This is a genomic window from Marinobacter shengliensis, assembly GCF_003007715.1.
In the GTDB taxonomy this organism is placed as follows: domain Bacteria; phylum Pseudomonadota; class Gammaproteobacteria; order Pseudomonadales; family Oleiphilaceae; genus Marinobacter; species Marinobacter shengliensis.
This window is the reverse complement of sequence record NZ_PXNO01000027.1, coordinates 403,701-634,386: the sequence shown is the minus strand read 5'-3', so window position 1 is coordinate 634,386 and position 230,686 is coordinate 403,701. Positions and strand designations below refer to the sequence as shown.

Below are 230,686 nucleotides of genomic sequence, written 5' to 3'. Positions count from 1 at the left end.
GATGGCCAGGGAACGTGCGGGAGATGATCAACAAAGTGAAACGGGCCATCATTATGGCTGACGGCAAACGGATTACCGCAGACGACCTGGTGCTCCCCGCCGACGGCTGTGAAGCTGACTACCAGCTAAACCTTCGCCAGGTTCGTGAAGCGGCGGAACGTAAAGCGATCATACAGGCGTTGACCACCAGCAACTTTAATATGGCGCAGGCTTCGAGACTGCTGGGGGTCACCCGCCCAACGCTCTATAACCTCACAGACAAATACCGGATTGAAACCTCCACCGCCTCAAGCGGTGCGTGACCAACCCCAACGGATTCAGAACAAGACCCCGATAAAAGGAAGGAACAGGGCATGAAAATCAGTAACGTTGTAAGAGTGTCGCTGCTTTCAGCTGCCATCGCGTTAAGCCTGACTGGCTGCAACAGCGAGCCGGACATGTCACAGGACGACATTCAGTATATCAGCCACCTTGACCAGGCGCGGTTCTTCCAACGCCAGGGGGAGTTAAGGGCGAGCACCATTGAGGCTCGCAGCGCCATCCAGATGCAGCCTGAGCGCATTGATCCCTACTTCGTCATCATCAACAACCTGCTGACCGCAGGAGATGCTGTTAACGCCGAGCGCCAGCTTGACCAATTCCTGGAGAACCGGTCCGAAGACACCCTTACCCAGTCCCAGATGAACCAGGCCGCGTTAATCCGCGCGGAATCCAGGATATTGCAGGGAAAAACCGCAGAAGCTGTCCAGGCGCTGGATCAGATTAGCTCACCCTCTCGGGATCAGGAACTCAAGGCGGATAACCTGAGGGGCCAGGCCTGGTTATCGGCCGGCGATTTTGATCGGGCCGAGGCAGCCTATAACGATGCCCTTCAACGCAACGATCAAAACGTCACCGCCGCCGTCGGGTTATCCAGAATCGCCGCCGCCCGGGGCGACATTGCCAAAGCCCGCGAACTGCTCAGCCAGGCAGAAACCATCGATTCTGACCATGAAGACATCTGGCTATGGAAAGCACAACTCGCCCACTCACAGGAACAATGGGCCGAGGCAGAGCAAAACTATATCCGCGCACTGGAAACGATTGGCCAGTACGACGTGATGACTTACCGAAAGTACCAGACCATCTCAGCTCTGGTAACGGTTCTTCGCCAGCAAGGCAAATCAGCAGAAGCCTTTGTTTATGAGGAAATCCTTGCCAAGTCCGGGCCCGGAACCATCAAGAGCAACCTTGAAGCTGCAGCCGCCGCCTATAACGATGGAGATCTCGATACCGCTGCTCGCTTTTTACAGGAAGTGCTGAACCAGGCGCCCGGGCACCAGCAAAGTGCCCTGATGCTGGGCGTTATCCGTTTCCGGCAGGGCCGCACTGAAGAAGCCGCCAGCCTGCTGGAACCCCTCGCGGAGATGAACGACACCGACGGTGTTCGCAAGCTTCTGGCCGCAACCAGAATCTCCATGCGAGACCCCCAGGGCGCCAAAACACTGCTTGACGACCTCAAGGATCGCGACAGCGACCCACAAACTCTGGCTCTGGTTGGCATCGCTTCTCTCGCCAGCGGTGACGACCAGAGTGGCCGCCAACTCATCAACAGGGCCCTCGAACTGCAACCGGATAACCACAATCTTCGGCTGCGCTACGCCACCTACCTTGCCCAACGCGAGGACTATGAGGCCGCCATCAGCCAGGCTCGCCAGATTCCAGCAGAGGCTCCTGAATCGACCCAGGCCACGATACTAGTAAGCCAGGCGCAGATGGCCTCGGGCAACCCCGACGCCGCACATCAGGCCTTGGACGACCTGTTAAGCAAAGAGCCGGCCAACGTGGCCGCTTTGATTGCAAAAGGCAACCTGGCCGGCAATACCGGGAACATGGACAACGCCCGGAAGTTCTTCGAGCAGGCACACAAAGCGGCACCCGACAACCCGACGCCTCTGGTAGGGCTCGGTAACCTGGCCCGGTTGCGCGATGATAATGACACCGCCCGAGAACTATATACTCAGGCCGTAAGGCTGGCGCCCGACAACCGCGGAGCACTGCAAGCAATTGCCAACCTCCTGCCCAGAGACGACCTAACCGAGTTGATGCGAAGCATACGCGAGGACAACCCGGAAGCGGCAGGGCCGCGCCTGATTCTTCTTGAGACAGCACTCATTGAGAACAACACCTCCGAAGCCGACGAACTCACTGCCCAGCTGATGGAGCGGCAGCAAGCGGATGCGCCAGCTCCCACCGAGCCACTGGTCGCCACAGTGTACGACGGTATCGCAACGCAAATGGTACAGCGTGGACAAACCGAACGGGCGCTACAGATACTCAATCGGGGCCGCACCTTGTTCCCGGATAACGAAGACATGGCCCTGAAAGTGGCCTCTATCGAATTCCGTAATGGCAATACCGCTGCCGCCAGAGACGCTCTGAGGGACGCAAAACAACACAACCCCGAATCCCCAGGCCCATATCAGCTGGAAGCCAGCTATTACGAGAGCCAAGGTGAACACCAACAAGCCGCTGAGCTCTATCAGCTCGCACTCACCAAACGAAACACCCCAGAGCTGCAAGTTGCCCGAGCCAGAGCACTCAGTAGTGCAGGCCAACCCACCGCGGCACTGGAATCTCTTGAACGCGCCTTGGAGCAGTTCCCGAACAACACCAGAATCATGCTCAGCCTGGCCATGGCACATCAGCAGACGGGCCAACAAGACAAAGCCAAGGCGAGTTACGAACAGCTGGTATCGCTCAGCCCGACCAATGCGGTAGCCCTTAACAACCTGGCATGGTTGTATTACGAAACGGGTGATAATCGGGCCCTGGACACTGCCAGGAAAGCCTACGAACTGGTCCCCGACAGCGCAGCGGTGGCGGATACCTATGGCTGGATACTGTTTGAATCCGGTGAGCAACAACAAAGCCTTGTTGTGCTTGAGAAAGCGCACGAGCTGGACCCAGGCTCCCGCGAAATTGCCATGCATCTGGTGGAGGCCTACAGGGCAGCCGGCAGGGATGACGACGCCAGGCGAATTCTGACCAAGCTGGATAACGAGGCCTGACAGAGGTTAACGCTATAAGCGCGGTAGGCAGATAGCGAAACGTTCCTAAGACTCGGTGGCAGCCCTAACACACTGCAACAATACTTTACACAATGTATCGTTGCGCAAGGAAGGTGAGTTATGGCTGCCAAGAAGATTCTCGGCCTCGGTGTGGTGGTGGTTTTTCTCGGTGGTTGCCAGAGTTGGCAGTACCGGGACATTGAAAAGTTACCACCCACTGCTGCCATTCCCGAAGTCAGCGAACCGGGAAAAGTCGACGCCTGGTACTTTGATGGCATATCAGGCAACAACGTTCAAAGCATGATAGACGCCGAGAAATTCCCGGACTCACCTGACGAAATTACAGAACTCAACCAGTTAAGGCGCGCAGCCAACCGGGCCAACAATTACGGCACCTTGATTCGTGGCTATTTAGAACCCCCCGCAACGGGTGAATACACCTTCTACATTGCAGGTGACGACGAAACTCAACTCTGGCTCTCCCCTTCACAGTCTCCGGAAGATATCGTTCGAATCGCCTCAACCATGGCGACCCCGCTCGATAATTTCACCCGCTACAGCTCGCAAACCTCAGGCACTCATTACCTTGATGCCGGACAAAAATACTATTTCGAGCTGAGGCACAAAGAAGGCGGCTGGGATGACCACTTTACCGTGGCCTGGTCCGGACCCGGGCTGAATCAACAGGTGATCGATGGCCCTTTCCTGCACAGTTTTGCGCAGACAACCCCGGGCACCCAACCGGAACTGACCACCGAAGAAGCCTATGAACTCGGCTACCGTATCGGATTTTTCGATGGTGAAAAGGGCTTGTCGTATAACGCCCAATATCCACCGCTGGATGAAGATGGTGATGGCCTCTACGACAACTGGGAAATCTATTACGGCCTGGACCCGACAGACCCAACGGATGCGATGTCAGACACCGACGGAGACCTGCTTACAGCACTGGATGAATTCTGGGCGCGCACAGACCCCAACCTTGCAGATACCGATGGTGATGGTATCCCCGATGGTTACGAATACGCTTATGGCCTTGATCCCACAGACCCAACCGATGCCTCGCGAGACCTGGATGGAGACGGATACTCTGTACTTGAGGAATACCTTGCGGGCACAAACCCACTGGATCCTGAGGATTTCCCTGCGCCTGAAGCAACCTACCAGCCAGGATACGTTGGCCAGTATTTCACAGGCGTAAACTTTGACAGCTTTGTTTACACTCAGCGAGACACCGCCATTAATTTTAATTGGGGAAGTGGCAGTCCGTCTGCCAATATGCCCAATAATAATTTCAGTATTCGGTGGCAGGGCTGGTTTACTCCGCCGCACGCGGAAGGCACGCGCGAATACACGTTTGCCACAAGAACAGATGATGGTGTTCGCCTGTTCCTTGATGGCAATCTGGTTATCAATCAGTGGAAAAACCAATCCGCCACCACCTATACCAGTACAGCCAGCCTTCCGGCCGAGATACCCGTAGCGGTTACTATGGAATATTTCGAATCAGGATGGGACGCCTCTGCGAGCCTGGTGATATCCGATACAGCCACCGGGCAAAGTCTTAACCCGGAAAACGTGGTGCAAACCCTATCTCTTGATAGCCCGACCAGCGACAGTTCACTCAACGACGGCATAGACGACCTGTACAAGCTCCGATACGGTTTACCGCTGCTGCAACCTGTCGCCGATCAAGTCTTTAATGACAGCGGTATTACCGTGTTGCAGGCTTACCAGTCAGGACTTCACCCGTACACACTTGAGACCGTATCTGAACCGGATGCGCCGGTAACCAGCGAACCATCGGACAATGGCGCCAGCGCGGGCAGCGTCACACTTTCCTGGACCCCGCCCCTTACACGCGTAGACGGCAGCAGTATCTCACTCAGCGAAATCTCCGGGTATTTGATCAACTACGGCCAAGCGCCAACAAACATGCCCCAGATCCAAGAGGTTCCAGCGGGCACAACTGAAGCAAGGATAGAAGGGCTCTCCTCGGGAGCTTGGTACTTCACTATAAGGGTGATTGACACCAACGGACTGAGTAGCGAACCGTCAGATCCAGTTCAGTACAGTGTGCAGTAAAAGAGAGATCGTCGAATTAATTTACATCGCCCAGACTAAAGAAAGAATTAATGCATTAAAATCAATGAGTTAAAATCTGGCACACTATCTGCTTTGGTTGAAGGGTGTTGTAAAAATTCGACCACTCACTGGAGGAGTGACTCAAATGAACAAACTTACACAAGGCATCGCACTGGCAGCCGTAGTTGGTTTTTCCGGTTTCGCACAGGCAGCCTACATTGACGCCGTTGCCAACGGAAATGCCCCCGGCGCAGCCGCCGAGCAAACTGTACCTGGCGATAACGATTACGCAACCCGCGTTGCCGGCACCTGGACTGCTGACGCCCCGCTGTACAGCGTTGGTGACTCAGTGCTGTTCGGGCACAACCTGACCTCAACCTCAGCAGATCCATTCAAGCTGACCTTTACCTATCTGGGTAAAGAAGCTTCAGATAACAACAAGTTTTACTGGGGCGACACGCTGGTATTTGATACCAACAGCACACCAGATGACACTTTCAGCACCGTATTCTACGGCGGCCTGGGAGCCCTTCTGGACTTCAAATTCACTATTCAGACTGGCATGGATATTGTGAACGACGCCAACAATGGTGGCCAGTTCAGAACCGCCAGCCCGAGTTCCAGCACCAACTTCAACCTGTTCTTTGTTGAAGACGATTACTTCATCATCAGCCTGGACGATGGCTACGTTGGCGATGATAACCATGACGACATGGTTATTGCCGTTCGTGCATCCAAAGTCCCTGAGCCTGGCACCCTGGCTCTGTTGGGCCTCGGCCTGGCCGGTATCGCAGTGCGTATGAAGGGCCGTAAAAAAGCCTGACATGCAACTCTGTGCTACGCTTTAAAGCCCTGCCTTTGCAGGGCTTTTCTCTTTCTGGTGGTGACCCATGGACATCCTCATCGTATCCGCTAGCAGTGGGCGCGGGTTAGCAAAGGATGCTGACATTCTCCAGTCGGCGATAACATCCATGGGCCATGCTTGTCAGGTAGAACATTTGCCACCAACACCGGAATGGCAAAGCCGGCTATCCCACTACCGGTATCGACTGCTAAGCCGATATCTGCCAAGTAGTGTCGGCAATCTTTACTACACCACTCGCGCAGCCATCGCGAGAACACCGCCACGTCAGGCCAGAGCGGATCTGGTCATCCACCTGGAAAACATCAGGCTATCTTATCTCAACCGCGGCAAATCCCACTGGTTGATACCCAATCAGGAATGGTTTATTGAGTCACGCCTGCCTTATCTTCGGTTTATCGACCGTATTCAGTGCAAAACCAAGCACGCTGTTGGCATCTTCTCCCAGTTCCATTCGAAATCAACCTATCTTGGTTTTACCGGAGCCGCGAAGTCAAACGCGCCGGATCCCGCAGAAAAGGACCTAAACCTGGCAATACACATTGCCGGAAACAGCCAGTTCAGAGGAACAGGCGTGGTTCTGGACTGTTGGTTACAACACCCGGAGTGGCCGAGAATAATGGTGGTGAGCCAACACCTTAATCCCGCCGACTACTCTTGCTCAAATATCGAGATCGCGAGCAATCTAACGGATCAGGAAATTGAAGCACTATGGCAAAAGGCAAGCTTCGCCATCTTACCCTCTGAGGTCGAAGGTTACGGGCAGGTGTTGGCCGAAGCGCTGGCAAACGGATGCGTGACGGTCACCACGGATGCCCCACCGATGAATGAACTGGTTGAAGAGTGTCGTGGCTATCTTGCGGAGCCAGAGAAAAACCAGCCTTTCCGGCTGGGCACCCGGTTTAAGGTTTCAAAACGCAGCCTGGAGAAGGTCATAGACAAGGCGCTCAGCGAATCGCCAGAGCATCTGGATCGCATAGCCCACAATGCCACCCAGTGGTACGATTTCAATCATCAAGCGTTCCTGAGCCGTCTCACAAAGGCCGTCAACGAGCTGGCCGAACAACCTCTAGATCAATCCGGGACAACGCCTCAGGAAAAGCCCGTTCGATAAAGCCCGTCAATGCCTCTTCAGCGTTGCAGTTCTCACAACTAATCGCAGTAATCAGCAGACTGGCATCATCACGGTGGTTGAAAAAACCTGACACCTGCGCCAGCTTGGCCCGCCACTGATCGGTTTCCCACTGGCCCTGTACAAGATAGGTGTAGCCCAGATGTATCCTCTGGCCTGTCATACGGTTGCGTAAGGTAATACCCTGTACCGGGATGTCCAGCGAGTTTGGAACATGAAAAAAGTGCTCGGGCGTCCAAACCTCCCGATCATACAAGCGATTACTGTACTGGATCAGCTCTGCTCTGTGCCGCTGGAATTCATAGGTGAAGACCCCAAAATAATACGTCACTTCAGCACCCTGCCCTGCCCGGACCTCTTCCCGGTCGAACAGTGTTTGAACATACACACGGTCCGGGTTGCGTATCTGAGGTCTCCAGCCCGCCAGTTGCGCCCCGAATACGGGCCCATAATGTTCACTTAGGTCCAGGGCCAACGCCGCCGGTTGAGAACTGACGGCCGACGTCCGCTCTGGCAGCGCAATCCAGGTGGAAAGCCCTGCAATCATGATGACCACAACCGCAATGGCCGGATTTCCGCTCGGATACATGCTTTCCGGCTCTCTAGCCTTTTGTTGCGCAATCGCCAAATCGTCTTTGATTTCGAGACGTCGTGCTATGAAGTAGAGCGGCACCAGGGTACCGGCAAACACCCACCAACCGAAGTTGTCGTGATCATCGATCAGGCTGGACTGCATGTTCGTCTCATAACCCAGATAGATAATAACGAATACGCGAATCCAATTCGCAACCAGCGCAAACGCGGCCCCGAGGCAGAACAAGGTGACGCGCGACCTCAGGCGGGAAAGATACATCTCTCCGTAAATCAGTACCAGCGCCTGCCCAACCAGCAGATAACGCAGGCCGGAACACCCATGCGCGACCTCAAAGGTGCCTACGCCAATCAGGTAAACAAAGACCCCTTCAACCTCAAACTCAATGCTCGCAAAACCAAGAAGGAACTGATTAACAGCGACCGTGATTAACTGGAGTGTCCAGGAAAGGAAGTCCCAGACTGGAACCGTCAGGAACAGGAGCCCAAGGGGCACCAGAAACCACCGTACCTGGCGCCACCCCATCAATACTGCGAAGGCGCTGAGTAACATGGGCACCATCACCAGTTGCTGTAACGCCTGAAGGCGAATCAATCCGCCCAGCCAGTACACCGTTAAGCACACTATGAGCGGCACCAGCCAAAAAGGATAAAAGCCGGCTTTAACCGGATGGATCATTGCTGCCCGGGCAGTCAGGAACAGCGAAACCGCGGCCAACAAAAATCCGTGAGAGTAGGACTCATCCAGTTTGAGCCAGCGCGACACAATCCCTTCAATCGTCGGGAAAGTGACCAGAACAATAAGGCAGAAGGTCGCCAGAAAAGGCCAAAGTTGCCTGACTACCTGCGGACTCGGAATCCATTCCCTGCTCATCACTACACCTGCCTAAAGACGAAAAAATCGATTGACGGAAGACACAAGTTGTTGGGGCAAACAGGCCCGGGCACCATACGCCAGTTTTAACACTGGGGAACGAACATACTCCACTGTGGTAAAAACCACCTGCTCGCCCTGAAAGCGGCTTTTGTAAAACGTATTCTTACCAGAACCGGCCAGTAGATCGTAACCAATCACGGTGTCATCATGAAATGCGGCCTCAATGGCGTAGCCTAAATGCAAGGTGCCCAGTGACAGCTTTGGGTGGAAACGCTCCATAAAGCCCGCCTGCAAGTTGTATACACGGTTGCCCGCCTGTACATCATAGAGCACTGAGACCACCTGCCCCCTGGCCTTCAGCGCCGAGAGCCTGGCTAATTGGCCAACACCCAACCGGCTGAGGAACGTCAGATGAAAGCGCACCGCGTGCCGGTCAAAACAAGGCTTGCCCCAACGCTCACGATGGAACTGGTTCAACTCCTGTAAAAAGCTCTCAGGGTCGTCCCAGGGAACATATTCACCTGCAACTTCGCTTTCGAACACCGCTCGGCGGTTGAACGCCTTCAGGCGGGTGTTCTTTCCCAGTCGTTCCAACCAGCGCCTGTAGCCAGACTCAACTGGAACAAGAACCCCTTCCGCTTCACTTCTGACCAGCCGGGCTATACCCATACTCTCTGACAAGGCCGGCTCCAATAAATTCATGGATCTGGGCGAAGCATCCGCCACAATCATCTCGTCCCAGGCGAACCCAGCCAGATAATCTGTAAGCTGTGACATAATCGGTTGTTGATAGCGGCGATCAACAATTAGCCCAACGTATTCCGTCCGAACCGTCGGCCCTAGCTTCCAGGCGTTACCAATCACATGCAGACGGCGTACCCGCCAGCCCACAGGAGTTCTGACAGACTTCAGATACAATGGAGCAAGACCTACAAGTTCGTTGCACTGGTCGTAGACTCCTAGCAACAGAAGTTCCAGCTCCAATTCCCGGTTCCACGTCTCCCACCACGAAACCTGCCAGGCCCAGCTCATAAACAAAGGATCTGCATCACTGTGCTTGAGCAGTTCTACCCAGTTGTCCTCAAGGTCCAGAAAATCCGCCTCGGAGAGCCTGCGAACCGTAAAACTCACGTTCGCCTCACAGACACGGGGCTAATCAGAGTCTTCATGGCCAAACGCCAAGGGCCGGACCACAGGGGATCGTTTGCCAAGGACTTTCCAAGATCAACCAAAGCAGTTCGGTAACGACCTTGAGAAAGCTCGTAGCGTCCCTTGCGGACAAAAAACCGACTCATCCCATGGCGGGCCTCACCACGGCTCAACGCCTCAGGAAACGCCCCCAGAAAGTTCCGAATGATCTGCTCATTAGCCATTAGACGGCTATCCTTGTCGCTCGAAATCTGATTCTCCATCACCCGGTAATAACCCAGAATTTCAGGTAGATACAGGAACTGGTAGCGCGTTGAAAAACGTAACCAAAGACCATAGTCTTCGGCCAATCGATCGGCGTTATCAAAACCGCCCATTTCTTCGAAGCATCGCCTGCGAGTCATGGTGGTATTCATGCTGATAAAATTATCATGGATAAGCTGAGAGGTAATCCGACCAGAATAGCGCTTCATTCGGTTAACGCCCTGCTCCTTACCGTCCTCATCTATCAGAATGAAATCCCCATAGACGATATCCGCTTCAGGGTTTTCCTCAAAGGCTTGAAGACTCTTATTCAACTTGGTTGTACACCAGGCATTATCTGAATCCAGAAAACAAATATAGTCACCTTTTGCGGCTTCGATGCCTCGATTTCGCGCAACGCTTTGACCTTGATTTTCCTGTTTAAAATATCTGACTCGCGGGTCTGGGGTATACCGCTCCATTACTTCAGAAGTATTGTCTGTCGAGCCATCGTCTATGACGATCAACTCAAATTCCGGCATAGTTTGACTTAAAACACTTTCTACCGCGATATGCAGATAATCTGCTCGATTGAACGTCGGTGTAATGATTGATACCAAAGGCTTTGAATACATGATTGACCTACCTCCGTGTGGTTCAGACCAATATCATTGGAGCAGAGCGAGGGACCGCTAACTGCATTATTAATTTATTTTGGGGGCGTGGCATCACGCTGGTCACGAACCTCTATCGCTCGAGGTTATATCGCCCTTTACATCTGACCAGTTATCTCTCGCAGCGCTTAAAAATTCACCGTCTGAATCACCACCCATAACAAACCACCCGAGCTCACCGGCATCTTTTACACCTCCTAATCCGCGAGACGAATGCACATATAGTTTTGGAGTACTGCGAGTAAGAAAAAAGCCTTCGCTCAAGAAAACCCTTTTCAATGCCGAATCGGACGTTACAGCCAACCAAAGCCTCGCACCGTCATAACGCAAAACTGCAGCTTTCATCATTGATTTAAGCATCGAAGGCCGGTCAGAACACCCAATATAGTCTACCAACCGAACCACACCCTCATGTTCACGTAGCACAAGCATACCCTGCAACTTTCCAGACTCATCTCTAGCAACAAGGAACTCGTACGATGCCAGTGGATGCTTTTGATAACGCCAGTTCAAGTAATCATAAGTACGGCAGACAATTTTTCGATAAGTTGGTGCAGCTTCTTGCCACAGAGCATTCACTTCACGGGCGTTAGGAAGTTCTGATTGGAATGTAAAATTTAATGAAAGGTCGAGTGGTATACGGAAAGCCAATTTCATCATCGACTGTAAGCACTGTATTGCGCGATCTTTGAACGAAGATGCGGTGATGATACGCCTGAATGACCAAACCTCTGCACTCTTTGACCAGCCCATTTTTTCAAGGACAATGGCCGCTGTGGGGCTCACACCAAAGGATAAGATAACAGGAGCACGCTTCAAAAGTTCTTGTTTGATCTCTTTTCCAAGACCTTTGCCTCTAACCCGAGCAGCAACATAGAAATCACAACTCCAGAGTCCCTCAACAACATCCTGTCCATATTTGATTGAAACTGGCATGACGCCATTGAATCCTGACACGCCCTGATCATCCAATTTCACAATCGGGGAAAAGCCGCAGGCTAAAGCTCCAGGATTAGTCTCATATTGCCAGTTCCAGATGTCATTCTTGAAAGGAGCATCAGGGAAAAACTCCAGGATTTGTGCGCGGTGCTCAGGCTTGTATTCACTCACGTATTATCGTTCCTGTCCTGAAAACGCGGAATCTCTCCATTGAATCATTGGTTTTCGATACCAGACAAGCATATAGGATTGAGGAATATACTCCCCTTTTTCGAATAGTTCGTTTCTCGTTTTTGACTTGGCAAGCGCGCTACCCGAATTGTCCGTTCCCAAATGGAAGCGCTCCGCTCCATACTTCAAAGGATCATTTGCCAGGTACGCAAGCCTGGGGCTGACCTTATCCAGTTGAGGGTCGTAAAACCAACTCGCGCCGCAGAATCCCTTGTGATCCGGATTTGCGCTTAACAGGTCAGCGACCAGCTTATAGGTCTTAAGCCAACCCTCTTGGTTAAACCGGCTAAGCAGGCTAGTGTGCGTATGATGCTGAAAGTAGTATTTGTTACCAATGGGCATTTGCAACAGATGACGCACAAACCGAATCCGCTGAGAAAAAGCTCCGAATTTCAGCGGGTGCCGCCATAAGGCACCATGAGTGTCCACAATCCCTGTATACACTGGCATCGATTTACCACGGAGTAACGAGAAATCCTTGTAGAAGGCATCGGCAAACGGATAGTAGTGTCCGTGCTCAGAGGAGATTACCTCCTCATGTATCCGCTCACGCTCCTGTCGCATCTCTTTAATGATTGAATCAGGCACCTTACAAAGCGGACGCCATTCGCTGTCGTCCAGAAAAACCAGTAGCAGGTAACGAGCTAACAGCTCAACGCTCTGTTTCCCAGATTCCGCTTCGACTTTACGGAAAAGCGGCTCCAGGTCTCCAAGCCAAAGATAGCTATGAGCGATCGGCAAGGATCGTGCGACAGTTAATGCCTCCTGCACTATCTCAGCATCGATTAGCTCATTTTGGAGCCCAGTTTTCTTCCCCAGTTTCTGCAACTCAAGAGTGACTAGTTCCATATCGAACGCACCTTACCTCGAATCTGTCTGGCAAATGCCAGAAAGCCCGAGATCTCTGCCAAGAACTCATTATCGCTGATCGTCTGTTTATCCAGATAGCGTCTCAGAGTCAGATAATCATCACCTTCTGACACAAAGCCCAGATTACAGGTAGTTGCTGACCGAATACTCATTTTATTGAGCCAAGGTAGCTGGGCCGGATCCCACTTACCGCTCGGATAACAGAAATGCTCAAGAGACTTACCGGCAATAGGCTCAAGAAACTCGCGATTTTCACTAATTTCACGGTTAGCCTGGTCCTTATCCACAGGGAAAACGTGACGATGTGTGTGAAGCTGGACGTCAACCCCCTTATCCGCAATCATCTGAAGTTGTTTCTGGCCCATCAGCCGAAACATCCCAGCTGTTACCATACCGCCGTAATTCAATTCCAACTTGGCACACAAAGCTTTCAGAATATTTTGGCGGCCATTCTCGTCACAGTTTGCTCTGCCGTAGTTAATTATTCTCTCGCACCACCTCTGCTTCTCCACAGAGTCTTCAAGATCAATATGATCAACCCCGGGTAGCCCGATAGCAGAAAGATCCCCCTTTAAACTCGATCTATCGGTTTTCCAAAACAGATACTGAACCATGACATTAAAAATAGGGGTCTGCTTCTCTGCGTAGTAAGAGGTCACGTAAATAGTCAGCGGATAACCAAATTCCTGACAACATTCGACCAGGGTCTCTGGTGAGTTCAAATAACCATCATCAGCTGTAATCACAATCGAATTAGCCGGCAGTGATCCTTCGGATAACCTGTTTAGTGCATCTCCGAGCCCCAGGACCCGATATCCATGATCCTTTAACAGTTTCAACCTTCCACGAAACCGATCCTCTGTCATAAATACGCCAGGCCACCACTCGTGTTCATCATCCAGCGAGATACCGTGGTAGCAAAGGATCATCAATTTGTGCCGAAAAAGCCGCCGCATCAGGTAAAAAGCACCAGCTCGTCTCAGCATCCCATAAATCCGATCTTTCACACCCTCATCCCCTTTGACACTCGCTAAGCCAAGCCTGGAACATCAAAATGCCCCAAAGCTCAAAACTATAATCTTCCCGGCCAGAAAGATGCTCCTTCCACATCCAGCGCACCATTCCCGTATGCCAATATGCTTGCTGAGCGAGCCGATGCTCGGCCAGTAGCTCCTCCGCCCACTCCCGGAGTGCGCCTCTCAACCAAGCCGCGACCGGTACTGCGAATCCCTGCTTGGGACGGTCAATAAGGTTCCGCGGTACATAACGGTATAGCACAGACCTGAGTACCTGCTTGCCAACACCGCCCTGAAGATTGAGGGAATCGGGTAGCCCCAGTGCGAACGACACGATTTCCGGAGCCAACATTGGAATACGGGTTTCCAGGCTGCATGCCATAGCCGCACGATCCACTTTGGTCAGGATGTCATCTGGCAGATACCAGTTAAGATCTCGCCACATCAGGGTTTTGAGCGTATTTTCCGGGATACCTTCAGCAAGAGTACTGTTCAATCCATAACCGTACTCGCCTGCCGCCTTCAGCGCGATGGCAGGATCTGGCCAAAGGGATACCGACCGGCGGTAAAATTCAGAAAGATCGGAAGCTCCGGCAATCGATCGAATTCTGCACAGCTGATACTGAATTGCCTCTACGCTTCGATGTCTCTGGGAATGCACCAGAGCGCGAACCAGCCGGGCAGACAGCCCCGATGGTAAACTGGCAGCAACACGCTTAAGACGACCAACAGCCGATGAACGGCTATTCCAGGCATTCAGCATGCCAGGGTAACGGGTATAGCCACAAAACAACTCGTCGCCGCCATCGCCGGATAGAGCGACCGTGACGTGCTTACGCGTCATCTGACTAACCAGAAATGTGGGAATCTGCGAGGAGTCCGCAAAGGGTTCATCGTAAATTACAGGGATGTTCGGAACCAAGTCTCTGGCTTCCTGCTCAGTCACATAAAGCTCGGTATGGTCCGTACCAAGATGCTTCGCGACTGCCCCTGCATGTTCTGCCTCATTAAAGCCTTCTTCACGAAAACCAATGCTGAAGGTACGTACTGGCTGACTGGCCATGCTCTGCATGATGCCAACCACGGTAGATGAATCGATGCCACCGGACAAAAAAGCACCGAGCGGTACATCAGATACCATCTGGTCACTGATTGACTGCTTCAGTAGCCTTTCGAGCTCATCGGCAGCACTTTCTAACGTGAACCCGGACCGCTCCTCAAAGCAGGTTTCCAGCTTCCAATAACGTTTGGTCTCCAGTAGCTGACCGGACTGAGGATGATCGAGCTCGAGGCACACATAAGAAGCTTGCGGTAGCTTGCATATACCCTGGTATATGGTGCGGGGGGCAGGAATCACATTGTGGCGCAGGAGCGCAGGCAGGACGGATGTATCAATTGCCCCCTGCCAATCGGGATGTTGGCGTAATGCCCGAAGCTCTGAACCAAAAAGCAGGCTTTCACCCTGCCAGCCATAGTACAGGGGCTTTTCCCCCATTCGGTCCCTTGCCAGATAAAGCTTACGGAACCGCTTGTCTACTAACGCAAAGGCGAACATCCCTGAAAGTCGCTGGAGGGCCGGTTCGACCCCCCAGGCCTCGAATGCTGCAAGCATAACTTCAGTATCTGAATGCCCTCGAAATATCGCACCTTTGGCTTCCAGCTCTTTGCGCAGCAGGCGAAAGTTATATATTTCACCATTGAATGCAATAACAAAACGGCCGGACTCCGACGCCATCGGCTGGGCGCCAAACTTCGAAAGATCAATAATCGACAGGCGACGGTGACTCAGGCCGACGGACAAACTGTGGTCAAGCCATATTCCCGCACCATCAGGTCCTCTATGCTCGATAGCACGCCCCATCTGCTCTAGAACATGTTCATCGTCAGAAAAAGGCTTTGTACTAACAAATCCGGCAAAACCACACATTCCTTATTTCCTTCCCGCCATACGAGCAATCCGGACATTCAGATATGCTCTCTCGTCCCTGTTTAATACCAGTAACCAAAATGCCATAAGCCACGAAATACTGCTCAGCAGAGCGCCAGCAACAATCTCCGAGTAGGAATCGTATGCCAGGAACTCACCCATACCCAATAGAATCAACGCCATTATCCCTGCCGGGGCAAAACCCGGCAGCACCGAAACACGAAGGTACTCCCTGACAGATAGTTCCAGGTGCTTGCATGTATAACTAAGATATAAAGGCACAAAGATGAGCCCCGGTACCACTGAGGCAAAAGCTACACCTTCCAGACCAAAAGGGTGCACCAGAACAAGGCTAAGACCAATATTCAATATCGCGGACAAAGGCGTAAGACGGGCAAAAATTCCATGCTTGTTAATCGCCGTAAGATAACGGCTGGCAAAAGGGTTTATGAATGGCAGAACGGTAAAGAAAACCAGAAACACGATAAGCCATTCCGCCTTCTCACCAAACTCGGGGCCCAGCCAAATCGAAATAAAAGGCACGCCTAACAACAGGGCCCCGGTACCCATGGCCAAAAGAATACTGACAACGTAACGGGATGAAACCAGAAAAACCTGCCGGATGGTGTCGTTCTCTGCCTTCGCGCTCAAGCCGCTAAATAGCGGCATAAAGGCGTGGGTTAGTGTCCACCCGAGATTTCGAATATGCTGAGTCAGGTTCGCCGGGATGCTGTAAAACGGCACCATGGCGGGCCCCATAATCAAGCCGATCACCAAAACATCTGTGGCGTTTTCGACACGGGTGGCGATACCTTGAATGAAAGATTTGAAACCGAAAACAATAAGCTCTTTTAGACGCACCCAGGAGTACGATCGCCAACAGGCCCTAATCGCACCGAATGCCGGGCGGGAAAGTAACCACATGAAGAGCAGGTATTTTATGGAAACCCCAATTGCATTAATGCCTGCTAAAAGCACCAGTCCGTTTTCAGGAGTGATGAACAGATAAAGAAGCGTGGAGCCTACTATAGAATTGATAATCGTGATGTTGTTTTTAAGATAGTACTTCTGGAAACCTTCCAGGTAGCTTTCTGCAACATACCCGGGAAACGAGATTAACAGGTGGGCGCCAATGATGATCAGAAACAGGGTGTATTTCTGGTAGGTCTCACCTTCCGGGGCGATTGCACCTGAAAACCAGACTCCCCAGCAAAAGAAGAATGCGAAAAGAAGCAGCCCGACCATCATCATGAACGCAATTGCGGACATGTACACAGACTGAAGCGCCCGTGAATCCTGCTCCGCGTGGTGTTTCGCGGCATACCGACTGATGGCAGGCCTCAGGCCTAGGTCCAATATCCCCATGTAGCCGATCACCGCGCCAATCATCTCCCACAAACCGTAGTCGTACTTTCCTAGGTTGTGAACGAAGACGGGGGTCATAATAAAGGTGATTATCAATTTAACGATCATCACCAAGACATTTGATCCGGTATTTACGAAAAGGGTTCGAATCATTTACAAACCGCCCGAGAGATTATGGTACAGACCCCGGAGGGTCCGTGCGGGCCTTTCAATTGCGAAACGTTGAACTGCTTCAGGTTGATACTTCCTGAACACGTCTTTGGTTGGGTTTTCTATTTCTTTTGTGATCAATTCGGCGAGCCCCCCGACATCTCCCGGAGAAAAAATTCGAGCGGGTGATCCCGAGACAACCTCACGAAGCCCTATGCAATCTGTCGAAATAAGCGGAACACCCGCCGCCAGGACTTCCATCCCCAGAAGACCACATGCCTCCCAGCGTGAGGGCATGACGACCATATCCATCGCCTTGAGCATTGCGGGCATATTATCGGTTCCATCCATTTGAATAAAGCTGTCGCCAAGCCCCAAGCCCTCCAGATACTCATAATCTTCCCTAATAAACCCTCCCAAACCGAAAGTGACTACCACCGGAAGCGGGCGATCTATCTCATTACACTCCTTTAATAGGGCAACTGCTTCGACAAGTGTTCGAAATCCCTTTTGACCCATAAATCGGCCAAAAAAACCAATAATCGGAATAGATGCTGAAATAGAGAGCTCCTCTCTTATATTCCAGGGAACACCCGCCTCAAAGTAATGCGTATCAACACCATGGAGGATAGGATAAAAGATTGACCTGGGAATACTTGGAAAAAACTCTTGAAAATTACGTGTTGCGTCTTGGGTTACTGTATGTATCGCATCAATTTTTCCGAAGACAGCGGCCATAATATGCTTTTTTATTCTAGATTTTATACTAGAAAATTGAGACGGCAGAAAAACATCGTGTGCTGTCATTAAATGTTTGGGACCGACAATAAAATTTGAGGCTAGCTCAGTTAGCAACCCCGCACCAAACCCATGCGAATGTATAAGGTCATAGTCACCAGATTTCATCTCATTTCTAACAGCTTTTATAAATTCAAGCGGGGCACACCCTGTGTGAATTACTTGCATTTTTCTCGGCGCTACCGTGGTGTTGAGGAAATCTTGAAGACTACCATCAGGATCCGGTGCAACAAGCACAAAATAGTCGTTATTGAACGCTGGCTGCTGATACACGTACCGGAAAAAAGTTTTTATTCCACCGCTTGGCTGCATCGCTGTCATTAATACTTTCATATATAAACCTAGAGTTAGCCGTTTAATTTCCCGGCTCGTCGCATAAACCTTTTTGCCAATGGGAACTTTAACTCTGTAGAAACCACGGGGTCATCAGCAACCGCATTATTTATCAAAATATTATGAAAAGCCAAAGCCAGCCCACCAAACAAATACCAATAATATTGAGACAACCCCCAATAATTTAAACTATAAACTGCATACATCCAAAAGACAGCAATCATCGATTTATTTAACATACGGTGGAAATTAAAAGCATCGCCATCTAAGCCTTCAATCTTTGATTTATTTAAAGATAGCTTTTGATATACCCTAAAAAGAAAGACTAAGAAAATAATCGTCCCAATGATACCAAGCTCAATTAATAGCTCAGCATATAGATTATGAGAAGCCTGTCGACGACCTAAGATGTGCGTTTTTGCCTCCGGAGTTGTACCTAGACCATGCCCCACAATTGGCCGCTCCAGACCTAGCGAAAACTCCCGAACAATTCCATCCAGTCGGCCGTCAACAGTGGTCGCATTAGAGGTCTCCGACTTACCAATTAGAGAGAGATATCGATCTTTTTGATCACCACTCATACTACTCCATCCAAGAAATGCAATAACGATCGAGACCAAAACCAGTCTAAATTTCTGTTTAGACTCTTTAAAAATAAAGAAAGCAATCACTAAAAGAGCAACAAACGCGCCTCTGGATTGAGTAAGGATCAAAGCATAAAGAATTGGAAACAACAACAACAAATATATAACTTTATATTTTAAACCTCTTGACCATAATAAATAGTGTATAAATGGTATTAAAGTAACAATAACGAATCCTAGTTCGTTTGGGTTAATAACATCTGAGGGAGCGCCAGCCAATCTTTGTGAAAACTCACCGTGCCCGATATACGTCTTGCTTCCCCAATATCCCTCAGTAAGGTTGAGAAATAAAGGTTCGAAAATACGAACAACCTGACATCCTAAAAATATAAAAAGAAAGATCTTGAGCCTGCGTTCATCATCAACCAACAACGCCGTAAAGAAAAAAAACACAACAGCCTTCACGAAATCAGAAAGATTATTTCTCAAAACGCTACCGGGCCACTCGACCAAAGGTAAAGAGATAATAATATAACCTATTAAAACTAATAAAACGGATGCTAATCGATCTTTACTCCAACCTGAAATCTTATCTCTCTGAACAAACAAAGAAATAGATATAATTAGCACGAGAAGCAAAGTAGGCCTAATAACACCGTATCCGGGTATTCGAGCAGAAAGATGCAGAAAAAAATCGATCAAAAAATATAAAAATATTACAAATGTAACACTGTTGATAGATCCTGAATTGCCTGCTTTTTTTTGATCACTCACGCCAATTACCGAGACTTTTGGACGGCTAATCATAATAGGTCTCAACTAAATGATTCCGAAGCTGCATTCCCAAAAGCTCAACACCCGAGATCGATTTTAGGAATTGAAACCGATCTGGAGAGCCGGTATGCCTTCGCATGGCATAACGCTGAGCATGACCCTGAGTATCAGCGAACGCTACGGTCGCACAGGAAAATCCAGCTTCTTTAATAAATTTCACTTGGCTGCCAACAAAGTCGTCAGCTGTGCCATTGGGATAGCAAAACGACCTGATAGAATCTCCCAGCTTCTGCCTCAGTTTCTCGGCGCAACCAAAGATTTCATTCCTTGCCTCTTCCATTGACACCCGAGCCAAAGAAGGATGCGTAATCGTGTGCCCCCCGACTTCCAATCCTTCCGCCTGCATTTCCTCCAATTGATTCCAAGATACAGCTCGATATCTTTTTGGCGGAATCTTTGGGAGATCAATTATCCATGCTGCTGCCATTTCATTCAGACATCGTATTTTTTCGGCGTTATCGGCCTGAAGCATCAAGTGATTAATTCTCCAGTACTCAGCTTCGAACTGTTCATCCGGGATGGGCGTATTGATTTGTGTAATGCTGAAGCTAAACTGGCCAGTGGAACATGGTGAATGTTCCAAGAGGTATCTAAGTTGATCGGGCCACAACCAGAGGTCTCCCGAAACGAATCCCGTCGTGACATAGAAGGTGGCCGGCACGCCATATTTCTTAAGAATCGGCCAGGCGATTTCGTAGAAATCTTCGTAACCATCATCGATTGTTATAGCAATTCGGTTCCTCGGTGTACATTGCTTAAGATACAAATCCTCAGCAAGCTCAGAAACAGTGACCGGCTTATAGTTTTTGGCTATGTATTGAACTTGCCATTCGAACATTGCAGCGTCCAAATGTCCGCGCTCCGCGTCTCGGGAAAAACGGTGATACATCAATATTCTGGGGTTCTTCGAAGTAATCAGCCTCGATAATTTATACCCCCCACAACTTCCGGCAAAACGGACAAGGCGAGAAAGATTCACTTTGCCTCCTGGGATGTAAACGACTCGGCATGGCTACCAATAAACGATTCATATAGGCGAACGTGAGCCTCAATCATGTTACTCAGATCATGCCTTTTACTGGCCAGACGATAACCCGCCTCACCCATTTCACCTGCTACATCCTCTTCGTTACGCAATAGTTTGCTGAGATATGAAGCGAGACAGGCTACCTCCCCGCAAGGGTAAACATACCCCGTTCGCGTATGAACGACGGCCTCAGCATTGCCACCTACATTAGATGCAACAACCGGCAAACGTGCCCGCATGTACTCTACAATGGCATTGGAATAGCCTTCGGACTCAGAACAAGACAATCCGACATCCATCGCCGGCAAGATCTCCTTTACATCCGATCGCGCCCCGAGGAAATGGACTCGTTCTTTTACGCCCAGCCGCAGAGCCAGCTCCCGGTATGACCGCTGTTCGCCGGCTCCAACAAGCACCAACTGAGCATCGGGCACAGCATCTGAAAGAATGCTCATCGCACTGATTGCATCACCTATTCTTTTGATCTCACGGAGGTTAGCAACCAATATCGCAAAGCGCCCTTCGGCCGGGAGCCCCAACCGATTCCTCAGAAGCTTTTTTTCCGGGTCTGACAACAGAAAACCTTGAGATTTACCTGTGGGGTAGCCATTGTAGATAATAGAGACTTCGTCGTGTTCGAAATGCTCTTTCTCTATAGTAACGCCTTTCACTGCTTCACTATTTGCAATTACATGGCTTACAAAATGCCGCGTCTTTCGAAGAAGCGTCAGGTATCCCGATGTGTACCAAAACCCCATGTCACGGCGTGAGATAAAAGTCGGGATACCAAGCATCGCCATAATTGGGGGCAGAAGAATTGACGAATCGTTAAAGAAAACGTGGCATAGGCGATAGCCTGCCGCTTTCTTGCATAACGCAAATCGCAATAGCGAAATCCATGTTAATGGGCTCAGTACTTTCGATCGCCCAAGAACAGTGAACGAACAGGGCAAACCTCCCTCGCTCACAAACTTTGAGTTCCTCAAAACCAGAACTTCTGGATCAAAACGATCTGGCGGTAAGTTTTCCAACAACTGCATGAGCTGCCCTTCCGTACCGGCGTAGGGGCTCTCAAAACAATCGATTACATAAAGAATCTTCTTTGGAATTCCACTTTCCATCAAAACAGCTTCCTGGAATTAGTTAATCGCTTCATGACCCCGAATTACGTCGAAGGACCTTTTGGGGTCTCCAATACCAGCCCGCAGTAGATGCGCGGCAGCATGAAAGATACGACCTTGTTTCCAACGAACTTGTGCCATCCGAAAATGCAGAAGCGCCAATCTCTTCCTGAGAACTGATCTTTTGTACGGATAGCGGGACTTGGCTCGGTCTAGAATCTCAAACCCCGCCTTCCAGCGTCGCTCAAGACCAGTTTTACTGATCGACTCTCCGTGCTTTCGATAGAAGAATACTGTTCCTTTAAGAAAAGTGTAGGGTGCTATCTCGGCAATGCGTAAAACCATATCGTGGTCTTGCCCCGCTCGAAATCGCTCTTCAAAGAAACCAGCTTGCTGAAAGACCTTCGACCTCACCATGGCACCACCAGGTAATGCCATGTAACAATCCAAGAGAAGATCGTTGGGATCGCCAGTTTCCTCGTGACTATCGGGGGGAAGCGGAAAAAGATGTTGCCCATTCTCTGACACGGCCATTGCTTGGCCGTACACCATCCCAACCTCGGGGTGCGCTTCGAGATAAGCTACCTGATCACGAATCTTGTCTTCGTGAAGATAGTCGTCACTGTCCAAAATGACGATGTATTCACCTTTCGCAGCCTTCAACCCCAAATTCAACGCAGATGACTGCCCCTTATTCTCGCGATTGGTGTGCGACAGCAACTCAAGCTTTTTGCCGGCCTCATACTTTTGCAGAATTTCGAATGTTCCATCGCTGGATCCATCATCAATAACGATGAATTCGATGCGGGGATACGACTGGCCAAGCACAGACTCCACTGCTTCAGTGATATACTCCGCCCGATTAAAAGCCGGAGTGATTACGGTTACCAAAGGGTTCAAAGATTCACCTGCTAACAGTTAAACGACTACAAACCACCTAACGGCAATATTTCGATCATAATGATTTTTTGGAATCAACATCGTCTTTATAGGTGCTTTTCCACTATCAAACTGACTTATCCGTGGTGACCATGAGTAATTGGTTAGCCCTGAAGACCTAACCGGTGATACCTTTTTGAAACATCAATTTACACAAAATTACAGAGAATAACCACACGTTCGCAGCCCCATTGATCAATTAATCACCAGGCTCTCAATGATCCAGTTCTACGGCGCTGGGCAGGAGAAATCGTGAACAGACGCCATGTATTTTTCACAAAATCAGCTAACATTACTGAAGAGCCACGTGCTAAATGAACACTGTTGAAACGCTTAAGCCTACGGGTGGCATGATGAAGCACACAAACACCATCTCGATAGCAATGCCTTTTGTCATGGCTGCAGCGATTACATATGGACATGGCGCTATTGCTGAACCGCAAATTAACCAAGCAGACCTCTCCAGCAGCTCGATCACGATCTATGGCACCGGATTTGGCAAAAAGGATCAACCCGCTCCTGTACTGTGGGCATTTGGTCAGGACATCCGAGAAAACGGCATTCAGGTTGCTAAGGAAAGAGAGATCAGTTTTGGTAGCCCAGTGCCGGTGGGGAAAGATCCGAGCTCTAGTATTTGGTCCAGCGGAACGGGCGCAACTTTCAGTGCAATCACCAGGACTTCTGACATAACACATACATACCGAGCCAACAACGAAGGTTGGCTAGGCTGGCCTCACGCATTTGGTGGAGGTAACACTCCGTACTCGGACAAAGCCTACATATCCTGGCGAATTAAACCAGCCGGCGACATCAACAGTTACAGAACCGTCCGAATATCAGAAGTTGGCGGCGTGTTTGACTCCGGAAAGGACCCATTCTCTCCCGGGGAGCCAATTCAGATCGTAACCCCTAGTGGGGGTGAAATCAGCGGTAGGATTGTACACTTTGATGCGGCCAACTCCCTGGTACACCTCGAAGCAGGGGGACTCCGGTTAACCGATAGTGTTGGAGCTAAGATTATCGGATTGAACAGCAGAGCCTCTGGTGTACTGAGAGGGGATGAATACTTCAGGTCATCGATATCGGGCAAATTCCTAAGATCTTACGAAACAGTCAACCAAGGTGGAACACGATCTATTTTTGTGACGAACAGATGGTTCGCAGTCCAATTCGATAGCAATGGCGATGAATTGCGCCGGGGCTTCGAATCGGAGACTGATACCGGATATGGCGTACCGGACCTATCCAAGACCACGAACTGGAAGCTACTTGAAGCTTTCATAGATCTATCTGGAGAGTATGGCTCAGGCTACATCTCAATGGATAGCAAAGATCAAAAGTGGTTTAAAAATCTCTATATTGGAGAATCGAAGCCCAAAGACGCAGGCCCAACCATATCTAATATAGGCTGGGAGCCCGCGGGTGGCACTGAATCTGTGAATGTGGGTTTGAATTTTGGAGAAATCTATTTCGATACCACACCACAAAGAGTGGTTTTGAGCGACCAAGGCCTATTCTCTATGGTCAAGGGCAATCAAGAGTTCCAATACATCACTGAATGGGCTGATCAAAAGATTGTGGTAGACCTGATGTATGGGGAACTCAATCAAAACGGACCTCTTTTCATCTATGTCTTTGATGAAAACAATAATGTGAACGAAACTGGATTTTGTGTCGCTAATTGCGACGCGGACATGAGCCCCCCAAGCAAAATAGATCTTGGTATCAATTAATTAATGCCAACATGGGTTCGGACCAAGTTGCTCCGGACCCACTCTATCTCCCGCGAAAAATACTATGCATGAATCCACCTCCTCTTCCCAAATAATAAACAAACGATAGAACTAACGAGAAGAAAAGAGATTCCATCGGAACGTCCTTTAGACCTTGCGACCTAATCTGATTTATAAAGAAAGCTAGGGGGCAGAAAATAACGAATACGGAGCCCCAAAGTGCAACAGGGAAACCGGTAAACAAAAAAATTAAAAATGATGCCATAGACAACAAAAATAGAATTACAGTCAAAAAAACCTTATCCTTCAATCCATAATTAGATTTCAAATAACTAGATGCATGCCAAAACTGTCTTTTGAAGAAACCTTTTAGTGTTTCTGGGTATCCAAGATGAACCACATAGCATTCCGCTAAAAACCATAGTTCCAAGCCTTTATCGGTGATATCCACTGACAATTTGGTATCTTCGCCAGCGTTAATTTTCTCATTAAAGCCTCCTAACTGTTCAAATAAGGCTCTATTCAAGATAAAGCTACCTCCTGCAAGAGCCTTAACTCTTCGAGTCTCTTTGGCTGAACTGAGCTTCCATCCTCGCTCAACCCACGATGGCCTATCTCGGAGAAGATATCCGCCGCCTACACCTCCAACCTTTTCATTACCAAGGAACGCTACTGCTTTTGACAACCATTTTTCGCTCGCCACGCAGTCACCGTCAATAAATGCTAAAACCTCACCTTTAGCCTGATTAACACCAAAATTTCGCACACCACCAACCTTTACATCTTCTTTGATGAAGACTTTCTCAGTGAACTTCTTTGCGATACTTACGCTATCATCAGTTGAACCATTATCAACAACAATCACCTCATAGCGATTTTTTGGATAATCTTGGCACACCAAAGAATTAAGGCATTCACCGAGGTTCTTTGACTCATTAAAAACGGGAACAATAATCGAAACGTAAGGAAAAAGAACATCATCTTTCATAGTTTAGAACCAATTAGTATTAATACTTCCAGAACGAATCATAAATTTTGGATAAAATAGGTATGCTTACCTTCACCCATCCCACCTTCATAAATTTCCACTCTGATCTTAAAATGCTCTCTTAACAACAATCTAGATTGCAAGTCAGATTTCAGAAATGTCTCTAGGCCTTCTCGACCGAGACTTGGAGTTTTCGATACGTATACTCCAAATTCACCATAGTCGGTCTGGCTAATAGTAAACTTAAAGCAGTCTCCAGTTTGATCCATGTACGCATTGAGTGCTCGACCAAAAACGACAGCGTGAAATTTTTGATCCGGATTAATATAAGCAAACTGCTGGATCGTTCGGCCGCGGAGTTCATCAATCGTCCAAGGGCTTCCCAACTCGCCACAACCACTGTTGATGATCCCAATCGAGTCTCCCAACTGATAACGTATAAGGTTTTGGGACACCCGAACTACATCTGTAACCAGCGCAGCGCCTTCTTCCACCTCAACCCAGAGCCAGGGATTGACCAAGTGCAGGTGCCCGCTCGTGCATTCAAAGGCAATAACGTCAAACTCGGTGGACCCATATTCCTCAAGAACCGGAGCTCCAAACACCTCTGCGATAAACTTCTTCTGCGCGGGCAGGATCGACTCCGCCGTGCAGATCACGGCTTTTACGCCCCTTGGCTTAAGTCCCTTCTTTTGCGCAATCTGCGCAGCCTCAAGGATGAGCGACGTATATCCATAAAGATACTCAGGGCTCCACTTGACCAATTTTTCAACCGTTTCTTCAGCACCGTTCTCCGCCGGGTAGAACACCTTACGGTTCAACAAAAAATCGCGGATCTTTGCCGTTAGGGAATTGGCTGCCCTACCCCATACTCGCGCTTCTCTCTGACCCAGTTTCAAACCGTGCTTGTTATAGCAATACGCCCGGACGGCAAGCATCTGCGCCAGCTCAGTTCTGGACAGAGAAATATGTGTTGGCTCTCCGGTCGTGCCCGCCGTGTGCCGGGAAAAACCTGATTTCTCAGTACTGCTGGCAGAGGACATTGCTCTTAGATCAGCCTTGCTCATTGGCGGTCTATCCGGCAATTCTGATAAAGAATGCACTGCCACACCCTGTGCATCTTTAGGCTGATTCTTGTTCAGTATACGAGACAGCCGCTGCAGCCTTTCGTTTGGCTCTAATCCCCAAAGGTCCTCTACTTCAGTCTGAAACCTGGCAACATGAAGCCGCAGAATCAGGTAGGTTAAGCGCGCCAATACATACCGAAAAAAGAACAAAGTCTTCAAGATGCCACCACCCCGTTATATACGCGCAGATACTGTTCGGCCATTGATCTTGCAGACAACTCCCCGGAGACTTTATGAAAAGCTCGTTCGGCTTTACGATGAGCGACCTCCGTTTCGTTAAGCATGAAATCTATGGCATCAGCTAACTCTGAAGCAGGATCCTTTACCAGAACGCCGCTATAACCTTCATCCAGAACAAACGGGATCTCGCCAACGTCGGTAGATACAACGGGCAGGCGGACAGCCATCGCCTCGAGCAAGGTGATCGGCAAGCCCTCAGTAGACGAGGAAATGACCAAAGCAGACGAGCGCGCCATCAAAGCAGGCACATTGTCGCAATACCCGGGCAAGCAGACATCGCTACCAAGACCGAGAGCTGCAACCTGGTCCTCCAAATCCTTACGTAGCATTCCATCGCCAACAATCAGCAATCCAGCTTTAGGGGCAGACTTCTTGACCTCACGGAAACTATCAATAAGATGACTGAATCCCTTTTCCTTGGATAGACGACCAACCCCCAGAATCACCGGCTCATGGGTGCTAAAAAACTTTTCCAACGCCTCTGGCAAGGGTTCAGATGCCTTGCGCTGAGTGTCGTCTACCGCCAGTCCGTTTCTTATTGTCGTGAGGCGACGGGGACGAATCAGGCCCGTTGATAGTTCCTTGTTCATCACCGCGCCAACCATGATCACTCCATCCAACCGACTGATCGCTAGTCGATCAAGCAATTCATATACCCACATCCTGGAAAGGCGAGGCGCGTGTACGTACCCGTGCAAGGTACTCACAACGGGAACCTTTCGACTAAACCGACTAAAGAGAGACATCAAAATATTAAACTTGTACCCATGGGAATGGATGATATCTGCGCCCCATTCATCAGCCCACTCACAAATCCTGCGAGTTTCGGACCTATTCAAACCAGGTTTCATTCGCCAAACTGTTATTGGAAGCCCCAAGCGGTCTGCCTCTTTTTCGATGCCCTTGGACTCTATGCCCGGCTCACCCGCACTTAGAATCATGGGATCAAGGCCTTGCGACTGCTGCGCCTCAACCAACGTCAGCAGCATCCGCTCAGCACCATAGAGCCCGCCGCTGTCGATGAGGTGTAAAACCTTTAAACTCACCTCACCCCTTCCTCGGATTCCAAATCACCTTCTTCTCCCCTTTGGAAAACGCAACAAACGCCTGGAAAGAAGCAAGGTTTAACAACATGAAGTAGTACGGCAGCGCATAAAGTGTGGAAAGCGCTTGGCCGTCGTTTTCTTTCTTATGGCCAGACCATGCGAGATACAGAAAAAGTGCATAACCTGTCGCTGCCAATGCATAGAACCCTTTTTCGGGAACCAGATATATGGCCGCAAGCGCAAGGGTTACCATAGGGGCGAATGCGGCGTAGCGAAGTAGTTTGTGGGAGATAAGCTGCCAGGCGAAAATTGGGTCTCCCGCCGGATTCATAAGGTGCTTCATGTCTTTAAGCGCCCATAACGCCCGCAGGCTTACGCGCACTCGCATGCTGAATTCGCTACCGCCATCGCTCAGAGCTTCTTCCTTGAGCAGTGCCTCTGGTTCATAAACAACGCGGTAGCCCTGGTCCACCACTTTCAGAGGTTGAACAAAATCCGGTAATTGATCAGCTCTTAACGGTTGATAGAGCTCCTTTCGCATCGCATCAATCCCACCATCAACCCCAACGATGGAACCAATGCGGGTTTCCTGATCGCGCAGCCAGTTCTCATATTTCATGTAGGCGCTGCAGCCGTCCCCCACCATGGAACCGTCGGCGTGTACGTAGACCATCTTGCCCGTCACGTACCCCACCTGAGGGTCCGCAAAGTTGCGGCACAGCTTTCGGACTGCTTGGGTGTCCCAATGGGAGTTTGCGTCGGAGAACAGCAGAATATCGCCATTAGCTTTCGGTACAAGTGTATTCAGCCCTGCGGTCTTGCCTTGCCTAGGTACCTGACGGAATAGACGAATCGGTATGTCGGCGGCTGCAGCAACCTCTTCCACAATGCGATCGGTGCCGTCTTCAGATTCGTCGGATATCACCAGAACTTCCAGTTTTTCCTGCGGGTAATCCAAAGCCAGCTTGTTTCGGAGCGTGGCCTCGATATCCTTCGCCTCGTTGTAAGCAGCAATAAGAATCGACACCTTTGGTAAATAATCGTCGTTAGCAGCTATGGAGTTGGGCTTAAGCATCGCCAGAGCTTTCACCGCCAACGGGTATCCAAAATAGATGTAGAACAGCAGTGCGAACGACGCCCAGAACACAAATTCCATCATGCGGCTCCTACCGTTTGGAGAGCTTCCGATGGCTTGGTTTGGGTGTCTAGAACGCCCTGGTCTTTCAGAACGCTACTCATGGTTGTAAATCGGAAGTGCCGCAGCAATTTCGCCAATCGCTGTTCGCACACATCCAGATTGTTGTAATGCCGGAATCTGGAGAACCATTTCACATCAAGACGGGGCTGTCCTGGGTCTACCTCCCAGGGATGCAGATAAAACACGAAAGGCTTACCCTGACGATTGATAGAGCCCAGGCCGAACTTGCTGAACCAGTAGGGGAACAAACGGAAGTACCCTCCACCGGCAATCGGCAAGGTGTATCCCGGCAGCTTGAGAGTACTAAGGGGAAACTCCGCCAGCTCATAGCCTTTGTCTGTCATCAGCCGATGCGGCCATCGCGGGGTACCCGGCATGCCATAACGGTCATGGTGCACCGGAAAGATTGAGGAATCCCAGGTAAATCCCTGCTCGGCCAGAATATCCAGGGCCCACCGTGATTGGTTTGTTATGGAGTAGCTGGCTGCGCGGTAGCCGGTTACCGGTTCACCTAGGATGTCTTCCAGAATGGCTTTGGAGCGAATGGTTTCTTCCTGGAACACGTCAGGCGTCTGGTTGTAAATCAGTTGGTGGCTGTAACCATGACTGGCCACTTCATGGCCGGCGTCGGCTATGCGCTTGACCAGATTTGGTGATCGTTCGGCAACCCAGCCCAGTGTGAAAAAGGTTGCCTTTACACCGGCCGTCTCAAATAAACCGAGGATACGATCGGTGTTGGCTTCTACACGATATTCCATGCTGGACCAGTCATCATATTTAACGGCCTCTGCCAACGCAGCCACCTGGAAGTAATCTTCCACATCGATCGTCAGTGCGTTCCTGATTTGCTCTGTCATGGCCATTACCTCAAACACATCCTGTGCCGTTCACCTAAACCGGTACTCCACTCCAACCAACACCCAGTTCTCGTCGTACTCCCGGGTAGGTACATCACTTACTTTTCTTTCGTGCCCGACTTTCGCCACCAGGTTGAAGTCCCGGGTTGCCTGGTACTCGGTACCGGCTTCCAGCCTGAGTGTGCGGTCATCTGCCTGGTCGCTCTGGAACTTGGTGTAGTCATAGCCGATGCCGGCGTAACCACTGGCCAATTCCGTCAGAGGCCTTGAATAGCGCGCGTTAAGCCCGGACTTGTCCTCACGTTCCGGTGACTCCAGATAATCCGCCTGGCTGGCATACACATCAACAGTCAGGGATGACCGGTCTGAATAGCGCTGGTTAATACCGGTAGAGAGCGTGGTAGTTTCAACCGAGATGCTGTCACGCAGGTTGAACTCGAACTCACCAAACCGGATGTCAAAGCTGGAGGTGCGGTCGGTTAGCTCCCGGGCACCGCGCAGGTACCAATCCAGGCTTGGGGTAATGGTGCGTGTGAGGTCCAGCTCGCCGATCAGGCCGTCGCTGCTTTGGGTGGTTGAACCAAAGCGGGTTTCTATTTCGCTCACCCCAATGGCACCAGACAATCTTGTGGTCGCCCATACGTTGGAAAACGTCAGTCTGGCGCTCTTTACATCAACCTCTGCATCGGTGTCGTACTCGGTACGGCTGTATGAGGTGCTCACACCTGCAGTCAGTGTCTGGCTTACGATGTGGTTCCACGCCACAGAGCCGATGTAGCGTTCGCTGTCCGATTCTTCCGGCTCACTGAACTCGACGTTTTCATATCGGGCCGACAAGTTCAGCCAGTTGGTATCGTTCACGCGCAAAAGGTAACGGGGGCCGGTGCTGAATACGTTTTTGCGAGTTCGGTTGTCAGGGGTGTTGCTCTGGGTTGCGTCCTGGTTCACTTCACGCAGGTTGTTGCTGACATCCCAGTAAAAACGGTTCGCCAGTTCGCAATCACCGGTGAAGTCCATCTCACCAAAGGCTTCGTCATCAAAGGAGTTATCGTGCCACAGGGAGTAACCCAGGGTACCGGTAAAGTCTGCATTACAACGGCCGGGGTCAGTGCGATAGCCAGCTCTGATGTAGGCCCGGGTTTCCATATCACTGATTTCGCCGCTACTGGCTTTGCGGGCATTGTCGGTGAAGCGGGTGTCCAGGCCCCCGGTAATCTCAGAGTTACCTTGGGCGGTGGTTGCAGCACCGGAACATACCAGCAAAAACCCGATCGCCAGTATTCTGCTGTGGGGCATCCCTGCGCCCTGCTTGCTATCCATTGATCACCGCTCCCACAAATTTATCCGGGTTGAAAGCCGTGGCAGCATGCTCAGCGGTAGTTGCTGTGATCTTGCCGTGAGGAACCACCAGCATGGCGTAGTCACACAATTCGGTAAGAATCCTAGCGTCAGGTGATTCGGAAATGGGCGCAGTATCCAAAACAATGAAGCGATCTGGGTAGCGGCGGCGAACGGCTTGTAGGAACTGCTTCATTCGGAACGATGTAAAGAATTCCGACGGCGTTTCACGGCGGCTGCCAGCCGGGATCAGTCTCAGCCTCGGGATACCCGTTGGGTAAAGGATTCTGGCGATGTCATAGTCTGGGTCATCCAGGAAGTCGGTCAGGCCCGTTTCTGGCAACACATCAAGCGTGGTGTGCAGGGACGGCTCCCGAAGGTTGCAGTCAATGATCAGCGCGGTTTTCGCCTGGTCAAAGGCAAAGGCTGCGGCCAGGTTGAGCGCTACGAAGGATGACCCAGCCCCTGAAGAGGCACCGCTCACCACGAGGGTGAAATTGTTGCCGCCGGAAAGCTCCAGAAGCTTGGTCCGCAGATCCCGAAACCGGTTAACGAGGGTCCGGTTGCGGGATTCAGGATAGATAATGCGACGTTCATCCAGGTCATCAGGTGTCAGCCGTCTGGGCTCCTGCATCCGCACGATCTGCTTGCTGATGACGTATTTGTCGACAGCGCCCGGCCCCAGCTCAAGGGAGCTGGGTACCAGCATTCTCGAGTCGTCTTCGTCAAAGTGTCCGAGTTCTTGCTTGAGACGTTCTTTGCGCTTCAACCAGAAAGACTGCTCATCCGCACTGCGAGCGCCTTGCTCCTCTGATTGTCCAGAGCGTTGCTCTGTTGGATCCAGTTCGGGCTGATCATTTCGTTGTTCTGGCATCAGATCACTCCCAGTTGGGCGAGCACAACGATGGTGATATACACCGCTGCAGTTAACACGACAAAAATACCGACCATCATGGTGACCCGCCGGTCCCGGCGCTTCTCAAAGGGGGTGCGCACTTCCGGTATTTCGATCAGGACCGGTAAACCGATGCCGTCTTCAAGCTGCTTACGGGCACGAATTCTAGGGTCAACCTGGAGCAATCCAGCAACCGCCCCGAAAGGTGCTGCCAATCCAAGGAAAAGCCCCGCCATGGCGAACATGGAAAACTGAGGGCCAGAAGGCGTTCTGGGGAACTGTGCGGCTTCGTTGATTCGGTAATTCAGGCCCTGCCCTTCTATATCAAGATGCATGGACACCCGCGCTTTTTCCCTGCGCTTGAGCAGGTCGTCATAGATTTCGCGGTTTACTTCCATGTCTCGGGTCAGCTCAGAATATTGAGCTTTATTTGCCTGTATGCGCTCCATACGCTGTGTCTGCTGTTCCATAAGGCGCTGTAACGAGTTGATACGGGTATCAATGGTCGCCATGTCAGCCCGGGTTTTGGAGAGTGCAGCGCTGAGTTCCTGGTAAAGCGGGTTCACTGCCTCTTCGCCATCAAGGGAGGTGGTGCCGCCTTGTTGTGCCGCAGCCAGATCCCGTTGGCGTTTGAGCTCGGCCAGCTGTTCCTGGGTGATAACGATGTCCGGATAGGTGTCGTGGTATTGCAGCCTCAAGGCATCCAATCGCTCTTCCAGTGTCCGAATCCGCTCACGAAACGCATCCTCGGTTCTGCCCTGGCGAATGGTCGGCCGGATGTTGTTGAGTTGTCCCTGCAAGGACCCAATGCGTGTTCTAAGCTCTTCCTTCTCGAGCTGAGCCAACTCCAACTGGTTGCGCAGCTGGGCCATTCTGGAGTTTGCCTCTTGCTCGGTGCCGTCTGTGTTCTCGGAGAGAAATTGTTTTAGGCGGTTTTCGGCGTGGGTCAGTTGTTGCTCGTAACTTTTCACCTGCTTGTCGATGAAGTCATAGGCGTTGCGGCTTTCTGACCGCTTCCGGTCTTTGGTTTCTTCTATGAACACCTGGCCAAGCTTTTGGGCTACACGGAAGGCTTCCATTTGGGAAGTCGAAGAAAAGCCAATGCTGAAGTAGCTATCGCCCCGGGGGCGCACCGATAGCCCACTTCGGATTTTAGCGATGCGCCCTTCCAAAGCATCCGGGTCCATAGAAGCGTTGCGGTAGATCTCCGGGTCTGAAGCCACCCGCTCAATTAAGGTTCGGCTCATCAGAAGCTCTCGGGCCGCCGATGTTCGATCATTTATCTTGGTTGTAACCGCACGCCCTTCCATCAAAGGCGCAATAATATTCCGGTCATCCACGAAGATAATGGTGCCTGCCTGGTACTTATAAGGCCATATGAACCCGGCACCCAGCACCGCAAAACTGACAACCACAAACAACAAGAACGCCAGGCCCTTGCGCTGGCGCACTTCGCGAATAATCTCTTGCGGTAACTGCGATAACGGTAATGCCATAACTACACTCGATTCGAGACCAATGGTTCAGGCAACGTCTGTCAGAAACTGCGTTCCGGGATGGTCAGGATGTCGCCCGGGCGCATGGAATAATTGGTTTCAACCTGGCCCTTGCTCAGGATGTCATCCAGCTTTACAGGGATGGCAACTACCTCGTTACCCACCTTGCGGTACAGCATGGACCTGTTGAGGGCAGCAAACTCGTTGGCACCGCCAGCATTTAGAAACATGTCCAGCACCGTCATGCCACTGCGATGGGGAATAGACACAGGCTGGCGCACAGCACCGGTCACACGCACCCGGTCAGTGAACTCATGGCTGCCCATGGAGGTCACCACCACGCTTACCTGCGGTTCGCGTATGTACTCGGCCAGGGATGCCCGGATTGAGCCGGCAAGTTCTTCAGGCGTTCTGCCACTGGCCTGAACATCGCCAACCAGCGGTACGGATATCTTGCCGTCCGGGCGTACCGGCACGGAGATGCTCAAGTCCTCGTTGCGCCACACAGATACCCGGACAACGTCTGTCGCACCGAGTACGTACTGGTCCACACTGTCGCGGGTATCCAGTGCAAGTGCTCGCTGAATCTTGTCAGGAGAAGATGCGGACGGCCCTGCACAACCTGTTGCCAAAGCTACCGCCATGAAGGACACAAACAGCCCTTGGGTGAGATACTTCCGTGACATCGTATACCCTCTCTTGTGAGGTCCGTGCTGCATTCCATGTTTCGGGAACAGCTTACTCCCGAAACTACCTTGATCCTTTTTTGAACAATACCACTTCTACTGTCTGAATTATAACCAACAGATCAAGAAGCAAACTCTGATTCTTGATGTAATAAAGGTCGTAACGAAGCTTTTCCCGGGTGTCTTCTTCGTTGTCTGCGTAGGCAAAGCATAGCTGTGCCCAGCCAGTCAGGCCCGGCTTTACCCGGTGGCGTTCCGAATAAAACGGAATCTTCTCTGCTAACTGCGCCACGAATACCGGGCGTTCCGGCCTTGGCCCTACAAACGCCATGGTGCCGTTAAGAACGTTAAAGATTTGTGGTAGCTCATCAATTCTGACTTTCCGGATAAACTCGCCAACCCGAGTTACCCGGGTATCGTTCTTTTTTGCCCAGACGGCTCCGTCCTTTTCGGCATCGGTGATCATCGAACGGAACTTATGAACTTTGAAGACTTTGTTATTCAGCCCTACCCGCTCCTGGCTATAGATCACCGGCGCTTTGAAGCCATCTTCCAGTTTGATGGCAAGTGCGGTGAGGATCATGATGGGAAACGTCGCCAGCAGCAGTGTGCCTGCGGCGAGAATATCGAGCGTTCGCTTGCCAGCACCGTAGACAGATGACACGGAGAAACCATCCGAGAACACCAGCCAACCGTGGCTGATCATTTCCAGGGCCACTTTCCGCGATTCCCGCTCATAGAAATTGGCACCGTCAATAATACTGACACCTTCCATTTTGCATTCCAGAAGGTCTTCCATCGGCAAGCCGCGCCGGCGGTCATCTACAGCTACCACGATCTCCCGAACGGGATGGCGCAATACGTAGTCGTGTAATGATGTGGGCAGGTTGATCAGGTGCTGATCACCCACTTCGATGGGTTCGTCCGGAAGTGGGACAAAGCCATCAAGCGTGAACCCCTTGCGGTTGAATGGGGTGGTGAGATCTTCCAGCAGTTGCCTGGCCCGGTGCCCTGCGCCAAGCACCAACACACGGCGTTTGAATGCCTCTTTGCCAACCAGGGCAAAAAACAGGACGCGCACTATGCCTAACGAAAAAATGGCCAAGACCGTGGCGGAGGTAAGCAGGCCGAAGCTGCCCAGATACCAAAGCCAATCATCGGCAATGAAGTAAGCGAAACCGTGAACCGGTATGGCGAGAATCATGGCCATGATGGTTCTTAGCATCATGCCGGACATGCCCTCTTCCACCCGCGACTGATGCACACCCAAGGCAATCATAACCAGCAGGTTAAACAGGGCAAACGTAATGATGGAGGGAAAGACAAAATACAGGTGCTCAAGGAAGAAACCGACTTCACCAAAAAAGCGGAAGAACACCGCCAAACCAAAGGCAAAGCCCATCACGACCAGATCAATCAGGCCAAGGATGACGAAAGGTAAGTGAATATAGTGTCTGAACAACCTGACGTGGGCCACGTCGACTCCTTGTGCGGTTCACACTGCACTGTACTGCCAGCATCCTTTGCTACACACCGTAACAAACCGTAACAGAATTGTACTTCAATCTCCTGAAACTTCAATGAGTCCTTTAAAAACAAAGATCGGAATCTCACAGATGAGATCCCGATCATACGTTTGACCCAAAGGTTTACTTGTTACGGCGACGAACACCCAACAAGCCAGCCAGGCCCAAACCCAGCAAACCAAGCGTACCCGGCTCAGGAACACTCGCCACAGGCTCGTCAGGAATGTCGACGTTGTCGAGGGTTTCACCCATCACATAGGAGTAGCTCAGCTTGACCAGGTCACCCTGGAACAGGTTGCCAATGTTGAACGCCAGGCCGATAACGTTATCGCCATTGCCGTCGTTCTGGCCCGCCAGGTAGGCATCCGGGTCGTTGCTCCAGGAAGAGGTAATACCGGTGTTATGCTCGATCGAAGAGTTTGTGTACAAGCCAAGGGTCAGGCCGGTCTGGGCGCCCTGGGAGTTTACAAAGTCTTCCTCGGCAATGCCCGCGCCGCCTCGGGTGTTGATGGTGTCGAAGCTGCCATAAGTGTTTACGTCAGGATCTGGATCAATCGCCCGCAGGAATTTCAGGCCGGTCAGGTCAGTCAGAGCTTCGATGGACGTCAGGATATCAATGCGCTCGTAATTGTCATTGAAGATGTATTCGTGGGTGATATTGAACATCCCACCGTAGGTTCCACTCCAAAGCACGTGGTTATCGAAGGCGGAACCGCCGCTGATGTCCGTCAGGGAGATGGAACCAATGTTGCTTGGCCACTCATTGTTGTTGTGAACGTTGCCGAACTGATCGGCCTTCACACCAAACATTTCCCAGGGACTGCCAGGAGTCAGATAGTCCTCTGCGCCCCAGCTGCGTGTGCCGCTTGGATCGTGCAGCAAGCCAGGGGAGGTCGTTCCGCCGTAACCCAGTGTGCCGTTGTCGCTGATGGCGGTACGAACATAATCACCTTCCATGATGATAGGTGCTGCCAATGACGTTGCTGAGAAAGCAAGTGTCAGCGCCGCGCAACCTGCCAGCAGTGCCGGCTTTTTGAATGATTCAGGAATACGATTCACTGTCTAATCTCCCTTTAGATAAAAATCCGCGTTGTTGGTCGGCGTTTATAACTACCGGCCAAGCGGTCCGTTCAGCAATAAACTGTCCAGTTTCACGTCAGGCTTTAAATATCAGGGAGATAGAGGAACTTCAGAAGGGAAAAACCGGAGGTGTATCCGGAATGTGTAAAATCCTTCAACACCTCACAGGTCTGACTGTAACGAATCAGAAACAGTCGCCGGGCACCCTCACCCAGCCTTCCATGATAATCCGCGCGCTACGGCTCATGATGGCTTTGGTGGCGGTCCACTGGCCGTTTACTTCTCTGGCCTCAGCACCCACACCCAGGGTTCCGGAGGGGTGACCAAAGGTAACTTCAGTGCGATCTCCGCCGCCGGCCGCCAGGTTCACCAGGGTTCCGGGAATGGCGGAAGCGGTGGCAATGGCCACGGCAGCGGTGCCCATCATGGCGTGGTGCAGCTTCCCCATGGACAACGCGCGGACCAGTACATCGATGTCTGCCGCGTTGATCTGCTTGCCACTGGACGAGACGTAATCCACTGGTTTGGCTACAAACGCCACTTTTGGCGTGTGCTGGCGGTTGGCGGCTTCGGCGATGTCTTTGATCAGCCCCATCTTTACCGCGCCATGGGCACGAATGGTCTCAAACATCGCCAGTGCTTTGGGGTCGCTGTTGATGTCGTTCTGCAGCTCGGTGCCTTTGTAGCCGATGTCTTCCGCGTTCACAAAGATAGTCGGGATACCGGCGTTGATCATGGTGGCTTTCAGGGTGCCAACGCCCGGTACTTCCAGGTCGTCCACCAGGTTGCCTGTGGGGAACATGGCACCTTCCCCATCGGCCGGGTCCATGAACTCGATTTTCACTTCTGCGGCCGGAAAGGTTACGCCATCCAGTTCGAAATCGCCGGTTTCCTGCACTTCACCGTTGGTGATAGGTACATGGGCCACGATGGTTTTCTGGATGTTGGCCTGCCAGATACGCACGGTACAGATACCGTTGTCTGGAATGCGGTCTTTGGCGACAAAGCCGCCATTGATGGCGAAGGCGCCCACCGCAGCGGTCAGGTTGCCGCAGTTGCCGCTCCAGTCCACGAACGGTTTGTCGATGGAGACCTGGCCGAACAGGTAGTCCACATCGTGGTCCGGCTGGGTGGGCGCCGCCAGGATCACCGTTTTACTGGTACTGGAGGTGGCGTTGCCCAGGCCGTCGATCTGCTTCTCGTAGGGATCAGGGCTGCCGATGACTCGCAGCAGCAGCTTGTCCCGTGCTTCGCCGGGCACCTGGCAGGGCTCCGGCAGGTCTTGCAGGCGGAAAAACACGCCTTTACTGGTGCCGCCACGCATGTAGGTGGCGGGGACTTTGATTTGTGGGGGGAAGCTCATGGTGTGCCTCGGGTTTGGAGTCTGGTTCTAAAGTGGGGTCTGACCCCGTACGGGGTCAGACCCCTAAAATCAGCGCTCGGGGTCAGACTATTTCCCTCGCCGCCTGGTTACGCAGCACCTTCAGAAGCGAGGAAATCCTGCGCGAAGCGCTGCAGTACACCACCTGCGGTGTACACGGTGACTTCTTCTGCTGTATCCAAACGGCAGATCACCGGAACACGGTCCACTTCGCCGCTCTTGCGGTGAATCACCAGTTCCAGCCTGGCACCCGGTGCAGCCTTGCCTTCTACATCATAGGTTTCGGTGCCGTCCAGCTGCAGGGTGTGGCGGGTGGTGCCTTCCTCGAACTGCAGGGGCATAACGCCCATGCCGATCAGGTTGGTGCGGTGAATGCGCTCGAAGCCTTCGGCCACAATCGCTTCCACGCCCGCCAGGGCAACGCCCTTGGCCGCCCAGTCACGGGACGAGCCCTGGCCGTAGTCGGCCCCGGCCACGATGATCAGCGGCTGCTTACGCTCCATGTAGGTTTCAATGGCTTCCCACATGCGCATGGTTTTGCCTTCCGGCTCTACCCGGGCCAGCGAGCCCTGAACCACTTCGCCGTTCTCGTCCCGGACCATTTCGTTGAACAGTTTCGGGTTGGCCAGAGTGGCACGCTGGGCGGTCAGGTGATCACCACGGTGGGTTGCGTAGGAGTTAAAATCTTCCTCCGGCAGCCCCATCTTGTGAAGGTATTCACCTGCGGCGGAGTCCATCATGATGGCGTTGGACGGCGACAGGTGGTCGGTGGTGATGTTGTCCGGCAGGATGGCCAGCGGGCGCATGCCCTTGAGTTCACGCTCAGCGGCCATGGTGCCTTCCCAGTATGGCGGGCGGCGGATGTAGGTGGACTGCGGGCGCCACTCGTAAAGGGGGCTCTTGGCCTGCTCGGCAGCATCCAGATTGAACATCGGAATGTACACCTGCTTGAACTGCTCCGGTTTCACGAATTCGCCAACGATGCGGTCGATTTCTTCATCAGACGGCCACAGATCTTTCAGGGTGACCGGCTTGCCATCCTTGTCGTAGCCCAGGGCATCCCGCTCGATATCAAAACGCACGGTACCGGCGATGGCGTAGGCCACAACCAGTGGCGGCGACGCCAGGAACGCCTGTTTGGCGTAGGGGTGAATCCGGCCGTCGAAGTTACGGTTGCCAGACAGCACTGCGGTGGAGTACAGGTCCCGGTCGATAATTTCCTGCTGAATTTTCGGATCCAGGGCACCAGACATACCATTACAAGTGGTGCAGGCGTAGGCCACGATACCGAAGCCCAGCTTTTCCAGTTCCGGCAGCAGGCCCGCTTCTTCCAGGTAAAGGCGGGCAACCTTGGAGCCCGGCGCGAAGGAAGATTTCACCCACGGCTTACGCACCAGCCCCAGCTCGTTGGCTTTCTTGGCCAACAGGCCGGCCGCCACAACGTTGCGCGGGTTGGAAGTGTTGGTGCAGGAGGTAATGGCTGCGATGATCACTGCGCCATCGGGCATCAGGCCCTTTTTCTCTTCTTCCAGGGCCTTGTCCAGGTTAACGGCAATGCCGCGGTCGTGCAGGTCAGACGTGGCAACACGGCGATGCGGGTTGGACGGGCCAGCCACGTTTCGCACCACGGTAGACAGATCAAACTCCAGCACGCGCTCGTACTGGGCTTCGGTCATTTCCGTTGCCCACAGGCCTGTCTCCTTAGCGTATTTCTCCACCAGTTCCACCTGCTCCGGCTCACGGCCGGTGAGTTTCAGGTAGTCGATGGTCTGCTCGTCGATGTAGAACATCGCGGCGGTGGCGCCGTATTCCGGAGTCATGTTGGAAATGGTGGCACGGTCACCGATGGTGAGGCTGGACGCACCTTCCCCGAAGAATTCCAGATAGGCGCCAACCACGCGCTCCTTACGCAGGAATTCGGTAATGGCCAGCACGATATCGGTGGCAGTGATGCCCGGCTGGCGCTTGCCAGTCAGCTTCACACCCACGATATCCGGCAGGCGCATCATGGACGGACGGCCCAGCATCACGGTTTCCGCTTCCAGGCCACCCACACCTACCGCAATAACACCCAGGGCGTCGATGTGCGGGGTATGGCTATCGGTGCCCACGCAGGTGTCCGGGAAGGCAATCGGATGACCGTCTTCGTCCGGGCGGTTCTGGATCACCGGAGACATTTTCTCCAGGTTGATCTGGTGCATGATGCCGTTACCGGCTGGAATCACGTCTACGTTCTTGAACGCGGTGCGGGTCCAGTTGATGAAGTGGAAACGGTCTTCATTGCGGCGGTCTTCGATGGCGCGGTTCTTTTCAAACGCGTCCGGGTCAAAGCCGGGAGCCTCAACGGCCAGGGAGTGATCCACGATCAACTGGGTTTGTACCACCGGGTTCACTTTGGCGGGGTCTCCGCCCTTCTCTGCGATGGCGTCACGCAGGCCAGCCAGGTCCACCAGGGCGGTCTGGCCCAGGATGTCGTGGCACACAACCCGCGCCGGGTACCAGGGGAAGTCCAGGTCGCGACGGCGTTCAATCAGCTGCTTCAGGGAATCGGTAAGGGATTCCTTGTCGCAGCGGCGAACCAGCTGCTCAGCCAGGATCTTGGAGGTGTACGGCAGCTTGGCGTAGGCGCCGGGCTGGATAGCCTCCACCGCCTGGCGGGTGTCGTAGTATTCCAGGTCGGTGCCTGGAAGGGGTTTTCTGAATTCGGTGTTCATAATAATCAGCTCCGCTTTTCAATCGGCAACCAATCCTGATGCTCAGGACCAGTGTAGTCCGCGCTCGGGCGGATGATGCGGTTGTTGGCGCGTTGTTCTTTCACGTGGGCGGTCCAGCCGGATACCCGGGACATCACGAAGATGGGTGTGAACAGTTCGGTGGGGATGCCCATGAAGTGATAAGCAGATGCATGGAAGAAGTCGGCGTTGCAGAACAGTTTCTTCTCGCGCCACATGACTTCTTCACAACGCACAGAAACCGGGTACAGCACGGTGTCGCCTACTTCTTTCGCCAGTTTCTCGGACCATTGCTTGATGATGGCGTTGCGCGGGTCGGACTCTTTGTAAATGGCGTGTCCGAAGCCCATGATTTTCTCTTTGCGTTCCAGCATGCCCATCAGGCCGGCTTCGGCCTCTTCCGGCGTCTGGAAACGCTGGATCAGTTCCATGGCCGCTTCGTTGGCACCGCCGTGCAGCGGGCCACGCAGGGAGCCGATGGCGCCGGTTACGCAGCTGTGGATGTCAGAGAGCGTGGAGGCACAGACGCGGGCGGTAAAGGTGGAGGCGTTGAACTCATGCTCCGCATACAGAATCAGGGAAACGTTCATCACCCGCTCGTGCAGCTCGCTGGGTTTCTTGCCATGCAGCAGTTCCAGGAACAGGCCACCGATGGAATCGCATTCGCTGTTGGCGGTGTCGATGCGCACGCCTTCGTGGGCGAAGCGGTACCAGTACGTGATAATCGCCGGGAAGGTGGCCAGCATGCGGTCAATTTTGTCGTCCTGCTCGCTGAAGTCTTTTTCGGTTTCCAGGTTACCCAGCATGGAGCAGCCGGTACGCATTACGTCCATGGGGTGAGCGTCTTTGGGGATTTGCTCGAGCACCAGTTTCAGGGCGTCTGGCAGGTTGCGCAGGCTTTTGAGCTTGGCTTTGTAGGCGTCCAGCTCGGCCTGGTTTGGCAGTTTGCCGCGCAGCAGCAGGTAGGCCACTTCTTCGAACTGGGCGTTGGCGGCGAGATCGGTCACGTCGTAGCCGCGGTAGGTCAGGCCGGTGCCGGTTTTGCCGACGGTACACAGCGCGGTTTCGCCAGCTACCTGGCCTCGCAGGCCTGCGCCACTAAGTTTCTTTGCTTCAGCCATGTTGGTCTCCCGTTGTTTCTGATTTTTCTGTTAATGAGTCTGACCCCACCGGGTCTGTCCCCGAACGGGGACTGACCCACTTTTACCTCGGTCATTCTCCGGAGTCAGCTGTTCCAAAATGGGGTCAGTCCCCATGCGGGGACAGACCCCTTACTCCGGAGTCTGCTGTTCCAAGGTGGGTCAGTCCCCATTCGGGGACAGACCCTTTACTGTGGAGTCAGCTGTTCCAAAGTGGGGTCAGTCCCCGTTCGGGGACAGACCCCTTACTTCTTCTGAGCAAACAGCTGGTCCAGCTTCTGTTCGAAGTCGTGGTAGTTGAGGAAATCGTACAGCTCCATTCGGGTTTGCATCAGGTCTACTACGTCTTTCTGGTCACCCTTCTCCAGAATGTTCTGGTACACGGCCAGGGCTGCTTTGTTCATGGCGCGGAAGGCGCTCAGGGGGTAGAGCACCATGGCGGCGCCGGCGTCGGCGAGTTCGGAGCGGTTGTACAGCGGGGTGGCGCCGAATTCGGTGATGTTGGCCAGGATCGGGGCGTCGATGGCTTCGGCGAAGGCTTTGTAGTCGCTCAGTTCGTGAACGGCTTCGGCGAAGATGCCGTCGGCACCGGCTTCGATGCAGGCCTTGGCGCGGTCAATGGCGGCTTCCAGGCCTTCTTTTTGGAAGGCATCGGTGCGGGCCATGATGAAGAAGTCTTTGTCCTGGCGAGCATCGGCAGCGGCCTTGATGCGGTCAACCATTTCTTCTTTGGAGACAATCTCCTTGTTCGGGCGGTGGCCACAGCGTTTCTGGGCAACCTGATCTTCAATATGCACGGCAGCGGCGCCGGCGCGTTCCATTTCGCGGATGGTACGGCCAATGTTGAAGGCGCCACCCCAACCGGTGTCGATGTCGACCAGCAGCGGCACGTCCGTGGCGGCGGTAATACGGCGCACGTCTTCTACCACGTCGTTCATGGTGGTCATGCCCAGATCCGGCAGGCCATAGGAGGCGTTAGCGACGCCACCACCAGACAGGTAAATGGCTTGGTGCCCTACCCGCTCTGCCATCATGGCGGTATAAGCGTTGATAGTACCAACGATTTGCAGCGGTTGGTTTTCTTTCAGGGCCTTGCGGAAACGGGCACCAGGGGAGAGTTGGTTAGCCATGGGACATTACCTCTTGGATCAGATTGTTAACACGCCTTCCTGGATCTTTTGTTCGATATTCTGGCGTGCGGCATTGATGTGTCTTTTCATAAGGAATTCGGCGAGTTCGCCATCGCGCTGGGCAATGGCTTCGACGATACGGCGGTGTTCACCCAGCGCCATATGCGGGCGCCCGGCGGAGGTGCTCAACCGGTAACGGTACATGCGCACCATGTAATACAGATCACCCAGCAGCATCTGGGCCAGCTTGGTGTTGCGGCTGCCAGTGGCAATCCGGTGGTGGAAGTCGTAGTCACCCTCGGCCTGGTAATAGGCCTGGCCCTGGGCCTCATCAATCATTTTCTCGTGACTATCCAGTGTAGCTTTCAGGTCGCGGATTTCCTCATCGGTCATCCGTTCGGCGGCCTGGCGGGCAGCCAACCCTTCCATAACTTCACGAATTCGGTACAGCTCCAGCAGCTCTTCGGCACTGACAGATACCACTTTCACACCAGCATGGGGCCGGCGCACCAGCAAACCACGGGACTCAAGGCGGCCAAGCGCCTCTCTCAGGGGACCACGGGTGAGATTAAAGCGGGAGCAGAGTTCGACTTCGCCGATCTTTTCACCGGGCGCAAGGTCACCCATCACGATGGCGGTTTGCAGACAATCAAAGGCTTCATCTGCACGAGTATGTACTTGGGCCGGAGCTTGAACCATGTTTTGTTAACAATCCAATGAGTGATGCTGGTGAAATTACGCCCAACGAGCCGGATTGTCAACAAAATGGAGCAAGCCAAACGTCTTATTGTTTACAGGATGGGGAGGGAATTAAATCTGCAGACTCATGGAAAGCCGCACATCCGGGTGGTCCGGAACAACAATGGCTTCGGTGGTTGTTCCAAGTACCCGGCCAACGCTGACATCAGCACTGAACTTGCGGGCAGAAAGGCCGAGGGACAATTCCCCGGAAGTAACGTGGCCAGACTGATCATGCTGGAACGAGGTGTCGGGAACCCAGCCCCGCAGCACCGACAGCCGGACGCTGGACAGCATTTGGGGGAAAAACGGTACGTTAAAGGTAGGGCTGCGGCTGCCGAGGCGCAGCCAGCCACCCTCCGCAACACTCAGGGATTGGCCGCTATAGCCCGTCGAAAGCGCTGCGCCAGCAACCTGCAGGCGGTGTGATCCGGGCGTATCCGCAGACGCAATTTGATACTGCCCTTCAAGACCCCATTGCCAGTCCAGCATTTCCCGGTCCAGGGACGCGGTAAACAGCATGCGCCCGAACTGTTCGTCCTGGGATTCCTGATAACCAACCGCCGTGCGTTCCGCCTCTGTCTCAATGCCAGTGACAGCCCTGAATCCACTAGAGAGACTGAAGCCGCCCACCAGGTCATGGCGACCCTGGGCTTCAAAGCCCAGGGTGGATACCTCGTAGTGATTTCTGTGGTTCTCATCGCTCTGCCGGGTCCAGGAACGGGTTACGGAGTTATACTCTGCGCGCCCCCGGATACTGTAACCACTGACGGAGAACAGCGGCCGGCTTCCGGTTACGGCCACGTCGCGAATTCGTCCGGCTTTCTGATAGCGGCCCCCCTCAACCCTCGACACTTCATCATAGGCGGTGTTGGTCAGCTCCATGCGGAGCTGGTTGCGCCCTACCGGCAAGCCATAGCCAAACCCAAGGACCTTGCGCTCGTTACTGACGCGATAGGTCTTGGAGTCCGCGTACCGAAGATCAGCCCGATGACTTTCACCGAACATGTTCTTCAACCCAAGGTTCAGTGTGCCGTCAAGGCGATCTGAATCGTCTTTGGTACGCCCTGAAAACTCGAATTTCGACCGTAGCCAATGCTCGCGGGTGGCCTTCAAACGGTCCTGAGCAAACAGGGCTTCCTGGGTGCTGAGAGCATCCTGCTCGGAGAGTGAAAGCTCGCTGGCAACTCCCTGCACCGAAAATACAGTCAGGGCGCACGAAAAGAGTGCAATAACGCCTGTTTGAGGGCCGTGCCGTTTTGGGACCAGCGGATGTGCCATTCAGTACCCGTAGAAGTGTCAAGATCGTGTAAATGTGCTGAAGCTTTGCCACTTTAAAATATGGAGAGCCAGGCAACCACCCTTGTCATCATAATTTTACAATTTTAATGTTTTATTAAATCAGTACCTTATTGAGCCAACTGAAACTATTTTCTAGACATTTCAATCGCTCAGCAGAAGCGGGAAACAGGTCACAGAATTACCAACAATCAACATTCAGAAATGAAATCCTCCAACTCGCGAAACAACTTGGTTACACTTGGCACACTTTGTGGGACGGCTCCCAGCATGCAAGATTCAAACTAAGGATGAACACCATGATCAAAAAGTGCCTTTTCCCGGTAGCCGGCTACGGCACCCGCTTTCTCCCGGCCACCAAGGCCATGCCGAAAGAGATCCTGCCAATTGTTAACAAGCCGCTGGTTCAGTACGGCGTAGAGGAAGCTGCCGAAGCCGGAATCCATGAGTTCGGTTTCGTAACGGGCCGCGGTAAGCGTGCTATCGAGGACCACTTCGACATCAGCTACGAGCTGGAGCACCAGATTGCCGGAACCGGAAAAGAAGGCCTGCTAACCTCCATTCGCGACCTGATCACCAACAACACCTTTGCCTTTACCCGTCAGAACGAGATGAAAGGCCTGGGGCATGCCATTCTGACTGGCCGCAACCTGGTGGGTGACAACCCGTTCGCGGTGGTACTGGCTGATGACTTCTGTGTTGGGCCAGAAGGCGAGGACGGTGTTCTGGCGCAGATGGTGAAACTGTACAACCAGTTCCGCTGCTCCATCGTGGCCATCGAAGAAGTACCGCAGGATGAAACCCACAAATACGGGGTGATTGCCGGCGAGTCCATGAAAGACGGCCTGTACCGCATTACCGACATGGTGGAAAAGCCGGCCTCGGAGGACGCACCCAGCAACCTCGCCATCATTGGCCGGTACATTCTGACACCGGATATCTTCGACATTATCGAACGCACCCCTCCGGGCAAGAACGGCGAGGTCCAGATTACCGATGCACTGCTGGAGCAGGCGAAGAACGGTTGCGTGCTGGCCTACCAGTTCAAGGGCCAGCGTTTTGACTGTGGCAGCATCGACGGCTTTGTGGAAGCCACCAACTACGTTTACGAGAATATCTACAAAAAAGGCAAGTAAACTGACTTACCGGGGCGGTTAACGCCCCAGCAGCTGAAGGACCATGCGCCGGTTTTCCGCGGTTGCCTTGCGGAACCGGCGCAGCAACTCCACCTCTTCCTCTGATAGCTGCAATCGGTTCAGCTCCCGCTCCAGTTCTTTCAACGCTACAGACAAATCATCACTGTTACTGAAGGCCAATCCCGGCAACTCCAACTGACCGCTGTCACCGCCATCATCCATATCCAGCAGTTGATCCAGCGGCGTTTCGGTTTTCAGGCACACATCCAGCAGTTCGCTGACGCCCGGATAGCTCCGCTGCTTGGGATCGGTGGCCTCCCAGCTGCCTACCCGGGCTTCGTCCACACCGCACATATTGGCCACATCCGCCAAAGACAGCTGCCCGGTCTGCCGGAGTTGCCGCAAGCGGCGATGAAAGGACTGCAGGTACCGCATAGCTCAGTGTCCCTGAAAAATTGGCTGGAAAAGTGAATCAATCCGGAAATGTATCGTACATATAGCTTTGCACACAATCTGCCTATACTGAAACCACAAACCAACAAACGGGACAGCCATGGCCACCCTGGATACAGACACTGCCTGGAAGCTCATACTGAATGCCAGCAACCGCAGCAATGTCACCCTTCCCCTGCCGGGAACCACTCAACCAGCGCTGCGGATTAACGGCAAAAGCTGGGAGTTGGTGCATCAGGCAACGGAAGACGCCAGGAATCTGATTTCGCTGTTCCTGCCCCTGTGCCAGCCCATCAAGCGCCCGGCGGGCAACCATGTGATTGGTCAGCTTGGTCAGAGCCTGGATGGCCGCATTGCCACCGTAACCGGTTGCTCCCGGTTCATTAACGGTGACGACGGAATCACCCACCTGCATCGTATTCGTGCCCTGTGCGATGCGGTGGTGGTTGGCGCCGGCACTGCCACCACGGACAATCCACGCCTGACCGTACGCCGCACCAACGGGCCAAATCCGGTACGGGTGGTGATTGATCGCCATGGCCGGGTGCCCCGCAGCCACCACCTGTTTACCGACAACGCAGCACCCACACTGCACCTGATTGCCGGGGACTATGACCCAACCCGAAAACCCGCCAGCATTGGCCAGGTAACCACTATCCCCTGTCTCGGTGCCGCCGACGCCCCCTCACCAGTGCCACCGGAGCATATTCTTCAAGTATTACAGGATTACGGGCTTCGAAAAATCTTTATTGAGGGCGGTGGTGTAACCGTTTCATCCTTCCTCAAAGCCGGGCTGTTGGACCGATTGCATGTCATGGTCGCGCCCATGATCATCGGCAGTGGACGGCCAGCCTTTTCGCTGCCGGAGATCGATCAACTGGATGATGCCCTGCGCCCCCGGGCCCAGTTGGTCAATCTGGGCAGTGACATGCTGTTCGACCTGGCCTTCGAGAGGCGCTGGAATTGATCAGGCGCGCTTGAGAAGCATCAGCGCCCCCGGCCAGCTGGCCAGGAATATCAACGCACCGTAGCCAATACTGATCGCCACCCCCTGCTCTGCCGGTAACCCCACCGCCGGCCAGAGCAGGGCTGCTGCGCCTTCACGGACACCCCAGCCAGACACCGTAATGGGGAGTACCATCGCCAGAAGCAATAGCAGACACAGGGCGGCGGTCAGAACCAGACTGCTGGCATCGGTCGCCAATCCCATACCCAACGCCAACAACACAAACATCGTCAAATAGGTGCCCAAAACGGCAAGGGAAGTAAACAATTGCACCGAACCATTGCGCCAGCCAGCAAAGGCCCGCCTGAGATCGGCGCCCAGGCGCCCAAGGTACCGCCGCAGTGAGGCAAGCCGACCACTGACCCACAACAACCAGATTCCAATGCCAGCCAGGAATGGAGGCAACAGCCAGTATATCGGGCTGAGGGATAATTGGGCCGACACCTGCTGCCCACTGAAAGCGCCGGCACTCCACAGCGCAATTACGGCGAGCAAAACCACCGGAACCAACACCAACTGCCCGGACAGCCGTTCAAGGACAACCGCATGAACCGCCGAAAGCTGCCCCGAACGCCCGGGGGCTCCCCGCCCGCAGGCCCGGCTGTGCCTCCAGGCCCGGTTCACATCGCCCATAACGCCACCCGGCAGCACCTGATTCAGAAAGGTGGCCAGGTAATATTCCCGAACGGCAAAGGTCATCGGCACAGAAACACCCAGGCTGCCGGCGGTGTAACGCCAACGCCAGGCGGACAGAACCACCTGGAAGACAGAAACCCCCAGGGCCAGTGCGATCAGTGAGGGCGGAATGGATCGGAGCCTGGCTATCAACCCGGACAGGTCCACAAACCGCAACACCAGCACCAGGATAATGAGGGTCGCAGCCCACCGAAGCAGCAGCTTTGGCCATGGCTGCTGGCGCATCATGCCGGTAAACCTGAGTCGGGTAACCCGAGTAGGTCCAGGTGATCAACCAACACCTGCAGTTCGTGACGGGCCAACTGATTCTGTCTTTCTTCCAGCCAGGCTCTGATCTCAGCCTGCGCAGCCGGGTTCTGCTGGCAGGCGGCATCCGCCCAACCGGTCATTAGCATGGTGATCAACTCGGCACTCGCGCCACCCTGTCCCAGGTTGAGATGCCATCGGCTCTGTTCTACCGTGACGGTATAACCTGCCTCACGCAGCAGTTTTTCCAAAACCATGGTTGCTTCCGGGCCTAATGCCGCTCCGCTGCCTTTATCGCCATGCTGGTGCTGATTCACCAGCTTCTGTACCAGGGCGTCTGAGGCGTGGGACGGCGCAAGTTCAAAGTGCCCGCTATAGCTCAGTACTACAAGAGCACTGGCTTGCCTGCGCACCACAGCCTGCGTAAAAGCTTCAAGCCATTCCTCGGAGACCAGATCAATCAGGGCCGATGCCGTTACCAGGGCCGCATCATCTGGCAACGCCTCATCCAGGTTGTGCCGAGTCAGTTCCAGCATCACTGGAACAGCAGGCGCATCCAGAGCTTCTACCCGATGGCAGGCCAGCCCCAACAGATGCTGATCCGGTTCAATCAATGTCCACCGCTGGGGCACCGGCAAACGGGGAATCAGATAACCGGGGTTTGAGCCCCGCCCACTGCCAATGTCCACCAAGTGCAATGGATCACCGGCCGGTTTACCGGCGGCTTTCGTGTTGTATTCCACGGTTAGCCAGTTTGCCAGCGTATCCGTCAAGGCCCGGCTTCTAGCGGCATGATCCGCGGGCTCCCGGGCTTCCAGCCACTGGCCAGAGAATCTTGCAGGATCACCCTCATCGCTGATGCCCAGACTGCCGAGGAATTCCCTTGTGGTATCTGACCACTGGCGAATATCTGACCGATGGGCCCGCGCACGTCGCGCCAGATCCGAGAAATCCGCAGTATTCGTCAGGAGAGAGCGAAGTTCTGACGCCAGGGCTGGCACATTGCCGGCCGGAAAATTCCGGGCTCCGGGTTTACCGGTGGTCAACGCCAGCGCGCCGCCATCGGAGGACAACACCGGCAAGCCCGCGGCCAGGGCTTCATCGATGACCATGCCATAGCCTTCGTAGAGCGACGGAAACACGAACAGATCCGCCCGGCGATAGGCCTCCTCCAGCGCGGGTTCCGATAGCTCTCCAAGAAGCTGAACACGATCGGCCAGTCCGTGCCGGGCGATGGCATTGCGAACGGCCTGCGCATAATCCGGATCACGATCCTCCGCCCCCACCAGGGTGCATTGCCACGGCAGTTCCTGCAGGGTGGCGAGGGCATCGACCAGGTGGTGCTGCGCCTTCCGGGGGGATAGATGTCCCACGCACAAGAGCCTCATGGGCTTGTCCAAGCGGTTGCGCCCAATCTGAAAGAACAGGGCGTCCACGGCCGGCTGCGCCGTCGTAATCTTCCAGGACGGCACACCATAATCCTGTTGCACGCGGCGGGCAGTATACTCACTGGTCGTGACCACCCTGCCTACCTGGGCCAGGGATTGCCTTTCAGCTTCCCGAAACCACGTCTGTTGCTCCTGGGATAGCCCGGTCTCATCCGCCAGCGGGTGGTGTACCAGCGCCACAAGCTGCAAGCGTGTGCGGTGGCGCTGCAGCACGTCTGGCATGGCCCCCATGGCTAGCCCGTCAAGCACCACCAACGTGTTGTCCGGTAAAGACGTCAGGAACTCTTGCATGGCATTGGTAGCTGTTTGATCCGGTCTCGGAAAGCACCCAGCGAGCCCCTGAACCCGCGCGTTCACCCCGGCCAGGCGCGATGCCGCCACCAGGCGCTGCACATATCGGTACCCACCGGTGTTCTGATCAGGATCACCGGGAACCACAAACCATAGGTCAGATGCCGGCATGGTAACTGGCCCAGGCCAGGTGCGACTCGCCCAAAGTCACTTTAAGGCCGGCAACCTGCCGGCCCTCTTCACCCAGACGGCCGGCCTGGATGGCGGCCGCCATGCGATTGAACACAACTTGCGCCATAAATTCCGTGGTGGTGTTCCGGCCTTCGAATTCGGGCAAGTCGTCCAGATTCTTCATGTTGAATTCCGAAAGCACCTCTTTCAGCAGGTCAGACGCCTGGCCAATATCCACAATCAAATCGTTACCATCCAACTCAGGTCGCTCGAAGGTAACGTCCACGACGTAGGTGGCGCCATGGAGCCCTTGGGCCGGACCAAAGATTTCCCCTTTAAAACTGTGAGCAATCATCATGTGATCGCGAACGGTCAAACTGAACATGGTATTTCCTCAGGCATAGGTAATTCGATGGCAGAGCGCATCCCCTGTTGGCGAAAATAAAGTTCTGGCGACGGCAGGAAGTTCCTCAAACCGGGATTCACCGCTGATCAGGTGGTCCAGCTCAGGCGCTCTGAGCAACTGCAAAGCCAGTTCAAGCCGCCGGGCATAGTTCCACCGGGGTTGCCGGCGCGGCGGAATCTGCCCCACCTGGCTGGATTTAAGTTCAAGGCGGTTAGGATGAAAGGCATGGCCAAGGGGAACCGTGACCGGTTCGTTGCCATACCAGCTAAGCTCCACAATGCGACCTTCCGGCCCGGCCATGGACAGGGCTGACGACAACCCCTCGCTCCGGCCGGACGCATGAATCACCAGATCGCAATCACGGGCCGAGGCCTCGGTTGTGAACGGAAGCCCCAACGCTTTGGCAATGTCAGCCCTGGACTCATTGGTATCGACAGCCAGCAGCTGTGAGCCGGGGATCTGTTTGACCAGCCAGGCCACCAAAAGACCGACCACCCCCAGGCCAACCACGGCAACCCGGTCGCCTACAGCGGGCTCGGCATCCCAGAGCCCGTTAATGGCGGTCTCCATATTGGCGGCAAGAATGGCGCGCCCCGGCGGCAGATCGTCCGGCAATACGGTGACGGCACTGGCCGGCACGCGGTAGTGCCTCTGGTGGGGGTAGAGGCAAAATACCCGCTTACCCATGAGGTGCTCTGGCCCGCGCTGCACTTCGCCAACATTGGCATAGCCATACTTGACCGGAAACGGAAACTGGCCCTCCTGAAAGGGTGCGCGCATTCGATGGTACTCGCCCGGTGGAACCCGATTGTTGAATACCAGTGATTCCGTGCCCCGGCTGATCCCTGAATACAGTGCACGCACGGTAACAATGCCTGCCCCGGCACTCTCAGGGCAATCCAGCGTCGCCGGCCGAAGCTCCCCCTTGCCCGGGCCGGTGACCCAGAACGCCTGATTCCCGGATGACGTCATAAACAGTCCATTCTCTTATTATCTCCGTAAGCAAAAGCAACTACCCCAAACTATAGTCATAGTACGGGGCCTAACACACGTACCAGTCAGGCTATACGGAAACGCTCGGATATGGATTCGATTCGCCCGGCAACATTTCAGATTCCTGCCACTGCAAGGGAGCTTGGTTGGGCTGCCATATTGCTGTTTTTCGTGTTGCTGTCCGTGCACGAATGGTTCAGCCCTCCCGCCTGGTTCGCTCTGCTGGCGATTCTGATTTTTGCCACCCAGGGGGCCTTGATACTCACTCGATGGCCAGCCCGGAAAAACTTTGGCTGGGCCAACCGCACTACCCTGCTTCGATCTATCCTGGTCGTTTCCCTGGTGGCCTGGGCACCGTTCCTGTCCGCTACCGATTCTTCCGCGTTGTGGATTTACGGCGTGGCCTGCCTCATCGCGCTGATCCTTGATGGCGTGGATGGCAAGGTGGCCCGGGCCACCAACAGCAGCAGTGAGTTCGGCGCCCGGTTCGACATGGAGCTGGATGCTTTGTTTATCCTCGGCTTGTGCGTTGCCGCGATGGCAATTGGCAAAGCCGGGCCGTGGGTATTGATGCTTGCCCTGATGCGTTACGCATTCCTGGCCGCCAGCCATTTCCTGACGTGGCTCAACCAACCGCTGCCGGACAGTTTCCGGCGCAAAACGGTCTGTGTATGGCAGGTTGTTACACTGATGATCGCCATACTTCCCCCTACCCCCACCGGGTTTGCCGGCACCACACTGGCCATGGCACTGGCCCTTCTGGGCTGGTCATTTGCGCTGGATGTCCGCTGGCTCTACCAAAGGAGACACTATCATGAAAACTAAACTTGCCACCGCAACCCTGGCAGCCGCCCTGGTATTCACCGCGCCGCTGCTGCAGGCAGAACCAACCAGGTTCCAGGTGGACGATGAGCACTTCTCCATGGTCTTTGAAGTGATGCACATCGGCTATGCCCCGGTCATGGGTATGTTTCGCGAGGTAAAAGGCGAATTCGTCTATGACGAACAGACCGGGGAACTGTCATCCGGAGAGCTGGCCTTCAAGGCGAACAGCGTATTCAGCAATCATGGTAAACGGGATGACCACCTGCGCAACAAGGATTTCCTGGACACCAGAAGGCACAAGGACATCACCTTTACTGTGACCGGCTTTGAACGCACGGGAGATAACACAGGCGTCGTCACCGGCGATCTCACGCTTCTGGGCAAGACCAACCCGGTGGATGTGGATGTCACCCTCAACAAGGCTGACGTATATCCCTTCGGGCATGAGGAATACACACTCGGTCTCAGTGCATCGACCGTGATCAAGCGAAGCGATTGGGGCATGACCTACGGAATCGACGAAGGTATGGTCGGCGATGAGGTAGTACTGCGTTTCGCGTTCGAGGCTATCAAGGACTAACCCCAACACGTGATAGCGGTCACACTTTAGAGTGAAAGTGGCGCATTGTCGGACAACTTTCATGCCGGTTACGACAAAACTGGCTATGGTTACTCTTTAACCAAAAGCAGTGAAATAACAATAAGAAGGTGATTCTACATGCCTTACAAGGCACTGATGGCCACCGCCGTAGCGGTGGCCAGTATTTCAGGTACTGCGTGGCTGTTGTCCGCAGATAACGACGGCAAGTTCCGTTGGCTGCCTTTCGGCAGCCAGTCTGATCATCAGGAAGCAAGCGCCATGGCGGGAGGCCGCACGCCAGCGACGAGTGAGGTCAACAGTTCGGTCGCGCCTGCGCCCTCTGACAACGCCCTGGGGTTCATGCTCGCCAGCGTTGCAGACGACTACCAGCGAAGCGCCCGCTACCCCGACTACTCGGTACCATTGACCACCGCCCAGGCTGAAGCTTATCAGGGTAACCGGTACCACCCGGTTGAATTGCCACTGGAAGACGACGGCCGCTTCATCGTGACACTCGACAAATTCCGCTTTACCCAGGGTGAGCCCATTCTTGTGGTGGCGTCCCTGAGTGGCCGGCAAGTGTTCGGCGACACTCTCTCGGCGACACTCGAATCGGCCACCCAAAGGGACAAGGCCGACTCAGCCGACCTGCCTGCCACGGAAGACAGCGGCTACTACCAGGGAACAATCAGCTCCGATCATGAGCCGGGCGAATACCGGCTGATTGTGGAAGCCAGGGTTGATGGCAAGCCGGTCCGGCACGTGTCGTCTCTCTCCATTGAACCTGATCTCGGCGACTTCGGCGGTATCGACTCACCCTATGTGTCCGGAAATGACCTGGTTATCCCAGTCCGTTTCGATCCGGACCATGCCGGCTACTATGCGCTGTCCGCCCAGCTATACAACGGACAGCGCGCGCTGGCCCAACTCAGTACTGAAGAATCCCTGAGCGGGGGTAGCGGTACGCTTGTACTCAAGGCCCATGGCAGCGTGTTGGCAAACCAGGACATCGAGGGCCAGCTGCAACTCCGAAACCTGCAGTTACGACAAATGCCAGACCGCCCTGGTGACCGCACCCATTACGCCTTCGGCCCGGACGAAGGCTATGAATTTTCACCGCCGGATCTTGGCAATCTGCGTGACACACCTGCGGTGAACACAGAATCAGAGCAACGGGCGGCGTTGCTGAGGCAGCTGGCCGACAAGTTCTGATAAACAACAATAAAACCGGAAAACGGAGCAAGCAATGATCAACAAAAACAAAAGATGCCTGAGTAAAACTGCATTATCGATAGCGCTGGCAGGCGGATTGTTCGCCACAACGGCGCAGGCCCAACTGGCGGGCCACAATGTGATCCTGGTGCACGGTTTCATGATGGAGAACCTGTCCCAGGCCCCCGCCAACATGCAAGAGGTGAAACAGGCCGGAGAAGACTACTGGCGGGACTACTGGCTGAACCGCGCCGAAGCGCGCATCGACTGGGCCAGTAACGGCCGGGTGGAAGGAGAGATCGCGCAGCAAGCCTACCAGCAGGTTCGACAAATCAGTCAGCAGGGATTGTGCAACAATTACTGCATTGTCGTGACCCATTCCACCGGTGACCTGGTTACCCGCCACCTCCTGGAGAACCAGGCTCGCTGGCTGCAATCCGAAGGCCTGCAACCGCTGAAAATCCTCGCGGTCATGGATCTTGCTGGGGCTGGCGGCGGTACCGAACTGGCCGACCTGGCAGTCAGCATTGCCTATAACGACAGCTGGTATAACTGGCCGGTAAAACAAGCTGTGCGTGCGTTCACCGGGATTGATCCACAGCCCGACAACCTGGGCGTGGTCAATGACCTGCAAACCAACACCGCCCGCAACCTGTCGGTAGGCCCCACGGCTATTCCCCGGCTGCGCTTTGTCGGTGGCGGTTCGTCCTATGGAGGAATCACCAAACCCTTCATTGCCGGCACCGATGACGGCGTGGTACCCACCCACTCCGCCTGCGGCGCCACCACCGCCAGCGGCATAGACTCGTGCTCCAACAGCATCAGTCTGGCGGGCAAGGTAAGCGGGCAGAATGGTCCTTCTGGCCTTTATTACAATCACTACCCGATTCTGATGAGCGAAGGCGCCAACCACAGTGCCGTAAAGGACACCCAAACCGGCAACATCTCCGTGCCGGTGGTGAACAACACTGTGCTCAATGGCCTGCAGATCGACTTTGCCAGCCGCACATACAACCAGCGGGCCTGGTGGCAACTTTGGGGCTCCGGTGACCAGTATGTCGAGGTCCCCAACTCCAACCAGACCAGCATGTCCAACCTGCTGTATACCACGCTCAACAACTGACACCACGGTTGTTGGCCGGGCTCAGGGATGAGCCATCTCCCTCCCTCTCGGTTTTCGCTGCTTTCTTTTTTAGTTCGCAAACTATAGATTTACCCTTCCTTGCACTTCACTCTGCCTGACCGGAGCCAGTTTCTTGATGTCTGACGCTCACAAATCCGATCTGTTGCTGGTTGTCGTTACCCTCCTGGCCGCGATCAGCTGGATGTTTTCTAAAGAAGCCGTACTGATGATGCCACCGTTGATGTTCATGGCGGCCCGGTTTCTGATCGCCGGCGGCGTGTTGGCGCTGATTGCGCTGCCGGCCCTGCGCCGGCTGGATGCCGACCAGGTGAAACGGAGCATGGGCGTCGGCCTGGTGTTTGGCATTGCCATGAGCTGCTGGATACTGGGCCTGTTCCATGGCGACAGCATGGGTGAAGGCGCGTTTCTCACCAGTCTTGGGGTCGTGATTGTGCCAATCATAGCCCGCGTGGTATTCGGTGAATCCCAGCCTCTGAGTACCTGGCTTGCCATTCCGATTGCGGTGGCGGGCCTGGCCCTGCTGTCCCTTGAGAACGGTTTCCGGCCAGATCCCGGCCAGCTGTACTTCGTTGTGGCCGCGTTTATCTTTGCGCTTTACTTCACGCTCAATACCCGCGCCGCCAATCAGCGAACGGTCACCAATAAACGGGGCGATACCATCGAGAAGCGCAAGGTGCCGGCACTGCCCCTGACCGCTCTGGCCCTGCTGACAGTGGGCCTGGTTACCCTGGTGGAGTCCGCTATCAGCGAGCCCTGGGCACCCACTCTCAATAACCCGCCGCCGATTCTGATGGTTTGGGTGCTGGCCAGTGCCATCGTCGGCACAGCCGGGCGCTTTCTGCTGCAGACCTATGCACAGAGCCTTTCAGTACACAGTCACGGTGTGGTGATTCTGGTGCTGGAACCGGTATGGGTGGCCCTGTTTGCCGCAGCCTGGTTCGGAGAGACCATGTCGGCGCTGCAATTGGCAGGGTGTGGACTGATTTTCATGGCTCTGCTGGTAAACCGATGGGGCGCTCTGAGCCGCGCTATTAAAGGCTTCCTGAAACCGGCAAAAACTGCCTGAAAGAGGTTGACCAAGGGGAACGAAATCCGTATATTTCCACCCCGTTGCAGGACACAGGACCATAGCTCAGTTGGTTAGAGCGCTACCTTGACATGGTAGAGGTCCCCAGTTCGAATCTGGGTGGTCCTACCAATTCTGCAAAGAAAGTCAGTTACTTACGGGCCTCGTGAGAACTGGCTTTTTTTATGCCTGCGCGAACCATCGCTACTTACCAGTCATCCTTTTCCTGTTTTTCCTTCTCTTCCAGCTCCGCTTGTCGTTTGCGGATCTTTTCCAGCTTGTGTTCGGGAATTTTCATATTGCTGCTGTCTCTGAGTAACAGAAGACTGCCGATCACCATGCCAAAGGCGAGCAGGATAAATATCCATCCTATTGTGGGCATCGTGTTCCCCTTATGCTGGATCTGTTTCCTGGGCAGCCAACCACGCTGCCCCGCGTACGCCGCTGGAATCGCCGTGTACCGCTGGCCGGATCGGGGTTGAGCATTCGCCGCCAAAAACATACTGCGGCAGCCGCCCCGGCAGGGATTGGTGGAGTTCCGGCACATTGCTCATGCCACCACCCAACACAATCATATCTGGGTCCAGAAGATTGATAACGGCGGCCAGGCCCTTGGCCAGATGCTCAATATAGAGGTCCAACGTCAAACGGCACTTGCGGTCTCCCTGCCGAGCGCCGGCAACAATCTCCAGTGCCGAGGCTTTGTCGCCCCAGGATAGCCAATGGGTCAAGCTGAAGCCGGTACCAGACAGAAAGGTCTCGTTACAGCCAAGGCGGCCACAAAAGCAAGGGCGATCATCCAGCTCTCCCTGCGGTGTCCAGGGCAACGGGTTATGCCCCCACTCACCGGCCACACCATTGGGGCCCGTCAACAGTCGCCCACCCACGCTGATACCAGCGCCGCAACCGGTTCCCAAAATGGCAGCAAACACAACGCCGGCGCCCTTCCCTGCACCATCAGTCGCTTCCGATAATGCCAGGCAGTTGGCATCGTTGGTCAGGGCAACCGGTCGGCCGAGTAGCTGGCGAAGGTCATCCGCCATGGGCTTGCCGTTGAGCCAGGTGGAATTGGCGTTCTTGATACGACCGGTCACGCCAGATACCGTTCCTGGAATACCAATGCCTACCGGTAAGCCGCGTTGGCTGGCATGTTGTTCAGCTCGTTCGATCAGTGATTTGATGGTAGCCAGGGTGGCCTGGTAGTCGCCGGCAGGCGTTGGCACCCGATGCCGAAAGTGTTCCTGGTGGTTCTCATCCAGCAGGATCACTTCCGTTTTGGTGCCTCCCAGATCAATACCGGTCAACCAGCGTTTGGACATTCGTAAAGATCGCCTTTGGTATCGGTTTGCTGCATAAACTGACTGCGCTTTTGGCTATAATCCCAGACTTTACCCATCCTAACCAGAGCGACCATCCCCGACCATGAGACGTACCCTGGACCTGAACGTTTCGGAATCCCAACTTGCCGTCGATGCACTCGCAGAGGCGTCGGGGCTCCCCAAACAGCGGATCAAGGATGCCATGGCCAAGGGTGCCTGCTGGTGGACCCAGAAGGGCAAGCAGGTTCGGTTGCGGAAAGCGAAGCGGGAGTTAAAGCCAGGCACCCGGATTCAACTGTTCTACGATGACCAGGTGCTGGGCCTCAAGCCGGACCAACCTGATCTGCTAGAAGACCTGGGGCGCTACAGCCTCTGGTACAAACCCCACGGCCTGTTAGCCCAGGGCTCACAATGGGGAGATCACTGCAGCCTGCTGCGCCTGGCAGAGGTTGCCCTGAGCAGGCCCTGTTTTCTGGTGCACCGCCTGGACGCCGATGCCGCCGGGCTGATGCTGGTAGCCCACGACAGTAAAGCAGCCGGAGCCCTGTCCCAACTGTTCTCCGGCCGCACCGTCACCAAAACCTACCGAGCGACAGTGACCGGCCAACTGAATGCGGATGACCTTGTCATCGACGCGCCACTCGACGGCAAGGAATCCCTGAGCCGCGTCACCACCCTGGCGATAGATCCCGAGGAAAACACCTCCGACGTACAGGTGCTTATCGAAACCGGGCGCAAACATCAGATTCGCCGGCATCTTGCAGGTATTGGCCACGCCATCGTCGGTGACAAGCTTTACGGCAGCCCCCACCCCTCCGGGCTTTGCCTGAAGGCCGTTCAGCTTCAGTTTGTTTGCCCACTGACCGGGAAAGCAAGAAACTTCAGCACCCCTTCGCAGGATATTAACTAACGCTGTTGGTTACAGCCCCCGCAAAACAATGTCAGCTTTCTATACATATCAGATGCGTCATATCTGGGCTTTTCACCCAGAACCTGAAGAATATCCCGACATCACAGCGCGTTAGGTCTGCGTTAAGCCTTGTGGCACATGCTATGCAAGGTTTACTGATGCCTGCATAGGTGTACCACTCGGGAGTCAGCCGATAAAGCAGTACGGTACGGATGCCCGCCTACAACACTCAGTCTGGATGAGGTAATGATAATGAAACTCAAGCGATTTCTTTCAGGTTTGATACTTTCGGCGGCGGCCGCTATCGCTCCGGTGCATGCCGCTCCAATCCTCAGCGATATTGTCTTTGTCGTTGACGAATCTGGTTCCATGGGAACTGTCCAGGCAAATCTACGGGACAACATCGGGTTGTTTGCCAGCATCCTCACCGGCACCGGGCAAGTCGACGCCCGCTACGGTCTGGTGGGTTACGGTGATAACGCTATTGTGCCGCGGATGGTGACGGACCTGACCGACCCAGCCACGTTTGCCACGGCTGCCCAGGGGCTGAAAATAAACGGCGGTATTGAACCCGGCTACACTGCCACCGCCTTTGCATTGAACGCATTGGATGGCCAGAGTGACCTGTTTTCATTCCGGAGTAATGCCGTCAAGAACATCATCATTCTGACGGATGAACCATCCAATGGTGATACAGCGGCTCGTGGTTCTGTGGGTGGCTCGGCGGTGACCAGTTCTGTGCTCGATGGGCTTCTGACGTCTAATAACGCGCTCTATAACGGGGTTCTTCGAAACACGTCCACTGAGAATTCTTACAGGACCTTGATCGAAGATCATGGCGGAACCGTGTTCAACCTGAACCTGTTCAACACTTCGGATCAAACGATCGTTCAGCAGTTCGTGACCGATTTCGCGAACAAGAAACTGCAGGAAACCCTGGACTTCTGCCAACTGAACCCCACTAACCCGGCCTGCCAGCCGTCCGCATCCGTACCGGAGCCATCTTCCCTGGCGCTGATTGGTCTGGGACTGTTGGGAATCTTTACACGTTATCGCAGGCGTCACGTGGCGCAAGTGGCGGTGTGAGTGCCTGAATAGCCGTGCACCAATGAAAAAAGCCAGCGTTTTGCGCTGGCTTTTTTTGTTCTGATGCTAACCCGGCTTCTACACCTTGTAGAAATCCCGATACCAGTCCACAAAGTTGGCGATGCCCTCTTCCACCGTGGTGTCGGGTTTGTAGCCAACGTCTGTGATCAGGTCATCCACATTGGCGTAGGTTGCCGGCACATCACCCGGCTGCAGTGGCAGCAGATTCTTCTCTGCTTTCTTACCCACACGCTCTTCAATGATTTCAATAAAGCGGGACAGCTCTACCGGGTTGTTACTGCCAATGTTGTAGATGCGGTAAGGGCCTTTGCCGGTGCCAGGGTCTGGCTTCTCGCCAGACCAGTCCGGGTTGGGTTCGGCCACATGGTCCAGGGTGCGAATTACACCTTCAACGATGTCGTCGATGTAGGTGAAATCGCGGCGGTGATGGCCATGGTTGAACACATCAATGGGCTCGCCAGCCAGGATCTTTTTGGTGAAGATAAACAGTGCCATGTCTGGCCGGCCCCACGGGCCGTAAACGGTAAAGAACCGCAGGCCGGTGGTGGGCAGGTTGTACAGGTGGCTGTAGGTGTGGGCCATCAGCTCGTTGGCTTTCTTCGACGCTGCGTACAGGCTGAGCGGGTGGTCAACGTTGTCATGCACTGAGAACGGCATGGTTTCGTTGGCGCCGTATACTGAACTGCTGGAGGCATACACCAGATGTTTCACATCGTTATGGCGACAGCCTTCGAGAATGTTCATGAAGCCAACCACGTTGGCGTCCACGTAGGCGTGGGGGTTTTCAAGGGAGTAACGGACGCCGGCCTGGGCTGCCAGGTGCACTACCCTCTCGGGTTTGTGCTCTCGGAACAAGGCTTCCATGGCGGCACGGTCGGCCACATCCTGGCGAATTTCCGTGAAACCGGGCTTGTTCACCAGCCGGGCCAGGCGCGCCTCTTTCAGGCTTACATCGTAGTAGTCGTTGACGTTGTCGACACCAATGACTTCGTCACCACGATCCAGCAAGCGATGCGCCAGGTGTGAGCCAATGAAACCGGCGGTGCCGGTAACCAGGATTTTCAAGAGTCCATCTCCCTGATCGGTTGGTTATTACTCAGAATCTCAGACCGGCACTGACAAAGGGGCCGCTGAGTTCTATATCCAGGTTGTCGTCGCCATCGTCATAATCGAGAGATATCTGGCGATAGCCTGCCCGCAACTGCAGCAGCGACATTTCATACTGGCCATACACGTTGAAGTCATAGACCGAGTCGCCATCGTAGGAAATGGCGTTGGCGTCGCCACCCACAGACACACCGGTGAAAGGCAGGTCAAAACGAGCGGCTACGTATACCAGGGGTAACACGGCGTCGGCCTTGGTTTCAGAGAACTGGCTGGTGTCGTTCCTGTTCTGAACAAGTAACTCGCCAGAGAAATCCCGAACGGTCAGGCCAAGATCCAGATTCACCCAGTTATCCAGGATTTCGTAGTACAGGGTCACGTCCAGCTGTTCCAGCTCCAGTTCGGAACGAACTGCACCAGAGACACCATCATAACCTGTGTTCAGCTGCCCATTACCACTCTGCTTCGTGCGGGTATAAGCCAGCCGTACATTTGGCAGCACCGGAACCGGGTGTTCGAAATACGCGGTGAGATTGGCGTTGGAATCGCTGCTGAGGTTGAGGTCCCGCTCCAGGTCTACCCGGTCGCTGCCTTTGGAAGCCTTGCCGGAATAGTCCGCATCCCAGTAGCCAACCGTGGCGCCTACGCCCAGGATATCGGCGGAGACCACTGGAGCCGCGACCATCATGGACGCGCCCATTGCCATCATTAATTTACGCATATCACACCCGTTTTTTGTCGGTTTTTTGTATTCAGTCGAACTGGATACCCAGACGACGCCCTACTTCTTCGTAGGTTTCGATCACTTCACCAAGGCCCTGGCGGAAGCGGTCTTTATCCATCTTTTTACGGGTTTCCTTATCCCAGATACGGCAGCCGTCCGGGCTGAATTCATCACCCAATACGATCTGGCCTTCGCTGCGACCAAACTCGAGTTTGTAGTCCACCAGCAACATGCCGGCGTCATCAAACAGGGCTTTGAGTACGTCATTCACCTTGTAGGTGAGTTCTTTCATGCGCGCCAGCTCTTCAGCACTGGCCCAGCCAAAGCTGACCGCCAGCGACTCATTGACCATGGGGTCGTGCAGGGCATCGTTCTTCAGGAACAGCTCGAAAGTGGGCGGGTTCAGTTCCTGGCCCTCTTCCACGCCCAGTCGACGGCACAGGCTGCCGGCCGAGATATTTCGAACCACGCACTCCACCGGAATCATATCGAGCTTTTTCACCAGGGATTCAGTGCCAGACAACAGGCCCTCGAAGTGGGTCGGAATGCCTGCTGCTTCGAGCTTGTCCATGATGAAGGCATTGAACTTGTTGTTCACCATGCCCTTTCGGTTCAGCTGTTCTTTCTTCTCGCCGTCAAAGGCTGAGGTGTCATCCCGGAACACCAGTACAAAACGGTTCGGGTCGTCAGTGCGGAATACCGATTTGGCTTTGCCCGCGTATAGCTCTTCGCGCTTTTCCATTTAGATCTCCAAAATCGGACAGCGGCCTTGCCGGCCGCCCCGAATCAATACAGGTGTTCAAATAGTTGTGTGAGCAGGTCTGACGCGCTGTACTCACCAGTATAGCTGTCCAACCTCTCAGCTGTGACAAACAGGGCGTCTTCACGCTGTTCAATGTTCACGGTATGGGTATGGCGGGGTTCAGCCTTATTGCTGAACCAGGAGAACCAGCCCGGGGTGCGTTCGTCTTCGGTACGGAAGTCCACGTGGAACCAACGCTCACTCCGGTTGAGGTCCTGGATGTCTGCGCCAATCTCCTCAAGGGAACGGTTCACTTCCGCCCAGGTGCGGCCGAAATCTAGCTCAACGCGCACAGCAACCGCCTGGTCATCTTCAGACAGCAGCCTCACCAATGGCTGGGCAACCATGCCGGATGCCGCCCGGGAGAACGACTTGCTGTCTTCACGCTGTTTCATGAATTCACCAAGCTCGGCCAACAGCGCCTCTTTCCTGCTCTGGGCACGGGTGTCGGATTCCTGATCCGACTGCCAGGCAACGAGCCCTTCAGGCGCGTCATCAAGCTCCAGAATCCGTAGCCGGATTTCGGTCGTCTTGCGTCGAATGCCCGGGGCCAGTCGCATCTGCAACAGCACTCGGGGCTCCTGAGCGACCGGGTCATCGGCCAGCCCCAGCATGTCACGGCTGCGCTTGCTGAAGTTGGCCAGTTCACTCTGGAGGATGCCCAACTGGGGGTTATCGTAGGCCACGCCAAGGCCGGCATCGTTCATCCAGGCACTGGCAACCGGCCACAGGCGGCCGGGCACTTCATTGACCAGAAGCCAGACACGACCATCCAGTTCCTCGATCACGTAGTTCTGATCCAGAATTTCCGAGGTCATGTCCGGTGGGCGCGGGATGGAAGACGGAAACAGCCGGCGTGAATCATCCTTATTGATGCTCCGAACCGGCATGATCTGGCTCAGCCTGGAATCGTCTGCACCCTCGGGCACGTTGATTGGCTCGCCTTCCGGCGCGTGAACGTATCGCTGGGAGCGATCTTCCAGGATGCCACACCCAACCAGGGTGCTGGCCAACAGGAGCCCGGCTAACGGCCGGAACAGGAATGTCTTGGTGTTACGGGCTCTTCCAGGAACCTGCATCGAGTTACTCCGGTAAAACGGGAATCGGTTGGCCTCAGAGAACACCTGAGGCCTTAAGTGCGTCTTCCACCTCGGCGTGGAACTTCTCGCTCAGCGGCGTCAGCGGCAGGCGAATGCCCTCACCGATCATCCCCATGCGATGCAGTGCCCATTTAACCGGAATCGGGTTGGCTTCCAGGAACAGCTTGCGGTTCAGCGGCATGAGCAGGTCATTCAAACGACGTGCCTCGGCTTCGTCACCTTTGATCGCCGCCTCACACAACTGTGACATGGCTTTAGGTGCCACGTTGGCAGTGACAGACACATTGCCCTTGGCGCCGGCCAGCATCAGGTCTGCTGCGGTGGCGTCGTCGCCGGAGTAGACCGCCAGGCGGCCATCCAGGGCTTCGATCAGCTCGGCACCGCGGGGAATGTTGCCGGTAGCGTCTTTGATGGCAACGATATTGGGGATATCCGCCAGGCGCAGTACGGTTTCATTCAGCATGTCGCACGCTGTGCGGCCAGGCACGTTGTAAAGCATCTGACTCATGCCCGGCACGGCCTCGGCAATGGCTTTGAAGTGCTGATAGAGACCTTCCTGGGTTGGCTTGTTGTAATAAGGCACCACCAACAGACAGGCATCGGCCCCCAGCTTATGGGCTTCGGACGTCAGCTCAATGGCTTCCCGAGTACTGTTACCACCGGTGCCGGCGATAACAGGAATCCGGCCATCGACCCGTTTTATGATGTGGCCGATAACCCGACAATGCTCCTCCGGGTCCAGCGTTGCGGATTCGCCGGTGGTACCCACAGCAACGATGCCGTGGGTGCCGTTTTCAATATGAAAGTCCACCAGCTTGTCCAGATCCTCCCAGTGAATGTCACCGTTTGGATGCATGGGCGTGACCAGTGCGACAAGGCTACCCGTAATCATAAAAACTCCGTCCGAATAAAAGCGATATGGTAATGTTGGGCTCGAACTGACACAAGGGAATTAAAGGAGATGTCATGTCATCCGTAGCATTAAACCAACCCGTGCCCGATTTCGAAGTCGAGGCGACCGACGACCAGATTATCAGACTGGCCGACCTCCGGGGTAAAAACGTCGTCATCTACTTCTACCCGAAGGACAACACACCCGGATGTACCACCGAAGGCCAGGATTTCCGGGACAGGATGCCTCAGTTCAGCGAGCTTGATACCGAAATCTTTGGTGTATCCAGAGACGGGCTCAAGGCTCACGCCAATTTCCGGAGTAAGCATCAGTTTCCGTTCCACCTGATCTCGGACAAAGACGAGGCCCTGTGCAAGCTGTTTGATGTGATCAAACTGAAAAAACTGTACGGCAAGGAACACCTGGGCATCGAGCGTAGTACCTTCCTGATCGACAAGGACGGCAACCTGAAACGGGAGTGGCGTGGCGTTAAAGTAAACGGCCACGCCGACGAGGTCCTGGAAGCCGTCAAGGCACTCTGACCTACTCTGATACCGCCGGTGAGGGCTCGGATTCCTTCACCGGCCAGGCAGCAAACACCGCCTTGAGCATGGTGGCCAGCGGAATCGCAAAGAACACGCCCCACAGCCCCCAGATACCCCCGAAGAACAGAACCGCCACGATAATGGCAACCGGGTGCAGATTATTCACCTCAGAAAACAGGATAGGCACCAACACGTTGCCATCCAGCGCCTGAATGATGCCATATACCACCATCACCCAGATGAAGTGGGAACTCCAGCCGAACGCAAACAGAGCGATCACCGCGACCGGAATGGTGACCACGGCAGCGCCGATATAGGGAATCACCACGCTCAAGCCCACCAGCAGCGACAGCAGCGCCGCATAGGGCATGCCCAGGAGTTTGAAAGCGGCGTAAGTGACCACGCCAACGATCAGAATCTCAACCGCCTTGCCACGGACGTAATTGGCGCACTGCAGGTTCACCTCCTGCCAGATGCGAATCATCATCGGACGTTGGGGAGGCAGCATCCGGCCAATGGAAGCGACCAGTACACGTCGGTCTTTCATGAAAAAGAACACCAGAATCGGCACCAGGACCATGTAGATCAGCAGCGCTACCAGGTCTGGAATGCTTGATAGAGAGAACGAGACCAGTACCTGGGTCATATGAGCGACTTCTGCCGATACCTGGCGGTATATGGTGTCTACTGCCTCCATGGAAATCAGATGAGGATATTCCTCCGGCAGGAGCTCAAGGTAAGACTGAAGCTCGCGAATGATTCGAGGTGCTTCACCGGCAAGGTTACTGACCTGCGTCCAGATCAGTGGCAACAGCCCGAAAATAAACCCGACCAGAACACCGAGGAACACCACAAACACGCTGATGATCGCCACCAGTTCGGGTACACCCATCTTGTGCAGCTTGGCAACCAGGCCCTGAAGGATAAACGCGATAATCAATGACGCGATCGCCGGAGCCAGCATGGCGCCGAACAGAATGACAAAAACCGTACCGGTAACCAGAAGCAGAAACAGAATCACTGCTTCTTCATCAGAAAAATACTTGTGGGCTAGACCGCGCAGAATTCTGACCATGAACAACTCCGGAAGATTAACCGCCGCACTTTATCACGAAACGGAATTCGCCGTGATGCTCTGACTGGCTGACCAAAGTATGAGAAGACATTCCAAGCCAGGCCGGGATATCCCGGGCAGAACCCGAATCCGTTGCAATCACTTCAAGCTCTTGCCCGGCATTCATGGCGTTGAGTTCCAGCTTGGTTTTGAGAAGTGGCATCGGGCAACGCAGCCCGGAGGCATCCAGAATTCGATCAGCCATGTTAAGCGAACACCATTACCATTTATCCAATAATCGAGCAGGCATTATGCCGGGGGTGTTACCCTATTGCATCTCAAGTCTTCGTAATACAGATACGAACTTTCCGGGCTATGCTGATGTCAAAGTGGCAAATCCCCACGGGTGTGACTGAAATCCATGAATCGAACTGATCGCCAGAATCCTGTCTGCCGTTTACTGACCACGTTTGCTCTGGCACTCCCCCTGCTGCTCTCCGGCGGGTTCAGCCATGCCCAGGAATCCAGCCTGCCCAGTATAGGCGGCAGCGCTGGCCTCATTTCCGGCCAGCAGGAAGCGGAAATCGGCCAGCAGGTGATGGCGTCTATCCGGCGTTCCGCACCCCAGATACAAGACCCGCTGGTATACGACTACCTGCACGCCATTACCTACAAACTGGTGCCCTCTGCCCCGCTGGATAACCGGGAACTGAAGCTGGTTCTGATCGACAGCCCTGCCCTTAACGCCTTCGCTGTCCCGGGCGGTATCGTGGGCGTTAATGGTGGACTGTTCCTCAATGCCGCAACGGAACAACAGTTTGCCTCAGTCATGGCCCACGAACTGGCGCATTTGAGCCAACGTCACTTTGCCCGCCGCATGGAGCAACAGGAAACCAGCGCACCGCTGACACTGGCCGGGATGATCGCCGGTATCGTGCTGTCCGCGGTTACCCAATCCGATATTGGCATTGCCGCCATCGCCGGCACCCAGGCCCTGTCAATCCAGAACATGCTGGCCTACAGCCGGGCCCATGAACAGGAGGCCGACCGGGTGGGCATGGAGATTCTGGCCAACGCCGGCCTCGATCCGCGCGGCATGCCGGAAATGTTCGAAATCATGATGAGACAGAACCGGTTACAGGGAAATCAGATGCCCGAGTACCTGTCGACCCACCCATTAACCCAGAACCGGGTCGCCGACAGCCGTAACCGGGCGGAACAGTATCCCGACGAACGCATCCGGGATGGCCAGGAATATCACCTGGTTCGTAGCCGCCTGCAGGTGCGTTACGCCTCGTCAGCGCAACTGGCAGTCGAGACGTTCGAGGATTACCTGGCAAGGGATGACGCCAAACGCAACGACGCCATTCGCTACGGGCTGGCTGTGGCCTATCAGCGCAACCAGCAATACGACAAGGCCGAGCGCATACTGCGGGAACTTCTGGACGGCAGCCCGGGCAGAATCACCTTTCAGGTGACCCTGGCCGACGTGATGCTGGACCAGAAACGTTATGAAGACGCACGGACATTGCTGCGGCAGGCATTGGCCAGAAACCCACGCAACTACCCCATCACCTGGACACTCGCCGAAATCGAGATTGCCGACGGCAATGGGGATACCGCCGCCGGCTTGCTGCGGGACCTGGCCCGGCGCCTGCCGGAACGGGAGCAGATCTGGTTACGACTGGCCGAAGCCGAGGGAATGGCCAGGAATATCGTGGGTGTGCACCGCGCACGGGCAGAATACTATGCCTTGATGGGGGACTTGCAATCCGCCCAACGTCAGCTGCGCCAGGCCCAGGAAAAGCTGCCCGCCGGGTCTGCCGAACGGCAGGTGGTCAACGAACGCCTGAACGACATTACTGACAGACTGCAAGCCCGGAGAGGCTAACGGGGATGGTCAGGCGTTTCCGGCAGCTTTCAGGTTCATGTTGGCGGTGAAATCCAGCATCCGGCGCAGCGGGCGCAATGCGTCTTCACGCAGGGTCGGGTCAACCAGCACTTCCTGATCGCCCCGCTCCAATACCGCAAGCAGGTTCTCAAGGCCGTTCATAGCCATCCAGGGGCAGTGGGCACAACTGCGACAGGTGGCGCCATTACCCGCCGTTGGCGCTTCAATCAGCGTCTTGTTGGGCGCCAGTTGCTGCATCTTGTAGAAAATACCGTTATCCGTGGCCACGATGAATTCTTCATTGGGCAGCGTCTGGACCGCGTGAATCAACTGAGAGGTTGAACCGACCACATCAGCCATCTCCACCACCGCGTCGGGAGATTCCGGATGCACCAGTACAGCTGCCTCGGGATAAAGCGCCTTGAGATCTTCCAGGCCCCGATGCTTGAACTCTTCATGCACGATACAGGAGCCATCCCACAACAACACATCAGCGCCCGTTGTTTTCTGCACGTAGTGGCCCAGGTGTTTGTCCGGCGCCCACAGGATCTTCTCCCCTCTGGCATCCAGATGCTCAACAATGGCCTGGGCGCAGCTGGAGGTCACCACCCAGTCCGCCCTCGCCTTTACGGCCGCAGAAGTGTTTGCGTACACCACCACCGTCCGGTCCGGATGTTGATCGCAGAAAGCGGAAAACTCATCCGCGGGACAGCCAATATCGAGGGAGCAGGTAGCCTCCAGCGTGGGCATCAGCACCCGCTTCTCGGGATTCAGAATCTTGGCGGTTTCACCCATGAAACGGACACCAGCCACCACCACCGTAGACGCAGGATGCTGGTTACCAAACCGTGCCATTTCCAGGGAATCGGCAACACAGCCGCCGGTTTCCTCGGCAAGACGCTGGATATCCGGATCTGTGTAGTAATGGGCCACGAGCACAGCATCCTTCTCTTTGAGGGCTGCCTTGATGCGTGCCTCAAGCTCAGCTTTCTCGCTGGCACTCAGGGCCTTTGGCTCCGCTTCGTGTGCCAGATGTTCCTGAACAAGGATACGGTCTTGCGCTCGTGTCATTTCTGGATCTCTGAAGTTACTGTTACCGCGAGAGTATATCACTTCCGGGCGTGTTTTCATGGGGCTGTAACATAGCCTCCCGGGCACCCGGAAAATGAGTACGCCCATGCTGACTAGATGGGTTCGTGAAGCCAAAAAAAAAGAGCCCTGGGGGCTCTTCTTTCCACAAAACCCGTTACCGGGCTTTGTTATTTGGTGGGTCGTGAAGGATTCGAACCTTCGACCAATTGGTTAAAAGCCAACTGCTCTACCAACTGAGCTAACGACCCATAACTGGTTGCCGGCCACGCTTCCGGCGAATACTGGCGCTCAGGACCAATACCCTGAATTTGGTGGGTCGTGAAGGATTCGAACCTTCGACCAATTGGTTAAAAGCCAACTGCTCTACCAACTGAGCTAACGACCCAAACGAGGCGCACATATTACTGATATTTTTTTGCTGATCAACCCCTTTTTACGGGATTTCCCAACTTTTTTCCGAGACAGATCAACAAGCAGACAACCGGATTAATCCGTGAACAAAGTCACGCCTTCTCGAGGTATTTCCGGGCCAGATCCGCAGCACCCGTATTGGGATAATTATCCACAACGCTCTGCATGCGACGTTTCGCTTCGTCTTTTTCGCCCATTCGATCAAGCGTCATACCGAGCTTGTAGACCGCGTCTGGCGCTTTTCGGTGATCACTGAAACGGGTAGCGACAATGGTAAAGGCCTGCTTGGCCTGCTCCAGACGGGGTTCCGCCAGGTACACCTCACCCAGCCAATAATAGGCATTGACGGTAAGGTCCCCTTCCGGATATTCATCGATAAACTCGTACAGCCGACTGATAGCGGTATCAAAGTCTTTCTTGTTCCGGATCAGATCAATGATGTCGTTATAGGTTTTCTGCTCATCCGCACCGGGGGATCGGTAAACCCTGGCCGGCGTTAGCTGGCCACCCTGACCGGATTCGGCTGCACGGCTTGATTCCCGGGTGTCTTCGGCCTTGCGCTCAACAGCCTTGGACAGGTCCAGTATCCGCTGGTCCAGATCCACGTACCGATCCCGGCTTTGCTGTTGCAGGCGGCTGATCTGATGCTTCTGTTCTTCCACCTGCCCTTGCAGCCTGCGCACATCGCTCTGGAGTTGCTGGATCATGTAGAAGAGTTCAGCCGTAGCCTGATTGTTGCCCGACTTGCGCTGGGCTTCAGACTCATTGTTCTGGAACGCGGGTGCAGACGACTGTGCCTGACTGACTCCCGCCAGGCCAAGGCCCAGCGGGAGCAGCACTGTCGCCATGAGCAATTTTCTCATGGGACCTTCCGATCAGTGACTTCGATTACTTGAACACCAGCTCAACGCGACGGTTCTGCGCCCAGGCACTCTCGGACGAACCGCGAACAGCTGGCTTCTCTTCACCATAGCTTACGGTTTCGATCTGGCCACGGGAAGCACCGTTAACAATCAGGAAACGCTGAACTGCATTGGCACGACGCTCACCCAGGGCAAGGTTGTATTCCTTGGTGCCGCGCTCATCGGCATGCCCTTCAAGACGCACGTTCTGGCGTGGATTGTTGGCCAGGAACTGGGCGTGGGCAACCAGAACATCGCGGGCCTCCTGCTTGATCTCGGAGGTATCGAAATCGAAGTAGAACGTAGTGATGTTACGCAATGCTTCCTGCTCAGCCTGCTCGCGCGCGGCCTGACGCTCTTCTTCACTCAGACGAGAGGAAGAGACGCCATCACCATCGGCGCCGCCATAAACGGTGGAACCGCCGTCCTGATCAATGGCGGCCACATCGGAGCCATAAGCACCGTCTTCCATAGTATCGCCGGTGGAGCTACAACCGGCCACCAGGCCCACGGACAACAACATCGCAAACGCTTTGGTCTGTACTGACAGTTTCATGTGTGCACTTCCTTATCGTGATTGGTTTATTGGACAACAACGTGTTCAGCGAACGATAGGGCCCCAGGCGGGCTCACGGACATCACCGTCTGACGCCGGCAGGCTGTACGCCGCCCCGCCATTTGCCGAGACAACCGTGAGCACGCCGGTACCGTTTTGCTGTGTGGCATAAATCAACAAGCGTCCGTTTGGTGAAACGCTCGGCGATTCATCCGATTCGGTTCGGGTAATGACAGATTCCTCCCCGTTTTTCAGATTCGTGCGGGCGATATGGAACGCCCTTTCCCTTTGATGCACGTAATACACATATTCACCTTTGGCATCCGGTCTTGGGCGGGCGTTGTATCGGCTGCCAAAGGTAATTCGCCTTGGTTCGGCACCCGCTCGATCCATGTGGTAGATCTGGGGGCCACCTGAACGATCCGACGTGAAATAGATTCCCCGGCCGGTGTGATCCCAGGCACCCTCGGTGTCGATGGCCCAATGGTTAGTCATCCGGGTCAGGTTACCGGAGGCGATATCAAGCCGGTAGATCTCCGCGTTACCGTCTTTGGACAGGGTCAGCAGCATGGATTTGCCATCCGGTGACCAGGCGGGTGCCGAGTTCAGACCAGGAAAATCCGCCACCTTCTTGCGGTTTCCACTGGCCAGTTCATGGACAAACACCACAGGCTTGCCGGTTTCAAAAGACACATAGGCCAGCTGCTTGCCGTCCGGAGACCAGGCGGGAGACAGAATGGGCTCGCGGCTTTCAAGGCGGATTCTTGAGCGCTTTCCGTCCACATCGCTTACGTGCAAACGATAGCGGGCGTTATCGCCGTCTCCGGTCACCGTGACATAGGCGAGCTTGGTCGAGAACACGCCAGGATCACCGGTAATGGCCTCGTACACCCGGTCACTGATGTGATGGGCGAGGGTCCGAACATTGCTGGCCGAGGCGCCGGCGGTTTCTCCGAGGATGCGCTCTTCCCGGTTTACATCAAACAATTCGTATCTGGCTTCGATACGGTCACCTGAACGGGTCAGTTGCCCCACCAGAACGTAGCGTTGCCCCAGCAGGCGCCAGTCCCGGAAATACACCTCCGAGCGCTGCGAAGGCAGGCTAAGCATTCGGGAGGGCTCAAGCGGGCGAAATTCGCCGCTCATGGTCAGATCTGACTGCACAATACTGCTTACCTTGTCGCCAGCAGGCATGGCACCGCTTTCAGCAAATGGCACCACCGCGATGGGGATGGCGGAATCCGCACCTTCAGTGATGCGGATGAGCAGCTCTGCCCTCGCCTGACTGGCAAGCAGCATGAGAACAACCAGTGCTGCCAGCGCCGTGGTAAAGGGAAATCCCTGACGATAGGAGTCATGTGCGTTCAATGTCATAGGCCTCACCGCAACCGTTGCGGATTGAATTCAATAGTAAACTGACGGAAATAACGCTCAAACGTATCCCGATCTGACGGAATCGGGTACCGGCTCAAAGACCGGACGGCACCCAACGCCGAGTTATCAAATGCTGTATTCCCGCTACTGCTGACCAGCCGGGCGTTAACCAGTTCCCCGGTCGGCAGCAGGGTAATCTGAACCCTGGCCGTCATATCTTCCGTCGCCGATGACGGCGGGTACCAGGCCTGGCTCAAACGCTCACGTATAAGTGCCTGGTACTTTTCGCTTTCCGACAGCATCTGCGCTTCACGTGCTCGAGCAGCAGCGGCCTCCTGTTGGCGCCGGGCTTCCGCCTCCCTCTCTCGGCGGGATTCGTCAGCGAGGGCTTCGAGTTGCTGCTCTCTTAATCTGCGCTCGGCTTCCTGGCGTTTACGTTCCGCTTCCTGCCGGGCAGCTTCTTCCTGCCGCTTGCGTTCGGCCTCTTCCTGCCGACGACGCTCTTCCTGGCGACGTTTCTCTTCCTCGGCTTTGCGCTTTGCCTCTTCCTGCCGCTTGCGTTCTTCTTCAGCACGTTGGCGCTCACGCTCTTTGGCCTCTGCCTCCGCTTTCTGTCGCGCAGCCTCTTGTTCCCGCGCCTGCTGCTCGGCCCGTTCACGAGCCTGCGCTTCCTGGCGCTTGCGCTCTTCCTCCCGCTGCCGCGCCTGTTCCTGAGCCTGCCGTTCTGCTTCCCGCCGGGCCTGCTCTTCCTGCTGACGGCGGCGTTCTGCTTCCTGCTGCTGGCGCTCACGCTCCTGTTGCTGACGGCGCTCCTGTTCGCGATCCCGCTGATCCTGCTCATCCACCACCGGGCTCGGCCGGGGTTCCGGGCTGACCAGCCGCGCAGAAATGGTTCTGGGCTCCGGCTCAGATATCGGCGATGTCCAGGACCAGCCCGCCAGCGCAATCCCGACAATCAACAGGTGTAATGCCACAGACATTACCACTGGCGATTTCAGGGGCGCCGTATCGGTACTGATGGTTTCCCGCTCGTGACCCTTCACAACAATAATGCCACTCTGTTAAGGCCTTTCCTGAGGTGCGTCGGTTATCAGGCCAACCCCGGTTGCGCCAGCGGCCTGCAGCTCAGCCATCAGCCGCACAACCACGCCGTACTCCACGAACTCGTCACCACGCACCAGCACTTCGCCATTGGTACGCTGTGACAGGATGTTGGCCACCTGCTCACGCACCTCGGCCAGCGTCATCGGGTCGCTGCTTCGGTCGCCGATATCCATGTAATAGGCACCGTTGGCGTCTACCGACACGGTAATGGATTCAACGTCCTTGTCTTGCTGGATCGGGTCTGATGTGGTCTGGGGCAAATCCACCTTTACACCCTGGGTCAACATCGGAGCCGTCACCATGAAAATGATCAGCAGTACCAGCATCACGTCGATGTAGGGCACCACGTTGATTTCCGACATCGGCTTGCGTTTTTGCTGGGGCATCAAGCCCATACCTTTCATGCCGCTCATGCCGCTCTCCTCCCTTTATCGACGTGTGCCATCAGGCAGCCTGGTCACTGTTGTGGACACGGCGATGCAGAATGCTCGAAAACTCCTCGGCAAAGGTTTCATAGTTCTTCAGCAACGCATCCGACATGGCAGAGAAACGGTTGTAGGCAATAACCGCCGGGATCGCTGCAAACAGACCCATGGCGGTTGCGATCAATGCTTCCGAGATACCCGGAGCCACCGTGGCAAGCGTTGCCTGCTGCACCTGGGCAAGCCCCCGGAAGGAATTCATGATGCCCCACACGGTACCGAACAACCCCACATATGGACTGGTTGAACCCACAGTTGCCAGGAACGGAAGATGGGTCTCCAGGCGCTCCTGCTCACGGGAAAAAGCCACCCGCATAGCACGCTGAGTGCCTTCCATGACGGCGTCGGCATCGCGACTTTGCTGACGCAGGCGGGAAAACTCCTTGAAGCCGGCCCGGAATACAGATTCCATGCCGGAAAACGGCGTCGGGTCTGCATTCACCTCTTTGTAGAGCTGCCCCAGATCCATGCCGGACCAAAACCGTTCTTCAAAGGCCAGCTGCGCCTGCTTCGCTTTCCGGAACACCTGAATGCGTTGAAAAATCAAAGCCCAGGACACCACCGATGCCAACACCAGCAACAGCATGACCAACTGCACCAAAACCCCGGCATTGGCAATCAGATACCAGACTGAAAGTTCCGCTTCCACTGTGCACTCCCAACTATGTTTGTAGGCTTTTCAATAAACTAAATGGATTTCTTCAGAATTTCTTGCATGTTTTCAGGCAGCCTCTTGGGCTTGCCGGTATCCAGTGCGATGCAGGCCACCCGCACATCGGCCTCGCACAACAACTGCTGGTCTGCCGCTCGCAGCACCTGCTGCCGAAAGTTCATCCAAACCCGGGATGAGGCCGTGGGCTCTGCAGTAACCAGCAGTTGGTCGTCCAGTTTGGCCGGCACTTTATAGTGCAGATTCATGCGCTGAACCACGTAACTTATGTTGTCTTCCAGGCCGGCCCTCAAGCCAACACCGTGGCTACGCACCCACTCGGTTCTGGCCCGTTCCATGTAGTGAAGATACTTGGCATGGAAGACGATACCACCAGCGTCTGTATCTTCTATATACACCCGGATAGGTAATTCAAAGCGCTCTTTCGTACCGTTTTCAGTCAAAGAGGTCATCCTCAGCACCGGATTTCGGGGCCACCACACCAAAATGGCGGTAGGCGCTGGAGGTTACCATCCGCCCACGGGGCGTTCGTACCATAAAGCCCTGCTGAATCAGGAACGGCTCCAGCACGTCCTCGATGGTCCCCCGCTCCTCGCTAATGGCCGCAGCCAGGCTTTCCACACCCACCGGCCCCCCATCAAACTTTTCGATCATGGCCAGCAACAGGCGGCGGTCCATGTGGTCAAAGCCCTGGTCGTCCACTTTCAACATGTTCAGAGCCTGGTCGGCAATGTCGGCAGTTATGTGGCCATCTGAGCGAACCTCGGCAAAATCCCTCACCCGCCGCAGCAGGCGGTTGGCAATTCGTGGTGTGCCCCGGGAACGGCGGGCTATCTCGAACGCCCCCTGTTCATCGATGGTCACCGAAGACAACCGTGCCGACCGTAGAATGATGTGCGTGAGGTCCTGGGTGTTGTAGAACTCCAGACGCTGAACAATGCCAAAGCGGTCCCGCAGTGGCGATGTCAGCAAACCGGCCCTGGTTGTGGCACCCACCAGGGTGAATGGGGGCAAATCCAGCTTGATGGATCGCGCCGCCGGCCCTTCGCCGATCATGATATCCAGCTGATAATCTTCCATCGCCGGATACAATACTTCTTCAACCGCAGCGCTCAGGCGATGAATCTCATCGATAAAGAGCACATCGCCTTCTTCGAGATTGGTCAGCATGGCGGCCAGGTCGCCGGCTTTTTCCAGTACCGGGCCAGAGGTGGTCTTGATCGACACCCCCATCTCGTTGGCAATAATGTTTGCCAAGGTGGTTTTACCAAGTCCCGGCGGGCCGAAGATCAGCACGTGGTCCAGCGCTTCCTGGCGGCCCCGGGCAGCAGAGATGAAAATTTCCATCTGCTCACGAACCGTCGGCTGACCCACATACTCAGACAGCAACGTCGGGCGAATGGCCCGATCATGCACTTCCTCGTATTCACCGGCCTTTGCCGAGATCAGTCGGTCAGATTCAATCATGGCATTATCCGCTTGCTGGGAATAAACAACGTGCCCACAGGTTTGGCCTGACGTTCAAGTTGCCCCAATTGTACAAAGGGCATGGTTGGAGTCACGTTACGCTCTATACACATTGGTGTCATGGGGCGACACATAAAAAGGCCGGGGAGCAAGTTAACTACCCGGCCGGAATCATATTACGCAGGGCAAGGCGAATCAGCGCCTCGCTGGTCATATCTGGCTCAGCCACCTTGCTGATGGCCTTGGCCGCTTCCTGGGGCTTATAGCCCAGGGCAATCAACGCGGCCTCGGCCTCGTCTCTCGCATCGTGACTTGCCTGCGGCGCTGTTGTGGAGCCGCCCGGAGCCGCTGAACCGGGTACCGTCGGGGTGAACTGCCCTTCCAGTTGGCCAATGCGGTCAGCCATATCAATCAGGAGTCGCTCGGCGGTTTTCTTGCCGACCCCCGGCAGCTTCACCAGGGCGCTGACATCGCGGGCCTCAACACAGCGTATAAACTGTTGGGCATCCAGGCCGGACAGTATGCCGACAGCCAGTTTAGGGCCAACGCCATTGACCTTGATCAGCAGCCGGAAAAGATTGCGATCCAGCCGGGAGGCAAAGCCATACAGGCTCTGGGCATCTTCTCTGACCGCAAAATGCGTGTGTAGGGTAACTTCCTGCCCGGTTTCCGGCAGGTGAAAGAAGGTGGTGTAGGGAATGTCGACTTCATAACCCAAACCGGAGCACTCCACCAGTGCGTGGCCGGGGGCCTTCTCTATCAATATGCCTCGGATTCTACCGATCAATGCAGGCCTCCTGGGGCTTGTCTGAGCCTGTTATTGTTGCCGAACCCGCCCGCTTCGCGCTTTGCCACCGCTGCCGGCGAGCTTCAGTATGCTCTGGTTCATGTGGGCATGACACAGTGCGATCGCCAGGGCATCCGCCGCATCTGCCTGGGGCTTGCGGGACAAACCCAGCAGTGCCTGGACCATATGCTGAACCTGGGATTTGTCAGCGCCACCGGTACCAACCACCGCCTGTTTGACCTGGCGAGCGGAATATTCATGGACAGCCAGGCCGCTGTTGGCGGCACTGACAATCGCCGCGCCCCTGGCCTGCCCCAGCTTAAGGGCTGAATCCGGGTTCCGGGCCATGAACACCTGTTCAATGGCGAACTCTTCCGGGCGGTACTCACCAATCAACACAGCAAGGCTATGGAAAATGGTTTGCAGGCGTTCCGCCATGGGCTTTTCACCCACCCGGATACAGCCGCTGTCGATATACTCAATCTGGCGGCCTTCCGCACGAATGATGCCGTAGCCGGTGATTCGTGAGCCAGGGTCTACACCCAGGATGATGGCCATCCGCGCGCCCTCAGAGATCGCTTGAGCAAAAGCACTCAGCCCGGAGGCCCCAGGGGCAACCTCCGGGCTTGCGCATCACTCGTTGTCTTCGGCTTTGTTACCTTCAACCGCTTTGGCTGAGCGGCGCAGGCGAATATGCAGTTCTTTCAGCTGCTTTTCGTCTACCGCACCCGGCGCCTGGGTCATCAGACAGGTGGCGCTCTGGGTTTTCGGGAAGGCGATGACGTCCCGGATGGACGACGAACCGGTCATCAGCATCACCAGGCGATCCAGGCCGAAAGCCAGGCCGCCGTGTGGCGGGCAACCGAACTTCAAAGCGTCCAGCAGGAAGCCAAACTTGGCGCGAGCTTCCTCTTCCTCGATACCCAGGATGCGGAACACCGTTTCCTGCATTTTGCCGTCGTGGATACGGATAGAACCACCGCCCAGTTCGGTGCCGTTCAGTACCATGTCGTAGGCGCGGGACAACGCATTGGCCGGGTCCGCTGCCAGCTCGTCCGGGCTGCAGGACGGCGCAGTGAATGGATGGTGAATAGCGGTGAGGCTGCCGTCTGGCAGTTCCTCAAACATCGGGAAGTCCACCACCCACATCGGCGCCCACTCGCAGGTAAGCATGTCGAGGTCATGACCGACTTTGATGCGCAATGCGCCCAGTGCTTCGTTGACCACGGTGGTCTTGTCAGCACCGAAAAACACGATGTCGCCATCTTCCGCCGCAACGCGCTCCATGATCGCCATGGCCACGTCGTCACCCAGGAACTTGATGATCGGCGACTGCAGGCCTTCGACGCCCTTGGCCAACTCATTTACCTTGATGTAGGCCAGGCCCTTGGCCCCGTATATGCCGACAAACTTGGTGTAATCGTCAATCTGCTTACGGGTCAGCGCACCACCCTTCGGCACACGCAAGGCTGCAACACGGCCTTTCGGATCTTTCGCGGGTCCGGCAAAGACCTTGAAGTCCACGCCTTCCACCAGGTCGTTCACGTCTTGCAGTTCCAGCGGAATACGCAGGTCCGGCTTGTCGCTGCCGTAACGCTGCATGGCCTCGGAATACGGCATGCGCGGGAATTCCGGCAGCTCGACATCCAGCACGTCTTTGAACAGCGCACGGATCATGTCTTCGTTGAGCTTCATCAGGGTCTCTTCATCAATGAACGAGGCCTCGATGTCGACCTGGGTAAACTCCGGCTGACGGTCTGCCCGCAGGTCTTCGTCACGGAAACACTTGGCGATCTGGTAGTAGCGGTCAACGCCAGACACCATCAGCATCTGCTTGAACAGCTGCGGCGACTGGGGCAGCGCGAAGAAGGAACCTTCGTGGGTACGGCTGGGCACCAGGTAATCACGGGCGCCTTCGGGGGTGGCACGGGTCAGGATCGGTGTTTCCACATCCATGAAACCGCGGCTATCCAGGAAGTTGCGGATGTAACTGGTTACCCGGGAACGGAAACGCAGACGGTTGATCATTTCCGGGCGGCGCAAATCGATGAAGCGATAGCGCAGACGAACGTCTTCACCCACATCTACGTGCTCGTCCAGCGGGAACGGCGGCGTGGCAGCGGCGTTCAGGATCACGACTTCCTTACCCAGCAGCTCCACCTGGCCGGTCGGCATGTTGCTGTTCTCGGTGCCCGCCGGACGGCGACGCACGCGGCCGGTGACTTTAACAACAAACTCACTGCGAACCTTCTCCGCCAGAGCAAAGCTCTCAGGGGTGTCAGGATCGACAACCACCTGGGACATGCCATCCCGATCTCGCAGATCCAGGAAGATAACCCCACCGTGGTCCCGGCGGCGGTGTACCCATCCACAGAGAGTGACTTCCTGATCGATGTGGGATTCGTTGATCCCACCGCAATAGTGACTGCGCATATCGGTTCCCGTTGTATCTGAATGTGTTCGCGTTTAATGAAAGCGTCTGGGCAAGCTGATGGGGATGGCTTTCCGAAACCGTGCGGAGCCATGGATGGCGGAGCCGAGCGTACATGGATGTATTCACAGCGTGTTTCGGAAAGCCATCCCCATCAGCTTGCTTGCAGCATTTTAGAGGCCGCCCGCAAATGCCAGCGACCATAGCCGAAAAGCCGCCCATTATAAACACAATGACTGTGAAAATCAGGCGTCCCCAAGCAGAATTGAAGCCAGATATTGAACGCCGGGATGACTATCAAAAAACCGGGGGCTAGAATGCATGGTTTGAGCGGACCATGGAGTAAGACGTTGGCCACCAGAGCGGAACAAAAACTGAAAACCCGACGGGCTTTGATGGATGCCGCCCTGGCACAGTTGAGCGCGGATCGGGGCTTTGGCAGCCTGAGTTTGCGGGAGGTTGCCCGGGAAGCTGGCATTGCCCCCACTTCCTTCTACCGGCATTTTTCCGAGCTGGATGAACTGGGTCTGGCACTGGTCGATGAAGGCGGTGTTGCGCTGCGACAGTTAATGCGCCAGGCGCGCAAGCGAATAGCCCGTGACGGCAGCGCCATCTCGACATCTGTCGATACGTTTATGGAATATCTGGGCAACAACTCCAACCTGTTCCGCCTGATGCTGCGCGAGCGCACTGGGGTATCGAAACCGTTCCGAACCGCCGTCAAGGCCGAGATCGATCATTTCGTTACGGAACTGGCAGATGACCTTGGACGGTTTGCGGATGAACAGAACAAGCCTCTGGCCGATGCCCGGGTTGTGGCCGAAGCCATGGTGACACTGGTTTTCAATCAAGGCGCGGAGGCGCTGGATGCGACGCCCAAGGAGCGGGAGGAACTAAAGCACAAGCTCAAAACCGAGCTGCGGATGATTCTGGTGGGCTCCCAGACCCTGGCGCAGTGGCAGCAGGGCCGGGAATAAAACCATTGAAGTTCAAGCGAGGTGATGGAGCAGCGGTTTCAGCTTCTCTTTGACCTGCGCCAGTGCAGCCCCTTCATAGGGCACCGGTGGCTGCTTGCCCCACACAGGGCCTGGCCAGGCCTGGTCACCTTCAAAGCGCACGATATGGTGCAAATGAAGCTGCGGCACCATGTTACCCAGCGCCGCCACATTCATCTTGTCGCCACTGAAAAGCTCCATCATGCCCCGGCTAAGCGTGGAGGACTCTTCCAGCAACCGCACCTGTTGCTTATGGTCCAGCTGGTAGATTTCCCGGATGTCCGGCACCGCCGGCACCAGAATTATCCAGGGCCAGGTGCTGTCGTTCATCAACAGAATTTCGCACAGGCGGCTGTAACCCAGGTGGTGGGTATCTGCCGCGAGCCTTTCGTGTAGCTGAAACATCACCGGCCCTCTCGATCAGCCCGCGGAATGAAACTGGTTACGGCCGCGGCCGATGGCGTAGTAAACCAGACCATGGCGCTCGAGCATTTCCGGCTCGTACAGGTTTCGACCATCGAAAACCGCTGGCTGTTTCAGGGCACCGGCAATCAGGTCGAAGTCCGGCGAACGGAATTCTTTCCACTCGGTACAGATGGCCAGCACATCGGCACCTTTCAAGGCCTGTTCTTTGGTGCCACACAGGGTCAGGCCTTCGTGGTCACCGTAGATGCGCTGGGTTTCTTCCATGGCTTCCGGATCAAACGCCTGCACCGTAGCGCCGGCCTTCCAGAGATTTTCCATCAGCGTCCGCGAGGAGGCTTCACGCATGTCGTCAGTGTTCGGTTTGAAGGCCAGGCCCCAGACCGCAACCACCTTGCCTTTCAGATCACCCTGGAAGAAGTGGCTAATCTTGTCGAACAGCACGTGTTTCTGAGCGTAGTTAACGGCTTCTACCGCATTCAGCAACTTGGCCTCGTAATCGCAATCACCGGCCGTCCGGGCCAGGGCCTGTACGTCTTTCGGGAAGCAGGAGCCACCATAGCCGCAGCCAGGGTAGATGAAGTGGTAGCCGATACGGGGGTCGGAACCAATGCCCCGGCGTACCGCTTCGATGTCGGCACCCAGGCGTTCAGCCAGGTTGGACATTTCGTTCATGAAGCTGATTTTGGTGGCCAGCATGGAGTTGGCAGCGTATTTGGTCAGTTCCGCCGAGCGGATATCCATGAAAATCATCCGGTCGTGGTTGCGGTTGAACGGGTAATAAACCTCCCGCAACAGCTCCGCCGCCTGTTCGCTGTCGGTACCCACCACAATGCGGTCCGGCTTCATGAAGTCGTTGATGGCGGCGCCTTCTTTCAGGAATTCCGGGTTGGAAACCACGTCGAAATCCAGCTCCAGGCCGCGCTTGTCGAGCTGTGCACGCACCGCTGCCTTGACCTTGTCACCGGTGCCCACGGGTACGGTGGACTTGTCGACCACCACCTTGTAGTCATCCATGTACTGACCGATGGATTTCGCCACCGCGAGCACGTATTGCAGATCGGCAGAGCCGTCTTCGTCCGGCGGTGTGCCCACGGCAATGAACTGCAGGGTGCCATGTTTGACAGCCTGTTCGGTGTCGGTGGTGAACGACAGGCGACCGGCTTCCACGGTGTGTTTAACGATGCTATCGAGGCCTGGCTCGTAAATCGGAATCTTGCCGTTCTTCAGTTTCTCGATCTTGCCCTGATCCACATCCATACAAAGCACATCGTGACCAACATCCGCAAGACAGGCACCTGTTACCAGGCCCACGTATCCGGTTCCGAAAATCGTAATCTTCATTTAAAAGTTCCTGAAAATCGTTGTTTGAGAGTGTTATCGAGAAGCTTTTTTCTTCTGCCAGACCGCTTCCCAGGCCAGGGCGGTGCGCACGATGGTATTGAGGTCATCGTAATCCGGCTGCCAGCCCAGAACATTCTTGATTCGCGTGTTGTCGGCCATCAGTGCCGCCGGGTCGCCGGCGCGACGGCCGGTTTCAGTTACCGGAAAATCGACACCGGATTCCGCCTTGACCACATCAATGACTTCTCGCACGGTAAAGCCGCGGCCGTAACCACAGTTGAGCACCTGAGACTCGCCACCGCCAGCCATGTAATCCAGCGCCATCACGTGGGCCTTTGCCAGGTCTTCCACATGGATATAGTCGCGGATACAGGTGCCATCGCGGGTTTCGTAGTCAGTGCCGAATACACTCATGCCCTCGCGCTGACCGGTCACACATTCGCAGGCCACTTTGATCAAGTGCGTCGCCTCCGGCGTTGCCTGCCCCAGCAGTCCCTCCGGATTAGCGCCGGCCACATTGAAGTAGCGCAGGATAACGTAGCTAAGGTTACTGGCCGCAGCCAGGTCCATCATCATCCGCTCGCTCATCATCTTGGAGGCGCCATAGGGATTGATAGGTGCCAACGGCAGGTCTTCTGTCAGCACCGTTTCCTCTGGCATGCCGTAGACCGCCGCGGTGGAAGAAAACACCATATACGGCACCTGGTGTCGCTCAACCGCTTTCAACAGATTCAGAGTGTTACGGGTGTTATTACTGTAGTACTTGAGGGGATTGGCGACAGACTCCGGCACCACGATGTTCGCTGCAAAGTGCAGCACCGCTTCGAACTTATGGGCGGAAAATACGGCTTCTATCGCGTCTTCATCCGCCAGATCGGCTTCCACCAGCTCCCCGGCGGTTACCGCCCAGCGATAGCCGGTAGAGAGGTTATCAAACACCACAATGTCGTGGCCCGCTGCTGCCAACTGACGCACAACGTGGCTGCCGATATATCCGGCACCGCCGGTAACAAGAACTTTCATGAGTCTGTGCTTCCCTTCCCTGAGTGTTGTTGGCGGCGCTGCCGGATTTCCCGACGGCGCCGGCTGAAAAATTCGGAGATCACCCGACCGCACGGTTCGGCCATCACGCCCCCGCAAACCTCTACCCGCCAGTTCAGATGCGGCTCTTCAAGGGTTCTTCTGGCCGACTCGACGGCACCCGCTTTGGGCTCAGCGGCACCATACACTAACCGGCTGATACGACCGTGGACAATAGCTCCCACACACATGGTGCAGGGCTCCAGGGTTACATACAGCGTAGCACCCGCCAACCGGTAGTTCCCCACCCGAGCCGCAGCATCCCGCAGGGCTCTGATTTCCGCATGGGCGGTCGGGTCGCAGTGGGAAATCGGGGCATTGAAACCCGCCCCAATCTCCCTGCCATCCAGAACAACAATGGCGCCAACCGGCACTTCACCGGCTGCCCCGGCCTGGGCGGCAAGCTCCAGTGCCCTGGCCATCCAGCGCCGATCTTCCGGAGTGTCGTTCACTATCCCTTATCCCCTGCCTCGACTTACTCCCACTCAATCGTCGCGGGTGGCTTGGAAGAGATGTCGTAGGTCACACGGGAAACGCCAGAAATCTCGTTAATGATCCGGTTGGAAACCGTTTCCAGCAGATCATACGGCAGGCGCGCCCAGCGTGCAGTCATGAAGTCCACGGTCTCCACAGCCCGGATGGCAATCACGTATTCGTAACGGCGGGCATCGCCTACCACACCGACGGATTTCACCGGCAGGAACACCGCGAACGCCTGACTGGTCTTGTGGTACAGATCCGCACGGTGCAACTCTTCCAGGAAGATGGCATCGGCGCGGCGCAGGATCTCTGCGTATTCCTTTTTCACTTCGCCAAGAATACGGACACCCAGACCCGGCCCCGGGAACGGGTGGCGGTAAACCATGTCGTAAGGCAGGCCGAGCTCAAGGCCAATCTTGCGAACTTCGTCTTTGAACAGCTCCCGCAGCGGCTCAACCAGTTTCATTTTCATGGTTTCCGGCAGGCCACCCACATTATGGTGGGACTTGATGACATGGGCTTTACCGGTTTTGGAGGCGGCAGATTCGATCACATCCGGGTAGATGGTGCCCTGGGCCAGCCAGTTCACGTCTTTGATCTTGGCGGCCTCGGCATCAAATACATCAATAAAGGTGTTGCCGATGATTTTGCGCTTCTGCTCAGGGTCGTTAACACCCTTGAGCTTTGACAGGAACAGGTCTTCGGAGTCGGCACGGATGACTTTAACGCCCATGTTGCTGGCGAACATGTCCATCACCTGATCGCCCTCGTGCAGGCGCAGCAGGCCGTTATCCACAAACACACAGGTGAGCTGGTCGCCGATGGCCTTGTGCAGCAAGGCGGCGGTTACCGAGGAATCCACACCGCCAGACAGCCCCAGCAGAACCTTTTCGGAGCCTACCTGCTCACGAATCTGTCGAACGGCGTCATCAACAATCTTGGCCGGTGTCCACAGGGCCTCACAGCCACTGATATTCAGGACAAAGTGCTCGAGAATCCGCTTACCCTGGAGGGTGTGGGTCACTTCCGGATGGAACTGGACACCGTACAGGTTACGGCTGAGGTCCTGCATGGCGGCAATCGGCGCGCTCTCGGTAGAGGCTAAAAGTTCAAAGCCTTCCGGCATGACAACTACTTTGTCACCGTGGCTCATCCAGACGTCGAGCAGGGATTCACCCGCAGGTGTCAGGTGGTCGGTAATGTCCTGCAGCAGAGGGCCCTTGGCCCGGACTTTCACCTGAGCGTAGCCGAATTCGCGCTTCTCAGAGCTGGCAACACGGCCGCCCAGTTGCTCCGCCATGGTCTGCATGCCGTAGCAGATGCCCAGAATCGGAATGCCTTTGTCGAACAGCCCTTCCGGTGCACGGGGACCACCCAGTTGGGTTACCGATTCCGGACCACCCGCCAGGATGATGCCTTTGGGATTGAACTCGTTGAGTTCTTCGTCTGTTACGTCAAAGGCCTTGATTTCACAGTACACGCCGATTTCGCGCACACGGCGGGCGATCAGCTGGGTGTACTGGGAACCGAAATCAAGAATCAGGATACGGTGGTCGTGAATGTTCTGAGCCATGGAGTCCTCGGGCTTTAAAAAAACAGCGCGGCCCGGAAACCGGGCCGCGTCAAATCAGGCAGTTTTTAGCCGATTCGGTAGTTGGGAGCTTCTTTGGTGATGGTCACGTCGTGCACGTGGCTCTCACGCATCCCGGCGTTGGTAATGCGCACAAATTCCGGCTTGGTACGCATCTCATCCATGGTTGCACTGCCTGTGTAACCCATGGATGCACGCAAGCCACCCACCAACTGGTGCACGATGTTGCGCATGGGGCCTTTGCAGGCCACACGGCCTTCAATGCCTTCCGGCACCAGTTTTTCAATACCTTTGCTGGCGTCCTGGAAATAGCGGTCGCTGGAACCCTGCCCCATGGCACCAATGGATCCCATACCACGATAAGCCTTGTAACTCCGGCCCTGGAACAATTCCACTTCACCCGGAGCTTCGTCAGTACCCGCCAGCAGGCTACCGATCATGACGCTGTGAGCGCCCGCTGCGATGGCTTTTGCGATATCACCGGAGAACCGGATACCACCATCGGCAATCACGGGTACGCCGCGCTCTTTCAGCGCCGCTGCCACATTGGACACCGCCGAAATCTGCGGCACACCAATGCCGGCGACAATGCGGGTGGTACAGATGGAGCCGGGACCGATGCCCACCTTGACCGCATCCGCGCCGGCATCAGCCAGGGCAATCGCCGCACCCGAGGTGGCAATGTTACCGCCAATCACCTGAACATCAGGGTAGTTCTGCTTTACCCAGCGAACCCGGTCAATCACACCCTTGGAATGGCCATGGGCGGTATCCACGACAATCACATCCACGCCGGCTTCGGCAAGCGCTGCAATCCGGGCATCGGTATCGCCACCGGTGCTCACCGCCGCACCCACTCGCAGACGGCCCTGCTCGTCTTTGCAGGCCAGCGGGTAGTCTTTGGCTTTCTGGATATCCTTGACGGTAACCAGGCCCCGCAATTCGAATTCGTCGTTCACTACCAGAACTTTCTCAATGCGGTGACGGTGCAGCAGTTCCTTGATTTCCTCCAGGCTGGCACCCTCTTTGACCGTAACCAGCTTTTCCTTCGGAGTCATGATGTCACGCACCAGGGTATCCATCCGGCTTTCGAAGCGGATATCACGCCCGGTGACGATGCCGACCAGATCAGTGCCGTCGACAACCGGAAGGCCGGAAATGCTGTTGGCCATGGTGATATCCACCAGTTCCCGAACCGTTGTCTCCGGTGTGACGGTGATCGGATCTTTCACCACACCACTTTCATATTTCTTGACCTTGCGTACGGCAGCTGCCTGCTGCTCCACTGACATGTTCTTGTGCATGATGCCGATGCCGCCTTCCTGAGCCATGGCAATGGCCAGCTCGGCTTCAGTGACCGTATCCATGGCCGATGACACCAGCGGAATATTCAGGGTGATGCCTTTGGTCAATTGAGTCTTCAGCTCCACCTGATGAGGCAGAACTTCGGAATATCCGGGCACGAGGAGAACGTCGTCAAACGTGAGGGCTTCTTCGGCAATACGCAGCATTTGGGTCCGCCTTTTGAACATGCTAAGTTTGGAAATTCCATGCTGTACCCGCGGCGGCACAGCAAAGCAAAATCCTTAATCGATCTATTATAAAGTGGTGCCAACAGACAGTAAACCGCGAGGTTTTTGGCGTTTGGTTGCATCTTTTTGAATTTCCGTTATTTTTACCCCTCTCTTTCGGCTATTGCGTATGAATAATCACGGAGCGCGCCCTTTGATACCCCCTTATCCGGATTCCCGGCCCCGGGCCCTGTCGGTCAGTGAACTCAACCATCAGGCACGCCATCTGCTGGAAACCAGCTTTGTGCAGGTGTGGGTGGAGGGCGAATTGTCCGGATTTTCAAGACCTTCCTCCGGGCACTGGTATTTCTCCCTGAAGGACCAGAAGTGCCAGGTACGCTGTGCCATGTTCCGGGGTGCCAATCAACGCCTGCGCACCCTGCCCCGTGAAGGCGACCAGATTCGCATCCGCGGCAAGGTCACACTCTACGAGAACCGGGGCGACTACCAGATCATTGTCGAACACCTGGAGCCGGCAGGGCTGGGCGAATTGCAACAGGCCTTTGAGGCCCTGAAGATGAAACTGCAATCGGAGGGCTTGTTTGACCCGGCCCGAAAAAAACCGGTTCCAGCCACACCGCGCCACATTGGCGTGGTGACCTCACCCACGGGTGCCGCCATCCATGACATATTGACCGTGCTGGCCCGCCGCTGCCCGGCCATCCCCGTCACCCTCTACCCCACAGCAGTTCAGGGCCAGGCCGCCACAGCCGACATCGTCAACGCGATCCAGCGCGCCCAGCAACACGGCGTGGCCGATGTATTGATCATCGGGCGCGGCGGCGGCTCACTGGAAGACCTGTGGTGTTTCAATGAAGAAGCAGTAGCCCGGGCTATCGCCAGCTGCAGCATTCCAACTGTCAGCGCGGTGGGCCACGAGGTTGACGTGACCATTGCCGATTTCGTGGCAGACCTTCGCGCCCCGACACCCTCGGCGGCCGCTGAGAAGGTTTCCCCGGACCAGAGCCACTGGCTGCGCCGGCTGAACGAGCAGGAACTGAGGCTGAGTCAGGCGGCGCGCCGGTTAACCCAGCGCCTGCACACCCAGCTTGGCCACCTGTCTGCGCGGCTGCGGGACCCGCGCCGGGAGTTGCAGGAAAAGGCGCAGCGCATGGATGAGCTGGACGTACGGCTGAACAAGGCGATCGCCCAGCGACTCATCCAAACCCGGGTAAAAGCCGATCACCTGACCCAGCGCCTTGCCACCCAATCCCCACGCCGGACACTGATCACCGCCCGGGACCAGGTGACCCGTCTCCACGAGCGGTTGGAGATGGCAACCCGCCACTACCTGAAGCAGCAACAGGAACGTTACCAATACAACGCCCAGGCACTCCACGTTGTCAGCCCGCTCGCCACCCTGGGGCGGGGTTACGCGATTGTCAGGGATGAGCAGAACCAGATTGTTCGTGACGCCAGCCAGCTTGGCGAAGGCTCCGCCATCACCGCCCGGCTGGGCCACGGCAGCGTTACGGCGAAGGTGACGGAGATCAATTCCAACGGGCATTAAACGGACAAAAACGGCCAACTACGCCTATGGTCTAGTAGCCCCTGTTTCTAAAGCTCCTACAGTTGTGCATAACAGCCACAGAACAATAACAGCACAACTGAGGTGGAAAGCATGACATACCACTCCGAGTTCCGCCGGTCCATCGACCAACGGGATGACTTCTGGCGCGAGCAGGCCCAGAACATTGACTGGATCGAAACCCCGAACACCATCTGGCAGGCACTCGATAACGGTCACGGCCAGTGGTTCCCCGATGGCCTTCTGAATACCAGCGACGTGGCCCTTGACGCCAACATCCGGGCGGGCCGTGGTCAACGGACAGCCCTGATTTACGATTCGCCGGTGACCAACAGCCAGCAACACTTCACCTATGACGAATTACGGGATGAAGTAGCCCTGTTTGCCGGCGCCCTGCGTGCTCGCGGGATCGAGAAGGGTGACCGGGTCATTATCTACATGCCAATGATTCCGCAGGCAGCCATTGCCATGCTGGCCTGTGCCCGCCTGGGCGCCATCCACTCAGTAGTGTTCGGTGGGTTTGCTGCCCACGAACTTGCCGTGCGTATTGAGGATGCCAAGCCCAAGGCGCTGATCACTGCCTCCTGCGGCATTGAAGTCACCAAGGTCATTGAATACAAACCGTTGGTGGACAGGGCCATTGAGCAATCCAGCCACAAGCCTGAGCTATGTGTGGTGTACCAGCGGCCGCAAGTCACAGCCAACCTGTCGGAAGGACGGGATTACGACTGGAACGACATGACCGCCAATGCGGAGCCAGCAGACCCGGTGCCAGTGAAAGCCACCGACCCGCTTTATGTACTTTACACCTCCGGCACCACCGGCAAACCAAAAGGCGTGGTGCGGGATAACGGCGGCCATGCCGTGGCCCTCAAATACAGCATGAAACTGGTCTACGACGCCAAACCCGGCGATGTCTTCTGGGCTGCGTCAGACGTGGGCTGGGTGGTAGGCCACAGCTACATTGTCTATGCGCCTCTGTTCGCCGGCTGCACCACCATCCTGTATGAAGGCAAACCGGTGAAAACTCCGGACGCCGGTGCGTTCTGGCGGGTAGTCCAGGATCACAAGGTGAACATGCTGTTCACCGCCCCCACCGCCTTCCGCGCGGTACGCAAGGAAGACCCCGAGGCAGACCAGCTAAGCCGCTACGATGTCTCGTCGCTAAAACGCATTTTCCTGGCCGGCGAGCGGTTGGACCCGCCCACCTACGAATGGCTGAAGGAACACACGGGCCTGCCGATTCTCGACCACTGGTGGCAGACCGAAACCGGCTGGGCCATCTGCTGCAACCCGGTAGGCATTGAAATGATGACCACCAAACCGGGCTCGGCGACGGTACCGTCACCCGGCTTCAACGTGCAGGTCGTCGATATGGAAGGCAGCCAGGTACCGGCCGGCGAACAAGGCCAGATAGCCGTCAAACTGCCCCTGCCACCGGGGTGCCTGATGACCGTATGGGGCGACGACAAACGGTTCCAGAGCAGCTACCTGAATCCGATTCCCGGCTTTTACAGCTCCGGCGACGGCGGCTTTATTGATGACGACGGCTACGTGTTCATCATGGGCAGGACCGATGACGTGATCAATGTCGCCGGACATCGCCTGTCCACCGGCGAAATGGAAGAGGTGGTGGCTTCTCACCCAGCAGTCGCGGAATGCTGTGTTGTAGGCGCCCACGACGACATGAAGGGCCAGATCCCGGTCGGCCTGGTGCTGATCAAGGACGGCGCAACCATAGACCAGGATGAACTGGAAGAAGAACTGGTAGAAATGGTCCGCGACAAGATTGGCGCCATAGCCTGCTTCCGTCGGGCCATGGTGGTAGAGCGTTTACCGAAGACCCGGTCTGGCAAGATTCTGCGCCGCGTGATCCGCCAGATTGCGGACGGCGAAGAGTACAGCGTACCCAGCACCATTGATGATCCTGCCATTCTGGAAGAGATCAGCGAGAAATTCGTGCGCTGACCTACCCCACCCGTGTACACGGACCACAACACAACTCTGCCTCAAAGACCGGCAGAGTTGTGTTTCATCCTTATGACAACCCATTGTTTTTTATCAATTAAAATCCCGACACTGATCACTAAAAAAACAATTGACGCCCCCCAAAGTCGGTCTATACTGAAAATTGCTGTGCTCTTCTGCAGCGGTATTTGACGAATGCGCTACAACGTCCTGCCCAGGCTTCGCGTTGCCCCTTCCTCAGTACGCTCCGGACGACTCAGCATCGACGGCTTCCGCTCAGGCGGAAACCGCGTTTGTATGGATCCAGAGTCTGTGCGAAACAAGAAGGTCCCGTGAGGGCAAATTTTCAGAAAGACAGGAAAGATCGATGTCCGATACCAAAACTGGCCACGTGAAGTGGTTCAACGAATCCAAGGGCTTTGGCTTTATTGCCCAGGAAGGCGGCAGTGACGTTTTCGTTCACTACAGTGCAATCAACTCCAACGGTTTCCGTACCCTGACAGAAGGTCAGCAGGTGCAGTTTACCGTTACTCAGGGACCCAAAGGCCCCCAGGCGGAAAACGTAACCCCTCTGTAAGGGCAAAGGTTTACCGCCGGATGCCCCTCACGGGCAGACGGAAAACAGAACGGCCGGCAACTTTGCCGGCCGTTCTGCGTTCTGGCGTAGACAGAACCGGCTATCAGACCGCTTCCGCCGCTTCCGGCGTCTTTGCTGCCGGCATATCCGTACCCACCGCCTGAGCCACTGCTGAAAACAGCGCCTGCAGGGTTGCCGAGGTGGTATCTTCCGCCAGGGCCGCTGCGCTGCAATGCTGACCATTGGCGGTCAGGCGAATACAGGCCAAGGCATTGGCGTTGGTGCCCTCGCCCAGGGCAAACTCATCGTATGCCTCTACCGCCACCGTGACGCCAAAGCGCTTGGCCAGGCCGTCAGACACCGCTTCAACCGCACCCAGGCCGCGGCCTTCAAAGGTCACGGGAGAAGTGTCGCTACCGACCACCACTTCTGCACGAACACCCTCTTCGTCCCGGTGCAAATCGTAGGAACGCAGTGACCAGTCTTCATGAACCTTCAGGTAGCGGTCTTCGAACAGGCGGTGGATGGTGTGGGAGTCAATTTCGCCACCGTTGGTCTCGGCTTCTTTCTGGACCACCTTACTGAATTCGATCTGCAACCAACGCGGCAGGGTAATGTCGTAGTCCCGCTCCAGTACATAAGCAACGCCACCCTTGCCGGACTGGCTATTGATGCGCACCACCTCCTCATAGCGACGACCCACATCGAACGGATCGATAGGCAGGTAGGCCACGTTCCAGGCGTCGCCCTCGTTGCGGCGGGCCAGGCACTTACGGATGGCGTCCTGGTGGCTGCCAGAGAAGGCGGTGAACACCAGCTCGCCCGCATACGGATGACGCGGGTGGGTGGAAATCTCGGTACAGGCTTCCACCACCTCGGTAATTTCCGCCATGCCGGACAAGTCCAGGGTCGGATCAATGCCCTGTGAATACAGGTTCATGGCCATGGTTACCAGATCCATGTTGCCAGTGCGCTCCCCGTTACCCATCAGGGTCCCTTCAATTCGGTCAGCGCCAGCCATCACGCCCAACTCAGCCGCAGCCACCGCACAACCCCGGTCGTTATGGGTATGCAAGCTGATGCTGATGTGCTCGCGGTAGCGGATGTTCTCGCAAATCCACTCCACCTGGTCCGCAAACACGTTGGGGGTCGACATCTCTACGGTTGCCGGCAGATTGATAATCACCGGCTGCCCCTGATCCGGACGCCACACGTCGGTGACCGCATCAATCACTTCCGCAGCGAAGTCCAGCTCGGTGCCGGTGAAGCTCTCCGGGGAATACTGGAAAGTCCAGTCGGTGTCCGGGTAACGGGCTGCGATCTCTTTCACCAGGGTGGCGCCGTTGACAGCAATCTCTCGGATGCCGGCTCGATCGAGACCAAATACCTGCTCCCGCTGCACGGTAGACGTGGAGTTGTACACGTGCACGATAGCCTGTTTTGCGCCCTGCAAAGCCTCGTAAGTGCGTTCAATCAGTTCCGGGCGGGCCTGGGTCAGCACCTGGATTTTCACATCGTCCGGAATCCGGTTTTCTTCGATCAGCTTGCGGCAGAAATCAAAATCCGGCTGGCTGGCGGCCGGAAAACCAATTTCGATTTCCTTGAAGCCAAGCTTGACCAGCAAATCGAACAGGCGCTGTTTCTGGGCAACGGACATGGGCTTGATCAGCGACTGGTTGCCATCCCGCAGGTCGACAGCACACCAGGTGGGTGCTTTCTCGATGACCTGGTCCGGCCAGCGGCGGTCTTTCTTGGCAACCGGTTTGAAGGCGACGTATTTACGATGATCAAAGGCCATAAGGGAACATTCCTTTCGCTGTTCGTATCAATGGAGAGAGTGTAACGCCCAAACCGCGCTATTTGGTTGCTATTTTAGCCCAAAACCGTTATTCATAAGCCACATATTGCCAACAAGTCAGGATTTACAGCATATGATTGCGAGCAATGACAAGGCGCTGGTCAGAATTGACAAAACTGACCGGAAAATCCTGGAACAATTGCAGAAGGACGGCTCACTGACCAACCAGCAACTGGCGGAGAAAGTCGGGCTTTCACCCTCCCCCTGTCTGCGCCGGGTGCGGGCGCTTGAAGACGCGGGCATCATAGTGCGCACGGTGACGATTCTGGACCACAAAAAACTGGGGTTGTCGCTGACCGCCATCATCCTGATTGGCATGGACCGACATACACCGGAACGCTTTGCCGCTTTCGAGGAACAGGTGGCGGTCTTTCCCGAGGTTCAGGAGTGCTACCTGATCACCGGCCAGAGTGCCGACTACATGCTGAAAGTGGTGGTGCCAGACATGGACCACTATCACCAGTTTCTGCTTAATCGCATTACCCGGATTCAGGGTGTCAGTGGGGTGCACTCCAGCTTTGTACTGCGGAGGGTAATCGACAGTACCGCCCTGCCCCTGGGCTATCTTTCCTGACGGGCCAGCTCTGCCAGGTAAGCCCTGGCCATACACTTCAATTCCACCACTAACTGCTGCCCCTGGTCGTCCGGCAGGGTGGCTGCGAGCCTGAGGATGGTTCCGGCAGATCGGGGCAACAACAGGCTGGCGGTCCAGCTGCGTTCCTTCGGCAACGCCGGATACTCCTGCTGGAGCCGGGCATCCAGGTCACGGGCGTTGCTGTAGAGTTCCCGCAGATCCAGTTCCCGCAGCTCGGGCATGGACTCAACGCCGCTCCAGATTGCCGAGTACGCAGGTTCGGTGCGGTAGAAGTCGTAGAACTGATCAATCAGCACGTCCACGGCGTCATGCAGGCTCAGCTCTGGCAGCTTTTCCCGCATCGCGGTTTCCATTTTCTCGACATGCCCCTCAGCAATGGCATGAACGATGGCCGCCTTGTTCGGAAAATATCGGTATAGGGAGGCTAACGACATGCCAGACTGCCGGGCAATGGCAGACATACTGGTGCCATCCACACCATTCTCATGAAAAATGGCCGCGGCATGGCTGAGGATATTGCTCACCCGCTCCCGACTGCGCGCCTGAACCGGTCGCCGGCGAGGTGTTACGTCGATAGATTCGTCAGTCATCATCTGTACCTTGTGAAGCAGGCTCCGTACAATAACGTCCACTTTACGACAAAGAAAGGCAGAAGCAGGCCAGATGCCCTGCCAATTAGTCTTAACCCCCACTTTTCAATAAAGCGGAAGACACGATGCGAGCAAGCCGTTACCTGATTGCCACCCAGAAAGAGACACCTTCAGATGCAGAGATTATCAGCCATCAGCTGATGCTGCGCGCCGGAATGATCCGGAAGCTGGCCGCCGGCCTCTACACCTGGTTGCCCATGGGCCTGCGCACCCTGCGCAAGGTGGAACGAATTGTTCGCGAAGAGATGGACAAAAGTGGTGCCCAGGAAGTTCTGATGCCAGCGGTACAGCCTGCCGAACTCTGGCAGGAATCTGGTCGCTGGGAGCAGTATGGTGGAGAACTGCTGCGCATGAATGACCGCCACGGCCGGGACTTCTGCTTTGGCCCGACCCACGAAGAGGTCATCACCGACCTGATCCGCAACGAGCTGAAAAGTTACAAAGAACTGCCGGCTAACTTTTATCAGATCCAGACCAAATTCCGTGATGAGCGCCGCCCCCGCTTTGGGGTTATGCGGGCCCGCGAGTTCATCATGAAGGACGCCTATTCCTTCCACCTGAACGCCGCTTCGCTGGATGAGACCTATCAGGTCATGCACCAGACCTACTGCAACATCTTCGATCGCCTCGGGCTGGATTACCGGCCGGTGCAGGCGGATTCCGGTGCCATTGGTGGCAGTGCCTCCCACGAGTTCCATGTGCTGGCATCCTCCGGCGAAGACGCCATCGTATTCAGTACTGAAAGCGATTACGCCGCCAACATCGAAAAAGCCGAAGCCATCGCCCCTGCGGGTGATCGCCCGGCTCCTGGCGAGGCCATGACCGAAGTGCACACGCCAGGCCAGAAAACCATCGAAGCCGTTTCCCAGTTCCTCGGCCTGCCGGCAGAGCGCAGCGTGAAGACCCTGCTGGTCAAAGGTGAAGCCGACGAGAACGGCGAGTCCGGCCTGGTTGCACTGATCCTCCGGGGCGATCACACCCTGAATGACATCAAGGCAGAAAACCTGGACGGCGTTGCCGAGCCGCTGACCATGGCCACCGATGAAGAAATCGAAAAGGCCATTGGCTGCAAACCCGGCTCTATCGGCCCGGTCAACCTGGCTGTGCCTGTGATCGTCGACCGCAGCGCTGCCCACCTGGCAGACTTCGTGTGTGGTGCCAACAAGGACGATTACCACCTGACCGGTGTTAACTGGGAACGCGACGTACCCCTGGGCCGGGTAGAAGACCTGCGCAACGTGGAGGAAGGTGATCCCAGCCCGGATGGCAAGGGTACCCTGGAGATCCGCCGTGGTATCGAGGTCGGCCACATCTTCAAACTGGGTAACAAGTACAGCTCCGCCATGAACGCCACCGTTCTGGATGAAAACGGCAAGACGGTGATCATGGAAATGGGCTGCTACGGCATTGGCGTTTCCCGTATTGTGGCCGCGTCTATCGAACAGAACCATGACGACAAGGGCATCATCTGGCCAGACGCCATCGCTCCGTTCCAGGTGGCCATTGTAACTCTCAATGCCCACAAGAATGCGGTAGTGGCCGAAGCCGGCGAGAAACTCTACAGCCAGTTGCGCCAGGCGGGTTACGACGTACTGCTGGACGACCGTAACGAACGCCCGGGCGTCAAGTTCGCCGATATGGAATTGATGGGCATTCCGCACCGGTTCGTGATTTCAGAGCGCGGGCTGACCGCCGGCACCCTGGAATACAAGGGCCGCCGTGATGAAGAAAAACAGGACATCCCGGTGGAAGAAGCGCTGGCGTTCCTGGTGAAAGCCTCCCCGAAGGGCGGCCTCTAAGGCCGCCCGATCATCCCCTGGGCTGCCTGAAAGGGTAGCCCGGCGGTTTCTGATCAGCCACGCTAACGGGCGCCAACGACCCCCGGTTCCATTTCAAGCTCAACCCCGAAGGTTTCCTGCACAGACCGGCGCACCTCGTCCGCCAGCGCCAGCACCTCGGCACCAGAGCCCCCCGAGTGGTTGATCAGCACCAGAGCCTGTCGGTTATGAACACCCACCCGGGTATTGCGAAAGCCTTTCCAGCCAGCCTGGTCAATCAACCAGGCCGCAGCCAGTTTGACACCCTGCTCTACCGGATAGAACACCACGTCAGGAAAGCGCTCCCGTAACCTTTCATACGCCGCCTGAGTGATCACCGGATTCTTGAAGAAGCTGCCGGCGTTAGGCAAGACGGCGGGATCCGGCAGCTTGCGGTGCCGCACCGCCATCACCGCTTCAGCAACCTCCAGAGGCGTAAGGGCGTTAACATCGGTATCCCCCAGATAATCCTGAAGATCCCGGTAATCCAGCTTTAATGGCAAGGATCGGGAAAGTTTTAACCTGAGTTCAAGGATGATGTAGCGGCCAGGCTGCCGTTTGAACAGGCTGTCACGGTATCCAAACTGGCAATCGCCGGCGGCCAGGGTAACCACACCCCGGGTAACACGATCCAAAGCTGTCACACTTACCAGGGTATCGCCAAGTTCAACACCGTAGGCACCAATGTTCTGCACCGGCGCAGCGCCGGCGGTGCCCGGAATCAGAGCCAGGTTTTCTATGCCGCGGTAACCCGATCGGGCAGCGTATAAAACCGCCTCATGCCAGTTCTCACCAGCCCCCAGAACCAGTACGGCTTCGTCGCCGTTTACTTTTTCCCAATGCCGGCCCCGAATCTGTATGTGCAGGACGGCACCGTCAAAATCGCCGGCGAACACAAGGTTACTGCCACCACCGAGAATAAGGGTGTCCAGTTCGCGGGCCTCAGCCCAGGCCAGTGCCGCGGTCAGGTCATCCACGCCGGCAATCCGGATCAAATAACGAGCCCGTGCCGCAATCGCGAGTGTATTCAGCTCACGCAGATCAGCATGCTCGGTGACCCTCAGCGCGCCATTCAAGCCAATCGCCCCCGGATATCCTCCAGTAAGCCTTGACTGGCTTCGTGAATCAGGTCAAGCACTCGCTCAAAACCGTCCTCACCGCCGTAGTATGGATCCGGCACCTCGGCCTGGCCGGACTCACCAAACTCAAGAAAAAGGCGAGGTTCGGTGCCGCCATTCTGGTGCCAGATATCCCTGACATCGGCCAGGTTCTGCCTATCCATAACCAACACGTAATCAAACCGGTCCAGGTCTTCAGCCACAATCTGCCGGGCCCGCAAGTCACTGATATCAACACCGCGACGGTCTGCCGCCGCCATGGCCCGGGCATCCGGTGATTTACCAATATGCCAGTTACCGGTGCCACAGGAGTCAATGTGCAGGTGTTCTGTCATTCCCTGCTCAGTGACCAGTTGCCGGAACACCCCTTCCGCCGTTGGCGAACGACAGATGTTACCCAGACAAACAAACAACACACTGACCTGGTCAGGCATAACCTCCTCCTGCTTCTATCAAAGCCCGCACCCGGGCCAGATCCTCTTCGGTATCGACGCCCGGTGCGGGCGGTCGATCAGCAATATCCACGTGGATGTGAGCACCGTTATACAAGGCCCGGAGCTGTTCCAGCGCTTCCACCTGTTCTGTCGGTGCCGGCGGCCAGCTGACAAACTGGCTGAGCACACTGGCACGGTAGCCATAAATGCCAATGTGCCGGAAGTAACCAATGCCTTCGGGTAAGTCTACGTCCGCCACCGACGCGTTGGCGGGCCAGAAGTCCCGCGCCCAGGGGATGGGTGCTCGACTGAAGTAGTGCGCCATGCCCCGGCTATCGAACACCACCTTCACCACATTCGGGTTGAATACCTGCCGGGCGTCGTGGATACGCTCGCACAGGGTGGCAATGCTGGCTTCAGGGTAGTAGTCGAGATTATCGGCCACCTGGTTGATCAGCGCCGGCGGTATCAGCGGCTCGTCACCCTGGACGTTAACCACCCGGTGGTCCGGGTCCAGCCCCAGTTTTCGGGCAACCTCCTCAAGCCGATCCGTTCCACTGGCGTGGTGTGGTGACGTCATGACTACCTCGGCACCGAATGCCTGGCACGCTGCCTCAATACGCTGGTCGTCGGTGGCAACCACGACCCTGCTCGCCCGACTTTCCTGGGCGCGTTCACATACGTGCTGGATCATCGGTTTGCCGGCAATCATGGCCAGAGGTTTACCGGGTAACCGGCTGGATGCGTAGCGGGCGGGGATGACAACGGTAAATGACATGCGGATGCGTCCTGCTGGCGGGTGTGTCAGTGCTTATCAAGCCGTTCGTCAGTACTCAGGGTACGGGCCTCTACGGCCAGCATGACAGGAATTCCCTCACGAATCGGAAACGCCATGGCGTCCTGGTAACAGATCAGCTCGGTACGGGCATCGTTGAGCTTGAGTTCACCCTTGCACACCGGGCAGGCCAGCATGGCCAACAGTTTCTTATCCATGGTTGGTTCTCTCAGTATTTTGTTGATGCAACTGCCCAGAGCAGGCTCTGAGCCGTTCCAGAAAGCGATGTTCAAAAGGTTCCGACAGACAGGCATCCACCGTCAATACCCAGGCGTTATCGGGGGCAAAGCCCCGGCATTTGACCGAATCCTTCGCGGTCATGACCAGCCACTCGCCAGCGCTGGAACCAAGGTCTTCCGGGCGGAAGCGGTGATGATCGGGAAAAGCCGCTTCGGTGACCTGTGCTCCCAGGTTCCTCAGTGTGTCAAAGAAACGTCCCGGGTTGCCTATTCCGGCAACCGCACGCACTGACCGGCCCCTGAGCTCTGAGGGCGCCAGAGTCTGCCCGGAGTTCAGGTTCACCAGCGACGCCGGCTGCAGTGACATGGCATGGATCTCTGGATGCGCAACGCCGGCAAACTCGTCGATCTGCTGACCCGACGGCGGGCACTCTTCACCATTGAGAATCACAAAATCCACACTCGAGAGCCGTGTTACCGGTTCGCGCAGGGGGCCCACCGGAATCAGGGCACCGTTACCAATGCCCCGGCCGGCATCGAAAACCGCCAGTTCAATATCCCTGGGCAAGCGGTAATGCTGCAAGCCATCATCACAGATCAGGACATCGCCGAGTTCCTGCTCCAGGGCCCAGTGCCCACCGCGACAACGGTCGGGATCGACCACCACCGGGCACCCCGTGGCCAGCGCCAGCATCAGCGGCTCATCACCGCAGACCGATGCCGGCGTGGTGTCTTTTACCAACAGAGGATAATGATCGCTTTTGCCGCCGTAGCCCCGGCTCAGGATAACCGGATGCCAGCCGTCCTGCTTCATGCGTTGCACCAGCCGGGCGGTAAGGGGGGATTTGCCGGTACCACCTGCGGTGATATTGCCAACCACTACGACCGGCACGGGTAAGCTTTCATTGCGGGCCTGCCAGGCTTTCCGGCGTTTCGATTCAGACACCACACGGTACAGCCAGGCCAGTGGGCCGAGGATGGCCAGGGGCTTGCCCTGGCCATACCATAAGCGGTCAATGCGGCTGCTGCTCATGCATGCTCGCTGAACTGGATCTGATGCAACTGGGCATAGGCGCCATCTGCCGCCAGCAATTCCTCATGCGTGCCGGATTCGACAATATGGCCTTTGTCCATCACCAGTATCCGGTCCGCCTTTTCGATGGTGGACAGGCGGTGGGCAATGACCAGCGTCGTCCGGCCTTGCATCACCGTCTCAAGGGCTTCCTGAATATGCCGCTCCGACTCTGTATCCAGTGCCGAGGTGGCCTCATCAAGGATCAGGATCGGGGCGTTCTTCAGCAGTGCCCGGGCAATAGCCAGGCGCTGGCGCTGGCCGCCAGACAACATCACACCGTTATCCCCAATCATGGTATCCAGGCCTTCCGGCATCCGGTCGATAAACTCCAGGGCATGAGCCTTGGCGGCGGCTTCCCGGATTTCTTCACGACTGCAGTTGCGCAAGGCACCGTAGGCGATGTTGGCGGCAATGGTGTCGTTGAACAGCACCACGTTCTGGTTCACCAGAGCAATCTGGGAACGCAAACCCTTGAGCGAGAACTCCTTGAGAGACCTGCCATCGATTCGGATGTCACCCTCGGTGTACTCATAGAATCGGGGTAGCAGGCTGACCATAGACGATTTACCACTGCCCGAACGGCCGACCAGTGCCACACTCTGCCCGGCCGGCACGCTCACTGAAATGCCGTCCAGGACATTATCCAGTTGATCACGATAGCGGAAGCACACCTTATCGAACTCAATATGGCCTTCCACACGCTCTGGGGTGTATTCGCCGCGATCTTCCTCTGGCTGCTCGTCCATGGTTTCAAACACGTCATAGGCCGCAGCCACGCCCTTCTGAATCTTGGCGTGCACCGAGGTTACCTGGCGAATGGGCTTGGCCATGGTCGTCGCCGCGGTAATGAAGGCGATTAACTGGCCGGTACTCATCTCACCACGGATTTCCGGAGACAACATGGTCCAGACCAGCGCGGCAATGGCGATAGCTACCAACACCTGGATGACCGGCACGCTGATGGCCTGAGTAGAGGCCATTTTCAGGCTTTGTTTGAGGTTCTGGTCGCTGACTTCCCGGAAGCGTTCACGTTCGTAGTCTTCCCCCCCAAAGGTTCGCACCACCCTGTAACCGGATATGGATTCTGAAGCCACGTGGGTGATATCACCCATCGACCCCTGAATACGCTTACTGATTCGGCGAAAGCGCTTGCTGGCGTAATTCACCACCAACCCGATCACCGGCCCCACGGTCAGGAACACCAGGGTCAGCTTCCAGTTGGTATACAGCATAAAGCCAAGCAAGCCGACGATGGTCAGGCCTTCGCGGAGGGTGATGGTGATGGCGTTGGTTGAGGCCTCGGCCACCTGCTCCACATTGAAGGTAAGCTTGGACACCAACCTGCCAGAAGCATTGTCATCATAATACCGCGACGGCAGTGTCATCAGGCGATCGAACACATCATTACGGAGGGCATTGATTACCTGCCGCCCGACGTAACTGATGAAGTATTGACTGAAAAAGGTGCCCACCCCCCGCAAGGCGAAAATGCCGACAATCAGGCCCGTCAAGAACAACCGGTTCTGATCCGTCGGATTCTCAATGGCGGTAATCACATACTCCATGGCAGCTGCCATGCCTGTGGAGGCCGCAGCATAGATAATGTTCCCCAGCACCGCCAGGGAGAACGCGAACCAGAAGGGTTTGACATAGGCGAGCAATCGTTTGTAGGTTGCCCAGCTTCCGGTTGGCGGTACCTTCAGCGGTTCCGGCCTTGCATCGATCACGGATTCTCAGCCTCCCGCTCTGTGGTTATGCTCAGTTTCGCAAACCCCAGGCGGCCGGCCACATCCATGGCGCGCACAACGTATTCATGGGGAGTTCTGGCATCGGCCGTAATGATAAACGGCAAGCTGTTGTCTCCCTCAGCTAATTCCCTGACACCCCGCTCAAGGGTTTCACGCCGATTATTGACCAGGGTCCTCTCGTTCAGGATGTACTGGCCCTCAGCATTGATCACCACATCGATCTGCCTTACCTCAGAGGGCGAAACCGGTTCGCCGCTCGCCTCGGGCAAATCCACCTGCAGGTGGCTTTCCCGGGTAAAGGTGGTTGACACCATAAAGAAAATCAGCAACAGGAACACCACATCGATCAGTGGCGTCAGGTCAACCCCGACCTCCTGGCTTCTCTGGCGCTTGAACTTCACGGTGTTCAGGCTCCTTCCACGTCGATTTCACGGTCGCCATGAACCACTTCCACCAGCTTGATGGCTTCCTGCTCCATGTTGACGACCAGCTCATCAACGCGACGAATGAAGTAGCGATGACAAATCAGGGCGGGAATAGCCACGCTCAGGCCCGCGGCCGTAGTGATCAGCGCTTCCGAAATACCGCCAGCGAGATTACCGGCGTTACCCACGCCCGCCAGCTGAATTTCCGCAAATACTTTGATCATACCGATGACCGTACCCAGCAAGCCCAGCAGCGGTGTAATAGTGGCAATGGTACCGAGGGGGTTCAGGAAGCGTTCCAGATCATGGATGACCTGGCTGGCTTCATGCTCAATGCTCTCTTTCATGATCTCCCGGCCGTGCTTGGCGTTGATCAGCCCGCCAGCGAGTATACGGCCCAGCGGTGAGGAGCCCTGAAGCGCCTTGAGCTTGCGCCCGTTCAGTTCTTTTTTCTTGATCCAGCGCCAGAGTTCGTTAATCGATTGTGGGGGCGCTACCCTGGAGGCTCGCAGAGTCCAGAATCGCTCCAGAACAATGGCAAGCGCCAGGATGGAACAGGCAACAATGGGCACCATCAGGATGCCACCGGCTTTCAACAGCTCGAACACGCTTGATCTCCCTGATTAATTACAAGCCGCGCTACTTTAGCATAGCTGCCGGTTCAGGCCACACCCGGAATGTCACGGTATTTTACATTGGTCACGGGTCAGCCCCGGACCCTGGATCCAAAACGGAACCGTGTGGCGTAGCTCACTGATTTTCGGGCCATGCTTACTCAAGGTAATGACGATCTCTCCGGAGCAGGCGGTGTTGAGTGGGCGAGCATTCGCCAGCTGGTACCGGGCCACCACATCAGGATGGGGGTGGCCGTATCTATGCCGATAGCCCGCTGTGTAGATTACCCAGTCGGGCGCGACACGATCGATCCACGGTGCAGAGGACGATGTTTTGCTGCCGTGGTGCGGCGCAAGCACCAAGCGGAAATCCACTGCCTTGCGCAACCACGGCACCGCGCCGGGGGCAAGCATCTCTGCCTCTACCCGTTTACTGATATCCCCGGTAAGCAGCACGTCAGAACCACTGGCGGGATGGTGAACCCGGACCACACAGGACGCATCGTTTCCGGTGCGCTCGGCTTGGGACTGCCAGAATTCGAACACCACCCCATGCCACTCGAACGGCTCTGACCGACACTGTCCTACCGATTTCCCCGGCACTTCGTCCAGAATCCCGGCCACGACTTCCGGCTCACCGCTCTGTATCTGCCCCACATCTACGGCTTGTACCAACTGTACCAGGCCACCGGCGTGGTCACTGTCACCGTGGCTGATTATCAGACGATCAAGTTTGTTAATCCCCAGGGCCCGGAGGTTCGGAAGCAGTGTCGAGTCAACAGCCGAAAACACACCCCGTACTTCCGGCCCTGTGTCGTAAACCAGTGCCTTGCGCCCCACACGCACCAGAACAGACAGACCCTGGCCGACATCCCAGACACGAAGTTCCGGCTCCACCACCTCTGGGTTAATGGCGGCAGGCCTTGTCAGCACCGCCGTGACCGCCCAGGCCCCGACTAACGCCACGGTCATCAGGCGAAAAACCCTGTCAGGGAAACGGAGCAGCAGAACGACGACAGCCGCCAACAATGCCAGCAAAAAGGGTGATGCCTCTGGCGTTAATACGGACACTGGAGCCGTCAGTTGCTCCACCCACTGCAGCCAGGCCATCAACGGGCCCAGTACTGCATCGAGCAGCAAACTTACCCAACCCGTCACCGCGCCACCAGACACCAGCACCAACAAAGCACCTGCGAACAGCACCGGCATCACAACCAGCGATACCCAGGGAATCGCCACCAGGTTTGCCACCAAACCGGCCAGCGGCTGGCTCTGCCCAAGCCCGGACAACAATGGCCACAAGCCCGCAAAAACCGCTACCTGTGCCAACACCAGCCCCTTGAGCCAGCCGGGGCCTGCCAGACGCCCGCTGAATATCGCCAGCAAAACCGCCACTGCACCAAAGGACAACCAGAATCCCTGATCCAACGGCGCGAACGGGTCAAGCAACAGCACCAGAAACAAGGCCGCGCAGAAGGGCCGCCAGACACTGGCCTCCCGGGCCAGCAGCAGGTACCAGCCGCCAACCAGAACCATGATCAGGGCTCGGCGGGTTGGTACGGTAAACCCGGCAACCAGTGCATAGAGAAGGCAACACAGGATAACCAGCGCAAAGCCTGCGGTTCGCCTGCGCCGCTCATCCAGCCGGTGCGCAGACACTGACAAAGTGATTCGGCGGCCAACCAGGCCGGCACCAACCGCCACCAGTCCCAGGTGCAACCCTGATATCGCCACCAGATGAATCGTGCCCGTGGCCCGAAGCGTTTGCCAATGCTGATCGGTGAGATAACCGCGGTGACCAATCAGTAACGAGGCAATCAACGGGTATTCACTGGCATCGGAAAAACGCTGATGAACCTGCTCAGCGACCGTTTGATGCCAGGCGTGGTACCGGCAATGCCAGCCGCAATGGAGGTCCTGGTCCAGGGCGACCGCCCGAACGCTTCCGGTTGCCCGGTACCCTTTCCTGAACAGCCAATCCTCATAGCGAAACCCCTCGGGGTTCAGGTTGCCGTGCGGCCGTTTAAGGACCACCTCCAGCCTCAGCCGATTGCCGGGCAGCGCCTGATCATTCCGGCCATACCAGGAGAGACGCACTCTGCGAGGCAGTACCAGTGCGGCGCCCTGTTGGTCGTCACTGTGCCAACTGACAACACACACGCTGAAGCGTAAACTGTTGAAACTGCCAGGCTGCGGAAGCTCACAAACATACCCTGAAAGTTCCAGACGCTTGCCTTCCATCCCCGCTGGCAGCCGTTCCGCCAGGCGCGCTTCCGAATGCCAACCAGCCCAGGCCAGACCCAGCAAAACCAGCGCCATTAATCGGGCCAGACGGCGCATGGCGCCATGACTGATCAGGAGAGACACGCTAACCGTTATCATCCCGGCCAAAAACAGCCACCAGGACGGTGGTAAAAGCGTTAGTTGATACAGTAAGATAACGCCGCACGAGAACGCGACAATGCCGGGCGCGCCGACTACGCTGTGTTCAGGCGTTTGGTGAGTATGAAACAGACCGGACAATCCTTGTCCTCCAGTGCATTAGCCCGGCGCGCTCAGGGTGCCGGAAGTTATCCATTCCGAAGCAACAGGCCGAACTTCCTATGCCCAAGAAGTTCATGAAACGGTATCTGCCTTCCCCGGAAAAAGTGCAATCCATCGAATCATTGCGCTTTCTGGGCGATATCCTTCATGAACCCAACCTGTGGCACATCAACCGGCACAGTGTGTCTCGCGCCTTCCTGATCGGGCTATTTCTCAGTTTTATCCCGATGCCATTCCAGATGGCGGCAGCAGCAGGCATGGCCATCTGGATCAATGCCAACCTGCCGTTGTCCGTCGCCCTGGTCTGGATCAGCAATCCGTTGACCATGCCGCCCATCTTTTACTTTAACTACAAAGTAGGCGCCTGGATTCTGGACCGCCCCGTGCTGGCTTTTGAATTCCAGCTCTCTTGGTCCTGGCTGAGCAGCCGCCTGATGGAGATTGGCGTGCCGCTCTATGTCGGGTCAATTGTGGTCGCGACCGCTGCGGGTTGCAGCGCCTATCTGATCATCCAGTACCTTTGGCGGCGTAAAATCCGCACAGACTGGCAGGTTCGGCGCTTTTCAAGAAAAGCCTGCAAGAAGGCCCGTAATCAGGCTTCCTGAACCAACCGCCCTTGCTCCAGTCGCAACACCCGGCCGAGGCTCCGCGCCATTCGCATATCGTGGGTGACCATCACAAAGGCAATGCCAGACTGCTCTCGTAAATCCTCAATCAGAGCCCTGATACCCTCGCCGGTATGTTCGTCCAGGTTACCGGTTGGCTCGTCCATCAACACACATTGGGGCTCGTTGACCAGTGCCCGGGCAATGGCCACCCGCTGGCGCTCACCGCCTGACAGCTCCGAGGGCTTATGCTTCAATCGTTCGCCCAGGCCAACCCGGACCAACAAGGCTTCTGCCTTTTGCCTGGCAACCGCGAGTGACTGCCCCCCCAGCGCGCAAGGCATCATCACATTTTCCAGCGCTGTGAATTCCGGCAACAGATGATGGAACTGGTAGACAAAGCCAAGGTGGCCATTGCGGAAACGTGCCCGGCCGGCCTCCGACAACCGGTGAATATCCTCACCACAGATATGAATCTGGCCGGATGATGGCCGGTCCAGGCCGCCAAGCAGGTTCAGCAACGTGGTTTTACCAGCACCACTGCTGCCCACGATGGCAACGGTTTCGCCTGCCGACACTTCCAGGGAAATGTCGGAGAAAATCGTCAGTGTCTCGGGGCCCTGGTCGTAGGTTCGGGTAACCTGGCGGCAGTCGATGACCAAAGGCTTGCTGGTGGTCATTTCCACTTCACTCATAACGTAACGCCTCTGCCGGTTCGACCCTGGATGCCCGCCATGCCGGGTAAATCGTTGCCAGCAGGCTCATCACCATTCCGGCACTGCTGATGATTGCCACATCCTGCCACTGCAACTGGGACGGCAGGTAGCTGATGAAGTAGACGTCGGCACTCAGGAACTGGTGCCCCATCAACCCCTCAAGCCAGGAAATGAAAGCGCTGATATTCAGGGCTCCGAAGATTCCGAGCGCGGTTCCCATCAGGGTGCCAAAGATACCTATTACAGCGCCCTGAATGATGAAAATTCGCATAATGCGCCCGGGTGTCGCCCCCATGGTTCGCAGAATCGCGATGTCTGCGGTTTTGTCGGTGACTACCATGACCAGGGTGGAAACAATATTGAAAGCGGCCACGGCCACAATGAACATCAGCAACAGGCCAATCATGGTCTTTTCCATCCGGATAGCCTGGAACAGGTTTCCGTGAGTACGGGTCCAGTCCGACACGTAGTAACGCCCCCCCAGATCCTGCGCAACCTGATTGACCACGCGCGGGGCCGCGAACAGGTCATCCACGAGCAGGCGCACGCCCTCGGCACGGCCACCGGTTCGCATCAGGCGGGCCGCATCATCCATATGAATCAGCGCATAGTTGCCATCCAGCTCGGCACCGACACTGAATATGCCTTTGACGGTAAATCGTTTGAGTCTCGGCAGTACGCCGGCCGGGGTTACCGAGGCCTCGGGCAGGACAACCGTCAGCTTGTCTCCGACCTGGAGCCTGAGGCTGTTGGCCATCAGCCGACCGATGATAATGCCGAATTCTCCCGGCTTGAGTTCATCCAGGTTGCCTTCAATGAAGTGATTCTCAATGATCGATACCGTGGCTTCCTGCTCGGGCACAATGCCGCTTAGCATCACTCCCCGAACATCACCTCCGCCAGTCACCATGCCCTGGCCCTGGATAAAGGGCGCGGCCGCCAGTACCCGTGGATGCTCCTGTACGCGGCGATCGATCTCTTCCCAGTCTTCCAGCGGGCCCGACGCCCCCTGAATCGTGGCGTGGGGCACCATGCCCAGAATGCGCTGCTTCAATTCCCGGTCAAAACCATTCATGACGGACAACACGATGATCAGGACCGCCACGCCAAGCATCAGCCCGAGCATGGAGGTCAGGGATATAAAGGATATAAAGTGATTACGTCTCTTGGCTGCGGTGTACCGCAAGCCGATATAGAACGATAAGGGTCTGAACATGGGGAGGTGCCTGTCGCTACCTTCTGGCCTGTCGTGGTTTGGTACCCCGGATCACTCGCGAGCCTCCGGGAAACTGCTAAACTACTCTTTACCAATAAAATTTCAGCCCGCCGGAGACAGAATGCCAGGCTCGCCTATCACGCCACCGATCACCGATGCCAAAGCCGACCGACGCGAGTATTTCCGGATCGAGGACCGTATTGGCCTTGAAATCCGCCGTCTCTCCGGGAACGCTGACAGCGAGCAGGATGATCCGTTCAATGGATCGCCACTGGAAAGCCTCAAAGCTGAATTCCGCCGGCTGGACCAGGACGTAAAAGCACACCTCGCCAGCCTGGCGGAACGTGACCGGCTACTGACCGGATTAATTAAATCCATGAACAGCAAGCTCGACACGCTGGCGCGCATTATCGCCTTTGAGCAAAATCCGTTGCAACCGGAGGACTGGCAGGATGTGACTCTCAGCGAGGGTGGCCTGTCGTTTTTCAGCAGCACCCCTGCCTGGAACCAGGGCGACCGTATTGCGGTACGTATGACACTGCCACCGGAACTCTATCAACCTCAAGCCATTGCAGAAGTTCTGAGCGCAGAGGTGGATGATCGGGGCGGAGCAAGGGTTCACACCGAGTTCGTTCAACTTGACGACAGTAGCCGCCAACAAATTGCCCGCCATGTGATGCGTTGGCAAATCCGGCAGCGGCAAAAAGAGTAAACTTTGAAAAAACACTGACTTTTGCCCGTTTTTTCGGGATATTACGTTTTATCCATGTCCTGCGGTATCGTTCGCGGGAACCAGGCATTAATGGAGAACCCAATGAAGAACAAGCGAAACCTGATCACCGCCGTGGCATTGACGTCCCTTATGTCGGCCGGCCTGGCATCCAACCTGCACGCCGAACAGCTGAAAATTCCCGTTGGCAGCCAGGCCGATCGCAGCCAGGTCAGCCTGCCGACCACCGGCATGACCCAGGCCTCGGTTCGCAACCGCTGGGGCGCTCCTCAGGATATCCAGGGGCCAGTAGGTGAGCCTCCAATCAGCCAGTGGCACTACTCCAATTTTATCGTCTATTTCGAACACGACCGGGTGCTGCACACTGTCGTCAAGCGCAACCGCTAATCCCCTCCGGACAAAGGTTCAATTTTCTCCGCCCATGGCCTGACGTTGTGGCAATGGTCAGATAGAATGGCGGCTTTTGCGAACCAAGGTGACAAATACAGTGACATCCAAGCGAGTGTTGCCTGCGGAGTGGGCGCCCCAAAGCGCAGTCATGTTGACCTGGCCTCACCCGGGCACTGACTGGGCTCGGATAATGAACGAAGTCGAGCCAGTTTTCCTGAATATTGCCCGGCAGGTGCTTCGATTTGAGCATCTGCTGATCAGCTGTGAATTCGTGGCACGGCTGCAGAAACTCGGCCAGGAACTGAACCATTTCGCAGAAGAGAATGGCCTTCCGGGGCGTGTGATCACCGTCCCGGCACCCGCTAACGACACCTGGGCGCGGGATCATGGCCCGATAACGGTCGACACCGGCGACGGCCTCACCCTGCTGGACTTCCGGTTCAACGCCTGGGGTGGCAAGTTTCCGTGGGAAAAAGACAACGCGCTTAACCAGCACCTGGCGAATGCCGGCGCCTTCGGCAACCATCGTTTGCAGTCTGTGGACTTCTTTCTGGAGGGCGGCTCCATCGAATCCGACGGCCAGGGCACGGTCCTGACCACCAGCGAATGCATGCTGACACCGTCCCGAAATCCCTCCATGGACCGCTCGGCTATTGAACAGCTGCTGTCGGAACTTCTGGGGGCCGATCGGATTCTCTGGCTGAACCACGGCTACCTGGCCGGTGACGATACGGATAGCCACATCGACACCCTGGCTCGATTCTGCGCCCCCGACCACATCTGCTACGTCACCTGTCCGGACGCAGCCGATGAACATTACAGCGCGCTGGCGGCCATGGAAGAAGAGCTGCAGGAGTTCCGACAGAAGGATGGCAGCCCCTATAAACTGACTGCCCTGCCCTGGCCGGATGCCATCCATGATGAAGACGGCGATCGCCTGCCCGCCACCTACGCCAACTTTCTGATCATCAATGGCGCGGTTCTGTTGCCTGTGTACGATGTACCGCAAGACCAGGAAGCCATCCGAATCATGGCCGGCATTTTCCCTGACCGGGAGATTGTTGCGATCAACTGCCGCCCGCTGATCCACCAGCACGGCAGCCTTCACTGTGTCACCATGCAGATTCCCGCAGGAGTGGTCACGCTATGACTAGCCGGCCCGAGAACCCGCAGCTGAAGATTGCTGCTATCCAGCAAAAGTGTACCGACGACAAGGCTGCCAGCCTCGCCACGTCTGAGAAACTGATCCGTGAAGCCGCCAAGGGCGGCGCACAACTGGTGGTGCTGCAAGAGCTGCATGCCACGCTGTATTTCTGCCAGACAGAAGACACAGACATTTTTGAACTGGCGGAGCCCATTCCCGGCCCCACCAGCAACCGGCTGGCAGACCTCGCTGGCGAACTGGAGATTGTCCTGGTCGGCTCCATCTTCGAACGGCGCATGAACGGCGTCTACCACAATACCTCCGTGGTGTTTGATACCGACGGCAGTCTGGCTGGCATCTACCGCAAGATGCACATCCCCGATGACCCGGGCTTCTACGAGAAATTCTATTTCACTCCCGGAGACGCCAGGGTCAATGACGGCCGCAGCGGCTTCACCCCGATCAATACCTCTATCGGAAAGCTCGGAGTTCTGGTGTGCTGGGACCAGTGGTACCCGGAGGCAGCCCGCCTGATGGCACTGGCCGGTGCCGATATCCTGATCTACCCCACCGCCATCGGTTGGGACATCACCGACGACCCCGAAGAACAGGCCCGGCAGCTGGAAGCCTGGGTCACGGTGCAAAGGGGCCATGCCGTTGCCAACAACCTACCCGTTATTGCTCCCAATCGTGTTGGCACCGAACCGGATCCCACCGGCCAGGGTGATGGCATCCGATTCTGGGGCAACAGCTTCATCTGTGGCCCCCAGGGCGAATTCCTGGCCAGGGGAGATGACCACAGCGAGTGCATTCTGACAGCCACCCTTGATCGCAACCGTACCGAATCCGTTCGGCGAATCTGGCCGTATCTCCGTGATCGTCGCATTGATGCCTACGAAGACATTCTGAAACGGGTACGGGACTGAGGCCTGCATGAAACAAAAGATGGACAGCGTTGTTACCGAACTCAACAAAATACTGTTGGGCAAGGACACCCAGGTTCGGCTGGCCCTGTGTGGATTACTGGCCCGCGGCCACCTGCTGATCGAGGACATTCCCGGGATGGGCAAAACCACCCTGTCCCACGCCCTGGCCAAGATCATGGGCCTGAGTTATCAGCGCATCCAGTTCACCAACGATCTGCTACCCGCCGATGTTCTGGGCTATTCCATGTATGACAAGCAGGCCGGCAGCCTAGTATTTCATCCGGGCCCGATTTTTGCCCAAGTTGTACTGGCAGACGAGATCAACCGGGCCTCGCCCCGTACTCAAAGCGCGTTGCTGGAAGCCATGGAAGAGCGACAGGTGTCCATTGAGGGCGAAACCCGGCCACTGCCCTCGCCGTTTTTCGTGATTGCCACCCAGAACCCCATCGAACAGGGCGGCACCTTTCCGCTGCCCGAATCCCAGCTTGACCGCTTCCTGATGCGCCTGCGCCTGGGGTATCCGGATCCGAAGGCCGAGCGGGAACTGCTGGAAGGCGAGGATCGCAAGACCCTCACAGACAGGCTCCAGGCCATCCTCCCCCACGACCAACTGCAGGCACTGCAAGGTGCCGTGGACGAGGTCACTGCCAGCCCGGCCCTGCTGGATTACCTCCAGCGTCTGCTCGAACAAAGCCGTCGCATGCCCGGCCTGCTGTATGGCCTTTCCCCGAGGGCTGGCCTCGGTCTGCTCCGGGCCGCCAAAGCCTGGGCACTGATGGCAGGCCGCAACCATGTGTTGCCAGACGATATCCAGGCGGTTTTCCCGTCCGTTGCCGAGCATCGCCTCGAGCAGGGAGAGTCCGGCAAAAGCAAAGAAAGGGTCCGGCAGCTGCTGACCACCGTCTCAGTACTTGAATAATTCCGCAATGCCCATATAGCGAAGCTTAATTGGCCGCATTATCGGAAACGAATGGCAGCCTGGTTATTTCATGTTAGCCTTTCGACTTCTTAATTAATCAACAGTCCGCACGGCCGGACTGAACCTGACTCCTAATTACCAGCGAGCATTCCATGAGCGAAACCCGACACTCACGACTGATCATTCTTGGCTCCGGCCCGGCCGGCTACACCGCTGCCGTGTATGCGGCCCGCGCCAACCTGAACCCAACACTGATTACCGGTATTGAAGTGGGCGGTCAGCTCACCACCACCACCGATGTGGACAACTGGCCGGGCGATAACGATGGCGTTCAGGGCCCGGAACTGATGCAGCGCATGCAGATGCATGCTGAACGCTTCGAAACCAACATTATCTACGACACCATCAACGAAGCTGACCTGAACAACCGCCCGTTCCGGCTGAAAGGTGATGGCGGAGAGTACACCTGTGACGCCCTGATTATCGCCACAGGCGCATCTGCCATGTATCTCGGGCTGGAATCCGAGGAGAAGTTTAAAGGTCAGGGCGTGTCGGCTTGCGCCACATGCGATGGTTTTTTCTACCGGAAACAGAAAGTCGCGGTGATTGGTGGCGGCAATACGGCAGTGGAAGAGGCTTTGTATCTCTCCAACATCGCTGACGAGGTGACCCTGGTTCATCGCAGGGACAAACTGCGAGCCGAGAAGATCCTGCAGGATAAACTGTTCGAGAAAGCAGAAAACGGCAATGTGAAGATTGTCTGGAACCATACGTTGGACGAAGTTCTGGGCGATGGCACCGGCGTTACCGGCATGCGCATCCGGAGCATGGAAGACGGCAGCACTCAGGATATGGAACTGGCCGGTGTCTTCATCGCCATTGGCCACAAGCCCAACACCGGCCTGTTTGAAGGCCAGCTCGAGATGGATAACGGTTACATCCGCATCAATTCCGGGCTCAATGGCATGGCAACCCAAACCAGCATTCCCGGCGTGTTTGCCGCCGGCGACGTGGCTGATCATGTATACCGCCAGGCGGTTACTTCTGCCGGTTTTGGCTGCATGGCCGCCCTGGATGCTGAAAAATTCCTGGATCAACAGGACTGATCCAGGTAATCGCAACATGACGTCGCTACCCTGGCTGGACCCGGATCAGCTCTGGTTCCCCCCGGCAGACGAAGCACTGGACGACCCGGACGGCCTGCTGGCCCTGGGTGGCGACCTGTCATCAGAGCGACTGTTGCTGGCTTATCGCAACGGCATCTTTCCCTGGTTCAGTGACGACCAGCCCATCCTCTGGTGGTCGCCCAACCCACGGTGCGTGCTCTTCCCCAACGAGATTCATATCTCCCGTAGCCTGCGGCGCACCCTGAACCAGCGTCGTTTCGAGGTCACCGCCGATCAGTGTTTCAGCCGGATCATCCGCCTTTGCGCCAATACCCGTGCCGAGGGCACCTGGATCACCGATGACATGGTCACCGCGTACACCAGGCTACACCGGCAAGGCATCGCCCACTCCATTGAAATCTGGAATCAACAGGGCGAGCTGGCTGGCGGCATGTACGGCCTGGCCCTGGGGCGATGCTTCTTCGGAGAGTCGATGTTTTCTCTGGAGACCAATGCCTCCAAAGTGCTCATGGTACACCTTGCCAACCAACTGGCGGTCTGGGGCTACCAGATGATGGACTGCCAGGTTGAGAGCAGCCACCTGCTGAGCATGGGTGCCAGGGCTATCCCGCGGGCGGAATTTTTATCTATACTCAGGGCATGTGTGGATCGGAAAGCGGATCAGCCAGACTGGACATTCACCTGGCGCTGGCCTGGCCCGGAGGCATGAATGAGCAACCTCAGAACCCTGGTTTTCTTTGCAACACCAGCCCATGATTGCAGCTACCTGCCAGACCGCGAAGCCACCACCATGTTTGTGGACCCACGGGCCCACATCGACAAGAAACTCTACAGCCAGTTGACGGCCCTTGGCTTTCGTCGCAGCGGCTCACATTACTACCGCCCCCACTGTGAAGACTGCAATGCCTGTGTACCTGTTCGCCTGAAAGTGGATGAGTTCAAACCTGATCGCAATCAACGGCGGGTGCTGCGCAAGAACCAGGACCTCAGTTGCAGACTGGTGCCAGCCGCCTTCAGCGAGCGCTACTATCGCCTCTATGCCCACTATATAGAAGAACGCCATGAGGACGGAGACATGTACCCACCCTCCCGGGAGCAGTTCATGTCGTTTCTGGTAGAGGGGGCAACAGACTCCTGGTTCCTGGAGATTTCCCTGGACAGTGAACTGGTGGGGCTGGCCGCCGTGGATCTGCTGGACGATGGCCTGTCGGCCATCTACACCATATTCGCCCCGGAACTGGAACACCGAAGCCTGGGAACCTTTGCCGTGCTCTGGCAAATTGAAGAAGCCCGCCGGCGGGAATTGCCCCATCTTTATCTGGGGTACTGGATCAAAGAATGCCGGAAAATGAACTACAAAACCCGCTTTACCCCGATCGAAGCCCTGCGCGACGGCCACTGGCGAGAGATGCAATTGGACTGATTTTTGCCAAACGTTAAGAAATCAGGCAGAATTGCGCAATTTAAAATCACCGAAAGCATTCCCGAACGAGGTTTTTACTGAATGGCGAAATCAGATGTCATTGAAATGGAAGGGGTTATTATCGACACCCTTCCCAACACCATGTTCCGCGTTGAGCTGGCCAACGGTCACGTTGTAACCGCTCACATCTCAGGAAAAATGCGCAAGAACTACATCCGCATCCTGACAGGCGACAAGGTCAAGGTTGAGCTGACTCCCTATGACCTGAGCAAGGGCCGCATTGTGTACCGCGCCCGTTAATGCTCCAGTGACATCTGAAAAGCCCCGCTTCTGCGGGGCTTTTTTGTTAGATCTGGTAAGTCGGGCGTTCGCTGACCATCATTCGCGGTTCTGATCCGAGCATTCCATGGCACCCGGGTTTGTATAACAACGTATCTTGCGCAGAATCGTCATCATATCTTCGTGATAAACAGCGGCGGCCAACTGGGCCTCTTGCCCTTTATTCGACAGTAGATCTATGCGTACCTGCCTGAGCATTTCCTGATACTCCAGCATGTCCTCCGGACCAATATCCACCCACCGATCACTTGGTATACGGTCCTCGAATTGCCGAATAACCCTGATGGCATCAGGATAGAGCCGGGCCATCAGTTTCCGGGACTCCCGAACAAACTCGGGACTGAATGCACCTTCCCGCGCCACCAGCTGTATTGTCACCTGACCGACTGGGTAGCGAATGATGCCACCCCGATCGCCTGCCCCACGGAACATTTCAAGCACTTCCCAGGCCGCTGCCGGCGCATAGCTCATGTCAGCCTGACCTGAGTTGAAAACCCGGGCAAAGTTCGAGATCTTCGCCGGCACCGGCTCGGCACCCACAAACTCCACCATATGTCGGGCATCATGGTGGCCTTCAAAAACCGTGATGCGTTTACCCTTGAGCGCTTCAACGTGGTTAATGGCCCGGTCATTGACGAACAGGTAAGCCGCGCCCATGGGCGCGACACCAAGCACCTCATAGCCATCCTGGCTCAGGTGCCTCGCGATACGCGGGCTGGCAAGACCATGCAGCAAGACCCGCAAGTCTTCATAATAAGGTACAGCACCGATGGCGCTGATCGAACCGGTAAAATCGTTGAAATGCCGCACCCCCATATCGGTGAGTGCCACCAGGTCACACTGGCCCTCGCGAAAGTCCCTGATGGCCAGGTCTTCATCGGTGTAGGGCTGCATCACCAGAGATGTACCTGCGGAGACTGCGCCGCGCTGGTAATCACGAAGTAACTGATAGACAAAGCCGTTAGCGCCGGCCACATCAAATACGCAGAACTGCTTTCTTTCGGTAGCCGCCAGTGCCGGGCGAACCAGGAGCACCAACAGACCAAAAATCACTGCCAGGGTAAGGGAGAATTGACGGAACGTCCTCATTGGGCTGCTTCCTTATCGTTGTTATTGGCAAACCGTGGCAAATCACCACGCATTCTTTGCCTTAAACTGACAGAAGTTGCCCTGAAATGGATTGACAGCACGGCCAGGCGCTGGGGCATGCTTCGGTCAACCGGTTAACAGCCAGCCCACCTGCACCAAGACAGCGCCCGTCAAGGCGCACCACAAAAAAAACCGCTGCCGGACATAGCCCGGCAGCGGCTTCCATTACCAACGATTGCGGTCAGACCGCTTCGGCTGGCTCGTCCTCATAGTCAAAGACCAGTTCATCGTCCTTCAACTGAATGAACACGTCCCCGCCCTTCTCCGACAATCGGCCAAACAGGATCTGCTCAGCCAGCGGCCGCTTGATCTTGTCCTGAATCAGGCGAGCCATCGGTCTGGCACCCATGGTGACATCGTAGCCCTTCTCTGCCAGCCAGGATTTAGCCGCATGGTCCACGTGCAGCACCACGTGCTTCTCATCCAGCTGGGCCTGAAGTTCGGTCAGGAACTTGTCGACTACGTGGGTGATCGTTTCCTTCTGCAGGTCGGCAAACTGGATAATGCCGTCCAGGCGGTTACGGAACTCCGGCGTAAAGGTCTTGGTGATCACTTCCATGCCATCGGTGCTGTGATCCTGCTCGCTGAAGCCAATGGAACGGCGAGCCATACTCTCGGCACCGGCGTTGGTAGTCATCACCAGAATCACATGGCGGAAATCGGCCTTCCGACCGTTGTTGTCGGTCAGGGTGCCGTGGTCCATCACCTGCAGCAGCAGGTTGAACACTTCCGGGTGCGCCTTTTCAATTTCATCCAGTAACAACACGCAGTGCGGGTGCTTGTTAACCGCCTCGGTCAGCAGGCCACCCTGGTCATAGCCGACATAACCGGGAGGCGCACCAATCAGCCGAGACACGGTATGCCGCTCCATGTACTCAGACATGTCGAACCGCACCAGCTCAATGCCAAGCACCTTCGCCAGCTGTTTGGTCACTTCTGTTTTACCAACCCCGGTTGGGCCCGCAAACAGGAAGGCGCCTTCCGGTTTCTCCGGCGCTTTCAAGCCGGCACGGGCCAGCTTGATCGCCGTGGCCAGAGATTCGATGGCCGGGTCTTGTCCGAATACCACCATTTTCAGATCGCGCTCAAGGTTACGCAGCAGATCCTTGTCGCTGGTGGACACGTTCTTCGGCGGAATCCGGGCGATGTTCGCGACCACGTCTTCGATGTCGGTAACATCAATGGTCTTCTTGCGCTTGTCTTCCGGCTGCAGGCGCTGCCTTGCGCCGGCTTCGTCGATCACATCGATGGCCTTGTCTGGCAGATGCCTGTCGGTAATGTAGCGGTCCGCCAGCTCAGCAGCCACCCGAAGCGCCTTGTCGGTGTACTTCAGGTCGTGGTGCTTCTCGAAGCTCGGCTTCAGCCCTTTGAGAATCTGGTAGGTATCCTCGACACTTGGCTCGTTCACATCGATCTTCTGGAAGCGACGTGCCAGAGCACTGTCTTTCTCAAAGATGCCGCGGAACTCCTGGAAGGTGGTGGAGCCGATGCAACGCAACTCCCCGGAGCTCAGCATGGGCTTGAGCAGGTTGGACGCATCCATCACCCCGCCCGAGGCCGAACCTGCTCCAATGATGGTGTGGATCTCGTCAATAAACAGAATGGCGTGATTCTGCTTCTTCAGATCACTCAGCAAGCCCTTCAGGCGCTTCTCAAAATCGCCCCGGTACTTGGTGCCCGCCAGCAGGGCGCCCATATCCAGGGAATACACCACCGCATCGGAAATGATCTCCGGTACCTGGCCATCCACAATTCGCTTGGCCAGTCCTTCGGCAATAGCGGTCTTGCCAACACCGGCCTCGCCCACCAACAACGGATTGTTCTTGCGACGACGCACCAGTATCTGGACCACACGCTCTACTTCGTGCTCGCGACCAATCAACGGGTCGATGCGGCCCTGACGGGCCTGCTCGTTCAGATTGGTGGCATAGCTTTCCAGCGGCCTGGACTGGGAGCCTTCCTCGCCGGCCTCTTCATGGGCAGCATGGTCCGCGCCTTCCTGGTCTTCCGCGCCCTGAACCCGGGAGATACCGTGGGAAACGAAATTGACCACATCAATCCGGGCGATGCTCTGCTTCTTCAGGACATATACCGCCTGGCTCTCCTGCTCGCTGAAGATAGCCACCAGTACATTGGCACCGGTCACCTCTTTTTTGCCAGAGGACTGGACGTGGAATACCGCTCGCTGCAGCACGCGCTGGAATCCCAGCGTTGGCTGGGTTTCACGCTCGCTGTCTGTGCTTGGAATTAATGGTGTAGTGGAGTCGACAAATTCGACCAGTTCATCTTCAAGGCGCTTGAGATCTGCACCACAGGCTTTGAGGACACCCACCGCCGATTCGTTATCGAGGAGAGCCAGCAACAAATGCTCGACCGTCATGAATTCATGGCGCTTATCACGGGCATTTTTGAAGGCCGTATTCAGCGTAATTTCAAGATCTTTGCTCAGCATGGGCCACCCCGCCGTCTATCAGTCCGCACGTTCAATCTCGCAAAGGAGCGGATGCTCGCATTCCGAAGAATACTGGTTCACCTGTGCCGCCTTTGTTTCCGCGATGTCACGGGTATATACCCCACATACGGCTTTTCCCTGCGTATGGACGAGCAGCATCACCTGCGTCGCCTTTTCTTCGTTCATTCCGAAGAACTTCATCAGTACATCCACCACGAAATCCATGGGTGTGTAGTCATCGTTCAGGAGCACAACCCGATACCGGGCCGGGCGCTTCAGAGCTGGCTTCTCGGGCGCAACACTAACACCTTCATGACGCCCGGGCTGTTCGTCCTCCCCCTGATTAAATACTAGTAGAGAATTCTCAATTGTCCGCATGGTTCTGTTTACCGGTTATTCGGTTTCCTGACTAAATGTGGTTGCCCGCAACCCGGTTTTCAAGCGAAAGCCCGGTTCAAGCGTGAGTTATTTATCAGTACGGACATGATACCGCTTCCGGACCTTGTTGAACCACTCATTCGGCGACTACTGCCCCTTGACTCGAGCCCGGGTTTGGCCGACAGTTAAGGTGCATTGTAAAATAATGTAAACCTGTGCAACCGGCATGTAACAGCAAGCGACACCTGCCATGCCGAATCGCACCATTTATGACCCGGCCCGTCCGGGTCTCAGGCAGCAATTCCAATAATAAGAGTGACAGCAAAGGAACAGGGGAGTTCATCATGCCTAGAGGCAAGGTCAAATGGTTCAACAACGCCAAGGGATACGGCTTTATCATCGAAGACGGCTGCAGCGATGACCTGTTCGCCCACTTCTCTTCGGTGCAAATGGACGGCTACAAAACGCTGAAAGCTGGCCAGGCGGTCACCTTTGAGAAAAAGCCCAGTGACAAAGGGGTGCACGCCGTCAATATCGTTCCTGACGAAACTCAGGCGAAGCAGCCCTCTGAAATTGGGGGCAAGCAGTCTGAGCCGTCCTCCCGGGACCAATCGTCAGGCCGGGACGGATATCCGCCCAGAGCCGTTAACGCCTGAGAAGGCGCCTTGGCCAATCACTCTCACCTGCCAGTTCAGCTGGCAGGTACGTTTTTTTATGCTTTTTTCACAGGGTTTTATCCTTTACGCTTGCCGCTTTCGAGCACCCGTTAGCGAGACAGGACCCCGTGCATGGCGGAGCTGATTCTTTTCAACAAGCCATTTCAGGTATTAAGTCAGTTCACCGACGAACGCCAGAACAACCCCCGCGCAACACTTGCCGACTGGATCAAGAAACCCGGCTTCTACCCCGCTGGCCGGTTGGACTACGACTCTGAAGGCTTGCTTCTGCTGACCAATCACGGCCCCCTGCAACATCGAATTGCCGCACCTGACAACAAAATGCCAAAAACCTACTGGGTTCAGGTGGATGGTGAGATTTCCCAGCAGGCCATTGAGCAGCTTTGTCAGGGTGTCAAGCTGAAAGATGGGTTAACCCGGCCCGCTACAGCCCGCCGAATGAACGAACCGACCGTCTGGCCCAGGGTTCCGCCCGTCCGGCACCGGGAAACCATTCCGACCAGCTGGCTTGAGCTCACCATCACCGAAGGCCGTAACCGCCAGGTACGGCGCATGACAGCAGCCGTTGGCCACCCTACCCTTAGACTTATTCGGTACCGGATTGGTGACTGGACACTCGACAATCTCGAGCCCGGGCAGTATCGGCTTGAGACCGTGCACCTGCCTGACAGCCCCGCAACCGGCAAACCGAAACCCGGCCGCCCGAAATCCCGGCCGGTCAGACACAGGAGACCTCGTTAACCATGACCTGGAAACCCCATGCCACCGTCGCCGTTGTGGTCGAAAACGAACAGGGTCAGTTCCTGCTGGTTGAGGAAATCAGCAACGGCAAAGTGGTGTTCAATCAACCAGCGGGCCACATTGAAGAAAACGAAGCCGTGCTGGATGCGGTGCGCCGTGAAACCCTGGAAGAGACCGGCTGGGAAGTGGAGCCTCAATTCTTTTTGGGCGTATACACTTATAAAGCACCGGCCAACGGCGTTACCTATCACCGCTTTTGCTACGCCGCCCGCGCGACAAAGCAGGTCACCACGGAGCTGGACACCGGCATTATCCAGCCGCACTGGCTCAGCATTGAAGAAATTCGGGGACTCGGCGACAAGCTCCGCAGCCCTTTGGTGCTGCGCTGTATCGAGGATTACCGAAATGGCCGGCAATTCCCCCTTGATGTAGTGGTGGATGACCAGACGTAACCACCACAAGATGATAAAATCGCCGTTTTCAACCGGCTACCGAAAGGCTCATGATCCAGAATCCTGACTCCAGTACTCCCAAGAACACCCGCGTGATTGTCGGCATGTCCGGCGGCGTGGACTCCTCTGTTGCCGCCTGGCTGTTGAAAGACCAGGGCTACCAGGTGGAAGGCCTGTTCATGAAAAACTGGGATGAAGACGACGGTACTGAGTACTGCACCGCCATGACCGACCTCGCCGATGCCCAGGCAGTGGCGGATGCCATTGGTATCAAGCTGCACACCGCCAGTTTTGCGGCTGAATACTGGGACCGGGTGTTTGAGCACTTTCTGTCAGAATACAGCGCAGGGCGCACCCCCAACCCGGACATCCTGTGCAATAAGGAAGTGAAATTCCGGGCGTTTCTGGATTATGCCGTCACCCTGGGTGCCGACTACATCGCTACCGGCCACTACACCCGCCAGCGCCCTCTTAATGATGGCACTGGAAAAGCTCAACTGCTGAAGGGTCTGGACCCCAACAAGGATCAGAGCTACTTCCTGCACGCGGTGTCTGGTGACCGTATTGCGCGCACCCTGTTCCCGGTAGGAGAGCTGGAAAAACCGGAAGTTCGCCGTATTGCCGAGGAACAAGGCTTTGTTACCCACGACAAAAAAGATTCTACCGGTATCTGCTTCATCGGCGAGCGCAAGTTCACCGACTTCCTGAAACAGTACCTGCCGGCCCAGCCCGGCGACATCGAAACACCGGATGGCAAAGTGATCGGCAAACATCAGGGCCTGATGTATCACACCATTGGCCAGCGCCAGGGGCTGGGTATCGGCGGCCTCGCGGAATTTGGTGACGAGCCCTGGTATGTGGCTGAAAAAAACCTGTCCCGCAATGTACTGATTGCCGTTCAGGGCAAGAACCACCCACTGTTGTTTTCCCGCGGCCTTGTGTCTGGCGCCATTGACTGGGTGGCCGGTGAGCCGCCCGCCCAGAGCTTCCGCTGCAAAGCAAAAACCCGCTATCGCCAGCCAGATCAGGACTGCGAAGTGACCGTTATCGAAGGCGGCGTCAAAGTGGTCTTTGACGATGCCCAGCGGGCCGTCACCCCCGGCCAGTCAGTGGTGTTCTATCAGGGCGATGTCTGCCTGGGCGGCGGCGTGATAGAACACACCTGGCGGGATGGCGAAGCGCTGCCATCACGGCTGGAGCTAACTGTCGATGCAGGGGCCCGCGCATGAGCAAATCCCTGCACGACCAGACCCTGGCGTTGGCTGGCCTGTTCCAGGCCGCAGCACTGGTGCGGCAGATTGCCCATAATGGCAGCTGTAGCGACGAGTCCCTGGAAACCTGCATACGCTCTCTGTTCGCCACCGATCCCGCGTCCACCCTGGATGTTTACGGGGGCGAATTGTCCGACATCCGTGAAGGCCTGGAGGCCCTGTCTACCTCACTGGCGCAACAGAGCCGCCCACAGGATGTCGAGATACTGCGCTACGTGCTGAACCTCGTTCATCTTGAGTCCAAACTCAAGCGCGACGGCGACATGCTCGATGTGATTGGCAGCCGGATTGAACAGGCACGGCATACCGCCAGCCACTTCGGATACACCCACAGCAACCTGATCGGCAATCTGGCGTCCATTTACACAGACACCATCAGCACGTTCCGCCTACGCATTCAGGTCAGCGGCAACCCCCAGGTGCTGCAGCGGGAAGAAAATGCAGCGAAGGTCCGCGCCCTGTTGCTGGCTGGTATCCGCTCGGCAGTGCTCTGGCGTCAGAGCGGCGGCCACCGCTGGCAGCTGATCTTCAAACGCAAAAAGGTCATCATGCACGCCCGGGAGTTGCTGCGCTGATTCGCGGCGCCCTCTGGTGTATCATTAGCGCCTTCATATATTTCCGATCCGATTTTTCTTTGATGAACTGAGAGGTTTTCGATGGAACTCACCGCCCTGACCGCCATTTCCCCGGTCGATGGCCGCTACGGCAGTAAAGTCAGCGTATTTCGCAGCATCTTCAGTGAATACGGGCTGATCCGTAACCGGGTAACTGTCGAAATCCGCTGGTTGCAGAAACTGGCCGCTCACCCGGCCATTACCGAAGTGCCAGCATTCTCCGACGAAGCCAACGCCTTCCTGGACAAAATGGTCAGCGAATTCAGCCTGGCTGACGCCGAGCGCATCAAGGACATCGAACGCACCACCAACCACGATGTCAAAGCGGTCGAGTACCTGATCAAAGAAAAGATCGCCGATGTGCCCGAGCTGCACGCGGTGACCGAATTCGTTCACTTTGCCTGCACTTCCGAAGACATCAATAACCTGTCTCACGGGCTGATGCTGCGCGAAGGCCTGGACCACGGCCTGTTGCCGGCCATGGACAAAGTCGTCGACAAACTGGCCGAACTGGCCAAGGAACATGCCGAACAGCCCATGCTGTCCCGCACCCACGGACAAACCGCGTCTCCCACCACCGTCGGCAAGGAACTGGCCAACGTGGTGTATCGCCTGCGCCGCCAGTTGATGCAAATCCGCGAAGTGGAAATCATGGGCAAGATCAACGGTGCGGTCGGCAACTACAACGCCCATCTGTCCGCCTATCCGGACGTGGACTGGGCAGCCAACGCCGAAGAGTTCATTGAGAGCCTGGGGCTGGACTGGAACCCGTACACCACCCAGATTGAACCCCACGACTACATCGCCGAACTGTATGACGCCATTGCCCGCTTCAATACCATCCTGATCGATCTGGACCGGGACATCTGGGGTTACATCTCCCTGGGCTACTTCAAACAGAAGACAGTGGCCGGCGAGATAGGCTCCTCCACCATGCCCCACAAGGTAAACCCCATCGACTTCGAGAACTCCGAGGGCAACCTGGGCATCGCCAACGCGCTCTTCAGCCACCTGTCTGCCAAGCTGCCAATCTCCCGCTGGCAGCGTGACCTGACCGACTCCACAGTGCTGCGTAATCTGGGCGTGGGCTTTGCTCACAGCCTGATTGCCTATGAGGCTACCCTGAAGGGCCTGGGCAAACTGGAAATCAACCCGGCCCGCCTCAACGAGGACCTGAACAACGCCTGGGAAGTGCTGGCCGAGCCAATCCAGACCGTGATGCGCCGTTACAACATCGAAAAACCCTACGAAAAGCTCAAAGACTTGACCCGTGGCAAAGCCATGAGCCCGGAAGTCATCAAGAATTTCGTGGAAACACTGGATATTCCGGAGCACGCCAAGGCCGAACTGCGCGCCCTGACACCGGACACCTACATTGGTAATGCCGTCGAACAGGCCGGCAATATTTAACCTGGAGCAACACCATGGACATGCTTGGCGGACTGACAGCTTCTGAATTTCTGCGGGACTACTGGCAGAAGAAGCCGCTGGTTATCCGTCAGGCATTTCCCGGCTTCCGGTGTCCGGTCAGTCCGGACGAACTGGCCGGGCTAGCCTGTGAGGAAGCAGTGGAATCTCGCATCGTGATCGAGAACGATGCCGGTAAACCCTGGCAACTGCACAACGGTCCTTTCAACCCGGACCGCTTCAGTGACTTGCCGGAACAGGACTGGACCTTACTGGTTCAGGGCCTGGACCACTGGGTACCGGAGATTGCCGACCTGCTCGACAACTTCCGCTTCATTCCCAACTGGCGTCTGGATGACATCATGGCCAGCTACGCCCCGAAAGGTGGCAGCGTTGGCCCCCACTACGACATGTATGATGTTTTCCTGCTGCAGGCCCAGGGCCACCGGCGCTGGACGTTCGGCGGCCACTGTGACCATACCTCGCCGAGAGTAGAAGGCACCCCACTGCGCATCCTGAGCAGCTGGGATGGCGAGGAAACCGTCACCCTGGCCCCGGGCGACATGCTGTACCTGCCCCCGGGTATTGGCCACCACGGCGTGGCTGAAGACGACTGTATTACTCTGTCCGTGGGTTTTCGTGCCCCGACCATCGATGACTTGCTCACCAGTTTTACCGATTTTCTCAGTCAGAAAGAAAAAGCCGCCGAGCATCTGGATGACCCGGACCTTCGAGTACAGGACAACCCCGGTACCATCGGCCCGGAGGTCATCAACCGCCTGGACACCATCATCCGTGAACAACTGGGTGATCGCCGCAACCTGGCCCTGTGGTTTGGCCAGTTCGCCACCGCTCCCAAGAGCCTGGAAATTGTGGTGCCGGCGGATGAACCTGCAGAAGCAGAAGATCTGGCTGAAGCCATCCGCGCCGGCGAGCAACTGCGCTGGAACGAGGGTTCCCGCTTCGCCTATCATGAACTGGACAGTGAAACTGCCCTGTTTGTGGATGGCGAACAATACCTTCTGAAAGGCGATGCCCGGCCACTGGCGCCACTACTCTGCGCCAGCGCCAGGATGAATATGGCCGCGCTGGCAGAGTTTGCCGGCGACGAGGCCTTGCTTGGCCTGCTAACCAATCTGTACAACCAGGGCTCGGTGTATTTCGAGTAAGCCATGAACCTGAGATTCCGAAAATACAGCTGGCAACTGGCGCCATCATCCATCAGGGACATCCGCCAACGGGTGTTCGTTGAGGAACAGCAGGTGCCACCGGAGCTGGAGTGGGACGACACCGACGAGATTGCTGACCATTACCTGGCGGTGGATGACAGCAACACACCGGTGGCTACCGCTCGCCTTTTCTCCACAATGGAGGAAACCGGTTACATCGGTCGTATGGCGGTGTTACCGGAGTATCGTGGCCGGGGGGCTGGTGATGCCCTGCTCAGACACCTGCTGGCCGAATCCGCTGGTCGCTTCCAGGAACTGAAACTCTCCGCCCAGCAGCACGCCACCGGGTTCTACCAACGCTTCGGCTTTCACATCTGCTCGGATATCTATGATGACGCTGGCATTCCCCACCTGGATATGCGCTGCCTGGCTCCCACACTGGCCAGTCATCCAGGTGATCAACGCGCGAAGCCACTGATTCTTGGCGAGGATTCCGAAAGCTGGCTGTTCGGCGATGAAAGCACCATGCTGGAATTGATGGACTCATTGGTAGCCCAAGCCGGCCAACGCATATGGCTGTATGACGACGTGCTTGATCACGGCCTCTACGACCGCTACCCGTTACGGGAACTGATCTCTGCGGTGGCTCGCCGGCACCGGCTTAGCGAAGTGCGCATCCTGATTCACGATAACAAGCCGTTGGTTAAACGCCGGCACCAACTGGTAGAGCTGATGCGCCGGCTCACCAGCCGGATTGAGCTGCGGTTGGTCAACACCGATTATCCGATGGAAAACCAGCCGTTCCTGCTGGCAGACCGTGAGGGTGTACTGTACCGCCACGATTTCAATAAGCCGGAAGGCTTCGCCAATTTTGCCAACCCGGGCCGGGTCAAGCTCATGGAGGAAGCCTTCCAGCGCATGTGGGATGCTGGCCGGGGCTCGCTGGAACTTCGGGAACTACCGCTCTGAATGCAGCCCCGGGGTAGCTTGTGGCGACTCAAATCTGGCACCGAAGGGTGCAAACTCCTCGTCCACTTCTTCCGCCACCTCGGCAATCAGCTTACGCAACCATTGATGATCGCTGTTGTGCTGCAGTAATGGACTCCAGGCCATTTTCAGCTCGAACGGCGGAATCTCGAACGGTGGCACCTTCACCACCAGGTTCGGGTTGTCTTTCTGCAACCAGGCCGCGCGAGATGGCAGAGTGGCAATCAGGTCATGCTGCTCCGCCAGCAACATGGCCACCTGATAATGCCGGGTGAAAACCGAGATCTGCCGCTTGCGGCCCATTCGCCCCAAGGCTTCGTCTACCCACCCCAGCCGCTGGACATCCTTGGGGTTCACCCCCACGCCCACACCAAAACCGGTTTTACTGACCCAGATATGGCTGGCATCCAGGTAGGTATCCAGGGTAAACGGCTCTTTAAGAATGGGATTACGGGCATTCATCAGGCAGGCAAAATACTCGATCCACAAGGTTTTCTGGTGGAACGATTGAGGAATCTTGTCGAAACGGTTGATGGCCATATCCAGCCGGCCCTGCTCCACATCCAGAAAGCTCACGTCGCTGGGGGTCAGCACGTCCAGGGTAACGTGGGGCGCCTCCTGGCGAATCCGCCGCAACACCCTGGGCATCAGACAGGATTCCGCGTAGTCACTGGCCATGATACGGAATACCCGCTGGCTCTCCTGGGCAGCAAAGGGGGTTTTCTCCTGCACCGCCTGTTCAATGTCCGACAGAATGCCACGGACCAACGGCTGCAGTTCCCGGGCCCGCTCCGTGGCTGTCATGCCTTCACTGGTACGCACCAGCAACGGGTCGCCAAACAGATCCCGTAACCGGCGCAAACCGTTGCTCATAGCAGGCTGGGTGATGCCCAGATGATTGGCGGCCTTGGTGACATTGCGTTCACGCAGCAGCACGTCAAGGTATACAAGCAGATTGAGATCTACCCGGGAAATGTCCATGCAAAAAATCCTGGAAAGCAGAGTGGCGGCACCGGTCTGGCCCGCCCACACATTCACCAGACCAATATACAGGAAACCCACAATTCATTAAATGAATGAAGTATTTCCTGTACTTACAACCGGAAACGGACGATTGCCCAGATTTCTGCTAGGCTTTCAGGGCGTTACCCAATAATATCTGACAATTAGAGGCGCGCCCGCAAAGGCGGTCCGTTCACTGTAATCCGGAGCCATTACCGACACCATGGATACCACCACCATTGTGCTGCTGCTCGCGGCGATCGTCACCGTCTCACTGGTCATTATCGTTATCAGTCAGATGCGTGAAAAGGCGCGGATTGAGCGGGTTCGCAAGATGACCGCCCGGGAAGACGAATACAATCGCGCCTACCGCCTGTTCTCGGAGATTCCGGCCCAGTACCTGTCTCCCGACCTCAAGCTGCTGCTGCTCAAGCGCATGGAGGAATCCTGTCACGATCTGGTCGCGCTTAAGTCCGAGCAACCGGTCAGCGAATGGCTCGACACCATCAAACAGACCAGGAAACAGGTACTGGAGAACAATGATAACCGGGCATCGGTCAGAATCGACTCCCCGGAGAAAGCAACCTACGTCAAAGAACTGCTTCAAAGCCTGTTCAAAATGATTGAGGCCATGCACAAAGCCGGCCGGCTCGACACCGCCAGCGCCAAAAAGCACCTGAAGCATGTGCTGTTTCTGGTGCACAAGACCCACGCCGACCTGCACGTTTTCCAGGCCCGGGACCATATCCGGCAGAACCAGATCCGCAAGGCTATCCATGCGTACCACCTGGCCAGCACGGAAATGGGTAAATCCAAAGATAATCCGCTGGCCATGAAAGCCGTCAAGAGCTTCAGAACACGCATCAAGGAGCTTGAAGCCAGCATGGCCGACGGCACCACACAAACCGAGAGCCACTCAAAGCTCGACCGGGAATGGGATAACTTCTTGCAGGATGATGGCACCTGGAAGAAAAAGGCTGATTACGACGACTGAGGAACACGCTTTACCCCATTGACCAGCCACAGGGACGACCATTCACCGTGTTAAAGAGCTTCCGGCACAGACTTTCCTACCGCCTGACCCGCGACACCGTACTGGTGGCCATGGCTCTTGGCCTGATTCTGAACCTGATTCAGATCACCCTTGATTATTTCTCGGCGAAAGACGCCATGGAACAGGACATCCGGGCGCTGATCGAGATCAGCAACAGTCCGGCGTCCCAGATTGCCTACAACATTGACGTGAGGCTGGCCGAGGAACTGCTGGATGGCCTGTTACGCCACCCGGCGACCATAGACGCGCGGATTGTGGACAGTGATGGCCAGACCATGTCGGCCGCCAGCCAGAGCAGCCCGATCTCCCGATACCGCTGGACCAGCGACCTGCTGTTCGGTTCCAGCAGTGTCTTCAGCACAGAACTCCAGGTACCCCAGTTACAGGACCTGCCATTGGGCCATCTGGTTGTCACCATCGATACCTGGCACTACGGCTGGCAGTTCCTGCAGCGGGCAGTCAACACATTCGTCATCGGGCTGTTCAAGAGCCTGGTGCTGTCAGTTGCGCTGCTTGGCATTTTCTATTTCGTGCTGACCCGCCCCATGCTCAACGTGATTGAAGCATTGAGTCGGGTCAGGGCCAGCACCCCGGAAAAAGTCCGGCTGCCCGTGCCTGCCAACCATCGTTTTGATGAAATCGGCACCATGGTTGGCATCATCAACCAGCACCTTGAACACATGGAAGGCAGCGTGGCCCAGTTGAGGGCAGCCGAAAGCGCCATGAAAAACTACTCCAGCCAGCTGGAGCAGGAAGTTGAAGATCGAACACGGGAAATTTCGGAAAAGAATCAGGCCTTGCAACGGGGTAATCGGGCGTTGGTTCGTGCCAAGGAAGACGCGGTGCGACGGGCTCGGGCACGAGCCAACTTTCTGGCCAGCATGAGCCATGAGATCCGCACCCCCCTGAACGGGGTGCTGGGAATGCTCGGGCTGGCGCTGGAAAGTGAACAGGACGCTGGCCAGAGAAACCGCCTGGAGATTGCCCTGAACGCCGGTGAAAGCCTGCTTGGCCTGCTCAATGACATTCTTGACATCTCCAAGGTCGAAGCCGGAAAACTCAATCTCGAGAATATTCCGTTCAGCGTTCGCGACCTGGTAGAGGAATGCTCAACTCTTCACGCCCAACAGGCTCGCCGCAAACACATCAATCTGGTCAATGAAACCGACCCTATGCTACCCGAGCAGTTTCTGGGCGACCCGACGCGCACGCGCCAGATCCTCAATAATCTGCTCAGTAACGCGGTCAAGTTTACCGACGATGGCCATGTCAGGGTGCGCACCACATACTCCGGTGGAAGTCTTCGCATGGAGGTTATCGATAGCGGCATAGGCATGTCCAAAGAAGGCTTGCACCGGATCTTCTCACCGTTTTCGCAGGCCGACACCGACACCACCCGGCTGTACGGCGGCACCGGTCTTGGCCTGACGCTGTGCCGCCAGCTGGTGGAACGTATGCACGGGCAGATATTGGTGGATTCCAGTGAGGGCGCCGGTACTCATTTCACCGTCACCCTGCCCCTGCCGGTGCATGAACCCGCACACCCGACACTGCCAGAAGCCGCTGCCACCCGGCTTTGCGAAACAGGTGTTGCCATGGCCATACCGCAGGATCACCCGCACCGGCTGGCGATTGAATCACAACTGCGAGCCTGGGCTATCCCGGTCAGAAGCGCCAGCCGTCATCCAAAGGGCATCTTGCTGGTGGCCGCAGAGCCAGGCGACGAAGAGTGCAAGGCCTTTGCCGATGACTGGCAGGGAATGGGCGTTATCCTGGCAGACAGCACTGGCTCAATCAGTTCCGGGCGTCCCGGTCAGTTTATTCTGCCGCTGCCGCTCAGACGCACTGAACTCTACCACTGCCTGTGCGCCGCCGCAGGATTGCCGGACAGCGGCAGTTCAGAACCGCTGGATCAATCAACCAGGGCTGCGAGAACCGAGAACCAACTCACCCTGCTGCTGGTCGAGGATAATCAGGTCAATCAGCTGGTCGCCAGCAGCCTGCTGAAAAAGCTGGGCCATCGGGTAGACCATGCAGAGAACGGCCAGAGGGCATTGGAGGCGTTGCAAAAGCGCCGTTACGACCTGGTTCTTATGGATTGCCAGATGCCCGTTATGGACGGTTACGAGGCAACCCGGGCCATCAGGCGCAACCCGGAATGGCAAAACTTGCCGATTATTGCGGTGACCGCCAATGTTATGCAGGGTGATCGGGAGGATTGCCTGGAAGCCGGAATGAACGATTACATCACCAAACCCTATAAGCGTGAGGAGCTCAGGGCCGTTATCAATCGCTGGGCCCCGAGCGCTCCAGAACCTCAAGCAGACTCCTGAGCTCCTGCCGCAGGGTGACCAACCGCTCTGGCGCTACATCAAGGCCGCACACCAACTGCATGGGTACCTCGCGAGCCTGTTCCCGCAATCGCCAGCCGGCTTCCGTTAAACTCAACCGAACGACCCGCTCATCACTTGCCTGCCGGCGCCGGGTGAGCAGACCACGCTCTTCCAGCCGCTTCAAAAGCGGCGTTAGAGTGCCACTATCCAAGCGCAGCCGGGCCCCTATATCCGATACCCGGGCGGCCTCTCCTCCCGGGCCATGCTCCCAGAGCGCCAGCATCACCAGATACTGCGGATAGGTCAGCCCCAGCTCAGCCAGCACAGGTCGATACCGCGCTGTAACGGCCCGATTGAGGGCATAGAGGGCAAAGCAGATCTGGTTATCAAGCGCCAGCATCTGATCATCACCGTTCATGTCAGAGCAGCTTCTCGATATCGGAACGAATGTCAGCGGGTTTAGCTGTGGGTGCGTAACGGCGGATAACCTGCCCGTCGCGGTTGACCAGAAACTTGGTAAAATTCCACTTCACCTTCTCCGACCCCATCAGGCCCTTGGCTTCCCTCTTCAAAAACTGGAACAGCGGATGCGCGCCATCCCCGTTCACGTCAACCTTGGCAAACATCGGAAAGCTGACACCATAGTTCAGGGAGCAGAACTGACTGATGGCATCATCGTTTGCCGGATCCTGATTCATAAACTGGTTACAGGGAAAGCCCAATACCTCGAATCCCTGGTCACCGAGTTCCTCATGCAGCGCTTGCAAGCCCTCAAATTGAGGTGTGAAGCCACACTTTGACGCGGTGTTCACAATCAGCAAGACCTTTCCCTTGTAATCCGCCATGGAGGCTTCATTGCCCTTAATGTCACGAACACTGAAATCGTAAATGGATTCGCCAGACATACGTTTACTCCTGTCGATGATTTGCATGATTTTATATTGTGCACAATATAATTTTGCAAAGCCACACTCAAAAAAGTCTTAACGGGCCAGTGATCCAGAGTTCACTTTCAAAAACCGCCGCAAACTATCCGTATTTGCCCACAATTCAACACATTTGCCCCTGTTGCCCCGGGGCTCCCCTCCGCTAGAATAGGATGCTTCCGTTTACCGGAACCTCTTTCAGACTGTTTGTTAAGGACGCCAGCGACCCATGCAGAACTATTTCAAATCCGCCAAGCTCGATAATGTGTGTTATGAAATTCGTGGCGTGGTTCTGCGTGAGGCGCGTCGTCTTGAAGAAGAGGGCCACCGCGTCCTCAAGCTCAACATTGGCAACCCGGCGGCGTTTGAGCTGGACGTGCCGGAAGAAATCCAGCAAGACGTCATCTACAACATGCATCAGGCCCAGGGATACGTGGAGTCCAAGGGGCTGTTCTCTGCCCGTAAGGCCGTGATGCATTACTGCCAGCAACGGGGCATTGCCAAGGTCGACATCGACGACATTTTCCTGGGCAACGGCGTTAGCGAGCTGATCGTCATGTCCATGCAGGCACTGCTGAACACCGGCGATGAAGTGCTGATTCCGGCGCCGGATTACCCGCTCTGGACCGCCGCTGTGACCCTCTCCAGCGGCAAGCCGGTGCACTACCGGTGCGATGAGCAACAGGGCTGGTTCCCGGACATTGATGACATCAAGAAAAAGATCACCCGTCGCACCCGGGCCATTGTGCTGATCAACCCCAATAACCCCACCGGTGCGGTTTATTCGGAAGAGCTGTTGCAGCAGGTCATCGAGCTGGCCCGGCAGCATAACCTGATCATCCTGTCGGACGAGATCTATGACAAGATCCTGTATGACGGTACCCAGCACACTTCCATTGCCTCACTGGCTGACGACGTGCTGTTCTTTACCTACAACGGGCTGTCGAAGAACTACCGGGCAGCCGGCTACCGATCGGGCTGGATGATCATCAGTGGCGCCAAACACCGCGCCCGGGACCTGATCGAGGGCATTGAGATGCTCTCCAACATGCGCCTGTGCGCCAACGTACCGGCACAGCTAGCCATCCAGACGTCTCTGGGTGGCTACCAATCCATCAACGATCTGGTAGCACCTGGCGGCCGGCTTTATGAACAGCGGGAAACTGCCTGGCGAATGCTCAACGACATTCCTGGCGTTAGCTGTGTCAAACCCCAGGGTGCACTGTACCTGTTCCCGAGACTGGACCCGAAGCACTTCCCGGTGGTCAACGATGAAAAGCTGGTGCTCGACCTGCTGCTGCAGGAGAAAATCCTGCTGGTTCAGGGCTCCGCCTTCAACATTGATGACAAACAGCATCTGCGTGTCGTTTTCCTACCTCGGGAAGATACACTGGCAGACGCCATGGGTCGTCTGGGCAACTTCCTGGAGCATTACCGCCAGTAACCGGAGCTGCTATGGCTGACATACATGTCGAGGAGTTTTACAAGGACGTCGCTATTGCGCTGATCCAGCTTTATGCTGCCTTCCCGAGACGGATCAACCTGTTCGTGGAGGACATCGCCGGGCCGGATGAGCCGGATGAATTCGGCCTGCACAGCAAACGGCACATGGCCTGCTTCGGAGCGCTGCTGTGGCTCTCGGAAGAGGGCTTGCTGCGCTACGTTGACACGATTCGGCAGGAAGCGCTGGACCAGGCGGTACTGACCCGCGAAGCCTTTATACGCCTCAGCGCCCCGGCTCCCCAGGCGTTGGTACGTGAGTTGAACGCCTCCAGCACTGAAGCGGAACTGCCGCCTTCCGTACAAAAGGACCTTTCAACCTATATCCACCTGCTGAGGTCGGCCCTAAAGAGTGGCAGTTCCAGCCGTATCAGCCTGGCCGTTCAGTCCTCCTTCTTCAATGAGACTGGTGCAGGGCGCTTGCATTAAATCCAGGTAAGGCTCTTGAAGGAGTGAACCCGGACCACATATATCGGTCAGAAAGGCAACCACTTTCAGGGAACGTTAATACGGGAATAGACTATGCGGATTTTGTTGTTTCTGGCCACCAACCTGGCCGTCATCCTGGTCGCAAGTTTTACCTTGCGCCTGCTGGGCGTTGACAGCTACCTGGCCCAACAGGGCATCAATTACGGTTCGCTCTTGGCGTTTGCGGCCGTATTCGGCTTTGCGGGTGCCATCGTCTCGCTGCTGATTTCCAAACCCATGGCCAAGTGGAGTACCAAGGCCCGGGTTATTGACTCGCCCAGAACCCCAGCCGAGCGCTGGCTGGTGGACACCGTGGCAGAGCTGTCAAAGAAAGCGGGCATTGGCATGCCCGAGGTGGCTATTTTCCCCGCCTCCCAGTCCAATGCTTTTGCCACCGGCTGGAACAAGAATGACTCGCTGGTGGCCGTCAGTGAGGGGCTGCTGCACCGCTTCAACAAGGATGAAATCCGGGCTGTACTGGGCCATGAGATTGGTCATGTGGCCAATGGTGATATGGTCACGCTTGCGCTGATTCAGGGTGTGGTGAACACCTTTGTGATTTTCGCGTCCCGGGTCATCGGCTCCTTCGTAGACCGGGTGGTGTTCAAGAACGAGAACGGCCATGGCATTGGCTTTTTCGTGGTCAGCATCGCGGCCGAAATTGTCCTTGGCATACTGGCCAGCACCATCGTGTTCTGGTTCTCCCGTCGCCGGGAATTCCGGGCTGACATCGCAGGCGCTCAGCTTGCCGGTACCGGAGCGATGATCAGCGCGCTGGCTCGCCTGAAGCAGGAAAGTGAAGTGCCGGATCAAATGCCCGACACCCTCCAGGCCTTCGGTATTAACCGCGGCGCCCGGGCCGGCCTGGCAGCCTTGTTCATGACTCACCCACCACTGGAAGATCGCATCGCGGCCCTGCAGAACGCCAGGGTGTGACAGAAAACAAAAGGGGGCGCTGTCTGCGCCCCCTTTGCGTGCGAACCAGGCAAATCTTGGTCAGATCTTGAGTTTACAGCCCAGCGCACGGAACCCGTCCTGGAGCGATTTACTGGTCCCTTTGAGCTGAACCTTCAGGCTGGAACACTCCCGGCGCACCGGATAGTCCCGGCGCAGGCGGTCAAACGCCACCGCCCGTTGCTCCGGATTTCCCCGCATGGCCAGTCTCAGCCTGGCATCATCCCGCCTTGGGTCATAACAGACCCGCAGTGCCGTACGAATGGCCTCATCTTCCTCGGCTGAACTGGTAAACGAGACTTTGCTGACCGCTGGTTCAGGTAAAAACTGGCCTGCTTTCTTGCGTATGGGCAGGCCCAGGAACTGACACAGCGCCCGATAAACCATTTCCGTGCCCTGCATCTTGCCTTCCAGGCTGTACCCGGCAATATGGGGCGTCGCGAGCCATACCTTGTCCACAAGATCGGGAAGTATCCCAGGCTCATGCTCCCAGACATCCAGGGCCACCAGCGGTGCATCAGCCTGTTCCAGGCTGCGCATCAAGGCCTCGGAATCAACAACTTCTCCCCTACCACCGTTGATCAGCAGTTGATCGGCGCCGATCAACGCCAGCTCCGAGTCAGACACCATGTGCCAGGTGGCGTGGGGCTGATGGCGGGTTAATGGCGTATGCAGGGTAACCACGTCACACTCCAGCGCCTCAGCCAGACTGACAAAAGGCGGCTCAGCCCCCGGTTCCCGTTCTTGCCTCGGCGGGTCACACAGGCGTACCTCAAAACCAAGGCGTTCCAGGCATTGAGCCAACTGGCCACCGACATTACCAACGCCAACGATACCAACCGTCAGGGATGTCCAATCGTCCAGCCCCCGTCGTTCAGCAAACAGCGATACTACCGACAACACATATTCGGCCACACTGCTGGCGTTGCATCCTGGGGCGGCGGCAAAGCCGATGCCCTGCGCCTGCAACCACTCCAGGTCAATATGGTCTGTGCCAATGGTCGCAGTGCCCACAAAACGAACCCGGCTTCCTTCCAGCAACTCACGGTTAACGCGGGTCACCGAACGCACCAGCAGGATATCCGCATCCTGCACCTGCTCACGACTCAGCGTTCGCCCTGTAACCCGGCGTATTTCTCCAATATCACCGAAGAACGCGTCCAGTAAAGGAATGTTCTCGTCCGCAACGATCAGCATAACCTGGTCTCCATTACCCTAAATCGCCCTGTACCAACGCGACTCAGTTGCGCCGGGGCCGCGAACCGCCGCGCCCTACCGGCCCGCGGCCGCTCTGGGGGCGGCGCCCACCGCGCTTGCGAGTGATCGGCGGGTTATCCATGGTGGCCATCAAGTCTTCGTCTGGCACCGCGGTTTTCAGCTTCTGGCTGATGTACTTCTCGATCTCGGGTAAGGCAAAAGAGTCGTCTTCTCCGGCAAAGCTGACGGAAACACCGGTCTTGCCTGCGCGCCCGGTACGGCCAATCCGGTGTACGTAATCTTCGGCGTTCTCAGGCAGGTTGTAGTTGAAGACATGGGTCACACCATTAACGTGAATGCCCCGGCCCGCCACATCGGTGGCAACCAGCACCTGGATCTGCCCCTTTTTGAACTGGTCCAGGGTTTTCAACCGTTTGTTCTGGGCGATCTCACCAGACATCAGGGACACTTTCACGCCCTGATTCTTCAGATCCTCCTCAAGATCCCGGCACTGGTCACGACGATTGGCAAACACAATGGCCTTCTCAACCTCCGGACGTTTGAGGTAGTTCACCAGCACAGGCAGTTTGTCGTCGTCAGACACCAGATACACGGTCTGCTCTACCCGTTCGGCGGTTTTCTGCTCCGGCTCGATCTCCACGAACTCTGCATTTTGGGTCCACATGGACGCCAGGTTCAGAACGTCCTGGTTGAAGGTGGCGCTGAACAGCAGGGTTTGGCGATCTTCTTTGCTGGTGCACTTGCGGATGATACGTTTGACATCCGGGATGAAGCCCATATCCAGCATACGGTCTGCTTCATCCAGGATCAGGATGTCGATCTGGTCCAGAAACACGTCTTGGGAGCCCAGGAAGTCGATCAGCCGGCCCGGAGTTGCCACCAGAATGTCGACAATCTCGTTCTGCAACTGCTCACGCTGCTTGTCGTAGTTCATACCGCCCACCACGGTAACCACATTGTGGCCGGTGTACTGGCACAGTTGCTCTGCGTCCTTGGCAATCTGCATCGCCAGTTCACGGGTTGGAGCCAGGGCAAGCACTCTGGGCTCAGAGGCAAAACGGTCTTTTTCATCCACCGGTGTTTCAAGCAGAGTCTGTATCGCGGTAATCAGGAAGGCTGCTGTTTTACCGGTACCGGTCTGGGCCTGGCCGATCAGGTCTTCGCAAGCCAGGGTCCAGGGCAGGGTTTCGGCCTGAATGGGGGTGCAGTATTCGAATCCGATTTTACTGATGGCATCCAGCAGGCGCTTGTCGAGATTCAGATCGCTGAAACGCAAATCGCCGGTATGTTTTGGGTCAGATGTCATAAAGGCTCTAATATCCTTGAGTGGTCGTATTCGGGAGCCGTGGGCGCCACGCGGCGCTTGTCCTGATGCCAGCAATGCTGGATTCTGTCGGCCGTCCCGTAGAAAGACTTGAGTGTATCGAAAAATTGCTGGGCTCTGGATGGCAGGCCGCAGGCCAGATATCGGGAAGCCTGCCCACAAACGTTATCGCGGAAAGCCGGCTCATCGGCCGCGCCACTGCCGGCAAGGTTATCAACGCTGATATGAAAGCGGGTGCCAGCTGCCAGGGAAAACAGCCATTCAATGGCCTGGGGTTTTACCTCCACCTGTTCGAACGCCTGCTGCTGTTCCAGGCTACGCCCATCCGGACAATACCAGTATCCGTAATCGTGCAATGTGCGCCGATGCTCACCGGCTATACACCAATGGGCAATTTCGTGGAGGGCACTGGCAAAAAAACCGTGGGCAAACACTACCCGGGCAAGTCCGTCTGGCTCGCTGGCAGGCAGGTACTCCGGTTCGTCACTGCCCCTGACCAGAATGGTCCGGAAGGATTCCCGGAACAGGTCGTTGAACAGCATGATAAGATCGTCTGGATTGTGATTCATCGGTTGGCTATTGTGCGACTTTAATGCAGGCAATACCAGAGGGAACTTTGCCACGGCGATGATGTCATTGGCAGCAAGGCAACGGGCCGTGATACCGCCCCTACTGGAAACACCCAGGATAACGAAGGATTCATGACAGCTATTCCGGACTCCCAACAACGATTGCGTCAACCGGTCACCCAGCTCGTGGCCTTACTGGCACTGCTATTTGCCCTGCTTCCGGCCTCCGCCCTGGCCTTTGGCAACTCAGGAAGCTCCCTGTTTGGCGGCGGCAACAATGGCTTCCTGCCTGTAGACGAGGCGCTGCCCTTCAACCACAGCACGGAAGGCGACAGCGTTGTCCTGTCCTGGAATATTGCCCCGGAACACTATCTCTACAAAAGCCGTATACAGATTACCCCGGTCACTGATGGCGTCAGCATTGGCGAGCCCGAGTTCTCACTGCCCGGGACCCTGACCGAAGACGAATACTTCGGCGAGATGATGGTGTTCTTCGATCCGGTCGAGGCCCGGGTGCCGGTCATCCTTCCTGAGGGTATACAGGAAGCGGAACTGCAGGTGACCTACCAGGGCTGCGCAGAGGCGGGTCTGTGTTATCCACCGCAGACGCGGGACGTTCTCTACTATCCCGGCAAGAACGGCAACCAGGGCAGTTTATCCACGTCGGCAGACAGCGGCGGCTCCGGCGGCAGCGCATTCAACACGGCCGATAACACCTCATCGGCAACCGGCCTGGCCGGATTACTGTCCAGCCAGTCTATCTGGATGATCGCCGGGGTCTTCTTCCTGCTGGGGCTGGGGCTGACGTTCACCCCGTGCGTATTGCCCATGGTGCCGATTATTTCCACTATGGTCTCCGGCCACAACACCCGCACAACCGGCCACGCACTGTTACTGTCCGGCAGTTATGTGTTGGGCATGGCGCTCACCTACGCCGCCGCTGGCGTGATTACCGGCTTGCTGGGCGCCAGTTTCAACCTGCAGGCACAACTCCAGTCACCCCTGGTGCTCGGTGTCTTCGCGGCGTTGTTTGTGGTGTTTGCCCTGGCGATGTTTGACCTGTTTGAGATTCAGCTACCCAGATTTATCCGCGAGCCGCTGAACGATGCCAGCCAGAAGCTGACCGGCACCCGGGTGATCAGTATCTTCGGCATTGGCTCATTGTCGGCACTCATAGTGTCGCCCTGCGTCTCTGCGCCTCTGGCCGGCAGCCTGCTTTACATTTCAACCACCCAGGACGCCGTCATCGGTGGCGTTGCCCTGCTTGCACTCGGGCTTGGCATGGGTGTTCCACTGATTCTTGTGGCCGTCGGCGGTCGCAAACTTCTGCCTACCTCAGGCCACTGGATGACAACCGTCAAACATTTTTACGGCGTCATGCTGCTTGCCGTTGCCATCTGGCTTATCGAGCGGATGGTGCCAGCCTGGGCCGGCCTGACCATGTGGGGGCTACTGGTCGCCATCACAGGCGTTCAATTGGGCGCTTTTGATGCGGCCAGGGCTGGCTGGGAACGCACACGCAAGGGCCTGGGCCTGGTGATGTTCGCCTATGGACTGGCGCTCCTGGCAGGGGCTTTCAGCGGCGCCAATGATCCACTGCGGCCGCTGGCACCGTTTACCGCATCTGCCGGCCAGGTTCAGGGCGGCGCCAGCCATGCAGACTTCCAGCGCGTCAAGGACCCACAACAGATTCGAGCGATGCTGGCCGATGCCCGCGCCAACCAGCAACCTGTCGTACTCGACTTCTACGCGGATTGGTGCGTGTCGTGTAAAGTCATGGAGCGAAACGTATTCAGCGACCAGGACGTAATCCAGGCGCTAGCACCCTACACCCTGTTGCAGATCGACATGACCGACAACACCCGTGACCAACAGGCCCTGCTGGATGAACTCGGATTGTTTGGTCCGCCGGCCATCCTGTTCTATCGAACCAACGGCGAGGAACTACAGGAAGCACGGGTGCTCGGGGAAATGAACCGCAGGCAGTTCCTTGACCATCTTGGCAAGGTGGCCCAGGAAAGCTGAGCGGTCTGCTCAGCTTTCACAGCGGCGAATCAGGAAATGGAATTCCCCTTTCAACTCCTGTTGACTCAGCAGATCATGGCCCAGGAACTGGCAAAAACGGGGGATATCCCGGGTTGTTGAAGGATCGGTCGCCACAACGCGCAACACTTCCCCCACGCCAATATCGTTAATCCGGTTGTGCAGCATCATTACCGGTTCCGGGCAGAACAGCCCTCGAGCGTCCAGCTCGGCTTGAAACTCCAGGGTTGTCACAACAGCCACCTCCAGTTCTCGTGATTTTCAGAATCCAGTGCTAAATTATTGTTTACAGCAACGAAAATAAAGGACCAATTGCATGATTCGGGTTTTGATTGAACGACACATCGCAGAGTCTCTGGAAACCGCCTACGAAGAACGTTCACGCTTGGTACTGCAGCAGGCCGTCAGTACACCCGGTTTTATTTCAGGTGAGACGCTGGTCGACAGCCATGACCCGAACCACCGTATCACCCTTGCCAACTGGCGCTCCGAAGCTGATTGGGATCGCTGGTACCATTCCCGGGAACGGCGCGAGCTGATGGCAGAACTGGTGCCCATGATGGACCGCGATGAAATCATCACGGTTCTTGAACAAAGCCCTATGCCCTGAGCCACTCCGGCTTAGTCCAGGCGCTCGATAAAACAGGTGATTTCCTCTCGATCATGATAAAGGTGGCGGGCCCGTACATGGCAAGTCAGGCCCGCCTCCTCAAGACCACGCACCAGGATGTCCTGGCATACCAGCCATTCGTCGTAGCGCTTCTTCATCGGTAACTTCAGGTTGAATACCGTGTAACGGCAAAGCCTGTCTGCCAGCCAGTCCACTGCCATCCGGGCTGTGCGGCGCGGCTTATCGACGATGTCGCAAACCATCCAGTCGACCGCCCGCTTCGGGCGCCAGGCATAGCCATCCGCCTCAATGTGCTCAACATGCCCGCTGGCCATCAGGTCCGGATTCATCGGACCATTATCAACAGCCGTCACCATCATACCCTGATTCACCAGTTGCCAGGTCCAGCCACCTGGCGCGGCTCCCAGATCGACGGCTTTCCTGCCACCACCCAGGTAGTCGAGCCAGCGATCCTCCGGCAGGAATACCTTCCAGGCTTCCTCGAGTTTGAGCGCGGAGCGGCTGGGGGCCGAGGCGGGCAATCTGAGCCGCGGCACGCCCCCTGGGAACGGCGACCGGTTACCAGCGAGGCTGTACCCAATCACAGCCGTGCCAAAGTCTGCCAGCAGTATTTCCAGCCGTGCTCTGGTTTTTGCATCCGCCGTTTCCTGAAGCAATCCCGCGCCCCGCAGGCCCTTGGATAACGGCGCTACCCATTTTCGGGAAAAGTTGCCCAGGTCCCGGTCCTCGTTGTTCTCCGGTAAACGCACCTCTACCCGTGCACAGCCAGTGCCATTCCAATCCTGATCTCGCAGAAAACCGACCACGGCCCCAACCCGATCCTGGACTGGCAACGCGCAATCGCCCAGGATAACGAACCAGTCCCGGACAAATACCAGTTCGTCCAACGGCAGGCGGCCCATCAGCTCCTCCGGGCTTTCCTCACTGCCAATGGTAAACCGAACCAGCCCGCTATTCCTGACCGGCTGAAAGTAACCAAACACGCCTTTAAGGGCTGCCTGATCCGTCACTTCCTGGCCCGCCTCGGCTTCGAATCCCGGGCGGCACACCAGCATAACCTGTTGCATCTATCACCTTTTCATTCAAAATTGTCAGGAATCTGACACCCTGACAAACAAGAAACTTGAACCTGTTTAACAGCAGGATTTGTTTACGCTGGCTACACTTCCGCCTTCATTCGACATGGGATTCCGGTGATGACGCCTAGATTCTGCGCCCTGCTGATGCTTGGCATGCTGGCCTTTGCCAGCATTATGCCCGGTCACAGCATGGCAGCGGAACCATGCCCGGTCCTACAGGCGACCAACTCCGAAGCCCGGAGCGCGATTAATCATCACCTGTGCTTCCATTCCGCCCGCCCCGGCGAGCCAGCCCACGCTGCGCAGAGCGCATCAGAATTGCCGGCCGACATGCCCTGGACCCCCGCCAACGGCCATGATCTGGTGTTCAGCCATACTGATGCCGTGTACTGGATTCAACTGACCGTCCATAACCCTGGCGCCAACCGCACGCTCTGGTATCTGAAGCTTAACTACCCGCTGCTGGACGAAATCACCTTCTGGCAGCACAGCCACCAGCCGGGCACTCCGGATGTTGTCACCGAGGCGGCGCCACCGCTGGCCACAGGTGACTCACTGCCGTTTGCCACCCGAGGCATAGATTACCGCTATTACCTGTTGCCGGTCACGCTGGATCCGTCCGAACGGCGAACCATCACCATCCGGGTTCACAGCAGCGGAGCGCTGAATGTGCCCCTGGCCCTGATGACACCGGAAGAGGTCATTGCGGAAAGCAACCACCTGACCTTGATTCACGGACTTTTTTACGGAGCGTTGCTGATTCTGGCCGTCTTTAACCTGTTGCTATTCTTCAGCTCCGGTACCCGGTACTACTTCTACAACTCTTTCTATATCAGCTCCATGGCGATGTTTCTGTTTGCCATGGGCGGCTTCGCGAATCAGTATTTCTGGCCGGAGAGTGCACAGCTGGCGAACCTGTCGATCCCGCTCACCCTGGTCATCTGCTCAGCCGCCATGGCGCTGTTTGGCTGGTCTTTTCTTGATGTCAGTGCCGGGACGATTTCAGAATCCGTGCTTCGAGGGTTGGTCTGGTCTGCTGTGGGCTTCGTCACCCTGACCTTCCTGCTACCCTATTCCAAAGCCATCCTGCTGAATACAGCCCATGCACTGGTGGTGATTGCCGCGCTGTCGGTCATTGCGACTATCCGCTGGCGCCAGGGCTATCTGCCCGCGTTCTGGTACATTGCAGCCTGGATGATCATGGTGGTTGGTGCCCTGGCTTATGCGCTGGCAGCGTTCGGCTACCTGGGCGACTACCTGGCCCGCGAAGTCATGATGCAGGCCGCTGTCGGGGGTCAGGTTATCCTGCTGAACTATGCCATGGTGCAACGCTGGCGCCTGCTGAATCAGAGGTTACTGGATATTGAACATCAGGCACGCACGGAGCTGGAGTTCAAGGTTCACGAGCGCACCGCACAACTACGCAATACCATGCGGGAACTTGAGCAGGCCAACCGGAAACTGGCATCCCTCAGCCTGAACGATGCCCTGACCGGACTACACAACCGCCGGCATATGGATAACCTTTTACCGGAACTCTGCCGTGAAGCCCGTAGAACCGGCCAGCCATTGTCGCTGGCGCTGGTTGATGCCGATCACTTCAAGCGAATTAACGACAGCTGGGGCCATGATTTTGGTGACAAATGCCTCAGGCACATAGCCACCTGCCTGAAGGATCAGATCAAGCGACCACGGGATGTCGCGGTCCGTTTTGGTGGTGAAGAATTTGCCCTGCTGTTACCGGGTACAGACGCCACCGGCGCTTCCAAATTGTGCCAGGATATTCTTGAAGCGGTGCGGGACTCTCGCATTACCGCTCCCGATGGCACAGTCATCAGCCTTACCGTTAGCGCCGGCATCGCGGAACTGGGCATCGAAGAACAGCCAGACGGTCTGTTCCGACGCGCCGATGAAGCCCTCTACGCCTCCAAAGCCGCCGGCCGCGACGCGATCACCCTTGCTCAATGCAGTTCCGAGCCCGCCAGTAACTCCTGAATAAAACGGCCGGTTTCGCTGGCCGCCTGCTCGATGAGGGTTACCTGGCTGCCGGGATGTCTTGCCGGCGTCTGAAAATCATGGTTTCCGCCATCCAGCCAGCGCAGCCGGGAAAGCCCCGGCATCTCGCCCTGGGCCGCCACCTCCTCCGGCTTGCCGAAAGGGTCCCGGGTTCCCTGGATAATCATCATCGGGCAGCCAACGGTCGAAAAATGATCAATGCGCCACCGATCTGGCTTGCCCGGGGGATGGAAAGGGTAGCCATAGCAGATAACCCCGGAGATATCCGGAGCATTGTCACTGGCCAGCATTGACGCCACCCGACCACCCATTGACTTGCCTCCAACCAGAATCAGGCAATCTTCGCCCACCTCATCTCGCACCCGCGCCACTTCGGCCCGGAATGAATCCAGCAACACAGGCATTCGGTCCGGTGGCCGCTTGCGGCCGTCTTTCCGCCGCCGAGCCATATACGGGAACTCAAACCTGACCGTTGCAACCCCATGCCGCTCCAAAGCTTCAGACAGATGCTCCATGAAAGGAGAGTCCATGGGCGCGCCGGCCCCATGGGCCAGCAACATGACACTTTTGACCCCTTTTCCGTAGCCTTTGGTCTTAATCCGTTTCACAACATTCAACTCCTCGCTGTCAGGGGGTATCATTAGCAACCGAGCAGAAACCTTCAAGGTGCTTTTGTAACGCGGTTCAAGCCCTGCAAACTGTTGGCCAAACTGCTGATTCCAGCGGATTTGACGAATGTCAGGAGTTGACCTGAATCATTGCAAAGGCCTAATGGTTTCTCCATACTTGCGCCCGCATATTTCCCCATCCTAAACCCATTGGTAAGGCTATGAGCACAGTAAATGCAAACCTGACATACAACTACAAGGTGGTGAGACAATTCGCCATCATGACAGTGGTATGGGGTATTGTAGGCATGGCTCTGGGTGTGCTGATTGCAGCACAGCTGGTTTGGCCATCCCTCAACCTCGATCTGCCCTGGACTCACTTCGGTCGCCTGCGGCCGCTGCACACCAACGCCGTCATCTTCGGCTTTGGTGGAAGTGCCCTGTTTGCTACCTCTTATTACGTTGTACAGCGGACCTGTCAGGCCCGCCTGTTCTCCGATGGTATGGCAGCGTTCACATTCTGGGGCTGGCAGGCGATCATTGTATCGGCCGCCATTACCTTGCCACTGGGCATCACGTCTTCCAAGGAATACGCAGAGCTGGAATGGCCGATTGATATCGCCATTGCCATCGTGTGGGTAACCTACGCGCTGGTATTCTTCGGCACCGTGATGAAGCGCAGCACACCGCACATTTATGTGGCCAACTGGTTCTATGGCGCATTCATCATTACCGTTGCAGTTCTGCACATCGGTAACAACATGGCCCTGCCAGCTACCGCCTGGAAATCCTACTCGGCATACGCGGGTGTCACTGACGCCATGATGCAATGGTGGTACGGCCACAACGCCGTTGGCTTCTTCCTGACCGCCGGCTTCCTGGGCATGATGTACTATTTCGTACCCAAGCAGGCGAACCGTCCGGTCTATTCCTACCGCTTGTCGATCGTGCACTTCTGGGCGCTGATCACCACCTACGTGTGGGCCGGCGGCCACCACCTGCACTACTCTGCCCTGCCTGACTGGGCACAGACTGCGGGCATGGTGATGTCCCTGATCCTGCTGGCTCCGTCCTGGGGTGGCATGATCAACGGCATGATGACCCTGTCTGGCGCCTGGCACAAACTGCGTACCGATCCGATCCTGCGGTTCCTGGTTGTCTCCCTGTCCTTCTACGGCATGTCCACCTTCGAAGGCCCGATGATGTCCATCAAGACCGTTAACGCACTGTCCCACAACACTGACTGGACCATCGGCCACGTGCACTCCGGTGCCCTCGGCTGGGTAGCCATGATCAGTATCGGCGCCGTGTATCACCTGGTTCCGAAGCTCTGGGGCGTGCAGGCCATGTACAGCACAGCGATGATCAACGTGCATTTCTGGCTCGCGACCGTCGGCACCGTACTGTACATCGTTGCCATGTGGGTAAACGGTATCATGCAGGGCCTGATGTGGCGTGCAGTTAACGAAGACGGCACGCTGACCTACAGCTTCGTTGAATCTCTGGAAGCGTCCTACCCCGGCTATTTCGTCCGGTTTATTGGTGGCGCCATCTTCCTGACCGGCATGCTGATCATGGCTTACAACGTGTACATGACCGTACGCCAGAAAGAAGCCGCAGCACAGGACAACGCTGCCGTTCAAGCGGCGTAAGGGGAGAGACCAGATGAGACACGAAATTGTAGAAAAGAACCTTGGCCTGATGATCGTCCTGATTGTGGTGGTCATCAGCGGCGGCTTTCTGGCCGAAGTAGTGCCCTTGTTCTTCCAGAAGGATGTGAACCAGCCCGTTGATGGTCTGGAACCGCTGTCCGCACTGGAACTGGAAGGCCGGGACATCTACATCCGCGAAGGCTGCCACGTGTGCCATACCCAGCAGATTCGCCCGTTCCGGGCGGAAACCGAGCGTTATGGCCACTACTCCGTGGCGGGTGAGTTCGTTTATGACCGCCCGTTCCTGTGGGGTTCCAAGCGCACCGGTCCTGACCTTGCCCGCGTGGGTGGCCGTTACTCCGATGCCTGGCAGCGCCAGCATCTGTACGATCCGCGCAGCGTGGTGCCTGAGTCCAACATGCCGGCTTTCCCCTGGCTGTTTGATAACCGTGTGAAGCACACCACCATCGAAGCTCGAATGAGAACACTGCAGACCCTCGGCGTGCCTTATACCGATGAGCAGGTAGCAAGTGCTGCCTCAGACATCGAAGGCAAGTTTGAAATCGAAGCACTGGTCGCATACCTGCAACAGCTAGGTACTGTGATTTCAGACAAACGGTGATCCCATGGATATTAATGAGTTACGCGGCATACACTCGCTGGTCATCATGGCGATTTTTCTCGGCATCATTTGGTGGGCGTTCAGCGCCCACCGAAAGAAGGCGAATGAGGAAGCCTCAAAGCTGCCCTTCTCCGATGACGACGATGAAGTAGCCAAGCGTACGCTCGAACAGGAAAAAACGGAGAAGAAACAATGAGTACCTTCTGGAGCATCTGGATCAGCGTGATCGTGCTCGGTACCATCTTCGGCTGCTGGTGGCTGCTTTGGGCCACCCGCAAAAGCCAGACGACCGATACCGAAACCGACCGCACAATGGGCCATTCCTTCGATGGCATCGAGGAATACGATAACCCGCTGCCAAAGTGGTGGTTTTACCTGTTCATCGCAACCTGTGTGTTTGCACTTGGATACCTGGCTCTCTATCCGGGCCTGGGTAACTTCAAGGGCATTCTGGGCTGGACCTCTGCCAACCAGTGGGAGGCGGAAGTAGCTAAAGCCGATGCCAGGTATGGTGAAATCTACGCCCAGTTTGGTGATACCCCGATCCCGGAGCTGGCGCAGAACGAAGATGCCATGAAAATTGGCCAGCGTTTGTATGCCAACAACTGTTCGGTGTGCCACGGTACTGCCGCTCGCGGCCAGGTGGGTTTCCCCAACCTGACCGACGACGACTGGCTGTGGGGCGGTGAACCTGACCAGATCTGGCACAGCATTGCCAAAGGTCGTCAGGGCAACATGCCGGCCAAGGGTGTCATGCCCAACATGACCAGCCAGCAGGTTGATCAGGTGGTTAATTTTGTACTCAGCTACAGTGGTCGTGAGCGGGATGCCGAGGCTGCAAAAGCGGGTGAAGCGGTTTACCAGCAGGCCTGTGCGGCTTGTCACGGTGCCGATGGAACCGGTATGACTGCCATGGGTGCGCCCAACCTGACCGACAATATCTGGCTGTACGGCTCTACCTACGAGTGGATCCGGGAGACCGTCGAACACGGTCGCCAGAACGAAATGCCAGCTCAGGAAGGCCGTCTGACAGACGATCAGATCCAGATCCTGGCAGCCTACGTTTACAGCCTGTCAAACTGAGCCAGACCGGCCGGGAGCATCCCGGCCCGGTCTTCTCAACCCTGCACCTGCCTCGCGGGTGCAGGCTTGAGAAGATCAGCTGACCCTCGAGGCCCGCTCCCAGCACGACACCTTTCGGGAGATACCCATGAGCAATGAAATTCCGGTCACCCAGGTAGACCCTTCCTCCGAGCCTCCCAATAAAAACAACAAGCCGGAAACCGTCGATCTCTACGCCAGCCGTAAGAAGATTTACGTCAAGGAAGTCAAAGGCACGTTCCAGAAGATCCGCAACGTGAGCCTGACGCTGCTCATGGGCATGTACTTTCTGTTTGTCTGGCTGACACTTGATGGCCAACCCCTTATTCATTTCGACCTGCCGGCACGGGAATTCCACCTGTATGGCGTAACCTTCTTCCCCAAAGACTTTTTCCTGCTCTCGGGCATGCTGATTATCTGTGCCTTTGGCCTGTTCTTCATTACCACCCTGTTTGGCCGGGTTTGGTGCGGCTATACCTGCCCCCAGACCGTCTGGACCTTCATCTTCATGTGGATTGAGGAGAAAGTTGAGGGTAGCCGCAACAAGCGCATGAAGCTCGACAAAGCCCCCAACTCAACGGAAAAGGTTACCAAGAAAACCATCAAACACAGCTTGTGGCTGTTTGTCGCTCTGGCAACGGGCCTTACCTTTGTAGGTTATTTCTACCCGATCCGGGAACTGATCATTGATCTGTTCACCCTTCAGGCCAATGGCTGGGCCTATTTCTGGGTAGCGTTCTTCACTGTCGCCACCTACCTGAACGCAGGCTGGATGCGCGAGCAGGTTTGCCTGTACATGTGCCCCTACGCCCGTTTCCAGTCTGTCATGTTCGACCCGAACACCCGAATTGTCTCCTACGACCCAAACCGGGGCGAGCCCCGCGGTGGCCGTAAGAAAAGCGTCAATCCCGCAGACGTGGGCCTGGGTGACTGCATTGACTGCGGTCAGTGCGTGCAGGTATGCCCCACAGGTATCGATATCCGCGATGGGTTGCAGTATGAATGCATTGGCTGCGCGCTGTGTATCGACGCCTGCGATGAAGTGATGGAAAAAATGGATTACCCCAAAGGGCTCATCCGATACACAACCGAGAACGAACTGGAAGGCAAGACCTCCAAGCTTCTGCGGCCGAGAACCTTTGGCTACGGTGCCGTTCTGGCTCTGATGATCGGAGCGATCATTTTCACTCTGGTCACGCGGGTGCCGGCCCAAATGGACGTACTGCGTGACCGTGGCGCGCTTTTCAGCTTCAACGGCGAAGGCCACGTTGAGAACTCCTACACGATAAAAATCCAGAACATGTCGGAGGTTCCCCAGACCTTCAACCTGTCGGTTGAGGGGCTTGAGGGCATCCGGATTCTGACAACAACCAACGTCACAGTTGCCAGTTCTGAAATCCGCTCGCTGCCGACCGTCGTGGATGTTCCGCCCGAATCCATCCCGGACACCAATAACACCATCCGTTTCTATGCGGAGTCCGAAACAGATCCATCACTTATTCTGGAAACTGAAAGCCGTTTTGTTGGTCCAAGGCCGCGATAGGATATCGTGAGCCGAGACCCGATACACTGACAAGAGTTGATAGCGTAATGACTGACAATACCCCCGTAGCGCCCTGGTATCGCCAACCCTGGTTCTGGTTTTTGACGATATTTCCGATCGCGGCAATTATTTCCGGTATGACCATCCTGACGGTGGGCAGCATTCTTTCTCCTTCCATGGTGACGGATGACTACTCCCGTGAAGGGCGTGGCATCAATATGGCCATCGCACGGGACCAGAAAGCCCTGGATCTTGGCCTGAAAGGCGGACTGACCGTGGACGAGCGCTCTGCACGCCTGACGCTGGAAAGCAAAGAAGGCGCAGCAGACTATCCGTATCTGGTTCTCAACCTGTACCACCCGACCATGTCGGAGCGGGATCGCACCATCCAGTTTCGTCGAATGGCCGCCGGAGAGTATACCGGTAACCTGATTGAGGATATGGACGGCCGCTGGTACTACGACCTGCAGGGCCCGGACAACGACTGGCGTGTAAAAGGCGAATTTTGGCTGCCGGCGTCCGACAAAATCGCCCTGAAAGCGACCAGTTCTACCCAGGGGTGAGTGCCCTGAAGTGCTTCCATTGCGGTGAGCCAGCGGACGGCCATCCGCCGATAACCTTGGAACTAAACGGCGAAACCCGGTCCTTCTGTTGCCAGGGTTGTAAGGCTGTGTGCGAAACCATTCATAACGAAGGGCTCACAGGCTTCTATCAATTTCGCACGGAACCCGCCGTCACCCCACGGGAGCTGACCCGCTCAGAAACCGATCGCCTGAAGGAGCTGGACCACCCGTTGGTCCAGAAATCTTTCGTCGTCCCTGTAAAAGGCGGGCAGGAAGCGAACCTGCTGATCAGCGGCATCACCTGCGCGGCCTGTATCTGGTTGCTGGAGAACCACCTCAAACAACACCCTGGCGTTCAGGCTTTCTCGATTAATCACAGTACCCAGAGAGCGCGCCTGGTGTGGGCACAGGATCAGACTCGCCTCAGCGATCTGCTGATTGCCATCCACCAGCTTGGCTATACCGCTCGCCCCTACCAGGCCGACGAAGCCGAGCAGACCCTGAAAGCCGAACACCGCACCATGCTGATCCGGTTGCTTGTTGCCGGCGCCGGTTCGTTCCAGACCATGATGCTGGCGTTTCCGCTCTATTTTGAGCTAATTAGTGAGTTATCTGCAGAATACGTCAGTTTCTTTCGGTGGTTCAGCCTGATCGTGGCAACGCCAGTGTTGCTGTACAGTGCACGACCGTTTTTCGAGAACGCGTGGCGCGACCTGACCACCAGACATCTGACCATGGATGTGCCCGTGGCCATTGCTATCGGCCTCGCCTATGTGGCCAGTGCCTGGGTCACCGTGTTCGGTGGCGAAGAGGTGTATTTCGAATCCGTATGCATGTTTACCTTTTTCCTGCTGCTAGGGCGTTATGTCGAAGTGCAGGCCCGTTACCGCGCAGGCCTGACAGGCGGCGCCCTGGCCGGATTCCAGCCAACCGTCGCCGCGATGGTACGCGATGGCGAAACAGATCTGGTACCGGCCCACGAAGTCAAACCTGGCGATATTATCCGTGTACGCCCGGGCGAGACATTGCCGGTGGACGGAGAGATTGTTTCCGGTGAGTCCACCCTCAACGAAGCCGCCCTGACCGGCGAATACCTGCCTGAGTCCCGGGGGCCCGGCGATACCGTTCATGCCGGTAGCATCAACGGCGAGAATCCGCTGGATATTCGGGTGGTCAAAGCCGGTGCGGAAACCCGGCTTTCCGGAATCCTGCGGATACTGGACCGGGTGCAGTCCGAGAAGCCCCCCGTGGCACGCCTGGCAGATCGCATCGCTGGCAAGTTTATTCGCCAGGTGCTGATACTGACGCCCCTTGTCTGGGGTGGCTGGGTTCTGGCCGGCGCCGGTAACGCCTTCGACATCGCCTTGTCCGTGCTGGTGGTTACCTGCCCCTGCGCCCTCTCTCTCGCAACACCAACAGCACTCACCTCGGCCACCATGCGTTTGCGGAAACTCGGCTTCCTGCCCACCAAAGGCCACACACTGGAATCCCTGTACAGCATCGACACCGTATTGTTCGATAAAACCGGCACCTTGACTCGTGGCGAGCTGACTCTGACTGGTAGCCAGGCCTTCGGTGACATGGACCAGGCCAGCTGTCAGAAACTGGCAGCCGGCCTGGAAAAACACTCCGAACATCCGATCGCCAGAGTTTTTCACGAATGTGCATCGGTGGCCGTGGAGAATGTGAACAACCATCTGGGCGGAGGTTTGTCTGGTACTTTTAATGGCAAGCCCGTGTTTATCGGTCACAAGGCGTTCGTTGAGCAACACACTTCCGCTCCGCCCCCCCAAGCGGACATTGCTTCCGGCATGGAAATCTGGCTCGCTACCGCCGACCAATGGCTTGCCAGCTTCCAACTGGATGATCAAATTCGCGAAGATGCCGCTCAAGCTATCAAGGCACTTAATGCGGCAGGTATACGAACCCTGCTTCTCAGTGGTGATCGATCAGCACACGTACAGCAGGTTGCCGAAGCACTGGGTATCGAAACGGCGATTGGCGAAGCCTCACCGGAACAGAAGCTGGCCGTGCTCGATCAGCTTCGCGATGAAGGTCATAAGGTAATGATGGTGGGCGATGGCCTCAACGACCTTCCCTCCATGGCCGGTGCGGGTATCTCGGTCGCCATGGGCACCGCCGCCGACTTGACCCAGCTAAAAGCCGATGCGGTGCTGATGAATGGTCAGCTGATGCAACTGCTCGAGGCGATCAAGGCAAGCCAGCAGACCCGCAGGATCATTCGGCAGAATATGCTCTGGGCGCTTGCCTACAACGTCGCCGCCCTGCCCCTCGCAGCAGCAGGCCTGGTCACCCCATGGATGGCGGCCATCGGTATGTCTGCCAGCTCTCTTGTGGTCGTGCTCAATGCCTTGCGGCTTGGCACATCCTCAAAGAGGTCCGGCCAGGAACCTGATACAGTTGGCTCTCATGCTACGGCTTGATACCGTAATCATCTACTTATCGTTTAGGAGCCCATCGTGCAGATAGTCATGTTCCTGGTCCCCCTGATGCTGGTTCTGGTGGCGCTGGGGGTGGTGCTGTTTTCCTGGGCGGTGAAGAACGGCCAATACGATGATCTGGAAGGCCCTGCGCACCGGATTCTCTACGACGACGACAAAGACATGATTCCCGACGAAGCTCGTCAGGATAAAGTCCGTCCAGACGAAACCGACTCCGAGCCTTCTTCGAAACAGAGCGACCCGGAAGACAAAGCCTGAATGCAGCCTGAACTCTACCTCAGTTACTCCAGTGCTTTTCTGATCGGGCTGCTGGGAAGCACTCATTGTCTGGGGATGTGCGGTGGGATCAGTGCCTCGCTGTCGATGGCCCTGCCGGTGGGCAAAGGGTTCAGGCTGCGCCAGACAATTATGTTGCTGGCCTTCAATCTGGGCCGGGTTGGAAGCTACGCGCTGATTGCGGCCTTGATTGCCATTTTCAGTACCAGCGCAGCGGGCCAATGGCGCTGGGCAGCTCTGTTGTTGATGACCATGGCCGGGCTGCTACTGATCTTTATGGGGCTATCGATGGGCCAATGGTGGCAGGGAATTCGATTTGTAGAGAAGGTGGGGGCCCCGGTGTGGAAACGCCTGGCCCCGCTGACCCGCCGCTTTATTCCCGTCAACAATTCCGGCCAGGCCCTGGCCCTGGGTGCGCTTTGGGGCTGGTTACCCTGCGGTCTGGTTTACAGCACCCTGGGCTGGGCGGCGCTGCAACCCACGATTGGCGCTGCCGCCCTGACCATGCTGTTCTTCGGTCTTGGCACCCTGCCGTCGATGCTGGCCACCGGTTACGCCGCCAACTGGATTCGCAACCTTCAGGGCAACCGGGGTTTCCGAAAAGTCAGTGGCGCGCTGCTTATCCTTTTCGGATTATGGACGCTGCCGTTCCAGGCGCTGATGCACTGACCACCCCTCAGAGATTCAGCACATCCAATCGGCCGTAGTCCGGCTCAGGGCTGGCTGTCTGCACCGCCTGGCGCTTGCCCCCCAACCGTTTGCCTTCCTTGAAATCGTATAGATTCGGATCAGCGAGATGCGAAGGCTCCACATTGCACAACGCCCGGAACATGGTTTCCAGCCTGCCCGGATGCTGCTTGTCCCAGTGCTGGAACATGTCCTTGATCACCTGACGTTGCAGGTTCTCCTGAGAGCCACAAAGGTTGCACGGAATAATGGGGTATTCACGCAGTGTCGCGTACCGGGCAATGTCTTTCTCGCGGGCATACGCCAGTGGGCGAATCACGGTATTGCGGCCGTCATCACTGTGCAAGACCGGCGGCATGGACTTGAGTTTGCCCCCGTAGAACATGTTCAGGAACAGGGTTTCGAGCATATCGTCCCGGTGGTGACCCAACGCAATCTTGGTGACGCCATGCTCTTCTGCAAAATTGTAGAGAATTCCCCGGCGCAAGCGTGAACACAGTCCGCAAGTGGTCTTCCCTTCAGGGACTTTTTCCTTAACAATACTGTAGGTATCTTTTTCGATGATGTGATACTCGATACCAAGCGACTTCAGGTATTCCGGGAGCACATGCTCGGGAAAGCCCGGCTGTTTCTGGTCAAGGTTCACAGCAATCAGCTCGAAGTCGACCGGCGCGCTTTTCTGAAGGTTCAGCAGGATATCCAGCATGGCGTAGGAATCCTTGCCACCTGACAGGCAGCACATGACCTTGTCGCCGGCTTCGATCATCGAAAAATCGGCAATGGCCTGCCCGACTTCCCGGCGCAGGCGTTTCTGCAGTTTGTTCAGTTCCAGTTTCTGGCGACGATCCTGCTCAGAAACAGCAGTCAGTTCGGGATTGACGGTCATTGCTTGGGACATACTCTCGCACGTTCACAGGATAAGTGAGCGGGCAATTATACGCGTCACAAAGTATCAGGGACAGGATAGCAACATGGATATGTTGAAATTGAGCGACGACGTTGGCGGAAAACGGGCAATGAACCGGATCCGCAACCGCAATGCCATACTGGTCGCGGCCAGGGAGTGCTTTCGCGAAAATGGCTACGACAACTCCACCATCCGTGACATGGTCCGCAGAACCGGTCTGGCAGCGGGTACCTTCTACAATTACTTCTCCAGCAAACAGGACATCTTTGCCGCCCTTCTGACGGATTTCCTGAGCCATCTCAATGAAGACATGAGCCGCTACCGCCGGTCCGCCAGCACAACTCGCGACTTTATCTACTACGCCTACCTGGCTCTCTATTCCGCCACCGCCAGAGACCCGGTGATCTATGAGCTGGCGCACCAGAACCAGCGCGCGTTACGGGACCTGTTCGGCTCAGACATTCTGGGGCTGGCCATGTTGTCTCTGGAAGAAGACGTTCGTGATGCCATAGCCCGGGGCCTGCTGCCAGATCTTGACCAGGAGTACCTGTGTGCAGCTTTCTTCGGGGTCGCTTACGACATCAGCACACTGGTGGCCAGGCGCGCGCATCAGGAGCCGGATCGCGCCCAGCAGGAGGCCGAGAAAGCGGCCAGGTTTTGCACAGATCTGTTTCTGGGCGGACTGCCCGCCATGGCCGAGCTTTCAAGCCAGGGCTGAGTCGCATACCATGGAGTCATGATGACTTCCCCAGACGTGACCGCAAATAAACCGGATACCACTATCGCCAGCTCAGAACTGCGATGGCTGGAGCAGCACACCGAGCACTTGCTGGTGGCGGTAGAGCATGAGCTACGCCAGGTGGGACCAACTGGCTTGAGTGAGCTGGAACTGATCAAGGCGCTTCAGGCAGAACCCTGGACGCTGATTGGTCGTGTCAACTTCCACGAACCGGATCAGCTCTACCCAGTGCATTTTCTGCTCTTTCACGTGCTCTACCGACTGCGGGACCAACTGGCTCCCGCCGGAGAATCCCTGCTGATTTCACCGTTGCGCCTGACTATCACCAAACAGCAAACCGTTGCCGGTGATGGATTACCGGGGGAAGAAGACAAACTCAGGGCGTTCTATCTGGATCTGTCCCAGTATCATATGCCCGAAGCAACCATCCACCAGATGATGGATGACTTCTGGCGCGGACAGTGCCGCACGCGGCCAAACCTGCCGGCGGTATCAGAGGCTGCCGGAACACTCGGTTTTACCGAACTGCCTGAACACTTCTCCCCGATCAAACAGCGATTTCGCAAGCTGGTGATGCAGGCTCACCCGGACCGGGGCGGCAATACCGAAGCAGTCCAGAAACTTAATGAGGCCTTTTCGGTCTTGAAAGCACACTACGCATAATCCATCTAACCGATATTCAGGACAGACGACGATCATGATCAAACGGTTTACGTTCCTTATGATGATCACCGCCCTCTCCATGGCGGGCGCCAGCGCAAGAGCGGATCTGGTGGTTCTGCAATACCATCACGTGGACGACAGCACACCGGCATCAACCAGTACCTCCCGGTCACTGTTTGAAGCCCAGCTGCAGATGATTGCAGACCTGGAACTGGAGGTGGTGCCCCTTCTGGAAGGTACCCGGCAGGCATTGGCCGGCGAGCTGGATAGCCGCCAGCAGATTGCCATCACCTTTGACGATGCCTATGAGTCCGTCTACAGCACCGCGGCTCCCCTTCTCGAACGTTTCGACATGCCCTATACGATTTTCGTGAATACTGATGCCATCGGTTCAAGGGGCTACATGACGTGGGATGAACTCAGGGAACTGGGTAGCCATGAAAGCGTGACCATTGCCAACCACAGCACAGACCATGGGCACCTGGCACGCAAGATCGATGAACCCGAAGCAGTATGGAAAGAACGGGTAACCCGCAGTCTTGATGTTGCCCAGAAGGTTCTCAAGGAAAGACTGGGCGTTGAAGAGCCCATGTTTGCCTATCCTTACGGCGAGTATGACCAAGCCCTGGAAGCCAAACTCTCGGACAGAGGCTGGTATGGCTATGGGCAACAATCCGGCGCGATTGGCCGTTGGTCCCACGATACGCGGCTTCCCAGGTTCCCCATGGCCAACCCATACGGCCAGCTTGGCAGCCTGAAAGACAAGCTATTGAGCAAAGGCTTCCCCGCCCCTGCCAAGGACATGCCGGATGGCATACTGGATAAGAACCCGCCCCTCCTGACCTTCCCACTGGGCGACAAGCTGGATGCCAACCGGCTCACCTGCTTTGCCACCGGCCAGGGTCGGATCGATTTTGATGTAGTAGATGGCGTTGTTCATGTGCAGGCACCCAAAGCGGGGCAAAGCCGGCGTTTTCGCTACAACTGCACCCACCCCGCCGGCCAGGGCAGCTTCTACTGGTTGTCACAACAATGGCTGGACCGGTCGAAACCCGAAGACTGAAAAGTTAATCCTCAAAGGTGGCGATACCGAACTCCCCGAACCGGACGTGTGGTATCGCCTTCGGTCCCTGGCGGGTTTCAACCACCGTTTGGGCCTGCAAATCCTGTTCGCGGGTATAAAGCAACAGCCAGTGCTCGCCCTGGCCCGGGAATACCGGCACCCAGGCTTCCAGATATCCTCGTTTGCGCCAGGTCTCAGGTGAGTAATCCATGACCAGATCGGTCACCAACCGGATTGGGCGCAAATCCTCGTCAAGAAACGCCAGGCTTGGAATAACAAGACCGTTGTGGTGATAACTTCGTATTCGGGCGACAAAGGCCGCTACAGAGGACCGCGCTGGCAGGGCGATCAACTGGAACGGTGATCGGCCGGTGTCAAAATCATTCTCCGGTGACGACGCTTCAAGCCGGACAGCAAACTCACGCCCGCCCTGCCAGGTCTGGCTGGAGCGGGATGGCAAGCTGTCACAACACTGGCGACTGAATGCATCAAACTCACTTTCAGGCTCCTGCTCGATGCCCAGTATGGCAAAGGCATCGGGATCGTAACCCTCCACCGGTTCGGCATAGCGGCCTTCACTCCGGTGATAAACGCTGGCCGGGCTCAGTTCCACTGGGGCGGCAATCAGGCCCTTCTCAACGTCGCTACGGGTGTCGGGCGTAAAATAGCTGACACGCACATTGCCGTCGGCATCCCGCCAGGTGAAATAGGGTTGTCGCTGACCCGGCCGAAGATTTCCGGCTTTGTTGAGTTCATCGCCATCGGGATAGCTGTCGAGGGTGTATTCTTCATCCGGCTCAAGCGCTGGTTCCTCCCGCTCGGCGGTGCGCCGGGCGCCCTCCGCCTGCGAAGATGTCGGCCTGGCTTCGGCGTCCGGAATGCGGGTGTACTGAACACGCCCCTGCTCATCCACCCATGAGAAATAGCCCTCCCGCTCCCCTGCGGGTGTTCCAGACGATTGGCACCCCATCATCACCATCGCTGCCATGAATGCCGTCAGGCATCTCAATTGAGCCGTTGTCATACCCGTTTCCCGCCAGCAACAATCAGAACTTGGTCCGGAAGCTCAGCCCCGCCATGACCACCCGCAACGAGGTTTTGATATCCAGCCCGGCATAGGGGTTATAGATGATATTGGTGATGTTGTCACAGTTCACGTTGCAGCTGGTATTGGCCGGAATGGTTTCAATGGACTGCAGGTAGGACAGGTTCATATCGATCTCGGTATTTTTGTCCCACTTGTACCCCATCCCGATGCTGTAGAGATTGGCGCCACCGAACGGTGCCATGATCGATCGCTGGTCATCGGGAATGACTGAGTCTCGAATCTCGACACCGGCCCGTAGATCCAGTCGTGATGACGCATGGAACTCAGCACCAAATGCCCAGTTCCACTGACTCTTGAACCCCAGCGGCAGTCGGAGAGTGTTTGGCGTTGCATTGTCGGGCGACAGAATCCGCGCCGCGTTCAGGAATTCCAGATTTCGGTCAAAGCGGAACACGAAGGCATCCCACTGGGCGTAGTCTGTCCAACCCACATCAGCATTCAACGTCAGTTTGGGGTGAACATCGACACTGATACCGGTCTGGAAATGCTGTGGGTAGACCAGATCCATGCTGACATTACCCGCTTCCCGGGGTGCCCCAGACGGCAGGCTCAGGATGGCAGAGGTAATAGCCCCCAATACCGAACCGTTAACACTCTGCCAGAAACCGGACCAGTCGTCGGTGTACTGGATCTCGAACGTCCCTTTGAGGTTCATGTCCGCTTCAGAGGTATAGCTTGCCCCCCAGCGAAACCAGTCGTTCGGCTCCCAGAGCACCCCCAGGGTGTAGGTTGGCGATATGGTTTCCTGAACATTGATGCTCAAAGCACCAATATCATCCCAGGGGCCCACGTTACCGCCACACAGGGCCAGCCAGGGCTGCAGGGGCTCATCGCCACTCTCACAGTTGAACGCATCCTGAAGCACTTCCGCAACACCCAACAACATGTTGGGGGCCCGCATATACTGATCGGCGGCAATACCCATGTGTGACAGGTGAATACCCGCACCCACCGACCACTGGTCATTGATTTCATAACCAACGCTTGGCGACAGATAGGTGGTGCGCTGCAAAGCCGTGGCCTGGGGTTGGTAACGGCCCGGATCATCCTTGTCCCGATAGAAACCTGCAGCCAGCGGCAGGTAGAAAGCGTTGGCAAAGGTCAGTTTTGACCCCGGAGGATTGATGCTGATGCCCGCTGACGGCGCAACCGCAGGGCCCGGTGGCGCTTTCAGAATCCCGAACCCCGGAACGTAGAGTGCAACATTGTTGGTATGACTGTGGGTATTGGCCACGGGATCCCGCTGTTTTCCCGTGTTCGGGTCGATTTCAAGTCCGTCGATACCGAAGATTTCATAACCATCCGGAGCAATAAAGTCGGCATCGATGTCCAGGTAAACACTCAGGAGGTTTACCTCAAGTTGCCGGTCTTTCAGTTTGGTCAGGCCCGCCGGATTATAATGGATGGCCATGACACCGGGTGGATCCGCTGTCACGGCATTGCCCAGCGCCAACGCCTTGGGATGGATGGTGAGATTCTGGGCAAGCTGCGCCTGTGCTCCACATGAGAGTGTCGCGGCGATGACGGCCCCCAGAAGCTGCTTTGTTTGGCTGAAATGTGCCATGAAATTCGTCCCTTCCCTTAAATCGTCTGCAGCTTCAATCACTCTTTGAGGCCGGAGAAATTAATGGGCAGGGATACACCCAGGGAGAAATCCGGAGCGTCTTCAGTCAGCCCGATGCCCAGGCTGGTGTTGACAATGGTGGTGTCACTCACCCGGGTACCCAGAGACATACTCAGAAATCCGGTCATCTGATCTTGCGCCACCGCCTGATCGCCATTTCGGAAGGTGAGCACGGTTTCGTCGCTGTAACTGAGCTGGGCTGAAATGCTCAGGGAAATGTCGTAAGACAGTGAGTAGGCAAAACCGGCGGAACCGGACAACCCGAAGCCGGGCTCAACCTTGGTCAGCAAGCGGGCGCCCCGGACCTGCTCCAGACCATCTTCTTCAATATTGTAGGTAGCACTGACCGAGCCGAAGACCACCACGGGATCCAGCACCTTGGACATACTGAGGCCGCCGCCGATGGAGTAATAACCACTTCCCGTGGACAGCTGCTCCTTGATGTCAATTTCATAAGGGCTGACACCGGTTTTTGAGGTCAAGGTTCCAAAGAAGGTGGTCGATACCTTGCCCGGCACGTAAGCGAACGGCTGCCAGCGGCCGGTAAAAGAGATGTCGCCGAAGTCATACACGGACAATTCGTCCTCGGTGTCGTATTTCACCACCAGGGGAATACGCGTGCCGATGGTCAGGTTATCCAGCAGGCCGTAGTCGTATGAGAAAGCGTTGGTGAAGTTGTGCGTGGCTGTGGGCACAACATCAAGATTCCTGACCGAACCATTGGTAATGGCTAGATCGAGACGCTGGTCACCGGTGTAGGAGTAGTCAAAGGAATAGTTCAGGGAGTGAGTGCCCTTTTTCTGCAGCGAATAGTTCTTTTCCGCCGCCTGGAACACTTCCTCCAGCTGCCTTGTGGCATCCTCATCGCCTTCCTGACGGGCCAGCGCTTCCCGCGCCTGATCAACATTGCCATCCTGCGCCACTGACATGGCCGGAAGCAGACCCGAGGCGGAAACAAGGATAAAGCCTCGCACTAACCAACGATTCATCCTGACTCCCTACTTTTATTGGTTTTATTCCTGTTCCGGGCTTACCACCCGAAAAATTAGTTGCGGCGGTAGTACAGCTGTTTTCGAGTATTCTCTACGCTGCCGTCCGGGTTGTTTTTCTGACGTTCGAGCACATTCTGGATACGTCTTTCGGTAGATTCATGGAATACAGGCATTTGCTGTAACGCCAGCAGGGTCATTGTCTGGTCATCCACAAATCGCAGATCTTCTTCTTTGAGTTCAAGGTTATCCAGCGGCTTGTCGCTACCCGGAAAAACGATAAACAGAACGTTGTCGTCCCATTTTTCTTCGAACTGATCGAGCGTGAAGGAGATGTTGCCAACGGCAGGATCCGCCAGGTATACCCGCCCGTCACGAATGGTCCTGAGCACCACAAAATGCTTGAAACCGGCGTGATCGATGGGAACGATGGCGGGGTGGTCCAGCTCCATGAGGTCATCAATCTTGGCCCGGAAGCCACCGGAGGGATAACCCAGGGCAGTGACCAGTCGTTTCATGTCCAACATTGAAAACGCCCGGCGCTGAACAATGCGCTCACTTTCACCGTAGTGGAGCAATCCTTCCATCACCTGACGTTCCGACAGGTTTCTGCCCAGATAGAAATTCAGGACGGTTGTCAGGGCCGCACTGCCACAGCTGTAGTCGTACGCCTGACGCACGATGTTACGGAATTTCTGTTCAACCAGAGGCTCAACGCGAACATCAGAACGTAGCAGCGCCGGACTGGTATCCACGTTCTGCTGGATAACAATCGTACCCCGATCAAACGGCTCAACCTCGGTGGCTTCCTGCACCATAGTGAACGTGAGAATGGATCCGGCCAGCACCAGCAGCATCTTGGAAAGTCCCTGTTTTTATTAGACGTGCAACTTATCGGGTTACATGTTGTTACGGTACGATACCGAAATCGCGACTGGCTTAAAGATAACTGTGCCTCAAATCTGTCGCTGCAGAAGGGGCCTGACATGGATGGACTGAGAACTGGTTCAAGGCTCAAGGTAGCCGGCAACACCCGCCTGTTCCCGAAGGTATCGGAAACAGGCAGGTGGGAAGGAAAACCGATGGGCAAGGTACCCCATCAGAGGGTAAAGACAATCCCGAGTAGCAGGTAGCTGAGCAGGGTAACAACGATGATGCCGATAATGTTCAGGGCAAAGCCGGCACGAATCATATCGGCAATTCGCATATGGCCACTGGAAAACACAATCGCGTTGGGCGGAGTCGCTACCGGCATCATAAAGGCACAACTGGCCGCGATGGCCGCAGGCACCGTCAGCAACAACGGCGACACACCCTGCGACATGGCCAGGGCACCCAACAGGGGCAGGAACGCTGCGGCGGTGGCGGTATTGCTGGTCACTTCCGTCAGAAAAATAATGACGGTAGCCACCAGAACAATCATAACCAGTGTCGGCAACTCCCCGGCAACACCAAGGCTTTGGGCAATCCACTCCGCCAGCCCTGAGCTACTGATAACACCCGCCATGGCCAGACCACCACCGAATAGCAGGAGCACACCCCAGGGCAGCTTGTTGGCCGAATCCCAGTCCAGCACAAACACCCGCTCGGCGGTGTTAACAGGAATAACAAACATGGCAATGGCAGCCGCAATCGCGATACCGGTATCGCTGAGCCACGGCATCAGGTTGGCGGACAACAAAGGCCGGAAAATCCAGGCGGCCGCCGTGACCAGAAACACCAGGGCAACCAGCTTCTCACCCCGGCTCATTGAGCCCAGTTTCGCTAGCTCATTCTGAATCATCTCCCCGCTATCTGCCGAGCCACCAATGCCAAAATCCTTCCGGGTCAGCCACCACCAGGCTAGCACCAGCATGACCACCGACACCGGTACACCCAGCAACATCCATTGGGCAAAACCCACGGAAATGCCTTGATTTTCGCTCAGGTACGCTGCCAACAAGGCATTGGGCGGTGTCCCAATCAGGGTGGCAATTCCGCCAATACTCGCCGAATAGGCAATGGCTAACAGCAAGGCGGTTGCATAGCGCCGCACACCCTCAGGGTTGGAGCTATCCATCATCGCCACCACAGACAAACCTATGGGCAACATCATGATGGCCGTGGCCGTATTGCTGACCCACATGCTGAGAAATGCGGTGGCCAACATGAACCCGGCCACCTGGCGCTTGGGCTGGTCACCCACGGCCCTGAGCGTAAGCAGGGCTATTCGACGGTGCAGGTTCCAGCGCTGCATGGCCAGCCCCAGGGTGAAGCCACCCAGGAACAGGAAAATGATCGGATTAGCGTAAGGTGACGTCGCCTGACCAATCGACCCCAGCCCCAGGGCCGGAATCAGAACAATCGGCAGCAATGCGGTCGCAGGAATCGGGATGGCCTCGGTTGACCACCAGGTGGCCATCAGCAACATCAGCCCCAGCGCCGCCCAAGCCTCCGGGCTCATGGTCTCCGGCGCTGGCACCAGAAGGGTGACAAGAAGAAACAGGACACCCAGGAAGAAACCGATAACCTGGCTTTTGGGTAAACCCCGAGGCTTGCTCTCCGAAGACTGCGTTGCTGTCATGTATTACCCCCTGGTTTGGGACGATGAACTGGCCTGCTCAATCAGCGGCGCAATCTACACAAACTGTGGTGTAGGGCAACACCTGCAAACGTCTGGGGTCAATTTCCTCACCACACTTCTCGCACTCGTCCCCAAGACCGTTGTTGATACGATCAAGGGCATGGGCAATCTGAACAAGCTCTGCCCGGGTTTCTACTTCCAACGAATCCACCACTTCGTCGTTCTGGGTCTGGCTAGCCTGCTCTTCAAAATCCTTGTCAAGGGCTCCGGTCTCCCGGCGCTGATGAGCCTGATAACGCACCAGCCTGGCTTCAAGGTCGGCCTTCAGGGTTTCAAGTTCAGATTTACGATTGCTCATGGCCATCTCCCGGCGGGTTGTTATTGGTCTATACCCTAGAGAATATGCTGAATCGGGGTTTGACGCCTGTCAAAATCGTGTCATTCCCCATACGGTAGACTAGCTGCTCAGTCATCCCATATACAAAGGAGTTGTATTAAATGAGTACAGATCTTTTCGAAAAAGCCAACCGCCTGAACCAAACCCTGTTCGCCCAGTTCAGCAAAGCTACCGAAATGCAGATGGAAGCCTTTCGTCGCTATGCCGACGTTGCCATGGATCAGGCCCGCAAGGTATCCGAAGTACGCGACCTGGATGGCCTGAAGCAGGTAACCTCCGAACAGGCAGAAACTCTCAAATCACTTAGCGAACAGTTCACCAGTGACTGGAAAGCCTGGCAGGACTATCTCACCGAGACCCGTGAGCAGGTGCAGAAAGTGTTTGAGGCCGAAGCCCCTGAAACCGCCAAAGAGAAAGCCCCGGCCCAGAAATCTGGCGGTAACAAATCCGCAGCCTGATTCATTAACAGCTGCAACGGTCGGATTGGCACTGCCTTTCCGACCTTTTTATATCTGTTGCCAGGAGGCGCCATGTTTGGTCTGGATTTGGTCAGTAAAACCGCAAACCAGTTGGTAAAGGCGTTCGATGACAATGTCCGCCAGGGCCAGCAACAGTTGGAAAAATGGCTCGGTGACACCGGCCTGGTAGACGACACCAAGCTTTCTACCCTGAGCGAGATGTCGGACGCCTATCGAACTATGGCTGAAGACCTTTTGCTTCATCCGTTGCGGTTTGCCAGCGCGGAAATTGACCTGGCCAAAAAGCACCTGGGCCTGGCCCGTTACACTCTTGCCCGCCTGACTGGCAAACCCGCTGGTCCGGTTGTTGAACCCGACCAGGACGACCGCCGATTTCTGGCCGAAGACTGGCAGAAACATCTGCCGTTCGACGTACTTCAGCAGGCCTACCTGATCAATTCGAAAGCCTTCCTGCAATGGGTTGAGAATATGGAGGGGTTGCCTGGCCCAAGCCGGGACCAGATGTTGTTCTACGCACGCCAACTGACCAGTGCGTTGTCACCATCCAATTATCCGCTGACCAACCCGGAAGTTCTACGTATTACCTGGGAACGCAAAGGCATGAACCTGGTTGACGGCATGCGCAACCTGGTTGAAGACCTGCGCCAGAACCCGAACCTGTTCAATGTGGGCATGACCGACCGCTCGGCGTTTGAAGTGGGCGGTAACCTGGCCACGACCCCAGGCAAGGTGGTTTACCAGAATGAGCTCATGCAACTGATCCAGTATACGCCGACGACCAAAACCGTCGCCCAGAGCCCGCTACTGATTGTCCCGCCCTGGATCAACAAGTTCTATATCCTGGACCTGACCGCCAGGAACTCCTTTATCCGATGGCTGGTAGACCAGGGCCAGACGGTTTTCGTGGTGTCCTGGCGCAACCCGGGGCCAGCGCAAAAGGACAAAGGCTGGGAAGATTACATGACCCTGGGGCCACTGGCTGCCATGGATGCCGTCAGAGAGGCAACTGGCGAGGAGCGGATGAACGCCATCGGCTACTGTATTGGCGGCACCCTGTTAGGCTCTACCATGGCCTGGCTCGAGAAAAAACAGCGCAAGCCAATTGTCAGCACCACCTACCTGACCACGTTGCTGGATTTTTCTGATCCCGGCGGTATTGGTGTATTTATCAACGACCACTCGATTCGTGGTATTGAACGCGCCATGGACAGGAAAGGGTATCTGGATGGCCGCGCTATGGCCTTTACCTTCAACCTGCTGCGAGAGAACGACCTGTTCTGGTCGTACTGGACCAATAACTATCTCAAAGGCCTGAAGCCCGCCGCGTTTGACCTGCTCTACTGGAACACCGACGGCACCAACCTGCCCGCTCGAATGCACAGCTACTACTTGCGGGAAATGTACCTGCACAACCGGCTGGTCGAGCCCGATGCCCTCAGCCTGGCTGGTGAATCTATCAACCTGGCCGAGATTCAGGTTCCGTCATTCTTCCTGTCTGCCCGCCAGGACCACATCGCCAAGTGGAAAACCACCTACGAAGGCGCCAAGGTTTACGGAGGCCAGGTCACTTTCGTACTGTCTGGTTCCGGACACATCGCAGGAGTTATCAATCCACCCTACAAGGAAAAGTACGGCTACTGGACCAACGACGACCTGCCAGCGGAAGCCGACGATTGGTTCCAGTCCGCCGAGCACCACCAGGGTTCCTGGTGGCTGCACTGGAAAACCTGGATAGCGAACTTTGAAGGCCCTCAGGTGCCAGCGCGGCAGCCCGGAGACGGCAAGCTTGACATCCTGGAGGATGCGCCGGGCAGCTACGTGAAAGTTAAGGCAGCGGAGGCCGGTCGTTGCTAAACTGGAGCGGTGATAAAACGCTGATAAAAACAGGATTATCGATGGCGCAGCCGCTCCCCATTTCCCGCATTATGTACAGCGGGCTTTTACTGCAATGTAGTCCTCAAACCAGTATTGCCGACGCAGCGGCGCGAATGTCGGAAAACTCCGTTAGCTCGATCCTGATCGCGGACCAGGACCACGTGATCGGCATCTGGACAGAACATGATGCCCTGGCACTGGATTTCAGTGACCCCGACCGGTTCAACCAGCCGGTCAGCACGGTGATGAGCTCTCCGGTTCTGACCTTACCCAGCACCATGGACGCCGGCCAGGCAGCCATCAGATTGAGAGACAGCGGCAAGCGACACTTCCTGGTCGTCGATGAAAATGAAGCGCCCGTTGGCATCTTGTCCCAGACCGACCTGGCGCTCAATCAGGGGCTGGAACCCTACCTGAAACTCCGGGAAGTCCGGGCCGTGGTTGCCCGGCCACCCTTGTTGGCCAATGGAACCCAATCACTCGCTGAAGTAGCCAGCCAGATGCACCATCACCACGCAGATGCGGTGGTGGTGACTTGTGGCGATGGTGAACTGGGCATCCTGACCGAAAGGGATATGGTGCGTTTTATCGCCCGCCACACCAGCAACACTCCGGTACATGAGCTGGCGACGCGCCCCCTGCTCACCGTCAACGAAGAAGACCCGTTGATCCACGCCCGGGATTTGCTGATTGATCACCGGATACGGCACTTGGCGGTGGTCAACCTGAGTGGTGAAGTGACCGGTCTGATCGGCTACCAGGATATGCTCGCTGGCGCCGAACAGATGTACCTGGATGACCTGCGGGAAGCGCTCGAACAGCGGGACCAGGCGCTGGCAAAGTCCCGCCGTACTCTGCAGCTGGCCGAGAGGGTTATCGAATCCTCGTTCGAAGGCATTATGGTGACCGACAAGGATGTCAGGATCGAGTTCGTGAACCCGGCCTTTACCCAACTGACCGGATACAGTCCGGACGAGGTCATCGGGCGCACACCAGAGGTACTATCCTCCGGCCGGCACGATGCGGAGTTCTACAAGCGCATGTGGCAGTCCCTGACAACCCATGGCTACTGGCGCGGTGAGATCTGGAACCGGCGCAAAACCGGCGAGCTTTACCTGGAACTCCTGACCATCACCGCCATCACTGATGATCACGGGCAGACCACACACTACGCCGGCCTGTTCACCGACATTACCCAGAATCGCAAGAACGAAGAGCAGATCCGCCAGCTCGCCTACTACGACGCACTCACCGGCGTTCCCAACCGGCGACTGCTGGAAGATCGTCTGGAACATGCCATACGCCACGCACACCGAAAAGACATGTTGCTGGCGGTGATGTTTATCGACCTGGACCGGTTCAAGGAGGTCAACGACACTCTTGGACATGCGGTCGGCGACGAGCTGCTGCTTCAGTTTACCGCCCGGGTACGCGATTACCTGCGTGAAGACGATACCCTCGCGCGGCTCGGCGGCGATGAGTTCATTGTGCTGCTGCCGGAGCTCGACAAGCTTTCGGACGTCACCCAGGTGGCGGAGCGGTTGATCGAGCTGAACAGGAAACCTTACATTATCAATAACGAAAGTATCCAGATCGGCTCCAGCATCGGCATCAGCCTGTATCCGGAGGATGGCACTACCGTTCAGGAGCTTCTAAACGGTGCCGATATCGCCATGTATCGTTCCAAACGCGACGGCCGGAACTGTTACACGCTGTTTGCGCCCAGCGCTGTCGAAAGCGCCTGATCAGCGGCGATCCAGGTAGCAACCCGGATGCCGCTCACACCATCAACTCGACAACAGCTCGATCGGATAACGAATGGTGGTTTTGTCTACCCCTGGCCGTGCACCAAAATCCACCAGCCGCAACCGGTTGCAGATTTTGTTCTCGAGTGCCGGTTCATTGAGCGTTGACTCCACTACCGAACAACTGGAAACCGCTCCATTTGGCTCAATGACCAGCTCTGGCGTGATACTGCCCTGGAGCGAAGGTTTTCGGCGCAACTCCCGATTGTAAATGCTGTAGATGGCGGACTTGTTGGCATCCATGGTGCGGCGCAGTTCCTCGCGGCTACGGGATTTCGAGGCAGTTTCCTGCTGCTCCCTGCGCACTGTCTCTTTTACCGCAGCCACACGTTCAGCCTCGGCCACCTCCACGCGCTTCCGCTCTGCCAGGGCGAGCTCACGGGTTTCCCGGGTCAAGGCGGTTTCGTTCACGCCACTACTGCGGGTGTTTTCAGTAGCGCGGGCCGCCAGGGTATCACCGGCCTTCCTGGCGATCGGCTCGGCGGTATTGGTAACCGGACTATCCAGCTTGACCGATTCCGCTAGCGAACTGATCTTCGAGAGCTCATTACCCATGGCCAGAATACCGGTGTTTTTCGCCTTTTCCCGAGCCTTGGCCACCTCTTCCGGCTTGGGTTCTGGTTCTGGCTTCTGAGCCACTTCCGGTTCTGGAACAACCGGCGTGGGAGCAGGTTCGGGTTTTGGCTCAGGCTTCGCCTGCTCCACCGGCTTTTCCTCAGGCTTTGGCGGCTCCGGTTCTGGCAACACCGGCTTGGGTGGCTCTTTTTTCTCAATAATCAGCTTCGCTAGCTGGGGCGGCAAGGCTTCCTGTTCCTGCCGATCCTGTTCCGGCAACTCTACCCAACTCACATAGCCCGCGAAAACCAGAAACAGGGGCACGACGACAACCGCCGCCGCCAACAGTCGCTTGCGCTCTCCCCTCTCCTGATTCCAGGGCAATCCGTAGCGATAATCCATTAGCCTCAGGCCCCCTGTTCCGTGCGCTGATTAACCGCCAGGGAAATGCTGGCAAAACCCGCATCCACACAGGTGGACATGATTTTCTTGAGCAGCTCGTAAGGAAGTTCCCGGTCCGCAAGTATGGTAATCGGGCGACCTGCATCCGGCGCTGGCGCCGACGAACGGCTGGCCTGGTAGTCGAGCTCCTGCTTCAGGGATGGCTCAACCTGCCCGTCGAAGGTCTGGAAGGCGTCACGTTTCACCACCAGTCGACCGTTTACCAGAATATCCCGGTCGGTCACGGTCAGTGCCAGTACATCACCCGGGGGTTGCTGGGCAGTGGAATCAGGCAATTTGATGGTGCTGTTCTGGTTGAGAACCTGTACATCAGACGACGAGTTCACCATCAGAAAGAACACGAGGATGGTGAAAATATCCATCAGCGACACAAGGTTCATCTTTCCCTGGCTCTTGTTGCGCCGATAGTGGCGCTTCAGACGGCGGGCCTTGGCGGATTCTTTCATGAACTCACCTCCGCGGATCCCGAGGCCTGGGCAGGCGCATCACCGAGCGAGATTTCGGGGAACAGTTCTGCCTCAACAACACTGCCAGCCACCACGGCTTCATAAGAACGCACGGTGTCCATCACGGAAACCAGTGACTGATAGGAGGTCTGCCGGGACGGCATGATGACCACATCCTTTTTGTCCGGCACACGGCTCTTGATTTCCTTCATGACATCCTTGAGCAGACCGAAATCATACTCACCCTCGCGCTGGGGGATGTTCTTGATAACCCCGCCCTGGTTATCCGCAACGACCAGCCGATCTTCATAGATCACCACCTGGATCTGCAGTTCTTCAGCCTGCTCTACCGACAAGCTCTCGCCGGTCGGGAAGTTCAGTTCCAGAACACTGGTGTGGGCAAACACCATGTTCAGCAGCAGTACCGGCACCAGCACAATCATGAGGTTCATGAATGGCGTGATGTCGAGATCGGCCTCACTTTGTAGGCGACGATGCTTCCGTCTCATGGCCTGATATCCTTCTGGCTGGTTATCAGGCCGGGCTACCGGCCGGAGTCGCTACCTGTGCCGGCGCGCCGACATTCTGGGGCTGTGGTTGGGCGCCGGGTTTATAGCCAGAGCCGTCGCTGAGAAGGTTCAGAACCTTGATGCCGGCCATCTCGAAGCTGTCGACGATCTCATTGGTCTTGGTCTGCAGCAGCGAGTGGATCAGCAGCATAGGAATGGCCGACATAAGGCCGAAGGCGGTGGTGTTCATGGCGACCGAGATACTCTGGGACAACAGGCTCGCCTTCTGGGCCGGGTCCGCTGCGGCTACTGCGGTAAAGGCGGCAATCAAACCGATAATGGTACCAAGCAGGCCCAGCAGCGTGGCGATGTTGGCCAGTGTTGCGAGGTACTGAGTGCGCTTCTCCAGACGGGGCATGACATCCAGCAGCCCCTCTTCCATGGCGTATTCGATTTCTTCGCGACCCTGGCGGCGGGCCAGGCGCTGAAGACCAAAGCCGATCATGGTCGACATGGCACTACCGGACTCCTGGGTATAATTCAGGGCCCCCTTCAGATCGCGCTTGGCAATCATCTGGTGTAGTCGGTTGAAGTCCCGACGGTTGGTCAGTTTCTGGGCGGAAAGGTAGACATAACGTTCAATGGCAACAATGAGTCCGACAATCAGCACAACGGCGATCGGAAACATAAAAAAGCCACCTTCCTGGAAGAAGCGAACGGCGGTATCGATCATTTTCTGGGCACTCCATGGTCCGGTTTTCAGATCAGTCTAAGCGCGTAACTCCCCTGCAAGGGTAAGTTCGCGAAAGTCTGTGTGAGGGTTTGTTTAATATTGCGCAGGAACACACTCGGGATGCGACAACCATCACAGTCTATTCCCCATCTGCTGCCTGGGTCTGGCTGATGAACGCTTCGTGGTACCTGATAAAACGCTGAAACTCGTAGCGCTCCAGGGGCCGAAGGCCCTGATCGACCATCAGGCGTTCCTCCGGCCCACGCAGCTCATCCACTTCAGGCGGCTGCCAGGGCACCAGATACATCACCGTAGGCACTTCCTGATCACCACGGATGCGTGTGCCCTCAATGGTCACAACGCCCAAGGTGTCCTGGGCGTATAGCATGGGCGCCGTGGGTATCAGGACGGTGACTGCGAGAGCGATTAGCGCGGTACGTTTCATATCACCTTTTCCACATCAGATTCTGTTCTTCGCATCGAAGATCCAGTCTTCCAGTCTCGGGTCCGGCTCGCTGGCAGCCGATTGATAACGCTCATAGAGTTCAACCGCATCCGCAGGTTTCCCCAGGTAGATATCAAACAGGAAAGCCAGATTAAGAATCGCGGGCGCATAATCCGGATCCGCGGCCAGCGCGGCGCGGTAATACCGTTCTGCCTCATCGAATTCTCCGGCGTGTCGGGCAATCACGCCCAGATGATTCAACACCTGGACATGTTCGGGATTCACCGCCAGCACACGCTCAAACCATTGTTTCGCGGTATCGGTCTCTTCTTCCTGGAACGCCATGATGCCAAGGTTTGCCATGGGTCCGGACTTATCGGGATAGTCCCTCGACAGTTGCTCGAACCGGGCCCTGGCGTCGGTAAGGTCGCCCTGCTCCATGGCCTGAACCGCTTCGCTGAATGAGGCGTCAAGGACAGCCTGCTCAGCTTGCCCACCAGACTCTGGCGGCGTTGGGGCTGTCACGCATCCAGCCAATGTGACGATCACCAAAAGACAGAGCCCTTCGGCCTTAATCGAGCTCATAGACAACCCCCGAGGTCACTTCTTCCTTCCGGTAACGCCCCGGCAACAGGACTTTCAGGGCCTCGTAGCTGCGCTGAACCCACTCATCGAATATGCCCTCCCGGGCCCGCCGGATGTTCTGCTCGTGAATATCGATGGCGTTGTCCTCAAACGGGTAGGCCTGTTCTTCCAGGAGTAGCTCGTACTGAGCCAGTTCAAGCTCGCTCAAACCGGTGGGGCGCTCCGAGTCCATCAGATCGGCACCAAGGCGTCCATAGATATGGGCGATCTGGTAACCCGCTTCGGTGGCAAACGACGAGAGGCCGTAGCTGGCTGTTTTCTTGTAGGCATTGACGGCCCTTTCGAGTGCATCGGTCTTTGCCGTCATGCTCTCGTTCAGAGGCAGCGTCAGGCGGATGCTGTCATATCGGGCAAGGGCATCGCGGGCGAGCATTGCAGAGGCTGATGCCGCAAGGTAACGCATGCGATCGTCAGATGCGTCCGGGCTTTGGTCCACTGTTTCCATTTGCTTGCGCAACCAGTAATCCCGTTTTTCTGCATCACCTTCTTCCTGATAGAGCTCAGCCAGTCGATTGGCTGCTTCCATGTAGACATCAGCGGGTTCGGGATGGCGGTTGGCGTATTTTCGCCAGGTGTCGATCGCCTTTTCCCGGTTGCCGGCCTGGTCGTACAATTCTGCTGCAATTAACAGATTTTCCCTTCGCTCTTCCGGCGTTGTCGCCAGGGTCACCATTTGCTGAAGTTCGTCGGCTGCCCGCTCCCATTGCTCGGTTTCACGGTAGGCCAGCGCCAGTTTTGCCGGGACCGTATCAATCAGTTCATGGTCCGGGAAAGACTGCCGGAAACTGGTCAGCACACCGATGGCCTGATCCCAAAGGTTGGCGGTGATAAGGAGGGAGGCAGCGTCATATTCCGCATTTGCCCGCAGGACGGATTCGGGAACAGTGGTGCCGACTCGCAGGAATTCGCTGACCGCAGCCTCCACATTGCCGGCATCAGCCAACTGCTCTGCCTGCCGATAGACAGCTGCGGCGAGATTTTCGCGCACCCCGCCCCTGCGTTCATCGTCTTCAGTCATTGTCGCCAAGGCATCTCGGTAAGCCTGTTCCGCCTCTGCGTATCGCGCCAGCTCGGACACACTGTGGCCATATAACAACAAGGCTTCGGTCGTTAATCTGGCCGGAGGCGCGGGCTGCCAGGTAACAAGGCGGGCCGCCATGTTGACGGTCTCTTCCCAATTGTTCTGGTCAAACTCCCGCTGCAACGCGATGTAGTACACCGCCGGAGCCCGAGGATCGCCCGGAAACGCGTTTGCAAACCTCAGTCGATTCAACTGCTGTAGCTCCCGATAGGCCACCTGCTCCGATACGGATTGGTTGCCCCATGTCTTTGCATATTCCCGGAAGGCCAGTACCGAAGCGTAACCTGCCTCAGCTGCCCGCTCGGGCACCCTGTCATCGGGGTAGTCATAGGCAACCCGCTCAAACGCTGCGATGGCGGCCGGCCAGTCTTCCAGCTCCAGATGGGCTTCACCCAGGAGAAAGAGACGCTCAGGTGTACGGGGATGATTCGGGAAGGTAGCCGCAAACTCGGCGTAATAACTGGCAGCTTTGCGGTAGTGATCGTCGGCCTGCTGATCACCCGTGGCTTCCCCTGCCAGCAGGTACTGACGGTCTGCCAGTTCTGGCAACAGCTGTTCCAGTTGCTGTTCGATAAAAACGATCGCATCGGGGCCCGCTGACTGCCAGTAATCGCTGTAGAGTCCGTAAAGGCTGACAAAGCCGGCCTTTCGTTCAGGGATGGTGCCGGTGAAGCCGGCCAGCTCCAGGGTATCGATAATCCGGATGTGGTAGCGCGGTGCCCAGGGGCTTGCCGGATGGTCTTCTATAAAGGCTTCAAAGACATCAATCGCGTCACTGTATTGTTCCCGCTCGAGCAAGAGCTCGCTGTAGCGGTCGTAGACCAGTATTTCATACGGACGCCCACCCGTCTGACGGAACAGCGCCTGGAGTGTTTCCGCACCGTCGAGGTAAGACAGTGACAGCCCCACCACCCTGAACAGATCTTCGATAAGGGTCTGGTTCCGCTGATCCACATCCGCAACCGGTTGCCCCTCAGGCATCACCAGATCAAGCACCTCCACATAACTGAACAGGGCTTCCTGGTATTGCGCCTGCTTGAACAGGCTCCAGCCTTTCATGTAATGGGCGTTCACCAGAAACGAGGCGTCGGCCATGCGTTCCTGGCTGGCCTGGGTCACCTCGTCAAACGCCCGCTCAGCATCCCGGTACCGGCCGTCAATAAACAGCAGATCGCCGCGCCGGAACTGGGCTTCAATCCAGTAGTCCGAATCGGGGTAACGTTGAACCAGGGTATCCAGGGCATCAAGCTGTTGAGGCGTCGCACCCCGAAGCTCCCAGGCCCTGGCAAGCTGATAGTAGATCTGATCATTGCCTTCGCGCTGTGGATATTCCGACAGAAGACGCTGGTAGGCTTCAATAGCATCAGAAAGCTCATCCACGGCGGTATCGGCCATTTTACGCTCCGCCCGCTGGAACTCCAGATCGGCCAACCGATGCCGGATGGTGACCTGCTTCCGGGGATCGTCCACAAGGGGCAAAAGTGCCTTGTAACTCTCCACCACCGTCTCGATGGAGACATCGCCCGCCGGGTCGCTACCAGATTCACTACTGTCACTGGCTTGCCGGGTTTCGGTCGCCGGAAGCGCTGCCAGAGTGCCCTCACGGACCCGGGGCATTTCCTCGTTGCCGGCTGGCATCATTGACTGCAGCATCTGGCAGCCACTGGCCATGATAAGGGTCCCGGCGATGACAAGTCCTTTCACGATCTTTCCAGGCATCCGGTTACTCATCACCGGCTCCTGCGCTTTGCGATGCACGGAATAGCTGGTCCGCCAGCCTCGCCTGGGCATGACGGGAAGCCAACAGATAACCGTTAAGCTCCTCCTGCTGGGCGACAAGCATTGTGTCTACCTGGCTCAAGAGGGCTTGCCGGGCCTTCCCCAACGCATCGGCAACCTCTGCCCCGAGGGTCGCGAGTTCCCGTTCACTGGAAGCGATGCGTTGGGCCAATTCAGCATGGCGGGCGTCGTCGGCCATCAGTTTTTCAACCCGCTGCCGCTGGGCCTGAAAGCGATCCATTTCGCGATCCAGCTCCCGCAACTGTTTTTGCGCCGCCCAGCGATTCACGCCATAGTCATCCGCAACCCACCAGTCGAAGTAGGCGCGCATCCTCTGATAGGTCGCACGCTGGCCGGCCGTGGTCGTGTCGTCGGGCAAGCCCGCCAGAGTTTCTTCAACGTCATCGAGCTTGTCTCTCAGTGCCTTCTGTTTCGAGGTCATGAAGAACCCGGCGTCTTCTTCCGTCAATGCCCTGGAAATCTTCTCATTGAATTCCTGGTGCAACTGCTGCCATTGGTCCGCCTGCTGGTTTTCCAGCGCCCGACGGGTTTGGGCAATTCGAACCTGGCGCTGTTGTTCACGGGTTTCCAGCATGATCCGGAAGGATTCGAACCGTGACTGGCGTTCGGCGATGAAGGACTGCATCCGGTAGAGCTCGTTCAATTCGGCAAGAGCCTGCTGGAAGGTTTCCGAAGCCAGCACTTCGGCCATGCCGAAATCGACTGGCTGTACCCGCAGCCGTCCATAGGAATCGGTGAGAATCCCGTCGCTATCACGGCTGAAATCGAGCTGGGCCATCAGGCTCTCTTCACTGAGTCTATCCCGGATCTTGTCGAGCTCCTCGATACGGGACTGGTAATGGTCGGCTGCCTTTTGAAAAGCGGGCAGTGCACTCTCGGGCCGGTTCATTTGCTCAAGCACATAGGCCCGGGCAAACGGTACCTGTTGGCGCCAAGGCAAAAACAGCTCGCGCTTCGCGAGGGTATCGAGAGCATCAAGTGCCCGCTCCGGCCGGCCCTGCCCGGCCGCGGCTACGGCATAGTCAAACAGGGCCTGATCGGCGAACACCCCATTCAGGGGCATTTCCCCAAGAACCCTCAGGGCTGCGTCGAACTGGTTACCCCTGAGATACAGTCGGGCAAGTGACAGGCGGGCCCGGCTCATGAGTCCCTGGCGTTCGGCCTCTGGTTCGTCAAAGTCGGTAGACTGATCAATGAGGGAGATGAGTGCCTGCAGTTCCGCTTCGGCCGCAACAGCGTCCCCTGCAGCCAGGGAGGAAACGGCCGAATTGTACCGCAGGTAAAGGGACCAAATATCAGTGTCTTCCAGCTGCGCCTGGAGCGACGCCAGTTCCGTTTCGTCTCCGAGCCTGGCCGACATCATGGCCAGTCGGGCTTGCAGATAAATCCACTCACGGAACAGGTCGTGGTTGGCCCTGGCCAGTATGTCGCCATTCACGCGCTCCAGATTCTCGCTGGCCAGCTCATGGTCACCTTCCAGGTAGAACACCTTGCCCAGGTAGAACCAGGCCTGATTGCGGACATCGGCCGAAAGCGTGCTGCCGGCGCCATCAGCACCGAGTAATTCCGTGAACAATCGGCTGGCCTCACGGGCCATGCCCCAGGACAGCATGAGTCCGCCTTCAACCAAATCAGGGTGATCACCATGCCCTTCAATGCCGCCTTGTTCCCGGGCAACCGCCAGCTGGGTCAGAGCCTCAAGGGCGTTGCCTTGATGGTATTCATAAAGTGCCCAGCCGTACCGAAGGTCGTGGGCACGCTCGGGTTGGGGCTGCCCGGCCTGAATCTGGGTTGGCGCAATGATGGTCAGCCACAGCAAAGCGCCCGTAAAAACTATCGGGCGTCGACCTGACGGCTGGCTTACTTTCAATCCCACGGCGCGCCTTACTCCCACTCCACAATGGATACAGAGGGCTGATAGTTGGAGGAGCGGTCCTCAACACGGATTTCCAGAGCGGAGGTGCCAGTGCCCTTTTCAAACTCCAGGGACGCGGCCTGCTTATAAGGCCGCTCATCCGGCCCGATTCCCTCAACGAACGCCGTCATCCGGTGGACGCCGGTTTTCAGGTTGCCCACGTACAGACGCTGCATGCCGCCGCGTTCAAGTGCTTTCACCTGTCGCTCCGTGTAGAGGTGAGAGGCAACGATCTCATCGTCCACCTTCAGCTTCACTGCATCCAGCTTCAGGAACTTCCCGGTATCCACACTGAGAAACACGGCAACCTGAGTACTGGCCGGAAAAAGTAAATCCTCTTCGAGGATAAACAAGTCGCGATTCAAGCGAATGACCTTTTTTTTGAGAGCCTCCACCTGCTCAGCGACAGCGGTGTCGTTGGTCTGTGACTCCAGATCCGTCTGGGCCAAAGCGGGGAATGATAAAGCGAGGGTCAATGCCGCCAAAAACGCCGAAAATCGATGGTTCAAGCAAGTGGCCATGGTCGTTCTTCCTGCATGCTCAGTATTCAAGAATCAACGACGCCCGCGTTACGTAGGCATCGAATGAATAAAGGGGTTCGTCACCAGGGAGAAAGTCCCCCGCTGCGGTGACATCCCGGAAGTTGTCATATTCGAAATTCAACCAGTCCACCAGAAGACTGAACTGCAGGCGATCTATGCCCGGAAGAGACGTCTGTTTCCATTCATACACCGCGCCTAGTGCCAGGGTTGTTCCGGAAAGCGAGCTAAGCTCCTTATCCCGTGCAAGGTGGGTCTGGGAGTTCTCGAAGGGGAAAAGGTCGCTGTAAAAATCCGCCTCGCTCTGGCGGTAGTAACGAACGGAAGCCTCAAGGGTCCAGTGCGGGTTCAACCCGTGTACGTATCCAAGTTCAGCGGTATGGGCAGTGATGCCCCAGGTATCCGAAAAATAGCGGTATTCACCTCGGAGCGACGCTCGGTAAGGCAGGTAATAGAGGGCACGGACCGCGACGGAGGTACTTGTGCGGGTTTCCGGATACCGCTCCGGCTGATAGAGAAACGCCGTGGAATCATTGGGATCGATATAGCGGTTCTGACGATACGGGTTCTGCAGGAAGCCCTCATCCGTGACGACCTCAAGGTCGAGACCTATCAGACTGTTGCGGGTAATAATCTGGCTCAGACCCAGTTGATAGTTTCGACGATCGGCTTCCTCGCTGAACGAATCGTTGCCAACCCGGCGCACTTCGTCCCAGCCGCTGGCATAGCCCATGGTCAACGTGGACATGCCCCCGAAAAATTCCTGGCTGACAGAAAAATACAGAGTATTGGCTTCGTAATCGTTTTCGCTACTGTTGGTAAAGCCGAGACTGAGAATGGATTTATCATGCAGGTAATCGATACCAAAGGTGTACTCCTTGCGCTCTTCCTTGTAAGGGCTGGCTGTAGCGAGAACGTCTACGGAGGCAGCCGAAACAGAATCGACATAGTACTGTCCAGATACGGAAACCTGAGGACCGATACTTTTGCGCACCAAAACGGATGGCCCGTCGATAACCATGCCACCGCCCTCGTAGCGGTGGTACAGGACATCCACGTTATCGACCGGGAGGGTTGCCGCAATGGCTTGATGCCCAAACAGCGCCAGCAAAAAGAGCCCGGACCGCACTAACCGTTGTCTGTCAGTTGCAGCCACAACCACCTCCCGAGCCGCCTTCCGCTCCCCGTGCAGACTCCCGGGCCTGATAGACATGGTGCATGTAGGAATCCGCTGTGCCGTGACGACTGAGGCTCATGACCGGATCCGCCAGATTATCGCGCTCATAGGGTTTCACCCACGGCTTGACTGAACTGCACCCAGAAACCGCAACCGTAGCGACCAGGAGGGCGGAGACAGTGAAGATCGACACACTACGCATATACGTCCCGTCCGAAAATTACTCGCGCACCAGTTCGCGAATCTGCTGTTCGTACTCGTCTTCGTAGCCCGGCTGGTATCCGTAGTGGATATAACGGGCATTACCATCGCGATCGATCATCACGGTGGTCGGCATGGCCTGCACTTCATACAGTTCACTCACCGAGCTCTCCGGATCGTAGAGGATCGGATAATTCACGGGCACCTTGTCCAGGAAGCGATGCGCCGCATCCCGATTCCCGTCCACATTGACCGCGAGAATCGTGAAACCGAGATCCTTGTATTGGCTGTACAACTCATCCATCAGAGGCATTTCCTGACGGCAGGGTCCGCACCAGGAAGCCCAGAAGTTCAGCATCACCACTTCCCCACGATGATCCTCCAGCCTCAGGTTCTCCCCGGAACGGCTTTCCAGGGTAAAATCCGGAGCCGGGACATTGATAGCTTCTGCGCCTGCCAGCGGGCTGAGGCAAGCCAGGATGCCCGCTGCTGCCAGTGATCTTATGGATGCTTTCATAACCATTGCTCCTGTACTCAGAAAAAGACCGACAGGCCAGTGCTGACCTCGGTGTTCATGGAGGTTTTCTCGGCTCCAAGAACATCTATTCGGTAGTAGTGCTGCCGCAAGCCAATATGAACGGCAACGCTGTCCGTCAACAGCACCTGATAGCCCGCCCCCACGTTCAGGGTAAACCGGGTATCACCGGCAAAATCGGTGGCGCCGGCGCCTGCGATCAGGTAGAAATTGGTGTTGAATGCGTAGTTCTCGGTGAGGAAGGCCTCACCCGGAAGCACGTTGTAACCAAGGTTGATGTTGTAATACCTGTAATCCCGCTCACGATCGGTGAGCACCTCCACGTTACCGGCCAGCTTTTCGAAACTGGTCTCGCCGCCCTCTGCGAAGCCTATCCCTGCCTCGAAAAAGAAGGACTCACTGAAGTGGTAGGTGAGTTTGCCGCCATAAAGCAGTGACGACTCAAAGTCTTCGATATTAAGCACGCCCACAAAAACGCCGATTTCAAAATTCTCGGTGTCAATCAACGCCTCAGTGACCGGCACCGGGGTAACATCCGGCTCGATCAAGGGACGGTCATCCTGGGCCTGGGCCCCCATGGCTATGCATAGCCCTGCCCCGAGGCACAGCGGTTTCAGAAAAAGATGCTTAGTCCGATTTTCCATTCTGTCGCTTCTTCGTTGGTGGACCGGGTAGTGAACACTTTGTAATCCTTCACCTCGGCACGGATGAAATATCGATCGGTGATGTAAGCCCGGATGCCAAAGCCAGCATGGCCGACACTGTTATCCCGCTCTTCTGGCTCAGCCAGGGTGGCCTTGGGATCAACCCAGAGATGGCCGACCCCGAGCGTGAAAAAAGGGGATACCCGCCAGTGCGGAAAAGGCTGATGCACCAGGTTCGCATTGACCATGCGGATCTCGGAGGCGTTGCCCAGAATCTGCGAGGCCCAGAGCTCGGCGGAAAGGTTCCTTGTCATCCAGAAACCGCCATAGCCTGCCGTGACAGCGGCACCATCAAATTCACCCATCATCAGTCCGGCTTCGACTCGCCGGTTATTGAATGAATCGAAATCCGGTACCTGAAGGTCCACAGGGTTTCCTGTGGCATCCACGGTCCGGGCGATATCAGCAACGGCGACCCAGCCTTCCCGGCCACGGGCGTCCGTTACTTTGATCCAGTTGGTCTTGCGTTGAAGAATGGTCAGCCATTCCCCTTTCTCGCTATTGTGGAAAACCGGGTAGCCAGTGGCCGGGCCGGTCCGCCAGGCAACGTAGGGCTCGGTCACCTGCACCCGGGCAACGCCATCGTCGCCCTGACCCCACAGCCAGCCAGCCCAGCTCTGGGTCGGCAAAAACAATACTAAAATGAGAATGGCAATGGGCATGGCGCGAGTATCAGTCCTTGGATCAGTCTTCCGGGGCATCAAAGGGGTTGTTGAAATACTGGCCGCCAATATCCAGCCATTCTGCGATGAGTCGAAGCTCGGCGGGCGTGAGGAAATCCCTGTGTGAACCGCCCTCTGCAAATACGTCGAAGAAATTACTGGCACGGGCGCCGTTGACAGACATTGAGGCCTGAACCGGAACCGTCACCATGATCGGCTGCACATTTCCTTCGGCATCCAGGATCGGGTTGCCTTCTTCGTCCTCCAGCACTTCTCCAGAGTCCACCAGTACATCCACCAGCGCACCGTTCACCAGTTCCTGCTCGTTGTCCGGGAACAGCAGTTCCCGGTAGGCGTTGAAGTGAAGCGGTTGCGCCGGTGACGGGCCGTCGCCGAGGTCCAGCTGCCCAGCTGGCACCTGCTGGGCGCCTGCGGCATCCGTATTGGTGTGACAACCGGTACAGGTGTAGTCATCCACCACCGCCATTGTGTCCGGATCCAATACCTCCCGATTGACACTCCAGAGCGGATGAATGTGCTGCTCATAATTGACAACGATCCTGCAATTCGACGCCCAGTCGGCCGCGCAAACGCCCGAAATAGGTGGAGGAGTCTGCAGATCGGCGTAGGCATAGACAAAGCTCTCAGGCTTGGGATCCACGGCATCACCGGACCACTCATCGGCATAGATCACATCCGGCGTCGGCCGGCGAATATCATTGATGCGGGCAAACAACTCGGCCATGGTTTCACCCATATCGGCAAACAGACCCGAGTCGGTATTCGGAAACGGAAGGCCGGTGGTCGCTGCCCCACCCCAGACGGATCCGGGGCCGGCACCCGGTCTGCCGTGGGGAGTCGGACTGTTCGGATTATGGCAGCCTGCGCACTCGAGGGTCTCGCCAGGACGCACCATCAGCCAGTTCTGATGCCTGGCACCAATCCGTTGTCCCTGTTCATTCAGTACGCTGATGGCGAATGCGACATTGGCCGGCACGGCCACCTTCACGGAACCGTCCGGTTCTATCGGCACATAACCCAGGATTTCCCGCATTAGCTGGGCCCGGCTGCGGCCAAAAGCACTGTTGTCGAAATCCCGGACGTTTCTATCTGGGATAGCCACGGGTTTTTCCAGGCGCAGGAATCTGGCCGGGCGATCCTCCGGTGGTGTCTGCAGCGGATCGGCCATTGCAGCAATACCAGCCGGTGTGGTGTCCACCCCGTCTATATCGTAGACACTGCGAATGTGCAGCACCCCGTAACCGGCATCCCCCAGAGCCCCCTCTTTACCCGTAAACTGGGATTCCGGAATAAAGTCTTCCAGAGGACGCTCCTTCATCAGGACCGCTTCATCAAACTGGATGCCTTCAATAGGGGGAACCACCGGCCGCTGGGTTTCGCCATTGATATCAAGTAGCCACAGACCGTAAACCGGCTCTGCGGGTTGATAATCTTCCGATTGCAGGCGATCTTCCGTGCAATTGACGATTCGATCAGTTGCTCCATCCCGCAACCGGCAGGGTGTCCAACTGACCAGGTAACGGTTGGTCCCATCCAGTAACGGTGAAACGGATGCGTAACTACCTTTCAACGACAGCTGTCCATCCAGGCCCACGCCGGGAACCAATGATTGTTGGCCCTCCCCTTCGGTGCCATCGATACGCAGGTTGGCCTCAACAAATTGGGCAACATCAACTTCCGCCGGAACGGACGCGTAGTCCTCGCTCTCAAACGGCCTCAGCTGCACCAACAACTTACCGTTGTCGGACTTGCGGGGCTGCAGATACTGAACATTGTTCGCTTCTGGCACAGAACCGTGAGAATGACGACCGTAAAGATAGCTCAGCCCGGTGCCGTCGGGGTTCACGCGGTAGAGATTTACACCATTGTTTCGGGTCTGGCCCGCATTGTCCCAGCGGCTGAAAATAATGGTGCCATCATCCGCCACCATGGGGTCGAGGTCGTGACTCTGGTTGAACGTGATCTGTTGAATATTCTGGCCATCATCATCCATCACATGCAGAACAAACGCCGGGTTATTACCCGCCTCCTCCAGACCTGAGTACTGGGGCTTACCTTCATCAAGCAGCACCGCCTTGGAAATCCGCTGACGGGTTGATGAGAAAACGATTCTGCCATCAGGAAGATAGGCTGGCGCAACGTCCTGCCCGGCCCGGGCAGTAACATCTGAATCAATGACACGGCGCAGGCCGTCGGTACCAACGTCATATTCCCAGATATTCCAGGTTGGCTGATCCTCGTCATCGGCGCCTTCGATTTCCGGGGCGCGCATGGCGAACAACAATCGGGAGCCATCATGGGATACGTGGAGATCTTTCACGTCGTACCGCAACCGGCCACTGTCATCGAGGAATTGTGGCCCGGTGAACGCCCTGGAAGCGATATCCCGCGTTTCGGCATCGGCGGAAGCCCTCGCCTTCAACAATAACCTTGCACCGGGACGAAAAGCGGCGGGGTCCGCCAAGTTGTCCTCCACCAAGGTGCCGGTGTTCTCGTCAAACAGCAGGGCCCGTTCGACGTAAGCTACCGGGGTTTCGACAACGACCGGATCTGACTGCTGGCTGTCGCTGCCAGAGAGACAGCCGGAAAGCAACATTGCAACGCCCAGCGAAACCGCAACGCGAGCAGCGCAAAAAAAGGAGGGGGAGCCAGGAAACTTAATGTCCAACGTTACAAACCCTGTTTCGGATGACATTCCATGACATAAATTAAGTCGGTTCCGCGGGCAGGCTCCAAGGCTTTTAAGTAACCTAATGTAATAACGTGGCCTACGACTCAAAACGGAGGATATAGCAAGCCGTAAACTTTTAACAATTGTCAAAAAGCATTAATGTGCGAATGCTAACGATCACCGAGGGAAAGGACATGACCGCCCGGAACAGGATCAGAAGCCTGCTCACCAAGGCTTGCAGTACCGCCGTTCTCGTTGCATTGGTGTCTGGCCAGGCAGGCTTTGCCCAAGCTGGCCCCAGGGAACAGGCCAAACGAATCCATGACCGGATTGCCGGCGTGCCCCCTTCTGCCGATGTTCTCGACGACATGGAAAGCGATATCGTTTCGGGCAGAGCGATTGAGGCAGCCTTCACTGCCATGCAGGACAGCGCCTTCTACGACGTCACCCTGAAGAATTTTGCGGCTCCCTGGACCAACGAGGCAATGTCGAAGTTCGTGCCCCTCAATGATTACATCGCCACGGTGATCGGCCTGGTGCGGGACGGGCAGGACTTCAGAAAAGTCCTGTATGACGATGTGTTGTATATCGGAAATCCTTCCCTGAATCTGCCGAACTACTCCACCAGCAACAACAATCACTACGAATCCCTGGAGAACAGCGGAGCCAGCCTCAGGGACCATCTTGAGCGGGTGAACCAGTCCACCTACACCGGCCTCCCCCCTTCTGCGACCGCTGGGGTGATCACATCTCGAGCGTCAGCCCGGGCGTTTTTCAGCGCCGGTACCAATAGGGCCATGTTCCGTTTCACGCTGATCAATCACATGTGCAACGACCTGGAACAGGTTGCAGATGTCACTCTGCCGCCCGACCGCATTCGCCAGGATGTTTCCCGCAGCCCCGGCGGTGACAGCCGGGTATTCCTGAACAACTGCGTTGGCTGCCACACGGGTATGGACCCCATGGCTCAGGCGTTTGCCTACTATGACTATGAATATAACGCCAACGCCGACCCTGACGGAGAACTGGGTAGGCTCGTTTACAACGCCATTGGCGAAACGGATCCGGAGACCGGCTCCAGGGTTCAGGCCAAATATCACATCAATGCGGCAACCTTCGAACAAGGATACGTGACGCCGGACGACAGATGGGATAACTACTGGCGCCAGGGCGCCAACCGCCGCCTTGGTTGGGATCCGTCATTGCCGGGTTACGGCAATGGTGCCAAGAGCCTGGGCAGGGAGTTCGCCCACTCCAACGCCTTTGCCGAGTGCCAGGTCAAGAAAGTGTTCGAGAATGTCTGCCTGCGACCTCCCTCCAACGGCGCAGACCGTTCCCAGGTACGCAGTATGGTCACCAGCTTCGCAAGCCAGGGTTACGACCTGAAGCAGGTATTCGCAGAATCCGCTGTGTACTGCATGGGGGAGTGAGGACGCTATGACAACACGTAACGGAATTTTCATGAGCTCCCTTAGATCGGTGCTTTCAGTCATCGCCCTTGCGTTCCTGCTTTCGGCCTGCGGCGGCGAGTCCACGGAACAACTGCCGAATACCTCCCAGAATCCCGGCACGATTACCTACAACGGGCCGGCTCCCGCAACGGATGACGTCGCCAATTTCAAACGGACCGTATGGGATAATCTGGTCACCCAGGACAAATGCGGTGCGTGCCACGGCTCCAATGGCCAGGCTCCGACGTTCGTCAACGAGCTGGACGTTAACCTGGCTTACGCTCAGGCGAACTCCATTGTTAACCTGTCCGATCCATCCCAGTCTACGATGGTGACCAAGGTGGCCGGCGGCCACAATTGCTGGCTCCAGAGCACCTCGGCCTGTGTGGACATTCTCACCACCTATATCTCAAACTGGGCAGGCGGCTCTGGAGGCTCAGCCAAAACCGTTGAACTCCGCGCTCCAGCGCTCAAAGAACCGGGCGCTACGGTTGCACTGCCCAGCGATCCTGGACTGTTTTCCAGCACGGTATACCCCGAACTCAGACAGTATTGCAGCGACTGCCATGCTGATGGTGGCCAGACCCCCTACATTGCCAGCGCCGACGTGACCACCGCCTACAATCAGGCGAAAAGCCGTATAGATCCGATGAACCCGGGCGCATCCCGACTGGTAGAGCGCCTGCGCTACGACTTTCACAACTGCTGGGGTGACAACTGCGAAGCCTCAGCTGATTTGATGGAGTTAAAAATTCTTGAAATGGTCCAGGACCTGAGCGCCCAACCTGTAGACCCCTCACTGGTTACGAGCAAAGCTCTCAACCTCCAGGCAGACGGCCTGCTTGCCAATTCCGGCGGCCGCTTTGAAGACAACGTGATTGCCCTCTACGAATTCAAGTTTGGTGAAGGCCAGACCGCCTTTGACACCAGCGGCGTATCGCCTGCACTGGATCTGACCCTGAGCGGCAACGTTGACTGGGTTGGGGGCTGGGGCATCGACCTTGGCCCCGCGGGCGAAAACGAGCAGGGCTTCATGATCCCGGCGGGCAAAGCTCAGGGTAGCACCACCGCCAGCCGGAAGCTGCATACCCTGCTGACCGCCTCCGGCGAATACAGCATAGAGGCCTGGGTTGCCCCGGGTAACATCACCCAGGAAGATGCCCGCATTGTGACCTATTCAGGCTCGTCCACCACTCGCAACATAACGCTGAGCCAGTCGCTCCAGCGTTACGAAGTGCTCCATCGCAGCACCACCAGTGATGAGAATACGGCGTTCGCCACCCAGGACGCCGACATGCTTCTGCAGGCAACTTTGCAGCACGTTGTGGTGAACTACACCCCGGCGACCGGGCGTCAGATCTTTGTGAATGGCGTTCCAACCGGTGATGTCGACCCGGACGACGGCGGGCTGTTAACGGAATGGGACGACAGCTTTGCCCTGGTACTGGGCAACGAGACCGATGGCAACTCACCCTGGCAGGGCGCGATCCGCATGGTCGCCATCCACAATCGTGTGCTGACACCGGAGCAGGTCCAGGCCAACTTCGAAGTCGGCGTTGGTCAGAAGTTCTACCTGCTATTTGGCGTTTCTCACCTGATCGACGTGCCGGAGAGTTTCATCGTGTTCGAAGTCAGCCAGTTCGACAGCTACGCGTACCGATTCACCAGTCCTTTCTTCATCAGCCTGGATGACTCCGCCGAGCCATCAAACATTCCACTGCGAGGCATGCGACTGGGCATCAATGGCAAGGAGGCGACTGTCGGACAGGCCTGGGCCAATCTGGACGTTGTTCTGGACAGCGGCAGCTATGAACCCGGCACCGGGCAACCGCTCTCCTCCCTGGGCACTATCATTGCTCTGGAGAACGGCCCCGGGAACGACGAGTTCTTCCTGACCTTCGACCAGCTGGGCGGAAACAGCTTTGCCCGTACCGAGCCTGTTCTGCCGCCTCAGCCAGAACCCGCTGACCTGCCACCATCGTCGGAGATCGGTCTGAAGACATTTGACGAGATCAACGAGTCCATGTCGCGGATGACCGGCGTTGCCACCACCCACCCGGCGGTCTTCAGCACATACACTACCGTAAAGCAGCAGTTGCCGACGGTAGAGACGATCCAGGGCTTCCTGTCTTCCCATCAAATGGCAGTCACCCAAATGGCTATTCAATACTGCGACGCCCTGGTTTCCAGCGGGCAATTAAGGGCTGAGATGTTCCCCGGGTTCGATTTCTCCGCCCCGGCCAGCACCGCATTTGATCACGGCCGCAAGAGCCTGGTTACCGGGCCTTTACTGGCCCGCTTCGTGGGCAGCAACCTGGCCTCACAGCCCGATGATAGCGCCATCGAAACAGAGATAAGCGCGCTCATGGACAGACTGACGAGCTGTGGAGAAGGTTGTGCGCCTGACCGCACAGAAACGGTCGTTAAGGCAAGCTGCGCGGCTGTGCTTGGCAGCGCCACCACACTGGTTCAGTAGAGGAAGCCCATCATGTTCATACGCAAATCACGTAAGAAACCTCTGGCCAATGGCAGCCCACTACTCCATGACGACCACGGCAGGCCGAGGACGCGTCGAGAGTTTATCTCACAGGGTCTGATGGCGGGGTCGGCGACAGTGTTCGGTGCTTCCCTGTTCAGCCTGTTCGGCAACCCGCGAATGGCAGCAGCAGCGCTTTCAGATGATCTGAACACGCTGAAAGAAAGCTGTGGCATAGCGGTTCAGGGTGCCGGCAAGATTCCGTTTATCTGTTTTGACCTGGCAGGCGGCGCCAACATTGCTGGCTCCAATGTACTGATGGGCAAGTCCGGCGGGCAAATGGACTTCCTGAGCACCGCAGGTTACAACAAACTAGGGCTACCCGGTGACATGCTGCCCAATGACCCGGCGTTTGTTAACACCGAACTGGGCCTGGCGTTCCATTCCGACAGCGGCTTCCTGCGCGGTATCCTGCAGAGCACCAGTGCCGGCACCCGCGCGGCAATTGACGGCGCCATTATTGCTGCCCGTTCAGAGAACGACACCGGCAACAACCCCCACAACCCGATGTACGGCATCCATCACGCGGGTGCCGACGGCTCCCTGCTCTCTCTCATAGGGTCCCAGAGTTCGGAATCCGGCGGTAACTCGTTGGCACCGATGAACCTGATCAATCCGGAGGTTCGACCCACCAAGATTGACCGGCCCTCAGACGTTACCGGTCTGGTGGACGTAGGCGATCTCATCGGCATTCTTGACCAGCAAGATGCTGTCGCCGTCATGGAATCCATCCAGCGCATCAGCGACGCCAAGATGAACCGGGTCAATACGGGCATCTCTACTGATGAAGTCGTCAAGGACCTGGTCCGCTGCGGCTATGTAAAGAGTGCCGATCTCGCCGACCGATTCGGCAATCCCGCAGACCTTGATCCAGAGCTGGATCTCGAAATCGTTGGCCCCACCGGCATTTTCAACCGCGATGAGTTCAACAACAACCGGGAATTCCGTAAAACCGCCTCTGTGATGAAGCTGGTTTTAAACGGCTACGCCGGTGCCGGCACGATCACTATTGGCGGCTACGACTACCACACCGGCGAGCGTGGAACTGGCGAGCGCCGTGACGAACTGGCAGGCCGATGTATGGGTGCATGCCTGGAATACGCGGCCCGGGTGGGTATGCCGTTAATGCTCTATGTGTTCAGTGACGGTTCGGTGTCGAGCAACGGCAGGATTGACGATTCCGCGGACGGTCGCGGCAAGGGCGAATGGACCGGCGACAACCAACAGACGGCCGCCTCCTTCTTCCTGGTTTACAACCCTGGTGGCCGCCCCACTCCGATTCGCAGGCAGATCGGCTTCATGCGTTCGGATGCATCGGTGGAAACTGCCTCCAGCCCGGCGGCCAACAACGTCAACCAACTGGTCCAGACCGTGTTACTCAACTACATGGCATTGCATGGTGAACAAAACCAGTTCGGAACCCGCTTCAACGGCCACGGGCTGGGCAATGGCACCTCTCAGGACAGCCTGATTGCCTTCTCCAACGTGGTGAACGGTACGATTGGCAGTTAATCCGGACCGCTCGTTCCGCCCTGGTCTGATTGGGGCGGAACGAGGCCTTCTGACACGTGCATCATGCGCTGATCATCGATAACCACCACATCGATACCCGCCAGTCGCTCAACCATCTCCAACCCCCTCGCGGGTCCGAGCACAAACACCGCCGTGGAGAGGCCGTCGGTTGTCAACGCGTCCTCGCCAATAATGGTCACGCTCTGCACACCCTGAACCGACTTTCCGGTCTCGGGAGACAAAATATGGTGGACCCGGTCGCCCGCTTCATCCACGAAAAACCGCTCGTAATCCCCGGAGGTGGATACCGCCGTATCCTTGAGGGGCAGGACCACTGCGTTACGTCCTTCCACACGTGGATCCCGGATACCCACGTACCAGGGCCGTCCCCGCTTGTCGCCCAGTAACCGCATGTCGCCACCTGCGCTGAGCCGGGCATGGCGTATGCCAAGGCTGACAAGGCGCTTGGTTCCCAGGTCAACGGCATAGCCCTTGGCAATACCGCCCAGGTCGACCCGGATCCCAGCCTGGCGGAATTCGACGGTTTGAGCATCCTGATCAAGAATCACATCCCGGAAATTCACCTGGGGCAGGCCAGATCGAAGTTCCTCCTCTGTCGGCCTTTTCCCGGCTCTGAAATCGTAAAGGTACCCGACTGAACCAAAGGTGATGTCGAAGGCGCCATCACTGAGAATCGATACCTCCCGCGCCTTTTCAAGCACCTCGAACAGACCGTCACTGACGGCAACCGGACCATTGGCGGCGTTGCGGTTGAGTCGGGAAACTTCCGAGTCCTCCCGATAGCGGCTCATCTGCGCATCAACCTGATGAAAAACCGCCAGTACCTCCTCCCCAACCCGGTCCGCCAGCTTTTTGTCCTCTGTCCAGAACTCCAGCTCGATAGGTGTCGTCATGGCGGTGTCTGAAAACCGATACCAGTCAGCGCTGGCCGGCATTGAAAAGATGGCAAGCCCCGTTGCCACCACGAGAAACGGAAGAGTCGATCCAAGTTCGAAGGTCCAACGCTTGATAGTTACCAAGATCTCAATGGCTCCATTACATTCAGCGATGCCCAGGTTGGGCGAATCCGGGAAGTATATCGGTTTTTTTACCTGCAGCTGAAACGATGCATCGCAAGGACAAAGGCGTGAAAACGCCTTTGTGGACGCCGTTCAAACAGCCTTGAACCAGGGCTGGGTATTGGCTATCAGTCAGGCAACCTCGCCTGAGACCTGAAACTGTCCCGTCAGCCTCTGCAGCTTTGCCGCTGCGGCGTGCGTTCGCTCTGAGCTCGCAGATAGCTGTTCTACCACGCCACGCATGGCCGCCGCACTTTCCGAGACGCCGTAGGTCTGCTGACTTTGCTCGCGGTTCGTTTGCTCAATGCTGGCAATGGCCCGAAACAGCTTGCCAACCATATGATGCAAGTCCGAGCTGTCGTCGGCGGCAGCTTCCGCTTTGGCCAGCCGGTTCTCCATTTCCGAAATCCCCTCCTCCATAACGGCCACGGCCCTTTGTGTCTCGTCTTGCACGCCTTGCAGACGCTGGCCAATCTCTTCCGTTGCCTTTGCTGTGCGGCTGGCGAGCTGGCGCACTTCATCCGCGACTACGGCAAATCCGCGGCCTGACTCCCCGGCCCGGGCGGCTTCAATCGCCGCGTTCAGGGCAAGCAGGTTGGTCTGGGCTGCAATGTCATTGATGACCAGGGCAGTTTTGCTGATTTCCTCAGTGCGATCATTGGCAGCCCGGATTCCATCGGCTGAACGAGTGATCACCGTCCGGATGCTCCTTGCCTCCTCACTCACCCGGGCAAATTGTGCCTGGGCACGGCTGACCACCGCATCCATGCCTTCCCGCATTTCCTCGGCGGTCGTTGACGCGTTATTGATTTCTTTTTCCTGAACACCGGCACCGCGCACCATATCGTCGATATGAGCCAGCACAGACTGAACCCGCTCATAGGCGCTGCGATTGTGGGTCACCATCTGGTCACTGGCTTGCCGGGAGTCTGCGGCCAGCGTCAACACCTGGCCCACCATGCCATCCAGGCTGTCAATAAAGCTGTTGGTCCAGCGGGCCAGGTCTCCGCTCTCATCCCGGCGCGTCCGGCTCAGGTCAATCCTTTGCCGCAAGTTACCTCCGCCCTCGGCAATGTCACGGATGATATCCCCCATGGCGGACAACTGCTCCGACACCGGTTTGACAGAAGTGGATCTGAAGATCATCACCATGGCGAAAATGGCCAGGGCATTGATCCCGCTTTCGAGCCATACCGACACCTCCAACATGGACGATGCAAGATTCACCAGCCACAGCGCCGCGGCCAGCAAGCCCAAACGACTGGATAACCGCCAGCTGATGGAGCGCCGTCGGTACACCTCTTCCAGATCGCCTTCACACATCATGCCCCAGGTATCAGGCGAACCAGGCATCTGAAAGGTGATGCCTTTGCCAATCACCGGGATGTGTCGATAGTCGGAATAGCCCGGGTACAGCACGTACAGGTTCTCACCATTGGCAATGGTCTCCCTGACACCGGGGTGCAAGCGGCCGGTTGCCGGATCGGTAAACCGTATCTCGAATTCAGTGTGCTCCCGAATACGCACCACACCGAAGCCGGTTTCTATGCCGTCTTTAAGGTTATCGCCGTGGCTGAAGGTGGCATCTTCGAAGCGGGATCGGGACAGCGCCGTTCCCGGCGAGATGGACTTGTCAAAACGACTGTCGATCATGAACAGGTAGTTGTCGCCGGACTCCTCAAAAACGTGTCCGGCCTCACGCTGAATTAGATCGCTCATCACATCATTGGGAATTCGCGCACACACAGCTGCCCGCTGGCCCCCGGCCAACTCGATAGGCTGATAGAACATCAGAGTCACCGCATCGTGAAACCGACTGGTAGTCTTGCCCAACGACGCCGTTACCGGGTCCCGGTAGGGACCATGCAGGAAACGCTCACCCGTTCCCCTCAGGACTGCCTCCGGAGCCAGGTCGCGCTTGCCGTTGCGGACAGGCACGCTGGACGCAACAACCTGGCCATCCTCTGCCACCACAAACAGCTCGGATATCTCCCTTAGCCGGGTGGAGGTCTGGGCAATAGTCTCCCCCAGGGCTTCGGGGTTCTTGCCATACAGGCGGCCAGCAACGGATTCCAGAAACGACCACTTGTGTTCAGCCCACCCAATCAGGGCATCACGTCTGGTTCTGGCCAGGTTCTCGAATATCTGTTCATTGGTCTCGTACATGTTTCGGTTCAGGAAACTGGACCAGCGCATGGCCAGCTTTCCGTTACGCCCAAAAACAGGCAACCAGGAACGCTCACCGGCAGACAGGTTCATGTTGTAGCTTTTCAGAGTCATTTCAGGATTCTCCAGACCGGACATCGGAGCAGAACAGAGTTATTCGCCCCCTCGGAACCCTGAGACCTCAGCAAAGATCGGGCCTGCCAGCGCCCGAACGCCCAAACGTGAGCCAATTCACACTACTCACCCTGGAACACACAGATTCCTGCGCACCAGGTTGGTGCACACACAGGACATGACGCAAAATCACGCACCATTTTCGCACAACCTGATGCATATCAAGACCCTACAAATTGTTACGCCAAATTCCACTTAAGTCCCATTGTTGAGCTACCAACGAGGGCAGACACTAATCCTGCTTGATCCGAACAACAAAAATAACCCGCATTCGGGGTCCAAACCGTTGGAGGCCAACCACAATGAGTTTCAGAAACTTCCTGCTCACGGCATGTCTACTGCTGCTGGGCAGCTCGGTAGTGTATGCAGAAACACTCAAGATAGGACTCAACTACCCTCAGACTGGCCGCTACAAAGACCAGGGGCTTCAGCAACGACTGGGGGCTTTCCTCGCGGTTGATGAGATCAATCGAGCCGGCGGCGTGATGGGGCAGCCCCTGGAACTGGTTATCCGCAATTCCCGCGGTGAACCCGACCAGGGCGCACAGAACACTGCCGAGCTCATCGACCGTGAGGGTGCACAGATGGTCTTTGGCGGAGTATCCAGTGCCGTTGCCATTTCATCAGGCAAGGCAGCCAGGGATCGCAATCGACTCTATTTCGGCACCCTTACCTATTCCAATGCCACCACCGGCAGTGAAGGCCACAGCCATATGTTCCGGGAACCCTACAATGCCTGGATGACCGCCAAGGCCTTGAGCCAATACCTCAATCGCCACCACGCAGACCAGAGCTACTTCTACATCACTGCCGACTACACCTGGGGCTGGTCAGTGGAAGAGTCTGTGCGAAAGTTTTCCAACACCGAAGACACAGAACAGCATAAAGGCGTGAAAACGCCCTTCCCCCGGGCGCTGATTACTGACTTCCGGGTGGCCCTGGAGCAAGCCGCCGAGAGTGACGCAGAAGTACTGATGCTGGTGCTCTTTGGCGACGACATGGTCAGAGCCCTTAACGCCGCCTATGAGATGGGCCTGACCAAACGAATGCAGGTTGTGGTGCCAAACCTCACCCTGGGAATGGCACGCCAGGTCGGACCAACCATCATGGAAGGGGTGGTGGGCGCCGCCCCCTGGGTATGGAACCTGCCCTATGAAAACAACTATCAGCGGGGCAAAGATTTTGTTGAAGCTTTTTCCAGCCGCTACGAAATGCGCCCATCCTCGTCTGCCGCGTCGGCCTACAGCATTGTTTACCAGTATAAAGCCGCCGTCGAACGCGCCGGCACCACCAATACCCGAGCGGTCATCCGGGAACTTGAGGGGCATCGCTATAGCTTCCTGAAAGACGAGCAGTACTGGCGGGCATTTGACCACCAGAACGTGCAGACCGTCTATGTGGTGAAGGTAAAGCCCCGTGAGAAGATCATGGCGGACCAGTTCAGCTCGGACTACTTCGACATCATCGATTCCATGCCCGGCGACGAGGCCGCCCAGACCAGGGAAGAGTGGGAAGCTCGCCGCCGTGAAGCCGGCAAACCGGTTTCACTCTGACCCGGCCGGCCCCGGGGCATCCTGCCCACGGGGCGGCCATTCAGTGACGCCGTCGCTTTACCCCCTGCGTTCATTCTCTGATAATCAGCATTCACTCAAAGGATGATCAGGGGCAAGCAGGCGTGTTAACAGGGCAAAGCAGTCAACGAATGGAAGCAAACGAACCGTCAGGCGTTCCTGACCAGTGCGATCTGCTGGTTATCGGCGGCGGTGTTAACGGTACCGGTATTGCCATGGACGCTGCCGGGCGTGGCCTGAACGTCATACTGTGCGAGATGAACGATCTGGCATCCGCCACCTCATCAAGCAGCAGCAAGCTGATCCACGGCGGGCTTCGGTACCTGGAGCATTATGAATTCCGGTTGGTCCGGGAGGCCCTGGCCGAGCGAGAGGCGCTGTTACGCAATGCGCCACACATCATGTGGCCCATGCGCTTTCGCCTGCCTCACCAGCCCCACCTGCGCCCGGCCTGGATGATTCGTACCGGGCTGTTTCTTTACGACCACCTGGCAAAGCGGGAAATGCTGCCTGGCTCAAGGGCCATCAGCTTTGACCAGAACTCTCCCCTGAAACCCGACATTACCAAAGGTTTCGAGTACTCAGACGGCTGGGTGGACGATGCCCGACTGGTGGTGCTTTCCGCCCGCAAGGCGCAGCAGAAAGGCGCCACCATACTGACACAAACTCGCTGCATTCAGGCGAGCCGCCAGGGCCCGCGCTGGAAAGCGGTTCTGGAAGATACCCGAAGAGATCGCCAACACACCGTTCACGCCAAGGTGATCGTCAACGCCACCGGCCCCTGGGTCAGCCAGCTGTTCGGCGATAGCTTCGGCATGCAGGCCCCGAAACAGATACGGATGGTCAAAGGCAGCCACATTGTGGTGCCCCGCCTGAACGCCGACACCGAGGCCTACATCCTGCAGAATCAGGACGAGCGAATCGTCTTCGTCATCCCCTACGAAGAACACTTCTCCCTCATTGGCACCACCGATGTGGATTACGAAGGCAACCCGTCCGAGGCCCGGATATCACCGGAAGAAACCGATTACCTGCTGACCATCGTCAACCAGTACTTCCGTCGACAGCTTGGGCCGGAAGATGTGGTGTGGAGCTACTCCGGTGTCCGGCCACTGATGGATGATGAACAGGGAACCGCCCAGACTGCCTCCAGGGACTACTCCTTTGAGGTAGACGAAGAGGACGGCCAGCCGCCCCTGATCTCCGTTTTCGGCGGCAAGATCACCACCTTCCGGAAGCTGGCCGAGGCGGTGACCGACAAAGTATGCGAGTACTTCCCAGGCGCCGGAAAATCCTGGACCAGGCAGGCCATTCTGCCGGGCGGTGACTTTGGTAACCAGCAACAACTGGCGGCGGAGCTTGAGATTAACTACCCGTGGCTGAACACCGACAGTATCCGCAGATTCGTGCGCTGTTACGGTACCGACAGCCATCAGATCCTGGCCGGCTGCAAATCCAGGGATGACCTCGGGCACTGGTTTACCGACACTCTCAGCCAACGGGAGGTCGATTACCTGGTGACGCGGGAATGGGCTGTTACTCCGGAAGACGTCCTTTGGCGAAGAACAAAACAGGGGCTCTACATCAACCAGGCGGAACTCCAGAAGCTAAAAGACTACCTGCAGTCCCAATTCAGCCTGGAAATGCTAGAGTGTGCTTCCTGATCACAGTGATTGACTAATACGTTTAACCCTGGCTCGGCCAGAGGACAATAATAAGATGTCTGAGAAACCGTTCATGCCAACCACACCGGCGCCATCAAACCTGACCTTTATTGCCGCTAAAACCAGCGCCCCTTTGCCGCCGGCCGGCTTGTTAGCCCGGGAAAAATTTAACGACCTGCTGCAGACCCAGGAGCCGGTCTCCCTGTTGCTGGTTCACGCTCCTGCAGGCTATGGCAAAACCACCACCCTGGCCGAACGCCTGGATGAGCTGGAGGCAAAGGCCGCATGGTACCGCCTGGAAAGTACCGACAACGACCCCGTCCGGTTTGCCGGGTATCTGGCCCATGCCCTTGATCAGATTGTCGATACGCCGGATATGCCTGCGTTTGATCCAACAGAGGGCCAGCAGGGTCACGGTCTCGAATCATTTCTCACAGAACTTCTTGCCGGACTGCCACCTTCTGAAGATCCCAGTTACCTGGTGCTTGATGACTACCAGGTCATCACCAACCCGGAGATTCATCAAGGGCTCCGGTTCCTGCTGCGACATCTGCCGCCCTACCTCACTCTTGTTGTCATATCCAGAACACTTCCGCCCCTGGGTGTTGCCCAGCTCAGGATGAAGGGGCAAATGATTGAAATTACCAGCAGGGATCTCGCCTTTGATGCCGATGAGGCGCAAAGCTACTTCGAGCAACGGCTGCCATTTGAGGTTTCCCGGGAAAACATCGAGCGGGCGGTTCGACGGGTAGAAGGCTGGGTTTCGGCGCTGCAACTGTTGTCTGCCTCCGCCCGCACCAGCATCGAGTTCAGTCATTTTGTCGACCAGCTTGACCAGGGTAACCAGCACATTTTTGACTACTTTGACGAACTGGTCGGGCAGGACCTGAGTGAACAACAACGCTCCTTCCTCCTGCGCACCAGCATCCTTGACCGTTTCAACGCGGGCATGGTCATGCGGGTGATGAACGATTCCGATGGCCAGGCACTGCTCGGCAGCCTCCTGGCCATGGGGTTGTTCATCACGCCCGTTGATAACAGCGCGCTCTGGTTTCGTTATCACCAGCTGTTCTCCGTCTACCTGCGGCACCTGCTTGCCAGTACCACACAGGAAAATCAGAGAGCCTTGCACCAGCGCGCCACCGATGCGTGGCTGGAGCTGGACCACGCAGAGGAGGCCGCCCGGCATGCAGTCGCCGCAGAAGACCCGGAGCGCATTACCCGGGTTCTGAATCAGCATGGCCGCAAGTTCTTTACCGAAGGCCAGTTCACGCTACTGCAACGATGCCTGGACGCCCTGCCCCAGAAAATCATTGCAGAAGATCCAACACTGACGTTGCTTCGGGCCTGGGTAGCCCAGGGACAATACAAGTTCGACGAGGTAGAAAACTGGCTATCCGCCGCTGAGACCCAACTGAAAGCGGTCATGAGCGAGGAGTCCCAGCGGACAGTCCATGGCGAATTCAGTGCCATCAGAGCCCAGGTGGCTATGAACTATGGCGACAGCGACCGCGCCCTGGCATTGGCACGGGAAGCGGTAGCGCAAGACGCCGCCTACCTGCCCACCTCACGGGTTGCAGCTGCTTCGGTTCTGGGTGAAGCCCTGTTTGTCCGGGGCGAACTGCAGGAGGCCTTGACCCGGATGCAGGAAACCGAACATATGGCCCGGGCCCATCAGGCGCACCAGAACGTGATCTGGGCCCTGTGCCAGCAAAGCGAGATCAGCGTGGCAATGGGGCTTTTACAAAAGGCCTACAACATTCAGGAGCGGGCATTTCAATATGCCGAAGAGAACCAGCTGAACCACCTGCCCATTCTCGAGTTCCTGTTCCGGATCCGCAGTCAGGTGATGTGGGAATGGCATCACCTGGAGAGCGCGGAACGTTGCGCACTCCAGGGCATAGAGATTCTGGAAGCCCAGGGCGAACGCTGGTATGTCCAGAGCTACACCACTCTGGCCAAGGTTGCACAGGCCCGCGGCCGCCAGAGCCTGTGTGCGGACTACATCGCCAAGGTCCAGAAGATGCTCGCCGCTGGCGACTACCATCTGGATTGGGTTGCCAACGCCCATGCCACCATGCTGACGTACTGGGACGCCGTGCGGGACCAGGATGCCATTCAGCGTTGGCTGACCATTGCACCACCGTGTAAACCGGAGGCGGCAACCAACCATTTCTATCAGTGCAACGGTCGAAACCGGGCCCGTGCCCTGATGAGTCTGGGCCAATATCAGGACGCCCGGCCAATCCTGGAGGCACTGACCAGCGTTGCCGGCCAGATCGGCCTGAAAACCGACCTTAACCGCAACCATATCGCGCTGGCCTATCTGTTCTGGCAGATCGAAAATCGCGAAAAGGCTCTGGAACACATGCGCCTGGCCCTGGAACTTGCCAGCACCACCGGCGCAGTGGGAAGTTTTCTGCGCCTGGGCAAGGTGCTGATCGTCATTCTCAAAGCGCTGATCAACGACGGCCTGATTGAGGGCATGGAACAGCAGCGGGCCGAGCGCCTGATTCAGCTTGCCCAACAGCAGCGGGATTTCAGCCGGGCGATCCGGATTTCCCTGGACGAAGCCATCATCCAGGACATCATCGACCGGCCGGATGTGCCGGAACTGATTCGCACCTCGCCCCTGACCCGACGAGAGTGGCAGATACTGAGCCTGATTCATGCCGGCCTGTCCAACGACCAGATCGCCGAGCATCTTAAAGTGGCTTCCACCACGGTGAAAACCCACATCCGCAGCCTGTACCAGAAGCAGAACATCAGCCACCGCTCGGAAGCGATTGAACTGGCCAAGGACCTGCTGAGCAAAATCCAGGGGGAGTGAGCCGGTCTCGGCTCCTCCGCCCTTCACGGCCACTACTACCCCATACGCCCCGCTACGCCCCCCTCCTCCCCCCGGCTACGCCGACAAAAACACGGGCAGGAGGATGAACCACCCAAGGCAACATCGCACCATGGCAGGTGTATTGATCGGTGGGGATTCGCCTCCATCGCACAACAAGAACTTTTCACCACCAGGGTGTAAGTGAGGCAAGATGAGCAGAAATCCGGACTGGTGGCGTGGCGCCGTTATCTATCAAGTGTATCCACGCAGTTTCTATGACTCTAACGGCGACGGTGTAGGCGACCTGCCCGGGGTGACCGCCAAGCTGGACTACATCGCCAGCCTGAATGTGGATGCCATCTGGCTGTCCCCGTTTTTCACCTCTCCGATGAAAGACTTTGGATACGACGTCTCTGACTACCGCAATGTCGACCCGATATTCGGAACCCTGAAGGATTTCGATGAACTGATCGCCGAAGCCCACAAGCGGGGCTTGAAGATCATGATCGACCAGGTGCTGAGCCACTCTTCCGACCAACACCCCTGGTTTGTGGAAAGTCGCCAGTCCCGGGACAATCCAAAAGCCGACTGGTATGTGTGGGCCGATCCCAAGCCAGACGGCTCTCCGCCCAACAACTGGCTGTCCGTGTTCGGCGGTTCCTCCTGGGCCTGGGACAGTCGCCGCAAGCAGTACTACCTGCACAACTTCCTGGCCAGTCAGCCAGACCTGAACTTCCACAACCCGGAGGTTCAGGAACAGGTGCTGTCCGATGTGAAATTCTGGCTGGACCGGGGAGTTGACGGGTTCCGCCTGGATGCCATCAACTTCTGCTTCCATGACCGCAAGCTGCGAGACAACCCGCCAAGCAAGGCATTGCAGGAAGGCTCCATCGGTGTTCGCAAGGAAAACCCCTACGCCTACCAGCATCACAAGCATGACAAAACCCAGCCGGAGAACCTGACGTTCCTGAAACGGCTACGCGTGCTGCTGGATCAGTACCCGGGCACCACGACCGTGGGCGAGATCGGCGATGATGATTCGTTGCAAACCATGGCAGACTACACCAGTGGCGGTGACAAGCTGCACATGGCCTACTCGTTTGACCTGCTGACCGAGCAACATGGTGCCGACTTTTTCCGCAAGACCGTGGACACCATTGAACAGAAACTGACCGACGGCTGGCCGTGCTGGGCTATTGGCAACCACGATGTGGCACGGGTGGCCACGCGCTGGCAGGCCCGCTCGGAACAACAGCTCAAAGCCTACATGGCCATGTTGCTGACACTGCGGGGCAGCGTGTGCATCTACCAGGGTGAAGAGCTTGGCCTGACCGAAGCGGAGCTCCAGTACGAAGACCTCGTGGACCCTTACGGCATCAACTTCTGGCCAGAGTACAAGGGCCGGGACGGCTGCAGGACTCCCATGGTCTGGCACCACGAAGAAACCCACGGCGGCTTTTCCAGCACCAGCCCCTGGCTGCCCGTGTATGATGATCATTACAACGCCGCCGTTGCCCTGCAGCATGCCGAAGATAATTCCGTGCTCACCGCCTACCGGAGTTTTCTGGGCTGGCGTCGGGAGCAGGCTGTCCTGCTGGAAGGAGACATCGAATTCCTCAAGAGCCCGAAGGACACACTGGTGTTCGTCAGGAGTCTTGGCGAGGAACGCTTGATCATCGCTCTGAACCTGAGCGAGACCGGAAATACCGTGACGCTGCCGGCGCAAGGCTCTCCCATGACCGGAACCCCCGATTTCATCGGCGGTCAATGGCACGGCAAACAACTGAAACTGGGGCCCTGGGGTATTGAAATCGCCAGGCTCTGACGGGTGACCATCGATCAAGAAGATAAACGCTATGGCCAGTGTAACCCTGAGAAATATCTGTAAAAGCTATGACGACGCCCAGGTAACCAAGAACGTGAACCTGGACATCGATGACGGCGAGTTTGTGGTGTTCGTCGGCCCCTCCGGCTGCGGCAAGTCGACACTGCTGCGAATGATTGCCGGGCTGGAGGACATAACCACCGGCGACTTGTACATCGGAAATGGCCGGGTGAATGACCTGCCCCCCAAAGAACGGGAAGTGGGCATGGTCTTCCAGTCTTACGCCCTCTACCCCCACATGGATGTGGCGGAGAACATGGCCTTCGGCCTGAAGCTCGCGAAAACCCACAAGGACGAAATCAACCGGAGGGTTCAGGACGCCGCCACCCTGCTGCAACTGGACAAGCTCCTGGAGCGCAAGCCCAAAGACCTGTCTGGCGGCCAACGCCAGCGGGTCGCCATCGGCCGTACCATCGTTCGGGAGCCGGCGGTGTTCCTGTTTGACGAGCCGCTGTCCAACCTGGATGCCTCGCTGCGCGTTCAGATGCGGATCGAAATATCCCGCCTGCACAAACGCCTGGGCGCCACCATGATTTATGTCACCCACGATCAGGTGGAAGCCATGACCATGGCCGACAAAATCGTGGCTTTGGATAACGGCTGCATTGCCCAGGTGGGCAAGCCCATGGAACTCTACCACTATCCGGCCACCCGCTTTGTGGCGGGCTTTATCGGCTCACCGAAGATGAACTTCATCGACTGCCAGGTGGCTTCTGCCAGTAACCAGTCGGTCACCGTGACCCTGCCGGGTGACCATCAGCTGGAATTGCCGGTGAATGGTCATAACCTGCTTGAGGGCGAAAACGTCACTCTGGGTATACGTCCGGAACACCTGACCGAAGACCAGGAGGCCGACATGTACCTGCAAGGTGAGGTTCACGTTGTCGAGCGTCTGGGTTATCAGACCCTGGTGCACCTGGACGTTAGCAACGTGGAGGGCGTGCTGACCATGCGCACCGATGGCGGTAACCCCGTTCAGGAAGGCGCACCCATGACTCTGGGGCTGAATGCCAACAAGTGCCACCTGTTCCGGGACGACGGCACCGCCTGCCCCCGCCTCTATCAGGAACCGTGCATCGACTTCTAGGGCCCTGCCCGCTTCTGATTTGATCTGCAGTACACTCTCCTTGGCCGGTGTTCGTTACCGGCTTTTTTGTTCCCCCTACCTTGACCTCACTGGTGACAGCCGGCCGCACGCCCATGTGGGAGGCCCTTTCCAAAACACGCTGTGAATACATCCCTGTACGCTCGGCTCCGCCATCCCTGGCTCCGCACGGTTTTGGAAAGGGCCTCCCACATGGGCGCGCTACATCAGGCGATAGGCAACCGGACTCAAGGGCCTGTGCACCATCCTGTTAAGTCCACAAAAAAAAAGCCCGGTCAGCAGGGGGGATAACTCTGACCGGGTCGCGAAAGATAACGCGGGAAGACGCAGGTCGCGTAAGGAAGCCGTGCGGGATCTTCCGCTACGGCCTGGGAGAGCGGGCCCTCGCGGGCCCTGAGAGCAACAACAAAGCTAGCCTTTGACACCACCGGCGGTCAGCCCGCCGACAATCCACTTCTGGCAATACAGGAAAATCACGGTGATCGGCAGACCAGACAACACCGCCGCCGCGGCAAAGTCGCCCCACAGGTAGTTCTGCTCGTACAGGTACTGCTGAGCACCCACCGCCAGGGTCAGCTTGTTGGTATCCACCAGCAGCACCGAGGCCATCGGGTATTCCATGATGGTCATGATGAACGCCAGGATGAACACCACCACCAGAATGGGCACAGACAACGGCAGCAGGATGTAGCGGAATGCCTGCCAGGTGGTGGCACCGTCAACGATGGCGGCTTCCTCCAGTGACCGGTCGATGGAATCGAAGTAGCCTTTAATTGTCCAGATGTGCAGCGCCATGCCGCCCAGAGAGGCCACGATGACGGCACCATGGGTATTCAAACCCAGCCAGCTGACATGATTGCCGATCTGGTCGAACAACGCATACAGCGCCACCAGGGACAGCACCGGCGGGAACATCTGAAAGATCAGCATGGATTTGAGTACTGCGCCTTTGCCCGCAAACCGCATGCGGGCGAAGGCATAGGCACTGGTGGTAGACAATGCCAGAATCAGAATGGACGAAACCACCGCCACCTTGATTGAATTCCAGAGCCAGAGCAGCACAGGAAACGGCGGTTGGGTAGTAATGCCGGCGTCGTCTGTGTAGGGAATACCCAGCGCCAGATACCAGTGTTCCAGCGAGGGATTCTCCGGCAACAGGCTACCGGAGGCAAAGTTACCGCTGCGGAAGGAGATGGAAATCACCATCAGCAGCGGGAACAGAATCACCGCGATAAATGCCAGCATGCCCAGATGGGATGCCAGCACACGGTATTTAGTGGAGCGCGGTTGAACCATCGCCATGGGAAGCTCCTTATACCTTGACCTTGGACAGTTTCAGGTTGATCAGCGACAGCGCGCCAACCACCAGGAAGATCGCTGTGGCGATGGCAGCCGCCAGCCCGAAATTCTGCCCGGAATCCTGGAATGCAATGCGATAGGTGTAACTCACCAGCAAATCGGTTGTGCCAGCGGGCGTGCTGGCTCCGATAATATCCGGTGCGCCACCGGTCAACAGGGCAATCAGAACAAAGTTGTTGAAGTTGAACGCAAAACTGGCAATCAGCAACGGCGTTAGCGGTTTGATAATCAGCGGCAGAGTGATGTTGAACAGATTGCTGATGGGCCCGGCTCCATCCATTGCCGAAGCCTCATAGAGATCCCGGGGGATAGCCTGCAACAGGCCCATGCACAACAGCATCATGTAGGGATAACCCAGCCAGGTGTTGACGATAAGAATCATCGAACGGGCCAGGGCCGGATCACTGAACCAGTCCGGGCGAACACCGAACAATCCTTCCAGAACCAGGTTGATCTCCCCGAAGTTCTGGTTGAACAGACCTTTGAATACCAGAATCGAGATGAAGGCGGGCACCGCATAAGGCAATATCAGCATGGTGCGGTAAAAGCCCTTGCCTCGAATCTGGTCCCACTGCAGCAGATTGGCCAGCACCAGCCCAAGCGCCAGGGTAAACACCACCGTCGCCAGGGCGAACGACAGCGTCCAGACAAAAATCTGCAAAAAGGGCCCGCGAATACTGGGGTCGCTCACCACTTTCAGATAATTGTCCCAGCCAATATTGACTGTCCAGCCCGGAGAAATGGCATTGCCATCGGCGTCACGGTAGAACCCCGTCTCGTGGTCCGGAAAGTAGGTCACGCCGGTTTCGTTATTGGTCAGGGTTTCGTTATCGTGCAGCGTAAACCGGCTGTGTATCGCCGCGAAGGAGCGCAGGCTCGCCAGGCTCAGCTCCCGGCCATCTTCGGTGACCAGCTTCAGCTTCGACAGGTCGCTCCGCAGCTGGATGATGTCGCGGATGGCCAGAGGCTCGCCCTCCGGGAGGTCCGCCGATGGCAATACCGGAAAACGGGACTCTTCCGTGCCCAGTTCAATGGGGGGCGACACCAGGTCCTGATGGACGCCGTCCAGGTACAGGACATAGCCTTGATCCGTCTGAAACAGCTGGTAGTCATAGCGAACCGACTCGGATTGATAGGTCCGGCCAAGCAGGTTTTCTTTCACCTGGTCAAAGCTCAGAAGATTGCTGGCGCTGTAATTGGTGAAACCGATGCCCACTGTGTACATCAGCGGGAAGATCACAAAGACGCCCATACCGGCGACCGCCGGAAATATGTAACGATGCGCATAGAGTTTCCGGCTGACAAACACTGCCACGGCAGAGGCGGTCAGTACCAGAAACAACATGGCGAACACAAATTCGCGCTGGGCGTACAACGCCAGGATCAGGTAGAGCGCCGCTATCAGCAATGCCGCCAGCGTGCCCCACTTCAGGAATACTCGTGTCATGGAGTGTCTGCTATCAGTCGCGGAAGGAGACAGGGTTTCCGTTATCATTGTAGTCAGCCTGTAGGTTGCCGTCGCCTCGGGGCAACGGCTTCATCACTCAGGGTCCGGCATGACAGGCCGGGCAGGTATTATCCTGCCGCGGCGCAATCACAGGCGATCAGCGGGTAATGCGCTGGGCCGCGGAGTTGAGGGCGTCTTCCACTGACTGGCGTCCAGAGGTAATGTTCTGAAGTGCCGGTCCCATGGAAGACCAGAACGCACCCATGGCCGGTACGTTAGGCATGGGCTCACCCAAGCGGGCGTTCTCGAACGTAGCCTTGATGTTGTCATCGGAGGACAGTTCCTCCATGAATTCCCTGTTGGCCACAGCACCCAGGGGAACATCGTCGTTCACCATCTTCAGGCCTTTCACCGACAGCGCGTAGTTCTCAAGGAACTCAACGGCCAGGTCTTTATTGGGGCTTGCAGAATTCAGGGTGGCGGCCATCACACCAACCATGGGCTTGCCAGGTTTGCCATCAATGGCCGGGATGGTGGCCACCCCAAAATTGATACCGCTCTTGCGGAGGTTGGCCCAGGCCCAGGGGCCATTGATCATCATCGCCGTCTCGCCTTTGTTAAACGAGGATTCCATGGCACTGTAATCTGCCCCACGGGGCATGACACCCTCTTCGATCAGCATCGCCAGGGCCTTGGCACCCTTCATGGCACCGTCGTTGTTAACACCGGTATCCTTCACGTTAACGCTACCGTCGCCATTGTTGCCGAAGATATAACCACCAGCAGCGGCCAGCATCGGCCAGGTGAAGTAGGTGTTGTTGTAATCCCACAGGATGGCTCGCTTGCCATCTTCTGCCAGTTTCTTGTGAATCGCAGGGATGTCTTCAAACGAGGCGGGCGGCTCCGGCAGCAAATCCCGGTTGTAGATCAGGCCGATGGATTCAACGGCCATCGGGTAGCCGTACATCTTGCCGTCCACGGTAACGGCTTCCCAGGTGAAGTCGTAGTTGGCATCAATGATATTCTGGGAGGGCTGGATTTCGGAAATAATGCCGCTCTGAGCCCACTCGCCAAAACGGTCGTGGGCCCAGATGAAAATGTCCGGGCCGTTTCCGGTCGCGGCCGATTGCTGGAACTTGTCGGTGGCGCTGTCCGGGTGAGCCACCTCCACCGGAATCCCGGTCTCTTCGGTGAACCAGTCGCCCACCTCCTGTAGGCCGTTGTAGCCTTTGTCACCGTTAATCCAGATCAGTAGTTTGCCTTCTTCAATACCAGCGAAAGCGGGTGATCCGGCACCCAGGGTGGCGGCCATCACCGAAGCGGCGAGCGTGCTGCGAATAAAAGTTCGACGATTCATCAGGTCTTTCCTCTGTGTGTTCCTGCATTTTTGTTCTTGTCCGGCCTGCCAAGAGGTCGCCTGGCCGGGCTTGCCGCAAAACCTTCTTTTGCGAGTGTTCAAACTGTGTTGCAAATCCGGGAAATAAGCATCACCCCTTATATCATTCCCCGAGGCGTAGAACGGGGGAGTAGTAGGGAGTAGAAAATTCCTTCTACCCGTCACTCCATGAGTCTGGTTTGATGTGCCCAACAACAACGACAATCCGACCTGGAGTCCTTGCCATGGTTCACATTTCTTTGCCGCTCAAACGCCGGTTTCTGCTGTCTGCCTTTCTTGGGCTTACTGGTTGTGCCACCACTGTTGACGGGCCGGCTCAGGCCATTCCCGGCCCTCCGGCGCTCAATGATAGCAACGTTTTCTGCGAGGCTGCCCGGACTGAGTTGGTAATTCCGGTCGGCGGGGCCTTTGCCGAGGGTACTCTGGTAAGGGATTTCTACACCGGCAACACCGCCCGCGTTCGCGATGGCCAGGTTACGATGACTCCGGATGAAAATGCCGAGGGCCTTCTATTGCTGGAGCCGGTAGACGAGACGGTACACGCCTTTACCTGGGCCGGCGCCACCGTCTACTTCGCGGTGACCGACAGGTTTGCCAACGGCCGCACCGATAACGACATCAACTATGGCCGGCAGAAAGACGGAAAAGACGAGATTGGCACCTTCCATGGCGGCGATTTCGCCGGCCTGACCCAGAAACTGGATTACCTGGCTGATCTGGGCGTCAACGCCCTGTGGATTACCCCACCCTTCGAGCAGATGCACGGGTGGGTTGGCGGTGGTGACCGGGGCGACTTTCGGCACTATGGCTACCATGGCTACTACGCCCTGGACTTCACGGTGCCAGATGCCAACTTTGGCACCCGGGAGGAATTCCGGGCCCTGGTGCAACAGGCCCATCAACGGGGTATCCGGGTGGTCATGGATGTGGTGATGAACCACCCGGGCTACAGCTCCCTTCAGGATATGCAGACCTTTGACTTTGGCGCCCTGCACTCGGGTTTTGAAAAACACCTGCCGGAGCACTGGGGTGACTGGCGCCCGGAGTCCTGGGAAAACCATCATGCCTATCACGCCTTCATCGATTACGACCACGCGGACTGGCGTAACTGGTGGGGCAAAGACTGGGTGCGGGCCGGTATCGCCGATTACGACACGCCACCCAGCGCATCCGTCGACCCGATACGTGGCTCCCTCGCCTTTCTGCCGGACTTCAAGACCGAATCGACCAAGCCCGTGGAGCTGCCCGTCTTCCTGCGCAATAAAGAGAACAGCAGGGCGGAACACCTGGACAACGCCACCGTTCGCGAGTACCTGATAACCTGGCTCACGGAGTGGGTAAGGGAGTTCGGTGTTGACGGCTTTCGGGTAGACACGGCCAAGCATGTAGAACCCGACGCCTGGCGTGAACTGAAAGCGCGGGCGCAGGAGGCCCTGGACGATTACCGAGAGAGACACCCCGGCACTGCCCTGCCCTCCGAGGAATTCTGGATGGTCGCCGAAGTATTTCCGCACTCGGTTCGCAAGACCGGCTACTTTGACGCAGGCTTTGATGCTGTCATCAACTTCGATCTGCAGGCAGAGGCCAAAGCAGGCGCCCGATGCCTGCAGGCCATGGAGCCCGTCTACCGCGAATACGCCGGTAAGCTGCACGGCGATGACCCGTTCAATGTGCTGAGTTACATTTCGTCCCACGACACCAAACTGTTCGCCCAGATTGCCGGTGATGACGATACACTAAAAAAACGCGCGGCCGCCGCCCTGTTGTTCACGCCAGGGGCAGTCCAGCTGTTCTACGGTGACGAGTCCGGTCGTGCCTTTGGCCCCACCGGCTCTGACTCTCATCAGGGCACCCGCTCTGCCATGAACTGGCAGGCCATAGAGGCTGGCGAGGTTTCCGACATCCTGAACCACTGGCGCACTCTGGGCCAGTTCCGCCAACGCCACCCCGCCATCGGTGCCGGGGAGCATAAGCTGATCAGCCAGCAACCTTATGTGTTCTCACGACAGCATGGGGATGACACGGTGGTCATCGCGTTCGGGAGTGACTCGTTGTGACCACCAACCCCTACCTGCCGGATACGCCCCTGATCCTTGGCATGATGCGCCTGCTGGATCACCCGGACCTGCACGCGCCGGCCGCGCTGGCCGACTGGATTGAGCGCCAGCTCGACCGCGGGCTGTCGGTGTTTGACCACGCCGATATCTACGGCGACACCGAGTGTGAGCGCCTGTTCGGCAAGGCCCTGGCCCGACGCCCGGGCCTGAAACACCGGCTCAGGGTAATCACCAAAACCGGCATTGTGCATGGTCACCAGGACACCAGCGTGTGGTGCACCAAGCACTACCGCGCCGAGGGCGGGCATGTGTCTGCGGCGATCGACGCGGCGCTGGGGCGATTACAGATGGAACAGATCGACACCTTCCTGATTCACCGGCCCGACCCGCTGATGGCAGTGGAATCGGTGGCCCGGGCCCTGGAGAATGCGGTTGAGGCGGGCAAGGTTCGCCACATCGGGGTGTCCAACTTCCTGCCGGAACAGTGGCGCTGGTTGCAAAAGAACACGCGGCTGCCGCTGGTGTGCAACCAGAGCGAACTGTCCCTGAGCCACAGCGCGCCCCTGTTCGACGGCTTGCTGGAAGCCACCCTCTCAGACCATCTGAAATGGCTGGCCTGGTCTCCGCTGGGCGGCGGCCGGCTGGCTGAGGCCCTACCGGACACCTTGCTGGCCTCTGCAGGGGCGCAGACAGGGCTGGACGACACCGGGCTGGCCATCGCCTGGCTGGCCGCGATTCCGGGTTCGCCCATACCGGTGCTCGGCAGTCTCCGGGACAGCCGGATTGAATCGGCCCTCAAAGGATGCCAGACCGTGCTGCCGCGCCCGCTCTGGTTCGCCCTGCTGGAGGCCATCCGTGGCCACCGGGTGGCCTGAACCGCAGGTTGCCGGTCAGAACAGATAGTCTGTGGTCAGAATCGTCGAATGCCGGTGGCGGACGATGTCCGTCACCAGATCCTGATTGCCTTCACTGGCCTTGGTGGCCACCGTGGTGCGGATCGAGAACACCCGCAGCGCATCGGACACCGACAAGGTACCCTCGGCTGAATCCTTGCGGCCATTGAACGGCAGGGTGTCCGGCCCGCGCTGGCACTGGGCGTTGAGGTTGATCCGGCCCACCTGGTTGGCCATTACGTCAATCAGGGCGCCAATCTGTTCCGGATCACGACCGAACAGGCTCAGCTGCTGGCCGTAGTTGCTGTCCCGCACGTGTTCCACCACCTCACTCAGCTCAGAGAAACGGACCACCGGAACCACCGGGCCGAACTGCTCCTCACGATAGATGCGCATCTCCTGGGTAACCGGGTACAACAGGGCCGGGTGGAAATAGGTGCCATTCACGCCACCGCCGCCGGGGTTCACAACACGAGCACCCCGGGCTTTGGCGTCGTCCACCAGCGCCGTCAGGAACTCGATTTTGCCGGGCTCCGGCAGCGGGGTCAGCGATACCTCCGGCTCCCAGGGCATACCCGGGGCCAGCTCACTGATCGCCCGGGACAGCCGTTCAACAAACGCCTCGGCCACCGAATCGTGGACGAACAACAGTTTCAGCGCCGTACACCGCTGGCCATTGAACGACAAGGCGCCCGCCACGCATTCGCGAACCGCCAGATCCAGGTCCGCATCCGCCAGGACAACGGCCGGGTTGTTCGCATCCAGCCCCAGCACCGATTTCAGGCGGTGGGGTTTGGGGTGCATCTGCTTCAGGGCCGACGCGCCTTTATGGGTGCCTATGAATGCAAACAGGTCCACCTTGCCGGACTGCATCAAAGGGCCGACCGTGTCCCGGCCCCGGCCGAAGATCACGTTGATCACCCCGGGCGGGAAGCAGTCGCGGAACGCGTCCAGTAACGGCCCGACCAGCAGAACGCCGTATTTGGCCGGTTTGAACACCACGGTATTGCCCATGATCAGCGCGGGAATCAGCGTGGTGAAGGTTTCGTTCAACGGGTAGTTGTACGGCCCCATGCACAGGGCCACGCCCACCGGCAGGCGCCGGGTCTGGGCCACCACACCCCCGACGATCTCGAAGCGGGACGAACGCCGGTCCAGCACCTTGAGCTCATGGATGGTGTCTTCGATGTAGTCACAGGTGCGGTCAAACTCCTTGCAGGCATCAGCCCAGGTTTTACCGATCTCCCACATCAGTAATTCAACCACCGATTCCCGCTCAAGGCGCATGCGCGCCAGAAACCGTTGAACGTGCTCAATTCGCTGTGCCACGGACATGATCGGCCATGCTCCTTGCCCCTGACCGTAGGCCTCCACGGCCGCATTGAGCGCTTCCATCGCCGCCTCTTCGTCCATAAGAGGCGCCCGGCCGACAACCAACGGCCTGGGTGTTTTGCCAGGTTCGCTGCTCCGGACACTGACCGGGCTGAACACTTCGGCAAACTGACCGTACCAGGGACGCAGTTCGCCCCGGATCAGTATGTGGTCCAACGACACGCCTCCACCATCCCGGAATTTCCGGGGAACGTCGGATTCATGAGGGAAAAAGGTGCCCCGATTCCAGGGGTACGACGGGGCCATGACCGCCGTATCGGACTGTGGAGTCATATAGCGCTCACCTCCCCAGTTACTCCCGACGCATCCGCCAGGGCCCCAGCGATTGCCCCAAACTCATCCGCGTGCAACGAAGCGCCGCCAATCAGGCCACCGTCAACATCGGCCAGGCTGAAAATGTCATAGGCGTTCGCCTGTTTCACACTTCCGCCGTATACAATCCGCAGTTCCTGGCCCAGATCGATGGAGGCTTCCGGAGCACTGCCCGCTACAAACTTGCGAATCTTCTGATGAACTTCGGATATTTGTTCCGGCGTGGCAGTCTGGCCTGTACCGATCGCCCATACAGGCTCATAGGCAACCACTGCATTCGCGAAGGCGGCGATGCCGACCTCGTCAACCACCGCTTGCAGCTGCTGTTCAATGACCACCGAAGTCAGACCTGATTCTCGTTCAGTCAGGCTTTCACCCACGCACAATATCGGAGTCATTCCGGCAGACAGAACTGCCCGGAACCGGGCCGCCACCTCCTGACTGCTTTCATGGAACAGCACCCTGCGCTCGGAGTGGCCGACAATCACGTACCGGCACCCCATTTCCTGCAACATGGTGGCACTGTTTTCACCAGTGTAGGCACCAGACACATAACCCGCCGCATTCTGGGCGCCCAGCATGACCCCCGTGTAGCCGAGCAGATCCCGCACCTGGAACAGGTATGGTGACGGAGGACATATGGCCAGATCAATCGCCCTCCGGAACAGCCGCAACCGGGGCAGCAAACGCACCATTAGCGCCTGATTCGCCTGCAGACTACCGTTCATTTTCCAGTTACCAATCAAAATCGGTTTTCTCATGTCTCATCTCCCTTGGATTGCAGAGGGCTTAGGCATCCAGCGCACAACGAATGGCTCCAACGCCCGGATAGAACGCATGGGAGCCAAGATCCTGCTCAATCCAGAGCAGTCGGTTGTATTTAGCGACCCGGTCAGACCGGCACAAAGAGCCGGTTTTGATCTGTCCGGAGCGGGTGGCCACGGCAAGGTCTGAGATGAACGTATCTTCGGTTTCGCCACTGCGGTGGGAAATAATCGTGGTGTAGCCAGCATCATGTGCCATGCCAATGGCGTCCAGAGTCTCGGTCAGCGTACCGATCTGATTGAACTTGATCAGGATTGAATTGGCGATGTCCTGCTTGATGCCCTCCGCGAGAATGGCTGTGTTGGTCACGAACAGGTCGTCGCCCACCAGTTGCACCCGGTCCCCGAGTTTGTCAGTCAGCAGCTTCCAGCCCGCCCAGTCGCTTTCATCCATGCCATCCTCAATCGAAGCAATCGGGTAATGACGGGCCAGTGACAGCAGGTAATCCGCAAAGCCCTCGGAGTCAAACCGCCGGCCGGCGCCTTTCAGGTGGTACTCGCCGTCGATGTAGAATTCCGACGCCGCGCAGTCCAGTGCCAGCACCATATCGGTTCCCGGGCGGTAACCCGCTTTCTCAATGGCCTCAAGAATCAACTCCAGGGCATGCTCACTGGACGACAGGTTGGGCGCAAAGCCGCCCTCATCTCCCACGGACGTGGACAGACCGCGTTTTTTCAAAAGTGCTTTCAGAGCGTGGAAGGTCTCCGCCCCCATGCGCAGCGCATCACCGTAACTGGGCGCCCCCACAGGCTGAATCATGAACTCCTGGATATCCACGGTATTATCAGCGTGTGCACCGCCGTTAATGATGTTCATCATCGGCACCGGCAAAATGTTGGGTGAGGAGCAGCCATAAAGGTCTGCCAGATAGCGATATAACGGCTGCTGGCGGTAATTGGCAGCGGCGTTGGCCAGCGCCAGGGACACCGCCAGAATGGCGTTGGCACCAAGTTCAGATTTGTTCGGAGTGCCATCGAGATCGCACATTTTTCGATCGAGCACCAATTGGTCAAGAACCGACTCGCCAATCAATGCCGGGGCAATGCGCTTATTGACCGCCCCGACCGCACCCAGAACGCCCTTGCCGGCATACCGGGACTGGTCGCCGTCGCGTTTTTCCAACGCTTCCCGGGACCCGGTGGAAGCGCCTGACGGAGCTCTCCCACGACCAACCACACCATTGCGCAGTTCGACGTCCACTTCCACTGTGGGGAATCCCCGGGAGTCCAGAATTTCCCGGGCATAAATCGCTGTTATTTGTTGCATGGCACTGTTCCTGCACTCAATATCATTTGTTTTCGAACTTTTGTTTTTCTTTGCGAACACATTATTGATGATAATATTCGCAAACGAACATCCGCAAGCGAAAAAGGACCCCGTAACAGATCGATTTGTTATATCAACCGTGGCCGATCTATTACTGGGTAGTTTCAGCCGACCCTGAACTGCCGGGTCAGGGATTCTATGTGACTGACCGACGCCTCCAGCCGCTCACCAGTGGCCACCAGTTCCTCAATGCCGTCCAGGTTCTCGGTGGCTGCGCCGCTGATTTCATTGACCTGCTGCGCCACCGACTGGCTGACACTTTCCTGCTCATCCATACCATGGCGGATGCGCTCCGCGCCCTGATGAATCTGGCCCATGGCGTCGCGGATACGAACCGCGCCGTCCGAAACGCTCTCCATCACATCGCGCACGGATGCCAGGCGTTCAAAGCTGGCGTTCATGGAGGCCACCGTTTCGGCCGCCTCATGCTGGAGGCCCTCCACCAGCTCCCGGATAGTGTCAGTGCTATCGGTGGTTTTCTGCGCCAGCCCGCGCACTTCATCGGCTACCACGGCAAAACCACGACCGGCCTCGCCGGCCCGGGCTGATTCAATCGCCGCATTCAGAGCCAACAGGTTGGTCTGGTTGGCGATGTCGTCGATGGCCGCGGTTATGCGGCCAATATCGAGCGATGCCTGCTCCAGTTGCCGGAGCTTGGCAGCGGTGCGTTCGGTATCGGTCTGCAGGGCAGCCAGGCTGGCCATGCCACGCTCGGCTGCCGCCTGGTTATCCGCAACCTGCTCGTTAACATCGCTGACCAGCTCATGGGTGGTGCGCACGGAGTCCGCCACTTCCCGGGCTGAGGCTTCCATTTGTGTCATCGCCGCGGCAATGGCTGCCAGATCATCAGACTGCCGTCGGGTACGATCCTTGAAATCCCGGGCGAAGCGTGAGTTGTCGGTGGCAATCACGGATATGTCGGTACCGGCCTGTTGCAGGCTCTGAATCACGGTACCCATGGCACTCGTCAATTGCGCCAGTGACGCCTTCAGGCCGATGAATTCACCGGATGCCCGGAAATCCGGCGATTCCGAGTAATCGCCACTGGCCATGGTGGCCAGGTGTTCCTGCGTCTGTTGCAGCGGCCGGCTGATCATCCGGCCAAGCACGAACGAGACCACAGCGGCAAACACCACCAGGGCCGGCAACAGCACCATCACCAATTGCACCGCCGTCTGGGCAGAGGTATCAAGATTTACGACCGTAGCTGCAGCCACATCGGATACCACCGTCCCAAGCTGTTCCAGCTCCGATGCCAGCTCCTGCAGGTTCAGCTCCACGTCAGCAATGCGCTGATCCAACGTCAGCTTGCTTTGTCGGAACCCGGAGTACTGGCTAATGATGCCCTCGTCCTGATTGATGGACGCAAGGAACGAATCCATCAAAGACGGCAGACCCTCAAGCCTGGGCACCTCCTCTGCCAGCGCGCTCATATCCTGCTCTATGGTCACCGTATTGAAGCGCAGATTCTCAACGATAGCGTCCAGGCGCTCTGCGTCGTCCGTGCTGACCATTTGCATGATCAGCAGTTCCATGGTGGTCAGGTTTTCCATGACGGTCGTGAACAGATCGCGCACGTAAATGTCGCGCCCGGCCGGCTCCGTGCCTTCACGCACCAGCAGTCGTTTCATCTCCGCATTGTTGGCCAGGAAGGATTCCAGCCCGGCTTCAACCGCGCTGGCCACGGATAATATAGAAGTCTTGAGTTCAGCCAGGGTGGTCACCGAGGCCTCCAGGGACGCCAGCCGATCGCTTGCCGTTGACCGAAATTCGGCAACCGAGGCAAGGTCCGAAGGTAGTGTGCCTTTGACCAGGTTGTGCAGGCCTTCGCGCATGGCTTGCACCCGCACTGTTAATGCCTGTTGTTCTTCATTGAGCTGGCTTTCCGTCTCCGCTGAGACCAGCGCCAGGGCAAGGATACCGGTCTGTGACCGAAGGGTTTCAAGGTGCTGGATACTCTCGTCCAGAGGAAAGACGTCCGATGTCAGTTGTTGGGTATTGGTGGAAAATGCCGACAGTACCTTGAGGTTAAAGCCGCCGAGCAACGCCATGATCAGGCACAGCAAGCCAAAGCCAACGTACAGCCGGGTAACAAGGGACATTCTATTCATTGTTATTCACCCCTTCCGCCAGCTCGGACGCTGACGGCAAAAACACGGTGAAAAAGGGCCGGCAGGATCACCCCGGGGAGGGGGCTACCTTGAAATGCTTGAAAAGGGGGGGGGATCAATAAGCAACCGGCCAAAACCCACCGTGACAACGGTGCTCAGCCTGCCGCAAGCGGAGAGCGTCGCTGCGGCAGGCCTCGCTCTTCAGGAGCCAGCCTTAGTTGGCCTGCTCCCAGGTCTTCAACAGCTCATCATAAGCGATGGTCTGCCCCTGCGGTTTTTCGTTCTCCAGCCTGGGCTTGGGTGATCCCGGCTGGTCAAACCAGTACTGTGGGTCGCGCGGCTCGTTGAGTTTGGGACCACAGTTTGGCATTACCTTGGCACGCTCCAAACGCTGCATCAGGCGATCCTGTGCCTCTGCCAAACCATCCAGAGCCGCCTGAGGAGTAGCCTCACCACTGGCTGCCTGGGCGATGTACTGCCACCACAGCTGGGCCAACTTGGGATAGTCAGGTACGTTGGTGCCGGTCGGCGTCCACTGTACCCGCGCCGGGCTGCGATAGAACTCCACCAGGCCACCCAGCTTCGGCGCCATTTCGGTCATTTCATCAGAGTTGATGTCAGACTCGCGAATCGGCGTCAGACCTGCAATGGTCTTCTCCAGTGACACAGTCTTGGACACGGTGAACTGCGCATACAGCCAGGCAGCCAGGCGACGCTTCTCAGGAGTGGAGTTCAGGAAAGTCCAGGAACCCACGTCCTGATAACCCAGCTTCATGCCCTCTTCCCAGTAGGGTCCACGGGGAGAGGGAGCCATGCGCCACTTGGGCGTGCCGTCTTCGTTCACCACTGGCAGACCGTCTTCGATCATGCTGGCGGTAAAGGCGGTGTACCAGAAGATCTGCTGGGCCACATTACCCTGAGCCGGAACCGGGCCCGCCTCGGAGAAAGTCATGCCCTGCGCTTCGGGCGGTGCGTAATCTTTCAGCCAGTCCACATATTTGGTGGTTGCAAAAACCGCAGCCGGGCCGTTAGTGGCACCGCCACGACTGACGCTGGCACCGACCGGATGACACTCCTCAACCCGAATGCCCCACTCGTCCACCGGCAGACCATTAGGCAAGCCCTTGTCGCCGGCACCGGCCATGGAGAACCAGGCGTCGGTGAACCGCCAGCCCAGGGACGGGTCTTTCTTGCCATAATCCATGTGCCCGAAAACACGCTTGCCATCGATTTCTTTCACGTGAACCGTGAAAAACTCCGCAATGTCCTCATACGCAGACCAGTTAACCGGTACACCCAGGTCGTAGCCGTAGATGTCGCGGAACTGCTTTTGCAGATCCTCACGCTCGAACCAGTCGGCACGGAACCAGTAGAGGTTGGCGAACTGTTGTGACGGCAACTGGTAAAGCTTGCCATCGGGGCCGGTGGTGAAATCCAGGCCAATGAAATCATCCAGGTCCAGGGTCGGCAAGGTGAAGTCCTTGCCTTCACCGTTCATGATGTCCTCAACGGCGACCACTTTCCCGTAGCGGAAATGGGTACCGATCAAGTCGGAATCATTCACGTAACCGTCGTAGATGTTCCGGCCGGATTGCATCTGGGTCTGCAGTTTCTCGATCACGTCCCCTTCCTGAATCAGGGTGTGGGTCAGCTTGATGCCGGTGATCTCGGAGAAAGCCTTGGCCAGAACTTTGGATTCGTATTCATGGGTGGCAATGGTTTCGGAAACCACATTGATTTCCATACCACGGAACGGCTCAGCCGCTTTGGCAAACCACTCCAGCTCTTTCAATTGTTCTTCCCTTGACAGGGTTGACCGCTTGAATGCCTGGTCTACCCACCTCTCAGCTGCTTCGGCATACTGATCGGCCATGGCCTGAACGCTGATGCCCATACCAGCGGCGCCAATGGCTGCACTGAGCAGCAGGGCTTTCGGATAGTTATTGTTCTTGAACATATCCAACCTCGTTGATGTTGTTTTTGAAGAGGCCTACCTGCGTTGGCAAGATGCCTCCGCGTTTATAGCGCGCTTGTCGCTATCCGGTTACCGGATTCGACACTGACGAATCCTGATTTTCGGTCCGCTCTGATCGAATACGATCATAAATGAAAAAATAGTTCGTTTTCGAAATCTTTACAAGCTTTTTGATCTGTTTTTTTTAACGGTATGTCCGGAGCCTGACAGGCTCCGGACATACCGGTCTCAGCCCCAGCGCATCAGCACCAGAAGCCACGCCACAGAGACTGCCAGAGCTACCCAAAGGGTAATATCACTGACCGCAAGAAAGGTCAGATGAATGTAAGCGGCCGACAGCAATCCGATGAAAAGGCGGTCACCTCGGGTGGTCGCGATGGGCAGAAAACCTTTCCTTTCCGAACATGGCGACACAATTTCATACACCGTCATGACCACCAGAATGCAGGCAATGACTGCAAAGAAAATGGCAACAGACGGTGTCCAGTTCATCCAGTCAATCATCTGTGCTCCTCCTTATACCCGGCCCAGGGCAAAGCCCGTGGCCACGTGATTACGAACAAACCAGATCACCAGCAGGCCCGGGATGATGGTCAGTACACCGGCTGCGGCCAGTACACCCCAGTCTATCCCGCTGGCCCCGATGGTTCGGGTCATAATGGCGCCAATCGGTTGCGCGTCAACCGACGTCAGGGTTCGGGCCAACAGCAGTTCCACCCAGGAGAACATGAAGGCGAAGAACGCCGTCACGCCGATGCCCGAGCGGATCATGGGCAGGAAGATCTTCACGAAGAACTTGGGAAAGCTGTAGCCATCAATATAGGCCATTTCATCGTATTCGCGCGGCACACCAGACATGAAGCCCTCCAGAATCCATACCGCCAGCGGCACGTTGAACAGGCAGTGTGCCAGCGCCACCGCAATGTGGGTGTCGAACAGCCCGATGGACGAGTACAGCTGGAAGAACGGCAGCAGGAACACCGCAGGTGGCGCCATCCGGTTACTCAGCAGCCAGAAGAACAGATGCTTGTCGCCCAGGAACTTGTATCGGCTGAACGCGTAGGCCGCCGGCAAAGCAACCAGCAGCGTGATCACCACGTTCATGGACACGTACATCATCGAGTTGATGTAACCGTTGTACCAGCTGGGATCGGTGAAGATCACAATATAGTTGTCAAAGGTAAATTCCTGGGGCCACAGAGTAAGCCCCCCCAGAATCTCCTTGTTGGTTTTGAACGACATGTTCAGCAACCAGTAGATCGGCGTCAGTAACAGCAGGATAAACAGGGTTATCCCGATGGTTTTACCTCGTGTCTGTTGCATCGCAGGCTCCTTATTTTTCTTTGTCTGCGTGGGTGATCGCGGTAAAGAACAGCCAGGAAATCAGCAGCACGATCAGGAAATAGATCAATGAGAACGCCGCCGAACGCCCGAGATCAAACTGGCCAATGGCCATGGTCGTCAGGGTCTGGCTGAGGAACGTGGTTGAGCTTCCCGGACCGCCACCCGTCAGTACGAACGGTTCGGTGTAGATCATGAAGCTGTCCATAAACCGCAGCAGGAAGGCGATAATCAGTACGCTTTTAAGGCGCGGCAGCTGGATGTAACGGAATACCGCCCATTTTGACGCGCGGTCGATCTCCGCCGCCTGATAGAAGGCCTCCGGAATGGCCCGCAAACCCGAGTAGCACAGCAGAGCCACCAGGGGCGTCCAGTGCCAGACATCCATCAGCAGCACCGTCAGCCAGGCGTCCAGCGTGTTGCGGGTGTAGTTGTACTCGAAACCCAGGGCATTCAGGCTCCAGCCAAACAGACCGATATCGCCACGTGCGAAGATCTGCCAAATGGTGCCGACCACGTTCCAGGGAATCAGCAGCGGAATTGCCAGCAGTATCAGGCACACTGAGCTTTTGATGCCGGATTTCGGCATCATCAGCGCGACGCCAATACCCAGGGGAATCTGGATCAGCAGCACCGCGCCGGAGAACAGAAACTGGCGCACCAGTGAATTCTGGAGTCGCTCATCACTGAGAACCTCCTTGAACCACTCGGTCCCGACAAAGAAACCCTGCCCAGGACCAAAAATGTCCTGCACTGAGTAGTTCACCACGGTCATCAGCGGCACCAGGGCCGAGAAAGCCACCAGGAGGAAGACCGGCAGCACCAGGAACCAGGCTTTGTTGTTAGGTGTTTTCTGCATCACTTCTGCTCCTGTACCAGGAATTCGTCCACATAGAGCTTCAGCCACTGGCGGGGGAACAACAGATAAATCTGCTCTCCCTGGGCGGCACTGAACTCCTCCGGCTGACGCACTTTCAACTTCTCGTGATCGAGCTGCACGGTCACAATCTTGTAGGTGCCAAGGTCTTCCACATCCACCACAGTGGCCGGGAAAGTGTCGTCTGACGGCAATGAAGACACCTCGACAAACTCCGGCCGGATACCGATCTTGATGTTCTCGGACTTCAGCCGCTGCAGCAGCTCAACCTGCCAGTCATCCAGTGTGACCACGGTACTGCCGAAGCAGACGCCCCGGGGGCAACGCTTGACCTCGATGAGGTTCATGCCGGGGCTGCCGATGAAGAAGCCCACGAAGGTATGGTTCGGCTGCTCAAACAGCTCGGTGGGGGTGCCAAACTGAACAATCTGGCCGCCGTACATCACCGCTATCTTGTCGGCAAAGGTTGAGGCCTCGAGCTGATCGTGGGTGACGTACACCATGGTGATGTCGAACTGCTCGTGAATCTGCTTGAGCTTGCGGCGCAGCTTCCACTTCAGTTGCGGATCGATCACGGTCAGAGGTTCGTCAAACAGAATGGCGGAGACGTCTTCCCGCACCAGGCCGCGGCCCATGGACACTTTCTGCTTCTCATCCGCCGTCAGGTTCTTGGCTTTCTTATACAGCTTGCCTTCAATCTCCAGCACTTCGGCGATTTCATGCACCCGGGCCTTGACCTTCGATTCCGGCACCTTGTTATTGCGCAGCGGAAACGCCAGGTTGTCGAACACGGTCATGGAGTCGTAGATCACCGGGAACTGGAACACCTGGGCGATATTGCGATCCCGGGGAGACAATTCGTTGACCCGCTCGCCGTCGAACAGAATGTCCCCTTCAGACGGCTGCAACAGCCCGGAGATGATGTTCAGCATGGTGCTCTTGCCGCAGCCGGACGGCCCCAGCAGAGCGTAGGCACCGCCTTTATGCCACACGTGGTCCATCTGGCGAATGGCGTAGTCATCCGGGCCAGACGGGGTGTCGGTGTAGCTGTGGGCCAGCGATTTCAGCGTTATCTCAGCCATCAGAGGGGCCCTCCTGTTACCTGGGACGGTGTATGCACCAGTTGCTCCTGCTGATCGAACACGAACAGGCGGTTGATCGGCAGATAGATCTTGATCGGTGCGCCGGTGTGGTACTGGTGCACGCCCATCAGCTGCAGCACCATCTCAAAATGGCTGTTGCGTACGTGCATGAAGGTCTCGGAGCCACTGATGTCGCTGAGCTCCACATCCATCGCCATTTCCAGATCATCCTCTCCGGTGGGTACCAGGCCAATGTGGCTGGGGCGAATGCCGAACCAGTAATCGCCCGGCGCAAGCTGTGACAGCTCCTGGGTCAGCGCATGGTGGGAGTACTCGTCGAAGGTGACTTCGGTGGCGGTCACCCGGCCACGGATCAGGTTCATCGGTGGCTCGCTGAACAGTTGTGCAGCCAGGGTGTTCACTGGAGCCCGATAGACGTCCATCACCGGTCCGCTCTGGACCACCCTGCCCTCATGCAGCAATGTGGTGGTACCACCCAATGCCAGCGCTTCGTTCGCCTCCGTGGTGGCGTATACCGCGATGCACTGGCGCTCACGGAACAGCTCCCGCAGTTCGGCCCGCAGTTCTTCACGCAGTTTGTAGTCCAGGTTCACCAGGGGCTCGTCGAACAGGACCAGAGTGGCGTCTTTAACCAGCGCCCGCGCCATGGCCGTGCGCTGCTGCTGGCCACCAGACAGCTCCAGCGGGAACCGCTTGAGCAGCGGTTCGATGCGTAGCATGGCGGCGGTTTCCCTCACCCGGCGGTCAATTTCCGACTCCGCCATTTTGGCCAGCCGCAAAGGCGAGGCAATGTTTTCGTAAACGGTCAGGTTCGGGTAGTTGATGAACTGCTGGTAGATCATCGAAATGTTGCGTTCCTGAACGCTCTGCCCGGTCACATCGGAGCCGTTGTAGACCAACCGACCCTCTGTGGGCTGGTCCAGACCCGCCATCAGGCGCATCAGGGACGTTTTCCCCGCCAGCGTGCGGCCGAGCAAAACGTTGAAGGAACCTGCCTCGAAGGTCAGATTGGCGTTGCGGATGTAATCCACGCCATCGACCTCGCGGGAGAGATTCTCCAGTATCAAGGACATAATCTTTCCTTTTTGTTCTTGTTGAAACGTAACCCGGCCCGCTGTGCGCAAACCGGACATTCGATTCCGAATCGACTTAGGCAAACACCGTACCAAAGGCGCCTAAAACGTACGCATTACCACGTACTTTATTGATTTCAAAGTAATAAAAACTTTACTTGCGTGATCGTATTCGAACATTCATTTTTCGTTTAACAATAATTTGTTCATTTTGAACATTGACCTGAACAGGTTTTGCGCACATGATTGAACAGTCTTACCGTCGATTTGCACACATCATTGTGGCTATCAGGCGCATTGACGACTAACCGAACAACAAAACGAAACCGATCCCGGTACCGACTCACCAGCCCCGGGGAAATGAGCAGGACCATGCCAAAAGACCGCTATGCCGACTATCGGTCGGTCATTTCCGACTCCTGGAACCGATGCATTGCGTTTGGCCTTGACCATGACCATCAGCCAGCAACACCTGCACCTGCAGACGGCGTGTTGGCGGAACTTGAAACCCGGTTTCAGGAGCTGCGTACGGCAACCGAAGCCGAAGTCGCGCCCTATTACCGCAATGTGCTCTCGAACAGCCGATGCCTGATCCTGCTGGCGTCCATGGATGCCACGGTGTTGCAGCGCTGGGGCGATGAGCGGATCACCGATACCCATCTGAAGCCCTGGTTTCAGGTGGGTGCCAACTGGCAGGAGCAGACCTGCGGTACCAACGCCATCGGAACCGCCATTGCCACCGCGTCGGCGGTCCAGATCCAGCGCAACGAACACTTCCTGAAGGTACACCGAAGCATCATTGGCTCTGCGGCACCGATCTTCGATGCCACTCGCCAACTGGCCGGGGTTCTGAGTGTGTTCAGTGACGCCTATCTGCCCCAGGCCCACACCCTGGGCATGGTGCGCCTGCTCTCCCAATCGGTGGAAAACCGGCTGATTGCAAAACAGCACGGGGAGGAATACATACAGATCACCCTCAACACCACCGCCGATAACTTTGACAGCCCCTGGTCCGGCATTCTGGTCACCAACGATGAGGGCCAGGTGGTGGCCAGCAACCAGCGGGCGGATCAGTTACTGGGCACGGTCACCCTGGGGGTCAGTCTGGACGACCTGTTCACCACCCACCGCAACCACATTCTCGGCCATCCGGAACACCAACCCTTACAGTTGCTGACCCACAACAAGGTTCGTCTGAGCGCACGGATCAAACACCCCACCCGGATTCTGGATTCGGCAGCAAAAGCTGTCCCGGATACACCGGCCGACCCGGCACCCAGTCCAGACCTGATTACCCTCGACCGGCTTGAGTTCGGCGAGCCCTCCGTTCGGCGCTGCGCAGAACAGAGCATGAAGGTTCTGGACCGGGACGTACCGCTGCTGATCACCGGCGAGACTGGCGTAGGCAAGGAAGTGCTGGTAAAAGCACTGCACCGTGCGTCCAGACGCCGGGAACAGCCATTGGTGGCCGTCAACTGTGCGGCGATTCCGCCGGAGCTGGTTGAATCTGAGCTGTTTGGTTACGAGGCAGGCGCTTTCACCGGCGCCCGGGCACAGGGTGCACAGGGTCTGATCCGCAAGGCGCACAAGGGCATACTGTTCCTGGACGAGATTGGCGAGATGCCATTGGCCGCGCAGTCCCGCCTGTTAAGGGTGCTTCAGGAGCGGGTGGTGACACCGGTTGGCGGCACCAGCAGCGTACCGGTGGACCTGCTGCTGGTCACTGCAACCAACCGACCATTGTCGGAGCGCATTGAGACCGGCCATTTCCGGGCCGATCTGTATTACCGGATCAACGGTCTGTGCGTGCGGTTACCCCCCCTGCGGGAACGGGCCGATAAACGGGCTCTGATTCAAAGCCTGTACCTACGGAACCGGGAGCCGGGGCAACCGGAGGACTTGTCGCCAAAGGTACTCGCCACCCTGGAAAACCACCCCTGGCCGGGTAACATTCGCCAGTTGGTCAACGTGTTACGGGTGGCCGTGGCTCTGGCGGACGGCAATGATATTCAGTTGTGGCACTTGCCGGAGGATTTCCTGGCGCAATACGACGCCACGCGGGATAACACCCCGTCACAGCCAGCACCCACGGCGCCGGAGCCCATCGAGGTTTACCGGCCGGGCATCACCCAGCCGGATGCGGTTGCCGAGGCCGGTGAGCCGTCGCAGATTCTTCAGGTATATCAACGCTGCAACGGCAATGTGTCCCAGACCGCGAAGGCACTGGCGATCAGCCGGAATACCCTGTACAAGCGCCTTCGCGAGCTGGGCGTTCGGTAATCAGAGCTTCTGGACGGCCTGAATCCAGCCATCGTATAACTGGTCACGGTGCTCTTTGGTCATCACCGGCTCAAAGCTTCGGTTACACCGCCACAGGCTGGCCAGCTCTTCCAGAGAGCCATAGACCCCGGCCTGCAGGCCCGCCAGATAGGCGGCCCCCAGCGCAGTGGTTTCCACCAGTGACGGCCGGTCCACCCGGGCACCGAGAATGTCTGCCAGGAACTGCAATACCCAATTGTTAGCCACCATGCCACCATCCACGCGCAGAGTGGTCGGGCGCAAGCCGTCTTTCTCCATGGCTTTCTGCAGGTCTTTGGTTTGGTAACACACCGATTGCAAGCCGGCAGTGACAATCTCCTTAATGCCGGTATCCCGGGTCAGGCCAAAAATCGCACCGCGGGCATTCGGGTCCCAGTAGGGTGCTCCCAGCCCGGTAAAAGCGGGCACCAGATACACACCGTGGTCGACCGGTGTACCCTCTGCCAGCGGCTCGGTTTCGCAGGCATCGCGTATCAGACGCAGACCGTCCCGTAACCACTGGATGGTGGCGCCGGCAATAAAAATACTGCCTTCGAGTGCATAGGTGGGTTTGCCATTTACTCGGTAGGCAACCGTGGTCAGTAACCGGTGTTCCGATTGCAGCGCCTGATCTCCGGTATTGAGCATCAGGAAACAACCGGTGCCGTAGGTACTCTTGGCCATGCCGGTTTCATAGCAGGTTTGCCCGAACAATGCCGCCTGCTGGTCGCCAGCAATCCCCATCACAGAGATGCCCTTGAGCGGACCTTCCAGGGCGATTTGTCCAAAGTCGGCAGCAGAGTCCATCACCTCAGGCAGCAAGGACACCGGAATTCCAAACAGCTCCAACAGCTCTTGGTCCCATTCCTGGGTATGGATATTGAAAAGCAGTGTGCGACTGGCGTTGGTGGCATCAGTGCGATGCACCTGGCCGCCGGTCAACCGCCAGAGCAGGAAAGTGTCAACCGTGCCAAAAGCGAGTTCGCCCCGCTCTGCCCGTTCACGAACCCCGGCCACGTTCTCCAGAATCCAGCGGATTTTGGTGGCGGAAAAGTAGGGGTCTACCAGCAACCCGGTCTTGCTGCTGACCCAAGGCTCCAGGCCTTCGGCCTTGAGAGATTCGCAATACGAGGCGGTGCGCCGGTCCTGCCAGACGATGGCATTGTAGACGGGTTCGCCAGTCTTGCGGTCCCAGACCAGTGTGGTCTCGCGTTGGTTGGTGATACCAGCAGCAATAACCTGGTCGCCGGAAACGCACTCCTCGTTCATCACAGCGTGACAGGTTTCGACAACCGAATTCCAGATATCCTCTGCAGCATGCTCAACCCAGCCACTGGCAGGAAACTGCTGTTGGAACTCCTGTTGTCGGGTGGCGTGGATGTTGCCCTGCAGATCAAACAGAATGGCCCGGGAACTGGTGGTGCCCTGGTCAATGGATAAGATGTACTGACTCATAGCATGCATGTCCTCAGTTCTTATTTTTTCGTATTTTTACTTTTTTGAACATTTTTTCCAAGCAATTTTCACCATGAGAGCTCGGATTTACGTCTTATCACGGCAAAAAAGCTGCATAACCTGCTGAAAAGCACTAAACTTTAATCTTAAGTTCAGCCGCGCAAGCGCGTGGAGGTACATTCACACACGAACGGAGGAAGGTTGCATGGCACAGCGGCGCCGGCAGGATCTGATCATGGAGATGATCCAGAAAAACGGTTTTGTCACTACCGAGCAGTTGGTTGACCAGTTCAACGTAACTCCCCAGACCATCCGACGCGATCTGAATGACCTTGCCAAACAGAAGAAACTGCGCCGGCACCACGGTGGCGCAGGCATCGATTCGAGCACCGTCAATACCGCCTACCAGGCTCGCAAGATCATGGATCTGGAAGCAAAAGAACGCATAGCCGAAGCCTTGGTGGCACAGATTCCCGACAACTCCTCCATGTTCATCAACATCGGTACCACCACCGAAACCATCGCCAAGGCGTTGCTGGAAAAGAACAACCTGCAGGTCGTGACCAACAACCTGCACGTGGCGTCGATCCTTTCAGCCCGAGAGGATTTCCACATAATCATTGCCGGCGGTGAGGTACGTCATCGTGACGGTGGCATTGTGGGCGAAGCCACCCGGGATTTTATCAATCAGTTCAAGATGGATTTCGGTATCATTGGTATCAGCGGTATTCACAGCGACGGCTCATTGCTCGATTTCGACTACCGGGAAGTGCGTGTGGCCCAGTCCATCATTTCCAACTCTAATCAGGTACTGCTGGCCGCCGACCACAGCAAATTCGGCCGCAATGCCATGGTTCGTCTTGGCAGCATCACGCAAGCCGACCATGTGTTCACAGACGAGCAACCGCCGGTGGAAATCCGCCAGCTACTCAAAGAGCACAACGTCGAACTGCACATCGTCTAACCGCCCGGCAACGGCTGTTCGGTTTTACCTACGCTTCTGATTGCCCTGCCTGTTGCTCGGTATTGGTGCCGAGCGAACAATGTGACCGCCCTCTTCTTTTCGTTTTTTTTCTAATTTTTCCTTTACGAATATAAAAAGCTTTCGCATAATGACGCTATAACGAACATTGAACAGGTTTAAGTGCGCATTGAAACACACCGCACTTACGGATTGGCGTCAGGAGATGACCAAAGATGACTACGGAGCACGAACAGTTTGACGTTGTCGTTGTCGGTGGAGGCGTAAACGGCACCGGCATCGCGATGGACGCCGCCGGTCGCGGCCTCAAGGTTCTTCTGTGTGAAATGAATGACCTTGCGTCAGCCACCTCATCCAGCAGCAGCAAACTGATTCACGGTGGCCTTCGCTACCTGGAGCACTACGAATTCCGGCTGGTGCGTGAAGCCCTGGCCGAGCGGGAATCGCTGCTGCGCAACGCGCCGCATATCATGTGGCCGATGCGCTTCCGGCTGCCGCACCGCCCTCACCTGCGCCCGTCGTGGATGATTCGCGCCGGTCTGTTTCTTTACGATAACCTGGCGAAACGGGAAATTCTGCCGGGCTCACGTTCCCTGCGCTTTGATGAGAGCGACCCGCTGAAACCGAACATCACCAAGGGCTTTGAGTACTCAGACGGCTGGGTAGACGATGCCCGCCTGGTGGTCCTGACTGCGAAGAAAGCCCAGCAGTACGGCGCCCGCATCCTGACCCGGACCAAGTGCGTCAGGGCAGACCGGGGAGCCGACAGCTGGACGGTAACCCTGCGGGATACTAACTCGGGCAAAGAGCAGGTTGTGAAAGCCAGGTCGATCGTGAATGCGTCCGGCCCCTGGGTAAGCAGCCTGTTTGGCGAAACCCTGTCGATGCCGGCCCCGAAAATGATTCGCATGGTCAAGGGCAGCCATATTGTGGTGCCGCGCCTGAACAAGGGCACGGAGGCCTACATCCTGCAGAACGAGGATGAGCGCATCGTGTTCGTGATTCCCTATGAGGATCAGTTCTCATTGGTGGGCACCACGGATGTGGACTACGAGGGTGACCCCAGGAAAGCGAAGATTTCTCCGGAAGAGACCGATTACCTGCTGAACATCGTGAACGATCACTTCAAACGTCAGCTCACACCGAACGATGTGGTCTGGTCGTACTCCGGCGTCCGTCCTTTGATGGATGGCGAGGAGGAGAATGCCCAGAAAGCGTCCCGTGACTACACCTTTGAGGTCAGTCAGGGCAAGGGCATGGCGCCGCTGATTTCGGTGTTCGGCGGGAAGATCACCACGTACCGGAAGCTGGCTGAGGCGGCGACGGACAAGCTGTGTCAGTTCTTCCCGCAGTCGGGCGGCCGCTGGACCAAGGCGGCGGCGTTGCCCGGTGGCGATTTTGCTAATCACGACCAGTTGTTCGGAGATCTGTGCAAGCGGTTCCCGAAGCTGCCGGAGAAGTTGCTGAGCCGGTTCGTTCGAACTTATGGCACGACGTCTTACGACATTCTGGCGGGCTGCACCACGGTTGAGGATCTGGGGCTGCATTTCGCGGGTACGCTGTATGAGCGCGAGGTGACGCACCTGGTTCGGAATGAATGGGCGATGACGGCGGAGGATATTCTGTGGCGTCGCACCAAGCAGGGGCTGTACGCCACTGAGGCGGATGTCGAGGCGCTTGACCGGTTCCTGATGAAATCTGTGGTCCCTATGACCCGAAACGTTGCTCTCCACCACAGCGCCTGATCTCTCTCAGGCATCTTTGCTCCGGCCGGGTGATCCCCGTCTGGAGCCTTTTTGTGCCCGTGTTTTTTGGCTTGCGAGTAGTGGGTCGGTCAGGGGGAGGAGTCTCCCAAAACACGCTGTGAATACGTCCATGTACGCTCGGCTCCGCCATCCATGGCTCCGCACGGTTTTGGGAGACTCCTCCCCCTGCCCTCCTTGAACTTTGCGATATGTCTGCAAGAAAAAAGGGCTGAGGAATGAACCCCACCCCTTTTCGATACCGCCACCTCTTCGGAGGCGACCCGTCCTGATCAGAACGTCAGCTGCGAACCAAAGATGATCGCGTCGTACTCGCCGGCACCGCTGCGAGTGCCCAGGGTGGTGTACTCGGCCATCAACGTCAGGTTGTCGGTGGCGGCGTAACGGGCGAACAGCATGGTCAGATCGGTGTCTGCGCCGCTGCCGTTGAAGTCGTCTTCGCCTTCACCATAGCTTACGCCCAGGGTGGTGCGGTTGATCTTGTAGGTGGACTCCACGTACCACTGGCTGGCGTCTTCTTCGTTCGGGTCCAGCCGGGCCGCGAAGACGCCGTTGCCGGTGCCCTTTGTCATGGCGTAGTTGCCGCGCACCGTCAGGTCACCCAGTGACACCGAGCCGCCGAAGTCGATACCGGACATGGTGTAGTCACTGAACGCGCCGGACTTGGAATCGACGTCCTGAGTGAAGCCGCTGGACCACAATGAGAAGAGGTCAGTGGAGTACACCACGTTGGCTTCGATTCGGGGCATGGTGTACTCGGCATCAGCCGCCAGTGCGAAGTCGGTTTCACTGACTTTGGACGGGCTGAACAGACCCACCTTGAACTGCAGACCGCTCAGGTTGTTGGAGGTGTACATCACCCGCGGGGTGAAGTTGGCGTAGAAGTAACCATTACCGATTCGGCCGGCGGTGGCGGCTACCTGGTCTGGGCCGCCGATCAGGCCGACGCCCAGGCCGCTGCCGTTGTCGCCGATGGCGGGTACGCCGAAGATGCCGAAGCCTTTACCGATATTGACGGTACCGAAGTCGCCGGCCACGGCGATTTCAGATACCCGGCTGCGGAAGTTGGCTTCGGCGTCGCCCGGGGCGATGTCGGCGTTCATCTGGAAGTGGCCGGATACCTGCAGGCCGTTCTGCATGGGGGCGTAGATGTTGGTTTGCAGGGTGGCCGGGTTGAAGCCGGTGGTGATGGTGAAAGAGTCCTCGTCCGTCGGCTGATCATAGTTGCCAAACACGGCGAAAATGGGGATATGACCGTTGAAGCCGGCTTTCCAGCCGTTATCGCTTTCGAATGACAGCTCAGCGGTTGCCGGCGCACTGACGCCAAAAGCCACCAAAGACAGCGCAGCCGCCAGCGGCGCTTTCCGGTAAGCACGGGTGTGTGTCGACATCAAGGTATTGTTTTTCTTACTCATGTTAGCTTCCTGTTTTTGTTGGTGCTGGACCTTGGTGCTGGCCGACCGCACCGAACCACCAGAGCGGATCGTGATCGATGCTGGGCAGCCAACGGTCGCTGCGTTTCCGGATGTTCGCTTTATGGCCGGAAAGTTCGCAACAGAACAAATCTAACTCTGAAATCTTCAGATGAAAAGTTATGAGATCGAAAAAATTTTCGCTTTTACAACTAAAAGGCCCTGAAATACGACAGAAAATTAAATCAAGTCATTGTTTAAAAACTACTTAATTGTCATTTTAGAATTTTTGATTTTTTTCGTTGACGAACACTAAAAGCGAACACTATGATTCAAATTGTCCGTAAACCAACAAAAACAAGAGAACGCCATGAAAACTCGGTTGCTGCTGATGGCCTTGGCCATCGTCTGTGCTTCACCGGCGTCATCCGGTCCTCTTTTCGATGCTCTGCCGGCTGGCAAGCAAACACTGATTCACTCCCTGATCGCTGAGCAATTCCCGGAATCGACGCTGAGCAAAGAGGCCCAGGCTGAGGAGCTGGCCTGGTTTGCCCACGCGGCGGCGTCGCTTGACGGCGTGTCCCTGTCAGCGTTGTCGGAACAACTGCCCACTCACGACTACGAAGCGACGGTACTTGCACCTGCGTTCTCTGCCCTGACCGGCATCAACGTGACACACGACCGAAAGCCGGAAGGCGAGGTGATCCGCCAGATCAACCTGCAAAGGATCATGGCGGCGAAGGGGCTGTATGACCTGTTCGTTAATGACTCGGATATGATCGGCACCCACGCCCGCAGCGGCTGGGCACTGTCTTTGACGGATTTCATGGCGGGCGATGGCAAAGCCTTCACCCTGCCCACCCTGGGGCTGGATGATTTTATCGGTCTGGACTTTGTTACTGGCCCGGACGGCGATCTTTACCAACTGCCGGACCAGCAGTTCGCCAATCTGTACTGGTTCCGTTATGACTGGTTCCAGCGGCCGGAACTACGGGCAAAGTTTCTGGCGCTCTACGGGTACGAGCTGGGCGTTCCGGTGAACTGGTCGGCTTACGAGGACATCGCCGAGTTTTTCTCAGTGCACGTTCAGGAGATCGACGGCGAGCGGGTCTACGGCCACATGGACTATGGCAAGCGCGACCCGTCCCTGGGCTGGCGCTTTACCGATGCCTGGCTGTCGATGGCCGGCGCCGGCGATGTGGGCAGCCCGAACGGTCTGCCGGTCGACGAATGGGGCATCCGCATGGAGGGCTGTCACCCGGTGGGCTCGTCCATGGCGCGCGGCGGTGCAACCAACAGCCCGGCGGCGGTTTACGCCCTTGAGAAATACATTGACTGGCTTGATCGTTTCGCACCCCCGAATGCCCGCGACCTGAACTTCTCGGAAGCCGGGCCGGTGCCGGCACAGGGACACATCGCCCAACAGATTTTCTGGTACACCGCCTTTACCTCTGACATGACCCGCCCGGATCTTCCGGTGGTGAACGAGGACGGCACGCCGAAATGGCGGATGGCACCCTCACCCCGCGGCGCCTACTGGCGGGATGGTATGAAGCTGGGCTATCAGGATGTGGGTGCCTGGACGATTCCCCGGGCCATGGGCGTCGACCGCCAGCGGGCCGCCTGGCTGTATGCCCAGTTCACGGTATCCAGGACGGTGTCGCTGCAGAAAACCCTGCACGGGTTGACGCCCATCCGTCAGTCCGACCTGGAGTCTCCGCAAATGCAGGCGCGGGCGCCCATGCTGGGTGGTCTGGTGGAGTTCTATCTCAGTCCGGCCCGGGATGCCTGGTCACCCACAGGCATCAACGTACCGGACTACCCGCGGCTGGCAAAACTCTGGTGGCCCAATATTGCCGATGCGCTGTCAGGCAACCGCACACCCCAGGAAGCCATGGATAACCTGGCGGCAGCCCAGGACCGCGCCCTGGCAGTGATTGAGCGCAACTTTCTGGCGGGCGAATGCGGGCCGAAAATGGCCAATAGCAATGAATTACGCGGCGCAGACTACTGGCTGGCCCAACCCGGAGCCCCGAAACCGGCGTTGGCCAACGAGAAACCCAGCGGGCAAACGATTCGCTACGAAGAACTGCTCGAATCCTGGGGCATGAGTGCCAATTAACGCAGCAGCGCCTTCACCCGCGCCTGCAACTGCGGAATCACCTCCTGTTCAAACCAGGGGTTGCGGCGCAGCCAGAGGTTGTTACGCGGGCTCGGGTGCGGCATGGGTAACTGGCGGGGCCAGTATTCCCGCCAATGCTCGACATTGGCGGTGACCTTCTTGCGGCCATCCGGCAGATGCCATGCCTGGGCATACTGCCCGATCAACAGGGTCAACTCGATATTGGGCAAACGTGCCAGCAGGGCTTCCCGCCAGGTGTCCGCACATTCAGGACGTGGCGGCAGGTCACCGGATTTTCCGGTGCCGGGGTAGCAAAAGCCCATGGGCAGGATGGCCAGTTCCCGCTCGTTATAGAAGGTGTCACGATCAATGCCCATCCAGCCACGCAGCCGGTCGCCACTGGGATCATTGAACGGCAGGCCGGTGTTGTGGACTTTGCGCCCGGGCGCCTGGCCAACGACCAGGATACGGGCTGACTGACTGAGCTGCACCACCGGGCGCGGCCCCTCGGGAAGGACATCGGCACAGAGCGTGCAGGCGCGAACACGGGCGACAAGCTCGGGGAACGTCAGTTGGTCCAGTTCATCCGGCATGGCCAGTTTCCTCGGTCTGGGTCTACGTGGCGCGCGTTCGGACAGCCTCTGCGCGGGGCAGTCAGACCTCCGGATTACCCAGAGCTTCAGCCGCACCCAACAGACCGGTGTAGGGCTCCGTCACGACGTAGACAGGGGTGGATTCCAGCAGTGGCCGCATTCTCCCCTTATCCTCAAAACCGCTCCGGAACGGACTCTCCAGAAAGAAATCGAGAATGCGCGGAAGAATGCCGCCACACAGATACACACCGCCCAGACTACCCAGAGTCAGCACGCCATTACCAGCGGTCCGACCCAGAATCTCGCAAAAGTGCCGGAGACTTTCCCGGGCCAGCGGATCCTCATTTGCCACCGCAGCAGCAGTGATCTTCTCCGGGGCATCCAGTGGCGCCGGCAAGTCCCTGATCTCGGCCAGGGCCTGATAAAGGTTGAGCAATCCCTGGCCGCACAGAATGCGTTCTACCGATACCCGGCCGAAGCGAGCCCGAAGTATCTGAAGCACCTGCATTTCCAGGTCATCGGTCGGCGCATAGTCGACGTGGCCGCCTTCGGT

General features: G+C 56.8%; 205 protein-coding genes, 3 tRNA genes and 1 pseudogene (2 of these 209 only partly in view). 79 read left to right on the top strand and 130 right to left on the bottom strand.

Going from position 1 to position 230,686, the window contains the following annotated elements:
• The 5 genes from prsR to C7H10_RS16030 all read left to right on the top strand — a co-directional run.
• On the top strand, nucleotides 1–302 hold the 3' portion of the coding sequence (prsR, locus tag C7H10_RS16050) for a PEP-CTERM-box response regulator transcription factor (RefSeq protein ID WP_072677426.1). 1,069 nt of this gene lie to the left of the window's left edge; the window shows 302 of its 1,371 coding nt (coding positions 1,070–1,371); its start codon lies off the left edge, out of view; it ends in the stop codon at nucleotides 300–302.
• Between the two features lie 51 nt (nucleotides 303–353).
• Nucleotides 354–3,050, top strand: coding sequence for a tetratricopeptide repeat protein (locus tag C7H10_RS16045; protein WP_106695648.1), 2,697 nt, complete (start codon nucleotides 354–356; stop codon nucleotides 3,048–3,050).
• A 120-nt stretch (nucleotides 3,051–3,170) separates the two neighbouring features.
• Nucleotides 3,171–5,135, top strand: a complete 1,965-nt coding sequence (locus C7H10_RS16040) for a PA14 domain-containing protein (RefSeq protein ID WP_106695647.1) — start codon at nucleotides 3,171–3,173, stop codon at nucleotides 5,133–5,135.
• A gap of 145 nt (nucleotides 5,136–5,280) precedes the next feature.
• A complete protein-coding gene (locus C7H10_RS16035) occupies nucleotides 5,281–5,958 on the top strand; it encodes a PEP-CTERM sorting domain-containing protein (RefSeq protein WP_106695646.1) in 678 nt (225 codons plus the stop codon).
• Nucleotides 5,959–6,025: 67 nt separating this feature from the next.
• A complete protein-coding gene (locus C7H10_RS16030) occupies nucleotides 6,026–7,111 on the top strand; it encodes a glycosyltransferase (RefSeq protein ID WP_106695645.1) in 1,086 nt (361 codons plus the stop codon).
• Here C7H10_RS16030 and xrt read toward each other — a convergent pair.
• The 13 genes from xrt to C7H10_RS15965 all read right to left on the bottom strand — a co-directional run bounded on the left by xrt (nucleotide 7,044) and on the right by C7H10_RS15965 (nucleotide 22,758).
• On the bottom strand, nucleotides 7,044–8,594 hold the full coding sequence (gene xrt / locus C7H10_RS16025; RefSeq protein WP_106695644.1) for an exosortase: 1,551 nt from the start codon (nucleotides 8,592–8,594) through the stop codon (nucleotides 7,044–7,046). The two genes, C7H10_RS16030 and xrt, sit on opposite strands and share 68 nt — an antisense overlap.
• A gap of 12 nt (nucleotides 8,595–8,606) precedes the next feature.
• Nucleotides 8,607–9,629, bottom strand: a complete 1,023-nt coding sequence (locus C7H10_RS16020) for a GNAT family N-acetyltransferase (RefSeq protein WP_244178311.1) — start codon at nucleotides 9,627–9,629, stop codon at nucleotides 8,607–8,609.
• A 95-nt stretch (nucleotides 9,630–9,724) separates the two neighbouring features.
• Nucleotides 9,725–10,624 (bottom strand): glycosyltransferase family 2 protein, encoded by a 900-nt coding sequence (locus C7H10_RS16015; RefSeq protein ID WP_106695642.1) that lies wholly within the window; start codon nucleotides 10,622–10,624, stop codon nucleotides 9,725–9,727.
• 102 nt (nucleotides 10,625–10,726) lie between these two features.
• Entirely contained in the window at nucleotides 10,727–11,773 is a 1,047-nt protein-coding gene (locus tag C7H10_RS16010; RefSeq protein ID WP_106695641.1) for a GNAT family N-acetyltransferase, read from the bottom strand.
• A gap of 3 nt (nucleotides 11,774–11,776) precedes the next feature.
• A complete protein-coding gene (locus C7H10_RS16005; protein ID WP_106695640.1) occupies nucleotides 11,777–12,682 on the bottom strand; it encodes a hypothetical protein in 906 nt (301 codons plus the stop codon).
• Complete coding sequence (locus C7H10_RS16000; protein WP_106695639.1) at nucleotides 12,673–13,710, bottom strand: polysaccharide deacetylase family protein; 1,038 nt, start codon at nucleotides 13,708–13,710, stop codon at nucleotides 12,673–12,675. The genes C7H10_RS16005 and C7H10_RS16000 overlap by 10 nt, the downstream gene beginning before the upstream one ends.
• A 4-nt stretch (nucleotides 13,711–13,714) precedes the next feature.
• Nucleotides 13,715–15,646, bottom strand: coding sequence for an asparagine synthase (glutamine-hydrolyzing) (asnB, locus tag C7H10_RS15995; protein ID WP_106695638.1), 1,932 nt, complete (start codon nucleotides 15,644–15,646; stop codon nucleotides 13,715–13,717).
• Nucleotides 15,647–15,649: 3 nt separating this feature from the next.
• Entirely contained in the window at nucleotides 15,650–17,164 is a 1,515-nt protein-coding gene (locus tag C7H10_RS15990) for an oligosaccharide flippase family protein (protein ID WP_106695637.1), read from the bottom strand.
• Nucleotides 17,165–18,292, bottom strand: a complete 1,128-nt coding sequence (locus C7H10_RS15985; RefSeq protein WP_106695636.1) for a glycosyltransferase family 4 protein — start codon at nucleotides 18,290–18,292, stop codon at nucleotides 17,165–17,167. It abuts the gene before it with no gap.
• A gap of 14 nt (nucleotides 18,293–18,306) precedes the next feature.
• Nucleotides 18,307–19,683: an O-antigen ligase family protein gene (locus tag C7H10_RS15980; RefSeq protein WP_106695635.1), complete on the bottom strand. Its 1,377-nt coding sequence runs from the start codon at nucleotides 19,681–19,683 to the stop codon at nucleotides 18,307–18,309.
• Nucleotides 19,676–20,689 carry a polysaccharide deacetylase family protein gene (locus C7H10_RS15975; RefSeq protein ID WP_106695634.1) on the bottom strand — a complete coding sequence of 338 codons (1,014 nt, stop codon included), beginning with the start codon at nucleotides 20,687–20,689 and terminating at the stop codon, nucleotides 19,676–19,678. The genes C7H10_RS15980 and C7H10_RS15975 overlap by 8 nt, the downstream gene beginning before the upstream one ends.
• Nucleotides 20,686–21,858, bottom strand: coding sequence for a glycosyltransferase (locus tag C7H10_RS15970; RefSeq protein WP_244178310.1), 1,173 nt, complete (start codon nucleotides 21,856–21,858; stop codon nucleotides 20,686–20,688). The genes C7H10_RS15975 and C7H10_RS15970 overlap by 4 nt, the downstream gene beginning before the upstream one ends.
• A gap of 18 nt (nucleotides 21,859–21,876) precedes the next feature.
• Entirely contained in the window at nucleotides 21,877–22,758 is an 882-nt protein-coding gene (locus C7H10_RS15965) for a glycosyltransferase (protein WP_106695632.1), read from the bottom strand.
• A gap of 353 nt (nucleotides 22,759–23,111) precedes the next feature.
• On the opposite strand from C7H10_RS15965, the gene C7H10_RS15960 reads away from it, so the two are divergent.
• The gene (locus tag C7H10_RS15960; RefSeq protein ID WP_106695631.1) at nucleotides 23,112–24,530 is read left to right on the top strand and encodes a hypothetical protein; all 1,419 of its coding nucleotides are present in this window, start codon (nucleotides 23,112–23,114) and stop codon (nucleotides 24,528–24,530) included.
• Nucleotides 24,531–24,573: 43 nt separating this feature from the next.
• Here C7H10_RS15960 and C7H10_RS15955 read toward each other — a convergent pair whose 3' ends face one another.
• The 17 genes from C7H10_RS15955 to C7H10_RS15875 form a co-directional block, all read right to left on the bottom strand.
• Nucleotides 24,574–25,518, bottom strand: a complete 945-nt coding sequence (locus C7H10_RS15955) for a glycosyltransferase family 2 protein (RefSeq protein WP_106695630.1) — start codon at nucleotides 25,516–25,518, stop codon at nucleotides 24,574–24,576.
• 38 nt (nucleotides 25,519–25,556) lie between these two features.
• A complete protein-coding gene (locus C7H10_RS15950) occupies nucleotides 25,557–26,804 on the bottom strand; it encodes a CoF synthetase (protein WP_106695629.1) in 1,248 nt (415 codons plus the stop codon).
• Entirely contained in the window at nucleotides 26,801–27,931 is a 1,131-nt protein-coding gene (locus C7H10_RS15945; protein ID WP_244178309.1) for a glycosyltransferase, read from the bottom strand. Before C7H10_RS15945 ends, C7H10_RS15950 begins: the two co-directional genes overlap by 4 nt.
• A gap of 1 nt (nucleotide 27,932) precedes the next feature.
• Nucleotides 27,933–29,090, bottom strand: a complete 1,158-nt coding sequence (locus C7H10_RS15940) for a glycosyltransferase family 2 protein (RefSeq protein WP_106695628.1) — start codon at nucleotides 29,088–29,090, stop codon at nucleotides 27,933–27,935.
• Nucleotides 29,087–29,986 (bottom strand): XrtA system polysaccharide deacetylase, encoded by a 900-nt coding sequence (locus C7H10_RS15935; RefSeq protein WP_106696028.1) that lies wholly within the window; start codon nucleotides 29,984–29,986, stop codon nucleotides 29,087–29,089. Before C7H10_RS15935 ends, C7H10_RS15940 begins: the two co-directional genes overlap by 4 nt.
• Nucleotides 29,987–30,016: 30 nt before the next feature.
• Nucleotides 30,017–31,306 carry an outer membrane beta-barrel protein gene (locus C7H10_RS15930; protein WP_244178308.1) on the bottom strand — a complete coding sequence of 430 codons (1,290 nt, stop codon included), beginning with the start codon at nucleotides 31,304–31,306 and terminating at the stop codon, nucleotides 30,017–30,019.
• The gene (locus C7H10_RS15925; protein WP_244178307.1) at nucleotides 31,299–32,198 is read right to left on the bottom strand and encodes a P-loop NTPase family protein; all 900 of its coding nucleotides are present in this window, start codon (nucleotides 32,196–32,198) and stop codon (nucleotides 31,299–31,301) included. The genes C7H10_RS15930 and C7H10_RS15925 overlap by 8 nt, the downstream gene beginning before the upstream one ends.
• Nucleotides 32,198–33,715: an XrtA system polysaccharide chain length determinant gene (locus tag C7H10_RS15920; RefSeq protein ID WP_106695627.1), complete on the bottom strand. Its 1,518-nt coding sequence runs from the start codon at nucleotides 33,713–33,715 to the stop codon at nucleotides 32,198–32,200. Before C7H10_RS15920 ends, C7H10_RS15925 begins: the two co-directional genes overlap by 1 nt.
• A 41-nt stretch (nucleotides 33,716–33,756) precedes the next feature.
• On the bottom strand, nucleotides 33,757–34,401 hold the full coding sequence (locus C7H10_RS15915) for an XrtA/PEP-CTERM system exopolysaccharide export protein (protein WP_106695626.1): 645 nt from the start codon (nucleotides 34,399–34,401) through the stop codon (nucleotides 33,757–33,759).
• Between the two features lie 64 nt (nucleotides 34,402–34,465).
• Complete coding sequence (locus C7H10_RS15910) at nucleotides 34,466–35,878, bottom strand: TIGR03013 family XrtA/PEP-CTERM system glycosyltransferase (RefSeq protein WP_061331062.1); 1,413 nt, start codon at nucleotides 35,876–35,878, stop codon at nucleotides 34,466–34,468.
• 172 nt (nucleotides 35,879–36,050) lie between these two features.
• A complete protein-coding gene (locus C7H10_RS19380) occupies nucleotides 36,051–36,986 on the bottom strand; it encodes a PEP-CTERM sorting domain-containing protein (protein ID WP_106695625.1) in 936 nt (311 codons plus the stop codon).
• Nucleotides 36,987–37,191: 205 nt separating this feature from the next.
• Entirely contained in the window at nucleotides 37,192–38,370 is a 1,179-nt protein-coding gene (prpF, locus tag C7H10_RS15900; RefSeq protein WP_106695624.1) for a 2-methylaconitate cis-trans isomerase PrpF, read from the bottom strand.
• Between the two features lie 107 nt (nucleotides 38,371–38,477).
• Nucleotides 38,478–41,102: a Fe/S-dependent 2-methylisocitrate dehydratase AcnD gene (acnD, locus tag C7H10_RS15895; RefSeq protein WP_106695623.1), complete on the bottom strand. Its 2,625-nt coding sequence runs from the start codon at nucleotides 41,100–41,102 to the stop codon at nucleotides 38,478–38,480.
• Between the two features lie 5 nt (nucleotides 41,103–41,107).
• Nucleotides 41,108–42,241 carry a bifunctional 2-methylcitrate synthase/citrate synthase gene (gene prpC / locus C7H10_RS15890; protein ID WP_106695622.1) on the bottom strand — a complete coding sequence of 378 codons (1,134 nt, stop codon included), beginning with the start codon at nucleotides 42,239–42,241 and terminating at the stop codon, nucleotides 41,108–41,110.
• 263 nt (nucleotides 42,242–42,504) lie between these two features.
• The gene (prpB, locus tag C7H10_RS15885) at nucleotides 42,505–43,389 is read right to left on the bottom strand and encodes a methylisocitrate lyase (protein ID WP_106695621.1); all 885 of its coding nucleotides are present in this window, start codon (nucleotides 43,387–43,389) and stop codon (nucleotides 42,505–42,507) included.
• A gap of 18 nt (nucleotides 43,390–43,407) precedes the next feature.
• Complete coding sequence (locus C7H10_RS15880; protein ID WP_106695620.1) at nucleotides 43,408–44,088, bottom strand: GntR family transcriptional regulator; 681 nt, start codon at nucleotides 44,086–44,088, stop codon at nucleotides 43,408–43,410.
• A 111-nt stretch (nucleotides 44,089–44,199) separates the two neighbouring features.
• Nucleotides 44,200–45,324 (bottom strand): ShlB/FhaC/HecB family hemolysin secretion/activation protein, encoded by a 1,125-nt coding sequence (locus tag C7H10_RS15875; protein WP_244178306.1) that lies wholly within the window; start codon nucleotides 45,322–45,324, stop codon nucleotides 44,200–44,202.
• 401 nt (nucleotides 45,325–45,725) lie between these two features.
• Between C7H10_RS15875 and galU the strand changes: the two genes are divergently transcribed.
• Nucleotides 45,726–46,562: a UTP--glucose-1-phosphate uridylyltransferase GalU gene (gene galU / locus C7H10_RS15870; RefSeq protein WP_106695618.1), complete on the top strand. Its 837-nt coding sequence runs from the start codon at nucleotides 45,726–45,728 to the stop codon at nucleotides 46,560–46,562.
• Between the two features lie 18 nt (nucleotides 46,563–46,580).
• Here galU and C7H10_RS15865 read toward each other — a convergent pair whose 3' ends face one another.
• Entirely contained in the window at nucleotides 46,581–46,997 is a 417-nt protein-coding gene (locus tag C7H10_RS15865) for a helix-turn-helix domain-containing protein (protein WP_106695617.1), read from the bottom strand.
• 118 nt (nucleotides 46,998–47,115) lie between these two features.
• Here C7H10_RS15865 and C7H10_RS15860 point away from each other — a divergent pair, with 118 nt between their 5' ends.
• On the top strand, nucleotides 47,116–47,982 hold the full coding sequence (locus tag C7H10_RS15860; RefSeq protein ID WP_106695616.1) for a RibD family protein: 867 nt from the start codon (nucleotides 47,116–47,118) through the stop codon (nucleotides 47,980–47,982).
• On the opposite strand, the gene C7H10_RS15855 is transcribed toward C7H10_RS15860, so the two are convergent.
• From C7H10_RS15855 to C7H10_RS15840, 4 genes are read right to left on the bottom strand one after another with little or no spacing between them, the layout of a single operon-like run.
• Nucleotides 47,983–48,945 (bottom strand): lysylphosphatidylglycerol synthase transmembrane domain-containing protein, encoded by a 963-nt coding sequence (locus C7H10_RS15855; RefSeq protein ID WP_244178305.1) that lies wholly within the window; start codon nucleotides 48,943–48,945, stop codon nucleotides 47,983–47,985.
• Entirely contained in the window at nucleotides 48,942–50,873 is a 1,932-nt protein-coding gene (locus tag C7H10_RS15850; protein WP_106695615.1) for a glycosyltransferase family 4 protein, read from the bottom strand. Before C7H10_RS15850 ends, C7H10_RS15855 begins: the two co-directional genes overlap by 4 nt.
• A complete protein-coding gene (locus tag C7H10_RS15845) occupies nucleotides 50,860–51,258 on the bottom strand; it encodes a 6-pyruvoyl trahydropterin synthase family protein (protein ID WP_106695614.1) in 399 nt (132 codons plus the stop codon). Before C7H10_RS15845 ends, C7H10_RS15850 begins: the two co-directional genes overlap by 14 nt.
• Nucleotides 51,259–51,267: 9 nt before the next feature.
• Nucleotides 51,268–52,251, bottom strand: a complete 984-nt coding sequence (locus C7H10_RS15840; RefSeq protein WP_106695613.1) for a zinc-dependent alcohol dehydrogenase — start codon at nucleotides 52,249–52,251, stop codon at nucleotides 51,268–51,270.
• A 111-nt stretch (nucleotides 52,252–52,362) separates the two neighbouring features.
• On the opposite strand from C7H10_RS15840, the gene C7H10_RS15835 reads away from it, so the two are divergent.
• The 6 genes from C7H10_RS15835 to C7H10_RS15810 all read left to right on the top strand — a co-directional run bounded on the left by C7H10_RS15835 (nucleotide 52,363) and on the right by C7H10_RS15810 (nucleotide 57,231).
• On the top strand, nucleotides 52,363–53,097 hold the full coding sequence (locus C7H10_RS15835; protein WP_106695612.1) for a CDP-alcohol phosphatidyltransferase family protein: 735 nt from the start codon (nucleotides 52,363–52,365) through the stop codon (nucleotides 53,095–53,097).
• Nucleotides 53,087–53,677 (top strand): YceI family protein, encoded by a 591-nt coding sequence (locus C7H10_RS15830; RefSeq protein ID WP_106695611.1) that lies wholly within the window; start codon nucleotides 53,087–53,089, stop codon nucleotides 53,675–53,677. Before C7H10_RS15835 ends, C7H10_RS15830 begins: the two co-directional genes overlap by 11 nt.
• A 138-nt stretch (nucleotides 53,678–53,815) precedes the next feature.
• The gene (locus tag C7H10_RS15825) at nucleotides 53,816–54,889 is read left to right on the top strand and encodes a hypothetical protein (protein WP_106695610.1); all 1,074 of its coding nucleotides are present in this window, start codon (nucleotides 53,816–53,818) and stop codon (nucleotides 54,887–54,889) included.
• Nucleotides 54,890–54,923: 34 nt separating this feature from the next.
• Nucleotides 54,924–56,012, top strand: coding sequence for a hypothetical protein (locus C7H10_RS15820; protein WP_061331044.1), 1,089 nt, complete (start codon nucleotides 54,924–54,926; stop codon nucleotides 56,010–56,012).
• A gap of 136 nt (nucleotides 56,013–56,148) precedes the next feature.
• Nucleotides 56,149–57,099 (top strand): DMT family transporter, encoded by a 951-nt coding sequence (locus tag C7H10_RS15815; RefSeq protein WP_106695609.1) that lies wholly within the window; start codon nucleotides 56,149–56,151, stop codon nucleotides 57,097–57,099.
• Nucleotides 57,100–57,154: 55 nt separating this feature from the next.
• A tRNA-Val gene (locus C7H10_RS15810) sits at nucleotides 57,155–57,231 on the top strand.
• Between the two features lie 76 nt (nucleotides 57,232–57,307).
• On the opposite strand, the gene C7H10_RS15805 is transcribed toward C7H10_RS15810, so the two are convergent.
• Together C7H10_RS15805 and C7H10_RS15800 are read right to left on the bottom strand one after the other, a co-directional pair.
• A complete protein-coding gene (locus tag C7H10_RS15805) occupies nucleotides 57,308–57,481 on the bottom strand; it encodes a DUF2897 family protein (protein ID WP_106695608.1) in 174 nt (57 codons plus the stop codon).
• A gap of 10 nt (nucleotides 57,482–57,491) precedes the next feature.
• Complete coding sequence (locus C7H10_RS15800) at nucleotides 57,492–58,418, bottom strand: ROK family protein (RefSeq protein WP_106695607.1); 927 nt, start codon at nucleotides 58,416–58,418, stop codon at nucleotides 57,492–57,494.
• A gap of 103 nt (nucleotides 58,419–58,521) precedes the next feature.
• Here C7H10_RS15800 and C7H10_RS15795 point away from each other — a divergent pair, with 103 nt between their 5' ends.
• Both C7H10_RS15795 and C7H10_RS19255 read left to right on the top strand, forming a co-directional pair.
• Nucleotides 58,522–59,328 carry an RluA family pseudouridine synthase gene (locus C7H10_RS15795; protein ID WP_106695606.1) on the top strand — a complete coding sequence of 269 codons (807 nt, stop codon included), beginning with the start codon at nucleotides 58,522–58,524 and terminating at the stop codon, nucleotides 59,326–59,328.
• A 252-nt stretch (nucleotides 59,329–59,580) separates the two neighbouring features.
• Nucleotides 59,581–60,414, top strand: a complete 834-nt coding sequence (locus tag C7H10_RS19255) for a vWA domain-containing protein (RefSeq protein WP_208622844.1) — start codon at nucleotides 59,581–59,583, stop codon at nucleotides 60,412–60,414.
• A 78-nt stretch (nucleotides 60,415–60,492) separates the two neighbouring features.
• Here C7H10_RS19255 and C7H10_RS15785 read toward each other — a convergent pair whose 3' ends face one another.
• The 5 genes from C7H10_RS15785 to dapA are packed head-to-tail and all read right to left on the bottom strand — an operon-like array spanning nucleotide 60,493 to nucleotide 65,057.
• On the bottom strand, nucleotides 60,493–61,500 hold the full coding sequence (locus C7H10_RS15785; protein WP_106695605.1) for an NAD-dependent epimerase: 1,008 nt from the start codon (nucleotides 61,498–61,500) through the stop codon (nucleotides 60,493–60,495).
• A gap of 31 nt (nucleotides 61,501–61,531) precedes the next feature.
• A complete protein-coding gene (locus C7H10_RS15780) occupies nucleotides 61,532–62,260 on the bottom strand; it encodes a TIGR04219 family outer membrane beta-barrel protein (protein WP_106695604.1) in 729 nt (242 codons plus the stop codon).
• Nucleotides 62,261–62,291: 31 nt separating this feature from the next.
• Nucleotides 62,292–63,005 (bottom strand): phosphoribosylaminoimidazolesuccinocarboxamide synthase, encoded by a 714-nt coding sequence (gene purC, locus C7H10_RS15775; RefSeq protein ID WP_106695603.1) that lies wholly within the window; start codon nucleotides 63,003–63,005, stop codon nucleotides 62,292–62,294.
• 44 nt (nucleotides 63,006–63,049) lie between these two features.
• On the bottom strand, nucleotides 63,050–64,144 hold the full coding sequence (bamC, locus tag C7H10_RS15770) for an outer membrane protein assembly factor BamC (RefSeq protein ID WP_106695602.1): 1,095 nt from the start codon (nucleotides 64,142–64,144) through the stop codon (nucleotides 63,050–63,052).
• 34 nt (nucleotides 64,145–64,178) lie between these two features.
• Entirely contained in the window at nucleotides 64,179–65,057 is an 879-nt protein-coding gene (gene dapA, locus C7H10_RS15765) for a 4-hydroxy-tetrahydrodipicolinate synthase (protein WP_106695601.1), read from the bottom strand.
• 74 nt (nucleotides 65,058–65,131) lie between these two features.
• Between dapA and C7H10_RS15760 the strand changes: the two genes are divergently transcribed.
• Complete coding sequence (locus C7H10_RS15760) at nucleotides 65,132–65,599, top strand: peroxiredoxin (RefSeq protein ID WP_106695600.1); 468 nt, start codon at nucleotides 65,132–65,134, stop codon at nucleotides 65,597–65,599.
• A 1-nt stretch (nucleotide 65,600) separates the two neighbouring features.
• Here the strand turns inward: C7H10_RS15760 and C7H10_RS15755 are convergent, their stop codons facing one another.
• Complete coding sequence (locus C7H10_RS15755; protein WP_106695599.1) at nucleotides 65,601–66,677, bottom strand: AI-2E family transporter; 1,077 nt, start codon at nucleotides 66,675–66,677, stop codon at nucleotides 65,601–65,603.
• Nucleotides 66,678–66,693: 16 nt separating this feature from the next.
• Nucleotides 66,694–66,921, bottom strand: a complete 228-nt coding sequence (locus tag C7H10_RS15750; protein WP_058089598.1) for a sulfurtransferase TusA family protein — start codon at nucleotides 66,919–66,921, stop codon at nucleotides 66,694–66,696.
• 156 nt (nucleotides 66,922–67,077) lie between these two features.
• Between C7H10_RS15750 and C7H10_RS15745 the strand changes: the two genes are divergently transcribed.
• Nucleotides 67,078–68,547: a M48 family metalloprotease gene (locus C7H10_RS15745; protein ID WP_061331030.1), complete on the top strand. Its 1,470-nt coding sequence runs from the start codon at nucleotides 67,078–67,080 to the stop codon at nucleotides 68,545–68,547.
• A gap of 9 nt (nucleotides 68,548–68,556) precedes the next feature.
• Here C7H10_RS15745 and nadA read toward each other — a convergent pair whose 3' ends face one another.
• From nadA to aspS, 14 genes are all read right to left on the bottom strand, one after another.
• On the bottom strand, nucleotides 68,557–69,618 hold the full coding sequence (gene nadA, locus C7H10_RS15740) for a quinolinate synthase NadA (protein ID WP_106696024.1): 1,062 nt from the start codon (nucleotides 69,616–69,618) through the stop codon (nucleotides 68,557–68,559).
• Nucleotides 69,619–69,811: 193 nt separating this feature from the next.
• Nucleotides 69,812–69,887 (bottom strand) — tRNA-Lys (locus C7H10_RS15735).
• A gap of 61 nt (nucleotides 69,888–69,948) precedes the next feature.
• Nucleotides 69,949–70,024: transfer RNA gene (locus C7H10_RS15730), tRNA-Lys, on the bottom strand.
• A 118-nt stretch (nucleotides 70,025–70,142) separates the two neighbouring features.
• Nucleotides 70,143–70,913, bottom strand: a complete 771-nt coding sequence (gene ybgF / locus C7H10_RS15725; RefSeq protein WP_106695598.1) for a tol-pal system protein YbgF — start codon at nucleotides 70,911–70,913, stop codon at nucleotides 70,143–70,145.
• A 25-nt stretch (nucleotides 70,914–70,938) separates the two neighbouring features.
• Complete coding sequence (gene pal / locus C7H10_RS15720) at nucleotides 70,939–71,508, bottom strand: peptidoglycan-associated lipoprotein Pal (protein WP_106695597.1); 570 nt, start codon at nucleotides 71,506–71,508, stop codon at nucleotides 70,939–70,941.
• Nucleotides 71,509–71,553: 45 nt separating this feature from the next.
• Complete coding sequence (gene tolB / locus C7H10_RS15715; protein WP_106695596.1) at nucleotides 71,554–72,882, bottom strand: Tol-Pal system beta propeller repeat protein TolB; 1,329 nt, start codon at nucleotides 72,880–72,882, stop codon at nucleotides 71,554–71,556.
• A 5-nt stretch (nucleotides 72,883–72,887) separates the two neighbouring features.
• On the bottom strand, nucleotides 72,888–73,868 hold the full coding sequence (gene tolA, locus C7H10_RS15710) for a cell envelope integrity protein TolA (RefSeq protein WP_106696023.1): 981 nt from the start codon (nucleotides 73,866–73,868) through the stop codon (nucleotides 72,888–72,890).
• 75 nt (nucleotides 73,869–73,943) lie between these two features.
• Nucleotides 73,944–74,390 (bottom strand): protein TolR, encoded by a 447-nt coding sequence (tolR, locus tag C7H10_RS15705; RefSeq protein ID WP_058089873.1) that lies wholly within the window; start codon nucleotides 74,388–74,390, stop codon nucleotides 73,944–73,946.
• A 40-nt stretch (nucleotides 74,391–74,430) separates the two neighbouring features.
• Nucleotides 74,431–75,117: a protein TolQ gene (gene tolQ, locus C7H10_RS15700; RefSeq protein ID WP_058089593.1), complete on the bottom strand. Its 687-nt coding sequence runs from the start codon at nucleotides 75,115–75,117 to the stop codon at nucleotides 74,431–74,433.
• A 38-nt stretch (nucleotides 75,118–75,155) separates the two neighbouring features.
• A complete protein-coding gene (gene ybgC, locus C7H10_RS15695) occupies nucleotides 75,156–75,590 on the bottom strand; it encodes a tol-pal system-associated acyl-CoA thioesterase (RefSeq protein ID WP_106695595.1) in 435 nt (144 codons plus the stop codon).
• On the bottom strand, nucleotides 75,574–76,605 hold the full coding sequence (ruvB, locus tag C7H10_RS15690; RefSeq protein WP_106695594.1) for a Holliday junction branch migration DNA helicase RuvB: 1,032 nt from the start codon (nucleotides 76,603–76,605) through the stop codon (nucleotides 75,574–75,576). The genes ybgC and ruvB overlap by 17 nt, the downstream gene beginning before the upstream one ends.
• 157 nt (nucleotides 76,606–76,762) lie before the next feature.
• On the bottom strand, nucleotides 76,763–77,392 hold the full coding sequence (gene ruvA / locus C7H10_RS15685; protein WP_106695593.1) for a Holliday junction branch migration protein RuvA: 630 nt from the start codon (nucleotides 77,390–77,392) through the stop codon (nucleotides 76,763–76,765).
• Nucleotides 77,393–77,422: 30 nt separating this feature from the next.
• Nucleotides 77,423–77,950 (bottom strand): crossover junction endodeoxyribonuclease RuvC, encoded by a 528-nt coding sequence (gene ruvC, locus C7H10_RS15680; RefSeq protein ID WP_106695592.1) that lies wholly within the window; start codon nucleotides 77,948–77,950, stop codon nucleotides 77,423–77,425.
• Nucleotides 77,951–78,025: 75 nt separating this feature from the next.
• Nucleotides 78,026–79,825, bottom strand: a complete 1,800-nt coding sequence (gene aspS / locus C7H10_RS15675; RefSeq protein ID WP_106695591.1) for an aspartate--tRNA ligase — start codon at nucleotides 79,823–79,825, stop codon at nucleotides 78,026–78,028.
• Nucleotides 79,826–80,173: 348 nt separating this feature from the next.
• On the opposite strand from aspS, the gene fabR reads away from it, so the two are divergent.
• On the top strand, nucleotides 80,174–80,800 hold the full coding sequence (gene fabR / locus C7H10_RS15670) for an HTH-type transcriptional repressor FabR (protein WP_106695590.1): 627 nt from the start codon (nucleotides 80,174–80,176) through the stop codon (nucleotides 80,798–80,800).
• A gap of 12 nt (nucleotides 80,801–80,812) precedes the next feature.
• On the opposite strand, the gene C7H10_RS15665 is transcribed toward fabR, so the two are convergent.
• The 6 genes from C7H10_RS15665 to guaB form a co-directional block, all read right to left on the bottom strand.
• Nucleotides 80,813–81,223, bottom strand: coding sequence for an HIT domain-containing protein (locus tag C7H10_RS15665; RefSeq protein WP_106695589.1), 411 nt, complete (start codon nucleotides 81,221–81,223; stop codon nucleotides 80,813–80,815).
• 15 nt (nucleotides 81,224–81,238) lie between these two features.
• Complete coding sequence (locus C7H10_RS15660; protein ID WP_061331020.1) at nucleotides 81,239–82,585, bottom strand: UDP-glucose dehydrogenase family protein; 1,347 nt, start codon at nucleotides 82,583–82,585, stop codon at nucleotides 81,239–81,241.
• A gap of 33 nt (nucleotides 82,586–82,618) precedes the next feature.
• On the bottom strand, nucleotides 82,619–83,608 hold the full coding sequence (gene galE / locus C7H10_RS15655) for a UDP-glucose 4-epimerase GalE (RefSeq protein ID WP_106695588.1): 990 nt from the start codon (nucleotides 83,606–83,608) through the stop codon (nucleotides 82,619–82,621).
• Complete coding sequence (gene tadA, locus C7H10_RS15650; protein WP_374786744.1) at nucleotides 83,605–84,117, bottom strand: tRNA adenosine(34) deaminase TadA; 513 nt, start codon at nucleotides 84,115–84,117, stop codon at nucleotides 83,605–83,607. Before tadA ends, galE begins: the two co-directional genes overlap by 4 nt.
• A 23-nt stretch (nucleotides 84,118–84,140) precedes the next feature.
• Entirely contained in the window at nucleotides 84,141–85,718 is a 1,578-nt protein-coding gene (gene guaA / locus C7H10_RS15645; protein ID WP_106695586.1) for a glutamine-hydrolyzing GMP synthase, read from the bottom strand.
• 65 nt (nucleotides 85,719–85,783) lie between these two features.
• Nucleotides 85,784–87,247, bottom strand: coding sequence for an IMP dehydrogenase (gene guaB / locus C7H10_RS15640; RefSeq protein WP_061331017.1), 1,464 nt, complete (start codon nucleotides 87,245–87,247; stop codon nucleotides 85,784–85,786).
• 190 nt (nucleotides 87,248–87,437) lie between these two features.
• Between guaB and xseA the strand changes: the two genes are divergently transcribed.
• From xseA to C7H10_RS15625, 3 genes and pseudogenes are all read left to right on the top strand, one after another.
• On the top strand, nucleotides 87,438–88,817 hold the full coding sequence (xseA, locus tag C7H10_RS15635) for an exodeoxyribonuclease VII large subunit (RefSeq protein ID WP_106695585.1): 1,380 nt from the start codon (nucleotides 87,438–87,440) through the stop codon (nucleotides 88,815–88,817).
• 96 nt (nucleotides 88,818–88,913) lie between these two features.
• Nucleotides 88,914–90,803 (top strand): annotated as a pseudogene (locus C7H10_RS15630) (propionyl-CoA synthetase); the annotation flags it as partial.
• A 367-nt stretch (nucleotides 90,804–91,170) separates the two neighbouring features.
• Nucleotides 91,171–91,380 carry a cold-shock protein gene (locus C7H10_RS15625; protein ID WP_058089577.1) on the top strand — a complete coding sequence of 70 codons (210 nt, stop codon included), beginning with the start codon at nucleotides 91,171–91,173 and terminating at the stop codon, nucleotides 91,378–91,380.
• Nucleotides 91,381–91,483: 103 nt separating this feature from the next.
• Here the strand turns inward: C7H10_RS15625 and leuA are convergent, their stop codons facing one another.
• Nucleotides 91,484–93,178: a 2-isopropylmalate synthase gene (gene leuA, locus C7H10_RS15620; RefSeq protein WP_106695583.1), complete on the bottom strand. Its 1,695-nt coding sequence runs from the start codon at nucleotides 93,176–93,178 to the stop codon at nucleotides 91,484–91,486.
• A 133-nt stretch (nucleotides 93,179–93,311) separates the two neighbouring features.
• Here leuA and C7H10_RS15615 point away from each other — a divergent pair, with 133 nt between their 5' ends.
• Nucleotides 93,312–93,812: an Lrp/AsnC family transcriptional regulator gene (locus tag C7H10_RS15615; protein ID WP_106695582.1), complete on the top strand. Its 501-nt coding sequence runs from the start codon at nucleotides 93,312–93,314 to the stop codon at nucleotides 93,810–93,812.
• Here C7H10_RS15615 and C7H10_RS15610 read toward each other — a convergent pair.
• A complete protein-coding gene (locus C7H10_RS15610; protein WP_106695581.1) occupies nucleotides 93,800–94,423 on the bottom strand; it encodes a TetR/AcrR family transcriptional regulator in 624 nt (207 codons plus the stop codon). The genes C7H10_RS15615 and C7H10_RS15610 overlap by 13 nt on opposite strands.
• Before the next feature lie 125 nt (nucleotides 94,424–94,548).
• On the opposite strand from C7H10_RS15610, the gene C7H10_RS15605 reads away from it, so the two are divergent.
• The gene (locus C7H10_RS15605) at nucleotides 94,549–96,282 is read left to right on the top strand and encodes a proline--tRNA ligase (RefSeq protein ID WP_106695580.1); all 1,734 of its coding nucleotides are present in this window, start codon (nucleotides 94,549–94,551) and stop codon (nucleotides 96,280–96,282) included.
• 62 nt (nucleotides 96,283–96,344) lie between these two features.
• Here the strand turns inward: C7H10_RS15605 and murB are convergent, their stop codons facing one another.
• The 9 genes from murB to C7H10_RS15560 all read right to left on the bottom strand — a co-directional run bounded on the left by murB (nucleotide 96,345) and on the right by C7H10_RS15560 (nucleotide 105,251).
• Complete coding sequence (gene murB, locus C7H10_RS15600; protein WP_106695579.1) at nucleotides 96,345–97,376, bottom strand: UDP-N-acetylmuramate dehydrogenase; 1,032 nt, start codon at nucleotides 97,374–97,376, stop codon at nucleotides 96,345–96,347.
• Nucleotides 97,373–97,852, bottom strand: a complete 480-nt coding sequence (locus tag C7H10_RS15595; RefSeq protein WP_106695578.1) for a low molecular weight protein-tyrosine-phosphatase — start codon at nucleotides 97,850–97,852, stop codon at nucleotides 97,373–97,375. The genes murB and C7H10_RS15595 overlap by 4 nt, the downstream gene beginning before the upstream one ends.
• Nucleotides 97,845–98,630, bottom strand: coding sequence for a 3-deoxy-manno-octulosonate cytidylyltransferase (gene kdsB, locus C7H10_RS15590; RefSeq protein ID WP_106695577.1), 786 nt, complete (start codon nucleotides 98,628–98,630; stop codon nucleotides 97,845–97,847). Before kdsB ends, C7H10_RS15595 begins: the two co-directional genes overlap by 8 nt.
• 26 nt (nucleotides 98,631–98,656) lie before the next feature.
• On the bottom strand, nucleotides 98,657–98,845 hold the full coding sequence (locus tag C7H10_RS15585; protein WP_011785222.1) for a Trm112 family protein: 189 nt from the start codon (nucleotides 98,843–98,845) through the stop codon (nucleotides 98,657–98,659).
• Nucleotides 98,838–99,899, bottom strand: coding sequence for a tetraacyldisaccharide 4'-kinase (gene lpxK / locus C7H10_RS15580; protein ID WP_106695576.1), 1,062 nt, complete (start codon nucleotides 99,897–99,899; stop codon nucleotides 98,838–98,840). Before lpxK ends, C7H10_RS15585 begins: the two co-directional genes overlap by 8 nt.
• A complete protein-coding gene (msbA, locus tag C7H10_RS15575; RefSeq protein ID WP_106695575.1) occupies nucleotides 99,896–101,668 on the bottom strand; it encodes a lipid A export permease/ATP-binding protein MsbA in 1,773 nt (590 codons plus the stop codon). Before msbA ends, lpxK begins: the two co-directional genes overlap by 4 nt.
• Complete coding sequence (locus tag C7H10_RS15570) at nucleotides 101,665–102,090, bottom strand: ExbD/TolR family protein (RefSeq protein ID WP_058089567.1); 426 nt, start codon at nucleotides 102,088–102,090, stop codon at nucleotides 101,665–101,667. Before C7H10_RS15570 ends, msbA begins: the two co-directional genes overlap by 4 nt.
• 5 nt (nucleotides 102,091–102,095) lie before the next feature.
• Entirely contained in the window at nucleotides 102,096–102,722 is a 627-nt protein-coding gene (locus tag C7H10_RS15565; RefSeq protein WP_058089566.1) for a MotA/TolQ/ExbB proton channel family protein, read from the bottom strand.
• A gap of 72 nt (nucleotides 102,723–102,794) precedes the next feature.
• Entirely contained in the window at nucleotides 102,795–105,251 is a 2,457-nt protein-coding gene (locus C7H10_RS15560) for a DNA internalization-related competence protein ComEC/Rec2 (RefSeq protein ID WP_167392916.1), read from the bottom strand.
• 80 nt (nucleotides 105,252–105,331) lie between these two features.
• Here C7H10_RS15560 and C7H10_RS15555 point away from each other — a divergent pair, with 80 nt between their 5' ends.
• Nucleotides 105,332–105,877 (top strand): DUF2062 domain-containing protein, encoded by a 546-nt coding sequence (locus C7H10_RS15555; RefSeq protein ID WP_106695574.1) that lies wholly within the window; start codon nucleotides 105,332–105,334, stop codon nucleotides 105,875–105,877.
• On the opposite strand, the gene C7H10_RS15550 is transcribed toward C7H10_RS15555, so the two are convergent.
• Entirely contained in the window at nucleotides 105,865–106,572 is a 708-nt protein-coding gene (locus C7H10_RS15550; RefSeq protein ID WP_106695573.1) for an ABC transporter ATP-binding protein, read from the bottom strand. The genes C7H10_RS15555 and C7H10_RS15550 overlap by 13 nt on opposite strands.
• Nucleotides 106,565–107,809 carry a lipoprotein-releasing ABC transporter permease subunit gene (locus C7H10_RS15545; RefSeq protein ID WP_072677503.1) on the bottom strand — a complete coding sequence of 415 codons (1,245 nt, stop codon included), beginning with the start codon at nucleotides 107,807–107,809 and terminating at the stop codon, nucleotides 106,565–106,567. Before C7H10_RS15545 ends, C7H10_RS15550 begins: the two co-directional genes overlap by 8 nt.
• A gap of 121 nt (nucleotides 107,810–107,930) precedes the next feature.
• Between C7H10_RS15545 and C7H10_RS15540 the strand changes: the two genes are divergently transcribed.
• From C7H10_RS15540 to infA, 9 genes are all read left to right on the top strand, one after another.
• Nucleotides 107,931–108,521, top strand: coding sequence for a PilZ domain-containing protein (locus tag C7H10_RS15540; protein ID WP_061331002.1), 591 nt, complete (start codon nucleotides 107,931–107,933; stop codon nucleotides 108,519–108,521).
• Nucleotides 108,522–108,623: 102 nt separating this feature from the next.
• Nucleotides 108,624–108,926, top strand: a complete 303-nt coding sequence (locus tag C7H10_RS15535) for a hypothetical protein (protein WP_106695572.1) — start codon at nucleotides 108,624–108,626, stop codon at nucleotides 108,924–108,926.
• A 100-nt stretch (nucleotides 108,927–109,026) separates the two neighbouring features.
• Entirely contained in the window at nucleotides 109,027–110,079 is a 1,053-nt protein-coding gene (locus tag C7H10_RS15530; RefSeq protein ID WP_106695571.1) for an agmatine deiminase family protein, read from the top strand.
• Nucleotides 110,076–110,999: a carbon-nitrogen hydrolase gene (locus C7H10_RS15525; RefSeq protein ID WP_106695570.1), complete on the top strand. Its 924-nt coding sequence runs from the start codon at nucleotides 110,076–110,078 to the stop codon at nucleotides 110,997–110,999. Before C7H10_RS15530 ends, C7H10_RS15525 begins: the two co-directional genes overlap by 4 nt.
• Nucleotides 111,000–111,006: 7 nt before the next feature.
• The gene (locus C7H10_RS15520) at nucleotides 111,007–111,918 is read left to right on the top strand and encodes an AAA family ATPase (RefSeq protein ID WP_061330998.1); all 912 of its coding nucleotides are present in this window, start codon (nucleotides 111,007–111,009) and stop codon (nucleotides 111,916–111,918) included.
• A gap of 152 nt (nucleotides 111,919–112,070) precedes the next feature.
• Entirely contained in the window at nucleotides 112,071–113,024 is a 954-nt protein-coding gene (gene trxB / locus C7H10_RS15515; protein WP_061330997.1) for a thioredoxin-disulfide reductase, read from the top strand.
• A 16-nt stretch (nucleotides 113,025–113,040) separates the two neighbouring features.
• A complete protein-coding gene (gene aat / locus C7H10_RS15510; RefSeq protein WP_106695569.1) occupies nucleotides 113,041–113,754 on the top strand; it encodes a leucyl/phenylalanyl-tRNA--protein transferase in 714 nt (237 codons plus the stop codon).
• On the top strand, nucleotides 113,755–114,468 hold the full coding sequence (locus C7H10_RS15505; protein WP_061330995.1) for an arginyltransferase: 714 nt from the start codon (nucleotides 113,755–113,757) through the stop codon (nucleotides 114,466–114,468).
• A gap of 81 nt (nucleotides 114,469–114,549) precedes the next feature.
• A complete protein-coding gene (gene infA, locus C7H10_RS15500) occupies nucleotides 114,550–114,768 on the top strand; it encodes a translation initiation factor IF-1 (RefSeq protein WP_058089554.1) in 219 nt (72 codons plus the stop codon).
• 78 nt (nucleotides 114,769–114,846) lie between these two features.
• Here infA and C7H10_RS15495 read toward each other — a convergent pair whose 3' ends face one another.
• From C7H10_RS15495 to clpS, 3 genes are all read right to left on the bottom strand, one after another.
• Entirely contained in the window at nucleotides 114,847–115,896 is a 1,050-nt protein-coding gene (locus C7H10_RS15495; RefSeq protein WP_244178303.1) for a putative solute-binding protein, read from the bottom strand.
• A 241-nt stretch (nucleotides 115,897–116,137) separates the two neighbouring features.
• A complete protein-coding gene (gene clpA, locus C7H10_RS15490; RefSeq protein ID WP_058089552.1) occupies nucleotides 116,138–118,408 on the bottom strand; it encodes an ATP-dependent Clp protease ATP-binding subunit ClpA in 2,271 nt (756 codons plus the stop codon).
• 18 nt (nucleotides 118,409–118,426) lie between these two features.
• Nucleotides 118,427–118,786, bottom strand: coding sequence for an ATP-dependent Clp protease adapter ClpS (clpS, locus tag C7H10_RS15485; protein WP_061330994.1), 360 nt, complete (start codon nucleotides 118,784–118,786; stop codon nucleotides 118,427–118,429).
• Between the two features lie 344 nt (nucleotides 118,787–119,130).
• Here clpS and C7H10_RS19435 point away from each other — a divergent pair, with 344 nt between their 5' ends.
• From C7H10_RS19435 to C7H10_RS15445, 8 genes are all read left to right on the top strand, one after another.
• Nucleotides 119,131–119,442 carry a cold shock domain-containing protein gene (locus C7H10_RS19435; protein ID WP_058089870.1) on the top strand — a complete coding sequence of 104 codons (312 nt, stop codon included), beginning with the start codon at nucleotides 119,131–119,133 and terminating at the stop codon, nucleotides 119,440–119,442.
• A 132-nt stretch (nucleotides 119,443–119,574) separates the two neighbouring features.
• Nucleotides 119,575–120,204 (top strand): pseudouridine synthase, encoded by a 630-nt coding sequence (locus C7H10_RS15475; RefSeq protein ID WP_106695568.1) that lies wholly within the window; start codon nucleotides 119,575–119,577, stop codon nucleotides 120,202–120,204.
• A 2-nt stretch (nucleotides 120,205–120,206) separates the two neighbouring features.
• Complete coding sequence (locus C7H10_RS15470; RefSeq protein ID WP_072677511.1) at nucleotides 120,207–120,656, top strand: NUDIX hydrolase; 450 nt, start codon at nucleotides 120,207–120,209, stop codon at nucleotides 120,654–120,656.
• 50 nt (nucleotides 120,657–120,706) lie between these two features.
• Complete coding sequence (gene mnmA, locus C7H10_RS15465) at nucleotides 120,707–121,885, top strand: tRNA 2-thiouridine(34) synthase MnmA (protein WP_106695567.1); 1,179 nt, start codon at nucleotides 120,707–120,709, stop codon at nucleotides 121,883–121,885.
• A complete protein-coding gene (gene hflD, locus C7H10_RS15460; RefSeq protein ID WP_058089547.1) occupies nucleotides 121,882–122,502 on the top strand; it encodes a high frequency lysogenization protein HflD in 621 nt (206 codons plus the stop codon). The genes mnmA and hflD overlap by 4 nt, the downstream gene beginning before the upstream one ends.
• Nucleotides 122,503–122,583: 81 nt before the next feature.
• Nucleotides 122,584–123,951 (top strand): adenylosuccinate lyase, encoded by a 1,368-nt coding sequence (gene purB / locus C7H10_RS15455; protein WP_058089546.1) that lies wholly within the window; start codon nucleotides 122,584–122,586, stop codon nucleotides 123,949–123,951.
• 14 nt (nucleotides 123,952–123,965) lie between these two features.
• The gene (locus tag C7H10_RS15450; RefSeq protein ID WP_058089545.1) at nucleotides 123,966–125,117 is read left to right on the top strand and encodes a cupin domain-containing protein; all 1,152 of its coding nucleotides are present in this window, start codon (nucleotides 123,966–123,968) and stop codon (nucleotides 125,115–125,117) included.
• A 3-nt stretch (nucleotides 125,118–125,120) separates the two neighbouring features.
• Complete coding sequence (locus C7H10_RS15445) at nucleotides 125,121–126,086, top strand: GNAT family N-acetyltransferase (protein ID WP_106695566.1); 966 nt, start codon at nucleotides 125,121–125,123, stop codon at nucleotides 126,084–126,086.
• Here the strand turns inward: C7H10_RS15445 and C7H10_RS15440 are convergent.
• Nucleotides 126,075–127,085, bottom strand: coding sequence for a LysR family transcriptional regulator (locus C7H10_RS15440; protein ID WP_058089869.1), 1,011 nt, complete (start codon nucleotides 127,083–127,085; stop codon nucleotides 126,075–126,077). The genes C7H10_RS15445 and C7H10_RS15440 overlap by 12 nt on opposite strands.
• A 244-nt stretch (nucleotides 127,086–127,329) precedes the next feature.
• Between C7H10_RS15440 and C7H10_RS15435 the strand changes: the two genes are divergently transcribed.
• Nucleotides 127,330–128,100: a hypothetical protein gene (locus C7H10_RS15435; protein ID WP_061330988.1), complete on the top strand. Its 771-nt coding sequence runs from the start codon at nucleotides 127,330–127,332 to the stop codon at nucleotides 128,098–128,100.
• A gap of 110 nt (nucleotides 128,101–128,210) precedes the next feature.
• A complete protein-coding gene (locus tag C7H10_RS15430; RefSeq protein ID WP_106696020.1) occupies nucleotides 128,211–130,493 on the top strand; it encodes a hybrid sensor histidine kinase/response regulator in 2,283 nt (760 codons plus the stop codon).
• Here the strand turns inward: C7H10_RS15430 and C7H10_RS15425 are convergent.
• Both C7H10_RS15425 and C7H10_RS15420 read right to left on the bottom strand, forming a co-directional pair.
• Nucleotides 130,447–130,911, bottom strand: coding sequence for a MarR family winged helix-turn-helix transcriptional regulator (locus tag C7H10_RS15425; protein WP_106695565.1), 465 nt, complete (start codon nucleotides 130,909–130,911; stop codon nucleotides 130,447–130,449). The two genes, C7H10_RS15430 and C7H10_RS15425, sit on opposite strands and share 47 nt — an antisense overlap.
• A gap of 1 nt (nucleotide 130,912) precedes the next feature.
• Complete coding sequence (locus tag C7H10_RS15420; RefSeq protein WP_106695564.1) at nucleotides 130,913–131,398, bottom strand: glutathione peroxidase; 486 nt, start codon at nucleotides 131,396–131,398, stop codon at nucleotides 130,913–130,915.
• A gap of 250 nt (nucleotides 131,399–131,648) precedes the next feature.
• Between C7H10_RS15420 and C7H10_RS15415 the strand changes: the two genes are divergently transcribed.
• From C7H10_RS15415 to htpX, 3 genes are all read left to right on the top strand, one after another.
• Nucleotides 131,649–132,863: a pyridoxal phosphate-dependent aminotransferase gene (locus C7H10_RS15415; protein ID WP_106695563.1), complete on the top strand. Its 1,215-nt coding sequence runs from the start codon at nucleotides 131,649–131,651 to the stop codon at nucleotides 132,861–132,863.
• A gap of 11 nt (nucleotides 132,864–132,874) precedes the next feature.
• Nucleotides 132,875–133,348, top strand: a complete 474-nt coding sequence (locus C7H10_RS15410) for a hypothetical protein (protein ID WP_106695562.1) — start codon at nucleotides 132,875–132,877, stop codon at nucleotides 133,346–133,348.
• Nucleotides 133,349–133,441: 93 nt separating this feature from the next.
• Nucleotides 133,442–134,323, top strand: a complete 882-nt coding sequence (gene htpX, locus C7H10_RS15405) for a protease HtpX (RefSeq protein ID WP_072677521.1) — start codon at nucleotides 133,442–133,444, stop codon at nucleotides 134,321–134,323.
• Nucleotides 134,324–134,383: 60 nt separating this feature from the next.
• Here htpX and pdxB read toward each other — a convergent pair whose 3' ends face one another.
• The 3 genes from pdxB to C7H10_RS15390 are packed head-to-tail and all read right to left on the bottom strand — an operon-like array spanning nucleotide 134,384 to nucleotide 137,452.
• Entirely contained in the window at nucleotides 134,384–135,538 is a 1,155-nt protein-coding gene (gene pdxB / locus C7H10_RS15400) for a 4-phosphoerythronate dehydrogenase PdxB (protein ID WP_106695561.1), read from the bottom strand.
• Between the two features lie 43 nt (nucleotides 135,539–135,581).
• On the bottom strand, nucleotides 135,582–136,865 hold the full coding sequence (rhlB, locus tag C7H10_RS15395) for an ATP-dependent RNA helicase RhlB (RefSeq protein ID WP_106695560.1): 1,284 nt from the start codon (nucleotides 136,863–136,865) through the stop codon (nucleotides 135,582–135,584).
• Nucleotides 136,862–137,452, bottom strand: coding sequence for an elongation factor P hydroxylase (locus C7H10_RS15390; RefSeq protein WP_106695559.1), 591 nt, complete (start codon nucleotides 137,450–137,452; stop codon nucleotides 136,862–136,864). Before C7H10_RS15390 ends, rhlB begins: the two co-directional genes overlap by 4 nt.
• A gap of 132 nt (nucleotides 137,453–137,584) precedes the next feature.
• On the opposite strand from C7H10_RS15390, the gene dsbD reads away from it, so the two are divergent.
• On the top strand, nucleotides 137,585–139,477 hold the full coding sequence (dsbD, locus tag C7H10_RS15385) for a protein-disulfide reductase DsbD (RefSeq protein ID WP_106695558.1): 1,893 nt from the start codon (nucleotides 137,585–137,587) through the stop codon (nucleotides 139,475–139,477).
• Nucleotides 139,478–139,486: 9 nt separating this feature from the next.
• Here the strand turns inward: dsbD and tusA are convergent, their stop codons facing one another.
• The gene (gene tusA, locus C7H10_RS15380) at nucleotides 139,487–139,729 is read right to left on the bottom strand and encodes a sulfurtransferase TusA (protein ID WP_106695557.1); all 243 of its coding nucleotides are present in this window, start codon (nucleotides 139,727–139,729) and stop codon (nucleotides 139,487–139,489) included.
• A gap of 82 nt (nucleotides 139,730–139,811) precedes the next feature.
• On the opposite strand from tusA, the gene C7H10_RS15375 reads away from it, so the two are divergent.
• Nucleotides 139,812–140,105 (top strand): antibiotic biosynthesis monooxygenase family protein, encoded by a 294-nt coding sequence (locus C7H10_RS15375; protein WP_058089532.1) that lies wholly within the window; start codon nucleotides 139,812–139,814, stop codon nucleotides 140,103–140,105.
• A gap of 11 nt (nucleotides 140,106–140,116) precedes the next feature.
• On the opposite strand, the gene rlmM is transcribed toward C7H10_RS15375, so the two are convergent.
• Complete coding sequence (gene rlmM / locus C7H10_RS15370) at nucleotides 140,117–141,193, bottom strand: 23S rRNA (cytidine(2498)-2'-O)-methyltransferase RlmM (protein ID WP_106695556.1); 1,077 nt, start codon at nucleotides 141,191–141,193, stop codon at nucleotides 140,117–140,119.
• Between the two features lie 129 nt (nucleotides 141,194–141,322).
• On the opposite strand from rlmM, the gene C7H10_RS15365 reads away from it, so the two are divergent.
• On the top strand, nucleotides 141,323–143,200 hold the full coding sequence (locus C7H10_RS15365) for a sensor domain-containing diguanylate cyclase (protein ID WP_106695555.1): 1,878 nt from the start codon (nucleotides 141,323–141,325) through the stop codon (nucleotides 143,198–143,200).
• Here C7H10_RS15365 and C7H10_RS15360 read toward each other — a convergent pair.
• Nucleotides 143,167–143,829: an alpha/beta family hydrolase gene (locus tag C7H10_RS15360; RefSeq protein WP_244178301.1), complete on the bottom strand. Its 663-nt coding sequence runs from the start codon at nucleotides 143,827–143,829 to the stop codon at nucleotides 143,167–143,169. The two genes, C7H10_RS15365 and C7H10_RS15360, sit on opposite strands and share 34 nt — an antisense overlap.
• A gap of 221 nt (nucleotides 143,830–144,050) precedes the next feature.
• On the opposite strand from C7H10_RS15360, the gene ccoN reads away from it, so the two are divergent.
• From ccoN to C7H10_RS15315, 9 genes are all read left to right on the top strand, one after another.
• Entirely contained in the window at nucleotides 144,051–145,481 is a 1,431-nt protein-coding gene (gene ccoN, locus C7H10_RS15355) for a cytochrome-c oxidase, cbb3-type subunit I (RefSeq protein WP_072677527.1), read from the top strand.
• Nucleotides 145,482–145,494: 13 nt separating this feature from the next.
• Entirely contained in the window at nucleotides 145,495–146,103 is a 609-nt protein-coding gene (ccoO, locus tag C7H10_RS15350; protein WP_058089529.1) for a cytochrome-c oxidase, cbb3-type subunit II, read from the top strand.
• A gap of 4 nt (nucleotides 146,104–146,107) precedes the next feature.
• Nucleotides 146,108–146,299, top strand: coding sequence for a CcoQ/FixQ family Cbb3-type cytochrome c oxidase assembly chaperone (locus C7H10_RS15345; RefSeq protein WP_058089528.1), 192 nt, complete (start codon nucleotides 146,108–146,110; stop codon nucleotides 146,297–146,299).
• Nucleotides 146,296–147,186 carry a cytochrome-c oxidase, cbb3-type subunit III gene (gene ccoP / locus C7H10_RS15340; protein WP_058089527.1) on the top strand — a complete coding sequence of 297 codons (891 nt, stop codon included), beginning with the start codon at nucleotides 146,296–146,298 and terminating at the stop codon, nucleotides 147,184–147,186. The genes C7H10_RS15345 and ccoP overlap by 4 nt, the downstream gene beginning before the upstream one ends.
• Before the next feature lie 127 nt (nucleotides 147,187–147,313).
• Nucleotides 147,314–148,747 (top strand): cytochrome c oxidase accessory protein CcoG, encoded by a 1,434-nt coding sequence (gene ccoG, locus C7H10_RS15335; RefSeq protein ID WP_072677529.1) that lies wholly within the window; start codon nucleotides 147,314–147,316, stop codon nucleotides 148,745–148,747.
• 47 nt (nucleotides 148,748–148,794) lie between these two features.
• Nucleotides 148,795–149,310, top strand: coding sequence for a FixH family protein (locus tag C7H10_RS15330; protein ID WP_072677530.1), 516 nt, complete (start codon nucleotides 148,795–148,797; stop codon nucleotides 149,308–149,310).
• Complete coding sequence (locus tag C7H10_RS15325) at nucleotides 149,307–151,754, top strand: heavy metal translocating P-type ATPase (protein ID WP_106695554.1); 2,448 nt, start codon at nucleotides 149,307–149,309, stop codon at nucleotides 151,752–151,754. The genes C7H10_RS15330 and C7H10_RS15325 overlap by 4 nt, the downstream gene beginning before the upstream one ends.
• 36 nt (nucleotides 151,755–151,790) lie before the next feature.
• The gene (gene ccoS / locus C7H10_RS15320; RefSeq protein WP_072677532.1) at nucleotides 151,791–152,030 is read left to right on the top strand and encodes a cbb3-type cytochrome oxidase assembly protein CcoS; all 240 of its coding nucleotides are present in this window, start codon (nucleotides 151,791–151,793) and stop codon (nucleotides 152,028–152,030) included.
• Entirely contained in the window at nucleotides 152,031–152,717 is a 687-nt protein-coding gene (locus C7H10_RS15315; RefSeq protein WP_106695553.1) for a sulfite exporter TauE/SafE family protein, read from the top strand. It abuts the gene before it with no gap.
• Between the two features lie 7 nt (nucleotides 152,718–152,724).
• Here the strand turns inward: C7H10_RS15315 and ttcA are convergent, their stop codons facing one another.
• Nucleotides 152,725–153,633, bottom strand: a complete 909-nt coding sequence (gene ttcA, locus C7H10_RS15310; protein WP_106695552.1) for a tRNA 2-thiocytidine(32) synthetase TtcA — start codon at nucleotides 153,631–153,633, stop codon at nucleotides 152,725–152,727.
• A gap of 73 nt (nucleotides 153,634–153,706) precedes the next feature.
• On the opposite strand from ttcA, the gene C7H10_RS15305 reads away from it, so the two are divergent.
• Genes C7H10_RS15305 through C7H10_RS15295 form a run of 3 tightly spaced genes read left to right on the top strand, consistent with a single transcriptional unit; the run spans nucleotide 153,707 to nucleotide 156,107 of the window.
• The gene (locus tag C7H10_RS15305) at nucleotides 153,707–154,360 is read left to right on the top strand and encodes a TetR/AcrR family transcriptional regulator (RefSeq protein ID WP_106695551.1); all 654 of its coding nucleotides are present in this window, start codon (nucleotides 153,707–153,709) and stop codon (nucleotides 154,358–154,360) included.
• A gap of 21 nt (nucleotides 154,361–154,381) precedes the next feature.
• Nucleotides 154,382–155,044 carry a DNA-J related domain-containing protein gene (locus C7H10_RS15300; protein ID WP_106695550.1) on the top strand — a complete coding sequence of 221 codons (663 nt, stop codon included), beginning with the start codon at nucleotides 154,382–154,384 and terminating at the stop codon, nucleotides 155,042–155,044.
• 34 nt (nucleotides 155,045–155,078) lie between these two features.
• The gene (locus C7H10_RS15295) at nucleotides 155,079–156,107 is read left to right on the top strand and encodes a polysaccharide deacetylase family protein (RefSeq protein WP_106695549.1); all 1,029 of its coding nucleotides are present in this window, start codon (nucleotides 155,079–155,081) and stop codon (nucleotides 156,105–156,107) included.
• 4 nt (nucleotides 156,108–156,111) lie between these two features.
• Here C7H10_RS15295 and C7H10_RS15290 read toward each other — a convergent pair whose 3' ends face one another.
• From C7H10_RS15290 to C7H10_RS15265, 6 genes are all read right to left on the bottom strand, one after another.
• Complete coding sequence (locus C7H10_RS15290) at nucleotides 156,112–157,131, bottom strand: MalM family protein (RefSeq protein ID WP_106695548.1); 1,020 nt, start codon at nucleotides 157,129–157,131, stop codon at nucleotides 156,112–156,114.
• Nucleotides 157,132–157,153: 22 nt separating this feature from the next.
• Nucleotides 157,154–158,779, bottom strand: a complete 1,626-nt coding sequence (locus C7H10_RS15285; protein WP_058089516.1) for an OmpP1/FadL family transporter — start codon at nucleotides 158,777–158,779, stop codon at nucleotides 157,154–157,156.
• Between the two features lie 38 nt (nucleotides 158,780–158,817).
• Nucleotides 158,818–159,828: a flagellar protein FilC gene (locus C7H10_RS15280; RefSeq protein ID WP_106695547.1), complete on the bottom strand. Its 1,011-nt coding sequence runs from the start codon at nucleotides 159,826–159,828 to the stop codon at nucleotides 158,818–158,820.
• Between the two features lie 56 nt (nucleotides 159,829–159,884).
• The gene (locus tag C7H10_RS15275; RefSeq protein WP_058089514.1) at nucleotides 159,885–160,685 is read right to left on the bottom strand and encodes a C39 family peptidase; all 801 of its coding nucleotides are present in this window, start codon (nucleotides 160,683–160,685) and stop codon (nucleotides 159,885–159,887) included.
• Nucleotides 160,686–160,927: 242 nt separating this feature from the next.
• Nucleotides 160,928–162,391 carry an SLC13 family permease gene (locus C7H10_RS15270; protein ID WP_106695546.1) on the bottom strand — a complete coding sequence of 488 codons (1,464 nt, stop codon included), beginning with the start codon at nucleotides 162,389–162,391 and terminating at the stop codon, nucleotides 160,928–160,930.
• Nucleotides 162,392–162,428: 37 nt separating this feature from the next.
• The gene (locus tag C7H10_RS15265; protein ID WP_106695545.1) at nucleotides 162,429–162,749 is read right to left on the bottom strand and encodes a TraR/DksA family transcriptional regulator; all 321 of its coding nucleotides are present in this window, start codon (nucleotides 162,747–162,749) and stop codon (nucleotides 162,429–162,431) included.
• Nucleotides 162,750–162,889: 140 nt separating this feature from the next.
• On the opposite strand from C7H10_RS15265, the gene C7H10_RS15260 reads away from it, so the two are divergent.
• The 3 genes from C7H10_RS15260 to C7H10_RS15250 all read left to right on the top strand — a co-directional run bounded on the left by C7H10_RS15260 (nucleotide 162,890) and on the right by C7H10_RS15250 (nucleotide 166,887).
• Entirely contained in the window at nucleotides 162,890–163,246 is a 357-nt protein-coding gene (locus tag C7H10_RS15260; protein ID WP_106695544.1) for a phasin family protein, read from the top strand.
• A 72-nt stretch (nucleotides 163,247–163,318) separates the two neighbouring features.
• Nucleotides 163,319–165,121, top strand: coding sequence for a PHA/PHB synthase family protein (locus tag C7H10_RS15255; RefSeq protein WP_106695543.1), 1,803 nt, complete (start codon nucleotides 163,319–163,321; stop codon nucleotides 165,119–165,121).
• Nucleotides 165,122–165,162: 41 nt separating this feature from the next.
• The gene (locus tag C7H10_RS15250) at nucleotides 165,163–166,887 is read left to right on the top strand and encodes a diguanylate cyclase domain-containing protein (protein WP_106695542.1); all 1,725 of its coding nucleotides are present in this window, start codon (nucleotides 165,163–165,165) and stop codon (nucleotides 166,885–166,887) included.
• Nucleotides 166,888–166,929: 42 nt separating this feature from the next.
• Here C7H10_RS15250 and C7H10_RS15245 read toward each other — a convergent pair whose 3' ends face one another.
• The 15 genes from C7H10_RS15245 to C7H10_RS15175 form a co-directional block, all read right to left on the bottom strand.
• Nucleotides 166,930–167,904 carry an AgmX/PglI C-terminal domain-containing protein gene (locus tag C7H10_RS15245; RefSeq protein WP_106695541.1) on the bottom strand — a complete coding sequence of 325 codons (975 nt, stop codon included), beginning with the start codon at nucleotides 167,902–167,904 and terminating at the stop codon, nucleotides 166,930–166,932.
• Between the two features lie 5 nt (nucleotides 167,905–167,909).
• Complete coding sequence (locus tag C7H10_RS15240; RefSeq protein ID WP_106695540.1) at nucleotides 167,910–168,410, bottom strand: ExbD/TolR family protein; 501 nt, start codon at nucleotides 168,408–168,410, stop codon at nucleotides 167,910–167,912.
• On the bottom strand, nucleotides 168,407–168,919 hold the full coding sequence (locus tag C7H10_RS15235; protein WP_106695539.1) for an ExbD/TolR family protein: 513 nt from the start codon (nucleotides 168,917–168,919) through the stop codon (nucleotides 168,407–168,409). The genes C7H10_RS15240 and C7H10_RS15235 overlap by 4 nt, the downstream gene beginning before the upstream one ends.
• Before the next feature lie 25 nt (nucleotides 168,920–168,944).
• Nucleotides 168,945–169,652: a MotA/TolQ/ExbB proton channel family protein gene (locus tag C7H10_RS15230; RefSeq protein WP_106695538.1), complete on the bottom strand. Its 708-nt coding sequence runs from the start codon at nucleotides 169,650–169,652 to the stop codon at nucleotides 168,945–168,947.
• A 139-nt stretch (nucleotides 169,653–169,791) separates the two neighbouring features.
• Nucleotides 169,792–170,097 (bottom strand): hypothetical protein, encoded by a 306-nt coding sequence (locus C7H10_RS15225; RefSeq protein ID WP_106695537.1) that lies wholly within the window; start codon nucleotides 170,095–170,097, stop codon nucleotides 169,792–169,794.
• Nucleotides 170,098–170,112: 15 nt separating this feature from the next.
• Complete coding sequence (locus C7H10_RS15220; RefSeq protein WP_106695536.1) at nucleotides 170,113–170,682, bottom strand: tetratricopeptide repeat protein; 570 nt, start codon at nucleotides 170,680–170,682, stop codon at nucleotides 170,113–170,115.
• Entirely contained in the window at nucleotides 170,669–173,554 is a 2,886-nt protein-coding gene (locus C7H10_RS15215) for a tetratricopeptide repeat protein (RefSeq protein ID WP_244178300.1), read from the bottom strand. The genes C7H10_RS15220 and C7H10_RS15215 overlap by 14 nt, the downstream gene beginning before the upstream one ends.
• On the bottom strand, nucleotides 173,547–175,499 hold the full coding sequence (locus C7H10_RS15210) for a coiled-coil domain-containing protein (protein ID WP_106695535.1): 1,953 nt from the start codon (nucleotides 175,497–175,499) through the stop codon (nucleotides 173,547–173,549). Before C7H10_RS15210 ends, C7H10_RS15215 begins: the two co-directional genes overlap by 8 nt.
• Before the next feature lie 8 nt (nucleotides 175,500–175,507).
• Nucleotides 175,508–176,059 carry an AraC family transcriptional regulator gene (locus C7H10_RS15205; protein ID WP_106695534.1) on the bottom strand — a complete coding sequence of 184 codons (552 nt, stop codon included), beginning with the start codon at nucleotides 176,057–176,059 and terminating at the stop codon, nucleotides 175,508–175,510.
• 19 nt (nucleotides 176,060–176,078) lie between these two features.
• Nucleotides 176,079–177,233, bottom strand: coding sequence for a DUF3570 domain-containing protein (locus tag C7H10_RS15200; protein ID WP_425269128.1), 1,155 nt, complete (start codon nucleotides 177,231–177,233; stop codon nucleotides 176,079–176,081).
• Nucleotides 177,220–177,333, bottom strand: coding sequence for a DUF4266 domain-containing protein (locus C7H10_RS19370; protein WP_244178298.1), 114 nt, complete (start codon nucleotides 177,331–177,333; stop codon nucleotides 177,220–177,222). Before C7H10_RS19370 ends, C7H10_RS15200 begins: the two co-directional genes overlap by 14 nt.
• 141 nt (nucleotides 177,334–177,474) lie before the next feature.
• On the bottom strand, nucleotides 177,475–177,978 hold the full coding sequence (locus C7H10_RS15190) for a TlpA family protein disulfide reductase (protein ID WP_106695532.1): 504 nt from the start codon (nucleotides 177,976–177,978) through the stop codon (nucleotides 177,475–177,477).
• Between the two features lie 11 nt (nucleotides 177,979–177,989).
• Nucleotides 177,990–178,634 (bottom strand): outer membrane beta-barrel domain-containing protein, encoded by a 645-nt coding sequence (locus C7H10_RS15185; RefSeq protein ID WP_106695531.1) that lies wholly within the window; start codon nucleotides 178,632–178,634, stop codon nucleotides 177,990–177,992.
• Complete coding sequence (locus tag C7H10_RS15180) at nucleotides 178,604–179,356, bottom strand: SH3 domain-containing protein (RefSeq protein WP_106695530.1); 753 nt, start codon at nucleotides 179,354–179,356, stop codon at nucleotides 178,604–178,606. Before C7H10_RS15180 ends, C7H10_RS15185 begins: the two co-directional genes overlap by 31 nt.
• A gap of 22 nt (nucleotides 179,357–179,378) precedes the next feature.
• Nucleotides 179,379–181,973, bottom strand: coding sequence for an HzsA-related protein (locus C7H10_RS15175; protein ID WP_482805301.1), 2,595 nt, complete (start codon nucleotides 181,971–181,973; stop codon nucleotides 179,379–179,381).
• Between the two features lie 269 nt (nucleotides 181,974–182,242).
• Here C7H10_RS15175 and C7H10_RS15170 point away from each other — a divergent pair, with 269 nt between their 5' ends.
• Genes C7H10_RS15170 through C7H10_RS15160 form a run of 3 tightly spaced genes read left to right on the top strand, consistent with a single transcriptional unit; the run spans nucleotide 182,243 to nucleotide 187,547 of the window.
• On the top strand, nucleotides 182,243–183,478 hold the full coding sequence (locus tag C7H10_RS15170) for a hypothetical protein (protein WP_106695528.1): 1,236 nt from the start codon (nucleotides 182,243–182,245) through the stop codon (nucleotides 183,476–183,478).
• Nucleotides 183,479–183,509: 31 nt separating this feature from the next.
• Complete coding sequence (locus C7H10_RS15165) at nucleotides 183,510–185,975, top strand: LamG domain-containing protein (RefSeq protein WP_208622843.1); 2,466 nt, start codon at nucleotides 183,510–183,512, stop codon at nucleotides 185,973–185,975.
• Between the two features lie 12 nt (nucleotides 185,976–185,987).
• Complete coding sequence (locus C7H10_RS15160; RefSeq protein WP_106695526.1) at nucleotides 185,988–187,547, top strand: general secretion pathway protein GspF; 1,560 nt, start codon at nucleotides 185,988–185,990, stop codon at nucleotides 187,545–187,547.
• Here the strand turns inward: C7H10_RS15160 and C7H10_RS15155 are convergent.
• Nucleotides 187,544–188,587, bottom strand: a complete 1,044-nt coding sequence (locus tag C7H10_RS15155; RefSeq protein ID WP_425269127.1) for an FAD:protein FMN transferase — start codon at nucleotides 188,585–188,587, stop codon at nucleotides 187,544–187,546. The two genes, C7H10_RS15160 and C7H10_RS15155, sit on opposite strands and share 4 nt — an antisense overlap.
• Nucleotides 188,588–188,758: 171 nt before the next feature.
• Complete coding sequence (locus tag C7H10_RS15150) at nucleotides 188,759–190,906, bottom strand: methyl-accepting chemotaxis protein (RefSeq protein ID WP_106695525.1); 2,148 nt, start codon at nucleotides 190,904–190,906, stop codon at nucleotides 188,759–188,761.
• A gap of 362 nt (nucleotides 190,907–191,268) precedes the next feature.
• On the opposite strand from C7H10_RS15150, the gene C7H10_RS15145 reads away from it, so the two are divergent.
• From C7H10_RS15145 to malK, 5 genes are all read left to right on the top strand, one after another.
• Complete coding sequence (locus C7H10_RS15145) at nucleotides 191,269–192,519, top strand: ABC transporter substrate-binding protein (protein ID WP_106695524.1); 1,251 nt, start codon at nucleotides 191,269–191,271, stop codon at nucleotides 192,517–192,519.
• A 149-nt stretch (nucleotides 192,520–192,668) separates the two neighbouring features.
• Nucleotides 192,669–194,201 carry a glycerol-3-phosphate dehydrogenase gene (glpD, locus tag C7H10_RS15140; RefSeq protein ID WP_106695523.1) on the top strand — a complete coding sequence of 511 codons (1,533 nt, stop codon included), beginning with the start codon at nucleotides 192,669–192,671 and terminating at the stop codon, nucleotides 194,199–194,201.
• 55 nt (nucleotides 194,202–194,256) lie between these two features.
• The gene (gene malT, locus C7H10_RS15135; protein ID WP_425269126.1) at nucleotides 194,257–197,031 is read left to right on the top strand and encodes an HTH-type transcriptional regulator MalT; all 2,775 of its coding nucleotides are present in this window, start codon (nucleotides 194,257–194,259) and stop codon (nucleotides 197,029–197,031) included.
• Between the two features lie 211 nt (nucleotides 197,032–197,242).
• Entirely contained in the window at nucleotides 197,243–198,856 is a 1,614-nt protein-coding gene (locus tag C7H10_RS15130; RefSeq protein WP_106695522.1) for an alpha-glucosidase family protein, read from the top strand.
• A 31-nt stretch (nucleotides 198,857–198,887) separates the two neighbouring features.
• Complete coding sequence (gene malK / locus C7H10_RS15125) at nucleotides 198,888–200,003, top strand: maltose/maltodextrin ABC transporter ATP-binding protein MalK (RefSeq protein ID WP_106695521.1); 1,116 nt, start codon at nucleotides 198,888–198,890, stop codon at nucleotides 200,001–200,003.
• Nucleotides 200,004–200,432: 429 nt separating this feature from the next.
• On the opposite strand, the gene malG is transcribed toward malK, so the two are convergent.
• The 3 genes from malG to malE form a co-directional block, all read right to left on the bottom strand.
• Complete coding sequence (gene malG, locus C7H10_RS15120; protein WP_058089505.1) at nucleotides 200,433–201,323, bottom strand: maltose ABC transporter permease MalG; 891 nt, start codon at nucleotides 201,321–201,323, stop codon at nucleotides 200,433–200,435.
• A gap of 10 nt (nucleotides 201,324–201,333) precedes the next feature.
• Nucleotides 201,334–202,875, bottom strand: coding sequence for a maltose ABC transporter permease MalF (gene malF, locus C7H10_RS15115; protein WP_058089504.1), 1,542 nt, complete (start codon nucleotides 202,873–202,875; stop codon nucleotides 201,334–201,336).
• A gap of 109 nt (nucleotides 202,876–202,984) precedes the next feature.
• On the bottom strand, nucleotides 202,985–204,184 hold the full coding sequence (gene malE, locus C7H10_RS15110; protein ID WP_106695520.1) for a maltose/maltodextrin ABC transporter substrate-binding protein MalE: 1,200 nt from the start codon (nucleotides 204,182–204,184) through the stop codon (nucleotides 202,985–202,987).
• Nucleotides 204,185–204,447: 263 nt separating this feature from the next.
• On the opposite strand from malE, the gene C7H10_RS15105 reads away from it, so the two are divergent.
• Nucleotides 204,448–206,280: an alpha-amylase gene (locus tag C7H10_RS15105; RefSeq protein ID WP_106695519.1), complete on the top strand. Its 1,833-nt coding sequence runs from the start codon at nucleotides 204,448–204,450 to the stop codon at nucleotides 206,278–206,280.
• Complete coding sequence (locus C7H10_RS15100; protein ID WP_244178296.1) at nucleotides 206,277–207,155, top strand: aldo/keto reductase; 879 nt, start codon at nucleotides 206,277–206,279, stop codon at nucleotides 207,153–207,155. Before C7H10_RS15105 ends, C7H10_RS15100 begins: the two co-directional genes overlap by 4 nt.
• Before the next feature lie 15 nt (nucleotides 207,156–207,170).
• On the opposite strand, the gene C7H10_RS15095 is transcribed toward C7H10_RS15100, so the two are convergent.
• The 10 genes from C7H10_RS15095 to C7H10_RS15050 form a co-directional block, all read right to left on the bottom strand.
• Nucleotides 207,171–208,811, bottom strand: coding sequence for an NADP-dependent glyceraldehyde-3-phosphate dehydrogenase (locus tag C7H10_RS15095; RefSeq protein WP_106696013.1), 1,641 nt, complete (start codon nucleotides 208,809–208,811; stop codon nucleotides 207,171–207,173).
• Nucleotides 208,812–208,834: 23 nt separating this feature from the next.
• Complete coding sequence (gene tpiA, locus C7H10_RS15090; RefSeq protein ID WP_106695518.1) at nucleotides 208,835–209,638, bottom strand: triose-phosphate isomerase; 804 nt, start codon at nucleotides 209,636–209,638, stop codon at nucleotides 208,835–208,837.
• Between the two features lie 28 nt (nucleotides 209,639–209,666).
• Nucleotides 209,667–210,968, bottom strand: coding sequence for a phosphopyruvate hydratase (gene eno / locus C7H10_RS15085; RefSeq protein ID WP_106695517.1), 1,302 nt, complete (start codon nucleotides 210,966–210,968; stop codon nucleotides 209,667–209,669).
• Between the two features lie 164 nt (nucleotides 210,969–211,132).
• The gene (locus C7H10_RS15080) at nucleotides 211,133–213,139 is read right to left on the bottom strand and encodes a methyl-accepting chemotaxis protein (RefSeq protein WP_106695516.1); all 2,007 of its coding nucleotides are present in this window, start codon (nucleotides 213,137–213,139) and stop codon (nucleotides 211,133–211,135) included.
• A 214-nt stretch (nucleotides 213,140–213,353) separates the two neighbouring features.
• On the bottom strand, nucleotides 213,354–215,096 hold the full coding sequence (locus C7H10_RS15075; protein WP_106695515.1) for an ABC transporter substrate-binding protein: 1,743 nt from the start codon (nucleotides 215,094–215,096) through the stop codon (nucleotides 213,354–213,356).
• A gap of 246 nt (nucleotides 215,097–215,342) precedes the next feature.
• Nucleotides 215,343–215,618 (bottom strand): DUF2160 domain-containing protein, encoded by a 276-nt coding sequence (locus tag C7H10_RS15070; RefSeq protein WP_106695514.1) that lies wholly within the window; start codon nucleotides 215,616–215,618, stop codon nucleotides 215,343–215,345.
• 12 nt (nucleotides 215,619–215,630) lie between these two features.
• A complete protein-coding gene (locus C7H10_RS15065; protein ID WP_106695513.1) occupies nucleotides 215,631–216,437 on the bottom strand; it encodes a carbohydrate ABC transporter permease in 807 nt (268 codons plus the stop codon).
• Nucleotides 216,438–216,447: 10 nt separating this feature from the next.
• Complete coding sequence (locus tag C7H10_RS15060) at nucleotides 216,448–217,314, bottom strand: carbohydrate ABC transporter permease (protein WP_106695512.1); 867 nt, start codon at nucleotides 217,312–217,314, stop codon at nucleotides 216,448–216,450.
• The gene (locus C7H10_RS15055; RefSeq protein WP_106695511.1) at nucleotides 217,314–218,414 is read right to left on the bottom strand and encodes an ABC transporter ATP-binding protein; all 1,101 of its coding nucleotides are present in this window, start codon (nucleotides 218,412–218,414) and stop codon (nucleotides 217,314–217,316) included. The genes C7H10_RS15060 and C7H10_RS15055 overlap by 1 nt, the downstream gene beginning before the upstream one ends.
• Nucleotides 218,414–219,508: an ABC transporter ATP-binding protein gene (locus tag C7H10_RS15050; protein WP_106695510.1), complete on the bottom strand. Its 1,095-nt coding sequence runs from the start codon at nucleotides 219,506–219,508 to the stop codon at nucleotides 218,414–218,416. Before C7H10_RS15050 ends, C7H10_RS15055 begins: the two co-directional genes overlap by 1 nt.
• A gap of 372 nt (nucleotides 219,509–219,880) precedes the next feature.
• Here C7H10_RS15050 and C7H10_RS15045 point away from each other — a divergent pair, with 372 nt between their 5' ends.
• Nucleotides 219,881–221,788: a sigma-54-dependent Fis family transcriptional regulator gene (locus C7H10_RS15045; protein ID WP_106695509.1), complete on the top strand. Its 1,908-nt coding sequence runs from the start codon at nucleotides 219,881–219,883 to the stop codon at nucleotides 221,786–221,788.
• Here C7H10_RS15045 and glpK read toward each other — a convergent pair whose 3' ends face one another.
• Entirely contained in the window at nucleotides 221,789–223,261 is a 1,473-nt protein-coding gene (glpK, locus tag C7H10_RS15040; RefSeq protein ID WP_106695508.1) for a glycerol kinase GlpK, read from the bottom strand.
• A gap of 205 nt (nucleotides 223,262–223,466) precedes the next feature.
• On the opposite strand from glpK, the gene C7H10_RS15035 reads away from it, so the two are divergent.
• Together C7H10_RS15035 and glpD (C7H10_RS15030) are read left to right on the top strand one after the other, a co-directional pair.
• Nucleotides 223,467–224,225, top strand: coding sequence for a DeoR/GlpR family transcriptional regulator (locus tag C7H10_RS15035; RefSeq protein ID WP_106695507.1), 759 nt, complete (start codon nucleotides 223,467–223,469; stop codon nucleotides 224,223–224,225).
• Between the two features lie 233 nt (nucleotides 224,226–224,458).
• Nucleotides 224,459–225,988: a glycerol-3-phosphate dehydrogenase gene (gene glpD, locus C7H10_RS15030; protein WP_106695506.1), complete on the top strand. Its 1,530-nt coding sequence runs from the start codon at nucleotides 224,459–224,461 to the stop codon at nucleotides 225,986–225,988.
• A 290-nt stretch (nucleotides 225,989–226,278) separates the two neighbouring features.
• Here glpD (C7H10_RS15030) and C7H10_RS15025 read toward each other — a convergent pair whose 3' ends face one another.
• A complete protein-coding gene (locus C7H10_RS15025; protein ID WP_106695505.1) occupies nucleotides 226,279–227,421 on the bottom strand; it encodes a porin in 1,143 nt (380 codons plus the stop codon).
• Between the two features lie 367 nt (nucleotides 227,422–227,788).
• On the opposite strand from C7H10_RS15025, the gene C7H10_RS15020 reads away from it, so the two are divergent.
• Nucleotides 227,789–229,540, top strand: coding sequence for an ABC transporter substrate-binding protein (locus C7H10_RS15020; protein WP_146136823.1), 1,752 nt, complete (start codon nucleotides 227,789–227,791; stop codon nucleotides 229,538–229,540).
• Here the strand turns inward: C7H10_RS15020 and C7H10_RS15015 are convergent.
• Together C7H10_RS15015 and C7H10_RS15010 are read right to left on the bottom strand one after the other, a co-directional pair.
• Entirely contained in the window at nucleotides 229,537–230,133 is a 597-nt protein-coding gene (locus C7H10_RS15015) for a uracil-DNA glycosylase family protein (protein ID WP_106695503.1), read from the bottom strand. The genes C7H10_RS15020 and C7H10_RS15015 overlap by 4 nt on opposite strands.
• A 61-nt stretch (nucleotides 230,134–230,194) precedes the next feature.
• Nucleotides 230,195–230,686, bottom strand: partial view of a glucokinase gene (locus C7H10_RS15010; protein ID WP_106695502.1) — the 3' portion only. It continues 474 nt past the right edge of the window; 492 of the gene's 966 nt are visible here — the last part of the coding sequence; its start codon lies off the right edge, out of view; it ends in the stop codon at nucleotides 230,195–230,197.

Bases quoted from the DNA above. Each gene is read 5' to 3' on its own strand.
- C7H10_RS16045 (WP_106695648.1), top strand. From the start codon at position 354: ATGAAAATCAGTAACGTTGTAAGAGTGTCGCTGCTTTCAGCTGCCATC.
- C7H10_RS16040 (WP_106695647.1), top strand. From the start codon at position 3,171: ATGGCTGCCAAGAAGATTCTCGGCCTCGGTGTGGTGGTGGTTTTTCTC.
- C7H10_RS16035 (WP_106695646.1), top strand. From the start codon at position 5,281: ATGAACAAACTTACACAAGGCATCGCACTGGCAGCCGTAGTTGGTTTT.
- C7H10_RS16030 (WP_106695645.1), top strand. From the start codon at position 6,026: ATGGACATCCTCATCGTATCCGCTAGCAGTGGGCGCGGGTTAGCAAAG.
- xrt (WP_106695644.1), bottom strand. From the start codon at position 8,594: ATGAGCAGGGAATGGATTCCGAGTCCGCAGGTAGTCAGGCAACTTTGG.
- C7H10_RS16020 (WP_244178311.1), bottom strand. From the start codon at position 9,629: ATGAGCTGGGCCTGGCAGGTTTCGTGGTGGGAGACGTGGAACCGGGAA.
- C7H10_RS16015 (WP_106695642.1), bottom strand. From the start codon at position 10,624: ATGTATTCAAAGCCTTTGGTATCAATCATTACACCGACGTTCAATCGA.
- C7H10_RS16005 (WP_106695640.1), bottom strand. From the start codon at position 12,682: ATGGAACTAGTCACTCTTGAGTTGCAGAAACTGGGGAAGAAAACTGGG.
- asnB (WP_106695638.1), bottom strand. From the start codon at position 15,646: ATGTGTGGTTTTGCCGGATTTGTTAGTACAAAGCCTTTTTCTGACGAT.
- C7H10_RS15990 (WP_106695637.1), bottom strand. From the start codon at position 17,164: ATGATTCGAACCCTTTTCGTAAATACCGGATCAAATGTCTTGGTGATG.
- C7H10_RS15985 (WP_106695636.1), bottom strand. From the start codon at position 18,292: ATGAAAGTATTAATGACAGCGATGCAGCCAAGCGGTGGAATAAAAACT.
- C7H10_RS15980 (WP_106695635.1), bottom strand. From the start codon at position 19,683: ATGATTAGCCGTCCAAAAGTCTCGGTAATTGGCGTGAGTGATCAAAAA.
- C7H10_RS15970 (WP_244178310.1), bottom strand. From the start codon at position 21,858: ATGGAAAGTGGAATTCCAAAGAAGATTCTTTATGTAATCGATTGTTTT.
- C7H10_RS15960 (WP_106695631.1), top strand. From the start codon at position 23,112: ATGAACACTGTTGAAACGCTTAAGCCTACGGGTGGCATGATGAAGCAC.
- C7H10_RS15955 (WP_106695630.1), bottom strand. From the start codon at position 25,518: ATGAAAGATGATGTTCTTTTTCCTTACGTTTCGATTATTGTTCCCGTT.
- C7H10_RS15940 (WP_106695628.1), bottom strand. From the start codon at position 29,090: ATGATGGAATTTGTGTTCTGGGCGTCGTTCGCACTGCTGTTCTACATC.
- C7H10_RS15935 (WP_106696028.1), bottom strand. From the start codon at position 29,986: ATGACAGAGCAAATCAGGAACGCACTGACGATCGATGTGGAAGATTAC.
- C7H10_RS15930 (WP_244178308.1), bottom strand. From the start codon at position 31,306: ATGGATAGCAAGCAGGGCGCAGGGATGCCCCACAGCAGAATACTGGCG.
- C7H10_RS15925 (WP_244178307.1), bottom strand. From the start codon at position 32,198: ATGCCAGAACAACGAAATGATCAGCCCGAACTGGATCCAACAGAGCAA.
- C7H10_RS15920 (WP_106695627.1), bottom strand. From the start codon at position 33,715: ATGGCATTACCGTTATCGCAGTTACCGCAAGAGATTATTCGCGAAGTG.
- C7H10_RS15915 (WP_106695626.1), bottom strand. From the start codon at position 34,401: ATGTCACGGAAGTATCTCACCCAAGGGCTGTTTGTGTCCTTCATGGCG.
- prpF (WP_106695624.1), bottom strand. From the start codon at position 38,370: ATGAGCTTCCCCCCACAAATCAAAGTCCCCGCCACCTACATGCGTGGC.
- acnD (WP_106695623.1), bottom strand. From the start codon at position 41,102: ATGAACACCGAATTCAGAAAACCCCTTCCAGGCACCGACCTGGAATAC.
- prpC (WP_106695622.1), bottom strand. From the start codon at position 42,241: ATGGCTGAAGCAAAGAAACTTAGTGGCGCAGGCCTGCGAGGCCAGGTA.
- prpB (WP_106695621.1), bottom strand. From the start codon at position 43,389: ATGGCTAACCAACTCTCCCCTGGTGCCCGTTTCCGCAAGGCCCTGAAA.
- C7H10_RS15880 (WP_106695620.1), bottom strand. From the start codon at position 44,088: ATGGTTCAAGCTCCGGCCCAAGTACATACTCGTGCAGATGAAGCCTTT.
- galU (WP_106695618.1), top strand. From the start codon at position 45,726: ATGATCAAAAAGTGCCTTTTCCCGGTAGCCGGCTACGGCACCCGCTTT.
- C7H10_RS15865 (WP_106695617.1), bottom strand. From the start codon at position 46,997: ATGCGGTACCTGCAGTCCTTTCATCGCCGCTTGCGGCAACTCCGGCAG.
- C7H10_RS15860 (WP_106695616.1), top strand. From the start codon at position 47,116: ATGGCCACCCTGGATACAGACACTGCCTGGAAGCTCATACTGAATGCC.
- C7H10_RS15855 (WP_244178305.1), bottom strand. From the start codon at position 48,945: ATGATGCGCCAGCAGCCATGGCCAAAGCTGCTGCTTCGGTGGGCTGCG.
- C7H10_RS15850 (WP_106695615.1), bottom strand. From the start codon at position 50,873: ATGCCGGCATCTGACCTATGGTTTGTGGTTCCCGGTGATCCTGATCAG.
- C7H10_RS15845 (WP_106695614.1), bottom strand. From the start codon at position 51,258: ATGTTCAGTTTGACCGTTCGCGATCACATGATGATTGCTCACAGTTTT.
- C7H10_RS15840 (WP_106695613.1), bottom strand. From the start codon at position 52,251: ATGACGTCATCCGGGAATCAGGCGTTCTGGGTCACCGGCCCGGGCAAG.
- C7H10_RS15835 (WP_106695612.1), top strand. From the start codon at position 52,363: ATGGATTCGATTCGCCCGGCAACATTTCAGATTCCTGCCACTGCAAGG.
- C7H10_RS15830 (WP_106695611.1), top strand. From the start codon at position 53,087: ATGAAAACTAAACTTGCCACCGCAACCCTGGCAGCCGCCCTGGTATTC.
- C7H10_RS15825 (WP_106695610.1), top strand. From the start codon at position 53,816: ATGCCTTACAAGGCACTGATGGCCACCGCCGTAGCGGTGGCCAGTATT.
- C7H10_RS15820 (WP_061331044.1), top strand. From the start codon at position 54,924: ATGATCAACAAAAACAAAAGATGCCTGAGTAAAACTGCATTATCGATA.
- C7H10_RS15815 (WP_106695609.1), top strand. From the start codon at position 56,149: ATGTCTGACGCTCACAAATCCGATCTGTTGCTGGTTGTCGTTACCCTC.
- C7H10_RS15805 (WP_106695608.1), bottom strand. From the start codon at position 57,481: ATGCCCACAATAGGATGGATATTTATCCTGCTCGCCTTTGGCATGGTG.
- C7H10_RS15800 (WP_106695607.1), bottom strand. From the start codon at position 58,418: ATGTCCAAACGCTGGTTGACCGGTATTGATCTGGGAGGCACCAAAACG.
- C7H10_RS15795 (WP_106695606.1), top strand. From the start codon at position 58,522: ATGAGACGTACCCTGGACCTGAACGTTTCGGAATCCCAACTTGCCGTC.
- C7H10_RS19255 (WP_208622844.1), top strand. From the start codon at position 59,581: ATGAAACTCAAGCGATTTCTTTCAGGTTTGATACTTTCGGCGGCGGCC.
- C7H10_RS15780 (WP_106695604.1), bottom strand. From the start codon at position 62,260: ATGCGTAAATTAATGATGGCAATGGGCGCGTCCATGATGGTCGCGGCT.
- purC (WP_106695603.1), bottom strand. From the start codon at position 63,005: ATGGAAAAGCGCGAAGAGCTATACGCGGGCAAAGCCAAATCGGTATTC.
- bamC (WP_106695602.1), bottom strand. From the start codon at position 64,144: ATGCAGGTTCCTGGAAGAGCCCGTAACACCAAGACATTCCTGTTCCGG.
- dapA (WP_106695601.1), bottom strand. From the start codon at position 65,057: ATGATTACGGGTAGCCTTGTCGCACTGGTCACGCCCATGCATCCAAAC.
- C7H10_RS15760 (WP_106695600.1), top strand. From the start codon at position 65,132: ATGTCATCCGTAGCATTAAACCAACCCGTGCCCGATTTCGAAGTCGAG.
- C7H10_RS15755 (WP_106695599.1), bottom strand. From the start codon at position 66,677: ATGGTCAGAATTCTGCGCGGTCTAGCCCACAAGTATTTTTCTGATGAA.
- C7H10_RS15750 (WP_058089598.1), bottom strand. From the start codon at position 66,921: ATGGCTGATCGAATTCTGGATGCCTCCGGGCTGCGTTGCCCGATGCCA.
- C7H10_RS15745 (WP_061331030.1), top strand. From the start codon at position 67,078: ATGAATCGAACTGATCGCCAGAATCCTGTCTGCCGTTTACTGACCACG.
- nadA (WP_106696024.1), bottom strand. From the start codon at position 69,618: ATGACACGAGCGCAAGACCGTATCCTTGTTCAGGAACATCTGGCACAC.
- ybgF (WP_106695598.1), bottom strand. From the start codon at position 70,913: ATGAGAAAATTGCTCATGGCGACAGTGCTGCTCCCGCTGGGCCTTGGC.
- pal (WP_106695597.1), bottom strand. From the start codon at position 71,508: ATGAAACTGTCAGTACAGACCAAAGCGTTTGCGATGTTGTTGTCCGTG.
- tolB (WP_106695596.1), bottom strand. From the start codon at position 72,882: ATGACATTGAACGCACATGACTCCTATCGTCAGGGATTTCCCTTTACC.
- tolR (WP_058089873.1), bottom strand. From the start codon at position 74,390: ATGAAAGGTATGGGCTTGATGCCCCAGCAAAAACGCAAGCCGATGTCG.
- ybgC (WP_106695595.1), bottom strand. From the start codon at position 75,590: ATGACCTCTTTGACTGAAAACGGTACGAAAGAGCGCTTTGAATTACCT.
- ruvB (WP_106695594.1), bottom strand. From the start codon at position 76,605: ATGATTGAATCTGACCGACTGATCTCGGCAAAGGCCGGTGAATACGAG.
- ruvC (WP_106695592.1), bottom strand. From the start codon at position 77,950: ATGGCCATCATCCTGGGTGTAGACCCTGGCTCACGAATCACCGGCTAC.
- aspS (WP_106695591.1), bottom strand. From the start codon at position 79,825: ATGCGCAGTCACTATTGCGGTGGGATCAACGAATCCCACATCGATCAG.
- C7H10_RS15665 (WP_106695589.1), bottom strand. From the start codon at position 81,223: ATGTTTCAGCTACACGAAAGGCTCGCGGCAGATACCCACCACCTGGGT.
- C7H10_RS15660 (WP_061331020.1), bottom strand. From the start codon at position 82,585: ATGAAGATTACGATTTTCGGAACCGGATACGTGGGCCTGGTAACAGGT.
- galE (WP_106695588.1), bottom strand. From the start codon at position 83,608: ATGAAAGTTCTTGTTACCGGCGGTGCCGGATATATCGGCAGCCACGTT.
- guaA (WP_106695586.1), bottom strand. From the start codon at position 85,718: ATGGCTCAGAACATTCACGACCACCGTATCCTGATTCTTGATTTCGGT.
- guaB (WP_061331017.1), bottom strand. From the start codon at position 87,247: ATGCTGCGTATTGCCGAAGAAGCCCTCACGTTTGACGACGTTCTCCTC.
- xseA (WP_106695585.1), top strand. From the start codon at position 87,438: ATGAATAATCACGGAGCGCGCCCTTTGATACCCCCTTATCCGGATTCC.
- C7H10_RS15625 (WP_058089577.1), top strand. From the start codon at position 91,171: ATGTCCGATACCAAAACTGGCCACGTGAAGTGGTTCAACGAATCCAAG.
- leuA (WP_106695583.1), bottom strand. From the start codon at position 93,178: ATGGCCTTTGATCATCGTAAATACGTCGCCTTCAAACCGGTTGCCAAG.
- C7H10_RS15615 (WP_106695582.1), top strand. From the start codon at position 93,312: ATGATTGCGAGCAATGACAAGGCGCTGGTCAGAATTGACAAAACTGAC.
- C7H10_RS15610 (WP_106695581.1), bottom strand. From the start codon at position 94,423: ATGACTGACGAATCTATCGACGTAACACCTCGCCGGCGACCGGTTCAG.
- C7H10_RS15605 (WP_106695580.1), top strand. From the start codon at position 94,549: ATGCGAGCAAGCCGTTACCTGATTGCCACCCAGAAAGAGACACCTTCA.
- C7H10_RS15595 (WP_106695578.1), bottom strand. From the start codon at position 97,852: ATGCCTGACCAGGTCAGTGTGTTGTTTGTTTGTCTGGGTAACATCTGT.
- kdsB (WP_106695577.1), bottom strand. From the start codon at position 98,630: ATGTCATTTACCGTTGTCATCCCCGCCCGCTACGCATCCAGCCGGTTA.
- C7H10_RS15585 (WP_011785222.1), bottom strand. From the start codon at position 98,845: ATGGATAAGAAACTGTTGGCCATGCTGGCCTGCCCGGTGTGCAAGGGT.
- lpxK (WP_106695576.1), bottom strand. From the start codon at position 99,899: ATGAGCAGCAGCCGCATTGACCGCTTATGGTATGGCCAGGGCAAGCCC.
- C7H10_RS15555 (WP_106695574.1), top strand. From the start codon at position 105,332: ATGCCCAAGAAGTTCATGAAACGGTATCTGCCTTCCCCGGAAAAAGTG.
- C7H10_RS15550 (WP_106695573.1), bottom strand. From the start codon at position 106,572: ATGAGTGAAGTGGAAATGACCACCAGCAAGCCTTTGGTCATCGACTGC.
- C7H10_RS15545 (WP_072677503.1), bottom strand. From the start codon at position 107,809: ATGTTCAGACCCTTATCGTTCTATATCGGCTTGCGGTACACCGCAGCC.
- C7H10_RS15540 (WP_061331002.1), top strand. From the start codon at position 107,931: ATGCCAGGCTCGCCTATCACGCCACCGATCACCGATGCCAAAGCCGAC.
- C7H10_RS15535 (WP_106695572.1), top strand. From the start codon at position 108,624: ATGAAGAACAAGCGAAACCTGATCACCGCCGTGGCATTGACGTCCCTT.
- C7H10_RS15525 (WP_106695570.1), top strand. From the start codon at position 110,076: ATGACTAGCCGGCCCGAGAACCCGCAGCTGAAGATTGCTGCTATCCAG.
- C7H10_RS15520 (WP_061330998.1), top strand. From the start codon at position 111,007: ATGAAACAAAAGATGGACAGCGTTGTTACCGAACTCAACAAAATACTG.
- trxB (WP_061330997.1), top strand. From the start codon at position 112,071: ATGAGCGAAACCCGACACTCACGACTGATCATTCTTGGCTCCGGCCCG.
- aat (WP_106695569.1), top strand. From the start codon at position 113,041: ATGACGTCGCTACCCTGGCTGGACCCGGATCAGCTCTGGTTCCCCCCG.
- C7H10_RS15505 (WP_061330995.1), top strand. From the start codon at position 113,755: ATGAGCAACCTCAGAACCCTGGTTTTCTTTGCAACACCAGCCCATGAT.
- infA (WP_058089554.1), top strand. From the start codon at position 114,550: ATGGCGAAATCAGATGTCATTGAAATGGAAGGGGTTATTATCGACACC.
- C7H10_RS15495 (WP_244178303.1), bottom strand. From the start codon at position 115,896: ATGAGGACGTTCCGTCAATTCTCCCTTACCCTGGCAGTGATTTTTGGT.
- clpA (WP_058089552.1), bottom strand. From the start codon at position 118,408: ATGCTGAGCAAAGATCTTGAAATTACGCTGAATACGGCCTTCAAAAAT.
- clpS (WP_061330994.1), bottom strand. From the start codon at position 118,786: ATGCGGACAATTGAGAATTCTCTACTAGTATTTAATCAGGGGGAGGAC.
- C7H10_RS19435 (WP_058089870.1), top strand. From the start codon at position 119,131: ATGCCTAGAGGCAAGGTCAAATGGTTCAACAACGCCAAGGGATACGGC.
- C7H10_RS15475 (WP_106695568.1), top strand. From the start codon at position 119,575: ATGGCGGAGCTGATTCTTTTCAACAAGCCATTTCAGGTATTAAGTCAG.
- C7H10_RS15470 (WP_072677511.1), top strand. From the start codon at position 120,207: ATGACCTGGAAACCCCATGCCACCGTCGCCGTTGTGGTCGAAAACGAA.
- mnmA (WP_106695567.1), top strand. From the start codon at position 120,707: ATGATCCAGAATCCTGACTCCAGTACTCCCAAGAACACCCGCGTGATT.
- hflD (WP_058089547.1), top strand. From the start codon at position 121,882: ATGAGCAAATCCCTGCACGACCAGACCCTGGCGTTGGCTGGCCTGTTC.
- purB (WP_058089546.1), top strand. From the start codon at position 122,584: ATGGAACTCACCGCCCTGACCGCCATTTCCCCGGTCGATGGCCGCTAC.
- C7H10_RS15450 (WP_058089545.1), top strand. From the start codon at position 123,966: ATGGACATGCTTGGCGGACTGACAGCTTCTGAATTTCTGCGGGACTAC.
- C7H10_RS15445 (WP_106695566.1), top strand. From the start codon at position 125,121: ATGAACCTGAGATTCCGAAAATACAGCTGGCAACTGGCGCCATCATCC.
- C7H10_RS15440 (WP_058089869.1), bottom strand. From the start codon at position 127,085: ATGGACATTTCCCGGGTAGATCTCAATCTGCTTGTATACCTTGACGTG.
- C7H10_RS15435 (WP_061330988.1), top strand. From the start codon at position 127,330: ATGGATACCACCACCATTGTGCTGCTGCTCGCGGCGATCGTCACCGTC.
- C7H10_RS15430 (WP_106696020.1), top strand. From the start codon at position 128,211: ATGGCTCTTGGCCTGATTCTGAACCTGATTCAGATCACCCTTGATTAT.
- C7H10_RS15425 (WP_106695565.1), bottom strand. From the start codon at position 130,911: ATGAACGGTGATGATCAGATGCTGGCGCTTGATAACCAGATCTGCTTT.
- C7H10_RS15420 (WP_106695564.1), bottom strand. From the start codon at position 131,398: ATGTCTGGCGAATCCATTTACGATTTCAGTGTTCGTGACATTAAGGGC.
- C7H10_RS15415 (WP_106695563.1), top strand. From the start codon at position 131,649: ATGCAGAACTATTTCAAATCCGCCAAGCTCGATAATGTGTGTTATGAA.
- C7H10_RS15410 (WP_106695562.1), top strand. From the start codon at position 132,875: ATGGCTGACATACATGTCGAGGAGTTTTACAAGGACGTCGCTATTGCG.
- htpX (WP_072677521.1), top strand. From the start codon at position 133,442: ATGCGGATTTTGTTGTTTCTGGCCACCAACCTGGCCGTCATCCTGGTC.
- pdxB (WP_106695561.1), bottom strand. From the start codon at position 135,538: ATGCTGATCGTTGCGGACGAGAACATTCCTTTACTGGACGCGTTCTTC.
- rhlB (WP_106695560.1), bottom strand. From the start codon at position 136,865: ATGACATCTGACCCAAAACATACCGGCGATTTGCGTTTCAGCGATCTG.
- C7H10_RS15390 (WP_106695559.1), bottom strand. From the start codon at position 137,452: ATGAATCACAATCCAGACGATCTTATCATGCTGTTCAACGACCTGTTC.
- dsbD (WP_106695558.1), top strand. From the start codon at position 137,585: ATGACAGCTATTCCGGACTCCCAACAACGATTGCGTCAACCGGTCACC.
- C7H10_RS15375 (WP_058089532.1), top strand. From the start codon at position 139,812: ATGATTCGGGTTTTGATTGAACGACACATCGCAGAGTCTCTGGAAACC.
- rlmM (WP_106695556.1), bottom strand. From the start codon at position 141,193: ATGCAACAGGTTATGCTGGTGTGCCGCCCGGGATTCGAAGCCGAGGCG.
- C7H10_RS15365 (WP_106695555.1), top strand. From the start codon at position 141,323: ATGACGCCTAGATTCTGCGCCCTGCTGATGCTTGGCATGCTGGCCTTT.
- ccoN (WP_072677527.1), top strand. From the start codon at position 144,051: ATGAGCACAGTAAATGCAAACCTGACATACAACTACAAGGTGGTGAGA.
- ccoO (WP_058089529.1), top strand. From the start codon at position 145,495: ATGAGACACGAAATTGTAGAAAAGAACCTTGGCCTGATGATCGTCCTG.
- C7H10_RS15345 (WP_058089528.1), top strand. From the start codon at position 146,108: ATGGATATTAATGAGTTACGCGGCATACACTCGCTGGTCATCATGGCG.
- ccoP (WP_058089527.1), top strand. From the start codon at position 146,296: ATGAGTACCTTCTGGAGCATCTGGATCAGCGTGATCGTGCTCGGTACC.
- ccoG (WP_072677529.1), top strand. From the start codon at position 147,314: ATGAGCAATGAAATTCCGGTCACCCAGGTAGACCCTTCCTCCGAGCCT.
- C7H10_RS15330 (WP_072677530.1), top strand. From the start codon at position 148,795: ATGACTGACAATACCCCCGTAGCGCCCTGGTATCGCCAACCCTGGTTC.
- C7H10_RS15315 (WP_106695553.1), top strand. From the start codon at position 152,031: ATGCAGCCTGAACTCTACCTCAGTTACTCCAGTGCTTTTCTGATCGGG.
- ttcA (WP_106695552.1), bottom strand. From the start codon at position 153,633: ATGTCCCAAGCAATGACCGTCAATCCCGAACTGACTGCTGTTTCTGAG.
- C7H10_RS15305 (WP_106695551.1), top strand. From the start codon at position 153,707: ATGGATATGTTGAAATTGAGCGACGACGTTGGCGGAAAACGGGCAATG.
- C7H10_RS15300 (WP_106695550.1), top strand. From the start codon at position 154,382: ATGACTTCCCCAGACGTGACCGCAAATAAACCGGATACCACTATCGCC.
- C7H10_RS15295 (WP_106695549.1), top strand. From the start codon at position 155,079: ATGATCAAACGGTTTACGTTCCTTATGATGATCACCGCCCTCTCCATG.
- C7H10_RS15290 (WP_106695548.1), bottom strand. From the start codon at position 157,131: ATGACAACGGCTCAATTGAGATGCCTGACGGCATTCATGGCAGCGATG.
- C7H10_RS15285 (WP_058089516.1), bottom strand. From the start codon at position 158,779: ATGGCACATTTCAGCCAAACAAAGCAGCTTCTGGGGGCCGTCATCGCC.
- C7H10_RS15280 (WP_106695547.1), bottom strand. From the start codon at position 159,828: ATGAATCGTTGGTTAGTGCGAGGCTTTATCCTTGTTTCCGCCTCGGGT.
- C7H10_RS15275 (WP_058089514.1), bottom strand. From the start codon at position 160,685: ATGCTGCTGGTGCTGGCCGGATCCATTCTCACGTTCACTATGGTGCAG.
- C7H10_RS15270 (WP_106695546.1), bottom strand. From the start codon at position 162,391: ATGACAGCAACGCAGTCTTCGGAGAGCAAGCCTCGGGGTTTACCCAAA.
- C7H10_RS15265 (WP_106695545.1), bottom strand. From the start codon at position 162,749: ATGAGCAATCGTAAATCTGAACTTGAAACCCTGAAGGCCGACCTTGAA.
- C7H10_RS15260 (WP_106695544.1), top strand. From the start codon at position 162,890: ATGAGTACAGATCTTTTCGAAAAAGCCAACCGCCTGAACCAAACCCTG.
- C7H10_RS15255 (WP_106695543.1), top strand. From the start codon at position 163,319: ATGTTTGGTCTGGATTTGGTCAGTAAAACCGCAAACCAGTTGGTAAAG.
- C7H10_RS15250 (WP_106695542.1), top strand. From the start codon at position 165,163: ATGGCGCAGCCGCTCCCCATTTCCCGCATTATGTACAGCGGGCTTTTA.
- C7H10_RS15245 (WP_106695541.1), bottom strand. From the start codon at position 167,904: ATGGATTATCGCTACGGATTGCCCTGGAATCAGGAGAGGGGAGAGCGC.
- C7H10_RS15240 (WP_106695540.1), bottom strand. From the start codon at position 168,410: ATGAAAGAATCCGCCAAGGCCCGCCGTCTGAAGCGCCACTATCGGCGC.
- C7H10_RS15235 (WP_106695539.1), bottom strand. From the start codon at position 168,919: ATGAGACGGAAGCATCGTCGCCTACAAAGTGAGGCCGATCTCGACATC.
- C7H10_RS15230 (WP_106695538.1), bottom strand. From the start codon at position 169,652: ATGATCGATACCGCCGTTCGCTTCTTCCAGGAAGGTGGCTTTTTTATG.
- C7H10_RS15225 (WP_106695537.1), bottom strand. From the start codon at position 170,097: ATGAAACGTACCGCGCTAATCGCTCTCGCAGTCACCGTCCTGATACCC.
- C7H10_RS15220 (WP_106695536.1), bottom strand. From the start codon at position 170,682: ATGAGCTCGATTAAGGCCGAAGGGCTCTGTCTTTTGGTGATCGTCACA.
- C7H10_RS15215 (WP_244178300.1), bottom strand. From the start codon at position 173,554: ATGAGTAACCGGATGCCTGGAAAGATCGTGAAAGGACTTGTCATCGCC.
- C7H10_RS15205 (WP_106695534.1), bottom strand. From the start codon at position 176,059: ATGGCCACTTGCTTGAACCATCGATTTTCGGCGTTTTTGGCGGCATTG.
- C7H10_RS19370 (WP_244178298.1), bottom strand. From the start codon at position 177,333: ATGAGCCTCAGTCGTCACGGCACAGCGGATTCCTACATGCACCATGTC.
- C7H10_RS15190 (WP_106695532.1), bottom strand. From the start codon at position 177,978: ATGGTTATGAAAGCATCCATAAGATCACTGGCAGCAGCGGGCATCCTG.
- C7H10_RS15185 (WP_106695531.1), bottom strand. From the start codon at position 178,634: ATGGAAAATCGGACTAAGCATCTTTTTCTGAAACCGCTGTGCCTCGGG.
- C7H10_RS15180 (WP_106695530.1), bottom strand. From the start codon at position 179,356: ATGCCCATTGCCATTCTCATTTTAGTATTGTTTTTGCCGACCCAGAGC.
- C7H10_RS15175 (WP_482805301.1), bottom strand. From the start codon at position 181,973: ATGTTGCTTTCCGGCTGTCTCTCTGGCAGCGACAGCCAGCAGTCAGAT.
- C7H10_RS15170 (WP_106695528.1), top strand. From the start codon at position 182,243: ATGACCGCCCGGAACAGGATCAGAAGCCTGCTCACCAAGGCTTGCAGT.
- C7H10_RS15165 (WP_208622843.1), top strand. From the start codon at position 183,510: ATGAGCTCCCTTAGATCGGTGCTTTCAGTCATCGCCCTTGCGTTCCTG.
- C7H10_RS15160 (WP_106695526.1), top strand. From the start codon at position 185,988: ATGTTCATACGCAAATCACGTAAGAAACCTCTGGCCAATGGCAGCCCA.
- C7H10_RS15150 (WP_106695525.1), bottom strand. From the start codon at position 190,906: ATGACTCTGAAAAGCTACAACATGAACCTGTCTGCCGGTGAGCGTTCC.
- C7H10_RS15145 (WP_106695524.1), top strand. From the start codon at position 191,269: ATGAGTTTCAGAAACTTCCTGCTCACGGCATGTCTACTGCTGCTGGGC.
- glpD (WP_106695523.1), top strand. From the start codon at position 192,669: ATGGAAGCAAACGAACCGTCAGGCGTTCCTGACCAGTGCGATCTGCTG.
- malT (WP_425269126.1), top strand. From the start codon at position 194,257: ATGTCTGAGAAACCGTTCATGCCAACCACACCGGCGCCATCAAACCTG.
- C7H10_RS15130 (WP_106695522.1), top strand. From the start codon at position 197,243: ATGAGCAGAAATCCGGACTGGTGGCGTGGCGCCGTTATCTATCAAGTG.
- malK (WP_106695521.1), top strand. From the start codon at position 198,888: ATGGCCAGTGTAACCCTGAGAAATATCTGTAAAAGCTATGACGACGCC.
- malG (WP_058089505.1), bottom strand. From the start codon at position 201,323: ATGGCGATGGTTCAACCGCGCTCCACTAAATACCGTGTGCTGGCATCC.
- malF (WP_058089504.1), bottom strand. From the start codon at position 202,875: ATGATAACGGAAACCCTGTCTCCTTCCGCGACTGATAGCAGACACTCC.
- malE (WP_106695520.1), bottom strand. From the start codon at position 204,184: ATGAATCGTCGAACTTTTATTCGCAGCACGCTCGCCGCTTCGGTGATG.
- C7H10_RS15105 (WP_106695519.1), top strand. From the start codon at position 204,448: ATGGTTCACATTTCTTTGCCGCTCAAACGCCGGTTTCTGCTGTCTGCC.
- C7H10_RS15095 (WP_106696013.1), bottom strand. From the start codon at position 208,811: ATGGCCCCGTCGTACCCCTGGAATCGGGGCACCTTTTTCCCTCATGAA.
- tpiA (WP_106695518.1), bottom strand. From the start codon at position 209,638: ATGAGAAAACCGATTTTGATTGGTAACTGGAAAATGAACGGTAGTCTG.
- eno (WP_106695517.1), bottom strand. From the start codon at position 210,968: ATGCAACAAATAACAGCGATTTATGCCCGGGAAATTCTGGACTCCCGG.
- C7H10_RS15080 (WP_106695516.1), bottom strand. From the start codon at position 213,139: ATGAATAGAATGTCCCTTGTTACCCGGCTGTACGTTGGCTTTGGCTTG.
- C7H10_RS15075 (WP_106695515.1), bottom strand. From the start codon at position 215,096: ATGTTCAAGAACAATAACTATCCGAAAGCCCTGCTGCTCAGTGCAGCC.
- C7H10_RS15070 (WP_106695514.1), bottom strand. From the start codon at position 215,618: ATGATTGACTGGATGAACTGGACACCGTCTGTTGCCATTTTCTTTGCA.
- C7H10_RS15065 (WP_106695513.1), bottom strand. From the start codon at position 216,437: ATGCAACAGACACGAGGTAAAACCATCGGGATAACCCTGTTTATCCTG.
- C7H10_RS15060 (WP_106695512.1), bottom strand. From the start codon at position 217,314: ATGCAGAAAACACCTAACAACAAAGCCTGGTTCCTGGTGCTGCCGGTC.
- C7H10_RS15055 (WP_106695511.1), bottom strand. From the start codon at position 218,414: ATGGCTGAGATAACGCTGAAATCGCTGGCCCACAGCTACACCGACACC.
- C7H10_RS15050 (WP_106695510.1), bottom strand. From the start codon at position 219,508: ATGTCCTTGATACTGGAGAATCTCTCCCGCGAGGTCGATGGCGTGGAT.
- C7H10_RS15045 (WP_106695509.1), top strand. From the start codon at position 219,881: ATGCCAAAAGACCGCTATGCCGACTATCGGTCGGTCATTTCCGACTCC.
- glpK (WP_106695508.1), bottom strand. From the start codon at position 223,261: ATGAGTCAGTACATCTTATCCATTGACCAGGGCACCACCAGTTCCCGG.
- C7H10_RS15035 (WP_106695507.1), top strand. From the start codon at position 223,467: ATGGCACAGCGGCGCCGGCAGGATCTGATCATGGAGATGATCCAGAAA.
- glpD (WP_106695506.1), top strand. From the start codon at position 224,459: ATGACTACGGAGCACGAACAGTTTGACGTTGTCGTTGTCGGTGGAGGC.
- C7H10_RS15025 (WP_106695505.1), bottom strand. From the start codon at position 227,421: ATGAGTAAGAAAAACAATACCTTGATGTCGACACACACCCGTGCTTAC.
- C7H10_RS15020 (WP_146136823.1), top strand. From the start codon at position 227,789: ATGAAAACTCGGTTGCTGCTGATGGCCTTGGCCATCGTCTGTGCTTCA.
- C7H10_RS15015 (WP_106695503.1), bottom strand. From the start codon at position 230,133: ATGCCGGATGAACTGGACCAACTGACGTTCCCCGAGCTTGTCGCCCGT.